The following is a 181,298-nucleotide window of genomic DNA, read 5'->3' as shown; positions in this document are numbered from 1 at the left end:
GAAGAACCGGTCGTCGAAGAGCCGAACGAGACCGAAGAACCGGTCGTCGAAGAACCGAACGAGACCGAAGAACCGGTCGTCGAAGAACCGAACGAGACTGAAGAACCGGTCGTCGAAGAACCGAACGAAACCGAAGAACCGGTCGAAGAGCAACCTGAGGCCGCTGACTCGTTCACGGTAGAGAACCTCCAGGCGCCCGACACCGCCGAAGCCGGTGAGCCGCTCACCGTCACGGCAACGGTCACGAACCCGACGGACGAGGAACGAACCGAAGCGGTCCAGTTCCGTCTGGACGGTGACCTGATCGAAGCACAGGAGACGACGCTGGCGGCCGGCGAGACCACTGACGTCGAGTTCGAGGTCGACACGAGCGACCTCGAGCCCGGGCAGTACGTCCACATGGTCCTCACCGAGTTCTCCGGCGAAGTCAGCACGATCGAGATCACCGCGGCGACGAGCGGTGACGGCGACCTCGAAAGCGACCTCGAGGAAGACATCGAGAACGACACCGCTGTCGACGGAGACACCAACGTCACCGTCAACGAGAGTGCTAACACGACGACGAGCATTACCGCCGCGAACTGAGCCGAACGACGCGACGCAGGCGGGCGGACTTTTTTCCAGCGGACGGCGGGAAAAGTGACGACGGGTCCCCGCGGAAAAGCGAGACGATCAGCTGAGCAGGCGATACAGACTGCTCGCGGCGACGATCAGGAACACGAGGACGCTCGAGAGCACCGGATCGATGCTCGAGACGAGCGGGATGCCGAGACCGGCGAACGCGATGATCGCGAGGCCGACGATACAGAAGGCCAGGTGGAGTTGCAAAACCGAGGCCTGCAGTTCGCCGTGGCCGTCGATGTACTGCAAGACGTCCTCGAAGTTCGGCCCCGGCGTGATCGTCTTCGAGTCGGAGTCGTACTCGATGACGGCGTCCTCCTGCAGCTGCGGGAGATGCGTCTGCTGGAGGGAGACGTAGACGCTCTTGTAGAGGTTGTTCGGAACGGGGGTCGTATCCGTCTCGCTGGCGGCGATCTCCGAGGCGATATCCGAGACGTCGACCTGCCCGGCCTCTTCGGCGAGCAACTGTACGATCGCTCGTCGTCTGTCGTTCCCGAGGATGTGAAAGACTTCACTTTCCTCGAGCGACTCAGTTCGGTTCGTCTGGACAGACATCGATCAGAAAGCGAACGCGTGCTCCACGAACAGTCCACCACCAGCTACCATGCACGCTTGCCTTTCGCAGACCACCGACTTTAACTTTTGCAGGCTAGGACGTCGCTGTTCGCCCTCGAGGACGCGCGGCGAGGCGGGCTAGCGAGTAAGGCGAGGGTACACCGGGACCGCGACGCCGCACTCGAGGGTCCCTGTAGTTGCCTCGTGACACGATCGCATCCTCCTCGGAGACGGTCGGTTCGCGCCACCGAGCGACCGGCGGCGGAATCGATCGGGTCCAGAGCACGGGGCGTATCGTCCAGCGATAGAACTAGGGATCTCGAGTTACGGACCATCGCGAAAAACGGTCGACCGCAGACGGAACGTCGCAGCTGGAGCCCGGCGCGTCACTCACCGGGGAGGTGGCCGCCGGACTGCATTTCGCGGTACGTCGTACAGGCCGGACACCCGTGGACGATATCGCCGTTATCGCCGAAAACGCGTGCGAACTGCTGTGTGACGTGGGTGCCGCAGTTTCGACAGCGAGCGCCTGCCGTCGACGATTCCATGGGCTTCCAGTCTTGTTGGGTGGATTTCATGGTTGGGGGGTGGTACGCGGACGAGCAGTGACGAACGGCGGCGGATCCGACCGCGAGACTATCGCACTCGTCCGAACGACATCCTACCGAGGGGGGCAGATATGAATAAAGGACGGAGACCGTTCACCTCTCGAGCGGTTCCGAGAACCGCGAAATACGCAGTTTCCGACCCCGTAGCGTGCTGTACTGCCGTCGAAGGACTGCCTGGAGAGATTTCGTCCCAGTGATTGGGACAGTGAATTCAGATGGCTTTGCCCGCATTCGGCGTTCAAAGGTCGTATTGAGCGTCTCGAGCCGGCTCGAAATACGGTATTTCGAGCGAGAAACGTCGAGTTTCGGCGCCGAATACTGATGTTTCCAACGGATAAGGTACATCGTTATAAAATACCACTATCGCTTACCGATCGTCGTGCTGGAATGTAACGGTGGTATCCGCGACCGGGACGGACCACGCCCAGTCGATCCGTATCGAGCCCTCTCCCGCGAGAGCGAACGAAGTCGATCTCCACGAACTCGGTGAATACGACGATGTCAATGCAAGCAAGCGATACACGAACGGAATCCACGCCCGACCCGTCCGCCCAGCTCGACGTTCTCGGTGACGAATGCGCACGAATGATTCTCGTCGCCACGAGCGACGGGCCGAAGACGGCAAAGGAGCTGACGAAGCGAACGGACAGTTCGTCGGCGACGGTGTATCGACGGATCAATAATCTCCTCGAGAGCGGACTCCTCTCCGAGTGCGTTCGTTTCGACGACGACGGCTCGCATACGACGGCCTACGAAGCGACGATCGAAACGCTCGAGGTAGAGATCTGTGCGGACGGGATCGACGTTTCGATGCCGTCCACCGACGGGTGAGCGCGGCCGACGCGATCGGTCTCATTGGGGGCTACCCGACCGAGCGGATCAACGGGGGGCGCCGAGAGGCAAGTGAGCGACAGATGTCGCCCGACGCGACAGGTGCGGATCGTCTCGCTGGAGAGAGAATCGCCGGAACGTGCACTTTAGTTCCGCGGATATGTCTTGAAAGGAGTTCTAACATCCCTGTATGATACGGATAACAAATATCTACTCAGGGGAATGGTCACTGTGATTGAGCAATGCACGATCTGACCGGCTTCCAGCGGGACCTCCTGTACGTGATCGCAGGCGCAGATCAGCCGTCAGGACAGACCGTCAAGGACGAAGTCGAGAAGTATTACAGCTCCGAGATCAATCACGGGCGACTGTATCCGAACCTCGATACGCTCGTCAACAAGGAACTCGTCGAGAAGGGAGAGCTCGACAGACGGACGAACTACTACGCGATCACGGAGACGGGCCAGGAGCGGATCCAGGAACGTCGCGAGTGGGAAGAACAGTACGTCGATTTCTAGCGGTAGTCCGGGAGCCGCGGTGGGAAGCCGACCGGCGTCTATCGGCGGTAGCCGGCGAAAACGTATCACGCACGAGACCGGTGTCGACGATCGATTCGACCGACGGCGCGGTAACCCGACCATAACAAAGCGATTCCCGGAAGAGAGACCGAAGCGAGAATGCTCTACGTGTCGTCTTCAGACGGATTACGCCCCCCCGATCAACTCCCGGTGGCTAACCGATGAGTCACGGAACGAGTCGCCTGACGGGGGTCGGTGTCATCCGCCAGTATCCGTTCGATCTCGCCGTCGTCTCGATCGCCGCGATACTGGCGTACGGAATCGCAACGGCCACGCCGGACGGGAACGTGGTGCGGTTGCTCGTCACCTTCCCGCTGGTGCTCTTCCTCCCAGGGTACGCGCTGGTCTCGGTTCTGTTCCCGGCGGCCGATCAGAGCGGGCGAGAGGCGACGTCGACGGCGATCGATCGACAGTCCCGCGGTATCGACGTCCTCGAGCGACTGGGGCTCGCGGTCGCGCTCTCGCTGGCGGTCGTTCCGATCGTCGGGATCGCCCTGCCGTTTACCCAGTGGGGCTTTACGACCATGTCGACGGCGGCGACGCTCTGTGTCGTCACCGTCGTGCTCGCGCAGCTCGGCGTCATCAGGCGGTTCCGAACGCCGGCATCGGAGCGGTTTACCGTCTCCCCGCTCGCGTCGCTCGCGCGACTCCGGGGAGACGAGAGCGCCGTCGCGACGGCCTCCTCGATACTGGTCGTGCTCGCGATCGGGGCGGCGGCGGGCGCGCTCCTGTTCGGTTTTCTCGTGCCGCCGTCGACCGGCGGCTACACCGAACTGGCGCTGTACAGCGATAACGGCGGCGAGGAGCTGGTCGCCGGCAACATCACCGACGAGGTCGCGCCTGGCGAATCCGTCCCGGTGACCGTCTCGATCACGAATCAGGAAGGCGAGGCGACCGACTACACGGTCGTCGTCCAGGAGCAGGTGATCGAAGACGACAGCGTCGTCGAACGGACGCGGCTCGAGGACCTCGAGACCACCCTCGACGACGGAACGACGGGGACCGGCGAACTGAGCGTCACGCCGACGGCGTCGGAGGGCGAAACCGTCCGCATTAGCGTCCTCCTATACGAGGGAGAGCCGCCGGACGAGCCGACGAACGAGAACGCCGAAGAGGACACCTACTTCTGGGTCACCGTCGAGGAGTGACGCGTCTCCGGCGCCGGAGACGCGACGATCGCGATTCGCCCGCCGGACTCGAGCGCCGACGGCGACGGCCCCGCTGTGGCGGAGCGCTCGACGACCGCTCCGCTCCTTGGCCGCACTGTATGGATCCCGTTTTGACCGGAGCGCGGCTGTTTCAGGAACGTCCGGGAAGCCGATCCGGAACATCCGGAAAACGGACGGAACCCGCCAGCCGAGGTGAGAGGCGTCGTCGATCGACGCCGCGCGCTCGGCGTCCCCAGTCGTCGTTCGTCCGGAGAGTGCTGTCGCCGTTCGGCCCGAGAGCGTTTCCGCGGGAGTCGAAGTCCACATTGAGAGTCGGCCAATTAGAAAAATGAGGTTTTTTACATCGGTAGTTGGTAATACAGGATTAGTAGTCGGTGTCGTCCGTGACGAGAGCAAACAATCTTGGTAGCGGAGTCGGTTGCGCCGATGCAAGGCCGACGGTCCCGCGGGCCGCGCGAACGGCGAACCCGAGGGCCAGCGAACGAACTAAACAGTGGAGGAGACGCGAGTCTCAGCGGGAGCAAATGACACGTAGAACCGGTCGGGCGGCGTAGGGAACGGTCGCTAGCTCGTCAAGCCGAGGGGCAACTCGAGGTCGGGTCGCCGCGAGACGTGCTGGACCACTGCGAGGGCGAGAACGAGCAGGCAAAGCGTCAGTGCGACGACCGGGGCGGCGGCCGCCGTCAGGGGACCGATCGAGAGCCACGAGAGTACGAGTCCGAGGACGCCCAACGCCGTTACCGTCACGTACGGCCGGTGCCACTCCCGTTGATCCTCGAGTCGGTGATCGAGGTAGGGGTCGAAGACGTCCTCATGGGGGAGGAGATCGATGGTGTGATCGTCGGGATCCCAGTCGACGATTCCGTGTTCTTCGAGCATCGGCAGGTGAGTCTGGTAGAGGGAGATGTACACCCGCCGACGCTGCGTGCGCGTTACCTCGTCCGGGTCGACGTCGTTTTCCCAGGCAGCGACCTGTTCGACGAGCGGAGCGAGATCGCAGGCGCCGCCCTGCCGCTTGAGATACTGGACGGTCCGTCGCCGACGAGCGTTGCTGAAGACGTCGAACAGTTCGGCCTGTGTCAGTTCGTGTTCAGACATAGGCGTCCTCGCGTTCCCAAACCGGTTTCTGAATCCGGTCTCCGGGGCTATTCGGATACCTCACGTCACCGAATGCCAGGGATTGGCACTTTACTATCACTCGGCTACCCGTACGAAAGGGATTTATACCAGTTTCCGGCCGTGACTGACGTCCAATCCGACATTTCTCGAGGAATAGCAGTTCGGATCGGCTAAATGTACTCGGAATCGCCTGTATCGCGGTAATTTCACCAGGTCGTCAGTCCTCGCGTGTATAGTTCGTGACTACGGCAGCCTCAGGGCGGGGATAACAAAGCCGTGTTACCGGCTGTATCAGCACGATTGCCCACGCGGGTATCGAGTACTCATGTATCAGCCAACACGACAGTTCCGCACTCCTGGCACGGTCTCGAGGAACAGCTCCGGAGGTGAGATGCCGTGAGCGAGTTCGTCCACGGGGAGGATTGCACGGTCGACGACGACGCGACGGTCGGATACGGCGAGTTCGACGACCCGACGCGAGTCGGTGACGGCGCGACGATCAGGGCCGGCTCGATCGTCTACGGCGACGTGACGATCGGCGACGAGTTCACGACCGGCCACGACGTCTTGGTCCGGGAAGGGACGACGATGGGCGACGACGTCCTCGTCGGCACCAAGACGGTCATCGACGGCCAGACGACGATCGGCTCCCACGTCAGCCTCCAGACGAACGTCTACATTCCGACCGAGACGACGATCGGTGATAACGTCTTCATCGGGCCGAGCGCGGCCCTGACGAACGACGAGTACCCGATCAGGACGGACAACGGCCTCGAGGGACCGACGATCGAGGACGGCGCATCGATCGGCGCGAACGCGACGCTGTTGCCCGGCGTCACCGTCGGCGAGAACGCCTTCGTCGCCGCCGGGTCGGTCGTCACCGAAGACGTCCCGCCGGACACGCTCGCTGTCGGCACGCCGGCGACGGTTCAGGCGTTGCCCGAACCGCTCGAGGGAGCAAACCAGATCGCATGACTGATCCCGATACCGACACCGACGCCGGACGCGAGCCAGGCACCGAGCCGGTAGCCGAGGCCGACGGCGGCGTCGCCGAGGCCGAGAGCGATGCGCCGGAGCCGAGCGACGAGGGCGCCGATACCAGCGACTCCGTCTCGATCGCGAACCCGACGCTCAGCGACGACGCGGTCGAGCGGGTCGAATCGGTCCTCGAGAGCGGCATGCTCGCCGACGGACCGGAAGTCAGAGCCTTCGAGGACGAGTACGCCGCCTACTGCGGCACCGATCGGGCCGTCGCGACCTCCAACGGGACGACCGCCCTGCACGCGGCCCTCGAGGCGCTGGGCCTCGAGGAGGGCGACGCGGTGCTCACGTCGCCGTTTTCCTTCGTCGCGAGCGCGAACGCGATCAGACTCGCCGGCGGTAAGCCCGTCTTCGCCGACATCGATCCGGAGACGTACACGCTCGATCCAGACGCCGTCGAGCGGGTCCTCGAGGAGCGCGACGACGTCGTCGGCCTGCTGCCGGTCCACCTCTACGGGCTCGCGGCCGACATGAAACGGCTCCGCGAGATCGCCGACGAGCGCGACCTGTTCGTCCTCGAGGACGCCTGCCAGGCCCACGGCGCGGAAATCGACCGCGAGCGCGTCGGTTCGTTCGGCGACGCGGCCTGCTTCTCGTTCTATCCGACGAAGAACATGACGACCGGCGAGGGCGGGATGATCGCGACCGATCGCGACGACCTCGCCGACCGAGCCGCGAGCTTCGTCAACCACGGCCGGGACGTCGGCGAGGGCGGCAGCTACGAGCACGTCGACCTCGGCCACAACTACCGCATGACGAGCCTCGCCGCCGCCATCGGCCGCGAGCAACTCGAGCGGTTGCCCGATTTCAACCGGGCGCGCCGGGAAAACGCCGCCTACTACGACGAGCAGTTGGCCGAGCTGCCGGTCGAGACGCCGACGGAGCCGGACGGCTACCGGCACGTCTACCACCAGTACACGATCCAGACCGACGAGCGCGACGAGCTGGCGGCGACCCTCGACGAGCGGGGCGTCGACACCGGCGTCTACTACGGGACGCCGATCCACCGCCAGCCGGCCTACGAGACGGTGAGCACGGCCGCGGCGTCGCTTCCCGAGGCCGAGCGGGCGGCCGAGACCGTGCTCTCGCTGCCGGTGCATCCGACCCTCTCGGAGCGCGATCGGCGAACCGTCGTCGAAGCAGTGACCGACCACTTCCACACCCAATGAACGAAACACCTTCACGACCGATTCGGGCCGGCGTCATCGGCGTCGGCTCCATGGGCGAGAACCACGCGCGCGTGTACAGCGAACTACAGGACGTCGAACTCGCCTGCGTGGCCGACCACGACGAGGAGGTCGCGCGGCGAGTCGCCGACGCGTACGCCACCGACGCCGTCGCGTTCGAGACCGTCCTCGAGCGCTGTGACGTCGTCACGGTCGCCGTCCCGACGCGGGCTCACTACGATGTCGTCTCGGACTGTCTGAACGCCGACGTCCACGTCCTGGTCGAAAAACCGATCGCCGAGACGACCGAACAGGGCCGCGCGCTGGCCGAACTGGCCGAGGAACGTGGTCTCGTCTTGCAGGTCGGCCACATCGAGCGGTTCAACCCGGCCGTCCAGACGGTGACGGACCTGCTCGAGGACCTCGACGTCATCAGCGTCGAGGCCGAACGACTCGGCCCGCCGCTCGATCGGACCGCGCTGGGCAACGTCGTCTTCGACCTGATGGTCCACGATCTCGACATCGTCGCCTCGCTGCTCGAGGACCGGCCGGATTCGGTGACCGCGACGGGAACCGAGAGCGGCCAGTACGCGACGGCGACGCTCGAGTTCGACGACGTCGTCGCCTCCCTGACGGCCAGTCGCGTCACGCAAAAGAAAGTCCGGACGCTGACCGTCACCGCCCGCGAGTGTCTGGTCGAGGTCGACTATCTGGAGCAGTCGGTGCTGATCCACCGCGACTCCTATCCGGAGTACCTCACCGACGACGGCAAGCGCCGGTACCGCCACGAGAGCGTCGTCGAACGGCCCCGCGTCGATAACGGCGAGCCGCTTCGGCACGAACTCGAGTCGTTCGTCGAGGCCGCCCGGAACGACTCCGAGCCGGTCGTCACCGCCGAAGACGGTATCCGGGCCCTCGAGATGGTCCAGACGATCGACTCGCTGGTTACCGAGGAGACCGAGAAACGGGAGGTGGAGGCCTGATGGTCGCCGACGAGACCGACGTCGGGCTCTACGACTCGACCGTCGACCCGGAACGCCAACGCGACCTGCTCACCGGCGGCGAAATACCGGTCGCCGTCTACGGCCTCGGGAAGATGGGGCTGCCGCTGGCGGGCGTCTACGCCGAAACGACGGGCGCCGTCACGGGCGTCGATATCGATCCCGACGTCGTCGACCGAACCAACGACGGCGAGAACCACGTCGTCGGCGAGCCCGGATTGGACGAGCTCGTCGCCGAACAGGTCGACGCCGGTCGGCTCGAGGCGACGACCGAGGGCCCCGAGGCGGCCGCGAACGCGCGGATCCACGTGATCATCGTCCCGACGCTGCTGGACGACGACGACGATCCGAACCTGGCGACCGTCGAGTCGGTCGTCGACGATATCGCTGCCGGACTAGCGCCGGGCGATCTGGTCATCGCTGAGTCGACGCTGCCGCCGACGAGCTGTCGAGACGTCATCCAGCCGCATCTGGAACAGGAGAGCGGTCTCGACGGCGACGAGTTCGGGCTAGCGTTCTGTCCGGAGCGGACGTCGAGCGGCCGCGCGCTGGAGGACATCCGCGGCGCGTATCCGAAGGTCGTCGGCGGGATCGATTCGGAGAGCACTCGGGCCGCCTCGGTCGTCTACGACGAGCTCTCGAGCAACGAGGTGCACCCGGTCTCGGACGCGACGACCGCGGAGGCCGTCAAGGTGTTCGAGGGCGTCTACCGGGACGTCAACATCGGGCTGGCCAACGAACTGGGACGGCTGGCAGACGAACTCGGCATCTCGGTCCGCGAGGCGATCGAGACGGCCAACGACCTGCCGATGTGCCAGCTCCACGATCCCGGCCCGGGCGTCGGGGGCCACTGCATCCCCTTCTACCCGCACTTCCTGCTCTCGCAGGCCGAGGAACCGATGGACCTGACGCGGACGGCCCGCCGGCTCAACGACGAGATGCCGGCAGTCACCGTCGACAGACTCGAGCGGGAACTCGAGGCGACCGGCGCCGACCTCGCCGATGCGTCCGTGGTCGTACTGGGCATCACCTACCGGCCCGGCGTCGAGGAGACGCGCGCGTCGCCGGCGATCGGCGTGATCGACGCGCTGGCCGAGGCCGGCGCGGACGTCGCCGGGGTCGATCCGCTGGTCGATCCCGCCGACTACGGCGCTCGGGCGGTCGACATCGACGACCTCGCGAACGAATCGTTCGACGCCGCGATCGTCGTGACGCCCCACGCCGAGTTCGAGGCGATTCCGTGGGCCGACCTCGAGCCGATGATCGTCGTCGACGGCCGGGACGCGGTCGACCTTTCGGGAACGCCACACCGGCGGTACACCCTCGGCGGAACGGCGGACGGACGGCCGCCGCGTGGCGACGGCGGAGCGGACGCGATCGCGGCGGCCGAACGCTCGCTGACCGCCGACGGCGGCACCGACGAACGATCGACGGAGACCGACGGCACCCTCGAGAACGCCGGGACAGACGATGTATAAGGGCAAACGAATCGGCGTCGTCGTCACGGCCTACGACGAGGAGTCGTTCGTCGGGACCGTCATCGAGACGGTTCCGGACTTCGTCGATCGGATCTACGCCATCGACGACGCCTCGCCGGACGGCAGTTGGCAGGAGATCCAGCACGTTGCCGCGCAGATCAACGAGGACGCCGAGCCCGAGCCGGCGCTCGCGCTGGCCGACGGCGGCGACTCCCGGCGGGTCGTGCCGATCCGCCACGAGGAGAACCGCGGCTACGGAGCGGCGGTCAAGACGGGATACAAACACGCCGCCAACGACGAGATGGACGTCGTTGCCGTGATGAACGGGGACGGCCAGATGGACCCCGCGATCCTCGATCGGATCATCGATCCGGTCGTCGAGGGCGAGGCCGACTACGCGAAGGGCAACCGGCTGCTCCACCCCGAGGACCGCGAGGGCATGTCGACGTTCCGGTTCTTCGGCAACGCCCTGCTCACCGGACTCTCGAAGTTCGCCTCGGGGTACTGGACCATCGGAGACCCGCAGAACGGCTACACCGCCATTTCGCGAGAGACGATCGAACGGCTCGATCTCGAGGCGATCACCGATCGGTACGGCTTCCTCAACCACCTGCTGACGCATCTCAACGTCAACGAGTGTCGCGTCGCGGACGTCTCGATGTCGGCCGTCTACGGCGAGGAAAACAGTAGCATCCGCTACGTTCCGTTCGTGCGGTTCGTCTCTTTGCTGTTGCTCCGGAGTTTCATCTGGCGGCTGAAGACCCGCTACGTGGTCGAGAAGTTCCATCCCGCCGTCGTCCTCTACGGCGCCGGCGCCACCGGACTCCTCGGCGGCAGCGCCGGACTCGGCAACTCGATCGTCCGAACCCTCCGCGGAAAGGACGGGTACACCGGTGCGATCGGCTCGTTCGTGGCCGTCCTGGTCGGCCTGATCGCACTCGGGTTCGCGATCTACCTCGACTTCGACGAAAACGAATCGCTCGAGACGACTAGATACGACTACAGCGGTGCGAGGACCGAGGTCGAGACGCCCGATCAGTCGATCGAGTAACGAACGATATCGTTGCCCTCACACGCCGGACACCTGACCGTGTCCGCCGAGACGGTCGTTCCGCAGGTGCGACACTCGTAGATGACCGTCGACGACGGCTCGCTCTCGCCACTGTGCTGTGTCGTCGCTGGTGACTCGGTGTTGGGCTCCGATCCGGTAAAGAGACCGGAGAGCAGGCGAGAGAGTGACATAGAACTCGGGTACCGGTGCTTCTTTCGATTCGGGTATAAGTGTTTCGCGATTGGTCGTCGAGTCAAACGCCGGGACCATCACCGTGAGGTAGAAATATAGATTAAAACTGAAATGAAAACCCATATTTCACCAAATCCTATCGATAGTTAGGTGAGAAAGTTTATGCTTGTATACTCGACATCATCCGGTATATGGAACGGCAGTACGCGACCCACGATGCGCAGACGGACGACGATCGATCGGTCGCCGTCGATCTCGCCGATCGAACGCCCGCGGCGGCGACGGCCGAATCGACGACCGCCACGATCGCCGCGACCACGCGGGACGCCGACTCGTCGGCGAACACGCTGACGATCATCGGGCACGGCATCCCCTCGAGTTTCGAGATTACGGTCGACGGAACGATCGAACTGGTCGACGACGAGAGCGAATCGGCGACGATCCTCTCGGGATCGACCCTCGAGGGGACGATCGAATCCGGGACGCTCCGGTTCCGGTTCACCGGCGACCTCGCGGACGTGACGCTCGTCGACCGCCGGATCACGGGCCTGTCCCCGGCCGCCGTCCCGAACGTCCACGTGGACTACGCCGCCCCCGAATCGCAGACGTAGCTCGGCGGTCTCAGCTCCCGAGCGCGACGGCGCGATGCAACAGTATCTTGTAGCCCGACTGCGTTCTTCCGGCCGACGCGACCGTATTCACGGGGAGAATCAACATGACCGATCCGCACGCAAACGACGGTGACGAGGAACCGGACGAGAACGCCCCGGACGCGAGCGACGGGGCAGAAGAAGCCGAAGCCGAAGCAGAAGGTGAAGCGGAATCGGAACCGGACGTCCCCGCCGAATGGATGGACCCCGTCGACGACGAGATCCTCGAGTTGATGCGGGAGAGCTACATTTTCGATCCCGACCACATCGAAACGGAGGACGTCTGTCGCGCGCCCCACGCCGCGTACCGCTGTCGAGAGCTCAGCAAGCGCGGCCTGCTGGTGAAACAGGCCATCGGAATGTACGACATCACGGAGTTAGGGGAGCGGTACCTCGAAGGCGAGGTCGATCCGACAGAACTCGAGCCCGAAGACGAGTGACTCGCGGCCGACGGCCGGCGCGACGGCGCGGCGACGCTCGGACGCCCTCGCAGAAGCCGGGCCTACGCCGCGTCGACGGCCTCGGGAACGTCGGCTTCGAGCATCGCGACGACGTCGTCGGCGCCGACGAACCCCTCGGCGCGACGGTCGATCTCCTCGCCGTCGGAAAACAGGATCAGCGTCGGCACCGAGCGGATCTCGAACCGCTCGACGAGTCCGATATCGTCCCCGGGGTTGACCAGCGCGACCGGGACGCCGGTCGCTCGGGCGACGTTGCCCAGAACCGGTTCCATCGCCTGACACATGGTACAGCCGCTGGTGTAGAACTCGACGAGGGCGACGTCGTGGCGCTCGAGGAAGGCGTCGAGCTCGTTGCCGGTCTCGAGGTGCGTCGGTTTGATCGGGTCGTCCATACTATCCCTATCGGCTTCGCGCTGAAATCGGTACCGTCGGCGGACGCTGGTGGGGGTCACGTGAGCCGAACCGAAACGAGTCTCCCGGAGAGCAAGCGGAGCGGTCCGCGACGGCGACCGGACTCGCCGTCGGCGGAGAGATCCCGTGCGATGAACGGACTCGCCGACGGTCTACTCGGATGAATTCGTTTGAAGCGTTACCGGGGCGCGGCCTCGAGTCGATCGCCTCGACGACCGTCGGCGGTCCTCGCAACCGCTGCGCAGCCGCCGCCAACGCGGCCGGTTTTCGAACCGGGAGACCGCACCGTTTCGGACGAAATCGTTCGTATACGAACGACGACTCGCGTGGACGATCCGAACCGTAGCCGATGGCTTTACGCGCCGCTCCCGTCGGTCCAGTCGATGACTCGGCCCGCAACTACCGACGAGAATTCGCCAGTACCCCGGAAATCGACCCTGTTTTGCTGGGAGTGCGACCACGCGAACCCGATCGACGGCGACTGGGTTCGCCGGACGCGGGACCGATACGTCGAATACGACTGCCCCGTCTGCGAGACGACGCTGACGAAGCGACCGCTCCCCGACGACGCGACGACCGATCGATCGACCGCTCGGCCGACCGCGACGTGGCAGCGAACGATTCGAACCACGATCCAGGTCTGGCGAGCGACCATCGACGTCGGACTGACCGGCGTCGCGGCCGTATCGGTTCCCGCGAGCGACCGACTGCGGCGCTGACGGCGCCGGCCGAACTCGGTCGGCTCTCGCCGCGAGTCGCGGTCGCCCCCGCTGGTCGCGTGCGGTCGCAACTAACGTCCCGATGGTGACTGATGGGCGTCCCGATCAGTGTTCGGTCTCTGCGCCGTTCGTAGCGGTCGATCAGTAACCGATACACGACTATTCAGTTTTCCCCGACGTTTTTCAGTCGTTGTTAGTTGCAGCCCCTCATACACCCTTTCCTAAACAACACATGTCCAAATTTATCCCAATATAGGAGTGTTCGCCAACAACAGTAGAGTTTTAGTGGTAGAATCCAATGGGTTACTCGAGTAGAAGATGACAAGCGGAAATCTAACGTCCGCGGAAGAGGAGGTACTGGACGAGATCGAAGAACAGGATATCGACTTCCTTCGACTGCAGTTTACCGACATTCTGGGGACGGTGAAGAACGTCTCCGTGCCGGCCCGCCAGGCCGAGAAGGCCTTCACCGAGGGCATCTACTTCGACGGCTCCTCGATCGAGGGCTTCGTCCGCATTCAGGAATCGGACATGCGTCTGGTTCCCGATCCGGACACGTTCGCCGTCCTCCCCTGGAGACAGCGCGAGGACGGGGCCTCCGCCCGGATGATCTGTGACGTCTACAACACCTCGACGGGCGAGCCCTTCGAGGGCGACCCGCGCAACGTCCTCAAAGGTGCCATCGAGCGCGCCAACGACATGGGGTACGAGGTCAACTTCGCGCCCGAGCCGGAGTTCTTCATGTTCGAGGAGGACGAGGAGGGCCGCGCGACGACCGACACCGCCGACTACGGCGGCTACTTCGACCTCGCGCCGAAAGACCTCGCGAGCGACGTCCGCCGGGACATCATCTACGGCCTCGAGGACATGGGCTTCGAGATCGAGGCCAGCCACCACGAGGTCGCTCGCGGCCAGTACGAGATCAACTTCGAGTACGACGACGCGCTCGCGACCGCGGACAACGTCGCTACCTTCCGCACCGTCGTTCGCGCCATCGCCGCTGAACACGACCTGCACGCGACGTTCATGCCCAAGCCGATCCCGAAGATCAACGGCTCGGGGATGCACACGCACATGTCGCTGATGACCGAGGACGGCGAGAACGCGTTCCACGACGAGGACGACGAGTTCAACCTCTCCGACACCGCCCACTCCTACCTCGCGGGCGTTCTCGAACACGCGCCGGCGATCACGGCGGTCGCGAACCCGACGGTCAACAGCTACAAGCGCCTCGTGCCGGGCTACGAGGCGCCGGTCTACGTCGCCTGGTCGGATCGTAACCGCTCGGCGCTGGTCCGCAAGCCGGCCGCCCGCGTCCCCGCGGCCTCGCGCATCGAGCTGCGCTCGCCGGATCCGTCCTGTAACCCGTACCTCGCCTTCGCCGTCATGATCCACGCGGGTCTCGACGGCATCGAGCAGGACCTCGAGTGTCCCGATCCGGTTCGGGAGAACATCTACGAGTTCGACGAGGAGAAACGCGAAGAGTACGGCATCGAGACGCTCCCGTCGAACCTCGGCGAAGCCGTCGGGGCCCTCGAGGAGGACGAAGTCATCTACAACGCGCTCGGCGAGCACGTCGCGCCGAAGTTCATCGAGGCCAAGAGTCAGGAGTTCGAGGAATACCTCGTCGACGTCTCCCAGTGGGAGCTCGACCGCTACCTCGAGCAGTACTGACGATATCAACAGTCGACCTCCGTTTCCGTTCCGCCTGTTCACTCGTTTTTGTAGAAATTTATCAGTCACCGGACCAACACCGCTCATCATTAGAATCAATTTTTCCAGCACCAGAGACTGCATCGCCTCAATTATCCCTGACCCACCCCAGTGTATCCAGTGTCTTTTGATGGTTTGGTCGCCGATTTGTGTCAGGAACTTTAGATTATAGAGAGACCCCACTATGTCCAGTGTCTTCTCTCCCACCCCACCATGTCCAGTGTCTTCTCTCCCACCCCACCATGTCCAGTGTCTTCTCTCCCACCCCACCATGTCCAGTGTCTTCCGAAAGACGGGTGAGCATTCGTTGGTCGTACTTAGAAAGTTGTTTTTCGTCATCTATACTGACATCCGCTTCAACACGAGCCTCAAGCAATTAGATGTAGAAATCGAAGTTTCCTACAAGACGATCTACAGCGTGTCAAGCCGCAGCGAAAGCCGCCACCGAACACAGGAAGAATGCTCAAAACCATGCTCGAACCTGCGAAGTGATTTACCAACAATCTACGCCACAAGAGCATCGAAAGAGGAATTGGAACACCCCCACCCCACCTTTCCGCTCTATAGAGCCACAAGGGACGCTTAGGAACGCACACAGAGCGATCTGGTACTTACAGCGTTGTTTGCTTCGAAGACGCTACAAGGACCGACCATTATAGAATATATTTATTGGTGTAGGTGATATATTCCGGTATTAGGAAGAGTTGTTCTTTGCAAGTCAGTGGCTGTCCCCAGCAATGGCAATAGGAGGACTTTCTGCTGATTATAGAGCGGAAAGGTGGGGTGTGTCTGGATCGTAATTAGTAGTTCATATTACTGCTATCAAGAATCTCGAGAGGTTGCTGAGTAGTCGATAGAACTGTAGACATCGGTACAGGTACCACTCCTAGACGAAGACACTGGACATAGTAGGGTGGGTGATCCGTGTTCTATAGCAGACACTGGACTCACTGGACACGATGGTATTATTTGAATAGAAGTACACTAATAATATCAATGGGAATATTCCAACCAGATACGGAGATTTTCCGCCAACGAGATGTCCTCCGTGAGGATTACCAACCCAGGGAAATCGTTGGGCGAGATGAGGAACTACAGCGGTATATTTCTGCACTCCAGCCGGTGATCAATGGCGATCAACCCGCAAACATATTTCTCTACGGAAAAGCTGGCGTTGGCAAAACGGCCTGTACTCGCTATCTGTTAGGTGAGCTCGAGTCAGATGCGGCAGAATACGATGTCGAACTTACGACTGTCCAACTGAACTGTGAGGACTTAAATACGAGCTATCAGGTTGCAATTCAATTGATAAACAAATTTCGTTCTCAAGATGAGCAGTTGAAACCAACCGGATATCCGCAATGGCAGGTCAACGAGTGGCTCTGGGACGAACTCGATGGAGTGGGTGGAACGATAATTATCGTTTTCGATGAAGTCGATCACATCGAAGACGATTCTATCCTATATCAGATCCCTCGCGCTCGAGCAAACGATAACCTTGAGGAATCGAAAGTCGGTATCATCGGTATTTCGAACGACTTCAAGTACCGAGAGGGATTGAGTTCGAAGGTTCAGTCAAGCCTCTGCGAAAAAGAACTGCAGTTTCCGGCTTACAATGCAAACGAGCTTCGTGCTATTCTTCGACAACGTGCTGAAATTGCCTTTTACGATAGTATCGTTCCACGAGAAGTGATTGCGAAGTGTGCTGCGTTTGGTGCGAAAGATGCTGGCGATGCCCGTCAGAGTCTTGATCTGCTTATGGAAGCAGGCGATATCGCCGTCCAACAAGATGCGGAGCGAGTTACCGAAGTACACGTTGACGAGGCTCGGAAAGCACTCGAACGAAGCCGGATTGTTGATGGTGTCACTGGACTCACTCAACAGGGGCATCTCGTTCTATATGCGCTTTTAATGCTTCATGAGGAGCGAAAAACTCCCATTAGAGCACGTGATATTCAAGACCGGTACGAACTCGTCTGTGATCGTGCCGCGATTGATCCGCTGGTCCCACGTCGAATGCGGGACCACCTCGGTGAACTCGCAATGTTAGGAATCGCGAGTCGAATCGAGCGAAACAAAGGCGAAGCTGGTGGTCGATATTATGAATATTCACTCGATACGAATTCCGATCTATTACTTGAAGCGCTTGAGGAGACGGTTGATATGGTAGGGGTGACGGAAGCGATCCAGAAACGCATCGATCAAACCGGATGACGCTAAGACACTGGACATGGTGGGGAGGGGGTCTCTGATACTACTACTGATAAGCCTCAAGGGAGTCTCTCAATCGAATCTCTGAGAAAATGCGATTCAGTCCTACAGGGTGAGTATCGCCACTGGTCGATACAACCAGATTCGGATCTAGTTCCCCATCGCCATCCGTCCCGCTCAGTTCGCGACCACGTACTCCTCGCCGCGCCGTTCGATCAGGTCCTCGCTCGAGAGTTCGTTCAGAAGACTTAGAATCGAGAGTTTCTTCATCGCCAGCAGGTCGCCCAGATCGTCGACCGTGGCGCCGCCCGTCGCCTCGAGACAGAGGAGGACGAGTTTCGCCTGCGCGGAGTCGAGCTCTTCGGGAATCGGTTCGATCCGGGGCTCCGGTCGCTGCTTCTGTGAACTCATTGTCACCAGTGGAGTCCCCGTTCGTGTATATAAATCCACACGTGGGTTGTGTATATATCGGATAAAGGAGTACAGTACAGGGTTCGATACACTTTCGTCGGCCAGAAAATATGGGTGGTGATAGCAACCATGATGCCTGACGACCGCGGCGCTCCCGGAGTAGCGCAGCGGCGTCCGATCGGTCGGGCGGCGGGTCAGAACCGACGGGAGTTTTACGGGCGTCGACCCACCTTCGAGACGACCCGATGACGAACGATCGCGACCGCCCGACGCCGCCGTCCGATCTCGACAGCGACGCCGGGGAGGCGCTGGCGCGACTCGAGGATCGAGACGCCGACGACCTCCGCGCTATCGCCGCCTACCTCGAAGAGCTCGCGGCGTGGACGGAATCGGCCACGGACGAGTCGGACGAACGAGCAGCGACGGGTTCGACTCCGAGCAACCCCGACGACGACCTCGAGTACCCCAAGGGCGTCCCGGACCGAGCGTCGGTTACGGTCAAGGAAATCGCCGGCACGACCTACTACTACTTCCAGTGGCGCGACGGGGACCGCATCGAGTCGAAGACGGTCCAACGAAAGAACGGCAGTTGGTGAGAGGACGATACTCCGCCCCGCGAAACGGCGTCCGGTTTCGTCGTCTGAACGTGTTCGTCGGGGAACAATTATGTGCGCCCGGAGAGAACGTCCGAATATGCTCACCGCGTTCTTCGGCTTCCTCGCACTCGTCCTCACGGTCGGCGGCGTCTTCGGCGTCGCCGAGGCGCGCTCGTACACCGACGAGCAGCGGACTCGAGCGCCGCGGCTCTGGCGAGCGTACGCCGCCAGCAGCGCGGTCTGCTGTCTCGTCGGCGTCGGAAGCGTCGCGTGGCTCGCGAGCGGCGGAACGCTCTGGCCAGTGAGCGGTTTCGCGAGCCTCGCCGCCGCGCTCCCGTGTTTCGTTCAGGCGCGGTTCCACCGGACGGCGACGATCGACCGCAGTCCGCTGGCCGGGCGACTGGCCGAGGTCGTCGCCCGAAAGCTCAATTTCCCGGAAGCCACCGGACAGGCCTGAGACGACGGTCGATCGCCGGCCCCGGCGCCGATCGCGATCGCGACCGCTCAGTTCAGGTTCCACTCCTCGTCGTCGATTCTGACTCGCGTCAGTTCGTCGCGGTCGCCCAACAGTCGGAACTCGAAACCGCCGCCGTCGCGCTCGTACTGCAGGTCGAGCGTCGTCACGTCGGCCGTGATCTCCTCCGTGTAGGACGGCTCCTCGTCCCGCGAGGCCGGCGGCTCGAGATTGTGGTCCTCGTAGGCGACTCGAGTCGACTCCTCGATCACGTCGTCGGCGCCGTAAACATCGACGTCGATCCCGTCGGTCTCGATCTCTCGTACCTCGAGCCGGTACGTTTCCATGGGCATACGTCCCGTTCGCGCGGTCCCGTGTTGGCGATTCGGCTTACATGCGCTTGCGGGTCGGTACCGACGAACGGACGCTCGAGCGGTCAAACCGCGTCGTACGGCCCGAGCCGCGTCCCGTCTACCAGATAGGCCTCGCCGTCGGCCAGTCCCGCGGGGAGAAACGGCGAGAGAAACGATTGGTTCGCCAGGTTCACCCACGTGCCGCCGACGAGGTCGTTGAACGCCGGCATGACGATGATCCGGGGGGACTGGGACGACGTCCCGTCATCCTCCTCGAGCCACGAGACACCCTCGTACTCGGGACGCTCGCGGAACGGGTCGGGATCGAGACGACCGCGGAGCCACGCCCGTTCGACGCGGCTGCCGCCGACCTCGTCCTCGAGTCGGACGCAGGGGTGTTCGTGGCCCAGACAGACGACGTCGCACTCGAGCACCTCGGGGGCAGGCCACGTGTGGCCGTGGCAGACGCCGACAGCGCCACCACCGAGCGCGACGCCGGCGCCGGGCGTGACCGTCACGGCTTCGGGATCGAACTCGAGGGCGGCGACCTCGCGTTCGCTCTCGGGGGTGAGCCAGTCTTCGATGCCGCCGTCGTGGTTGCCCTTCACCACCGTCACCGACAGCGAGGGCGGGAACGCCTCGAAGAGCACCTCGAGTTCCCCGCGTTCGGCGCCGCCCGGGTCGCCGATCGAGTGCATCAGATCGCCGAGCACGACGAGGCGGTCGGGGTCGGTGCGCTCGATCAAACCCAGCAGTCGCTCCCGTCGGTCGGGGGCGCGGCTGGGAACGTCGACGCCGCGTTCGTAGCGCAGTCCGGCCTCGTAGCCGGCGTGGTAGTCGGCGACGAGCAGGACGCGCTCGGTCCCGACGGTCGCGGTCGCGGCCGGTTCGCCGGGGACGGGCTCGACGCGGGGCGGCGCCGAACCGCGGGGCGCGTCGGACATCGGTCGTCGATCAGATCGCCTTCAGCGTCTCGTCGTCGGGCTCGTAACACTGGCCGCCCATCAGGGCGTCCTGGATCGCGTCCTCGACCTCGCCCTCGTCGGCGCCGGTCTCGTCGGCGACTCGCTCGACGAGTTCGGTCCGGTCGGCGCCGTCGCCGTCGTCTATGTCCTCCATCGTTTCGACGACGTAGTCCTCGAGGTCGACGTCCGCCGCGGGCTCCACCTCGGAGTCGTCGACTGCGTCCTCGTCGGGCTCCGTCGCGGCGGATTCGGCGGTCGCGTCGTCTTCGTCGGATTCCGCTTCCGTGTCGGCCTCGAGCCCCGACGACGGCGGCGCGCCGAGGTCGTCGGTCGACTCGGTTTCGGCTTCGTCTAACGCAGACGCGTCGAGTTCGTCGGACGCCGCGGCGTCAGCAGCCGCCTCGCTTTCGGTCTCGAACTCGTCGACGGGTTCGTCGTCGGGTTCGGGCACGTCGATGTCGGCCTCGCCGGGGTCCTCGACCTCCGCGCCGGTCGTGAACTCGGCGCCGAACTCCTCTTCGAGCTGTTCGCGCTCTTCCTCGTCCATCTCGTACATCCCGCCGTCGCCGACGTCGTCGGCGTCAACGTCAGCCTCGATGGCTTCGTCCGTCGTCTCAGATTCGTCGAGGTCCGTCTCGTCGAGTCCGGCGTCCGCGTCGGCCGGCTCGGAGTCGGTGGTGCTCGGCTCGTCAGTGGCGGCGACGTCGGCCGTCGCGTCGGCCTCGGCGTCGGTCACGCCCGTTCCGGTGGGCGTCGCCTCGGTCGTTTCGGCGGCCGGTTCGGCGCTCTCGGGGGTCGATTCCGTCGGCGGCTCCGTCTCGGTCTCTGATTCCGCCTCGACGGCGTCCGCGTCGTCGGATTCGACATCGACGTCGGTCGTCGAAGCCTCGCGGTCGGTGCTCGTCGCCGTCCCCGCGGCGGACCCGGTACCGGCCGTCGCCGCGGCCGGTTCCGGCTCGGGTTCGGACTCGGATTCGGCTTCAGCCTCGGGAGCAGCGGCCGACTCGAGACCCTCGAGATCGAGGTCGACGAGGTCGGCAAGCGCCGCGAACGAGGCGTCGGCGTCGGGACTCGAGCCGTCGGGCGCGAGCGAGAACGCCTCGACCTGATCGCGCTCGCCCGCGACGACCTCGACGGCCTCGAGGGCGCAGTCGCGCAGGGCCGCGAGGTAATCCGGCGTCGTCCCGTAGTGGTCCTGGGCGAGCGGAATTCCCGCCGACAGTCCCTTGTCGACGCCGGCCTCGAGGAGCGCGTCGGACAGCGCCTCGCCGCTGGCGTCTCGCGGTGGTTCGGAAGCCGCTTCGCGGCTTCCGTCATCACGAGACGGCTCTGCCGTCTCGAACGACTCCGCCGCTCGACTGTCCGCGGAGCGTGGCTCCGCGCTTGCCCCGCTTTCGGCGGCCGCGGCGTAGGTGCCGACGCGCTCGACGGTCTGTTCGGCCGCGCTGACGACCCAGCGATCGCGGGTATCGGCGTCGACCGTCGCGATGCTCTCCGGGCGGAGCGAGGTGTAGACCTGATCCGAGTCATCGGGCTGGAAGGTGCGGGCCTTCCCTGTCACCGCGACGAATTCGGGCGGCTCGAGTCGCTCGAGCGTCGCGAGTTCGTCGGGCTGGTACTGGCCGGCGTAGACGACGAACGCGCCGGTCGGGTCGACGACGCGGGCTCGGACCATCTCGTCGTTGACCGCGGTGATCTCGGTGAGGGTCCCGACGGCGAAGACGCGGTTGAGCCGCGCGCCGGTCGGCGAGATGACGTAGTTGGGTGCCCGCTCCTCATCGCTCTCGGCGTAGGAGAACGACGCGTCGTCGTACTCCGCGGCGAACAGTCGGTAGGCGACTTCGCGTCCCGGAATCTCCTCGTCGTCCTCGCCGTTCCCGTTCGCGCTCATGCGCTCACCTCCTCGAGGAAGGCGGCGGCACGCGCCTCAGGATCGTCGGCGCTCTCCTCGAAGCTCTCGGCGTCTACGTTCGCGCCGTACTCGTCGACCGAGAGGTGGCCGCGCACGCGGTACTCCTTCCCGACAATGTGTTCGCGGATCGTGTCGGCGACGACTTCCTGGTCCATCGCCTCGCGGGCCTGCTCGAGGGCGTCATCCAGAGTCCCGCCGTAGACGTCCTCGGTGAGTTCGTCGTCCAGGACGACGGTAACGGCGCCGGTGCCGTCGTCGAGGATCGCCTTCACCCGGAGGTCGTCGATCCCGTCGACGTCGCCGTGGGTGCGACACTGGCCCTTCTGAATGACGCGGTAACACTCGGGGCAGCGCTGGATCAGTCCGGATCCGTCGCGAACCGCGATGGCGTTGCCGACGAGTTCGACGTCGTAGATGCCGCCGGTTCGGACGGCCTCGCCGACATCCATCGTCGTCGAATTTGCCCCGACCTCGATCTCGCGGTCGAGGGCGGTGACCGTCGAGAACTCCGAGACGTTCACTTCCGGAACGCCTCGGAACTCCTGTACGTAGGCGTTCTCGATCCGGACGGCACCGCCGTCCTCGATTTCGGGGGCGGGATCCCAGTTCGTGAACGGCAGGCGGCCGCTCTCGTCGCCGAAGACGCCGCTCAGGATTTCGGTCTCGCCGTCGCGGCCGTCGATCGTCCGTCGTTCGCACTCGACGACGGCCACCTCGACGTTCACCGCGCGGTCACCGGTCTGGAGATTGGCCAACTGCGCGTCGCCGCCGATCTCGTCGGCGTAGGCCGCGGGAATGTCGAGCGAGTCGTCCTCGAAGGACAGCGAGGTGCTCTCGCCGAGATTGAGCTCGGGTTCGCCGTCCCACTCGCGGACGCCCGCGTTGCCCGCGGTGATCGTGTCGCCGGCCGAGAGCCCGAAGTCCTCCCAGGCGGTGTAGTCGATCGCGCCGGTCTCGTCGGCCAGTCGACCTTCGACGATAACGTGGTCCGAGCCCTGGTAGCGGATCGAGCGCTTGCCGGACGTCAGGACCACACCAGTCACGGTGACGTTGCCGTCCTCGGGCGTGATCTCGGCGATGTCCTTGCTCGAGGGGGCACCGCCGCCGCTCGAGCCGTCGCCGTACTTCCGTCGCAGGCTCTGTTTGGCCTCGTCGACGGGAACGCTGTACTCCACCAAGTTCTGCAGGTCGGATTTGACCTCCTCTTTGTCGACACCGAGGTCGGAGGCGAGATCCTCGGCATGATCGTCGAGTTCCATCACTTGCTTTTCGTGCGGGGGCTTCAAAAGCGTTCCCGCAACGGGGTGAAAGTGAAGGTTCGAACGGATTTTGGCAGGCGGTCGCAGTCGCTCAACCGGACCGCGAGTGCGGCCGGGTAAGCAGTGGAGGTGGGTGTGCAGTGGAGTCGATAAACTCCCGGATGGCAGTCACTCCGAAGTCGGTCCGTCCCGCAGTATTAGTCCACGTAGCCAAGCGCCGAGAGACGGTCTTCGACAGCGCTCTCGTCGGATTCGGCCGACTCGTCGGCTGTGGCAGGCTCATCGATCGTCTCCGCAGGAGCGCCGCCCGATCGTACGATCCGTTTTCGCTCCGAATAGGGCGGAACGAACCACGGGACGGTGTTCAGTTCCGGCATACGGATGTTCGTCGGGTGGAAGTAAACCGGGACCGGGAACGGCGTCGCCCACTCGCCGAGCGCGTTTCCGTGATCGGCCGTGATCACCGTCTTCCCCGGGAGATCCTCGGCGAGCGGAACGGCCTCCTCGAGCACCCGAATTAGGTTATCGCGATAGGCTTCCCAGAAGACGCCCTCTTCGATCGCGCCGTTTTGCAACTCTTCCCAGACGAATCCGGGCGCGTCGTCCATCGAGCCGTCGAGCATCATATCCCGAAGTCCGCTCGTGATTTCGCTGTCGACATCGAGTTGCGTTTCGCCGATGAACGGGACGTGAGGCTGCATGAAGTGGGCGATCAGCCGCTTGTTCGGATAGGCGTCGTGAGCGGCCCGAGCGTGTTCGGAAAGAACCTCCGGGAGGACGGTCCCGTCTTCGTCGTCCCAGTCGTCGATCCAGGCGCGGTCCGTATCGTAAAACGCGTCGTCGAGAACTCGTTTCTCGTGGGGGTTCGCGGTGACGTAGACGGTATCGTTGTAGGACCGCCCCTCGAAGTTCTCGGAGAGGAACTCCGGCGACGAACTGCCCCGGGACTGAAACCGAGAGAGTTCTCCGTCCAACGAGTGCTTGGCATAGATCTGCGTGAACAGGTCGTATCGACAGCCGTCGAGGATAATCAGGTTATCCCAGTCCGCATCCATGACGTACTCGCCGTCGTTTCCCCGGATCCGCTTCTGGATCGGACCGAGAACGGAAGACAGCAGGAGTTGACGTCGCATAAAGGGAGTGGTAAGTGTCCCCTTCGCCATAGTCAGTTTTTCCTGTAGGGCCATGAATGACTATTCATTCATAATGGCCATAATATTATCGAAAGTCATCCCCGGAAACAACAAACGCGATGGCGATTGTTACCACGATGTCCGACGTGAATCGAGGTTCGAGTTCACCGCGCCCGCGATCGGTTCGCCGCTCGTCGCGGCCAAATCGTCCGGTCGTGGCCGTCACCGGCGGCGGCGAAACACCGTCTCTTCTCGGGGATCCCCTCCGGAGAGACGGTATGCGCGTCGTCGTCAACGCCGCCGCGAGCGCGGACGGTAACCTCTCCTCACGGCGCCGCGAGCAGATCGCAATCAGCGGCGAAGCGGACTTCGAGCGCGTCGACCTCCTGCGGGCGTTCGCGGCGCTCGAGTCGGCGGACTCATCGTCATCCGGAGCCTGCTCGGTTCGAGCGACGATCCCCGTCGCCTCGAGTGATCGAGCGCCGATAGTCGAGCGGACGACGTCGGATTTCAGCGATCGTGAACGTTTTCCCCCAGCAACCGCGATGTCGAGGTACTCGTGAGCACACTCGGGGAGGTCGTGATGATCGCAGCGTTGGCCGGCGCGGCGACCGGGCTCGGCGCACTGCCGGTGTACGTGACCGAGCGGATCAGCCACCGCTTCTACGACGCCGCGCTCGGCCTCGCGGCCGGGATCATGTTCGGCGCGGCCGTCTTCGCGCTGGTCGTCCCCGGCCTCGAGTTCGGCTCGCTGTGGGAGGTCGTCGTCGGCGTTCTCCTCGGCAGCGTCTTCCTGTTGGCCGCGAACCGGCTCATCCCACACATTCACCTGCTCATCACGGGCGAGGCGGACGGGACCTATCCGCCGATCTCGGGGTCGGAGGTGGAACTCGAGGCCGCGCCGAAGTCGCCCTCCCCAGAAGGAACGTCCGACGACGGTGCGAACGACAAGGACACCGTCCCCGCGCCGGACGACGACCTCCGACAGGCGATTCTCGTCGGCAGCGCGATCACCATCCACAACGTCCCGGAGGGGCTGGCGATCGGCATCGCCTTCGCGGGCGGCCTCGAGGGCGTCGGGATCGCACTGGCGGTCGCGATCGCCGTCCAGAACGTTCCCGACGGCTTCGCGATGGCGATCCCGGCGAGTCAAACCGGTCTCTCGAAGCCGAAGACGATCCTCTACACGACGCTCTCCGGCGCGGGTCCCGAACCGATCGCGGCCGCGATCGGCTTCGCCCTCGTCGCGGTCGTCACCGGGCTCTTCCCGGTGGCGGCCGGCTTCGCCGCCGGAACGATGCTCGCGGTTATCTTCCGGGAGATGATCCCCGCGAGCCACGGCCACGGCTACGCCGACGAGGCCACGCTGACGTTCGTCATCGGCTTCGTCGTGATGGTCGTCGTCGACGTCGGACTCGCCGTCTGAACTGGCCGAAACCCGGCATCTTCCGGGAATCGTATTATGTTACTTGTCAACATACCCCAACAAGTTCATGTCTCTAGACAATCCGTGGTCACGACGGTCGGTGCTTCGACTCGGGGGAAGCACGGCCGTAGCGGCCCTTCTCGCCGGCTGTGGCGGCGGTGGTGGTCCCGGTGGAAACGGCGACGAGGAAAATCAGTCGGGTAACGGCGAAGAGGGGACGAACGAGTCGGCGGGTAGCAACGAGACGAACGAAACAGAGGGCGGTAACGAGACGAACGAATCGGAAGGCGGTAACGAGACGAACGAATCGGAAGGCGGTAACGAAACGAACGAGTCGGAAGGCGGCGGTGGCAGCGGGGTGCTGGAGCCCGGCGAGATCGGACTCGGCGGCGAGACGCAGGCCTGGCAGGGCGCCATACCCGAACAGATCGCCGGTGAGGAGAATCCGACGCTGACCCTCCAAGAGGGGGAGGCCTACGAGATCACGTGGGAGAATCTGGACGGCGCCGGCCACAACATCCAGATTCTCGACGACAACGACGAGGTCGTCGACGACTACGAGACCGAGATCATGTCGGAGGAAGGGGAGACCCAGACGCTCTCGATCGACGAGGTCACCAGCGAGATGGCCCAGTACATCTGCGAGCCCCATCAGGCGACGATGAACGGCGACATCGAAGTCCAGTAACCGGTCGACGGCGACGGTCGCGACCGACAGCGGGAATCGCGACCGATAGCATCGACGGTCGAGAGGAGCGGTTACGGCGGTCAGTTCACGGTGTTTCTTTACGGACGGCCACGGAGAAGACCCATGCACGTCGTCGTCAACGCCGCCGCGAGCGCGGACGGCAAACTCTCCTCGCGGCGCCGCGAGCAGATTGCGATCAGTGGCGAAGCGGACTTCGAGCGCGTCGATCGGCTCCGAGCCGACAGCGACGCCGTCGTCGTCGGCGTCGGCACCGTCCTCGCCGACGATCCGCACCTGACAGTGAAGGACGAATCGCTGTGCAACGAGCGCCTCGAGCGGGGCGAACCGAAACAGCCGGCCCGCGTCGTCGTCGACTCGCGGGGGCGCACCCCGACCGACGCCGCGGTGCTGGACGACGCGGCGACGACCTACGTCTGTCTCAGCGAGGCCGCCCCAGTCGATACGCGGCTGGAGCTGACCGACCGCGCGGAGCTCGTGACCGCCGGCGACGAGCGCGTCGACCTCCTGCGGGCGTTCGCGGCGCTCGAGTCGGCGGGCCTCGAGCGGATCATGGTCGAGGGCGGCGGCGAACTCATCTTCTCGCTGTTCGAGGCCGGATTGGTCGACGAGTTACGGACGTTCGTCGGCCCGACAGTCATCGGCGGCCGCGACGCCCCGACGCTGGCCGACGGCGAGGGGTTCGTCGAGGCGTTTCCGTCGCTCAGTCTCGAAGAGGTCGCACGACTCGACGACGGCGCCTTGCTGAGCTGGCGCGTCGAGGGGCGCTAGGCCGGCGGACTCGTCCGGTCGGGTCTCGCGTATTAGATGACGTTTGAGAACTGATCGAGCGATCAATTATACGGACAATTTTATTATCCGATTACGTTTTCCGGAAATATTTTCGGCGGCTACGTTGGGTACCCGGACGACGATTCGACAGATGACACGAGACACCGATCCGAACGCGACCGGACGGAGAGCAGCGCGGCGAACCGAACCTTCTCGCGTCGACCGTCGAGCGTTCCTCGGCGCGCTCGGGGCGACCGCCGGCGTCCTCGGCGGGAGCGCTATCGCGGGTGCGACGGGCGACGACCGAAGCGGGGCTGGCGTTCCGGGAGTCGACTGCGACCGGCCCCAGTTCGCGTGCGGCCGGCAGGTGACCGCGGCCGACGGGATGGTCTCGAGCGTGGATCCGATCGCCGCCGGCGTCGCCGCGAACGTCCTGCGGGAGGGCGGCAACGCCGTCGACGCCGCCGTCGCACTCCAGTACGTGCTGACCGTGACCCAGCCTCACGCATCGGGCATCGGCGGCGGCGGGTTCATGGTCGTCTACGACGCGGACGAGGCCTCCGTCGTCGACAGCCGCGAGCGGGCGCCCCGCGGCGCGACCCCGGACATGTTCCTCGACGAAAACGGCGAGCCGATCCCGTTCGACGAGCGGATCCAACTGGGGACGGCCGTGGGCGTCCCCGGCACCGTGATGGGGCTGGAGACGGCGCTGAATTTGCACGGCTCGCGGCCGCGGCAGCGACTGATCCGTCCCGCGATCGACCTCGCGCGCAACGGGTTCGCCATCGACGCGGTCTTCGCCGAACAGATCGCGGAGAACTGGGAGAAGTTTAACGACGCGGCCCGGGAGGCCTACTCCGATGCGTCCGGGAGGCCGCTCGAGGCGGGCGACACACACGTCAATCCCGATCTGGCGGATACGCTCGAGCGGATCAAGCGCGGCGGCGCCGCGGCCTTCTACGAGGGTCCCATCGCTGCTGATCTCGCCGAAACGGTACGGGGGGCCGGCGGCAGCATGACCGTCGACGACCTCGCCGCCTACGACGTCACGCTCGACGAACCGGTCCGGGCGGCGTGGCGCGACCTCGAACTCGTGGGCCAGCCGCTGCCGAGTTCGGGACCGACCACCGTCGCGTACATCCTGCGGGTCCTCGAGCAACTCGGGATTGAACAGTACGACCTCCGGTCGCCGGAGAAGTATCACCTGTTCGCCGAGGCGACGAGTCTGGCCTGGGCCGACCGGAACGAGTACATGGGCGACCCCGAGTTCGTCGACGCGCCGGTCGACGGCCTGCTCAGCGACGACTACCTCGCCGAGCGCGCCGCGCAGGTGCGCGTCGACGACACGCTCGCGGACTACGGAGCCGAGGAGTGCGTCGACCCCGGCGTACCGCCGGGCGTCGACGCCTCACGGGGAGTCGCGGCCGCCGAGGAAGGGTACGGGTCGACGACCCACTTCTCCGTCGTCGACGCGGACGGCAACACCGTCTCCTACACCTCGACCATCGAACAGCTCATGGGCTCGGGAATGATGGTTCCCGGGCGCGGCTTCATGCTCAACAACGAGTTGACGGACTTCGACGCCGAACCCGGCGGCCCGAACCAGGTCGAGCCGTGGAAGCGGCCGCTGAGCAGCATGAGCCCCATCATCGCGTTCCACGACGGCGTCCCCGCGTTCACCGTGGGCTCGCCGGGCGGCTGGACCATCATCACATCGGTCGCCCAGACGCTGCTCCACCGCTATGTCTACGGCCTCGAGCCGCTCGCAGCGCTTTCCGAACCGACCGTCTTCACCACTGACTGTCCGCCGATCATGTGGGAAGACGGGGTGCCGGCCGGCGCCCGCGAGGCGACCGAGCGGTTCGGCCAGGTCTGGGAAGACGACCCCAGCGACGACTTCGGCAACGTACAGGTCATCGAGGTCGGCGCGGACGAGCTGATCGGCGCGGCCGATCCGACGCGCGACGGACTGGCCGTCGGCCTCGACCGGGGTTGCGAGCGCAGTCACGGCGAGAACGAAACGCGCGGTCACGGGGGGTCAGCGGCGAACGGGCGCGGCCGAACTGACTGAACTACTCGAACTCCGGTTCGCGATCCTCTACGAACGCCGCCATCCCCTCGCGCTGATCCGGCGTCCCGAACAGGCTGGCGAAGGCCCGTTTCTCGTACTCGAGGCCGCTGGTCTGCGACCCTTCGTGGCGCTGATTGAGCGCCCCTTTCGCGGCGCGCATCGCGACGGCCGGCTTCGCGGCGAGCCGCGAGGCCAGTTCGTCGACGGTCTCCTCGAGGGCGTCGTCGGCCACCACTTCGCCGAAGAGCCCGGCCTCGGCGGCCGACTCGGCGTCCAGTCGCTCGCCGAGGAAGATCATGCGGCGGGCGGTCTCGTCGCCGACGAGTTCCGGCAGTCGCTGGGTCGCACCCCAGCCCGGGATGATGCCGAGGTCGATCTCCGTGTTGCCGATGACGGCCGATTCGCCGGCGACGCGGAGGTCGCAGGCGATGGCCATCTCGCAGCCGCCGCCGAACGCGTAGCCGTTGATCGCGGCGATCGTCGGCGCCGGGAACGCCGCCAGCGCGTCGGCGACGTCGTGCCCGAGGGCGCCCCACTCCTGGGCTTCGGCGGTCGAGAGATCCCGCATGTAGCCGATGTCCGCGCCGGCGATGAACGCGTCGTCGCCGGCGCCGGTCAGGACGAGCGCGCGGGCGTCGTCGTCCACGGCCTCGGTGATCGCCTCGCCCATCGCCTCGAGGGTCTCGACGTTCAGGGCGTTGAGCGCCTCAGGCCGGTCGACGGTTATCGTTGCGACGTCTCCGTCCCACTCGAGTTCGACGGTCTGCCAGGACATACGCCGGGGTTCATCGGCCCCGGTGAAATCCCTTGGCACCGCGGAAGTCTCGGTCTGCGGGCGCGAACGAAACCCGGTCCGCGAGCACGACCGAACGCGACCCTCGAGTCCGGACCCGTCACATCTTTCCTCGAGCGGACCCTACTCGAGCCCATGGAACGAGCTACGTTCGGCGGCGGCTGTTTCTGGTGTGTCGAAGCGGCGTTCAAGGAACTCGAGGGGGTCCAGTCGGTCACCTCCGGCTACGCCGGCGGCCACACCGAGGATCCAACGTATAAGGCGGTCTGTTCCGGAAAGACGGGACACGCGGAAGTGGTCCAGATCGAGTACGATCCCGACGCGATCGCCTACGCGGACCTGCTCGAGGTCCTCTTTACGATCCACGATCCGACCACGAAGGACCGCGAGGGCCCGGACGTCGGCAGCCAGTACCGATCGGCGATCTACGCTCACGACGACGACCAGCTCGAGACGGCAGAGGCGTTCGCCGAGGAACTCGAGAACGAGGGGCTCTACGACGGAATCGTCACCGAGATCGAGCCCCTGGACACGTTCTACGAGGCCGAGGAGCACCATCAGGACTACTTCGAGAAGAACCCCAACGACGCCTACTGTTCGATGCACGCGGCCCCGAAAGTCGAGAAAGTTCGGGAGAAGTTCGGCGAGAACGTCGAGGGCGAACCGACGTCGGCGTAACAGTCGCGACGCCGAACCAACGCTCGGTGCTCGAGTTGCGAAGTGACTAGACGGTCGGAAAAGACCATCTCTCCGGACAACTGCGAAGCCAATTGCTGTGTCCGCATTTCGTGTCCGTAACCTGACTCACCCCACACTCACCAGCGACTGTGTTCTCGCGGCAGGCCAACTGCGATAGAATCGCCCCGAGAGAAGCCGCCCGGAGTCCAATTTGGAAAACAACCACCGAAGATATCGAACCCCATTTATTATCACATCTAAACTATGTTTTTCTAGTATAGTACTTTTTTTATAATAATCACCTACCGTTCATTCCTTTTCTTGACACTTTACAAGATAGTTCTCTCCGAATTCATGTTCAGCACCTCGTCGGGGGAGATAGTCTCGGCTCCGATGGTCAATCTTGGATCAGACGGAAGCTGATTGGCTGGCGGCTGACTACGAGGTGCCACTACCCAAATGAGACCAACGTTCGGCTGCAAATACATCGAGAACGAGTTTCAGCGAATCTCAGGTGGGCTGTCTGACCCGCTCACGGTTCACCTGATCGGTGGCGGCGCAATGTCACTGCGTGACCTCAAAGGGGCGACGAAGGATATCGACCTCGAGGCTACTCTGGGACCGACAGTTGAGGTTGGCGGGAAAGTGGAGATCTTCGTATCCGAGTCACCGCCGAGGACCACCCGGTCGCCGCCGACCCCCCCCCCCCGAATATTATTAACATCGTCAAGTACGATAAGCCATTTTATTAATTATTGTGCCATAGATAGCAACACTTTTGTTCCCGTTCTCGTTTGCAGGAGGTATGGCAGGCACACGCCGAGAACTGTTGAAGCTGAGTGGGGGAGTGATGGTCGCCGCGGCGGTCGCCGGCTGTACCGACGGCGACGAGGAGGGGGAGGCCGACGAGGACGAACCCGAGGACGAGGGTGAGGACGACATTGACCCCTCTGAGCGGGAGCAGAAGGAAGTCGGAGGAGCCGAGCCGCGCGTAGCGGTCACCTATGACGGCGGTGTCGCCGTGCTTGACGGCGTCAGCCTGGAGGTGCTCGATAAGTTCGACGCCAAAGGGTTCGTCCGCATCAATGAGGCCGGAGATGGCCGGCACGCCTTCCTCACGGAGGGCAGCAGCTTCCGCCTCCTGGACGTCGGCACGTGGGGAGAGCCCCACGGTGACCACAACCACTACTACACCACCGACCCATACCTCTCAGATGTGACGGTTGACGGGGACACTCCGGGTCACGTGGTCTCTCATGACGGCATTGTCACCCTGTTCTTCGACGGTACGGGTGAGTACCACTCCCTGGATCTTGCCGACCTCGACGTCGAGGCTGACAGCATCGAGACCGAAAGCTTCGAAAGCGAGGGCGCCCACCATGGCGTCGCTGTGGTGCTCGAGGACGGTTCGCGATTGGAAACGCTCGAGGACCGTTCCGGCGCTCGCTTCCTGGACGCTGACGGCGAGGAAGTGGACCGCAACGAGGACTGCCCCGGCGTCCACGGCGAAGCTGCAGGGCCGGACGGCATCATTGCATTCGGCTGTGAGGACGGGGTCCTGGTTTGGGACGGCGACAGCTTCGAGAAGCACGATACCGGTGAGGAGTTCTCCCGCATCGGCAACCTCTTCTCCTCCGAGGGCTCTCCCATCTTCCTGGGCGACTACCGCACGGACGAGGAGGGCGAGGAGCCGATGACTGAGGTGGCCCTGATCAACGCTGAGACCCGCGAGATCACCACAACCGACGTGGGCTCTCCCTACAACTTCCGCAACCTCCAGCGCGGACCTGACGGGGAGGCCCTCGTGCTCACCGAGGACGGTCAGCTCCACATCATCGACCAGGAGACGGGCGAGGACCTCGAGCACATCGATGTGATTGATGAGTGGACTGAGCCCGAGGAGTGGCAGGAGCCCCGCCCGGCTATCCGCGCCAATGAGGATTTCCTTTACGTCACTGACCCGAACAGCCAGGAGATCCACCTGGTGGATCTGAACGAGGGCGATGTGATCACCACCGGCGAGTTCGACTTCGACCCCAACGAGATTGTCGTGATCGATGGGCGCCCGGTCGAGGGCGTGTCTTCGGACGACGACGAGCACGGTGACGAGGATCACGATCATGACGACGAGGACCACGATCACGAGGAAGACGACGACCACGGACACGACGACTACTGATCGATCCGCCGGCCCGTCGGATCGCGGGCTTCGTTCCCGGAGAATTTATTAATAAATTATTTCGAAATAATACCCTATCCTAACTCAGTCCTCGCAAGCACCCGTTATCGCTTAAGGATTCAGCGCAACCGGCAGTTGCAACTCCTGCCCGCGTACACGCGGAACCATGGATCGGTGGCGTCACCTCCTCTGCCAGGAACTGCACAATCTGATCCCTCCCCGGTCGGTGCGTGACCACGGTCACGCCACCGGCCTCATCGAACGTAGCCGCCACATCAACCCGACGCCACCACAGCGCGGCTGACCCGGTCTATATTCACTTGAAGGGCTCAGATTGAATACCCCTCTCGGCGTCCGTTCCAACGGATCATGTCAATCGGCAAACTCGGTCCCGAGAACGTCGTCACGACCAGCCCCGACAGCGACCTCGAGGAGGCCACGCAGACACTGGAGGACGAAAACGTCGGCGCGCTCGTCGTCACCGAGGACGACGAGCCGGTCGGGATGCTCACCGACCGCGACGCCGCGCTCGCGATCCATGATCACGACGACGTCGGCTCGCTCTCGGTCGAGGAGATCATGGCGGAGGAGCCGGCGACGATTCACGCGGACGACGATCCGCTGGCGATCTCGGAGGCGATCGCGGAGCACAACGTGCGCCGGTTCCCGATCGTCGACGACGACGGTGAACTGGCCGGGATCGCGACGCTGGACGACCTGATCGCGACGATCGGCGAGGAACTCGACAACGTCGCTGACACGATCGAAGCCCAGTCGCCCGACTACAGCCCGTAGCGACTCCCATTTTTCCGACCCGACACCGCGCGTCGCCCCGTCTGTCGTCCAAACAGTGAAAGGTACCTCCCGCTCGAGCACGTGGTCCGACTATGAACAGTCGACCGACCCATCCGGACGTCCTCGTCGTCGGGGGCGGCGCGACCGGCACGGGACTCGCCAGGGACCTCGCGCTGCGGGGCGTGGACGTGACGCTGGCCGAACGCGACGGGCTCTCGGCGGGCGCCTCCGGGCGCTCCCACGGCCTGCTGCACAGCGGCGCCCGGTACGCCGAGAGCGATCCCGAGGGCGCCCGCGAGTGTCTCGAAGAGAACCGCATCCTCCGCGATATCGGCGGCGCCGCCGTCCGCGAGACCCGCGGGCTGTTCGTCCAGTTGGCCGAGGACGACCCGGACTACTTCGAGGAGAAGCGCGCGGCCTGCGAGGACGTCGGGATTCCGACCGACGTGATCGATGGCGAAACGGCTCGAGACGCGGTTCCGGGCCTCAGCGACGAGGTCGAACGCGCGATGTGGGTTCCCGACGGGGTCGTCGTCCCGTCGCGGCTGGTCGCGGCCAACGCGGCGGCCGCTCGCGAACACGGCGCCGACATCCTACCGCACGCGCCCGTCACCGACATGACCGTCGACGACGGTCGCATCGCGTCGGTCTCGCTCGGCGACGCCGGGCGGACCCTCGAGCCGACGTACGTTGTGAACGCCACGGGCGCCCACGCCGGCCGAATCGCGGCGATGGCCGGCGTCAGCGTTCCGATGCGTCCGACGCGGGGCGTCATGGTCTCGATCGACTACGACGGCCTCGAGCCCGTCCTCAACCGCTGTCGCGATCCGGCCGACGGCGACATCGTCGTCCCCCACGACGACGAGGCCGTGCTCGGGACGACGAGCGTCCCGGTCGACGATCCGGACGACTACGAGCGGGCCGACTGGGAGGTCGAGCGAACGATCGAAGAGTGCGCGACGGTCCTCCCGGCCGTTACCGAGGCGGAACGGATCCGGACGTGGTGGGGCGTGCGGCCGCTGTACGAACCCGAGGAGGCCGCTCGAGGCGGACGCGGGATTTCGCGGGGCTTTCACCTGCTCGATCACGCCGCCGACGGGAACGAGCAGACGTCCTCATCGGCGCTGGGTTCCGACGGCGTCGAGAACTTCGCCAGCATCGTCGGCGGGAAGCTAACGACCTACCGCCGGATGGCCGAGGCGACCGCGGATCTCGTCTGCGATCGGCTGGGCGTCGACGCCGAGTCGGCCACGGCGACGACCGAACTCCCGGGCGCGTCGGAGCCGTCGACCCTCGACGAGTACGTCCGCGAGTTCGACGGACAGGGGCCGACGGACGCGGATCTCGTCGGTAACAGCCGCTAACGCAGAGACGGACACAGCGTTAACGACCACCGACCAATCCGCGCGTGACCGTCCGCAGCGACTGCGTCAGTTCCGCGGGGTGAGGAAGTCCGAGCCGGTATCGAACCCGATCCTCCCGTTTGAGCGGATCGAACACGACGGGTTCCTCGAGGTCCCAGATCCGCGCCGGCGACGCGCGGACGCCGCGGCGCTCGAGGACGGCGTTGGCCGCGCGGCGGCCGGCCTCGTTGGCCGATTCCATGGAGGCCAGATCGGCGTTCGTTCGGACGTAGTCGCCGGCCAGCGCGAGGTTCGGAACGCCGACGTCAGCGGGCGGCCGGTTCCGCAACGAGCCGACGGTGTTGATCAACAGCGGCGAGCGGTTCTCGACGCCGGCGACGGCGTCGCCGTCTTCCCCTTGCGTCTCCGGCGCACCGCCGGTCTCGACGATCGCCGGATCGAGGAACCAGTCGACGAGCATGTCGTCTCGCAGCCGTTCGTCGGCGCCGTTCAGGTGGATTTTCAGCTGTTCCCAGACCTCCGCAGCGATCTCCTCTCGGCTGCACCGTCTGGCCGGCTTCTCGTGCAGGATTCCCGGCGTCTCCCAGTCTGAGACGATCACCGAGAGGACGCCCGCGACCTCGTCGTCGCGGTCCTCGAGGTCGTAGTCCGACCCCGACCAGAACTGGCGCTGCGAGATCGACGTCAGCGCCCACGGGGCGTCGGCGTAGACCTGGTGGCCCCGCGACAGCGTGACGTCTTCGGTCAGGTAGAACTGGATCCCGTTCATCCAGGCGGTGTCGAGGCGCTCGATCCGACCGAGCGCGGGCGCGGTTCGCGTCAGTTCGGGGGTGAGCAGCCGCGGCGCGACGTCGACGGGGACGGCGAGGACGTAGTCGTCGGCCTCGATCCGCTCGGGAGACGGCCCGTCTGCGTCGCGCTCGGAGCCGACGACGGCGCCGGTGACGCGTCGACCGTCGAACTCGAGTCGCCGGATCGGCGCGTTCGGCCGGAACTCGACGCCGAGGGACTCGAGGTAGCGCACCCACGGGTCGATCCACGCCTCGCTGGTCGGCGCGTTCAACACGCGCTCGGTCGGCCGAGTCGGATCGAGTTGACCGAACAGCAGTTGGAGGTAGACGGCGCCGATCGTCCGCGCGCTCCCGACCTGCGGGCGCAACGCGACCAGCGCCTGCGTCGCGTACGCGAGTCGCTCGCGGAACTCCGGCGAGCGGTCGTCGGCGTCGATGAACTCCCACCACGAGACGTCGTCCAGTTCGTTCTCGCGGCGCTGTTCGCAGGCTGTCAGGAAGTACAGCAGTCGCTCGAGCAGAAAGCGGACGTCGGCGGCGGGCAGGTCCTCGGCGAACGCCGGGCGCAGCGCCTCGAGCCAGCCCCGCACCGTGTCGGGCGTGCGCGTCTCGGCGATCCGTCCCGGCCCCCGCTCGCTGGCGATCAGCGTCGCCTCGGTCTCGACGAGGTTGTCCGCGACCGTGCCGTCGCCGTCGGGGATGCGGGCCATCGTGTCGGTGACGTGGCGGTAGAAGGCCGGGAAGAACCGGAACCCGTGTTCGCCGTGCAGCGGCGCCGGGCCGTCGTCGATCGGCATCGATCGCGCCTTGCCGCCGAAGCGGTCGTTGGCCTCGAAGACCGTCACCTCGAGGCCCCGTCGGGCGAGTTCGTGGGCCGCGGTGAGGCCGCCGATTCCGCCGCCGAGTACGGCTACGTCGGTCATCGACGTCCACTGCGGGAGCGACCGACGTAACCGATGTCCCTAACACCGAAGGCGGCACCGATCGGCCCGCGTCGATCGTCGATCAGTCCGCACGCGAGTCGTCGTAGAACTCCGGGTGAGGGTCGAGCGCGTCCAGTTTCGGCGGTTGCGTACCGCGGACGATGAAGACGTCGTAGGACGTCTCGGCGGCGACGCGGGCCCCGACGCTGGTCAGCGGCGTCACGACGCGACCGACGTTCTCGCTGCCGAAGAAGACCGCGCTGGGGTCGTGCTCGAGCACCAGCCGTTCGATGTGCTCGGCGAGTTCGGCTTCGGGCGGGTACTCGCGGATCCGTTCGCACTCGAACGTCGCGTCGGGCGCCAGCGTCAGCACGCGGTCGCGGAGCCGGTCGACGACCGCGTCGACGTCGTAGGGCTCGCCCGCCTCGATCCAGCCCTTCTCCACCGCGTAGCGCCGGCGCTCCGAGACGAGGCTCACGGCGGCGACGTCCTCCTCGAGCGCGGTTCCGTACTCGACCGCCCGGACGAGGGCGGCCTCCGAGAGCTCCGATCCGTCGAACGGGACGACGAACGACATGCTCGTCACCTCATTACCATCTCAGTTAATGGTGAGGTTCAACCGGTCGGATCGGCAGCGGCGATCACCGGACGAACGGTCGCCGCGTGACTTGCCATGCTTCCGCGATCAACCATGATTCAGACGACCGAGCTATCAAGGTCGAGGGCCCGCTCAAACACGGCAAAAAGAGTGAAGTTGTCGTACCGGTGAACTTCTCGGCGTACGTTCCGGCAGCGGAAATCGGGTGATCTGGTCGGTGTAGCCGCCCAAGACGAGGACCGTTAGATCGTTGAGGATGCAAGATCGATCAGTGCTGTTAGGAACTCTCGAAGACAGTTCGACGGGCCGGTACGACAGCCTGTTCGCTGTCAGTCGGGCCATCGAAACGAGTCCAGTCGGGTAGCCGGCCCCACGTCATTTTTAATATAAAGACCAATTAAAATATAGATATATTAGTTAAATTTTCATACTGTTATTCGTTAGTGTATATTGTGGCAAGAAACACACGCAGTTCGGAAGAGGTGAACCGACGCAAAGTACTTGCAACACTGGGTAGCGCCACAGGGGTTTCATCTCTCAGTCTTGCAAGTAGTGGTTCTGTAGCAGCTGCTCCAGTTGAAGAGAACACATCCCCCGATATCAGTATGAAGACCGCCTATGATGCTGAGATAGATATGAGGGCGGTCAAACAGGACCAAGCTATTCAGGATCTGGAATCCTACATCCACAATGAAAGCGGGGCAGTGACTATTGAAATGCCACTGTCCTATTCAATTGAAACTGGAGATGAAGATTTAGATCCCTATGATTTAGCAATTACACCGATTGCTATAGGAACGAAAAGAGGATTATCTGAATCAGGCCTTGATGGAACCGGGACAATAATTGCAATGACCGGGACCATTGAAGGAGAGCGAAAACCGATTACTGCCGCTGGTATAATATTCAGTTCTTCCGGGTCGGAATCTAATTCCCTTACTGCAACAGCATTCGGATTTGAAAATGACGATTCGATAAACCAAGAAACAACACCAAAATATGAGCCACAACCAACAGAACTTGGAAGAAAAGAAGTCAACCAGAATGCGCTTCCGAGTATAAAAAGTCAAACTCCAAGCATAAGTAAAGCAGTATCACGAGAAAAGCTAGATGTTGATCAAGAAGTAATCAACAGCTATAGAGATTTCAACGGTAGGCGGGTTACAGTTGCAGATGCAAGTGACGGATTCTGGGACTTAGTTTGTAGCTTTTGTCCGAGTGCACTTAGCGCAATCTGTGGTGGCGCAAATCAGCTCGGATTCTGGGGTTGTCTAAGCAGATGTGTTCCACTTGCTTCGTCTTTCCCCTATCTATCAGGTGCTTGTGCTGTGTTTTGTGAGCAAGTTACAACCGTAGGCGGAGTAACGGTATGTGTATCATCTTCTGGAGTTGTCTGTGACTTAGCATTCGACTGTTAGATATATTGGCCCACTTGTTTTAGTTCTGGGCCATTTATGTTGCGTAGCAGGGGAAAATTTTATTATTGGAAGTAGCGAATATCAAGTTATGATCCATCCCTTTGAGGAAGCCTGGAAAAATAAGGTATTACAAGGGATCATCGCCCTGAGTGGGATGGTTCTATTTACAAGTAACTTTACCTATATGAATACTATTGAAATATTATCTATTGCTACGGTGCTTATCGGAGTTATCCTTATAGATTTTGTAGGATATATATCAGATATTTCTAGAGGTACTAAGAGAGTGATTTTTGGTATAACGCTTATAGCAGTAATGATGATTTTTATATTATCCAACTTAGGTCTAATAGGAGGGATATTCGGAGTTGTTGGTCTTTGGTTTCTTCTAGATGGAATTACAATTCATCAATATGGGACATCCACAGCAGTAGACTCCTATGTAGCAACAGCAGAGAGGGAAGAAGCGATGCTCCGCCTCCAATTACTGAATAGGGTATATCAGCACCTTCGGAAAAGCCCCGAACCACAGTCAATTACGACGCTTGCCTCCGAGTTGGATCTTACAGAGTCACGCGTTCAGGCTGCACTCAACTACTTAGAAAGCAAGAATCAGATAGAGAAAATCAACGATCAGTACCGAGCGATTCCCCCGAAGTGGGGGATGGTTACTCCCGTTGTTCTCTTCGGGTTGTGGATTGTCAAATCTATTATTTCCCCATTCCGTAGAATTCTTCGCAATAATTTAAATTCGTTCTAATTCCACTACGTGACAAGCATGGTTGATAAATTGAGATGGGTTAGAACTCCTCGCTCACGTTCGACCAGATCCCCAGCGACTGATCGTTCGAGCTGTCGACGTCGACGCGGAACTCGCGCTCCTCGTCGAGACTGATCCCGATCCGGTCGAAGTTCGCGACGTACCGGGACTTGTGGTGGCGACCCTGCCGCACGCCGACGGTCTCGCTGGCGAGTCCGGCATCGGTCAGCCGATCGAGTTTTCGATAGGTCGTCGAGAGGGGGAGATCGACCGCTTCGGCGATCTCGGGAACGGTCTTGGGCGCCTCGAGAATTGCGATGATCTCTCGACAGTCAGCATCGTCCAGCACGGCAACGACGCCCGCGAGATCGGCGGCGTCGTCGGACGATGAGAACTCGAGTGTCATAGACTGCGACCACGTTAGGAGCGAAGCCTAAAGACACATTTGGTCCCGAAAGTGACGGACGCGTCGGCCGCGAGTCGCGACGGGTGAGCCAACTACATGTGGGATCGGCCCGACGGACTGCGTATGAGCGACGAGACACCCGAGTCGACGGTCGAGAACACGCCGGGGCAGGGCCGGACGCCTGAACCGGAACGGATCGAACCCGCGGCGCCCGAGGAGTTCGGCCTCGTACAGGTCTGGTGGGGCGACGGCAAGGGGAAGACCACCGCGACGCTGGGGATGGGGATGCGCGCCGCGGGCCACGGCTACCGCGTGCACATGCTCCAGTTCATGAAGGGCGGCGCCTCGAGCGTCGACGCCGTCCGCGGCGAGTACAACGCCATCGCGGCGCTGCCGGGGATCAGCTACGAGAACCTCGGCCACTACGGCTGGCACGGGATGAAAGACGGCAGCGACGAGGAAGACCACGCGGCCCAGGCCCAGGCGGGCCTCGAGCGCGCTCACGAACTGCTCGAGGCGGCCGGGGAAGCCGACCTCGGCGCGCCGATCGACCTCGACGCGCCGCCGGAGGAGGGGGTGCACATGCTGATTCTGGACGAGGTGCTCTACGCCGCGGATCGCGGCCTGCTCTCGAAGGATGACGTCCATAGCCTCGTCGACGCGAAGCCCGACGATCTCGAACTGGTGCTCTCGGGGAGCCACGCGGAACCGGCGTACCTCGAGGACCGCGCCGATCTCGTCACGAACGTTCGCAAAGTGAAACATCCGATCGACGACGGCCAGCGGGCCCGGCGCGGAACCGAGTTCTGATCGACAGCGGCAATTCTGCGCGAAAGCGACGGTCGCTCGAGCGAAACCGTCGGTTCGGGGACGGTGTTACTATTCTCCTACCAACACAATTATTATCAATTCCTGTGAACGTATCGACGTTCAATGGGTGCAATTCGGGTAGACGGACTGGGCAAGTCCTACGGAGCCGTCGAGGCGGTGGCCGACATGAGCTTCACCGTCGAGCGCGGGGAGTTGTACGGGTTTCTCGGCCCCAACGGCGCGGGCAAGACGACCACGATCAGAACGCTGACGGGCCAGATTCAGCCGGACGCGGGGACGGTACGAGTTCTCGAGACCGATCCGGTGACCGAGCCGATCGAGACACGGAAGCGAGTCGGGATCCTGCCGGAGCAACAGTCGCCACCGAGCTTCCTCACGCCGCGGGAGTACCTCGAGTTCGTCGGCGACGTCCGCGAACTCGATTCCGACCGGGTCGCCGAGCGGACGGCCGACTGGGCCCAGCGCCTGGGGTTCGAGAACAAACTCGACACGCTGCACACCGACCTCTCGCGGGGTCAACAGCAGAAGGTGATGATCACGCAGGCGTTCCTCCACGAGCCCGACGTGGTCTTCATCGACGAGCCGCTGGCGAACCTCGACCCGCTGGTCCAAGAGCAGGTCAAGCGGTTCCTCGTCTCCTACGCCGCCGGCGACAACGCCGTCTTCGTCTCGACGCACAACATCGACGTCGCCGAGGAGATCTGTACGCGGGTCGGCATCGTCGCCGACGGGCGGATCGTGACCGAGCGGTCGCTCGCCGGAGACGGCGGCGGTGGGGACGGCAACGACGAATCGCTCCTCGAGGTGTTCCTCGAGCGCGTCGAGAACGAAGACGCTCGAGACCTGCCCTCGCTCGAGCGGATCGACGCATGAGCGGGGCGACGACCGACCGATCGGGACCCTCGACGCGGCGGCTGCTGGGCGTGCTCTTCCGCGAGGAGTGGCGGCTGCACACCCAGCTGTTCGGCGGCTGGCGGTTCGCGCTCTTCCCGGGGGTCATCGCCGCCCTCGCGGTGGGGGCGACGGTCGCCCTACGGGAGACGGGGACCGCGGACGGGACGATTCTGACGGGGCTTCACGTCCTCGCGCTCGGCTTCGGTCTCTACAGCGGGACCGCCGGGTTTGCGGGTTCCGACATGCTCGAGAACGTGTTCGGCGAACTCTCGCTGATCCTCTCGTCGTCGACGACGCTTCCGCTGTCCCGGCGGCGCCTGCTGGGCGTTTTCCTGTTGAAGGACGCGCTGTTCTACGCGGTCGCGTTCGTCCTGCCGATGGCGCTCTCGAACGCTGTGCTGGCCGACCGTCTCGCGGCGGTGCCGGCCGCGGTGGGAGCGCTGTGGCTCTCGCTGTCGTTGGCGTTCGCCGCCGGGATGGCCCTGACCGTCGCGCTGATCGCGGTCCGGACCCGCGGCGTGCCGACGTGGGCGATCACCGGCGCGATCGTCGTCGCCGCCGGCGCGGCGTGGCTGACGGGAACCGGCGGGGCCGTCTGGAACGCGTTCGTGCCGATCGACGGCGGACCGACCGGTTCGATCGGACTGGCGGTCGGAACCGGAGTCGTCGGCGCGGCGTCGCTCGCCCTGTACGATCCGACCTACGGCCGGCCGTCGCGGACCGCCAGCGATCGGTTCGCCCGCCTCAGCGACGCGCTTCCCGTGGAGGCGATCGGCGCCGACAGCGCGCTCGTCTCGAAAACGCTGCTCGATCTGGCCCGCTCGTCCGGCGGCGTCATGAAACCGTTCGTCTCCGCGGCCATCCTGTTGGCGCTGGTGGCCGCGCTCGTCGGTGTCGTCGACTCGATCACCGGGATCGCGCCGGCGCCGGGCGTCTTCTTCGGCGGCGTGCTGGGACTGACCGCGTTTACGACGTACAACTGGCTGACCCAGTTCGACTCGCTCGAGGCCTACCTCGCCTACCCCGTCTCGATCGACGACGTCTTCCGGGCGAAACGGGTCGCGTTCGTCCTCGTCGGCGCACCGACGGTCGCGGTGCCGTACCTCGCGGCCGTGCTCTGGTTCGAGGCGACGCTCGTCGACGCGGTCGTCGGCGCAATCTTGCTGGCGGGCTACGCGCTGTACTACTACGGGCTGACCGTCTACATCGCCGGCTTCGATCCCAACGAGTTCCTCTTCGACGCCGTGCGGTTCTCGCTGTTCACGCTCGGGGTGGGGGTCGCGCTCGTTCCAACGCTGGTGACCGGGTTCGTCGTGGTGCCGCCCACTGGGAGCGTTGCGGTGGCACTGGGGGTGGCCGGAATCGGGTTCGGTGTTGTTGGGATGGTGCTCTCGAGTCGTGCCGGACCGCGGTGGGAGCAGCGGTCTCGAAACGAATAGCGGAATTATTGGTTCGAACTCGTCGATAAGACACTCCACCGTTGCACGTGAAGACCGGCAGTTTAGACCATTAGAGCCGCCAAAATAGATGTCAAACGCGAGGTGGGAAACGTTTGAATGGGTGGTGTGTGGTGAATCCTACTCCGACTATTTCGACGGTTACACGAGCCCCTGTTCCTCCGCGGTTTCCCAGAGTGAGTCGAGGTTCAGACTACCGCTCAAATGCAAATTGTCCAGTGTCGAAAGCGCACCATCGATCGAAACATCGACCTGATATTCGTAGTATATCCCACCACTCCTGCCTTCGTTACGCTTCGTTCGATCGAGAATCCCGAGCATCGAGAGTTCGGCTAAGTGATTATGAAACGCCCTGCCGCCGAGAGGATCACGGTCGGTCGCGACCGCGAGATCGGTATACTGTTCGTAAAGTCGTTGCTTTTGAAATGGCGCTTCAGACGGTTCCGCAATCGTCGATGCGACTACAGCCAAGAGTGTGAGATGTCCGTGAGAGGTCAACTCTTTCATGCTCTCTTCGATCCGCTGCTTTTCCAGCAACTGTTTCGCCTCGCGAACGTGATCTTCTGTAACGATAGAATCGTTTCGTCGACGGGCTAGATCACCCGCCTCGAGAAGGAGGTCAAGTCCTTGACGGGCACTTCCCTTATCTTGCGCGGCAAACGCTGCACACAACGGAACAACATCTTCCTCGAGAATGCCGTCTTTGAACGCTAACGTTGCACGTCGTTCGAGAATGTTCTGGAGTTCGTTCGCGTCATATGGCGGGAAGTGTAGTTCGCGTTCACACAGCGTGTCTTCGACGCGCGGATCGAGTTTCTCTCGATATTTGAAATCGTTGCTGATCCCGATAATCCCGATTCGAGCGCGTTCTATTTTCTCGTTACTGCGAGCACGCGGAAGTTGATAGAGGATCGAATCGTCGTCGCCAATGTAATCGACTTCGTCTAAAACGATCAAAATCGTCCCACCGATTCGGTCGAGTTCCGTCCACAGCTTTTCGTAGACCGCGTTCAACGGATACCCAGTTCGACTGATTTGATCAGACGGATCCCGTAAGGTATTGACGAGTGCAACGGCCACGCGATAGCTACTAGTCAGATCCTCGCAGTTGAGATAGACAGTGGTGACTGAGAGGTCATCGTACTGTTTTGCGTCCTCCTCGAGATGGTGAAGAAGATATTTCGTCGCCGCTGTCTTGCCGACACCAGTCTTCCCGTAGAGGAAAATATTTCGAGGCTGTGAACCGTTGATGACAGGCTGTAGGTACGCGGTGTATTGCTCGATTTCGTCGTCGCGTTCCTCGAGCGATTCGGGCTGATAATCGTCGTGCAAGACGTTTTCATCCTCGAAAATAGCTTCGGACCGCTCGAAGAGCGTCATTATATGTTAGCTATTTTACTGCCCAATAAAACAATTGGTTCGAACGTTGCAAACGGTTCATTCGTTACTGTCGATTGAGGACAGAGACACACCACCCATTCAATCGTTAGAGTGCGATAGAGCAGTCCCTCAAATAATATAGCGCATAGTATAGAAAATATTTATATAGTCTGGGGGAAAATAGAATCCGTAGTGCTAGTTCTTTGAGAACGTTTGAATTGGTGGTATGTTATTCGACTAGGCTATCCATCGAGGAGAAAAGAGGGCAAAATGGCAGATAGTCACTCTGCTCTTCCGTATTACGTTTGAATTGGTGGTGGGTGGGGTTCGATGATTAGGCCGGTTTTCGAGTGATAACGAATGAATGGGTGGTGTGTCTCCGTCCCCAATCAAAACCGAGAGCTCTCGGGACATCCGAGGATATGACTTCCGCACTCCTCACTCGGCTACCGAAAGAATCTGCCTGTGGGATCGAGCGTCACGCGGTCGGTCGCGGAACCGGGATACGTCGAATCGATAGGACGATAGACCATCGAGCGTGAGTAGGGATCAACGCGAATGACCAGAACGCTGCTCGTCGCCGGGACCGCGAGCCACGTCGGCAAGTCGACGGTCGCCGCCGGACTCTGTCGACTGCTCGCCGATCGGGGCGTTTCGGTCGCCCCGTTCAAGGGACAGAACATGAGCAACAACGCTCGAGTGGTCGTTCGACCCGAAGCAGCGGCCGGCGACGACCGAAGCGACACCGACGAGAGCGACGAACCAGACGTCGACAAGTGGGGCGAGATCGGCGTCTCCCAGTTCGTCCAAGCTCGAGCTGCTCGAGTCACGCCCACGACCGACTGTAATCCCGTCCTGCTCAAACCCCGCGGCGACGGGGAGAGCCAACTGGTCCTGCAGGGACGGGCCCACGAACACGTCCCGGCCGGCCGGTACTACGAGGAGTTCTGGGACGAGGCCCGCGAGGCCGCCGAGGAGACCTACCGGCGACTCGCGGCCGACCACGACGTGATCGTCGCGGAGGGCGCCGGCAGCATCGGCGAGATCAATCTCCACGACCGGGACCTCGCGAACGTCGAGACCGCGGAGTTCGCCGACGCCGACATTCTCCTACTGGTCGACATCGAGCGCGGCGGCGCCTTCGCCAGCCTCTACGGCACCATCGAGCTCCTGCCGGACTCGCTGCGCGAGCGGGTCGTCGGCGCGGTCATCACCAAGTTCCGCGGCGACCGGTCGCTGCTCGAGCCCGGTATCGAGGAGATCGAGTCGAAGACCGGCGTGCCGGTTCTGGGCGTCCTCCCGTACGACGATCCCGGCCTGCCCGAGGAGGACAGCGTCGGTCTCCCGTCGAAGAGCGAGCGCGGCGTGCTAGGCGACGACGACGGCGTTCCCGACGAACGCCGACTCACGGTCGCCGTCCCCCGACTCCCCCGAATTTCGAACGCGACGGACCTCGAGGCGCTGGCCGCGGCGCCGGGCGTCTCGGTCGCGTTCGTGCCGGTCGACGCGGAATTGGCGACTGAAGAGCGGGCGACAGCCAGTACTGATCCCCTCGCAGCCGTCGACGCCGACGCGATCGTCCTCCCGGGAACCAAGAACACGGTCGACGACCTGCTGGCGCTCCACGAGGCCGGCTTCGCCGACGCGCTCGCGGCGTTCGACGGGCCGATCGTCGGCGTCTGCGGCGGCTACCAGCTACTCGGGGAACGGATTACGAACGCGGATCTCGAGGGGACCGGCGACGACGCCGTCGTCGAGGGACTCGGGCTGTTGCCGGTCGAGACGCGGTTCGAGGGGACCAAGCGCGTCGAGCAGACGACGGTCCCCGTCGACGGGTCGGCGTCGCCGCTGCTTTCCGGCGCCGACGGCACCGCGTCGGGCTACGAGATCCACGCCGGACGGACGCGTGTGCTCGAGGAGAAAGCCCAAGAAATCGTCCGACCGCTCGGCGACTCGAGCGCGGCCCACGGACGGGTGCTCGGGACGTACCTCCACGGCCTGTTCGACAACGAGGGAGTCCGAACGGCGTTTCTCGAGGCCGTCGCGTCGGAGGCGGGAGTGGATCGCCCGCGTCGCAACGGTGAGACGACCGGATCGACACCGTACGACCGCGCCGCGGAACTGGTCGGCGAACACGTCGATCTCGAGGCGCTCGGTCCGCCGTTCGATTCGTGAGTTCGAGTCGCGGGCGATCGAGCGAATCGCTACGGGCGACAGGACGGAGTCGGCACAACGACGGCTTCGCGTCGGGTTACGTCGGCTCCGAACGGTAGGTTCCGAGCAGTTCCTCGAGGATGATACACTCCTGATCGGTCGACTCGTAGTGGGTGTCGATGAACCGCTCGGCGGCCTCGTAGTCGCCTCGAAGCCCGTGTTTACGAACGGTGATCACGGCGTCGAGAAAGAAGGTTCCACCGTCGGCACCCAGCGCCTTCGCGTGATCCTCCTCGGAGATGTCGAGTTCGGTCTTGATCTCATCGAAGTTGAACGTCTTCACCTCGTGATCGTTGTTGAGCAGCGTGAGGACGTACTCCGCGGAGAAGCGGTAGAACTCGGATTTGCTCTCGAACATACCGTCGTCGACCAGTTCGTCGATCGTCTCGACGACCTCGTCTGGGTACCTGACGGTATCTTTGGCCATACCGTTACGGTGTTCGCTGCGGGCTAATGATTGTTTCGAAGAATTGTACGGCCCGTTACAAGAATCGGCGACGGACTCGGCGTTCGTATCGAATCTCGAAACGGAACGAACGTTAAAGGACGCGGGACGGATCCCTCCACACGAACAGCTGTGATCGACGTGTCCCTCGGGTTCCTCCTCAGTTCCCTCCCCTGGTGGTTAGCGGCGCCGTTGATCCAGATCGCGGTGCTCGTCGTCGGCATGGCGTTAGACGAGACGTACGTCAACCGGACGACGATCCTGATGGGGGCGCTGGCGACGCACATCCACATCTTCGTCGCCGGCGAAGCCGGCCTGCTGGTCTCCATCTACGCCGACGCGGGACTGGCCGTCGGCGCCTACGGGCTGTACGCCTACGTCATCGACGGCTACGTCGCCACCTGGTTTCGGCTGCTCGCCTACTACGTCTACTCGCCGCTGTCGGTCTTTCTCGTCATCCTGACCGCCGGCCCCACCCTGATCGGCGTCGAACCGCTGGTCGTCCTCGCGCTGGCCGGGGCGGGGTACGCCAACTTCCAGTTCCGCGAGTACCTCCGGCCCGATCAGCCCTTCTACTTCGGTCCGCGAACCCAGGAGGAGTTCGACGCCATCCTCGAGACCGAAATCGGTGCGGGATCGCCGGCTGACGACAACGCTCCCGGTGCTGAAACCGCTGGTGGCGGCGTCGCCGATCCCGAGGCAGCCGCCGGCGGAGCGGAAACGGGAGCGGCCGCGGAAACCGCCTCGAGTCCCGCCGGACCGAACACCGCCGGGCAGTCGGCGTCCGGACAGAACGCAACCGGGCAGCAGACGGCCGGCCAAGGGGGAACGGGCGCCAACGTGTTCGACGATTCCGAGTCCGCCGAAGACGGGGCGGAGTTCGACCACCCGGGCGCCGAACCGGCCGCCGCGTCCGACTCGAGCGAGCGCGGGATCCTGCCGAAGTTCATGCGCCGACTCTAATCGGGTCGAGGGGGTTTTTGCTGAGTCGGGAAGACAGCGGATCTACGCAGCAGACGCGTTCTAAACGTGTAGTTCCGGTTTACACCGTTTAGAATGTGTGCAATGTTTAGAATGTGTAGACGGTGTTCATGCCAGCGGTACTTCATCACGGGAGGACGGGTGAACGGTCCGAGGCGGCCCGTCGGGAGCGAACTATCGTCGAGCGACGGAGAGGAGAACAACTCCGTCTAAACACCAATCGCGGCGGCCATCGAACGCGGCGGTTGCTGTGCGGACGTCGTAACCGATCAGGATATCCAGTACCAGTACGCTTTTATTCCGCGCAAATCTTTTCCTGAAGTGACGCTTTCAGGCGGTCACGAAATCCGCGTTCCAACATCAAATGTCCCCCGAGATCCGTTCCGGTCCGATCGTACACATCTCGGCGTCTCACTCGGAGTCGCTCCAGGGACGGCTTTGCGAAGCATCTCCGGCCGGCGTTCGATCGATCACGCCAGCGGCCCTCGAGGACAATCTTGAGTCAGTCTTCGACGGGGAAAGCGAGTCCGACGCGGAGCCGTCGGTTCCCGCCGGGATCGTTCTCGAACTCGAGCGTCCCGAACGGGTGCGGACCGCCCTCAAACGGCTGTTCGAGGCGTGGCCGAACCCGCCGACGATCGTCGCCCCGCCGACCGGCGGTGAGACGCTCGCGGCGGCGGCACTTCGGGGCGGCGCCGACGAGTACGCGCCCCTCGACGGCGACGGGGACCCGGTCCAGCGGATCGTCGATGCGATCCGTACGTTCGGCAGGGCAGTCAACGCCGGCGAGACCGCCGGCGAACCGACGTCCGCCACGGCGGCGAACGGTGCAGGCCCGGCGGTCGGCGTCTCCGCAGCCCCGGTCGAGAGTCAGCCGTCGACGGAATCGACCGGCGAGTACCACCGCATCCTGGCGAACGAGTTGCCCGACGAGGCCTTCGTCATCGCCGCCGACGGCACCTACCTCGAGGCGAAGATCCGGCCCGACGCCGCCGATCTCTACACGACGACGGCCGACGAACTGCCCGGGAAGAATCTCGTGGAAGTGTTTCCCGACGACAGGGCCGCGAAGTTGCAGGCCTGTGTCGATCGAACGCTCCGGACCGGCGACGTCCAATCGATCGAGTACGAGGCGAGAACGACCGACGGCTGCCGACGGTACGAGGGGCGGGTCGTCCCGATCGACGAACCGATCGACGGCCGGAACGCCGTCGTCTGGCTCGCCAGGGACATTACCGAGCGGATGCAGCGGGAACGGGAGCTGCGATCGCGACGGGACGAACTCGAGACGCTCAACAGGATCAGCGCGGTCGTCGGGCAGGTGATCGATACGCTGGTCGAGGCACCCTCCAGGGAGGCCATCGAACGGGAGGTCTGCGACCAGCTCGTCGAGTCGGAGCTGTACTGCGGGGCCTGGATCACCGAGCGGACGGGCAGGGGGAACCTCGCCTTCCGAACCGGCGCCGGCGACGTGGACGCGTACCTCGACCGCGCGACGGAACTCGAGGAGGGCCACGCGTGTCTGGTCCAGCAGGCCGTCGAGACCGGCGAGATCCAGACGGAGACGAGCATCCCGACGAGCGATTCGATGCCCGAATCGCTCAGCAGGGCCGCCCGGACGGACGGCGTCCGGTCCGCGATCGCCGTTCCGATCAGCCACAACGACTCGGTCTACGGCGTCCTGACGGTCCTCGCGGACCGCGAAGACGCCTTCAGAGAGGGCGAGCGGGCCGGGTTCGGCCTGCTCGGCGAAACGATCGGCTTCACGATCATGGCCGTCAAGAACCGCCAGCTGCTGTTCGCCGATACGGTCGTCGAACTCGAGTTCCGGATCGACGGCGGCGACACCTTCTCGTTCGATCTCTCCGAGCGGTACGGCTGTACCGTCTCGCTCGAGTGGGCCGGAACGACGGCGGACGGCCGCACCGTCCAGTACGTCACGATCGACGGCCTCGGCGACGAGACCGTCCTCGAGGAGGCCGAGGCACATCCGTCGATCGAGAACTGTCGGCTCATTCACGACGGCGGCGAGAACTGCACGGTCGAGATTCGCCTCGCGAAGTCGGGGGTCCGGACGCTCGCGAACCACGGCGCGACGTTCCGCGAGGTCACTGTCGAAGACGGCGTCGGAACCTGTCTGATCGAGGTCTCGCAAGATGCGGACGTCCGCGAGATCGCGAAGGCGTTGACGGTGATCTACGAGAACACCGAACTCGTCGCGCGCCGCGAGATCGACCGCCCGGTTCGAACCGCCGCCCAGCGGCGGGATCACATCTTCGACCAACTGACCGATCGACAGCTGACGACGCTGCGACTCGCCTACTACAGCGGCTTCTTCGAGTGGCCCCGCGAGAGCACCGGCGAGGAGATCGCCGAGGCGATGGACGTCTCGCCGCCGACGATGCACCAGCACCTCCGGAAGGGGATGAAGGCGGTCCTCGAGGAGTTCTTCGAAGCCAGCGGCGGTCCACAGCCGCCCTGAGCGGCGGCGGTTGACCGGCGGGACCGCTTAGCAAGCACGCGACGGGGCCGATCCCGAGCGCTCAGCGGTGCCGATCGTCGGTCGATCGCCGCCGTTCGTTCACCGGAAACCCGGTGTGTCGAACCGAAAGCCGATCTCGCCATCAGAGCCCGTCGGGACGGAGCGGAGAGACGGCGTAGCGGGTCGTCACTCGACTGGGGACACTGCTCGGCCGTCGACGCGCTCGTTGCTTCCGACTCCCGCCGAACGTCGACGCGAATACGTCACGAACGCCGATACTCACGAGATGTTAAAAGAGGGCCATATGAACCCGAGCGACGATGCGAACGCGTCGATCCCCTCCGACTACGATGGGAACGACGAGTATTCCGGCGGCGAGCGGCCGCCGCTCGGGGGAGGGTGCACGGACGTGATGCCAGACGTACCGGTCGAGGGACTCTACGAGGGATCGAACGGTCGCTACTACACCCACTGGCAGCTCAGGCGGCGGCTTCGAACTAACCGCTGGACGCCATGCATGCGACAGCGCGATCCGGACCGACGGCTGGTGGAAACGAGCGGCGGCTCGTTACTGTTGCTGACGCCGACCGACGACCTTCCCGCGTGGGTCGAGCTCCGAATCGACGACCGCGGCGCTCGCGTCGTCGACACGCGGCGGCCGGTCCCGAACGGTTCGCTGCCGAAGTAGTCGACGCCGCCGATTGTGACAGCTGCGGCGGGCCGCCGATAAGCGGCGAATATGTGAANCCGCTCAGAGATGTGTATAAGAGACAGCTCGGGGCCGTCGGCTCGCTTACCTCGGTCGGAACGCTCGCGTATACGACTCGAGAGCCGGTCGAGACCCTCGATATCCGCGTCTGGCTCTCGAGCGGCGCCGCGGAGTACGACGGCGTCGCCGAGCGGCTTCGGGGGTACCTCGAGCGGATCTTCGATCTCGAGTACTGGACGCTCGAGTGCTCGATCGGCGGCACCGTCGACGTCTCGACCGAAAACGGGGCGCGCGTCACGAGCCACGGGGAGTGGCCGCTGATGCTCGCGGCGGGCGCGGTGGGAGCGCCCGCGGTCACCCCCGTCGCCGACGTCAACCTGCTCGTCACGGACGGCCAGATGCGACGGACGCCGACCGGATACGGGCTCCCGCACGTCGCGTCGGTCGGCGGCGCCCGACACCTCGCCTCGCTCGCGTCGTTCGACGACCTGCTCTCGACGCCGGCGGCGGACGCCGAGCGGGGTATCGTGCCGAACGAGCCGGCGACGCGCTCGATACAGGTGCTCGTCCACGAGATCGGCCACGCGCTCGGGCTGGATCACGAACACGGCGTCTCCTTCCGGCACGGCGGCGCGATCGTCGCGACGCCGATGGTGAGCAGTTACGCCTGGAACGGCGACGCCGACGTCGAACGCTCGGCGTGCGGGCGTCCGTATCCGGAGCCGGCGGATCGACCGCGAAAACTCAGTCTGGAATTCTCCGCGTGCGCGCGACGCGAACTCGCCGCGTACAGCGGTATCGGACTCGGATAAGCGAGGAGCACAGCGGAACGCGGGAGTCGAAGGACAGCTCCGGCCGTCCTCGAGATCGGCCCATCGGCGCTATCGGCGGCCGGCCGGCGACACAACGTCACGCTACTCGCGGCTTCGCGGCGGATCGTCCGAACGGATCGAGGCAGAAACGGATTACTCGTCGTCGTCGCTCTCGTCCTCGCCGCGGACGAAACTCGCCTGCAGGTCCCCGTTGTCGTCGACCCCGGCGGCGCTGGGCCCTTCGATGAGCGACTCGAAGTCGTCAACCTCGTCGTACTGGTCGCGATAGACGAGCGCCGCCTTGCCTGCCGACGTAATCTCGTACAGTCCGGACCGCTCGGCCGGACCGATCTTGCGAACCAGCCCGTAATCTTCGAGTACTGGCAACCGAGTATTGATGTTTTTGCGGCTCTTCCCCGTGTGTTCGGCGAGATTCGTTGCGACGTTCCGGCCTTTCTCCTCGAGCGCCTCAAGGATCAGGAAATCAGTAGGTTGACGCAGTTTCACTATCGTTCACTCTCGGTAGGAACTATATTTCCAGTGGTAACTAATACTTTCGGCTTGATCGATTGGGTTATACGTCAGGAAAGGTATTGAAAACGAGAGATAGCCTCGAATAATCGATCGGAGTCACTCAGTAGTGACAGGCTAAACGATTTTCGTATCGGCGTCGCGACCGACGGCGATCTCGAGACCGGCCGGCGGTAATCGGCCGGTGAAGCCGGAGAACGCTGGCCGGCGTCACCGTGGTAGCGAACGCGGACGGACGTGTTCTCGATATCGCTTAGGACTCGGAGTAATCATCCGTCGACCCGTCGGCCGCGATCGCGGCTCCGGCCGGGGCACTCGCTTGCGACCCGGTCCACTCGAGCGTTTCGGTCGCGATCGATTCGAGCCACTCGAGGAACCGAGCGACGGCGTCGGGCGAGTCGAGCCGATAGGAGGCGGCCGACGGCTCGTCGCCGCCGACGCGAATCCCGATCCCGTCGGATTCGACGGTCCGGAACGCCGATTCGTCGGTCACGTCGTCGCCGATATAGATCGGGACGGCTCCCGGCGGCATATCAGCCGCGATCAACGCGACCGCGTTCCCCTTCCCCCACGGGATCGACGGTCCGATCTCGAGGATGCGCTTCCCGGAGGACACCTCGAGGGCGTCGCCGCCGAACCGGTCGACGACCGCGTGCGTCCGCCGCTGGACGATCGGCCGCATCGCCGGCGGCACGGATCGGTAGTGGACCGTCCCGGTCAATCGCTTGTTTTCGATTCGGGCGTTCGGGATCGGCTCGAGCACCGACTCGAGGATTCCGCACACCTCGTCGATGCGCGCGGCGCGTTTGCGCGCGACCGGGTGGACGGCGAGCGAGTCGTTTCGCTCGAGTTCGAGCCCGTGGTTTCCGGCGTAGATCGACGGGCCGTCGATGCGGTCGCGAACGTCGGCCAGCGCGCGGCCGCTGACGATCGCCGTCGAGACCGCAGGATCGGCCGACAGCGACGCGACCGCCGCTTCGTTTTCCGCCGTCGGCGCCGCCGCGTCGGGGTCCTCGACGATCGGGGCGAGCGTGCCGTCGAAGTCCAGACAGCAACACAGCCTCGAGCCGGCGGCGAGTCGCGACCGGATCCGGTCCCGCGCCTCGTCAACCGGACGCGGAAGGGTTTCGTCCGACATCGATCACACTGTCGACGGCGGTTCGTTCGTGTCCCCGTCCGAACTCGACCGGGACTCAGATCGCGAGTCGCCGGCGCGGTCGGTGCTCCGGCCCGCGTCGGTATCCGAACCGGCGTCGGAACCGGGACCGCGATCGGGATCGGAGTCGGATCCGGAACCGCGATTCCCGCCGTCGCGTCGCTTGTCGGCGTGAACCCGGCGAATCCAGTCGAACTGGGTCTCCATCCACCACTCGAGGTCACCGTCGAAGACACGGTTTCGGAGCGTGTTCATCCGGTGTTGGCCCTCGCGGGGCGCCATCGTAACCGCCGCCTCGAGTTGCGATGCGAAGCCGTCGACGTCGGTCGGATCGATCGTCAGCGCGTGCGACCCGAGCCGATCGTGGGCTCCGGTTCCCTCGCTCAGGACGAGCACACCGTCCCCGTCGACGCTCGCGGCGACGTACTCCTGGGCGACCAGGTTCATCCCGTCGACCAGGGGGCTCACGACCATTAGGTCAGCGCGGCGGTAGAGCCCGGACAGTTCCTCGTTCGAGAGGTAGTCTTCGGTGTAGACGATCGGCTCCCAGTCGTCGGTTCCGAACCGCCGGTTGATCCGCGTCACTTCGCTCCTGACGAGGTCGCCGTGGCGCTGGTAGGCGTCGATGTCGGTCCGGGACGGCGTCGCCGTCTGGAGGAACGTAAACTCGCCGTGCCACCCCGGATTGCGCTCGAGGAGCCGTTCGATCGCGGCCAGCCGTTCGGGGATCCCCTTCGAGTAATCGAGGCGATCGACGCCGAGCCCGATGACGTTCTCGCGGGAGATGTCGTAGCGGTCGAACAGCGACGAGAGCTGGTCCGAGTCGACCGCCCGCGCGTTCTCATCGTGAGTCGGCGCGTCGACGCCCATGGGCGTCGCGACGATCCGCGTCGTCCCCCCGCCGTAGGCGACGGTTCGCTGGGTCCGATCGACGTCGGCCCCGGGTAAGTATCGCTCGACGCAGTCGAGGAACCGTTCGACGTAGCGGTCGATGTGAAAGCCGAGCAGGTCGTTGCCGAGCAGACCCTCGAGGATCGCCCGCCCGCCCGGGCAGTGCTGGAACGAGGCCGGCGTCGGCCACGGAATGTGCCAGAACTGGGCGACGGTCGTCGAACGGGGAACCGACTCCCGGATCATCCGCGGCGCGAGGCCGAAGTGATAGTCCTGCACCCAGACGACCGAGTCGGGCTCGGCGTGTTCGGCCACCGCATCGGCGAAGCGCTCGTTGACCGTCCGGTACCACTCGAAATCGTTCGATCGGTTCTCGACGAGATCGACGAAGCCGTGACAGAGCGGCCAGAGCACGCGATTGCTGAACCCGTAGTAGTAGGAGTCGACGGCCTCCTCCGAGAGATCGATCCGCTGGAGGGTGTACGACTCGTCACCCGGCGGCACCCCGATACAGCCGTCGTCGTCGGCGACGTCGAAGTCGGCCTCGCCGTCCCCCCAGGCGATCCAGGTCCCCTCGGAGGCCTGGACAACGGGATCGAGACCGGCTGTCAGGCCGCCCGTCGGCTCGTCGACCGTAATCGACGACGTATCGGTCGATCGGTCGCCGCCACCGGAGTCTTCGGCCTCCGAATCGTACTCGTGGCGGTACGGCTGGCGGTTCGAGACGACAATCAGAGAACCGGGACAGACGGACCCGTCAGATCGCGAATCCGCAGTCGAACGGCCGTATCCGTCGGCCCGTAACTGACGATTGCTCGGATGCGTCGACGGCAACCGCGCATCGGTAAATCGCATTCGCTGCTATTGACAACCTCGTCGCGGGTCGGTCCGCGGCCTGCAACCGCATGGAAGCCATATACGCGCTGCTACCTATCGGTATCCGTTGACGGGCGCTGCACGGCGGTTTCGGGCCGATCGCGGCCGGTATCGATTCGCGTCGCTCCCCCGTCTCGAGAGCGCCGGTTGGAGACCGAGGTCGCCGTTCCGACCGAACGTTCTTTCCCCGGCCGACCGAATTCTCGCGTATGCGATCCCCGTTCGAACGCCGTCTCGAGGCGTGTCAGCGCCGACTCGAGCGCACCGACGCCGCGCTGGCCGTCCTCGTTCCGGGCCCGAATCTCACCTACCTGACCGGCTTCGAGGAATCGCCGTCGGAACGCCACCTGTTGCTGTTCGTCCCGCGGGTCGGCGATCCGGTCGTCGTCGCGCCGACGATGTACGACGCCCAGCTTCGGACGCTGCCGATCGAAACGCTGGCGGTACGGCTGTGGGACGACGATGACGACCCGCTCGAGGAGATCGAAGCAGTGTTGGCGGAACTGCTGCCGGCGGGCGACGGGGATCCCGGCTCGTCGCAGGGCGACGACGCGCCGACGATCCTCGTCGACGACCGCATGTGGGCGACGTTCACGCAGGATCTGCGGGAATGTGCGCCGGCGGCGACGTTCGACCTCGCCAGTCGCGTCCTCGAGGACCTCCGGCTCCGGAAGGACGACGTCGAACTCGAGGCGCTCCGGCGGGCCGGAGAAATCGCGGACCGCGTCTCGCTCGAGATCCGCTCGCGCGGGACCGACCTGGTCGGGCGGACGGAGGCGGCGCTGGCGAGCGAGATCGAGCGGCTGCTCGCCGAGTACGGCGGCGGCGATCCGGCGTTCGAGACGATCGTCGCGTCGGGACCGAACGGCGCCCGACCCCACCACCACAGCGGCGACCGGGAGATCGAACGCGGCGATCCGATCGTGCTGGACTTCGGCGCGTTCGTCGACGCCGACCTCGAGGACGGAACCGGCCGCTACCCCGGCGACCAGACGCGTACGATCGTCGTCGGCGACGAGCCCGCGGACAAGTACGATCGGTACGAGCGGGTGCACGAAGTCGTCCGCGAGGCACAACGAGCCGCCGTCGAGGTCGTCGAGCCCGGCGCGACCGCCGGCGCGGTCGATCGAGCGGCGCGATCGGTCATCGAGGACGCGGGCTACGGCGACGAATTCGTCCACCGAACCGGTCACGGCGTCGGCCTCGAGGTCCACGAACCGCCCTACATCGTCGCGGACAACGACCGGGAACTCGAGCCCGGGATGGTCTTCTCCGTCGAACCGGGGATCTACCTCGAGGGCGAGTTCGGCGTCCGGATCGAGGACCTGGTCGTCGTCACCGAGGACGGCGCCGAGCGACTGAACGAGTCGCCGCGCGGCTGGGAGACCGGGGATAACGTTCAGTGAGCGCGGAGACACCGGGTTTCCGTTGAAAACACACCGCGTTTCCACTGAATCCGACGCGGCTCGCCATCGGAGCAGACACCGGGTTTCCACTGAAACAGCCGGGCAGCCGGTCTGACTGGCAGCGGACGTCGGGGCGTCGCGAGGAGACGATTACGCGTCGTCGGTCTCGACGAGCACCTTCCGGACGACGTCCGGATCCTCGAGCAGTTGGTGTTCGGTGTAGCTTCCCTCGGCGCTGCCGCCGCTCTGGCGAGACTGCTCGATGATGTCGAGGAACGCGTGTTCTTTCAGGAGGTCGCGGACGCGACGCAGGGAAAGGGTGTCCGACCCCTCCTGACGACAGATCTCCTCGTAGACGTCGAAGATCCTGGTCGTCCGAAAGCCGTCCTCGTCGGGCGTGTTGAGCGCGAGAACTGCAAGGGCTTGCAGGACGTACCGGGAGTGGGGCGTCGACCCCCGGATGAGTTCCCGGAACCGGTCGGTCTCGGCCCGTTCGCGGGCCTGAACGACGTACTCCTCGCGAACCGTTTCGCTGCCGTTCGATTGGGCGATCTCGCCGGCGTAGCGGAGGATGTCGATCGCCTTCCGCGCGTCGCCGTGTTCCCGGGCCGCCAGCGCCGCGGCCCGGGGGATGACCGAGGGCTCGAGGACGCCGTCCTTGAACGCGTCGCTGCGAGCCTGCATGATGTCCCGGAGCTGGTTGGCGTCGTAGGGCGGGAAGACGAACTCCCGCTCACAGAGACTGGACTTGACCCGCTCGTCCATCCGGTCCTTGTACTTGATCTTGTTGCTGATTCCGATAACGCCGATCTTGCAGTCATCGAGTTTGCCGGCCTCACCCGCGCGCGAGAGTTGCATGAGGATGCCGTCGTCGTCGAGCTTGTCGACCTCGTCCAGGATGATGAGGACGACCTCGTACTGGGAGTCCAGCACCGTCCAGAGGCGCTTGTAGTAGGTCGACGTGCTGAGCCCCTTATCGGGGATCTTGATGTCGGTCCGGTCGGAATCGTTCAGGGAGTGGGCGATCGTCTGGACCGCCTGCGTCTCCGTGCTGTCCTGGGCGCAGTCGACGTAGGCGAACTCCGCGGTGACGCCTTCCTCCGTCGCGACGCGGACCAACCGTTCGGAGATGTGTTTCGCACAGAGGGATTTGCCGGTGCCCGTCTTCCCGTAGATAAGCAGGTTGCTCGGACTCTGTCCGAAGATCGCCGGGTTGACGGCGTTGGCGAGATCGGCGATCTCGTCGTCCCGGCCGACGATCCGCCCCTCCTCCGGGAGGTGGTTGATCTCGAGTAGCTCCTTGTTCTCGAAGATAGGGTCGTCACGGGTAAACAGGTCGTCGCCGGAACTCGACATGATCGTAGACACCACGTTTCCGGTGAAACGTCTTTATTGTTTGGACTCGAGGTGGGTTCACCGCTCAGGGCGGTGAATTATGGCGGAAAGAGAGTGTTTCAAGCGATTATATAATAGTTAGGGTAGCGGAATCGGCGGGCGAAGACACACACACCACGTTTCCGGTGAACGGGGAAAATCGGGGGATGGGGTTCCAGTTGAAACGGGGGTTAGTATTCATCGGAAACCCGGTGTGGTGTCGAACGTGCGACGGAGAGGAGCGGAGTAGAGCGATCGGAATATCGGCGTATCAACGGTAGTATGTCCATTATACTGGGAGAATAGAATGTTCGTCACTCCCGCTCCCCTCGAGTACGTGTCGCTTTCCGATCGGGATGTCTGTTAGAGTCAGATCGGTGGATTGCAACACGGCTCGAGAAAAGACTGGAGAGGGACTGCACCGAGAAAGAAGCCGAAGTGAACCGTACGAAGGGCTCTATCGATGCTTCAGAGATATCTTCTGACCGAAGAGAGAGAACAATAAAAGGATTTCCGGTGAAAGAACGGTTGTCGACTAACGTCGACTCTCTTAGTCTTGTTTTGACTCAATGGACTTTTTTCTGTGCAGTGTATTATACTTGTTGATAGAGCGGAAGAGGAAGCTGTGGCAACAGGGGTTCTTGGAATGACTTCCAAATCTTGTCTGAATTCTCTTCTGAGTGAGAATCAATGTGCGAATATCCAGAGATATCACCTGAACAAACTCCATTTCCTCGTCTCTTAGACTATTCGTTCTATTCTTCCTCTCTCCGAAACATTGCGTTCTTCCCCCTTCTTCGAACCCTCTTTCACCGGAAACGTGGTGTGTGTGTCTCCACTTTCTTCCCCCCGTCCCTTCTCATCGCGTTTCACCGGAAACGTGGTGTGCGCGCGCTGGCAGTATGTTCTGCTATCACGATATATGGTTACAATACGCAAACAAATGGAATACCCGTTCTTGAACTAACCAATCGATCCGAGTTGGCTCGAGACCGTACTGCTCGAGCGGACAGCGACATCGAGATTTGCTACTCGATTGTTCACTGGACCTGCGTTCACCGGAAACGTGGTGTGTCCGTGAGGGGTGTTACGATCTTCCGTCCATCCATCTCCTCAGTACCGTCCTCGTGCCCCACCGTCCCACCTTCACCGGAAACGTGGTGTGTCACTGCGAGGCTGCCCGCAGCGCGGCACTGCCTCGAGAATCGATCGTTCAGCGGCGTGTTATTTCACCGGAAACGTGGTGTGTGGGTTCTCGAGAATATCGAGGGACGACTACCGGTGTGGGGACGCCGATCGACGTCGTCGCCGTTCAGTAGTAGTAGAGTTCGAGTTCGTGACCGCAGTTCCGACAGGCCGTCTCCCGACCTTGCAGTCGGTTCGTGGTGCGATCGTCGTGGATTCCCGGCCCAGGGGGAACGGATGCGTTGACCGTTGCCTCGCACTCGGGACAACCGATACGCATCTCTGAGCGGTTTGACTGGGACATGCATTCGAGATTGGGGAGAATTCCGCATAGTTATACCAACCGTACGTTCGCTCAGCGTCGGATTTGAATCGTTTCACTACTGTAGGATCGAGTTTACACGAACTGAACAGTTCGGAACGGGCCGCAGTCGCTTCGTCCACTGATCGCGTCAGGACACGGTATACTGCACGTCTTCGAAGTCGAAAAACGCGGTTTCGTAGCCGTCGTGGCGCGCTATCTGTGGCGGACGGTCGACGGCAACGGTGAGTTCGTCGCCGCTCTCGAGGCGCTCGAGAGCCAGTCCGTAGTGGTGGCCGAACGCTGGATCGATCGTCTCCGCGAGCGACTCGCCCTCGAGGACGGTCGTTCCGCCGCGCTCGACCGTGGCGCTCAGCGTCGCGGACGGGAGGGTCACGTCGTTGTACGGCGTTCGGGGACAGACGACGAGATAGTCGCCGTCGCCGGCCACACGATCGGCGTTCGCTCGGATCGCGGTGATCTTCGCGTCCGCGCTGCGTTCGGTCCCGAGCCGGTTGCCGGGCAGGTCCGCGACCGGCGGTCCGTCGGAGGTCGGGGCGTGTCCGGGGCCGTGCTCGTCGTGCCCGCCGTGGTCGTGTCCGCTGGGGTCCATCAGTTCGTGGGCCTCGCGGGCGCCCCGCCGCTCCTCGTCGACCATATTGAACTCGAGGTCGTGAATGTCCGAGCGCTCGAACTCGAACTCGATCTCGAGCGTGCTCGTCTCCTCGAACCGACCCTCGAACGCGCCGGTCCGCTCGGTCGTGACGGGACCGACCCGCACGCGGGCGGTGTAGGTGCCTTCCTCGGGTAGCGTGATGTTGTCGCCGTAGTGGGTCCCCATCCGTTGGGAGAGCATCGACCACGGCGTCAGCTGTTCGACGACCGAGCCGTCGTCGCGCCGGAGCTCGAGGTCGGTATTCACCGGAAGGATGGTGTCCGTCTCCTCGTCCCAGACGGTCAGCATGAGGTGCATGCTGTCGTCGGTGTCCACGTCGATCCGCTGAGTGTCGCCGGAGACGGTCCAGAACCGGTGGGGTATCGTATAGGAGAGTTCGACGGCGTACTCGTCGTCGCTCGCGCGACCGTAGTGGCCCATCTCCTCCTTGCTGGAGGGCAGGTAGACCGCGTCGGGGCGATCCTCCACGAGCGGTGGGTTGTCCCACGCCGACTCCTCTTCGAAACCCAGACGCTCGAGACAGCCGGCGAACGCGGCGGTACCGGCGACGGCCGTACCACGGAGAAAGGCCCGACGGTTCATCGTCCGCGTCTTGGAGCGGCAGCCGCAAAACCCCTGTTGGTTCACCCCTCGAATCGCGGACTCGAGATTCTTCGATAGTACTCTAAGTACTCTATTTTATACGCGCGTAACGGTCAACTCGTCACTGTCGTCCGCCGCTGTCGATCAGCCCGTCGGCGTCGGTCGAGTCGCCGCCGGCGTGCCGCGTTGATCCGTGTCGATCCGTATCGTTGCGCGCCGTATTCGGTGAGTGAACCAACGAACCTTTGATCGCGCGCTGCTACGTCCCTCGTATGGAACGGCGGACGTATCTCGGATCACTCGGAGTCGCAGGTTTCGCGGGTATCGCCGGCTGTCTCAACAGTTTGGGTCTCGGAAACAGCAACACGGCCCTCCCACCGGCCGACGATCATCCGTCCGATCCCAGCTATCCGAGCCACGGCGACGAGTTCCCGTCGTTTTCGATTCCCGACCCGATCGCCGGAACGACCGTCTCGCTCGAGGACTTCGTCGGCGAACGGCCCTTCCTGCTGACGTACTTCTACACCTCGTGTCCGGACGGCGTCTGTCCGGCGCTGTTGACGCGGCTGCAGTGGGTCCAGGAAGACGCCGCCGAGCGCGACTACGCGGACGATATCGCCCTGCTTGCGTTCACGTTCGACCCCAAAAACGACACCGCCGAGGCGTTGAAGGACCACGCCGAGGGACAGCACCTCGACTACGAGGCCGACAACTTCCACTTCCTCCGGCCCGAAACCAACGAGGAAGCAAAACAGATCATGGAAGAGAAGTTCGGCATGCCGATCACGACCGCCGACGAATCGGACGACGGCAACGAAAGCTCCGAGGACGACGGTCACGGCGGCAACGAGAGTCACGACGATGGCGGCCACAGCGGCAATGAGAGCCACAGCGGAAACGAGAGCCACAGCGGAAACGAGAGCCACGACGACGGCGCCCACGCCGGCCACACCCAAATCATCCACAGCAAACGGATCACGCTCGTCAACGAGGACGGCTACGTCGAGCGCGCCTATCCGAAAGCCGTCCAGTCAGAAATGGCCGTGACCAAGGAACAGCTCCTCGAGGACGTCGGCACAGTCGTCGGGGTGGAGTGAGGATGCGCCGGCGAGAACTCCTCGCTGGACTGGGTAGCGCGGGCGTAGTCGTCGGTGGCGGCGCCGCGGCGGTGTACGGGCTCCCGTCGGTCGATCGCCTCCTCAACCAGAACGAGGACGACTCGCGCGAACCGATCGAGATCGAGACAATCGACGCGCCCGGGAGCGACGCCGGAACGGTTTCGGTCCCCGATCTGGGTCGTGTGACGTTTGTCGATTTCTTCGGCACCTGGTGTGGGCCCTGTATCGAACAGATGCCGGCGCTCAGCGAGGCCGCCGCGCAGTTCGGCGACGAGGTCCTGTTCTGTTCGGTCACCAACGAGTCGATCTCCGAGTCGGAACTGGCCGACTGGTGGGACGAACACGGCGGGAGCTGGACGGTGGGGATCGATCCCTCGGCTGAACTCTCTTCGGAATACCCCGGCGGCGTGCCTCGGGCCGTCGCCCTCGACGACGGTGGTGTCGTTCAGTGGTCCAGTACTGGGACCAAGAGCGCCGACAAACTCGTCGACGGGATCGAACAGGCAATCGCGGAAAGCGACGTCGAATCGGCATGATCCCCGACGCGTCGCTACTCACGCCGCTCGCCTTCGCGCTGACCGCCGGGATCGCGACGTTCTTCTCGCCGTGTTCGTACCCCCTCTTACCGGGGTACGTCGGCTTTTACGTGAGTCAGACGGAGGGCGACGAGGCGTCCCTGTCCGGCGCACTCGTCCGCGGTCTCGTGGCCGGGCTCGGCGTCCTCGGGACGTTCGCCGCGCTTCTGGTCGCCGCCTACTGGATCGGCCACTCGCGGCTCTCGGGGATCGTTCTTTTCGAACCGATCGTCGGCGCGATCCTGATCGCGTTCGGGGTGTTGATCATCTTCGATCGGGCGCCCTCACTCTCGGTAGCGTTACCGAAACGCCGCTCGAGCGTGCTCGGGTTCGCGATCTTCGGTGCGGGCTACGCGCTGGCGGCGGCGGGCTGCGTGGCGCCGTTTTTTATCGGCGTCATCGCACAGGCGCTCTCGCTTCCGCCGGTCTCGGCGGCGCTGGTCGTCGGCACCTACGTCGGCAGTATCGTCGTGTTGATGGTTTCGCTGACCGTCGCGACGGGGATGGGTCTGATCGCCAGTGCTGGCCGACTGGCCGCGTATAGCAGACTGCTCGAGCGACTCGCGGGCGTCGTCATGGTCGTCGCCGGAGTCGGCCAGTTGTTCCTCGCCGTCGTCGTCCTCGACGTCATTTCGTTGCCGGCTGTGCCGTGGTAGCGGCCGACGTGGTCCCAAGCGTTCGTCTTCGCCGTCCCCATTCACACGCAAGGCTAGCCGTCGTTGCGCTCGTGGCCCTCCCTAGGAAGGATGGACTCCAAACGACCCGACGTTCGATTGGACGACTCGCCCGACGAAGAAGGAATCGTGACGAAACGGGACGACTCGTCCGCGACGTCGCAGTCCGATTCGCTGCTCGAGCGCCTGCGCAGTCTTTTGGGACGGTAGCCGCTGGATTACGGCTCCTCGAGCAATCCGAGATCGTCGGCGGCCAGATCGGCGATACGGTCGGCGATGTCGGGATCGACGGTCGCCACGTCCTCGCCGCCGTGGAGCTGCGCATTGTGTCGCTCGACCGCGTCGGCGACGTCTGCCAGCGACACGCGGGAGGTCGTCTCGCACTCGGGGCAGACGATCGGTACCTGCGGGTCGTCCGAGTCGTTCGGAGCTGTCATGTCCCCTACTCTCGAGCGCACCGTCAAAATCGCACTGGTTGGGTGTCGATCGGAACGGGCGGCGTCAGCCCGTCCGCCGGGCGGCGACGAGCGCTGCGACCGTCAGTGCGACGACGACTGCGGGGACGCCGAACCCGGGCATCTCGCTGCTCCCGTCGTCATCGTTCCCGTCGTCGCCGTTCGTCTCGTCCGCGGGCGACGTTTCGGTCTCGTTGGCGGGATCGCTGGTATTCTCGCCGTCGGTCGCATTGATGCCGTCGCTGTCGTTCGTACCGTCGTCCACGGCGGAGCCGCCGTCGGCACCCGTCACGTCGCTATCGAGCTGGAGGACGACGATGACCTGGCCGTGCGAGCCGTTGGGTTCGTAGGTCCAGCCGCCCCCGGCTTCCTCGTAGGGCTCGGCGGCTTCGAGCGGGTCGATGTCCGTCTCCCACGTGTCGTGGGCCTTCTGGATGTAGCCGACGACCTCGATCTTGTCGGCGTGCTCGCCGCTGACTCGCGCCTCGCCGTACTCGATCGTCGCGTCCTCGGGGTGGCCGTGCATCTCGATGGTGTGGGAGTCCATGTAGCCGTCGCCCTGCGGGAGGTCGTCGGTCGTGCCGAACTGGTCGGCGTCGAGCGGTCGATCGTAGTGCTCGGTCAGCGGAAGCCGGACGGTTATCGGATCGGCGTGGGAGTGCCACGACACCGTCTCGCCGGTCGGGATCGTGATGGTGGTGTTGGGAACCGTCTCGCCGACGATCGGCTCGCCCGCCTCGTTGAGCAGCGTCACGCCGATCTTTCCGGAGCCGTCGCCGAGGTACGGCGACCGGTACTCGTCCCGCGGGTTGACGTAGCTGACCCAGTCTCCGTTGCTGGCTTCGTAGTACAGTTCGCCTTCCTCGGGCGCCGGCTCGACGTACGCCTCTTCCGAGACGTTTTGCGCCGTGTCGTCTTCCTGTGCGTTCGCGCCGGCCGTCGCGTCCGCCGCGGGAGCGCCGCTCGCCGCAGCGATCATCCCGACCGCGCCGAGCGAGCCGACCAGCAGAAGTGCGACCAGCCCGGCGGCGACGGCGTTTCGCGACGGCATCATGCGTCGCCCTCCGCGCGAGTCGCGATCGCCATCGCCATCGCTGGTTTGTTAGTCGCGTCTCCGAACGCCGACGATTCGCCCGCTCGAGGCCTCGAGCGGGACCGCCGTGGTGCGTGTGAACAGGGTTGTGTCATCGACCCCGACTTCCACAGTCATCGGTTTTTATATGAATCCCGTACCTGAACGTTAGGAATGTATACGTGTCAACTACCGATCGGTAGCCGGTGGTTTACACGCCGTTGCAGCCGCCGAGACGGGCGATACGGCTACGGTGATTCCGGGTCCGCTTGCGTCCGCGGGCCGAACCGACTTCGGGATCGAGTCCGTACGCCGTCCGATGCGCTTTCGATCCGCCGCCGGCGAGACCGACCCATCGACGCGTGAATCGCCACCGGACGCGACCGACTCCTCCTCGAGTGAGTCGCCCGTCCGAACGTTCCTGTTCGTCGCCGCCGGGGCCGCCGCCGTCGCGTACGCCGTCTCCCGACTTCGCTCGTCGGGCGACGATGGGGGCGTCGACGCGTCGCTCGAGACGGTTCGCGATCGGACCGCGGCCACCGTCCCGGACGCGGTCGAGGAGCGAGTCGCTGCGGCCGTGCCCACGGAGTCACAGCCGATTCCGATCGGCGTCCGCGGGTCCGACGACGGCGAGGGTTCCGAGGGGGCCGACAGCGGCGCGGAGTTCGCCGATACCGGCGACGCCGCACCGATCGACGAGTCGGACGTCAACGCCGACCTCGCCGACGAGCCGTCGCCAACCAAGGTCTCCTCGGGAACCAGCGAAGAGATCCAGGACAAACCGGCCGAACCGGGCGAGATGGCGGTCGACGAGGACGTCGAGGAACTGGTTGACGATGTGGATGGCGAAGAAGCGGACGCTGAGGAATCGGAGACGGAGGAGTCGGGGACGGACGAGTCGGAGCTGTCAGAGACGGACGAATCGGACGCCGACGAGGAGTAGCGGTGTTCGTCGGTGTGCCGAACGCAGAGCGCGTCGTCTCCGCGATCAGATTTGTGCGAGATGCTCGAGTCCCTCGATCGGCCCTCGAAACGCCAGCCGGTCCTACCGGGAACGTGGTGCTTATCCGGGTCTCTCTCCTAGCGCGCAGTGATGAGTGAGGGCGACGTCGCGGCGTTTACGCACCTCGGATCGACCGTTCGCGGGGCGCTGTCCGAACGCGGTTTCTCGACGCCGACGGCACCGCAGCGACTGGCGATTCCGCCGCTGTCGGCCGGCCAGCACACGCTCGTGATCGCGCCGACCGGGAGCGGCAAGACCGAGACGGCGATGTTGCCCGTTTTCGACCATCTGGTTGCGGATGACGGACCGCCGGAGGGGTTCGGCGCGCTCTACATCACTCCGCTGCGGGCGCTCAACCGCGACATGCGCGAGCGCCTCGAGTGGTGGGGCGAGTACTTAGATCTCGAGGTGGACGTCCGCCACGGCGACACGACCCAGTACCAGCGGGGGAAACAGGCCGAGAACCCTCCGGACGTCCTGGTCACGACGCCGGAAACCGTCCAGGCGATGCTCACCGGCGAACGCCTTCGCGAGGCGTTGCAGGACGTTTCCCACGTCGTGATCGACGAGGTCCACGAACTCGCGGCCTCCAAGCGGGGGGCTCAGCTGGCGATCGGCCTCGAGCGGCTGCACGACCTCGCGGGCGACATGCAGCGGATCGGTCTCTCTGCGACGGTGGGCGATCCGGGGGAGGTCGGACAGTTCCTGACCGGCGGCCGTCCCTGCGAGATTCGGGAAATCGACGTCGGGAGCAACGTCGACGTCGCCGTCCGCAATCCGGAGATCACCGAGGAGGACGAGCGACTCGCGGGTGAACTGATGACCGAACCGGATACGGCCAGCCACGTCCGGCTGATCCGCGATATCGTCGCCGAGAACGAGTCGTCTTTGATATTCGTCAACACGCGTCAGACAGCGGAGGCGCTGGGCTCGCGGTTCAACGAGCTCGACCTCCCGATCGGCGTCCACCACGGCTCGCTCTCGAAGGAGGCCCGCATCGAGGTCGAGGACCGGTTCAAAGCGGGCGAGTTGGACGGGCTGCTCTGTACGTCCTCGATGGAGCTGGGGATCGACGTCGGCCGGGTCGACCACGTCGTCCAGTACAAGAGCCCGCGGCAGGTGACGCGGCTGCTCCAGCGGATCGGACGGGCGGGGCACCGACAGGACGAGGTCTCGAGCGGGACCATCGTCACGACCCGGCCGGACGACACGTTCGAGGCGCTTTCGATCGCTCGCCGCGCCCGCGACGGCGAGGTCGAACCGGCCGCGATCCACGAGGGGAGCCTGGACGTCGTGGCCAACCAGATTCCGGGGATCGTCCAGAGCCGCGGCGACACCCGCTTTCGGGAGGCCTACGAGACGATCACGCGCGCGTACCCGTTCCGCGACGTGCCCGAGGAGACGGTCCGCGAGGTCGCCTCGGAGCTCCACCGCAACCGGATCGTCTGGTTCGACGAGGGCGAGGACCGCCTCGAGACGACCGGCGGGACCTGGCAGTACGTCTACTCGAACCTCTCGATGATCCCCGACGAGGAGACCTACGAGGTCCACGACATCGCCTCGGGCCAACAGATCGGGACCTTAGACGAGCGGTTCGTCGTCAACTTCGCCCAGCCCGGCGAGGTCTTCATCCAGCGCGGCGAGATGTGGCGCATCGCCGAGATCGACGACGAGGAGGCCCGCGTCAAGGTCAGTCCGATCGAGGACCCCGCCGGCGAGGTGCCGTCGTGGATCGGCCAGGAGATCCCCGTCCCCGCCGCGGTGGCTGGCGAGGTCGGCGAGATTCGGGCCGTCGCGGAGCCGCAGTTATCGGCTGGTGCGGACGCCGCCGCGGTCGGCCGCGAGTTGTCAGGCCGGTATCCCGGCGACGAGTACACCCTGACCGAGGCCTGCGAGCAACTCGAGCGCCAGGTCGACGCCGAGTCGCCGATGCCGACGGCCGACCGGCTCGTCTTAGAGCGCCGGGGTCGGACCGTCGTCCTGAACGCCCCCTTCGGCCACACGGCCAACGAGACGCTCGGTCGCGTGCTCTCCTCGCTGCTCGGCCAGCAGGCGGGCGCTTCCGTGGGGCTGGAGACCGATCCCTACCGGATCGAACTCGAGGTGCCGAACTCGATCGCGACCAGCGACATCGTGGGCGTGCTCGAGGAGACCGATCCCGGCCACGTCGAGGCGCTCGTCGAACTCGGGCTGAAGAACTCCGACGCGCTGGCCTTCCGGTTGGCGCAGGTCTCGGCGAAGTTCGGCGCGCTCAAGCGCTGGCAGAGCAATGGCTCCGGCCGGCTCTCGAACGAGCGGCTGCTCGCGGCCCTGGAGGACACGCCGATGTACCAGGAGTCGATCCGCGAGGTGTTCCACGAGGATCTGGACGTCGAGCGGGCGAGCGCGGTCCTCGAGGGGATCCAGTCGGGCGAGATCGAACTGGTGACCCACCGCGGGCGGACGCCGGTCGGGCAGGGCGGCCGCTCCTCGGGCGGGAAGGAGCTGTTGGCACCGGAGAACGCCGATGCGAGCGTCATCAACACGGTCCGCGAGCGCCTGCAGAACGACCGGATCATCCTGCTGTGTACCCACTGCAAGGAGTGGAAGGTGAAGACGAAGGTCCGCCGCGTGGCCGACCAGCCCGAGTGCGGCGAGTGCGGTTCGACCCGGATCGCGGCACTGAACCCGTGGGCCGACGAGGTCGTCGACGCGGTCCGCGCCGCGGAGAAAGACGAGGAACAGGAGAAGATGACCGAGCGCGCCTACCGGTCGGCGAGTCTCGTCCAGAGCCACGGCAAGCAGGCCGTCGTCGCGATGGCGGCCCGCGGCGTCGGCCCGCACAACGCCGCCCAGATCATCAACAAGCTCCGGGAGGACGAGGACGAGTTCTACCGCGACATCCTCTCGAAGGAACGCGAGTACGCGCGCACCCAGTCGTTCTGGGACTGAGCCGATGCCGACCGCCGCTCGCTGGCGGCGGTGCGACCGATCCTGATCGAATCGATATCGACTCGTCGGTCGTTTCGAGCGCGAAGGGATTAGATTTCCAAGGGCTCGGCCGGCTCGCGAACCCAGCCCTTATTATCGGGACCGGCCAATGACGGGCAATGGAATCGGGCCCTCCGTCGGCGCCGTCCGCCGGAAATACGGACTCCCAGGCGTCCTCGAGCGTATTCGGTACCGGTGCCCTGCTCGATGCGGCGGACGTCGCCGCCGTTCGCGTCGGAGCGGACGGAACGATCGCCGCGGCCACCGACGCCTTCGCGTCGCTGACCGGCTTCGACCGCTCGGAACTGATCGGCACGCCGTTTTCGGAGCTCACGGCGGCCGACGATCCGACGCTCGAGTCGCTGGTCGACGACGCGGCCGACGCGGACCCGTTCTCGGAGCAGTTCTCGATTCGGACGAACGCGGAGACGACGATCGCCGTCGACGCCCACCTCGAGGTCCGCGAGACCGACGACGGACCCCAACTCGCGGGTATCGTCACCCGGCGGCCGACCGCCACGGAGTCGGTTTCCGACTCGGATCTCACCTACGGCCGGACGTTTCAGGCGCTGGCCAACGCGCTCCCCGACGGCATCATCATCCTCGATACGAACAGCGACGTCCAGTACGCCAACCCCGCCGTCGAACGGATTCTCGGCCACGACCCGGACGAACTCGTCGGCTCGAGCAAGGTCAACACCATTCCGCCGCGGCTGCGACAGGCCCACCTCGACGCTCTGCAGAACTACCTCGAGACCGGCGAGCGGAATCTGAACTGGACGTACGTCGAGTTGCCGGGCCAGCACAAGGCTGGCCACGAGGTCCCGCTGGGGGTCTCGCTCAACGACTTCACCTACGAGGGCGACCGCTACTTCGTCGGGCTCTTCCGGGACATCTCGCCGCGCAAGGAGGCCGAACGGACGCTCAAATCCAAGGTCGCCCAGCTCGAGTCGATCGCCTACCTCGGCCGCCACGCCTTAGAGGAGGGCGACGCCGACGACCTCCTCGAGAAGGCAACCGAACTGATCAGCGCGGCCCTCGAGGTCGACTGCTGCGTCGCCTTCGAGTACGACGCGGTCGGTCGCGGCGGCAGCGTGGCCGACGCCGGCGGATCCGCGCGGTCCGACGACGACGTCTTTCGGGTTCGCGAGGCCGTCGGCTGCAGCGAGGCCCTGCTCGACAGCGAGTGCGCTCGCTCGACGCTCACCGAGTCGCTGGCCGGCGCGACCCTCGAGTCGGACGATCCGATCGTCGTCGAAGACGTCGCGGCCGACGAGCGCTTCGACGCCCATCTGACCGACAACGACGTTCGGAGCGGCGTGGGCGCGACCGTCGGCTCGATCGCCGAGCCGTGGGGCGTCCTCGTCGTCTACGACGGCGAGCCCCGGGAGTTCGCCGACCACGACGTCGACTTCCTCGAGAGCGCCGCGACGATCATCGCGACCGCGCTCGAGCGCCAGCGCTACGAACGCCAGCTCGGCGAGACGGTCGACGAACTCGAGGCCTCGAACGAGCGCTTAGAGCAGTTCGCCTACGCGGCGAGCCACGACCTCCAGGAGCCCTTGCGGATGGTCTCGAGTTACCTCTCGCTCGTCGAGAACCGGTACGCCGACGACCTCGATTCGGACGGCGAGGAGTTCATCGCCTACGCCGTCGACGGCGCCGACCGCATGCGCGAGATGATCGAGGCCCTCCTCGAGTACTCCCGGATCGACACCCAGGGCGAGCCGTTCGAACCCGTCGATATGGACGCGGTCCTCGAGGACGTCCTGACGGATCTGCAGATGATGATCGAGGAGTCCGACGCCGAGATCGACGCCGACCCGCTGCCCCGCGTTCGGGGCGACGAGAGCCAACTCCGGCAGTTGCTGCAGAACCTGCTGTCGAACGCGATCGAGTACAGCGGCGACGAGCCGCCGCGGGTGGCGGTCACGGCCCGACGGTGCGGCCGGATGTGGCGGTTCTCGGTCGAAGACGAGGGGATCGGGATCGATCCCGACGACGCCGACCGGATCTTCCGCGTGTTCCAGCGCCTGCACAGCCGCGAGGAGTACGACGGAACCGGCATCGGGCTCGCGCTCTGCCGGCGCATCGTCGAGCGCCACGGCGGCGAGATCTGGGTGGAGTCGGAGCTCGGCGAGGGGGCGACGTTCTCGTTTACCCTGCCTCGAGCCGAGGCGGACGCGTAGCGGCTCGGGGACGGCGCCGGGAGCGTCTCGGGGAGAGCGTCGATACTGTTTCGGACGGTGTTCGAACTGGCGGGTCTCGGCGGTGACGCGGGCGATAGCGTCCCGGAGCGGCCGCGGGGCACCGTAACGGCCATACGAATCGATCGCGTGTATGCCCGTATGAACTTCGCTCCCGGGGCCTGGAAGTACGCGATCCCGGCCTTGCTCGCCGCGCCGTTCGCGTTGCTGTTCAGCGCGACGGTGAGTCTCATCGCCCTCGCGGTGGGGGCCGGCACCCTCGCGTTCTTCCGCGATCCGGACCGCACCCCGCCGCCGACGGGCGTCGTCTCGCCGGCCGACGGCACCGTCTCGGTGCTCCGCGAGGAAGGCGACCGCGTTCGGTTGGGCGTCTTCATGAACGTCTGGCACGTCCACGTCGTCCGCTCGCCGTTCGACGCGTCGGTGACGGACCTCGAGCACGTCTCCGGCGCGAACCGACCGGCGTTCTCGAAGGAGTCCGACCGCAACGAGCGGGTCCACGTCCGCTGTGAGACCGAGTCGTCGAATCTGCCCGACGCCGAGGAGAGGGACGACTCGAGCGACGGCGAGGATCCCCACTCGAGGCCCGACGAACCGGCCTTCGACGCCGAAGTGACGCTGATCGCTGGCGCCTTCGCCCGCCGGATCTTCCCCTACGTCGAGCCCGGGGACGAGATGGATCGCGGCGAGCGATTGGGGCACATCGCCTTCGGCAGCCGGGTGGACGTGCTCTTTCCCCCGGCGGTGGACCTCGAGGATATTTCGGTGGAAAAGGGCGACTCGATGACGGCCGGGGAGACGGTGGTGCTCGAGAGCGGCGCGCCGGCCGGCGGGAAGATCGATCTCGGGGCCGGTTCGGCCGTCGATTTCGGGGATCTCGAGGACGAGGGCGACGAGTCACCCGCCTAGTTTCGCTGCGATTTGCCGGGTGAACTGGATACAGAGTCTCAAACCCTTTTGATGCTGATGACAACGCCTAAGTTGATTATCCTATTAGGGATCTATCAGTAACGATGGGACAATTAGCGCGGAAAATAATGCGGGAGGACGAGAAGGAGAATTACGACGCGTATGTTGCTATGGGAAAAATTCAGTTGGGCGAAGAACTTTTTCGAGAATGATGGACATTCTAACACTTGATATAAGACGGGCTATTTCCACGAGGGAGCTTCGTACGGGACAGTAGAATACGTTTCACGGACCGGTCTCGGAATTCGTTTCAGAGATGAGTTCTCCGGGGGACGGTATTTCGGCCACAGATTTGTTTAGTACGTTGAGGACCTCTTCGGCTTGGAATTCTCGGTATCGCTCCTTTCCTGTCGTTTCTCGAATTATCCCGTCGCTCTCTAACCGATCGATAGCACTATTCGTAGCCGGATAGCTTCTGTCGGTTAATTCAGCGGCTCTCGAGACAGTGAAGACGGGTTCCTCGAAGATCGCATCAATGAGTTCCCTGACGGAGGGGCGCGCGTCTCGATATCGCTGTTCGTACCGATCTCGAAGATCTAAGATCAGCTTCGCTCGACTAAACGCCTCGTCGGCTTGCTCCCTCATTCCCCGCAAAAAGAACAACAACCAGTCTTCCCAGCAATTCTCTTCGCTGACCGCCAGCAGTAAGTCGGTGTACTCGTGCCTGTTTCGTCGAATGTAGGAGCTCAGGTAAAATAGCGGATGCATCAGTATGTCTGCGGCGAGTAACATCAGGACGATGAGCAACCGACCGACGCGGCCGTTCCCGTCCAAAAATGGATGTATCGTTTCGATCTGGTAATGGAGAACGCCGATATCAATTAGATCGGGATACTCTCCCTCCGACTGCATATACTCCTCAAAATTCTCCATTTTCCCGGTTGCGATCTCCGGCTTCGGCGGTACGAACCGTATCTGTCGACCGAAATCAAGATCCTCCTCGATCCAGATGTACTGGTCTCGATACTCGCCCGGGCGGGGGTCTTCGTCGTCCGTTCGTCCAGATTCCATCAACGACTCGTGCAACGACTTGAGGTCCTCGTTCGAGAGATGCTCCCGTGAGTGACCGCTTTCGCGGAGCTCGTCGGCAGCTTCCTGTAGCGCACGCACGTAATTCCGAGCTTCTCGCACGTCCTTCGAGTCCGCGTCCTTCCGCAGCATATCCGAGACGGTGACCTGTGTCCCTTCGACCTGCGACGATTGCTCCGCCTCCTTGAAGACGAACAATCCGAGCGCCGTATCAGGATCCTCGATTTCACTGAGAAACCCGTCCAGCCGTCCCAACGAATGCATCGCACGGCCGTGTGCCCGAACCACGTCTGCGGAAAGATCGAGTTCCGGAGGGAGATCGTTCGGGAGATAGAACTTCGCCGCGGGAAGCTTGGCCGCACTGTCGGCGGGCAAGTACTTCCCAGGCGCGGGCTCGTCGACGAGATATCCCTCTTTCATTAGACCACTTCAGGGCCGCTGTAGTGAAAAGAATTCCGGGATTCGTTACATTAGAACACCCGATATCTCGCTGAGTAAAGGCTCTGCTCAGTAGCTTAATCGAGAGGATGAACTCTGCGGCTACGTAAAGCAGTAGCCTGATTCGTTACTCAAGAGGGGAGAAGCTCCTTCGTCGCGGCCTTCAGATCGCGGAGCGACATCGCGCCGCCGCCGATCAGGTAGACGGTACTCGGATTGGACAATCCGTCGGCGATTCGCCGGAACTCGTCTTCGATGTATTCGCGTCCGAACGTCGGTCTCATGCGGGAAGCGTCACCTCGTAGTCCGCTGCTAGTTCTCGGAATTCGGTCCAGTCCGGGAGGCGGTCGCCCTTGGTGTCGCCCTCGGTCTCGAGATACCGACACAGGGCGTCGATTTCGTCTTCGAGTCCGTACGTCGTCGCCCGATCTCGGAGTTCGTCCGCGTCGACGTCGACGCGACTGAGCAGAAGCAGGCAGTAGGAGCGGTGGCGAGTGTCGTCGTCGATCAGGAGCGTGTGACAGCACAGGTCCGCCGGCGGGATCGATTCCAGATCGTCGGCGTAGAAGTAGTAGCGACGATCGGGCAGCAGGAACTGGAGGTCGAAGGCCGCGAATCGGGCGAGGCCGGTCTCGTGAAAGCCGTCGGCGTCGATCTCCGTCGCGGTCTGGGCGAGGAACTCGTCGTGGTCCCCCCAGAGAACCGTTCCGCTCGGCGCGACCGCCTCGAGTCGCTGTCGATGGAGATGGTGACCGAGTTCGCGGGCGAACTCGTGGAGTCGGTCGAAGTCCCCGTTGAAGCTGTAGGTTCCGTTGTCGCTGCCGACGAGCCCGCGGTCCCGGAGGCGCGCGAGCACGCGGTTGACGGTGTTGCGGTAGTTGTCGCTCCGCGCGGCGATGTCGGCGACCGTTCGCGGTCGATCCAGGTAGTAGCACACCTCGAGGGCTTTCCCGGCCAGTAGCTCGGGGAAGTCGATGTGGGAGTACTGCCGGACGAGATCCCGGTACACTGCGACCGCTTTGGTGTCGGAGGGTCTGACCCGCTTTCGGCGGCCGTCGCGATCCGCGTAGAGCAGGTTCTTCGCGGCGAGGTCCGCGACGACTCGGGAGACGTAGCTCTCGCTGTACTCGAGTCTGGCCGCGAGGTCGGCGATCGTATCGCCCCGTTCGATTGCGGCGAGGGCCTCGAGTTCGCTGCCTCGGAGCACGGTGTAACATTGTACGAAGGTAATTTATAAAATGGTTTCGTGTATTGTTACAGCCGGGGGAGGGTACGCGGCAGTGCTCGGATGGACCGAGAAAGCGAAGTCCTGTCGTCCAGTGCTAGATCACTCGACGCACGAGGGCCATGAATTCGTCAGGATCGGCCGGTTTGGTGAAAAAGTCGTTCGCGCCGAGCTCGTCCAGTTCGGGAGCGGCGTATTCCTCGGGCACGCTGGTCAAGACGGTCACTTGAAGCCGTTCCAGTTCGGGATCGCTCCGAATTTCATCGAGGATCTGCGTGCCGTCTACTTGCGGCAGGTTCAGGTCGAGCAGCACAATGTCCGGGTGCGGAACGTCGGCGAATTCGTTCCGTCGGTGCAGGAAGTCGAGCGCCTCCGTTCCGTCTCTCGTGATGTGAAGGGTACTGTCGGTCCCCTGAAGTGCTTCTTCGACCAGCCGCACGTCTCCTGGATTGTCCTCGACTAAGAGGATCTCCGCGCTCTCCGCAGCCCCTTCACCCATGTCACCGGGTTCGGGGCAGACGGCAAAAAGGGGGTATCTCGGTTCAGTTACGTTTGCGGGCTCCATCCAAATTTAGCTGAGTTTCTCGTTTTCCTGTCTCACAAGTATTCTTAGAGCTGCTGTAACGCTCGTTGTTATCGGCATCTCTGGGGGAGTAGCGGCCGGAATGGACTGCGAGAACGCTGTTTCGACGTCCCGCCCTCCGAGCGAGTCCTGCTCGTTGGACGTGGTAGTAACTCGACATTTGTAGTTGTCGGGCACTGTCTAGTTAAGCGGTTCATGTATCTACCGGCGTTTTAGCGTCTGCTTCGGCGTCGTAGTGAAAGCGGATATAGTCACGCTTTGTGAGAAGTATGCTGAAACAGCTGGATTTTCGCCGCTCATGGAACAGTGTGTCGTTGTATCAGGCTATAGATAGTGATGTCACAGCTGATGCCACAACTTCATCATCTCTCAGTCCTGCGGTTTTCCTTATCTAGACAGTGCCAGTTGTCGAATACGTCTCGAGGGGTCACTGGAGAGCCGTAGCCGGGCACGTTATGTGGTATCCACAAGACAACCTACTGATGTCTACGAACTGTCATCGCTCGTTCGGGAGCAGAAGAGAGGGAGAATGAAGGCTGGGTCTTGCAACCGAGATCACGAATACTACTGATCTGAGTACTAGATATCGTCAACTGAATAACACCGGAAAATTACGGTACTACCAAGTGGTGCTTGACAATGACACTCTTCGTTTTCCTCAGTCGCTACCGCCAAGTTGCTTTCGTGTCTGTCATGAATTCAAGTGACCATTCTGCAAAGAACTCGAGATCGTCGACTCCGATATCAGCGGGGATTTCAAATAGTACTACGTAGGTTTCCGATTCACCTGCAGAAAGTGAGATCCCAAAGGAATTGAGTTGAGACCCGTCAACGGGGTTTACTGGACCAGAGATTCCCTCGAAATAACCGGCTTCATATTCATTTGTACTATTTGAGAGAGTAACCGAACGTCGACCGAAACTATTGACTGATGAATTCGTTCTATTTTTGGCCTCAATTTGAACGATTGCGAATTGCTCGTTGGACTCTGATTCTACACGCTTCATTCCATCATACCGCTCATATTCATACCACTGCGTCAGAATTGGCTCGCTGACTGTTATATATGCGTTTTCTGGAGATGGGGTTTGGACTGTTTCACCGAATTGGTGTTGTGCACCCCCGATAGAGAAACGTAGTGCAACTTCTTCAGATTCTATCTCGAGGAGACCGTCACCGATCGCTCTCGGAGTGATAGTCGTCGTCCACATTTCCGTGTCACCAGCAGCGACTTCTTGCTCGATCTGCCCAGAATCAGACTCAATGGGAAGATCGATTTCGTAGTCTGCAGAGTATGTTCCAGCTGTTCCGCCCTCGTTGGTTATCGACACGGCGACTTCGGAGTTTTCACCAATCCGAACTGGTTCTGCAACACTTACAGAGGATACCTGAAGATCTGGGAGTTGATCCGGCTCGATTGCAGTGGTCCATCCGTATCGATCAGAGTCATCAAAGGAATCACTCCAGGCGATCGTGATTTCCGAAAGGGAACGCGGGACTTCGAAGAGGATCCACCCCTCTTCAGCGACACCTGGATGAACGTTGGTCTGGCCGTAGTATAGCTCTCCAGAAACGGGTTCGACTATCGTATCACTGCTAAACGGATCGGAAAACGCATCGAACTGGTCGGTTCCTGCAAGTAGATTGAATTCGTCCCTATCTGGGAGATTTCTCGTTCCATTTGAGATGTTTTTGGCGGTCACAGAAACAAGAACGGCAACTTTCGAACTACGGTCCAATAGCGATTCAGATTCTAGTGTGATGGAGTTGCTCAGTTCAATTTCGTCGAGACCGATTTTGACTCCATCATTAGTTACGTAATCGTCGAAAGAGCGTGTTTCATCACTATCGTCAGAGGCCGTCGAATTTTCAGATGAATCCGTATTATCTGAGGGATTTGGATCGTTCGTAGAATTTGGATCCTCTGAGGAGGTACAGCCGGCAATAGTGGCTGCTGAGATCACACTGAGATATGCACGACGTTTCATATACCTTGATTAGATAGAACTTTTATAGGAATTGTGGCATTGGGTTCGTTGCGTAGATACAAGAGCGACTCCCTGTCTCAGTTCCATCTGAAATCGTATAACGTGGCAACTGGCGATCAAGCAGGCGGGTCACTCTCGGCTTACAGTGTGTTTCTCGAGGTTTCGACGCGTTCGTCGTAGCGCTCGGTCGAATTCGTGACTGTCGGCCCAAGTGATCGCAGTCTGACTCACCTGGCGACGAGGCAGGTTGTCGGCATGACGGACTACTGATTTGGTATTGGGGTCGCCAAGGCGACAGCGCCAAAAAATTACAGCGCCCCATTTCTACCTCCGCACAGCGGATCTCCAGTTGAAGCACACGAAACGATGGTGATTTACAGTTAACGAGGGGATTTCAAAAGAGGAAGTAACAAATGATCACAGGTTTCTATACGGCACTCGCGACATCTGCTAGCGTCTTCATTGGTATCCTCACCGCGTTGCTCGCGAGTAACCTATCGAACCTCAACGTTCAACGAGAACAGATTGAGCGACGTATTGAGACAATCGATTCCCGGCTTACGAACTTAAACACTCAGTACGAGCATTTTAGAGACACACTTGAGGAGATTCGAGACCAAGAGGAAGCTAGCCAACGTCGTGAGCAAGCACAAGACGAAGTAGACGAATTTCTTGAAGATTACGTCGGTAACGAGTTTGACATCAACCCAGACGATCTTACGCCCTCCAGACTACAACGCGAATTTGTGGAATATCTCGGTGTAGATCGTCTCAATGAGGAACAACACGATGTTCTTCAGGAGCATTTTGAGGACGTTCAGACAGCATTAACGTCGTCTTCTGGATTCATGGGAAATGCACCACCTTCCGCTCCTATAGATTCAGAGATTATGGCAAGCAATCATCAGATAGAACACCAATGGCAGATTCATACTGAAGAACGGTTTAACCGGAACTATCGTCGATGGATTCAGACAATGACTGAGATTCAATCTCTCCGAGATGAGCGTCAACGGCTTGTCAGCCGTTACGAGTCCTTAGATCCCTCTCGTATCAGGGCGATTCTTCGAATCACGATAGTTACAATTATTATTTCTGTTGGTGTACCACTAGTTGCTTACTTGTTCCGAGTATCAGAAGTTACTATTGCTCAAGAACTCCCACTGTGGATTGAACCCACATCTATATTTGTGATATGGGCTTGTGGTCTCATTTTTGTATTCAAGCACCTCAGAGAGCAACTCAACGAGGGAGACGAGAACTTACCTAACGAGCCGGATATCACATTAGACGAAGATGCATCGGAGGCCAGATAATCCCATAGATCAGGGCGCCAAAGATTGCCCCTAAGGGGGCAGGGTAATTGCGCGGCGCGCAGAGCGCGCGCCGCGCTCGCGAAAAATTGAGCTGGCCGATACCGGACGTCAGAACGGACCTACCCCGCTGATAGCCACAGACGGGACCTCGATAACCCGCTTTGCCGAATCCGCTTAGGAGGGGGATCTGACGGCCAATGTAGTAAGGCTTAGAATATAGAAACTACTATTGAAGAGATATAATAGAAACCCAATTTTAATCAGTCACTCAAGAGTTGTTCGCATATGACGGATGAAGGCATTTCGGAAGAAGAAAAAGAAGACTCAAAATCTCCCGAAGACGGTTCTCCCGAGGAATCTCCCGAAGACGATTCTCCCGAGGAATCTCCCGAAGACGATTCTCCCGAGGAATCTCCCGAAGACGGTTCTCCCGAGGAATCTCCCGAAGACGGTTCTCCCGAGGAATCTCCCGAAGACGATTCTCCCGGAACTGGTTCAGAAGAGAGTAAAGACGAACTGCATCTAACTCTGTACGGCGCATTTAACCTCGGTTGGAAATTGCAGTATTTACGTCAGGCAGGATATAATAGATATCAGGTTTATTCTGGAGAAGACAACTATGTCATATCTGCATTATCAGAAGTAAGGGATATGTTAGATACAGTTGGATCATCCCCTGCAGTGAAGAGTGATATTAGATCATTTGAAAGCGAACTTGAAAGAGAATATATTGAATCTGAAGAGGATCCTTCTGAAAGTGATGACGATGAGTCTTCGGAAACTAATGATGAAAATAATACTTCTGAAGACAACGATAATAGCGACGATCTCCCTACTCTATCAATTCCCTATGGGAATAGATTAGCGAATAAGGTGGAAACTTGGCGGACTGTTCTAAGATACGAATTAGCTGAGCAGCGGAGATTCACGATTTCTGATGCTCCGATAATAGATATTGAGGAAATATTGCGATCTCCTGACCACCTATTTGAAGATAATATGTGGGAGGAACTTCCTGAACAGACAAAACAAGACTTGCACGAAGGATGTTCAGCACTTGCAGCAAACTGCCCTACAGCAAGTGTTATAATGGTCCTGAGAAGTATTGAGTATATTTTACGCGAATGGTATAAGCAAGAGTTAGATGAAGAAGCAGCTGATGATACCTGGGGAACTGTCTTAGGAAAATTACAAGGTGAATTTAACGACAGAGGAGAAGATCCAGATGTTTTATCGAATTTGGACTATTTACGTAGAAAAAGGAATGAAGTTAACCATCCAAATAGATCACCGTCTCTTCACGAAGCAGCGGTAACAGTTGCAATGGCTTCTGAGACAATAAGCTCCATGATGGAATATATTGAAATAGACGACGAATTAGAAATAGAGGATCAAGTATAGGCAGGTAGAAATTCATAAAATATACGTATATTTTTAACCTTGTCCTCTTGCTCTCTTCGATTGGATGTCGATAAACCCACTTTTCGGAATACATACACTTTCTAGAATTTCATGTGCACCTCCAGTTAAGCGACGGCCCACCCAGCGGGATGCTGTTTTCTCTACTTGGTGTTGTAGTATTCTCCGATGTTACGGACGAAAAGAATGGGTCCGTGTTCACAAACAGTTTTGAAGTGATGAGACAGAATCTCAATTATCGGTCGGCAAGTCGCTATGAAGTCTCGGTAGTTGCCTCGAGCTCACTGGCATCAAGTTCCTCGTTCAGATAGGCTTCGCCCTCGTCAGTAATACCGTAGAGGCCCCGCGAAATCCGCTTGAGAAGCCCATATTTTGCAAGAATCGGACAGCGGTTTCGAGCGTAGCCAGCTGTGGGCCCACCGAGATCTTCAATGGCTGTTGGAGTCAAATTCCCGTGTTCGCGTATCAACTCGAGGATTCTGTCGTCCGAGCGAACCATCCACTCCGCGTCTTGACGCATCTTGGTCGTAAAATCGAAAGCACTGACCATACGCATACTGGTTGTGAGCATTATGTGTCTATTAGAGTTCTACAGCATATCTTCGACACCTATGGCTGACGACTAATCAGTAAATTATATTGGAAGTCAACGAGACGTGGCTATTGACCTGGCTCTTTCGGACTAAAAGGTCCGGCGTGTCCCAGCACGCCGGGGGTCGGGTCACTCTACCCAGAGGTTTCCGACCATGCGAAACGAACGCTCGAGGGGTCAAAGAGATTACCCCACAGATGACGGCACAGCCGGCCGTTCGGACGGCCGCGACGAGACTGTTTCCTCACGCCACGCACACTCGCAGCGTATCGCGAGCGCACGCGCGGGCGGGCAAACACTAGCTCGAGTCCCGACCATCCCACGAGGTGAGCGCCGATGACCGACGGCTCGAGCCCCGAGCCCACCAACTCCAGCGACGAGTTCGAACGCCTCCGCGAGCGCCTCGAGACCCTCGAAACCGAACTCGAGCGCAAGGACGACCGCATCGAGGACCTGGAACGGGATCGCGACCGACTCGCCGACACCGTCGCCGAACTCGCGGACCAGCTCGAAGACTGCCAGGCGCGGACCGAGGCCGTCGAAACGCGAGCCGACGACCTCGCTACCGAGACCAGCGAACTCGAGGGCCTCGCCGAAGCCGCGTGCAAGAAGGCCACCGCCAACAAGGAGCGCGTGACGGAGCTCCAGTCCCGCGAACTCGAGAAGGGGGCCCACCTCCGGACCGACAACGTCGACGAGTGCGCGGTCACCGTCGCCGACGGCCGCCTCGAGCGCATCGCAAAGGACGACGGGAACGCCTACTACCGCCTCCCCGAGAGCGCCGATCCGCTCGAGCGCGGCGGCGACGTCTCGCTGGCCTTCGGCGACCTGCTCCCGATCCAGCAACTCGCCCGGATGGACGACGATCGCCGCCGCGCCGCGGCGAACTCCCTGCCCACCAGACTGGCTGCGAAGCTCTGGCAGGCCCGGACCGACCCGAGCGTCGGCGACGACCCGTGGGAACGCGGCTGCAAGGATATCGCCGAGTACGTCAAAGCCAGCGACCTCCGCCACTGGATCCGTCGCCGGGAGCCGGGCATCTCCGAGAGCTACGCGAAGAAGCTCGTCTCGCGGACGATCGACGCCGCTCTGGACCTCTCGAAGAACCGGCTCGCGGTGCGCCGGCAGACCGAACGCAAGAACGGCCTCGAGTACACCGAACGACGGCTGCTCCTCCCCGCGGACGCCTCGATCCCCGGCGCGGGACACCGCGACGAGACGGGCGAACCGGACCCACCTGATCCGGAGACAACTGGCGTCCACGGCTAGGCCTGTCCACGCAACCAGCCACTCCCGCGAGCGCGGGTACTCACGCTTTCAGCACCTCACGACGCAGCCGCTCGCGAGTGTTCGTGTCGGTTCGGTAGTCGTGGGTCCGTCACTCGAGCGGTCGTCGGCGGTCGAATTCGGGGACGCTCGAGCGAGAGTGACCGTAGACAACAGCTGTCCACAGAGCTATCCGGCTGGAGAGCCAACGTTCTGGGATGGCAGACGATAAGCGCGGTCGAGACAAGCAAGCGCACGACGCTGAAAGGCGCCAGCGAGAGCGTGAAATCGCCACGGAACTGGAGCGCGGGGACGAAATAGAGCCACCGGTGGAAGCGGAGGAACTCGCCGATTTCGAGGCGGAACTCGAAGAGCTGACGTTCCCGGCGACGGGGATCGAGGTCGCCGCGGCGATCGGCGATCGCGAGATCGAATCGGTCGAGGGGAGCTACAGTATCGAGGACCTAGTACCGGAGACGGACGAGGAGACGTTCGACTCTCCGGCTGCCGTCCGTGTGCAGGTACAGCGGCCGACAGTCGCCGCGGCCATGAAACGGGTCGTGGAAGCCAGCGGGACGCTTCGGAATACGGATTTCAGTTGGACACAGCGCAAGGCATACGAGAAGACATTCCAGGAACTCAAAGCGATCGACGCCGATGACGACGATGAAGGGATCCGAGCCATCGGCGACTGGATCGTCGAGCGACTCCGCGACGACGAAACGCTCCCGACGTCCCGGGCGGTACGCCGAGAAGCGGCGAAGTTCTGTCGAGCGAACGGATACCAGATCCGAAACGACGAGTGGCTCGGGATATAGACCGACGATCACGGGCGATCGGTGCACTGACTGCTGTCAAGCCCCAAGCGTGACCGATACACGCCCGCTATCCAGTACTGAGATATTGTCTTGCGAGAGGTGTCTCGTTTGGAACTGCTACGGGCTTTTATTGTGTTCCCAGTGAAACCACTGGTATGGCGCTCGATATCGAGGTTCCGGAACCACCAGACCTCTCGAACCGAGGAATGCCCCGCGAGTTCGAGTGGCAAGAAGAGACGCTCGGGTCGGAGGACTTCTACCGTGAGGACATCGAAGACCTGCTTCAGGAGGGTGCGTGGAAGGAGGGATTCAACGAGTGGACCGAGTACACGAATCTCGATGAAGAGCACGTTCGAATTATCAGCGACCTCGGCCTGTTCCGAGCGTTCGACTTCTACTGGGACCCGACCGAAGACCGCCTTCGCTTCGACGCCCCAACGATTTCGGACGACTGGCGGGAGCGAAACGCGACTGAGTCGCTCGATTCGAGCACGGTTTCACTGATCGACGGTGAGTTAGACGATCTCGGCCGAGCGGTACAGGAGGAACTGGAGGACTACCTCGAACGGAACGACGAAGCGTCCGACTACGGGTGGGGTGAGGAAACGTACGGTAAACGCGAGGAGTGATTCCAGTCGCTACGGCCCGTTCGATGGCGTCCGAGATACGGATTTTCTCTGTAATTCGTCTCCCGCGGATCGCGGCGGTCAATCACTCGAGCGTACGCTCGAGGAACCGCTCGATCGCGTCCGGTCCCGCCGGGGGCGTTCCGTCGATGAGCGAGGTCGCGGAGCCGCCGTCCTCGAGGTGGACGGTCTCGGTGATCGACTGTGCGGGCGTCGGAGCCGCGGTCAGCAACTCCATCGCCACCCGTTCCGACTCGATCTCCTCGACGCCGCCGGTCACCCAGACGTGGTTGCGGTCGTGCAGTTCGTACAGCGCCGCGTCGACGCCGGCCTCGTCCAGCGCGTCGAACAGGACGCGGCTGTGTTCGATCGGAACCACCGTGTCTTCGCGACCGTGCATACAGAGGACCGGTGGCGTCTCCACGGAGACGTGGGTCACCGGACTCGCCTGCGCGAACGCGGCCTCGTGCTCCGATTTCGGGCCGCCGATGAGCAGCGAGGCGGGATTGGTCGGATCGTCTGGGACCAGCGTGAGATCCGCGACGCCGTACCAGTCGACGACCGCCTGGACGGCGCCCGATTCGTCGGGAGCGACCGCCTTCTCGAGGTCCGCTTCCGAGAAGGCGTCCCCCGCGAGCGCTTCGACGTCGTCGACGACTCCCGCGAGGAGGGCCAGGTGCCCGCCGGCCGATGCGCCCCACGCCGCGACGGCCGTCGCGTCGTAACCGTACTCGTCGGCGTTCGCTCGCAGCCACCTGATCGCCGCCTTCACGTCGACGAACTGGTCGGGGAAGACGCCCCGCGGCGTGTCGTTCGCCGGGTCGATCGCGAACTCGACGCCGTCCTCGAGGGCGTCGGGAATCGCGGCCAATCGGTAGCTCACGCTGGCGATCGCACACTCCCACTCGGCCGCGTACCGCTCCGGCTCCGGAACGTTGTCGCGGGTCTCGGCGACCCAGCCGCCGCCGTGGACGTAGACGACCAGCGGCGGATCGTCGACCGCGGGTACGAACAGATCGAGCCCCAGCTCGCCGGCGTCGCGCGTCGCGTACGTGACGGCCTCGTGGACTTCGACGTCGACCTCGGTGTCCTCACTCATTCTGAATTCAGTTCGACACCGTAGTGTCATCACTGTAACGATTCCCACGGTAGCGGCTCGTTGCCGTGGCTGCGGGCGGATGCGAGAACACGCGAAATCCGCTCCCCGCGACCGAAACCACCGCCCAGCTATATTTGGGTGGACGGCGTCCTAGGGAGTATGTATCGCGCAATCCTTCCCGAAGGGCAGATCCAGTGCGAGCAGTACGAGCACACCGAGAACGGCGTGGAACTCTACGACGAGGACGACGAGTTCGTCGCGTTCGTGCCGTACGCGAACCTCCACGCGCTGGAGGACTTCCATCCCGAAGAAGAGCGCTCGATCATGTGACCGCGGCCGCGGCCGATCACGTCGTCGCCGGCTGCTGATCGATCGCCTCGAGTTGCTCGCGGTACCGGTTCCGAACCGTCACCACGGTCGTCTGAGCGGTGTCGGCGACGGCCCGCTGGGGGATCGTCTCGTCGCACAACAACCCGGCCGCGTAGATGGCGGCGGCGGCGAAGCCGGTCGGCGACTTTCCCGAGTGCAGCCCCTGCTCGGTCGTTTGGTCGATGATTTCGACGGCCTTCGTCTCGACGTCCTTGCCGACGTCGAGTTCGGAACAGAAACGGGGAACGAACTGGCGCGGATTCGTCGGCTCCAGATTGATGTCGAGTTCGTCGGCGATATACCGATACGTCCGGCCGATCTCCCGTTGGTCGACCCGGGAGACGGAGGTTACTTCCTCGAGGCTCCGCGGAATGTCTTCCTTCCGACAGGCCGTGTACAGCGCGCTGGTGGCGACGCCCTCGATCGACCGGCCGCGGATGAGGTCCTGCTCGAGCGCGCGTCGGTAAATGACGCTTGCGGTCTCTTTAACGGGCTTTGGAACGCCTAACGCGCTGACCATACGGTCGATTTCCGAGAGCGCGTACTTCAGGTTGCGTTCGCCGGCGTTTTTCGTGCGGATGCGTTCCTGCCAGACGCGGAGTCGGTGGAGCTGGCCCTGTTTGTCGGCCGACATCGAGTGACCGTTGGCGTCCTTGTTGCGCCAGTCGATGGTCGTCGTCAGCCCCCGATCGTGCATCGACTGGGTCAGCGGCGCGCCGACGCGGGAGAGCTCGTCGTGTTCCTGGGCGTTGAAGGCTCGCCATTCGGGGCCGTAATCGATCGGATCTTCGGTCAGAACGAGCCCGCACTCCTCGCAGACTCGCTCGCCGCGGTCCGGGTCGTGGACGATCGTATCGGTTTCGCAGTCCGGACATAGACCAGTTTCTGTCTCGGTTGATTCGCTCGTGGTGTGATCGATAATGGACCGCGTCATCAGTAGTGGAAGAATCGGTGCAGGCACTGTAAGGGGTTCACATGGTTTCGCGGGAAACGCAGACTTACGAGTTGGCCGTCCTCGCTCGAAAGAGAGAAGATGAGAGAAGCGACAGATCGCCGCCGACGCTGCTGTGTGGCGTTGATTGAGCTGTGCCGAGACCGTGTCCCATCGGTCGCGTTCGGGCGTAGCGCTATCGCGTAGCGCCGTCGCCCTACCGTGTCCATAGTGAACATGCTACATGAAATGTGGTCATCGTTCCCTCATGAACGGGACGTAAATCGCGTGTTCATCGCGTAAATATGGCTTTCGCCGGCGAACTGTCGTTCGCCTTTATGTCGCCGGCACCAAACGTTTCGACCCAGTGTCGTGTCCCAGTTCAGTCCCTCGACCCCGCTCACGCCCCTGCTACCGTAACGGTTGTGCGTGTACGCGCTCGGTACAGTCGAACAATCGTCCAATACTGTTCTCGCCGAGCGATTCTCGAAACCGTCCAACCCCGCTTCGATACTCTACGCCGTCGGCGACCGATCGAAGCCGTTCCATACCTGCTTTGCAGCCGGTGCGAAACGTGGCCGTCCTTAAGAGTTTCAGTATTGGTGTACAACTTGGTGTGTCAATCGTGACTGCGACTTGCCGACCGAGCAGACAGCGGCTTCCGTCGATTCGACAGTTTGGCAGCCGTTTCGTGTACGGTAACCAGTGTGAATCGAACCGGAGCGCGATCCCGGCTACAGGGGGTCGATCGTAATGTCGTCGATCGATACGTCCCTACCCGACGAGATCGCATCGGTCGCCGATTCGGACGAGGAGCAACGATTGTCGAAAGACGTCATTTTCGAGCTCCTGAAGAACCGCCGTCGGCGCGAAGTCCTCGCGTACTTACTCGAGGCCGACGATACGGTCACCCTCGGCGAACTCGCCGAACAGATCGCGGCCTGGGAGAACGATACCGAAGTCAGCGCGCTCAGCTCCGATCAACGCAAGCGCGTGTACGTCGCCCTTTACCAGACGCATCTACCGAAGATGGACGACGCCGGTATCGTCGAGTACGATCAGGATCGGGGACTGATCTCGCTGGCGGACAACGCCGACCTGCTGATGATGTATCTGGACACGGATACCCACCAACAGGATCGGTGGGATCGGTGGTACGCGGCCCTGAGCGTCGTCGGTGCGGCACTCGTCACCGGTGCATTCCTTAGCGTTCCGCCGCTGTCGGCCGTCCCGACGCTCGGGCTCGCCGGTGTCGTCGTCGTCGCCTTCTTCGCCCTCTCGGTGGCACACGCCGTGTCGAATCGACGGCGCGAACGGAACGTCGACGGCAAGCTATCGCGGATCGAGTGACTGTTCGGTCGGGAGTGGGTCGACGCCCGTGCGAGCCGTCGACGATCGCGGGTTCTCACAGGGGTTGAGAAGATTTCTTGCGATAGCAGGTAAGAAGGACTTTTATTCACGGCACTCGAACGGACGAACGGCTCCCGACGACCGTCATCCGTACCGGAGCAGTTCGCGTGCCAGCATCTGTTTCCGATTCAGGCGCGGGAGCCACCTTTACACTCATCTCGACGCCCGCTCGAGATCCGCGCGACCCGCCGTCGCCTGAGGGGACTACTCGTTACTATCGCTGTCCGTCGCACTCGACGAGCCGCGACGTCGCCGTTCAAACCGTGTTCGGGCGCGGCTGGTCGGGCCGAACCTCCTCGATCTCCTCCTCGACGTCGAGGACGTCGGAACAGAACGCCTCGAGCCGACGGGCCTGCGTCCGCCACGCAAACGCCTGCGCGTCAGTCCGGGCCTGTTCGCCGAGCCGCGCCCGCAACTCCGGCGATTCGAAGACGAGCTTCAGTTTGTCGGCCAGGTCTTGCGGGTCCCCGACGCGGGACAGGAGCCCGTTGTCGCCGTTGGCGAGGTACGTCTGGATCGCCTCGAGGTCGGTCGTCACGACCGGCAGCCCGCAGGCCATCGCCTCGACGTTGGCCATCGCGAAGCTCTCGTCGTGACTCGGCAGGCAGAACACGTCGGCGCCGGCGTGGTAGCCCGGCAGTTCGGGGTGGGGAACTTCGCCGTGGAGTTCCACCGACGCCGCGATTCCGAGGTCGCGGGCTCGCCGGCGGATCCGCTCTCGGTCGCCGCGCCCGACCACGTGAAGTTCCTGGTCGCCCTCGAGTCGGGCGACCGCCTCGAGCAGTTCGTCGATCCCCTTCGCTTCGACCAGTCGGCCGACGAAGAGGATGATCGGATCGCGACTCGAGATGACGGGATCGGCGTCGGGCCGGAACCGGTCCGTGTCGACGCCCGGATAGACGATCTCCTCGACGTCGACGTCGAACGCCGATTCCACGCGGTCCGCGGTCTCCGGCGAGTTGGCCAGAATCAGCTCCGTCGCGGAGAACGCCTGTTGCAGTTTCGCGCCGATCCCGATATCCGAGAGCCGGTGGTACGTGTAGACCGTCGGCACGTCGACCAGATTCGACAGGAGGAGATCGTCGAGATAGTGGGCGGTAAACAGCACGTCCAGGGTGTCGTCGATGTGGTCGATGACGCCGTTTCGCTCGGCCCACAGCGTCATTCGGGCTTTCGTCCAGTCCTGGGAGCCGACCGGGAGCGACTCCTCGAGCGAGGCCGGCCAGTCGCTGTCGAAGGACGGGGTCTCGACGACGGTCACGTCCGACTCGCGGACGATCGGCGCGGGCTCTCCGCGCTGCGTGTAGAGATAGACGTCGTTCGACCGACTGAGTGCGGCCGCCATCTGCTGCGTGTAGACGGCGATTCCGCCGGCGTGGCGGGTTCCGGCGGCGTCGTGATAGAAACCGATGTTCATACCGCGACGGTAGTCTATCAGATGGATTGTTATACTGCTCGTACCGAACGTACTCGACACGTACCGGTCAGTAACGCGGAATGCAACAGCGAAAATGAACTTCCATCGTCACCCGTCCGCCGTCGATGCGCTGCGAGCGGGCGACCGATCTCGCCCCGCCGCCCGCGCGATCGATCCGGAACGAAACGATCTCCGGGCGCTGTGAATTACTGCTCGCGAACGTTGTACTGCACGTCGACGGTCGCGTGACCGCGCAGGGTGAAGTCCTCGATGTCGCCGTCGAACCAGTAGGCGTCGGCCCAGTTGCCGGCGACGCCGCGGACGGTTCGGTCTTCGATCACGTCGTCCTCGTCGATCGTGGCCTCGCTGTGGGTGGACTTGACGACCGCGCCGCCGGTCTCGAAGGAGTAGGCGCTCGGTTCGTCGGCCGTCGTCCCGTCGATGACCACCGCGTGGGGGAGCAGTTCGTGGTCGCCGTAGTCGGCGGGATCGATCTCCTCGCCGTCGACGCTGACGTCGGCGTCGCCGTTGATGATCGTCACGTCGGTCACCGCGCCCGAGAACCGGAACGTCCGGGTGCCGTCGGTGACCGAACTCTGGACGGTCGACTCCGTGATCGTCGTCGCGTCGTCTTCCCCGTCGAGTTCGATCTCGCCCTCGACCGAAATCTCGAAACTCGTCGGCACGCCCCGACCCGCGACCTCGAGGACGTGCGGGAGCGCCGCGCCGTAATCGGCCGGATCGACCGCTTCGCCGTCGACCAGGACCGTTCCCGGCCCGTCGACGGTGAGCTCTTCGAGGTCGCCGTCGAACCGGAAGGCGTCCTTCCAGTCGGCGACGGCGCCGCTGACGCGCCCGTCCGTAATCTCGTCGCCGACGTCGATCGACGCGCCCTCGTAGTTCGCGGACTCGACCGCGCCGTCGACGGCGAACTCGTAGCGCGTCACGTCCGAGGCGTCGCCGTCGACGAGCACGACGTGGGAACGTTGCTCCTCGTCGGCGGCGTTTTCGGCGTTCACTTCGGTGCTCGAGGCAGCGCTCGAGTCGCCCGAAGCGGCCGCTTTGGCCGACGTGGGGACGCCGTCGGGAACGGAGAGATCGGGATCGCTCGAGACGGCGTCGGCGACGGTGACGGTCGACCCGTTCGCCCGCTGGATCGTGCCGCGGTAGCCACCGCTCTCGAAGGTGGCGCGACCGGCCGAGCCGTTGGCGCCGGCGACCATCGCGTAGGGGTAGGGACCGTCGGCGAAGTGGGAGTCGCGAATCGTGACGTCGCCGCCCGACCAGACCCAGACGGGGCGGCCGTTCGTCTCGGTGTAGCCGCCGTAGCCCTGTCCGTAGTCGGTGTTGTCGTTGTACGCGACGCAGTTCTCGATCACGTCGTCGCCGCTCGCACAGCGGAACGTCGTGACGCCGTTGTTCTTGCCGAAACAGGTGTCGAAGTGGACGCTGCTCGGTCCGGAGGCGGTGTTCGAACAGTAGAAGCCGTTGTTCGGGAATCCTTGCACGTTACACCGGCGGAACGTCAGGTTCGCCTGGCTTTGCTTGTGCATGAAGACCGCGCCGGGTCCGTGGACGAAGTCCGCGCCTTCCTTGGTCGCGCCGTCGCCCATGTAGATGTTCTCGAAGAGGACGTCGCCCCGATCGGCCCTGATCGAGATCAGGAACTGGTCGCCGCGGTAGAGCCCCTCGAATCCGATGTTTCGGATTACGGAGTTTGCTCCCTCGACGAGCAGCAGAAAGCTGTTCCCGGTCGTGAGATCGATCAGCTTGTTCTCGAACGTCTCGCCGCGGCCGATCCGGACGGTCTGTCCGTTCGCGGGGATAACCTCGTAGTCCTCAGCGGCGCTGGCGCTCGTCCCGAACGTCGCTGCCGCTGCCGTCGTTGCACCGGCGAGTTTCATGTACGAGCGCCGGTGGAGCAATCCGTCCGATCCGTCGTCGATCGTCGGCGCGTCCTCGCCGACGCACCGATCGTCGTCCGCTACCGAAGAGTCGCGTGCCATGCAATCAGGTAATCAGACACTACCACCATAAACTTTCTCTTCTATTATACTTAAAATTTACAGACGATAGTTATTTCGTGACTGTAATCAAACAAAACCATTCGAATAAATACGTGCGATATTGAATTATCGAATATTTGGTCCCGGGCGGCGGTAAGAGCGAATTACCTGCCACTGCAGCGGTTCTGAACGATCTCGATCGGTTTTCGATGACCGCTCGGAAGCGAGTAATCTCGTATTACCGACCTCGTTCGAGCGTTCGGCGAGCGGATCGTTCCCGAGACACCGGTGTGTTCGGCGACTCGAGTTCGGAAGCGGTTCGTCGAGCGTTATCGCTCATCACGAATAGGGTTCCGATCCGGATCGTCTCGACTCGAGTCGAGCGGGACGAAGTGATCGACGAACGCGGAGAACGAAACGCCGAATCAGCGAGGAAAACGGAACGGGGGTGAGCGGAGGGAACGCGTCAGCGGGGGGAGGGGGNGGTGGAGGGGGCGTCAGCGGGGGGCGGCGAACCGATCGCGGAGGCGATCGGGGAGGGAAGGGGGCCGTCGCGTCAGCGGGGCGTTAGTTGGAACCGGAGGCGGCTTCCTCGGCGCTGGTCGGGGTTCCCTTCGGCATGAACGCCTCGGGGTTGGTGCCCGAGTCGCCCTCGAGTCGGACGTTCGAGCCGGCGTGTTCGGCGATGCCGGCCTGCTCGTCGTAGTCGGTGTCCTGGAGGACGACCTCGGTGCCCTTGCCGTTGGCGCCGGCGTCGATCGCGGTGTTCTGCCCGTTCATCGAGATCTGGCAGTTCTTGACCTCGATCGGACCGGGGGCCCACGCCCAGATACCGCGGCCGGCGTAGCCCTCGTCGTCGACGAGGACGCTGGAGTTCGTCACCTTGCTTCCCGCCGTCGCGAGACGGAAGTGGGAGACGTAACAGTTCGCGGCGAAACAGCGGTCGATGTGGATCGTCCCGCCGCCGGCGTTGCCCGGCGCGGAGCCGTAGACCGCGTTGTCCGCGAAGTTCTGGATGTTGACGTTCTTCATGTCGATGTGGCCGGAGTGCTCGGGGTTGGCCCAGAAGGCCGTCTGCCCGTGACCGCTCGAGCTGGCGTTTCGCTCGTCGGAGCCGTCGCCGAGGTAGACGTTCTCGATGGTGCTCGAGCCGCCGGCGTCGGAGATGCCGAACATCGAAGAGCCGGTGCCGGAGGTGTTGCGGCCCTTGACGCCGACGTTTCGGATCGTCCAGTCGCTTCCCTCGGTGACGACGACGACGTCCTGGCCGTTCGTCAGGTCGAGGAGTTTGTTCTCCCAGGTCTCACCGTCGCCGACGGTGATCGTCTGGCCGCTGGCTTCGATGACCTCGTAGTCGCCTTGGGCGGACGCCGTGCCGGCGGCGCCGAACGACGTCACCGCGGCGGCGGCCGCGGCGACCGAGCGCACGTAGCTGCGGCGGCTTAATCCGTCGTTACGGCCTGTAGTCGGCGTGGTGTCCGTCTCGGACGTACGGGGGTTCTGCGCCATACACTTGCGTAACCTGGTCTTGCACTCATAAACTTTTCCTTGGGAATATGGATTAAATTTACAGAATATATTTCTAACTCTGACGAACAAGACAGAATATATGGCTATTCTATCAAGAAATTATGAACGAAGGGAGGGCAACAGACCGACCAGTAACCGAGTTTTAGCGCGGAAATACGGGATTACATCGCGCGTGAGGTCTTGTAGCGGCTGATTCGAGACACGAGATCTGACCGGGTACTCGCGATGGTGAAACCGAACCGCCGCGACTGTTCGCCAATTATTCGCGCATTCATGACAACCGGACGCCACCTCGTCTTACGGTAGCGACCGCGGGTCGACGCCACTCGATCGAGCGTCGGTAGCGAGGCGCTTCGGTCGGCGGTCGACACGGCGACAGTCGCGTGAGTGACTGTCCCGGCAGTGGGTGTGCGCGACGGTTTGTCGGCCACCGGCGCGACGAACCGACGAGACAGTAGCCGACCGCTGTCTCGGTGGCCGTCACTCGCGCGCGATCCGAATCCGTTCGAACTGGCGTTCTCTCGAGCCGTCGGCCCGTCGGCCGAACCCGTGCGCGTAACCGTGTGCGGACGCGGTCGAGCGAGCGATAAGCCGGAGCGGCCGGGCCGATAATTCCATCAATGCGACTAACGCGCGCGGGAGAAGTCGCGACTAGTTCAGCGGAACGGCCGTCTACCGGTGCGGTTATTCGGGATCTCCCGCGCCGTCGACGGTATACATCTGGAACTCGTCGTTCGAGATCACCTTGTTGGCGCTCGTGTCGGTCTCGAAGTCCTCGAGGGACTCGTCGCTGTAGTGGAGCTCCTGGTAGACCTCGAGTTCGCGCGTGAGGTCGTACTCGGTGACGATGAAGTTGTAGTCGATGCCGCGATACGCCTCCCCGTAGTCGCCCGCTTCGAACGTCTCCGAATCGACGGTCCCGGTCGAGGCGGAGCCGGCCGAGAGGGTGCCGTCGCCCTCGAGACCGTTGAGCCCGTGATCGTACCGGTACGGGTTGTGTCCCATCCCGACGAGGGGCGTGTCCTCGCTCGAGTGGTCCAGCGCGGAGTCGTAGCCGCTGAACGTCTCGTCGGTCACGTGCTGGCCGGGGTTGTAGATGATCGGCGAGGCGAACACCGTCATCAGCCCGAGGACGAGACAGCCGCCGAGGAGGAGCGCCGCGACGGCGCTGGCGCCCGGGCGCGTGATGACGCCCGAAAGCGCGTCGACGCCGCGGGCCAGCGCGATGCCCCCCAGCACCGTCAGCAGAACGGCGATGAAGCCGACCTGCCGGAACGCCATCGTCGGCGTCCCGACGAAGTAGACGACGAACAGCCCGGTCAGCGGGAACAGCGAGAGCGAGAGGTAGTTGATCTGGGACTTCGTCTCCGGATCGAGCGCGGTCCGCCCGAGCCAGACGAGCAACACGAAGACGCCGACGACGAGCGCGACGATCGCCAGCTCGAGGAACATCGTGACGAACAGCTCGGCGATGCTGCCGCCGATCTCCTGGAGGGAGGACTCGCGCTGTCCGACCTCGGCGCCGCCGCCGATGTCCTCCTCGAAGACGCCGATGATGAGGCCGGCGAACGCGTCGCGGAACCGCTCGTTGCTCGCGGCCCAGAGGGTGAAGATGGCGCCGAGCACGACCGTGTGGGCGTACATCGTGGGGTGATCGAGTATGGGATGATCGTCGTACCGTCGCCGGGCGAGATACTGGATGCCGGCGATCGAGCCGATCAACACGATGACGCCGATCATGTGCTGGGGGTGGACCAGCAGGAGCCCGAGCCCCGTGAGGTAGATCAGGAGGCTGAACGGCGACAGCCCCAGCGGGAGGCGCTCGATCGTCGCCCGGCGCCGGAGGTACGTGACGAACGCGAAGACGACGACCGGCACCAGGAAGAGGGCGTTCGAGTTCGTGTGCACGCCCATGTGCGTCGCGACATTGTTGATCGGTAACACCATCCACGAGACGATCGCCGCGATCCCGATCGCCAGCCCGTCGCCGTCGATCTCCCGGACGATCAGCGGGACGAAGACCAGGAAGGGGACGAACAGGATGACGACGCTAAACAGGAGTCCGCGCTCGATCGGGATGCCGCCGACGTAGTGGAAGGTCGCCGCGATCGTGTGGACGGCGGGGTAGAACAGTTCGTGGGGTGCCATCTGCCCCGTGACGATGTCCCGCGTCCAGCCGAGGTGGGAGAGTCCGTCGCCCATCCCCAGGAACCGATAGTTCCTGATCACCGGCAGGCTGACGATCGCCGTGACCGTCGTTCCGCCGAGCGCGATTCCGAGGGCCTGCTCGCGGCCGCGACAGACCAGCGCCGTGCTGACGGCGACGGCGAGGGCGATTCCGAAACCGATCCACGTGAGCGTCGGCGTTGCCGCGTATATCGACGGTTCATAGCTCGTCGCCGGGTTCGATCTCGCGACGAGGATCCCGATCGCGACCGCGAGGAATCCGCCGGCAACGAGGCCGTTGAACGTTGCCCGCTTCATGCTCGCTCGAGACGGAGACGGTCCGGTCCAATGTCGATACGCATGTGTTGACCGGAGGGTCACCGATAGCGACGTTTGTTATACGGCTCCTATCCAGCCCGGCCATTCCTCGAGAGCGTTCGTCAGCGATTAACTCACTACCGTCGCTCCGCGGCGGTCGGCAACCGGTATCCGATTCGTTCGCGGCGGGCTGTGAACTCCCCAGCGACGTTCGAGTCTGTCCCCGAACCGAGCCGCCGCCCTTGAGTGCGCGTACGCGTCGATTGCCGGCCGTCTCGGCCGGCCCGCCCCCGGCCGTCCGGCTGTAGGCAGTGCCTATCGATCGCGACCCGTCGATACGTGTTGCGTTCCCGATTTCCGAACGATCAACGGTTCTGATGGTTTTTGTACCCGTTCGTGCTCGGTCGAACCGAACGAACAGTGCGCGCAGTGGCCGCCGATCCGACTTCGATACGCTATGTCATCCATCGTCATCGATCACGTTCAAGCCGACGGTACGACCCTCGAGGCGGACGTTCGAACGTCCGGCGACCTCGAGCGGTTCTTCACCACCGAATCGTTCCGAACCGAGTACGACATCCCGATCGCGGACGTCCCGGAGGGGGTGCTCGCGATCCCCGTCCTCGCGCAGGTCTGTCCCGTGGCGTGGGCCAACGGGGCGGACGTCTACGTCGACGAGGTCGACGCCACCTTCGCCGCGGCGCTGCAGGACGTTGAGGCGTCGCTCCGCGAGATGCACGACTTCCTCGAGGGGGGGACCCTCTACGCTAAGGAGACGATCGACACCGATCCCGAGGCCGGCGGTGAGAGCGGCCTGCTCTTCACCGGCGGCGTCGACTCGACGTGTTCGTACGTCCGCCACCGCGAGGAGAAGCCGACGCTGGTCAGCATCCGCGGCTGGACGATCACGCCCGACGCCGCCGACGACGAGAAGTGGGACGCGCTCCGCGAGCGCGTCACCGGCTTCACCGACGAGCACGGCCTCGAGACGGCCTTCGTCGAGTCGAACATGCTCTCCTTCCTCGACCACCCGATGCTGTTGGCCCACTACAAGCGCTACGTCGACGGCGCCTGGTACAGCTCCGTCGGCCACGGGCTCGGCCTGCTCGGCCTCTGCGCCCCCATGGCCTACGCGCGCGGCATGGAGAACCTCTACGTCGCCGCGACCCACTGGGAGGGGATCGACCTCGAGTGGGGGTCGCGTCCCGATATCGACGACCACGTCCGGTGGGCGGGGACGAAGTGTCACCACGACGGCTACGAGCTGACCCGCCAGGAACGGGTCGACGCGATCGCCGACTACATCCGCGAGGAGGAGCCGAACCTCCAGTTGCAGACCTGCAACGATCGGATGGACGGCAACTGCGGCGAGTGCGAGAAGTGTTACCGGACGGCCGTCGGCCTGCGACTCTCGGGGCTCGAGCCGACCGACCACGGCTACCCGTTCGACGACGAGGACTACCGCGAGATCCGGACTGCCTTAGAGGAGGGGCGGTGGGTGCTCGGTCAGGACGAGAAGTACATGTGGGAAGATATCCGTGAGCGCGCGTGTGAGACGGACCCAACCTCGCCGGCCGAGGCGGCCTTCTTCGCGTGGCTCGACGAGGTCGACCTCGACGAACTCGTCTCCGAGTCCAAACCGCCGCTGTCCCATCGGCTCCTTCGCGCGGGCGCCCGAAACGCTCCGGCCAGCGTCTACAACGCCGTCTACCCCGCCTGGGCGACCGCGAAGTCCGGCCTGCGCCGCGTTCGGCACGGCCGCTAGCGGAACCTCCGTTTTTCGAGCGTGCCGTCGCTCCGAATCGCTGAGTACTAACTCGCGCCGTAGCGACCGCTGGGCGATCGTATCGACGACTGCAGAAACTGCACCCCTACCCGGGTTCGGCGAATTACCGCTGGGGAACGCCGTAATCGACGTGGACGTCCGGAACGCTCGACGATTCGGGCACCGCGTTCCCGTTCCAGTCGACGACGTGGACGTTGGTCACTTGCCCGTCGAACCGGAACCGCTGGACGCCGACGTCGATCGTTCCTTCCGCGACGCTCCCGGAGACGACCGTCGCTTCCTCGACGGGGTCGGCCGCGTCCATCTCGATCTCACCGTCGACGGTGATCTCGAAACTCGAGGGGACGCCCCGACCGACGATGGTCACGAGGTTCGGGAGTGGTTCCGCTTCTGTGCTGGCAGCTTTGTCCTGTACCGGAGTGTCACGTGCCATACTTCGATAACCCGACCTTCACGGTATAAGCTTTCTTGTCGAATGAACGGTAGCTTTTCGAGAAATACAGTCGGACGGATACCCGGTTGGGCACCGAACGACCGAGATTTCGTTCGGGATCACACGAATACGAACGGCCGGCAAACCGCGGTACGGGACGGCGTATCACGGCGCTGAATCGGGCGGTCGCGAGGCTACCGTGCGCTGCGCTCGGTAGCCTCGCTCGCGTCTGCCCGCGCCGACGGGCGACTGGTCAGGAAGTATCCAGATCGAGTCGCGAGAGCGTCCAGTCGTCCACCGCCGTCTCCTCGATCGCGCGGGCGCCGCCGAAGTCCCGAGCGAGGAGCGTCCGGGCGCTCGGTCGAATCAGCGTCGACAGCGGGAAGCGCGTGTCGGGGTAGAACCGGTACTGGATCGGCGACGGCAGCGTCTCTCCGAAGGCGGTGACGTAGTGGTTGTCAGACCGGTCCGCGAGGACCGCCGCCAGCAGGCGGTCGATCGCCGTCGCCTCGGCCTCGATCTCCCGCGGCAGGGTCTCGACGATCCGCAGGTGTTCGTCGACGTTCGAGCAGATCAGCGCAGCGACGGGCGTCTCGCCGTCCCGCACTGCGACGTACGCCGCGTAGGTGTGGGCCGGATTCGAACACCGCCACCGGTAGAACTCGGCGGTCCGGTTCGTGTGGATCCCCGGCGGGATCGACCGTCGGTAGATCGACTCGAGGACGTCCGGGGGCGGCGTCTCGAACCGGACGACGTCGAACTCGCCGTCGGCGTCGGTGACCAGTCGGTCGCCGGCCTGCTGGGAACTGGTGACCACGTCGGCGAGCGCGTCCGCGACGCTCGTCTCGGCGTCTTCGGACGGCTCGCGGTCGACGCCCGGACCGAACTCGTCGGTAACGACCCACTCCTCGCCGCGCGCGCTGCGATCGAAGCCGCCGCTCTCGTCGCGGCCGTCCTCGCCGTCGGTCAACGCCCTGACGCTCCCGATGGGGTCCTGGGGCCGGTAGTAGACCGGGACGGTCCCGATCTCCCGCCAGCCGTGTTTGAGGTTCCCCGGTTTGGAGTTCTCGTTCGGGAAGTTGAAACAACAGGCCGGCGGCCCGTCGGTTCCGGCGTACCGCTCGAGGGCGTACTCGTTCATGCGGCTGAACAGCCCCTCGTTGCGGTGGTCCGGGTGGACCATCGTATCGCAGGGCTGGAACGCGATCCGTTCGGTCCCGTCGATGCGCAGTTCCTGGGCGAAAAACGCCCGACAGCCGACGATATCGCCGTCCCGTTCGGCGACGACGATCGGCACGTGGTCGGCGTATGGGTTGTCCTCGAACTTCCAGCGAAGCCAGTCGACGCTTCGTTTCCGGCCGAACACCTGCTCGTACAGCCCCAGCAACGGCGCCCGATCGCTCGGCTCGAAGGGGCGAACCCGACACGACGACGTCGAAGGCTTCGATGTCAGATCTTTCATAGACGGAACCGACGCGCCAGTGACGGTCGCCGTCCCGACGCGCTCGATACTGCTATTTCAAGAGACGGACCAAAAGGGATTGAGCCTGAATACGCTACAGGCCGTCGGTAACGAGCGTTGACCGGTGTCAGTCACGAGACTGTGTTCGCTTACCCGACAGTGTGTCGAAGGCTCCGATCAAAACGTGGCGCATTTCATCGGTCACGATGCCGCGAGCGGGCGTCCGGTTCCGACGCCGATTCGATCGCGGCGCTGTCTCGAGTCGAGACCGCTCACTCCATATAGCCGAGCCCCTTCAGCCGGTCCTCGACGTCGTCGAAGTCGTCGTCGACGTCGCCGTCGCGATCCTCCTTCGAAACGCCGGTCCGCTCGACTTTCGTCGACGCGGGGATCGCGTCCTCGTCGAAGGCGTCGAAGAGGACGCGGCCGTCGGCGTTTTTCGGGACGGGCTCGCCGATGCCGTGGAGCAGGGTCGGCGCGATGTCGACGACGCGAGCGCCCCGCAGCTCCGCGCCGGCGTCGATCGAGGGGCCGCGACAGAGGACGATCCCTTCCTTGCGGTGACTGGCGTCGTAGGTGCCGGTGTCGCCGGTCACCGAGTCGGTGAGCGCGTTGCGCGCCTCGTAGGTGCCCTTCCCGATGACGATCAGGTCGGGCGCCTCGTCGTCGGTCGGGAACAGTTCGTCGCCGTCGAGCGCTCGCAGCATCTGCTGGCCGTCGTCGTCGGTGGCGGACTCGAGCAGGTCGGTCAGTTCGGTCTTCAGCGCGGGGATCTGGGTCGGATCGACGACGCCCTTCTCGAAGCGCTCGGTGTCGTTGACGTACAGACAGCCCGCGCCGTGGACGAACGCGACGGTCCGGTCGTAGTCGACGTCGTAGAGGGCGTGATCGCCCGGGATCTGCTCGGCGACCGTGTCGACGAGCGACCGCGGCAGCGTCGAGACGATCTTCTCCTCGGAGATCCCGACCCGGTTGAGCGCGTCGGTGATGCGGTCTCGAGAGATCCCCAGGCTCGCGAGCGCGCCGCGGGTCCCTTCGTCCTCCTGTTCGAAGAGGTAACCGTCCTGCTCCAAGATGGTGTTAACGTAGACCAGTTCCTCGATCGGCCCGAACCCGTGGTCGGAGACGACGTAGAGGTCGGCGTCGTGCTCGTCGGTGTACTCCATCACTTCGCCGAGGACCGCGTCGAGTTTCTTGTAGTGGGCCAGCAGCCGGTCCATGTCCCAGATGAGGTGCTGGAAGCGGTCGGGCGCGGTGAAGACGAAGAAGAACAGCCGCCAGTCGTCGCCGGCCTCCGCCATCTGGAGGTTCATCAGCTCGCGGCGCTTCTCGAGCATCTCGTCGACGGCCACCTCGAACTCGTCGAGCCGGTCGGCGTAGTCGGGGTAGTCGAGGCTGATGTCGTAGTCGGGGATCCGCGCCTCGATCTCGTCCTGGAGGTCGGGCGGGTGCGCGTACTGCTTCTCGGTCGAGGGCGTCATCATCCCGGTGACCATCGTGCCGTCGATCTCCTGGGCCGGATACGTCATCGGGACGTTGCCGACGTGGGCCGGCGCGACCTGCTCCCAGAGAGTCGGCTGCTCGATGTCGTGGCTGGTGTACATCTCGTGGGTGTAGTCCGACGAGAGATTCTGAAAGCCGTAGACGCCGTGTTTGTCCGGCCAGACGCCGGTCGCGATCGACGGCCACGCCAGCGGCGTCGTCGCGGGCTGGGTGCTCTCGAGGGTTCCGGCGGCGCCCTCCTCGCGCATCCGAGCGAAGTTCGGGAGCTCGCCCTCCTCGCTCCATTGGTCGATCAGTCTCCACGGTACGCCGTCGAACCCGAGCACGAATGCGCGCTCGGCTGTCGGGGAAGACCTGCTCATGATTGGATAGGTGTGACGTCGAAGACGCCTGCTGTCCTGGGAATGACGGGATCAGTGCTTTGTTATGGGGAGATTTCACCAGTATTCGGCCTGATACTCGGCTGATACGGTCGGTTCGCTGTCGAATTCCCCGCGTTGCGTTCGGCGCCAGTTTCTCATATGTTGCTTGTGTACTTGCACCATACACGCACCGTTATGTCCCCCCGTCGCCCGTACAGGTGATCCATAACAAAACGGTTCGTTCATCAGGAATCGTATATGAGACGCATCCAAGTGGCCGCTGGTGGTGGGTGCCGTGGGTAGCGTCGTCGTCTCCCTCGACGCCGAACTTGGCTGGGGCTTTCACGATCTCCCGGAGCCGCCGGCCGACCGCGTCGAGTCCGGCCGCCGCGGCTGGTCGGTGATGCTCGAGTTGCTAGACGAGTTCGACGTTCCGGCGACGTGGGCCGTCGTCGGTCACCTCATGCTCGAGTCCTGCGACGGCGTCCACGCGGACCATCCCGCGCCGCCAGGCTGGTTCGACCGCGAACGCGGCGCGTGGGCCGACCGGGAGGACCTCCGGTTCGGCCCCGACCTCGTCGAGGGCGTTCTCGAGGCCGACGCCGACCACGAACTCGCCAGTCACACCTTCTCGCACGTCCTCTTCGGGGATCCGAAGACGGACCGGGAACTCGCCGCCGCGGAGCTCGATCGAGCCACCGAAATCTCGGCCGAGTGGGGCGAGTCGATCGATTCGTTCGTCTACCCGCGCAACGACGTGGGTCACCGGGACGTGCTGGCCGAGTACGGCGTCTCGGCGTACCGCGGTCGGTCGCCGACCCGGGACGGCGTCCGCGGCGTCTTCGACTCGACGGTCCGCGATCAGTCGCTGGTGACCACCCCCCGAATCGACGAGCACGGGCTGGTCAACGTGCCGGCCTCGCTGTTCCTCTTCGGCTTCGAGGGACCGGCTCGGACCGTCGCGGAGTCGATCTGGACGGACCCCATGCTCGAACTGGCCCGCCGCGGGATCGACGAGGCGGTCCGATCGGACGGCGTCTTCCACATGTGGCTTCACCCGAACAACCTCACGAGCGAGCGGGACGACCAGCGGATGCGGTCGATCCTCTCGTACCTCGAGCGCCGCCGTTCGGAGACCAAGCTCACCGTCGAAACGATGGGCGATGTCGCACGCCGGATCCAGCGATCGCGCGAGGCCGGAATCGACGGTGCCACCGGCGGCGTCGACGGCCAGGCGACGGTGAGTTCGAACTGACCGACACCGATCGATCCGTCGCGGTACCGCCGCGAGGGCGTCGCGAGAAGGGGACTACTACCGGCTTCGGACCGTAGGTATGCCGACGATAACAAAGCCCGCTCCCGGCCCGTTTTCGGGCAGATGCCACCGACAGTTCTGCGTCGATGGACCGACTCGAGCGCGTTCGAACTCGGCGTGCTCGGCGTCGGGAACATCGGCATGGTTCACCTGAAGTCGGCGCTTTCGATGCCCGGCGTGGAGGTCGTCGCGGCGGCCGACGCGGTCCCGGAAAACCGCGACCGGGCCGATAGCGCCGGCGTAGCGCGGACGTACGACGACTACACGACGCTGCTGGAACACGAGGACCTCGACGCGGCGATCGTCGCGCTCCCGCCGTTTCTCCACGCCGACGCGGTCGAACGCGCCGCCGAGGAGGGCGTCGACGTCTTCGTCGAGAAACCGCTGGCGCGGTCGACCGAGGAGGCCGACCGGATGCTCGAGACGGCCCGGGAGGCGGGGATCGCCGTCGGCGTCGACCACACGCTGCGCTACCAGCCCGACATGGTCGGCGTGAAAGACGAGTACGACGAAGGCAGCGTCGGCCACGTGCCCTACGCCTCGATCACGCGGCTCAACGACCACCCGCTGGGGAAGCCGCCGGCCGACGAGGCGCCGCCGGAGTGGCCGATGGATCCCGACGCCGCCGGCGGCGGCTCGCTGGTCGAACTCGGCGTCCACTGTTTCGACCTCCTCGAGTGGCTGTTCGGCGACCTCGAGGTCCGAGACGCGACGATGGGTCGAACCCTCGACATTCCCGCCGAGGACGCCGCCACCGTCCTCCTCCGGGCCCCGGAGACGGAGACGACGATCACGCTCCACTGCGGTACCTACCAGTGGGAGCAACTCCCCGAGGTCAACACCCGGCTGCGCCTCGAGGGCGTGACGGGGACGGTCAGCAACCGGGACCACCTCCGGGACAACTTCTACGCGGGCGCGGCCAAGTCCGCGCTCTCGAACGTCGCGAGCCGGTTCACCGGCGACGAGCCCGACGTCTTCGGCCCCGCCTTCTACCTGCAGGCCCACTACGACGCGCTGGAAGACTTCTGCGAGGCCGTCCGTAACGACGAGCGGCCGCCGGTCGACGGCGCCGACGGCCGGCGGACGCTGGAACTCGCCGAGGCCGCCTACGAACTGGCAGCCGAGAGCGACGACTCAGATATCGAGACGCCGGAGGTGATGCCGTGAGCGTCCACGTGACCGGCGTCGACGATCCCGATCGACGCGGCGGCTGGACGCCCGATGTCGACCGCCGGCTGGGGACCCTCGAGTCGCCGGTCCGCACGGTCCTCGAGCCCTACGTCAGCTCGCTGACGGCGGGCGATCGGATCACGCTCGTTCCCGACGTCCACTACCCGTTCCACCCGTCCTCGGGGATGGTCACCGACCCCGCGGTCGTCGGCTCGATCGCCGGACGGCTCGGGACCTGGACCGACGCCGACGTTGCCATCGCGGGCGCGAGCGACGAGCGGATCGCGTTCGATCGAACCGCCGCCTACCTGGACTATCCGGCCGTCGCCGAACGGTTCGACGTCGACCTCGTCGACCTCGCGGACGGCGGCCGGCGCAACACGGTCGTCGCCGTCGGCGACGAGCAGGTGTCGGTGTCGGTCCCCGACCGGCTCGTCGAGAGCACCGTCGTCGTCGTGCCCACGCTGCGGCCGACCGAAGCCGGCCCCGTCGCCGGTGGCAGCCGCGCGCTCGGTCGGCTCGTGAGCAGCGTCGCCGACGCCGACCCCACCGCCGTCGCGGCGACGCAGGCTATCGAGCCGGCCCTCTCTGTACTGGACGCGACGACCGTCTACAGCGGCGACCCCGTCGCGGCCGACGCGCTGTTCGCGGGGCCGACGGCGCAGGTGGACGCAATCGGCTCGTCGCTGCTCGAGCGATCGATCGAGGAAGACCCCGTGCTTCGGCAGATACACGGCGACGACGAGCCGTCGATCTCCCTCGAGAGCGCCGCGGACGATCCCGACGCCGAGGTCGACCTCGCGGCGCTCAGACGCCGCTTGCCCGAGGGCGGACTGCCGCCGCGGGACGATACCCACCCCGCCGTCACGACCGCTTACCGACTGTACGCCGCAGTGGCCGGCGACGCCGTTCCGCCACAGCTCGAGCAGCGATGACGGGCGGCAAGACCGCCGCCGTCACCGGTGCGACTGGCTTTCTCGGCACCCACCTCTGCGAGCGGCTGCTCGCGGACGGCTGGGACGTCCGCGGCCTGAGCCGCCCCTCGTCGGACCGGGGCGACCTCGCAGACGCCGATATCGACTGGTACGTCGGTGACCTCTTCGACGTTCCGACGCTGCACGAACTCGTCGACGGCGTCGACGTCGTCTTCCACCTGGCCGGAATCGGGCTCTGGACCGCCGGCCCCGAGACCGTCTATCGGGTCAACGCCGACGGCACCGAGAACGTCCTCGCGGCCTGCCGGGACGCCGACTGCGGGCGACTCGTCTTCACGAGCACGTCCGGGACGCGCCGACCCGACGGCGACGCGGCGTTCGCCGACGAGAGCGACGTCACCGAACCGATCGGCGCCTACCAGGAGTCGAAGGCGGTGGCCGAGCGGCTGGTCGACGACTACGCGGCCGACGGCGGCGACGCCGTCACCGTTCACCCGACGTCGATCTTCGGCCCCGGCGACGAGGAGTTCACCGTCCAGTTGCTCTCGATGGGCCTCGAGCCGACGATGCCCGCCTACCTCCCCGGCGGCCTGAGCATCGTCGGTGTCTCGGACGTCGTCGACGGCCTGCTGCTGGCCGCCGAGCGGGGCGCCAGCGGCGACCACTACATCCTCGGGGGCGAGAATCTCACTTACCGGCAGGCGGTCTCGCGGATCGCCAACGCGGCCGACGGCTCTCCGGCCCGGATCCAGGTGCCCGCGACGGCGATCCACGCCGCCGGCCCGGTCGCCGAGGCGGCCAGCGCCGTCGCCGACGTGCGCGTGTTCCCGTTCGACCGCCAGATGGCCCGGCTGGCGACCGAGCGGCTCTTCTACACCTCGCGGAAGGCCCAGGCCGAACTGGGCTACGAGTACCGGCCGATCGAGGACCACCTGCCGGAGACCCTCGAGTGGTACCGGACGGAAGCGTAGGCGCGCCGAACGGAGAAGCCGGCAGCTATCGGCGAGTGACAGCGGCGGCGGAAGGTTTTCGTTCGCGTCTTTTGCCAGAATTTCGAGTCCGTTGTACGTCCTCGGAGCGGCGATTCACTCGAGTTCCGGCGCTTCTCGAGCGGGCCGGGTCGTCACCGGCTCGCCGGCGACCGTCTCGTAGACGTCGAGCATCCGATCGGCGGTCCGCTCGATGCTCACCTCGCGGGCGGCCTCGCGGCCGTTCGAGCGCTCCTCGCGTCCCAGGACGTCCACCAGCCCCTCGACCAGTTCGGCGTCGTCGGTCGCGACGCTGGAGGGATCGACGCCGGCCAGTCGTTCCCGGACGTCGCCGACGTCGAGGGCGACCACGGGCAGGTCGCAGGCCAGCGCCTCCTTGACCGAGTTCGGCGACCCCTCGCTGTCGGAGGTCAACAGGAGCGCGTCGGCGGCGTTCATGTAGTCGGGGACCGCGCCGTGGTCGACGCCGTAGACGGTCCGGAGTTCGACCGGTCGCTCGAGCAGGTCGTCGGCCGCCTTGACGATCCGCTTCGCCCGCGGGTAGTTCTTGACGCCGCGCTCGGGCGGGTAGGGGAACAGCACCTGATAGGCGTCGCCGACGTCGTCCCATCCGACCTTCTCGCGGGCCCGTTCTCGGGGTTCCGGCTGAAACCGGTCCAGATCGACGCCGTCGGGGATGATCCGACAGTCGCGGCCGAGTTCCTCGCGCATCTCTCTGGACATGACGACGACCTCGTCGCAAAGCGGCGCGCAGACACTGCTGACCGGTTTGACCGGGCCGTGAACGTCCGATCCCCACAGTGACAGCACCACCGGCGTCCGCAGCTGGGCGAGGGCCATCGGCGCCGTCAGCCCGTAGTGGGCGTGGATCAGGTCGTAGCCGTTGCCCGCCTCGCGGATCACGTCGGGGACGGTCCGGAGGTAGTCGACCGGACTGCGATCGACGTCGGCGGCGACCTCCCCGGCGACCGGCAGCGTCGTAAAGGAGACGCCGCGCTCCTCGAGCGCCGCCATCTGCTGGTTCATAAACGGTGCGTCGGCGTTCGCCGTGAGGGTGAGGACGTCCATTGCCGACTCTCCCCGAGTCTACCGACCGGCGGCGTTTTGTTATAGAGCGGTCAGCCCCGTCGCGGGTCCGATCAATCGCCGTCTACCTCCGGTAATCGGACTGAGAATTCCGTCCTCGACGACGAAACGATCGCTAGCGCTCGGGTTATCTTCACCTACTCTTATATATTTTCCACGGCGCTGTCGCGGCTCAGAATCGTCCGTTCACCCCGCCAGAACCCGTCCGTTGGACGGAGCCGGATCGACGCCGAATCGGTAGTCGACCGCTGATTTCGCGCGCTCGTCACACCCCTTCCCCGTATCCAACACTCCGCGAGCCGCGTTTCGCCGAGAAAAGCGCGCGCCGAGGCTCGCGACGGCGGCGATCGTCGCTCTCGCCGGCCCGATCGACGTAGCCGTCCTATTACAAAACGTCGCTCCGGGCTACGCTCTATCGATGCGGATCCTCGTCTTTGCCAATACGCCCGCACACGTTCATCTGTACCGACACGCCGTCGACCGCCTCGCGGACGCGGGACACGACGTGCTCGTGTTGACTCGGGAGTACGCCTGTACGACGGACTTACTCGAGTTCTTCGGCATGCCATATCGGGTGTACGGCGAGCACGAGACCGACGGCTACTCGACGGCCAGATTCGCCCGCGAGCTCGGCGGCCAGTTCTACACGATCGGTCGCGAGGCGCTGCGGTTCGATCCGGACGTCGTCTTCGGCCGCGGCCCCTACGCCGCGTACGCGGGAACGTTGACCCGCACGCCGGTCGTCCTCGTCCTCGACGACGAGCCGGGCGATTTCAACCACACCGTCTCCCGGCCCTTCGCCGACTGTATCCTCTCGCCCGCCGTCACGCGGCGCGATCTCGGCGACGACCACTACACCTTTCAGGGGTTCATCGAGTGTTCGTACCTCCACCCCGACGTGTTCGAGCCGGACGCGAACGTCCGCGAGTTCCTCGGCGTCGACCCGGACGAGCCGTACGTCCTCGTCCGGTTCAACGCCCTCGACGCCCTCCACGACACCGACCTCGAGGGGTTCCGCCCCGAGCAGCGCCGCGATCTGATCGAGCGCCTGAGCGAGCACGCGACCGTCTTCGTCTCCGACGAGGGTGACGAGATGGACCTCAGCGAGCTTCCCGCGCGGCCGTACGACCTCCACCCCGCCATGATCCACGACGCGATGGCCGAGGCCGATCTGCTGGTCGCGGACACGGGGACGATGGTCAACGAGGCCGCGCTCCTTGGCACGCCCGCGTTCCGCTACCGGGGCACCGACGACCACGAGTACGGCGAGTTCCAGGAACTCGAGCGCGCCGGTCTCGCCGAGCAGTTCGACGACTACGCCGCGGTTCGCGACCGCTCGCTCGAGATCCTCGCGGACGACGGCGTCGGCGAACGCTGGGAGCGCCGACGTCAGGAGTACGTCGCCGAGCTGGTGAACCTCTCCGATCTGCTCGTCGAGGTCGCCCTGTCCCGCGGCGCTATCGACCGGCTCAGTTCGCCGACCCGCGGCGCATTACAGCCCAAACGGCGCGAGCAGCCGCAGCTCTGAGACGGTCGGAACGCTCGGCCGGCAACGGCAAGTGCGATATGTAACCGCCCGTCCGTTGACTGTTCAGCCACACGATGTATCAGAACATTCTGCTCGCGACCGACGGGAGCGACGCCGCTCGTCGAGCGACCGAACACGCGATCGAACTCGCCGACCAACTCGGAGCCAAGCTCCACCTCCTCTCGGTGTCCGAAGACGGCCCCCAGGCGACGGATAAACAGGACGAGATGCGAACGGACCACCAGGCGGAGGCCAACGAGGCCGTCGAGGAGGCCGAACGGACCGCCGAGTCGCGCGGGGTCGATACGTCCACCGTCGTCCGTCACGGCGTCCCCCAGGAGGAGATCGTCGACGTCGCCGAGACGAACGCGATCGATCTGATCGTCATGGGGACCCACGGCCGCTCGGGACTCGATCACCTGGTCACCGGCAGCGTCGCCGAGGAGGTCGTCCGGAACGCGACGGTTCCGGTCGTCACCGTTCGAGAGTAGTCGTAGCGCCTCGTTCGCGAGGGCTGGGCGGCGATCCGCCGCTAATGACGGATTACACTCCGGGTACGGAATCGATAATTAACCACCGCGATCCAGAATCCCGCGCTATCGTGGCCGTACGGTTTCCGACGAGTCGCGGGCGCTCGGCGGCCGATCGACCGGACCGCCGGCCGCTCCGGGTCGGTTTTGCGCAGCCGCGTCCCCGGCGTTCGCCAGCGGAGGCGATCGGACGATGAGCGACGGGACCGCGACCGTCGCCGGCGACGTCCTCCGGGTGCTCGTCGTCGGCGACGCGCGGCGGATCGACGACGCGACGGACGCCCTCTCCTCGCAGCTCGAGTCGATCTCGATCGTCAGGGAGCGGACGCTCGCGACCGCCCTCGAGCGGCTCGCGCAACTCGAGATCCACTGCGTCGTCTGTCCGTTCGAGGCGGGGGCCGATCCGTCGCCGCTCGCGGCCGTCCGCGACCGGAACGACGAGGTGCCCGTCGTCGCCGTCGTCGACGGGACGGCCGCCGAAGCGGCCCTCGAGGCAGGCGCGACCGACGTCGTCGAAGCCGACGATCCGCCGTCGCTCGTCGCGACGCGGGTCAGGAACCTGGCCGATCGCTATCGTCTCGAGACCGCCCCGAACCGTCGCGACGGGTCGCTGCTCGATCGCTCCGACGCGCTCGTCTGGGTGGTCGATGCGGACGGCGACCTCGAGCGCGTCAGTCCGGCGGTCGAACCGCGGCTGGGGTACGCGCCGACCGAACTCGAGCGGACGCCGCTGGCGCGACTCGTCCACCCCGAGGACCGCGAGTCGGCGACCGACCTCCTCGAGACCGCGGCGGCGGCCGCGTTCGGGGCGACCGAACGCGAGACCGTCCGGCTCGGTCACGCCGACGGGACCTGGCGCGTCTACGACCTGCGCTGTACCAACCGGCTCGGCGACCGCGCCGTCGACGGGCTCGTGTGCACGCTCGAGGCCGCGCTGGCCCGCGACCCGGACGGTCCCGCTCGACGGGCGCTCGACCGGTTCGACGAGCCGGTGTTCTCCCTCGGACCGGCCTGGGAGCTCCGCTACGCCAACGCGGCCACCGATCGGCTGTTCGACGCCGACGGATCGGTCGAGCCCGGAACCGTCGTCTGGGACCTCCTCGACGACGCCGTTCGCGGCCGGTTCGCCGAACGGCTCCAGGAGGCGGCCGCGACGGAGCGGGTCGTCACCTTCGAGACCCCGTATCCGTCCCTCGAGACCCGGATGTCGGTGTCCGTCCATCCCGGCGCGGACGGTGTCACTGTGTACGCGCGCGAGGCGGACGCCGCGGCCTCTCCCGTCGATCGCGAGCGGCTCGACCTCCTCGAGTCGGTCGTCGACGCCGTCGAGGACGGACTCGTCGTGCTCGAGGGGTCGACGATCCGCTTCGCCAGCGCCGGCCTCTTCGAGTCCGCCGACGCGGAGCCGCTGGTCGGCCGGGAACTGGACGCGCTCTTCGACGACGACCTCGCCGCGGCGGTTCGCGAACGGGCGTCGGCGACGGTCGCCAGGTGGATGGAGCCGCTCTCGGGGACGCTCGCCCTCGACGGACGGGCGGTCGACGTCTTCGTGGCGCCGCTCTCGGACGACCGGGTCCTCTGTGTCGTCCGCGACAGGCGCCGTTCGGCGGCGGCCGCGCTGTCGACCGTCGGGGAGACGGTCGCGACGATCCGGGCCGCCGACTCGCCGGCCACCGTTCGGCGGGCGACCGTCGACGCGGCGCTGACCTGTGCGGGCGCCGACCTCGCCGCGTGGTACCTCCGGGAGGACGACCGTCTCAGGCCGGCGGCGGTCGAAACGGCGTCGGCCGCCGGTTCGGTCGACCTGCCGCCGATCGATCCCGACGAGACCGAGCTGCTCGAGCGCCTCGCCGAGGCCGAAGCGGAGACCGATACCGACGAGGCGGGACGAGGAACGGGAACGGCCGTCGCCTTCGATCGCTCGGAACTCGAGTCCGTGCTCGCAAGTGCCGGAATCAGAGCCGAACGGGTCGTCGCCGTCCCGGTCGGCGACCGCGGCGTGGTGCTCGCGACGAGCACCGAGCCGATGGCCTTCGGGGAGCGCGACCGATTCCCGCTCGAGATCGTCGTCGACGCGGCCGCGACGGCCCTCGAGGGCCTCGAGGGCGCGGCGTCGGCGCAGTCGTGTCGGACGAAGCTCGAGCGCCTCGAGTCCGTCGTCGACCGCTGTCGCCGGCTCCGCGAGATCGAGCGGACGCTGCTCGCCGGCGAGACGCGCCGCGAGATCGAGTCCTCGCTCTGCGAGGCGCTCGTTTCCCTCTCGTTCGAGGAGGCCCCCGGCACGATCGACTTGGCCTGGATCGGCGACGTCTCGGCCGGCTCCGACCGCATCACGCCCGATGCCTGGGCCGGGCGGAGCGGCGACGCGATCGAGTCGCTGTCGGTCCCGATGGACGGCAACGGCGGATCGACGCATCCGACCGCGAGAGCGGCGACGGCGCTCGAGCCGACCGCCGCTGCGGACGTCGACGCCGCCGACGCGACCGAGGCGTGGGACCGTCTGACCGCCGAACGCGAGTTCCGATCCGCGCTGAGCGTTCCGCTGGCGATCGACGACTTCTGTTACGGCACCCTCACCGTCTACGCTGAGCAGCCGGCGGCGTTCGACGACGCCGCGCGGGCGGTCTGTACCCACCTCGCGACGGTCACCAGCCACGCGATCGCCGCCGTCGAGCGCAAACGGGCGCTGCTCTCCGAGCGCGTCACCGAACTCGAGATCGTCCTGCAGGGGGCCGACGAGCCCCTGTCGGCCGTCGGCCACCGACTCGATCGCCGACTCGACGTCGAGGCCGTCGTTCCGCGATCGTCGTCCGGTTCGACGGTGTTCTGTACCGCGACCGACGTCACCGAGGACGCGCTCCGAGCGGCCGTCGAACCGGTGTCGGGCGTCGAATCCGGACGGATCGTCGGCGAGCGGCCGGACGCGTCGCTGCTCGAACTCGTCCTCACGACCTCGACGCTCGCGACGACCCTCGCCGAGCACGGCGGCGTGTTGCGCTCCGTCGTCCCGGTCGACGATCGCACACGACTCGTCGTCGACCTCTCGAGCACGGTCGACGTCCGGTCGTTCGTCCGCCTGATCGAGCGCCGCCAGCCGGGGGCGAACCTGGTCGCTCGCCGGGAACGCGACCGGTCGGTCCAGCCCGCCCGCGCGTTCGACGCCGAACTCCGCACGCGGCTCTCGGAGCGACAGCTCCGGACCCTCGAGACCGCCTACTACGGCGGCTTCTTCGAGTGGCCCCGCGAGAGCACCGGCGAGGAGATTGCCGATTCGCTCGGCGTCTCCCAGCCGACGTTCAGCCGCCACCTGCGGCTGGCCCAGCGGAAGGTCTTCGCGTTGCTGTTCGACGAGCGACCCGACGCCGCCGAGGAATAGTATCAAAACCCGTGTGGGTATTAGCGGCTTACTGCGGCTTAAATCGGCGAATCGGTGTGTAAGGCACTATTTCTTCCGCCGACCGACGTTCAGGAACGACGACGCGTGAATAGATATAGGGGGTCTCACCGGCACCGGTTCCGTGTATAGCGTCTACCACCATGTACTCGCGGCCGAATTCAGTAGTCGATGAGCGAGTTCGCGGTAACGAGGAATTACAGCCGGTATCCGGCAGGAGGGATCAATCTGTGAGCATCGACGTCACCGAGTACGAGGACGACCGCACGGGAATTCGGTCGCAGGCCGACGGCGGCATCGTCACCCAACTTCGCCTCGACCACTCGTCGCTGTTCCTGCGACCGACCCTCCGTCGGGCGACCGACGTCACCGTCGAGCCCGAGTACTGGACCACCGTCGGCGCGGGTCGGACGCTCGTCTTCTGTAGCGTCTCCGGCGACTCGTTCGAGGACTTCGAGTCGGCGCTCGAGCTGGATCCGACGGTCACCGATCCGGTGCTCGCGGACCGCTACCCCGACCGGCGCGTCTACCGGGTCGAACTCACCGACCGAGCGGTGACGTTCATCGCGGCGACGGCCGAAGTCGGCGGCCGACTGCTTGACCTCTCGAGTTCCCGAGACGGCTGGCGCGTCCAGCTCCAGTTCCCGAGCCGGGACGATCTCGTCTCGTTCAACGACCACTGCCGCGACCGCGATATCTCGGTTACGGTCGACCACCTGCGACTCTCCGACGACGAGGACGACTGTGTCGTCGCCCTGACGGAAAAACAGGAGGAACTGCTGGCCGTCGCCCACGAGGAGGGCTACTTCGACGTTCCCCGCGGCATCTCCCAGGACGAACTAGCCGACCGGCTCGGCGTCTCGAAGTCCGCGGTCTCCCAGCGGCTCCGACGTGCGATCGGCGAACTCTGTGCGTCGAAACTCTGCTGAGCCGTCGCTCCGTCTTGTACTGAGCCGGCAGCTACGTGTTCTATTCTTAGTGTCCTGCCGATCGGTCGCGATACGCGCGCACGAAATGAGAAAATTCGGCTTCGAATCGGGTCCGCTCGCCGACCCGGCCCCGTTCGTCGTCGCGCCCCGCCGATCCTCGAGTCTTATTCCTCGGTCTCGTCCTCGTCGTCTTTCATCGAGCCGAGCTGCGAAACGAGCTCGTCGGTCGAGGCGTCGGACTCGAACGACAGCTGTCCGTCGTGATCGTTTTCGTGGACGTTGACGGCTTCGACATCGTCCTCGTCGTCCGCCGTCTGCTGCTGTTGCTCGGATTCGTCGTAGCTACCAAAACCCATAACACGCACTTCACCAGCGACTACCAAAGGTGTGCCGATTCGATGCGTCCCCGCGGCGAATCCCCACATTTCGGGTCGCCGACGTGACGGCGCCGCCCGGGTCGCCCGACCGCGTTTCCGGACCGCCGCCGCCGCCGCGCCCGCCGGTGGTTTCGACCGGAACCCCGGTGTGTTCGCCGGTCGGTTCCGGCCTCGGGTTGCGCGCTGCGGAGTCCGCGGGATCTCGTCGCGTGATGGGTGCCGATGGGGAGAACGGACCGGCTACACCGGGAACCGGAGGTCCCGGTCGATCGATTCATTCTTGATAGTGTTTCCTTTACGACCCCCGCTATCAGTAGGGACTCGATCGCGCTCTCTCGCGAGTCTCCGCGAGCCTGAGATCCGAAGCCGCTATCGTCGGCGCGTTCCGTGCTGTTTTCGTCGGTCTCGGTCCGCCCGTTCGGTTGCGGTTCCGTACGCAGTAACTGTTTGTTGTTTGGTTGACATACTGGTTATAGAACCCGGCTTCGGACGAATTATCGCCGGTTTTTCTGCTCGAATTGCACGGATATGTTCGAAACGTGGTCGAATCGATGAGTGTCCCGAATTCGTATATCGGGGAGGGAGAGCCGAGATCGACTGTTACCCGTCAACTACCGCCTCCAGTAGTCCGTCTATAGTAATGAGTGCTGCTGGGAAGGGTTGCAATATGTCCGTGTACCGCCCGCCGTCTCGAACAGTCGCCCCGGAAGCGCACCGATCGATGGCGCTATCGCGAGCGGCCGTTCGATCTCCCGTCTCCGCAACTGCGACGTCCCGTTCGATAACTGCTGTGGCGCTCCGGGGGGGCCGCGCTCCCGGACGACCGTACGGGGGGTGACCGTCGATGTGTGGAATCATCGGCCGCGTCGGCGACGGAAACGCCTTCGAATCGCTGTTGACCGGCCTCGAGAACCTCGAGTACCGCGGCTACGATTCGGCCGGCATCGCCGTCCAGAACGGATCGGGAATCAACGTCGAAAAGCGCTCCGGCAAGGTCGACGAGCTGCGCGAGTCGATCGACGACACGCCGCTGGAGGGCTCGGTCGGGATCGGGCACACGCGCTGGAGTACCCACGGCCCGCCGACCGACGAGAACGCCCACCCGCACACCGACGAGACGAAAGACGTCGCCGTCGTCCACAACGGCATCATCGAGAACTACGCCGAGCTCAAGTCCGAACTGGCCGACTACGGCCACGAGTTCACCAGCGATACCGACACCGAGGTCATCCCCCATCTCATCCAGTTCTATCTCGACGAGGGGATGGACAACGAGGCGGCCTTCCGCCGCGCCATCGACGAACTCGAGGGAAGCTACGCCGTCACGGCGATGCTCTCCGGCGAACACGTCCTCTACGCCGCTCGACAGGGATCGCCGCTGGTCGTCGGCATGGAGGACGGCGAGTACTTCCTCGCCAGCGACGTTCCCGCTTTCCTCGAGTACACCGATAGCGTCGTCTACCTCGAGGACGGCGACGTCGTCATCGTCGACGACGACGGCGTCGAGTTCACGGACCTCGACGGAAACCCGGTCGTTCGCGAACCCGAGACGGTCGAATGGGATCCCGAGCAGGCCGGGAAGGGCGAGTACGACCACTTCATGCTGAAGGAGATCCACGAGCAGCCGACCGCCCTGAGTCAGGCCCTGGAGGGACGGATCGACACCCAGAACGGCCGGATCGCGCTCGCGGACTTCGATCCCGGAACGTTCGCGGATATCGATAGCGTCCAGTTCATCGCCTGTGGAACCTCCTACCACGCTGCGCTGTACGGCTCGCTCGCGCTGAAACAGGCCGGCGTCGAGTCGACCGCCCTGCTGGCCAACGAGTACAGCGTCTCGGCGCCGCCGGTCGACGACGACACGCTCGTAGTCGCGGTCACCCAGAGCGGCGAGACGGCGGACACGCTGAACGCCTTGCGCCGCGCCGAGGCCGAGGGGGCGATGACCGTCACGGTCACGAACGTCGTCGGCTCGACCGCCGCTCGCGAGGCCGACGAGGCGCTGTTCATCCGGGCCGGCCCCGAGATCGGCGTCGCCGCGACGAAGACGTTCTCCTCCCAGGCCGTCATGCTGACGCTGCTGGGCCAGCGCATCGCCGCCGATCGCCACGGCGACCCGCCGGCCGACCTCGATACCCTGTTGCCTGAACTGGCCGCGATGCCCGACGCGCTCGACGACCTGCTCGCGGAGACCGACGCCGAGGCGATCGCCGAGCGCTACCACAATAGCCGGTCGTACTTCTTCATCGGCCGCGGACTCGGCTTCCCGGTGGCCCTCGAGGGCGCGCTGAAGTTCAAGGAGATCACCTACGAGCACGCCGAGGGGTTCGCCTCGGGCGAGCTCAAACACGGGCCGCTGGCGCTGGTGACGCCCGATACGCCGGTCTTCGCGATCTTCACCGGTCAGGAGGACGAGAAGACGCTGAAAAACGCCGAGGAAGCGCAGACCCGCGGCGCGCCCGTGGTCGCCGTCTGCCCCGAAGACCACCGGGCCGTCGACGTCGCGGACGCCCACCTCGAGATTCCGGAGACCGACGCCGACCTCGCGGGACTGCTCGCGAACGTTCAGTTGCAACTCGTCTCCTACTACGCGGCCGACCTCCTCGACCGACCGATCGACAAGCCCCGTAACCTGGCGAAGAGCGTCACCGTCGAATAACCCGCGGTCGAGGCCGACCGCCGTTCGTTTTCTCTGTTCCCGACCGTCTCCGTCCGACCGGACTCGAACTCGAGTAGCTGACCGTCGCGTCCGAATACGCGAAAACCGAAAATCGAAAACTGACCGGGCCGCGTCGTACCCGCTGCTCGCGGATCGAACGCGTGAGTACCGAGTACGAGTCGACGAGGCCGCGGGAACCGAAACCACCCCCATAGTTCCGGCTCCGAGCGGCGTCGTCGGGCTCCAGCCCGCGACCCGCACTCGAACCGTCGGAACCGCGCTGGAGGGGACTGCCGCGATCGTATCGGGTCTGATCGACTCCCTCCACCCGATCTAGCTATTCGCCGTGGTATAAAGCCCCCACTTGCTACCGATGGTTCCGGTGCCCGTCCCGCCGTTCAGACGCCGTCGACCGGATCGATGCGATGGACCGGCGGTTCGCGTCGCGCTATCCGTCGCGTTCGACGACCTCGCCGGGCCGCGTCGTCGCTCCCGCGGCGAGTTTCAGCCCGGGAGTCAGACTCGAGTTGATACCGGTCTTGGCGCCGTCGCCGGCGACGACGCCGAACTCGCATCGCCCCGTCGGGACGCGCTCGCCCTTGACGGTGAGTTCGACGATCGCCCCGTCGTGGCGTCGGTTCGCGACCGTCGTCCCGGCGCCGAAGTTGACGTCGCGCCCGAGGACGCTGTCGCCGACGTACGAGAGGTGGCTGACCGAGGTGTCGCGTGAGAGAACGCTGTTCTCGATCTCGACGGCGTTGCCGACCTCCGCGCCCTCGCCGATCAGCGTGGCGCCCTGGACGTAGGCGTTCGGCCCGACGGTCGCACCCGAGCGGATCAGGACCGGTCCCTCGATGACGGTTCCCGGTTTCACCGTCGCCCCCTCCTCGACGACCACGTCGCCCTCGAGGTGGGCGTCGTCGCTGACCCGGCCGTCGGTCCGCCGGTCGAGATCGGCGAGCTTCCACTCGTTGGCCGCGAGGAGTTCCCAGGGGCGGCCGACGTCGAGCCACTGGTCGAGGGCGATCGGCGTCACCGCGAACCGATCGAGCACTCTCGCGAGCACGTCGGTGATCTCGTGTTCGCCGCGCTCGCTTTCGGGGACCTCGAGCCACTCGCGGGCGCGTTCGGGGAAGGCGTAGGCGCCGGCGTTGGCGAGGTTCGTCGGCGGCTCCGACGGTTTCTCGGTGATGTCGTCGACGACCCCGTCTTCGGTGCTGAGGACGCCGTAATTCCGCGGCTCGGCCACTTCGACGGCGCCGACGGCCGGACAGTTCGCGAACAGTCGGTCGATCGCCGCCGGATCGTAGAGGTTGTCGCCGTTCAGGACGGCGAATGGTCCGTCGATGTGGTCTTTAGCGGCGGCGACGGCGTGGGCCGTCCCGGCCTGTTCGGTCTGGACCGCGTACGAGACCGGGACCCCGCGGTATTCGTCACCGAAGTAGTCGCGAACGGTCTCGGCCTCGTAGCCGACGACGAGGACGATCTCGTCCGCCCCCGCGTCGATGGCCGCGTCGACGGTGTGGGCGGCCAGCGGCCGGTCGGCGACCGGCAACATCGGCTTCGGTAACGTCGCGGAGAGCGGTCTGATTCGCGTTCCCTCACCCGCCGCAAGAACAACGGCTTGCATTGACGGTCCCTTCCCGGATTCGCCGGATAATTATACAGCTACTACTGCCGTCGGGCGTTTTCCGGTCGTTTCCGTCGTATTCCGGCCCGTCGAGGCCCGCTGTCGCCCGATTGCAGTCGATGAATTCGTCCTCGGCCGACTTCCGCTCGGGGACGACTGCGATCGTTCGCGCAACGCGTCTCCGGGATCGGTCGCCGAACCGACGCTCACGCCGGGTAAAACAGTCCGTTAATCCAAAGAAATATTGAATTTCTACCGTGAGAGAGGGTAACACTGCTGTTTGTCGAACAGTCTCGCGAGACTGATTTTCTCGACTGATATCCGTGCGATCGGCCGAGCGGCGGGATTATGCAGTCTATAGTAAATACCGTTCTGTCGCTACGAGTTGTTGATGTCGACGGAACCAACCGACGCGAAGTGGACGCCGATGACGTCCGGCCAGGAAACGACCGCCCCTCGCTGTGTCAACTGTGGGAACCAGGTGACGCGTCAGTTCGCCCGCGTCTTCGGGGATAACCGCGACGTCGTTCACGCCTGTCCCGACTGTGCGACGTACCGCGAAATGAAAACGTCGGATTTCATCCCGAAGGAAGCCCGCTGATTTCGTTCGTCGTTCGTCAGGTACCGCGTCCGTTCTCGAGCGATCGACCGTCTCCGCGAGCAGTCGGATCGCCGGCTGTCGGTCCCGACGTCGCCGCCGGTTCCCGCTCTCACCGGGCCGCGACGAGGCCGCGAGCGTCGACCGGGCGGTCGTCCCGGCCGGCGACCGTCCGCCGTCCACGGTCCGCGTCGAAGTCGACAGCCACCGCTCCTCGCCGTTCCGCTCCGACGGCCGCCGAGTCGAGCCGGCGCGTCGTCGATCGTTCGCTCCACATTATCCGTTCGATATCCGGGTTAGCCGCTCCCTAGATTTCTGAACTGTCGATATCGTATATACGAACCGCCCGTTTTGATCCGGGTACGAATGGAGACAGTTCGTCCGCTTTCCGGCCGCCGGTCCGACCGGACCGCCGCAGTCGCGGACCGACCGTCGGCCGATCCGCCGTTCGGTCCGGGTATCGCCCGCACAACGCGACGCGAGTCGACCGCTCGGGGCCAGCGATGAGCGCGACCGAACCCGACTCCGAGGTCGACACCGACGACCCGGATCCGACCGAGTCGCTGACCGAACTGCCGCCCAGTTCGAAACTCGTCTACAAGGTCCTCGAGTACGAGGGGTCGATGACTCAGGAAGAGATCGCCGCCGAGTCCCGGCTCTGCGCTCGAACCGTCCGGTACGCGCTCGGCAAACTCGAGGACGCGGGCCTGGTCACCAGCCGCGTCCACCTCGAGGACGCCCGGCAGTCGAAGTATCAGCTCGCCGATTGACCGTCCGAGCGCCGCCGGTTTCCACCCGCGGGCTCAGCTGTGTTTTTGGTAGCGGTCGACCACCAGATCGATCCCGAACGAACCCGACGTGATCTCGTAGTGCGTCTCGAGACGGGGGTTGAACTTCGCCTTGTATCGGTTGATGCTCGGGACGCCGGCGCCGACGAGGTCGTACCGCTCGAGCCCGTCGCGAAGGCCGTCGCGCATGACGTGCCAGTCGAGCAGGTCGTTGATCGGGACGTCGACGTCGGTATCGGGTTTGACCCCGCCCTGCCACCGGTAGCGGGTCCGCTCGGATTCGACCACGAGGATTCCGCCGACGAACGTCCCGTCGACCCGACAGACGTACGGCCGGATCGCGCCGTCGGGCAGTTGCTCGTGCATCGAACGGGCGAATTCCGTGCTCAGCTGGAACGGCTTGCCCTGGCTCTCGTAGCGGGCCGCGACCTGCTCGACGATGCGCTCGACATCGTCCCCGTCGCCCTCTTCGACGACGTAGGCGTCCGGGTCGGCGTTGCGGACGTTGCTCCGCGCGTCGCTGCTGAACCGCTTCAACAGGTCGTCCTCGCTCCCCTCGAGGTCGACGACGTAGGTGTAGCCCGGTTCGACGGTGTACTCGTTCCAGGTGAACGTCCGCACGTCGTCGAACTCGGCGGTGACGAACTTGGCGTACAGCGGCGAGAGCTCCTGATCGATGTAGGCGAGACAGCCCTCGAGGAACCGCCGCGTTCGGCGGTCGGCCTTGCGCTGTTTGAGTTTGTCGACGTTCAGCAGCGCCGGCCCGAGGTAACAGGACCACGAGAACGGCGCCGGCGAGAACGCGCCGGTGACCGGTCCCTTCCCGTACTCGAAGACGGGGAAGAGCCCGATCGGCTCCTGGCCCTTGAACCCGGCGAGCAGGTGCGGCGTCGTCCCGGTGTCCGTCGCCTGCAGGCGGAGCGCTTCGGCTCGGTAGAACGGGTTCGTCCCGTCCGAGCGCTCGACGTATCGATTCCACCCGTCGGCGTCGGTCTGCGGATCGAGCGTGGTGACTTCGATACTCATCGTCAGAGATACCCCAGGTCCGAGAGATGGTCTTCGACGGCCCCATCGTCGGTCGCGCGGATCGGATCTGGTTCGTACTCCGGGTACGTCGTCTCCTCTCCGGCGTCGACGACCGGCAGCGCCGCGCCGTCCATCTCGGCGTCGATCGGGACGTCGAACAGCGCACAGATCGTCGGCGCGACGTCGAAGATCGTCGCTCCCCCGAGCGAGACCGACTCGTCGACGTCGCTCCCCGCGGCGGCGACAATGCCGGTTCGCTTGTGGTTCCACGGCTCCATCGGCTCGCCGAACTGCTCGGTGCCGACGTCGGCGACGATCGCGTTGTCGAAGTCGGCGGGGACCGTCAGAATGTCCGGCGCCTCGTCCACGTACGGCCCCTCGAAGTACGTCTCCCGCGGCTCGACGGCCTCGAACATCGGCTCGCCGTCGGGCGTTCGAACGGCCGAGAGCCGGTCGATCAGCTCGGATCTGACCGCTTCGTAGTCGGATTCGGGTACCTTCCCGTTCGGTTCGCGGCCCTCGAGGTTGATCCGCACGCCGAGTTCGCTCTTCGAGCGGACGTACGCCGTCGATTCGGGGAAGTCGACCCGCTCGCTCGCCGCCTGAATCATGCCGTTTGGAACTCGCTTGCCGATCGGCTCCTTGAGTCCGACCGTATCGAGCGCCGCGGCGACTCGCTGGGTCGTAATCCCGACCTTCGCGGCGGCGTTCATCGCGCGCTCGAGCGCGCTCGTCTCTCCGTCGCCGGCCGTCTCGCCCTCGAGCAACTCGTTCTCCCACGTCGTCGACCAGTTCGGCATGCCGCCGCCGCTCTCGACCGCGACGTACCCCTGCTCGCGCAGGAACTCGTTGACGCGGAACTCGTGGCCGGTCACTTTGCCGATCCCGTGATCGCTGACGAGCAAGACGTTTTCCGGGTCGGTTTCCGCGAGCGTCTCTCGAAGCTGCCGATCGACCGCACGGTAGACGGCCTCGATGGCCGCCTTGTCGCCCGGCCGCTCGTGGAAGACGGTGTCGGTCGCCTGGAACTGGAGGAACCCGAACTCGGGCTCGATCCGTCGAGCGAGGTAGCGAAACGCAGAGCCGCGATCCTCGATCGTCCGCTCGTAGCTCTCGATCGACTGGTCCGGCGCGTCGGTCCCCTGCGGATAGACGTGGTAGCCGTCGCTGGCCAGCTTCACGTCCTCGAGGATCCCTTCCGGATGGCAGGGGGGATTCTCCGGCGCGGTCAGGCCCGGAATCAGCGCGCCGTCGAATTCCCGCGGCGGATGCGTGACGGGGACGTTGACGACGACGCTCGAGAGGCCGTACTCGTCGAGTAACTCCCAGACCGGCCGCTCCCGGACGTGGGTCGCGTTCACCACGTCCCAGTCGTAGCCGTCGAACGAGAGGAAGTCGTAGACGCCGTGTTTCCCCGGATTCTTTCCCGTGTAGACCGACGGCCAGGCGCTCGCCGTCCACGGCGGGATCTGTGACTCCAATGGGCCGCTCGTCCCGGTCTCGATCAGCCGCTCGATCGTCGGAATCTCGTCCGCCTCGAACAGCGGTTCGAGCACCGATCGACAGCAGCCGTCGAGCCCGACCACGAGCAGCTCGAGTTCAGTTTCGGTTGCCGAAGCTCCCATAGACACGGGAGGGACTCTCCCCTGTTTTGTTATCCGATTGTTTTGTTCCCGTATGTTTAGACTGCTCACGGCAACGACGGGTATTTCCGATGGTGTCCTCGAGTAATTATCTATTGCCCAGACTTTGTGATATGGTTTCGATACCCACGATCTCGTCAATCCCAGCATTTCGGTCGAGAGGGTCACCGCGATATATACCGTCCTTCGATGGGATACCACCATGATCAGTGAGCAGCCGTCGCTGCTCGCCCGAACGCCGGCCGGCCGGCGGGCGACGGGAATCGGACCGGTCATCGAGCGTTACACTACTGATTTCGCGTTCTACGGCTCCGGAAAGGCAGCGCTCTACGATGGGCTCGCCGGACTCGTCTCTCCCGGCGAGAACGTCCTCGTTCCCGCGTACCTGCCGGACGCGGTCGTCGAACCGTTTCGCGATCTCGCGCTCGAGCCCCGGTACTACCGCGTTCGGGAGACGCTCGCCCCGAACCGCGCCGACCTCGTCGAGCGACTCGACGACGAGACGGCCGCGGTCGTGACGGTCGACTACTTCGGGTTTCCCCAGTCCGGGCTCGAAGCGGTCGCGTCGCTGCTCGACGACCGCGACTGCTACCACGTCGACGACAACGCGCACGCACCGATCAGCGTCGATAACGGCACGTTACTCGGCACCCGAGGCCACCTCGGTATCACGAGCCTCCGAAAGCTGTTGCCGATTCCGGACGGCGCCGTCCTCTACTGTAACGACGAGTCCGTCGCCGCTCGACTCGAGCCGTCGTCGTTCGCCGGCGTCCGCGACGAGCTCGGGGTCGACGACTGCCGGCACGTCCTCGAGTCGGTCGCCGGCGACCTCCTCGAAGCGAACGCGACGGTCCGCCGGACGGTCGAGCGGCTGATCGCCGAGCGATCGGCGTCGGTCCCGGATCCGAAGGCGCGGTACGAGGCCGGCAAGACGCCGATGTCGAGGGTCTCGGCGGCCGTCGTCGACGCCGCCGATCCGACGGCAATCCGGCGCGCCCGCCGGACCAACTACCTCGCGTGGCGACGCTGCTTCGATTCCCGGTCCGGCGTCGAAATCTACCACGAAACCCTTCCAGAGGGGATCTGTCCGCAGGTCTTCCCTCTCCGGACGGACTCGCCGCAGCGACTCGTCGCGGCGCTCGAGCGGTGCGGGGTCGCCGCGCATACGTGGCCGCGACTCGCCGCGACCGTCCGCGACGATCCGGCCTACGCGGTCGCGCGGCGACTGGCTCGAGAGACCGTCGCCCTGCCGGTCCATCAGGGAGTCGACCCGGCTGCGATCGAGGCCGTCGCCGACCGGCTTCGATGGTGAGTCGCGAACGTTAGTCGACCCGCGCCGCGGCGGTCAGCTCCCCGCGGACGTCGTCACTGAGCGTGTAGGTCCGTTCGGTGGGCCGATCGAGGACGCCCTCGGTCCGCAGTTCCGAGAGGAGACTCTGAACGGCGACCGTCGATCGATCGACCCGTTCGGCGAGGACCGCCGTCTCGAGCGGTCCGTCTCGGGCCAGGACGGCCAGCGCGCGTCGTCCGGTCGCCGCCGTACACTGGGACTGCCCGGCCGCCGTCTCGAGTCGCTCGTCGATCCAATCGCCCTCGAACAGGGCTTCGAACGACGGGCCTTCGCTCGCAGTTGTCGCCCGTTCGTCTCGCTCGGCCTCGTTTGGTTCGGCCGCGTTCGGTTCGGTCTTGTTCCGTTCGGCCGCATTCGATTCGGCCTTGTTCCGTTCGACCGCGTTCCGTTCGAACCCCGTCCGCTCGGTGTCGTCTCGCGTGGTCCTGTCGCGGTCGCCGTCGCTCGTCGCCTCGTCCCGCTTCTCGAGTTCTTCGCGGATCGACGTGAACCCGAACTCGATGGCGTCGCCGCCGGCGTGGACGATCTCGTCGTCCGACTCCGTCGTGGTCGTCTCGGGCTCGGACTCGGTCTCCTCGAGTTCGCGAACGCGATCCAGAAGCCGCTCGTTTTCCTCGCGGAGTCGCTCGACGGTCTCCGTTCGCGACTCGAGGGTCGTCTCCAGCGTCTCGATGCGCTCGTCTCGCTCCTCGAGTTCCGCTCGAAGCTCGTCGCGCTCGTCCTCGAGGTCGACGATCTCGTCGTGGAGGCGACGCAGTTCCTCGTCGCTGCCGCCGCCGAGTTGGGCCTGGACCGTCTCCTTCCCGGTCAGCGCGTCGGCCATCTGCTTGGCCGCCGACGAGACGTCCCGCGCCGACTCGAGTTCGTCCTCCAGGGTCTCGATCCGCTTTTCCTTCTTCTCGAGTTCGTTCTCGAGTTCGTTGATCCGGTCCTGCTCGCGCTCCTTGCGCTCGGAGATGTTCTCGAGGTCACCGACCAGCGCGTCGGAGACCGACTTCAGTTCGGGTCGCTCGAAGTCGTCGAGTCCGGGGGTCGCGCCCGCGTCGAAGGTCCGCTTGCGGCGGAACTGGACCTTCCGGACGTCGACCTCGGTCCAGTCGGTCTGGACGAACGCCTGCCCGTCGTTCAGTTCGGAGACGAGTTCCGAGTACTCGGTGTCGATGATCCGCCCGACGACCTTGGTGTCGTTGTCCCAGGTCAGCCGGTGCCAGACGAGCCAGTTGGCCTGCGTGATGAAGTCCTTCTTGACGTCGGCGGGCCGCTGGCTGATCCCCAGAATGCCCAGCCCGTGTTTGCGGCCGCGCTTGCTGATCTTGATCAGCAGGTTCCCCGTCTCGCCGACGCCGCCACCCTCCGGGATGTACTCGTGGACCTCCTCGACCACGAGGAGGAAGGGCTTCTTCATCTTCTTCTCCTTGACGAACAGTTGGCGAGCGATCTTGCGCAGCAGTTCGTCGGCCACGTCCTCGTCGAGGTACCCCGAGACGTCGAGAATGATCGGGACGTTCTCCTCGAGTGCGAGGCTCGCCATCTGTTCGGCGTGCTCCGGGCCGATCTGGATGTCGCACTCCTCGTCGGCGCCGGCGTGGAGCATCTCGTACTCCTCTTTGAGCCCGTAGTACTCGCCGTCGGTGTCGACGATCAGGAGGGGGAAGCCGGCCTCGAGTAACTCCTCGGCGATGACCGACGCGGTGTTCGACTTCCCGGATCCCGACTTGCCGGTGACGAACCCGCGACCGGTCAGCAGTTCGACGACCGGGAGCCGCAGCTCCGACCCGTCGTCGGTTTCGCCGACCAGAATCTGGCGCTGGTCGCTCACCGACCACTCACCTCGAGCGCGCGCGACGTAGTCATATATGGGTACACTCCCAATACGGCACCTTGAATATTGGCCTCGTCCGGTGATTCCACCGGTCCTCCGGACCGGTCGCTGTTTCCTCTCACAGTCGAGGCGGTGTACAATGTGTGAACTGTCTACACTGTGTCGAGTATCTTCCGTACGAATGAATCGATTTTCATACTACCAACCTGACGTCCTGTACAACTGTATCTGCTCGAGCTGTCGGTTTCGTATACCGCCTGGAATATTAGACAGTTCAAACTGTGTGAACATTCTAAACAGTGGAGTGTCGCCCTCGAGTTCGACTGACAGGAGTCGGTCGCCTCGGCGTTTCAGTTCGGTTCCTCGCCGTACGAGTACCGTGTACAATTCGTAGGCTGTGTGCACCGCTTGAGATTTGCACACGCTCTACACTTTCTACAATGTCTAAACTGTGTAAACCTCTTAAAATACCAATAACCGATTGTAAATCTGGTATCCTGATTGAAGACCGGCTGAGAACTACACCGTCTACACTGTGTCGAGTCATATGGGACGGCACACCGTTCACACAGTATAGAATGTGTAGACTGTTTCCACTACTGTTAAGTTATCTTACCCGAATGATAGGCGTGTTACTCGTCGCGTCCGATCGCGTCGATCACGACCGTGACTGATCCAATGTCTCCACTGTGTAGACGGTTTCCACCTCGAGCGACGTTCGCGCGGACGGCTACCGACCAGATCCCGCTCGACCGACACAGTCTAAACTGTGGACACCGTTTGAACCGTGCTCGAGGCCCGAACCGTTTAGACTGCTTCCGACGTTCGGACCGTGGACGACCGTGTCCGCAGCGACCGCGGAACGCCGTCCGCGGAATCCCGCTTCGAACCGATCGGGGCCGACCGCCCGCGGATTCAAGACGGTTTGCACATTCTACACAGTGTACACGGTGGAAGCGGTTTCCAACGTTCGAACCGTTCGCACCGCTCCCGCTCGAGATCGGCCGCGGCGACGGACCTTCCCACGCATGACGACTGAAACCCCACGCGCCGTCAGCGTCGCCCTGCAGAAGGGCGGCGTCGGCAAGACGACCCTCGCGATCAACCTCGCCGAACGACTCGCCAACCGCGACAACGACGTCCTGCTCGTGGACTTAGACCAGCAGGGCAACGCCACCGAAGGCGTCGGCCTGAGCGACGCCTACACGAGCGACGTTCACATCGGGGACGTCTTAGAGGACAGTACCGAGACGACGCTCGGCGACGTGATCCGCTCGGCTGGCGCGTTCGACGTCCTACCGGCCCACGAGGATCTAGACAGCGTCGAGAACAGCATCCGCAGCGCGACCTTCGGCGAACTCTGGATCCGAAACGAGATCGTCGATCCGGTGCTCGGCGAGACCTACGACTACGTCGTCGTCGACTCGCCGCCGAACCTCGGGCCGCTGGCCGACGCCTCGCTCATCTCCACCCAGAACGTCATCGTCCCGCTGCGGATGAGCGAGCCCAGCGTCAGCGGCTTCGAGCGGATGTACACCCAGCAGATCGGGCCGATCCGCAAGGAGATCGATCTCGACATCATGGCGATCGTCCCCAACTCGCTGGCCGGCGACAACGAGGAAAAGCGCATCATCACCGACTTAGAGGAGTCCCAGTTCGGCGAGTTCCTCCCCCAGTTCGCCCGCTCGGAGCACTTCGACGATCCGGACTCGCCCGGCCCCGGCCTGCGCGAGCGGATCGCCTTCCGCCGGGCCTGGCGCGAGGGCGTCCCGCTCGCCGAGTACGACCCCGACAACGACATGCTCGACCGGTTGGACGAACTCGCCGCCATCGTCGAGCGCGGAGGTGTCGACGATGCCCGATGACAACCGCTTCGCCGGACTGAGCGATGCCGTCGAGGACGACCCCGGCGAGGGGTCGGACGCCGAATCGGCGGCCGACGAGTCCTCGAGCAAGAAGACCGATTCGCCGACGGTCGAAGACGATCCGTCCGTATCCGACTCCGAGACCGGCGGCGACTCGAGCGGGTCCGAGTCGGACTCGAGCGCCGAGACGGCGGAATCCGATGCCGATGGTGAGGACGATACCGGCGATAACGATCCGACGGCGTTCCCGTTCGACGCGACCGAGAAGAAGACGGTGTACGTCCGTCCGGAGACGCTCGCCGATCTGGACGACGCGCGCGCGTTAGTAGATGCACAGCTGCGGACGGACCACGACGTTCGCGATCTGACCGGTCGCGAGTTCTACGACGCCGTCTTTCGGCTCGCGGCCGGGGACACCGAGGGCGTGATCGACGAGGTCCTCGAGGCTCGAGAGGAGTAGCTACTCGTCGGCGACGCTCCCGTCGACCCCGTCAGCCTCGTCGTTCGTGCCGGTGTCATCGGTTTCGTCGACATCGTCGGCTTCGGAGCCCTCGCCGCGTTCGACGTTCTGCTCGCGGATCGTCATCCCCTTGCGACCGAGGTGCTGGAGCTGTTTGCGGGCGAAGTCCTCCTCGCGGGTCCCTCGCGTCGCGAGCACGTAGACGAGCGCGCCGCCGGCGGGGCGCATCGTCCGCCCGGCCCGCTGGGTTCCCTGCCGCCTCGAGCCGCCGAGCCCCGAGGCGACGATCGCCAGGTCGGCCGTCGGGAGGTCGATCCCCTCGTCGCCGACCCGCGAAACGATGAGGAGGTCCCGCTCGTTCCGGCGGAACTCGTCGAGCAACCGCCGGCGCTCGTGGTGGGGCGTCTCGCCGCTGAGGAAGGGGACGTCCAGCGCGCTCGAGAGCTCTTTCCCCTGTTCTAGGTAGTCGACGAACACCAGCGCCTTCGAGTCGGGGTGGGCCGACAGCAGGTATCGCACTTCGTCGACCTTCCCGCGGTTCTTCGCGGCGATCCGGTACTTCTCCTGGCCGTCCGCGGAGGCGTAGGCGTTCCCCTGCTCGTCGTCGCCCCACGGAACGTAGCGGATCTCGAGTTCCGGTTCGGCGACGAAGCCGGCCTCGAACAGCGCCTCCCAGTCGGTGCCGATCGGCGGGCCCACGAGGGTGAAGATCTCCTGCTGACGGTCGTCCTCCCGGATCGGGCTCGCAGAGAGGCCGAGCCGGTGTTTGGACTGCAGATGGGTACTCCGGCGGTAGACGTCCGACGGGACGTGCTGGCACTCGTCGAAGATCACCAGCCCCCACTCGCGGTCGTCGAACAGCGAGCGGTGCCGATCCATCCCCGCGATCTGGTAGGTCGCGATCGTCACCGGGCGGACCTCCTTGCGCCCCCCGTGGTACTGGCCGATCTGCTCCGGTTCGAGCGACGTGTACTCGAGGATCGTGTCGGCCCACTGTCGGGCCAGATCGCGACTCGGTACCAGAATCAGGGTTTCGCCCTCGACGTGGGCCATCGCCCCCATCGCGGCGACCGTTTTCCCGCTGCCCGGCGGGCCGACGAAGACGCCCTCGCCGGCCTCCGCGAACCGATCGACCCAGGTCCGCTGGTAGTCCCGCAGTCGAACCCCGAGATCGATGGGAAGTTCCTCGCCGGACTCGAGTTCGCGGTGATCCTGTACCGGGTAGCCCGCCTCGTAGAGGATCCGCTTGATCGCGGCTTCCGAGCCCTCCCGGACCCAGTCCTCGGTATCCGAAATCGGCGCGTGGACGTGTTCCTCGTCGAGCTTCTGGCGGGCGACGTTCCCCATCACTTCGGGGCTCTTCGCTTCGAGAACGGTGTAGCCGTCCTCGTGGGTCGCCAGCCGGAACTGGTGGGCCCGATCCCACTGGCTGCGGACCCACTCCTCGAGTCCCTCCGAGCGCTGTCCGAGGGCCTGGCGCATCGTCCGGGCCAGGTTCTCCCAGGAGTCGTGGGGCGCCTGCCAGATGTCCTCGGGCCTGACGACGTAGCGATACCCCTGGTCGCCGTTCCCGTCCGCGAGGTGGGCGAACTGGGCGAGCTGTGCGCGAGTGAACTGGTCCGGCCGGTCGACGATGATCTCGCGGCGCTTCGGAAAGACGACGACGCGCTCCCGGTCGGTCAGATCCTCGAGTTCGCTGGGATACCAGACGACGGGATCCGTCTCGACGGAGAGTCGTTCGACCTCGTTCCGGTCCGCGAGGGTCTCGAGCGCGTTGCGGGCCCGTTCCTGGGGAAGTTCGAGCGCGCGGGAGAGTGCCGCGGCGGTGAGCACGGGTCGACCAGCCTCCTGCGATGCGTCGTGGAAGTCCGCGAGCGTGAACTGCTCGTCTCCGGTGGGATCGTTGTCCCCGTCGGCCGCTGGATCCTCGGGTCGCTGGCTCTCGCCACCAGTCGCTTCCGAAGCACGTTCGTCGGTCACTGACGGTCGTAACGGCGGTGCGGGTAAACCGATTTCGTTCGACGTGATTGGATGGACGGTAAGTGATCTATGCTAAAGAACAGATGAAGCGGTGGTGTGTCCGCTTGTGAGAACACATGAAACAGTGGTGTGTCTGCCGTTCCTCTCGAGTCTGACGAAGCATGTGCTGTGTTATCGTAGCAGAGCAGATGAAGCGGGGGTGTCTCACTCTCGAGAACAGTCGAATACGGGGGGACTGGTCTCGAGTACCTATCTTTCCAATTGCGATTCCGCACCTGATCGCTCGATACCACCAGTTCCGTTGCTTCCGCTGTCGCGTATTTCGGGGGTGCTCCCACCCCACCAGTTCCGCTGTTAGCGCACGGACGGGTGTCTATCTACTACTGCAATTGTCGAATAGCGAGGTCGGGGCTGTACATTCTTCAGACCACTGGGGACCGTGTCCGAGACACCCAGGCACCGAGCGAATTTGCGGTCACCCACACCCCTCGTACCGAGTGAAGATTGATTACGGGAACTCTGTTGAGTTATGACTAGACATCTATACAACGATGATCTACTGATGCTATCTATTCAAATATCGCTGAGGTATCTGTTCTAGGCATCAAGGAATGAGTGAGATGTAACTAATATATCGGGTAGAGAATTCCTCGTAATGAGCCAAAATGGAACCTGGCAGAGTTCAGAAGTTGTACTACGATATGCATTCCATTTGGTCGAAACCTCTTACCCACCAGTTCCGCTGTTTCCAATGAAAGTGTCTTCTGTGGACCCACCCACCCCACTGGTTCCGCTGTTAGCGAATGAACGACTACACTACCCTCCCTATGGGGAGGGTATTTTTGTTCTGTGATGAACGTACTATGGATTAATTTTCTCCTATATTACTTATTAGTACTGATTTTAATAGCCGTTATGAGAGCTAGGCCGTGAGTGAGTTCACCTGTTCGAGTCTAACAGCGGAACCGATGGGGTGGGTGCGTTAGCCTAACAGCGGAACCAGTGGGGTGGGTGTGTCAGGGCGTCGACTCGAGAGACTCTTCTAATCCACTTTTCACACTCGAAACCGACTGAGCTAGTTTGTGCTCTTTGAATTTTCCGCCACTTATTCCGCGATTGATCTGCGTCGATGAGATAAGTCCGAGCGTTTCTAATTCTGCTAGATATTCGCGGACTGCCCTATTAGAAATAGGATCGCTTCCATCACGACTGCAGAGTTTTTCGTATGATTCCCGGATATCCCGCGTTCGTGCTGGTGTTTCCCCCTCTTCTTCCAGAATTGTAAGTGCCCAGAGGACCAGTTGACCGTGTCTCGAGTAGTTACTGATTCCCTCGATCACTTGATCGGTCTGGAGGCGTTTCCTCGCATTGCGGACGTGGGCCTCCGTAACAAACTCATCGTTGCTTTCGCGAGCGATGTCTCCGCTTTCGAGCAGTAGATCCAATGCTTTCCGAGCGTCTCCGGAGTCTTTCGCACCATAGGCAGCACACATTTCGATGACCCCTTCCTCAAGTACACCATCTTTGAAGGCGACTTCTTTGCGTTGACGAAGTACTTCTTGGAGTTCGTTCGCATCGTATGCGCTAAACGAGACCTCTTTTTCACAGAGACTGGAGCGGACCTTCGAACTCAGTCGGTTGCGAAAATTCAAATCGTTCGAAATGCCAATGACACCGATCCGTGAGTTCGTAACGTCGCCGTTCGAGCGGGCACGTGGGAGTTTGTACAGTAGACTATCATCTTGAATATGGTCCACTTCGTCGAGGACGATGAGAACAGTGCCACCGAGTTTCTCGAGTTCGTCGAATAGAAATTGGTAGACCGACGCTTGCGGATAGCCAGTATTGGAGATTTGATTCGCTGGAGCACGGAGTTCGTTTACGAGCGCAACACCAGTTTGGTAACTAGAGTTGAGGCCGTCACAGTTGACTTCAACGGTGTGTAAATCGAGGCCGTCAACATCTTCTGCGTCCCGTTCGAGAAGTCGGAGAAGGAACCGAGTCGCTGCAGTTTTGCCGACGCCACTTTTTCCGTAGAGGAAAATGTTAGAGGGTGTTTCACCTTCGATTACTGGCTGGAGTGCAGCGTGGTATTGTGAGAGTTCTTCATCCCGACCGACGAGGTTCTTCGGCGTCCACTCCTCGAGTAACGCTTCTCGCTCATCAAAGATGCGTCCGGTCGGTTTAAATCCAAAGTCAGTCATTGGCAACTAAATTTCAGCCATCCCACTTAACCTTTGGTTCCGCTGCTTCCGCTGTTTACTATCTTTTATAAACCCCTAACCCCACCACTTCCGCTGATAGCTACTTTGCCTACCATTCGTGACGCCGCTGTATTGCGGCACGCTAAATCAGAGGAAGAAATCGATACACCCGACGGTCACCGCGTACAGCACCATCGACGTCGTCAGCGCGCGGCCGACGTGGTAGCCGATCAGCGCCCGATCGACGCCGTGTCGCAGGGCGATCGAGAGCGGCAGCAGGATGAAACACAGCATGATCAGGTAGATCCCGATCACGATCGCGAGGGGTTCGGCGGGGAACGCGGCCGCGTCGACCTCGCTCGAGGTGAACACGTTCTGGCTCGCCATCATCGCGGCCATCCCGACGGTGACGCCGGCGACCATCGGCGCGAAGTACGCGGCCGTGGCGTCGAGCGTCCCCGTCACCTCCGCGAGGTCCCGTTTCGTCTCGGCTTCGACCTCCGAGAGGTCCTCTAAGTGATCGGCCATCGAGACGATCGCGCGCCCGGCGGGCTTGCCCTCCTTCGACGCGATCGCCAACAGCGCGGCCGTGCCTCGAGCGCGGGGACTGGGAACGTCCTCGAGCGCGCCGTGGGGGCCAAGAAACGCAGATTCGACGCCGATCCGGAGGCGTCGCTGCAGTCCGGCGGCGCGTTCGAAGACGGAGCCGGTTTCCCCCGGGACGCGGGTTGCCGCGAGTTCGACGGCCGACTCGACGGACTCGCCGTCGGAGACCTGCCGGCCGACGATGTAGAGGGCGTCGGTGAGGTGATCCTCGACGTCGCGAACGTAGTGACGGACCGCGAGGATCGGACCGTAGACGGCCAGCAGCGCGACGCCGACCGCGAAGCCGCCGGCGACGATCGACGCGAGGTGCGCGGGGCCGACCGCGTCCACGATCGCGTAGACGCCGATCCCGGCGAGGACGCCCCACAGCGCCCGGAGCCACAGCCGATCGGGAACGTCGGGATGGTCGCGCCCGATCGTCGGCGGCGGAAACGCGACCGGCCGGCGGACGAGCAGGTACAGCCCCGCGACGACCAGACAGGCCGGCAACGCGACGTTGTAGAGAAGGATTAGGACCCAGATGTTGATCGAGACACCGACCATCGGGACGGTCGGGACGAGCGCGATCAGCGCGAGCGGGAGCATGATCCCGAACGCGAACAGCCCGGTCGTCAGCGTCCGGATCGAGGCCGTAAATTCCGCCATCTGGCTGCGTGTTCCGTCGAGGACCGCCGCGAGCGAGCGATCGAGCGTCCGCTCGCGTTCGCCCGCCGGCGCGTCCTGGGCCGCCGCGAGCAGGTGCGCCGAGCGCCGAAGCGCCGGGAACCGGTCGGCCCACGCCTCGGTAAACGAGAGCAGCCCCGTCTCCGGCGTCCCGATCGAGCGGTCGATGTGCGCCGCGAGGTCGTCGGCGAGCGGACCGGTTCCGGTGTCGGCTGCGAACCGGACGGCGCTCTCGAGCGACGGCTGGATCTGCATGCGGAGGACGGCGCGGCCGATGAGATTCGGCGTCTCGCCGAGCGCTTCCGTCCGCCGGAACGCGGCCTGCAGTCGCGGGAACGAACGTACGGCGGAGGTCGTCGCGACTGGCGTCACGAGAACGAAAAACAGCACGAACGAGAGCGGTGCACCGAGTGCCACTAGGAGAAGCGGCGGCATCGCCGCGAGCAGTCCGGCCCCGTATCCCGCCCGAACGACCGTCTCGGCGTCGTGGGGCGAGTCAACGAACGAGAGCGCTTCCTCGAGGTCGTTGGACGGCTCGACGGCGGCGGGATAGAGCGCGGCGAGCGAGCGAACGAGCGCCACGCGCCAGTCGGCGGACGCGGTATCGGAGCGTTCGTCCGTACCCTCGGTGCCGCCACCGATTTCGGTTGCGGCGGTGCCGGACACGGTAGCGGAGTCGGATGAGCGGGCCATCGATCGATCACCGCTCGTACTGCCGCTCGGCGCAGGCCGTGGCGACTTCTTGCGGGCTCGTCCGCCCGTCCGCCGCGAGCGCCGCCAGTTGGTTCGTCCGCGTCTCGAGCGAACGGCGAACGTCGGCGTAGGTTTCGTCCGGCCCGGCGAGCCGATCGACGAGTCGGCTCTCGCCGCGATCGATCCGGCCAGTTGGTGCGGTGGCTCCGTCCTCGAGTTCGTACAGCGGTTCGAACCAGTGATCGTCGCCGTCGCTGATGACCTCTTCGATGCGGGCGAGCCGCCGTCGTCGGCCCTCGGACGTGTGCCGGGACTGAACGGTGACGATCAGATCCGTCGCACCGAACGAGGAGGGCGCGACGCCGAGGTCGGAGACGACGCGTTCGTAGACCTCACCGGCGCCGTCGCCGTGGATCGTTCCGAGGACCGCGTTGGCGTTGGCGCCGACCCGCATCGCCTCGTAGAGCACGCGGGCCTCCTCGCCTCTGATCTCGCCGACCACGAGCGCGCCGTCGCCGAGGCGAAGCGCGGTTCTCAGCGCCTCCGTGGGGGTGATCTCCGGTCCGTCCTCGCTGCCAGTGCGCAGCGCCTGCACGTTTCGACCGACCGACTGGAGCGCAGCGACCGGGAGCTCGGGCGTGTCCTCGAGCAGGACCGTTCGCGTCTCGGGGTGCAGTTCGTACAACAGCGTCCCGAGCAGCGTCGTCTTTCCCGCGCCGCGGGTGCCGGCGATCAAGCCGGCGGCGTTTCGTTCGACGGCGACCGAGAGGAACGCCGCCGCTTCCGCCGGCACCGTTCCGTTCGCGACGAGTTCGGGGAGCGTGAACCGATCGTCCGTCCGCTCTCGAAACGCGAAGGCGACGCCGTCGGCGACCGGATCGGTGACGCCGGCGACGCGGACGCCGGTGCCGTTCTCGAGGACCGCCGTCGCGTCGACCGTCGGATTCGCCCGCGAGAACGCGCGACCGCTCGTCCGCCGCACCCGGGACGCGAGCGCGCGTGCGCCCTCGGACGTCAGATAGACGTTCGTCGCCATCGACTCGCCGTCGACGATGACGCGGAGCGGGTTTCGGTCCACAGGCGACGTCACGTAGACGTCCGAGAGCCGGGGATCGGCGAACAGGTCCTCGAGAATTCCGTATCCGCTCGTATGCTTCGTGAGAATGTCCATCTCCAGCGAATCGGCCGGTCCGTCGGTGACGTGTTCGATCGCCCGCGGGGCCGCGCGTTCGCCGCTGACCGCCCCCTCAGCGACGGCCTCGTAGCCCTCGAGGAGACGCGACCGTTCGGTCGCCGAAAGGATCAGATCGACGACGTCGAGCGCGTACGCCGTGACGCCGCCGGGTCGGTCGTAGATCCGCACGTCGCTGCCCGTCTCGAGCGACCGACCGTCCCGCAACCGCGTGTCGTCCGGGATCGTCGGATCGATCCGGTAGTGGCCGATCGTGAGTCCGACCGTCGGGGACAGCACTGCATCGTAGTTCTCGATCCCTCGTGCGACGTCGACGAGCGCCGATTCGCGAACGATGTCGGTATCGACGCCGGTTCGCGGTCCGAATTCGTCGGCGATCGCGAGCGGATCCCGCCGTGCGGTCGCAAGCAATGCTTCGTCTCGATCCCCCAGTCGGTCGACGAACCGCCCCGCCGCGGCGAGCAGGTCGACGCCGCGGCCGCGGTACTGGTACTCGAGGCCGTTCGTCCGAACGACGATCCGGCGGGCGTCGCGGTCGGTCAGCGCGTCGACGACCGTTCGGCGACACGCGGGCGCGGTCGCGAGGTCACCGTCGCAGTCGCCGGCGTCGAGGACGAGGGTCTCGTCCGCCATGGCGACGCGACACGAACACGCGTCCGGCGGCTCCGAGTCGCCGAATCGATCGAGGCCATCGAACACGCGGTCGACGCCGAATCCGCCGAGAACCGATCGAAGGCCGCCTGTGGTTCCGTTTCCCGTCATGGGGGCCACTGGCCGCGCGTTCCGGTATAAACTCACGCCCGCCGCGCGACGACGACTGGCTCGTCGTTCGCGTCCGTTTCCAGCGTCAACACGAGCTCTCGCTCCCCTGCGCCACCGAGTTCGATCGGTTTGTTCTCCGTCGGCTCGAGCCAGACGATCGGCTCGTCGATGGTCGCCGTCCGGGTCGTGCCGTCTTCGAGGACGTACCGCGCGGCGCTGAAGTTGCCGTCCTCGCGGGGAACGACCTCGAAGTGGTCGACGCCCGCCGTCGTCAGCGAGCCTTCGGGGAGCGAGACGGTGACGACCCNTGTGCCGTCTTCGAGGACGTACCGCGCGGCGCTGAAGTTGCCGTCCTCGCGGGGAACGACCTCGAAGTGGTCGACGCCCGCCGTCGTCAGCGAGCCTTCGGGGAGCGAGACGGTGACGACCCGCTGCGGATCCGGGTGCGTGTCGGGCGTGGGGTCGTCGTTCGCGGCGAGCGACGTCGCCGCTCGGTCGAGGTTCTCGACGCCCGTATCGAGCGTTCGCTCGGTGTTCATCGCGGCGCCGTACTCGAGTGCGGGGACGGCGGCCGCAAGCAGCGCGAGCGAGAGGACCGCTGCGAGAACGTAGCGGATCACGCATCTGCTGGCCGTCTCTTCGTACGTAAACCGTCGGTCTGTAGTTTAAGTGCGAAGCCGGGGCCAGGGGGGCGTATGGTTTCGGATCAATCGGCGGCGGACGTCGCCGACAGGACGCACCGCTCGCGGCGTTCGTTCGGCGGGGACGACCGCGCGATCGAAGGGTTACCGATTCGGCTGGTCATCGCCCTGGTCGTCGGCGTCGCCGCGCTGGCGCTCATGCTCAACATGCTCGGCGGCATCGGCGACGTCGGCGATACGGAAGTCTCCGTCGAGATCGAGGACGAACTCGTCGAGGCGGACGCGACCGGGGCGGACGGCGAGGTCAAAGTCTCGGTCATCGACGAGAACGGCAACAACGTCGAAAACGCGAGGGTGATCGCGACGGCCGGTTCGGCACAACTCGACGGCGTCGTCGAAGCCGAGACGGGAAACAGGACGGGTCTCGAGGACCACGAGGCGCTCCTTGAGTTCGACGGGGACCAGAGCCTCCGGGCCGACCAGGACATCGGCACGATCGAACTCGAGGTGATCCCGCCGTCGGACAGCAACTACATCGACGAACAGCCCAACCCCGAAATCCGAGTCGCGTCGGACTTCTAAGACACGAGAACAGCGGACGCGGTGGTGTGGCGATCCCGCTACCGCGTCGGCGCGCTGCTCTCCCGCGCCGCCTCGAGATGCCGGCGCTCGATGACGACCTCGTCGGCGCGTTCGTTGGCGTCCTCGGGGTCGTACGCCTCGGCGACCTCCCGGATCGCCTGCATCGAGGCTGTCCGGACGAGCGCCTCGAGGTCCGCGCCGGTGTAGCCCTCGAGTTCGTCGGCCAGGTCCGCGACGTCGACGTCGTCGGCCAGCGGCTTGCCGCGGGTGTGGACCGCGAGGATCTTCTCGCGGGCCTCGCGGTCGGGTTCGCCGACGAAGACGTGGGTGTCGAGTCGCCCGGGGCGGAGCAAGGCGGGATCGATCTGGTCCTTGCGATTCGTCGCGGCCAGCACGACGAGGTTGGGGTTCTCCCGCATTCCGTCGAGTTCCGTCAGCAGTTGGGAGACGACTCGCTCGGTGACTTCGTTGCCCTCGCCGCGGGCGCTCGTGATCGCGTCGATCTCGTCGAAGAAGACGATCGATGGCGCGGACTGGCGGGCGCGCTCGAACACCTCGCGGATCGCTTTCTCTGATTCCCCGACGTAGCGGTCGACGATCTCGGGGCCGTCGACGCGGACGAAGTTGACGTCGGTCTCGCCCGCGAGCGCGCGTGCGAGTAACGTCTTTCCAGTCCCCGGCGGTCCGTGGAGGAGCACGCCCGACGGCGGCTGGGTGTTGGTCTCCTCGAACAGCCGGTCGTAGGTCAGCGGCCACTCGACGGACTCCCGGAGCAGCTGTTTGGCCTCCTCGAGGCCGCCGACATCCGCGAAGTCGGTGTTGGGCGATTCGGCGACGTACTCGCGCATCGCGGAGGGTTCGATCGAGGCCAACGCTTCGTCGAAGTGGCGCTTGTGGACCGTCGGTTCCCGATTCCACGCCGCTCGCTCGTCGCTCTCGGTCGGCCGCCCGCGGATCGCCGCCATCGCGGCCTCGCTGACGACCGAATCGAGGTCCGCGCCGACGAACCCGTGCGTTCGGCGGGCGAGCGCGTCGACGCTGACGTCGTCGGCCAGGGGCATCCCGCGGGTGTGGACCTCGAGTATCTCTCTGCGGCCGTCCGCATCGGGGACGCCGATCTGAATCTCGCGGTCGAAGCGGCCGCCCCGACGGAGCGCGGGATCGATCGTGTCGACGCGGTTCGTGGCGCCGATGACGATGACTTCGCCCCGGGCGTCGAGGCCGTCCATCAGGGTCAGTAGCTGGCCGACGATCCGGTTCTCGGCGTCGCCGTCGTCGTCGCGCTGGCCGGCGATGGAGTCGATCTCGTCGAAGAAGATGATCGTCGGCGCGTTCTCCTCGGCGCGCTCGAACACCTCGCGGAGCCGTTCTTCGCTCTCGCCCTTATACTTCGACATGATCTCCGGCCCGGAGACCGTCTCGAAGTTGGCGTCGACCTCGTTGGCGACCGCGCGGGCGATCAGCGTCTTCCCGGTGCCCGGCGGGCCGTACAGCAGGACGCCGGAGGGCGGATCGACGCCGAGCCGGCGGAACAGCTCGGGCTCGGAGAGCGGGAGTTCGATCATCTCTCGGACGAGCTCGAGTTCCTCGTCCAACCCGCCGATGTCCTCGTAGGTGACGCCGGAGGTGGGTTCCGTCGGCGCGGTCGCGGCCGTACCGTCCGTCGCCGACCCGCTCGTCCCCTCATCGCGATTTCGCCCGTCGCTCCGGCCGGTCCTCGAGGCCCCGCTACTCGCTCCCGCGTCGCCGCCGACGATCCGGACCGTCGTCGTGCTCGTGATGCGGACGTCGCCGTCGGGATCGGTGTCGGTGACGCGGAACGGCTCCTGATCAACGCCCTCGATTCGGATCTGTTCGCCGGCTCGCACGGGTCGGTTGCGGAGGATCTTGGTCGCCTCGCGTTCGGCGGCCGCTACCTGGTCGTCCGTCAGCGTCGGCGGCGGCGTCAGCGTCACGCGCTCGGCCTCGGCGATCGTCGACGTATCCTTCGTCCGAACGGTGACCGTATCCCCGACGTGCGCGCCGGCGTTCGCGCGCGTGTCCCCGTCGATCTGGATGACGTTTTCCGGGACCGACGGATCGGCCGGCCACATCTTCGCGACGGTCGCCGTCTCGCCGTCGATGACGACGGTGTCGCCGCTCAACACGCCGAGCTGGCGCCGCGCTAATTCCGGGATCCGTGCGACGCCGCGCCCGGCGTCTCGCTTTTCAGCGGCTCGAACCGTCAGCGAAACGCCGTCCGAATCCGACTCGCTCATGGAGGGTGCTTTCGCCCGCGTCGCCTTGAGAATTGTCCTGTCAATCGACGTTGACGTCGAATCGATGCGCTGTCCTGCTACAGCGCGTTCTCGAGCAACCGATCGATCCCCCGACGAATGCGCTCGGAGGCAGACGGTCCCGAAATCCCCAGTCGCTCGCCGATTTCCTCGGTCGACGCCTCCCGCGGTACCGCGAAGTAGCCCGCGTCCTGGGCCGCGACGAGCGCGTCGTATTGTTCCCGCGTGAGGCCGAACGGTGGATCGTCCGCCGTCGATTCCCGTGTGAGTCGCTCGAGTTGGAAGGACGCGCCCCGATCGACGCAGAACGCGCGGTACTCGGCCAGCGCCTCGCGGCCGGGGAATCGGGCGCGTCCCCACCAGCCGTCGACGGTCACGATTCCGTCGAGCGGCGTGGTGCCGAGTTCGACGTACTTTCGGTAGATCGGGACCGGCGGATTGCGAAGTTTGATCCGGTAGAACGTGCTGCCGCTCGATTCGTCCAGCGGGATGTGCTCTGCGACCGTGGGATCGTCGGCCAACGCGGCGCCGAATTCGTCGTCGGAGTCGTCGACGACCCGACAGAGGACGACGGGTCGATCGGGATCGACGACGAGGATTCGTTCGATGTAGACCGTCACCTCGGGGACGGCCGCGACCGCGTCCGTCAGTGGGAGATCGAGCGACGTCAATCTGAACTCCGCGATGAGCCCCATGCGATCACGTGCGTCTGATATTACTTAAACACCCTACTGTATTAGATACAAGTTCATCGGGATCTCGAGCGTATACTCACATGAACATGACGCGCGATGCACGACCCGAGATGCGACTGGATTCGTCGACGCGTTCCCATCGATACTACCGGAACGCCGTCGAGAAGCATTGGGACCCCCACGAGATCGATCTCGAGGCGGACCGTGAGGGCGCCGCCGAACTCCCGGACCCGGCGTTCGAGGGGCTGAAACGGTCGCTGGCGCTGTTCGGCGCCGGCGAAGAGTCGGTGACCGAGGACCTCGCGCCGCTGGCGGTCGTCCTCGAGGATATCGAGGACCAGCTGTTCATCACGACCCAACTCTACGAGGAGTCGAAACACACCGACTTCTTCGACCGCTACTGGCGGGAGGTGATCCACGCGGAGGAGGACCGCCGCGGGCAGGAACGGTCGTCGCCGACCGACGAGCGGTGGTTCAACGACCCCTACGACGAACTCTTCGAGCGCAACGAACGGGCGATGGCGCGCTTGCTCGAGGACGACACGCCGGAGAACCGCGCGAAGGCCCACTGTCACTACCATCTGACGATCGAGGGCATCCTCGCGCAGACGGGTTACTACGGGCTGACCCTCGCGTACGGGGAGCAGGAATCCGACCTCCCCGATCTGCCGGGGCTGGTCGAGGGGCTCAAACTGGTCCGCAGCGACGAGGGTCGCCACGTCGGCTTCGGGATGACCCAGCTCAAGTCGTTCGTGGTGGACGGCGAGGTCGATCCCGACGTGCTCCGTGACACGGTCGACGAACTGGTGCCGCTCGTCCAGGACAGTCTCGCCGGCGAGGGTGGGGCCAGCACCGAGGCGGGCCCCGGTCCGAGCCCGTCTGACCTCGCCGAGTACGCGTATAACAAACACGAACAGCGCATGCAACAGATCACGACCGCGAGCGAGAAGATTCCGGACGTCGAAGAACTGACCGAACTCGACGCGTAGACCCGTTGGCAGCGGTACCCGGGCAGGGATCTGTTTCGACGGACCGACCCCGTACACTTACTTTGTCTCGTGGCTGACTATCGCATATGGCATCGCGTCACTGGCTGTACTTCGGCGGCTTCGTCGTCACCGGAATTCTACTGGTCGGCGTCGGACTACTGGGTCTCTTCGACGCGCTCTCCGTGCTCTCGGGAGGCGAGACCTACAGCGAGGAGGTCCTCGTGCTGGCGATGCTCGGGGCGGCCGCCGAGTGGGTCGTCGCCGCGATCGTTCTGGGACTGATCGCGGTCACGTTTCTGGTCGCGACGGTCGTCTCCGTCCTCCGGACCAAATCGATTCCCCGGAGCGACCGGCTGGCGTCGATCGTCGAGCGCCTCGAGCGCGAGTATCCCGTCCTGCGGCAGTTCGACGCCTCGGAGCGAGTCGAGCCGACGACTGAGGATCGCAGACAGCAACTCAAAGAGCAGTACGTCGACGGCGAGATCACCGAGGCTGAGTTCGAACGCGAGATGCAGCGACTGCTGGACGACGACGCCGCGGACGCGAAGTCGCGGTCGAATACGCACACGAACGTCGAGATCGATAAGTAACGAATAGCGGCTCCAGATTCGGAGAAACGCATTTTGCCGTTCGCGGTGACTGCTTCCCCATGGTACTCCAGACGGAGCGCGACGACGCGACCTGGTGGGAGTGCGAGACCTGCGGGCTGCTGTTCGACGAGAAGTCAGACGCGACCGAACACGAGAACCACTGCGACGACTCCGACCCGTCGTACATCCAGTAAGCGACCGGCGTCGACGCCGCGGCGCCGGTCATCCGGCTCGAGCGTGTGTTCGAACTCGAGAGTCCGGAACAGGTCGTAGGCGGCACACGTGTGATTGTAGCGCGGACTGATAGCTCGAACACGGTGGCGACGGACGGAGAGTGGTGACGAACGAAGAGCGAGACCGGCCGGACGCGCGGAACTGGAACCTACTGCCTGCTACATGCGCGGCGTAGAGACGTGCTTTCACTGATCCGGGTCCCGTTCGGCCTCGGATATCGATTCCTCGGTCTCGGCGACGAGCGCCCGTCGGGCGGCGTCGATGTGGTTCAGCGCGGTCTCGAGCCGAACGTCCTCGGTTGTGGACTGGCCCCCGCCATGATCGTCGTCTTCGTCGCCGTCGATCGACCGATTTCGGGTGTCCTGTGTTCTAGCCTCGTACCGCCGACTGCGAACGCGGTTGACGTTCTCGAGGGCGTCGATCATGTGCTCGATGGCCTCGTCTAACGGATCGTCGTCTTCCGTTGGTTCACAGACGACGTCTCGTAGTTCCTCGAGCAGACGCGGATTGTGCTCCTGGAGCAGTTCGACGTCTTCGTCGATGTTCTCGCGGATCCGCCGGCGAACCCTCGAGACGGCCTGATAGTGGTCGTTATCGTCCGCGTCACCGGCGCGGGCGAGGTGCCGTCTGTCGCGGTCCGTCGTCAGCGCACGCCCGTTGGTTACGGACGGGATGTCCTCGGGCTCGGGTACCATCACGCCTACGATAGCGCTGGAACGTGTTGAGAGTACTCTTCCCCTATGGGGTAATGTCACCAGGGATGGAACTATATCGATCTGATGAAATACCGTCATCGGAAAGGAGAATGTATCGCTATGAGGTAACCCGCGATTGGTTGCGGATAGTAGCGGTTGACACGGTAAACGATTATTCCGGGCCCCGGTTCTCGGGAGCAGTCGCTCGGCGGTAGGATCCGGTAACAATCACCAGATGGTACACGTAGTACCGCTGACTCGAAAACCGGAATCGCGGCGTTCCAGCACGGGCCCAGTGAACGCACTTTTACGCGCGTCTACCCCGGACTACTGCTTCTCTTGAAATACGTTTTTCTCCACGGTCACGTCGCAGAATTATCAGCGAACCGCTATCTGTCATTACGGCCGGAGCCAGTACGCGGAACCGACCGCTGAAACAGTGCTACCGATCGTTTACCTCGTTTCGACGCCCGCTGAACGTGGACTCTCGTCCGAAAGCAGTTTGCCCGCCTCAGTCGCTCTCGAGCGCTATACCGAGACGTTCCGTCGATAGCTAACTGTAATCGAGCCGATACAGACGTTCGATAAGTCAGCCCACCTCTCACGCGAAATCATTGACCCAGTTACGACGAGGTTTGTCTCCTTCAACGAACAGTCGTGTCTGGGCCTGTGTCTGATCAACGAAATCGAACTATCCTCAATGAAATAAATAATATAGTTAAATTACACCGTATCTTGACGTATTTACACTCTCGACCGGGAATAGTCAGTATGTATGATTGACACTACGAAACGGTCGCATCAGTTGTAGCCAACGGCTGTAACGATTGGGGCGGTTAATACGGGCACTCGAAGTGCCCTCTAACGGGCGGAACCCCGCCCGAGAACGAAAATGACGGAAGATAAGACAACCAGCGATCGCCGGAGTGTTCTCCGGGCCGCGGGGACGGTGAGCCTCGCCGCGATCGGATTCACCGGCGCCGCTTCGGCAAGTGGGTACGACGAGCACGATGGGAAGAAAAAACCGTCGAAACATCACGAGAAGAACAGTTGGAAGCACGGCAAGGACAAGGGTCACGGGAAAGACAAGGGCAAAAAGCGGAGACACAAGCCGAAGAAAAAACGCCGCAAGGGCAAGCACCACGAGAGAGGCAAGGGCAAAAAGAAGGGCCACAAACCGAAGAAAAAGCACTGGAAGGACAACGATCACAAGAGAGACAAGGGCAAAAAGAAGGGCCACAAACCGAAGAAAAAGCACTGGAAGGACAACGATCACGAAAAGCGCAAAGCCAAAAAGTGGGGTCACAAGCTGAAGAACAAAATCCTCAAGGATTTCGAACACTACTAAACGAAAACGAGGGGGATGCGATTAGAATTGAATTCTGACGCTCTCTAACGGGGCTTCCCGCTATTGATACGATCTTATTTCTCTTTTACTGATACTGACGATCCGTGGACATTGTGGTAGACGGAGACGGTGATCGGTTTGATAGTTACCGATCAGGCGGTGAGTCGTTCAGACCCCGGAAAGTTTCGCCAATGTGGATCGGCCCCGGAGAAAGTCATCACCGAACGAGAACGAGAAGCGTCTCACAGCGCGCTCGATCCCGAACGCACCGTCACTCGAGTCGCTCGCGATGCTCGTCTGCGAGTTCGCGAGCCTGCTCGAGCGTGTGGGTTTCCGTCCACCGTACGCGGTCGGCGTCGCCGTAGGCCAACGCGGTTTTGAGTTCGTCGCGAAGGACGCCGTGGTCGACCGCCTGGACCGTCCCCGAACTGTCGCCGAACTCGTAGACGCCGGGCCGATCGGGCGCGCTCGAGACCGCGTCCCGGTCGAGGTCTCGCCAGGGTTTCTGTAGCGGCATCGCTTAGCCCCAGTTCGTGCCGGAGCCGTCATCATCGGCCTCGGCGTCGGTAGTATCCGTACCGTCGTTTCCGTCCACGTCTCCGTCGCTCGAGTCGACGCGCTCGACGAGTTCGTAGGCGTGTTCGCTCATCTCGTCCTCGGCGAAGACGAACACGCGGCCGTCGACCGCCGAGAGGTCGGCCTCGACGCGGATCGAGTAGCCCTCCGTGGCGACGGTGACGGCGGGGAACAGCTCCTCCTCGTCGTCGCGGTCGAGCATCACGCGCCCGACGCCGGTCGACTCGAGGATGTCGTCGTGGGTGTTGCGGTCGTTGACGTAGGTCATGACGCCCTCGACGCCGTCGGGGTCGGTGACGAGGACGTGCACTTCCTTGCCCGGCGGCGTCGTGATCGCTCCCTCGACGGGTTTCGGCGGGCCGTGATAGAAGACGTCCCGGCCGTCGAGATATTCGACGACGACGCCGCCCTCGACGAAGTCGACGGCAATCGTGCTGGGTGCGACGTTGTTGCGCGCGCTCATTGGTCGCTCGTTCGAGCGGATCCCGGAAAAACGATCGGTTCCGTCGTCGGTCCGCCGCCACGAGACGCAGCCGGCGGCTGCCGATCGGAACGATCGCGTCCGTACCGCGGGGCGGCGGAAGACCGCGAATCCGACGAACCGTCAGCCGTAAGTACGCGGTCTGAGAGTGTGTGACTATGGACGGCCGCGCCGTCGCCCCAGCAGCCGGAACGGTTCTCAACGCGCTCGCGACCGGGACCGGCTCGGCGTTTGCGATCGACCTCGAGACGACAGCTACCGTCGAACTCACCGACGACGGCGAGATCGACGCCGAAATCGCCGGGCAGCCCGACGCCGACACGACGCTCATCGAGCGCTGCGTCGCGATGACCCTCGCTGAGCACGCCGACGCGGCGGGCCTCGACGCGTCGACCGTCGGCGCTCGAGTCCGAACGGACAGCGAGGTGCCGATGGCCGCGGGGCTGAAGAGCTCCAGCGCCGCGGCGAACGCGACCGTGCTCGCGACGCTCGACGCCCTCGAGATCGCCGACACGGTCGACCGGATCGAGGCCTGTCGCCTGGGCGTTCGCGCAGCCCGCGACGCCGGCGTCACCGCGACAGGCGCTTTCGACGACGCCAGCGCGAGCATGCTCGGTGGCGTCACCGTCACCGACAACGCGACCGACGAACTGCTCGCTCGAGAGACGGTCGACTGGGACGCGCTCGTCTACACGCCGCCAGAACAGTCCTTCAGCGCCGACGCCGATATCTCGGCTTGCGAGCGCGTCGCGCCGATGGCCGAACTCGTCGCGGAGCTCGCTCTCGACGGTCGCTACGGCGAGGCGATGACCGTCAACGGCTTCGCCTTCTCGGCTGCCCTCGAGTTCCCGACGGGACCGATGATCGACGTCATGCCCGAGGTCGCGGGCGTCTCCCTGTCGGGAACGGGCCCGAGCTACGTCGCCGTCGGCGATCGATCGACGCTCGAGGCGGTCCGAGATCGGTGGGACGACCGAAACGGAACGACACGATTACTGACGACGCGAACGGACGGAACACAAACGACATGACTCGCAACTCCGAGACAGCCGCGGACGGCGGGACCGAGAACCGACTGCCTGACGAGATGAGCCTCGACGAACTGCGCGAGGAGATCCAGACGATCGACCGCGAGATCGTCGAACTGATCGCCCAGCGCACCTACGTCGCCGACACCATCGCCCAGGTCAAAGACGAACGGGGGCTGCCGACGACCGACAAGAAACAGGAACAGCAGGTGATGGAGCGGGCCGGAGAGAACGCCGAGCAGTTCGACGTCGATGCCAACCTCGTGAAAGCGATCTTCCGACTGCTGATCGAACTGAACAAAGTTGAGCAGCGTGAGAATAGGTAACAATATACATAGGTGAGGGAGTAGGACAGACCGATATTTGTATTTCGATATATAGTTAGCGAACATCGATGACCCAGCGGGAAGAGTTCAAGTTCTCCTCCGTCCAATTGGTCTCCGAATTCTCCTCGTACTGTACGGAAGAAAAAATCGTATGGGTTCCCGATGCGATTACTCGCAAACTGCGTCAGCAATCCGATTTGGGAGACGTTACGGAAGTGACCCATTCACACACCTCTCTCGAACACATCTTTCTATTATTAAACCAACTTGAAGAAGGAGAGCCGGGTCTGTTCTTTGGGGGAGTAGTAGCATCGGAGTTACATTCACTAAAGACAGGGTAGCTCTATCTCACAAGGATATCAAGTTAGTTGGCTCACCCATCTCGGCCCGACAAGCCGTGGAAAATCTCGTGAGGGAGACATTCGAGGAACTTCACCGCCAAGGAGTCGATACCCGTCACGTCGCTCGGCAACTCCAAGAAGGACGCTTTGCCCCTTGGACAGCCGACCCGTTAGAGATTCACGACCAGATGGAAGACTGAAAGCGGAAAAGTGTACGCAATCGTATAACGTGAGTTATCGAACTGAACAAAGTGGAGCGGCGGGAGAAGCGATAGCGCATATACACCCGGACACGAATAGCTCAACGCGCCCGTTGCTGACCTCCGAGCGACAGGATTTCTCTCAACCAGTTGGCTAGCGAAACTGTTGTCTGACTCGTGTCTAGTGTACGAGAGCGATGAGTCGCTCACTCTCGTTTTTGGTTAAGTAGCGGAGAACGGACTCGTAGTCCCCACTATTCAAACTCGACGATGAGGCTGGTAGTGCTGAGAGCGCGATGGGGGCAGACGTCAGAATCCTCCGCCAGTGATGAGTTTAGCGAAGTCCTGGATTGACAGGATCGCTAGGCTAACTGCGAGTAGTACAAGCAGTGCATTGACGCCGTTTAACGCTCTAGAATTGACGTACTCGCCCATCGTCTTGCGGTCGTTAACCGCCCAGAACAACAGGATCGCTGCGACCGGCAGCGCGAAGATTCCGTTGTACATCGGAAACAGGATGACCATGTCGACGACCGACAGATCCAACCACCAACTTACCAGCGGCGAGAACACGCCGATTCCGGTCAGTCCTGCGAACAGGACGTTGAACAACCGATCTCCCTTTTGAACCGAGCAGCCCGCAGCTTGCGGAATGATGTAGGCTGGCGTCCACATGATCGGGATAATACTGTTGAACGCCGCGGCGATCACGCCGCCGACGAACAACACCATCGCCCATGTTCCAAGTACTTCAACCAGCGCTTCGCCCGGTGTGATGAACGACTCGAGTTCAGTGTAACCCATCGGGCGCAGTAATGCTGCTGCGGCGATCAGGATTGCGACCGTCGTGATCCCGCCGACGGTATAGCCGATCGCCAAGTCCGTCCGAACTTCCGGGAGGTCGCTCTCGTCAGTCCAACCCTTGGTATGGACGAGAATCGATTCCAGGAAGAAGTTCGGCCACAGTGCGGTCGTACCGAGCAGCCCCGCTGCCATCGCCAGCGCACCCAACGTGTCGGTTCCCGGAACGAATCCGGTCGTAACACTGCTTGGATCGGCTCCGCTCGGCAGGGCAACGATCACGAAAATGACCATCAGCGAGAGCATCATCGCGATCATCATGTTCTCGACGGTGTCGTAGCGCAATAGTCCGACACCGATCGCAGCGAACGTCGTGAGTACGGCAATTGGCTGCCAGGCGACGGCCCCCCCGAGCAGGAAGGAGAGACCAGCGCCGACCGCGGCGACCAATCCGAGCGTCCAGGCGATACAGCCAATCGACAGGAAGAGGGCAATCGTTGTTGCCAGCGGCCTGCCCAGTTTCTCGCGGGTGAACACCATCAGCGATGTTCCGTGGATGCCCAGCCGAGCGCTCATGTCCTGGGCAATAAATCCGAGTACCGCCGCTCCCGCGGCGGCCCAGAGCAGCGTGTATCCGTGCATGACGCCGGCTTGGCTGGCAATGAACACCGATCCAGAACCGAAGTAACTGGCGACCATTACGAACGCCAGCCCGTACTTCTGCGTGAATTCGGTCACGTCCTGGAACGGAGTGAAGTTCTTCGTGCTCATACGCTGTTACCGGTTTTCCGACGGCCGATACGCAACAACGAGTGGAATCCGATACAAACCCACATTCTTTCCCGAAAATGCACGTCCTGTGATATATTTGCATTTATCATAGCCATGCTATTTAGTCAAATATCTCGCTTATTTAGGTAGCTACAATAGACGTTTTTGGCGCTACTTAGCGCATCTGCTGACGGGACAGTAGCAGTTATCCTTACCGTACACTGTTCTATCACTAGACTATCCGAATACCGACTAAAACGGGATTGGAATATATCACTACTAGTTATAGGAGAGGGATAAGCCTTGATAAGTAGTGATGAGTTTTTCATATTGAGACAGTGTCCCAAACAACAGCCGGCGCCATCGACATCCTCGAAACCGGTTCAGATCCGTTCGTTGCAGTCATTGACGCGGGACTCGAGTTAGCGCTGCACTCTTCCGTCGATCTCGTCACGGGAGAACTATTCAGACTAACGATATATCTATTGTACGCGCTTGAAAATCGAAAATGAGGGGTCCACCAGGCTCGTGTTACGTGAGGCATTGAACTGAACAAAGTGGAACAACGGAGCAATTGGTAGTCGTATTCTGAGTTTTCAAGCCTTCGTCTCCGGTTGATCGGTTAATTACTCTTCCGAGACCTGCACCTTCCTTCGTCGGTGGATAACCGAGAACGGAGCGTGAGGCGATCTACTTCACGTCGGTCGCCGTCACTGTGTCAGTTGTTACTCTGATAACTTACCCGACAAACATCGATACGATCTCGATAATCATCTCGCCGGAAAGCCTTGGAACTCCGAACGCCGTCGAATCGCCAGCGTGGACACTGAACATCGTCACATATCCGACGAATCCTCCGGAAGTGAACGACAGGATCGGAACAAACGCGTGAAGGCTGGCTAGGAACATGAACACGCGGTACACTACCGGATCGTGAATTGGTACTCGAGAGATTGTTTTCAGATACCGTCTCGGATACAGCGACGGTTCCGATCGCGAGGAGCGGTCGGACCCGTCAGTCGTCGCTCAGACTCGTCGCCGTCGTCCCGCTCCACGAGCCGCTCGAGAAGTAGACCTCGCCGTTCAGGTGACTCACGATCATCGCGACGGTCGGATCGCCGGCGACGGTAGTCATCGTTCGTAGCCGATCGAGCAGCGGATCGATGCCCGCGGTGAAGCCGACGCCTTCGACGGGAGCCCAACCTGGGTCGGGACGACCACCTCGATCGGACTACACTTCGCCGGAGGGAAGCTTTTCGTGTGGGCGCTCGGTTGTCAGCTCGTCGTCGGACTCGAGAACGGCGGTCGTGTTTTCGAAGCTCGAGGCCCGATCGAGCGTTTCGTAGTTGTTGTACCTGGTGGCCGTGTACTCGTCGTACAGCCCGGCTTCGAACGCCTCTCGCAACTCGAGGCAGTGATCGCGGATCGTGTGTTCGGGCTCGAAGCCCAGTACCGATCGAATCCTGTCAAACTCGACGCGGTAGCTCCGCTCGTCGGTCAGTTCGTCGCGGTATTCGATCGACGCGTCGGGGAAACAGTCCTCGACGATGGTCGCGAGTTCGTCGATCCGATAGTTCTGCTCGTTCGAGCCGACGTTGAAGACGGCGTCGCCGACGTCCTCGATCGGCGCCGTGAGACACTCCACGTACGCGCGGGCGGCGTCGGCGACGTGGACGTTCGGACGGTACTGGTCGCCGCCGAAGACGGGGACGATGTCCTCCGAGTGGGCTTTCGCGGGGAGGATGTTCCCGACGAGATCGAATCGCATTCGCGGCGATCGGCCGTAGACCGTCGCCATCCGGAGGATCGTCGGGGCGAAGTGCTCGTCGGCGAGCTCGCGGAGCACGCGTTCGGACTGGATCTTCAGCCGAGCGTACAACGAGACGGGGTTGCGCGCGTCGTCCTCAGCGAGCCGTTCAGTGTCGCCGTCGGACCGACCGTAGACGCTACACGTCGAAGCGAAGAGGAACCGCGTGATGCCGTGGTACTTGCACAGCGACGCCAGGAGCTGCGTCGAGTGGAGGTTGTACTCGAGGGTCTTCTCGGGATCGAGTTCGGAGGCCGGATCGCCGACGATCCCACCGAGGTGAACGACCGCGTCGACGCCGTCGATCGCCTCGAGGACCGCGTCGACCGATCGCGCATCGTCCCGGTGCAGGGTGAACCGATCGTCGTCGGTCAGCGCGGCGATCCCGGCGTCGCCGTACAGCAGCGGATCGAGGACGCGGACATCGAACCCCTCGTCGAGGAGTTGGCGACAGAGGACGGAGCCGAGGTATCCCGCGCCGCCGACGACGAGTACTCGGTCGACGCCGGCGGCTGTCGGTTCGGCGTCGGCCGCGGGTCGGTCGAGGCGCTCGGCGATCGTGACGTCGATAACGGTCCCCTCCTCGTCGACGACGGGAGTGACGACCGTCTCGTCGGCCGCGTTTTCGCGGGCCTCGGAATCGGTGTCGACCGTTCGCCGCCAGCCGCTCGCGTCGACGACGGGCGGCTCCNNCGCGCCATCAGAGATGTGTATAAGAGACAGAACGATACCTCTGTAATCGGAGCGATCGATCCGCGCAATCGCCATCCGGATCGACGTCCCTGCATCGGCTGTAACTGGCCATCTCATAGGTGACTTTGACCCCAACTGCCGCAGCATCCGCGGTCTCGCACCGACGTCAGTGCGGCCTACTCATCCAAATCGGATTGTTCCCCTTTGTTATGGATCGGTTTTCTAGACAGGTAGTCGGTTCTCGAGCGAGTGCGACACCCGATCGGTGAACCCGCCTTACGACGGTCGTCGCCTCAAAATAGCGACCGAAGCGGTCAGTTTGCCGGGCTTGGTCGATCCGCCGTCTCGAATTCCCGGCCGCGTTCGACGCCGGCTTCGACGGCCGACGTGATACGGTCGATCTGATCCGCGGAGAGTTCCGGGTGCATCGGTAACGAGAGAACGCGTCCCGCGACTTCCTCCGTGACGGGGAGCGAACCCGGTTGGTAGCCGTACTCATCGCGGTAGCTCCGCGTCAGATGAACGGCCGGCTCCCAGTAGATTTTCGACGAGATACCCCGGGAAGATAACGTGTCGATAACGACGGCTCGATCGACGCTTTCGTCGAAGGAAACGGTATAGAGCTGGTAGACGTGCCGGCCACGACCGCCCGCCGTGTGGGGTTCGACGCCGTCGACGTCCGCGAGTCCCTCGGCGAGGCGCGTCGCGACGCGCCGTCGGTTCGCGATGTGGTCTTCGACCCTCTCGAGTTGGGAACAGCCGATGCTCGCGACGAGATCCGACATTCGAACGTTCGTTCCTAAGCTGACGTACTCGCCGCTGTCGCTCGAGTCGAAGTAGTCCTCCGAGGCCCGACCGTGCGATCGAAACCGGTCGAGTCGGCGGGCGACGTCGTCGTCGTCGGTGACGACGGCTCCGCCCTCGCCGGTCGGCAGGATCTTGTTCTGACAGAAACTCAGCGCGGCGGAGTCGCCGATCGTCCCCAGCGTGCGGCCGCGGTAATCGGATCCGAACGCCTCGGCGGCGTCCTCGATCAGCGCCACGTCTGCGTCGGCGGCGATATCCTCGAGCAGGCCGATCTCGCAGGGGGCGCCGTACGGATGAACGGGGACGATCGCGGCCGTATCGTCGGTTATCAGCGTCGCGGCGTGCTCCGGATCGATCCCGTACGTCTCCCGCTCGATGTCGGCGAACACCGGTCGCGCGCCGACGAGTCGGACGGCGTTCGCCGTCGCGATGAACGTAAAGGAGGGGACGATCACCTCGTCGCCCTCGCCGATCCCGTGTGCCGTCAGCGCGGCGACCAGCGCCGTCGTCCCGGAGTTGACCGTTATCGCGTGCTCGATGCCGAGGTACTCCTCGAGTCCGCGCTCGAATTCCTCGATGTACGGCCCGTTCGCCCAGTAGGAGCCCCGAGTGAGCGAATCGACGGCGTTGGTCACGTCGGTTTCGTCCCACGGAATTTCGAATAACGGAATCTCGTCGCTCATTACTAATCGGTTCGCGGAAGAGCCGATTAAGTAGCCGTCCGCTACCGCGGCGAAGGGACTCGTTTCGAGAGTAGTGAGAGTCAACGGAAGTGATCGACTGCGGACATCGCCTCGCGTTGTCGGTGACGACCGTCGATCGCGTCCGGCTCTGTGCCTTACAGTTCGGAAACCGGAACGACGACGACGGGCGACGACGCCTCCTCGAGGAGGGCGCGAGCAGTCGTTCCAACGCCCGAGGAGGCGTCGGCGGTCACCTCGCGCGGCGTGATCAGGAGTTCGTCGGCTTCGGCGGTCGCCGCCTCCTCGAGCAGGACCGCAGCCGGATCGTCATCGTCCTCGCGAAGCTCCGTCCGGACCTCACCGACGGTCGCCAGTCTGACGGGGGCAACGTTCAGCGCCTCCTGTGCGTCCCGACGGGCCGTCGCGTCGTCGGTCGGTGCGACGGCGACGACCGTGACGGTGTCGTCGGCCGTCGCCCGCTCGTCGAGGTAGTCACAGATCGCTGCCGTCGTGTGGACGGACGTCGTTCCGACGAGATAGTGCATATCGGATANTGGTGCGACGGCGACGACCGTGACGGTGTCGTCGGCCGTCGCCCGCTCGTCGAGGTAGTCACAGATCGCTGCCGTCGTGTGGACGGACGTCGTTCCGACGAGATAGTGCATATCGGATCTCTCGAGCGGCGGTCCAAAGAATCTGTGGAACCGCCGTCCGAGCCGTCAGCGACCGCGTTGCCAGCGGTCTCCGTCGACGAGTCGCCGACTAGCGAGGATTTTCCGACCCAGAAAACACGCTCGTATCACTATTAGGGGACAGCCGAAAGGAGTGACCGGGGCGGAGAACCCGATCCCGGCGACACTCCCATCGTCGAATCCGATCATCCCATCCCCATCGTCTAGCTCCACCCTGAACGTCAGGCCGGCCTTCCCCATCCGGGCTGGCCTGGCTCATCCGTCCCCTCTCCCCGCATTTCGCTTCGGCCCACAGAAGATCGCGTTCCGAACGATTTTGGTCGCTTCGAACCCTCAATGCTGCCCGTACAGCGAGTACATGATCGCGACCAGTCCGACGAGTCTGCTGACGTTTTCGAGAAAGACCGTGACGACCTGATCCGCCTGTAACGCGGTCGTCACCGTCACGTTGATCAGAAACGGACAGAGGGTGAGAAAGAGCAGGCCGACGGCGAGATAGAACATCGACGACGCGTCGTTGCGACGGTAGCCGCGGTAGGCCTGGTACGCGATGAGCGTCCCGATCAACGCGACGAGGAAGAGACTCGCGACGGTCAACAGTTCGAACAGGGGTGCTTGATCGATTCGAACGACGTCCTGGCTCATCGCATCCCCTCCCACATGCGGGTGAACTTGTCGGCGACGTCATCTTCGTCTTGGTAAGTGACCTCGAGTTCGAACTCGCCGTCGCCGAGGGAGAGTTCCAGCGACTCGAGGTTCGCGCTGTAGACGCTGTAGTGATTGCCGTCGGGGGCGAGCTCGGTCTCTTCGGAGACGAGTTGACACTCTTCGAGACGATCGAGCCGTCGGTAGATCGTGGGCAGGGACGCATCACACCGTTCGCTCAGGGTACTAGCAGACATGGGTTCGACACTCGTATGGGTGAGGATGTCACGTGCGTACTCGTCGTCGAGCACGGCGAGCACCGTCGATAAATCGGTATCCTCACTCACTGCTACCTGTTCGTTTCCCTATTAGTATCAAAAGCGGTCCGATTTTTCTGACCGAGAAAATGCGCTTTCGAATTCATCATCGGAACGGGGATATCGACGCTGCCTCGAGCGTCGTGGTTGCAAGAACAATTCATATATCGAAATATGGTTTATCACATCGGACGAAACGGTTGACGACAGTTCACCTTACTGCGTTTCGAGCCAGTGGAACAGTCGCTCGAGCAGCCGAGCCTCCGCGTCGGCCGAGAACCGATGGCCCTCCGTCGCGAACGCCTCGAGGAGGACGTCCGTCTCCAAGGCGGCCGCGGCGTCAACGCTGTCGCCGACGGCGACGGAGTCGTCGTCGCGCCCGTGGAAGATCGCAACCGGGACCGATAGCGACGCCGCGACGTCGTCGAACTCGTAGGCCTCGAAGTCGTCGAAGAACCGCTCGTCGATTCGGTCGCCGGTTTCGAACTCGCAGGCGCCCTCGCGGCTCGCGTGTCGCTTCGCTCTCGCGGTTCCATCGCTCGCGTTTCCGGGATCCTCGCGTTGCTCGGATCCCGCCGCTCCCGCTCACCTGTTCGAGGACTCACTCCGTTCGTCCTCGCCCTCGACGATCGCCCGATACTCGTCGAACGCGCGGTTGTACGTCACGGGCGCTCTCGTCGCGACGGCCGCGACCCGCTCGTCGTCGACGGCCGCGTGGAACGCGACCTTGCCGCCGAAACTCGAGCCGAAGAGGACGACCGACGGCGGCGCGACGTACTCGAGGACGGCGCGCAGATCCGCGAGTTTGTCGCTCAGCGTCTGTTCGACGAACCGTCCGTCGGAGTCCCCGCAGCCGCGGAAGTCGAATCGGACGGCATCGTACCCGTGCTCGACCGCCCGTCGACACCGACGTTCGTAGCACCCGCTCTTGTCACTCAGAAAGCCGTGACAGAAGACGATCCAGTCGTCGCCGGAGGCCTCGTGGTGGACGGCGGCGATCGTTTCCCCGTCGGCGACGGCGATCCGATGTTCCGTTTCGGTCATGGATCGATTACAGACGGTCGCGACCGTATGCGTTGCCGTTCCGCGGCGACCGTGGTTCTCGGACGGGAGCGTCGTCGGCCCATCATTTACTTCCGATCGGCGCAATCTATCGACTATGACCCGCACGACCTACCGCTGTACCTGCGGCGCCCTCCTCGAGTTCAAGCAGGACCTCGAAAAGGAGCCGGGGATCGCGACGCCCAGCTGGAAGTGTACGGACTGCGGGACGCCTGTGCCGGGACAGATCGCCGAGAAGGTTAGACACCAGCATCCGTCCTGACCCGGACGGTCGAACCGGTCGCGTCGACGGGTTCGAGACGACGACGGGTACGGTATCGCAAGCACCGCCGATATACTGCCGTCCCGAATATCACTCGAAGACGACGATGGATTGTTCCCGCAGACGGACGCTCGAACTGGGTCTCGGCGCGGTCGGATCGATAGCGCTACTGGCCGGCTGTAGCGACAACGGGCCGGGCGACGAGAACGAGACCGAGAGCAACGAGAGCGACGGCGACGGTAACGGTAACGGTAACGCGAGCGACGACGAACAGGCCGAACACCCCAACGAGGTCGGCGACGACATGGAGGAGGAAGGTGATCCGACAGGCTACGCTCCGGACGCCAACGAGAGCGAGGAGAACGACAGCGGCGACGAAAACGCGACCGCGGGCCCGGAGCAGGATGACTGAGACGTCTCGGCGGTCGCGTTACGCCCGTTCGACACCGAGGTCGGAGTCGGACGCCGATTCGGACTCGAGCCGACGCCGACGCCGCTGGGCGTGTCGCCACTGCGCGTAGCTGTAGTACAGCAGCGAGACCACCGCGAGCGCACCGAGCGCGACCGTCGACCCCAGCAGGACGACCAGCGGTTCGACGCCCGACTCGAGGGCGCTCCGGGCGAGTCGGTCGGGGACCTGTCGCTGAACGCTCGAGGGGCCGAGAACAATTACGTAGCAGAGCAGCAAGACGGTGCTAACAGCCCAGAGCGCGAGCGACGCGGCGGAGACGAGCCAACTGCGTCTGATTTCGGCGGCGGTCATCGGTCCCTCCCGACCGTCGAATCGGCGACCTCGCCGGACGGACACGGGTTCGTCCGGGACTCGAACGACTCGGGAGCGACCGCGGATACAGCAGTCCTCACAGTGGTGCTACTCGAGGGATACGAGTCGACTCGCTTAGGTCCGGGCCTGAATCTGATCGCCAATTATCCCACGGGGTTCGTACTACCCGGTCAGAGAACGCAATCCGGAGACGGTCAAATCGCCCACTCGTCGTCGAACACCGCCGTATTGTCTTCGGCTTGCTCGCTCGCTTCGATGTGCGAGTACATCTCCGAGGTCGTTTTCGGGTCGGCGTGGCGAAGCGTCCGCTGGGCTTCGACGGCCCCGCGCTCCCGATAGAGCGTTTCGCCGACGCCGCGGCGAGCGCCGTGTAGCGTGAGATATTCGTCCGCGTCGAGTTCCGGCACGTCGGCTTCGTCCGACAACCGCTTCAGTAGCGTCCGCGCGCCGGAGGTACTCATCGACGGCGGTTCGATCCCGTTCTCGAGGACGTATTCCCACGGGTCACCGTCCGGAGACTCGCGTCCTGCGCCTTCGATACGATCGTACAGCGATGGCGGATGCCGCGAGGGAAATACGGGCCATTCGCCGGACGGCGGGTCGAGGAGCCGCTCGAGTCGTCGGAGCGGTGCTACCGCCTGCTCGGGGAGCGGGGTCGGCTCACGTTTCTGGTTCTTTCCGAGCACCGTGATGACGCCGTTCTCGAGATCGACGCTGTGCCACCGCAAGCCGTTACGTCGGTTATCGCGGGAGTCGGCCAGCACCTCGGCCCCGCGGACGCCCGAGTAGGCGAGCACGGCGATCAGCGCCCGATCGCGGACTTCCTCGAACGCGTCGGTCGCGTCCTCGTCGATCGCGTCGCGGGCGCGTTCGTCGACGTAGTTCATGATCGCCCGACGCTGCTCGGGCGACCAGAACTGCTGTTCGGCGCTGTTGGTCGTCCCCGACGGAAGCGGCTTCTTCGCCTCTCGTTTCTCCGCGGGGTTCTCCGCGAGATCCCCGACTTCGACGGAGCGGGTCAGCAGCGCCGAGACGTAGTTGTAGTACGTCCGCGCCGACGTATCGCTGATCCCGTCGTCGGCGTGTGCCCGCTGCTTGAGGTGCGACGCGTAGTTCCGCATCGTGAGCGCGGACACGTCCTCGAGGGTCCGAACGCGCTCGGGCGTCCAGTCGATCCAGTTCTCGAGGACGTACTCGAGGTTCGATGCGTAGTTGCCCTCGCGTTCGGCGACGAACTCGTTTTTAGCCTTCTCGAGGGGCTTTCCTTCGGAGGAAGGCTCGGAATCGCTGGTTCTCATCTGCTCGGCTTCACCGAGGGCGTCGACCCTCGTAAATCCACAGTACATTATTGGTCTAATGTACTGTGTATTCGTAGAGTGAGTGATTTCAGGGATATAGGCTTTGAAAGCCCGGAAATAGGGGTAATAGGATAGTTGGATATGTTCTTAAACAACATTTCGCTATACCAAATTTAGTCCTTGGTGATTTGCTCGGCCCTCATCGTGACTCTCTGTGAGCAGGTCAGCGAGTTTCGTGAGCACAAACCGCTACGACCTACTTACTTCTCAAAGCACCCTAACTAGACAGTGCCCGTTACACTCTACTCTACCAAACGTGATAGTAACGGATCCGTCAACGACGCCGTTTGCCAACGAAACCGGCTGAAAACAGATACCTCTTACAAAAACAAATGGGGAAACTATACGACAACTTTTAATGCTGTTGTGGTTGGAAATTGACCATCGACTGCAAAGATGACAGCAAACGCCTCACTGATCAAAGCAGGTACCCCTATTTGCTTTGACGCGAGTAACGAAAAGGCCGTCATCGTAGTGGATGAATCCTGCATCTTCGAGTCGGTTAATTGCCTGTCGGACCGTTTGTAGAGTATATAGAGGTTTGCGTGACTCGTCGAACCAAGTCGTCACTCACGATAACGAGAATGACTTGGCCGGCCGCTTCATCGATATTTGCTTACATCTAATAGAATAGAAATCCTAAAAAATACCGTGGTTACGGTATGGGAGTTATTCTATCATATCCTAATTATTAAAATACATGTGTACGATCCTAATATGATTGAAACTACAATAGTTGCCAGTCCAAACCAGGAAGGTATCTGGGAGCTAAAGTACATTATAACACCACCGGCAACACCAAAAATGAAAAGAGGTAAATTAACCTTTAAAGTGTGGATATTTCTACGGTAGGCAATAACGTATAGAATATTTATAAAGAACACGGACACGGGAGGTAAAATAGAACTAGAAAGATCGCGTGTTATAATATATAGAAATATACCCGTCATGAGAAGATAGAATGATCTTCTTATGATTTGATCTTGTACTTGTTTCCCAGCCTGATCCATATGAATAAATAATCGCAACGAAAGTTAAGTTTTATCATATTTTTATATGTAAACTCATACTAATTCTATTCACTATCTGGCATTTAGGGCACAGCGTCACCGTCTAGTTTAGCACTTCCGCTGGCGTCTGTCCGTTGAGTGACTGGTGCGGTCGCTGTGTGTTATAGTAGTGTACGAACTGTTCAAGCCATTCTCTGACGCTCGCCCGACTGCCGACCCACGAGTTGTGGAAGCGGTCAACCCGCATTTTGAGGGTGTGAAACCACTTTTCGATGTGGTTTCGATCGACATAGTCGAGGTGACCGCTCAACCCTAATCGAGGGAGGCCAGTCAGATAGCCAGCACCATCAACGAGAAACTCAGCGTCGGAGAGATCGTGTTTCTCGGTAAGTCCATGCAGAAACGCAGCAGCTGGATCAGTGCCTCGTCGTCCAAAGAGTGCTACATCGAGGATGAGTTTCGTGTCAAGGTCTATTGCAGTGTACATCCAAGATCGGTCTTCGTTAATCCTGACAGCGGTTTCATCAACCGCGACCCGCGACGGCTTCGCCGTCGGTGGGTCTGAGACGCTGTCAGACAGCCAATATACTCAGTGCCAGATTGCTTGATGAGAACGTTCAACGGCGAGTGAGCGAAGAATTGCTTGTGTCTCTCGAAGCAAACAACCAGTCGCATGGAGCCGGACGGCGAACGCCCTGACGGGCGTCGCCGTCCGCTCCCGTTCCCAAGTTTCATCAAATTCCGCCGCGTAACACTCGCTGAGCAGGTCTGCGAGCATAGTTCCAACCAAACTCTACGACCTGCTCACTTCTCAAACTGCGCTAACTAGACGGTGCCCGGTGCCGACTTCTATCAAATACCAGTAGGAATTTGAGAATCATGCTGAATACACAGCGCGAATGTGGCACGAACCGAGAAAGTGCGTCTGAATCTAGGCGATCGGAGTCGGCATCTTATTTTAGAGCTTTAATCGGCGTTAAGCGGTTCAAACACGTACATATCATTCATGTTGATATCGTAGAAAACCGTTCCCTGTGGCATCCGATAGAACCGCCAGAGCGCGTAGAGATCACCTACTGATCCAGCGGTATTCAACACGAGGGCGAACAACGCCGACGTGGCGACCAATGGACAGGGAACCGCGAGTAACGGCAGACAGAGGGCAGTGAAAATCACCAACGGTGCGATTCCGACCCGAAGGTTATGCTCGCGGGAGTGAAACTGGTGGAACACCGCTGCGTATACCGCCCCAAACCGCCACCAGACGCCGTAGTTCACGTCGTAGCCGTATCGCTGAAAAACCACGCCGTGGAGCAGTTCGTGGACCACGGCGACGGTCAGAAACGCGACCACCAAGGGGACCGCCATTCGGATGAGATCGAAACCCATGCTGATTCCCTCCTCGTCCTCGACTTCAAAGACGAAAAACAGAGCCTCTGGGCCTTGCAACTGAATCAAAAGCCACCCGTAGACGACAGTGAAGACGATCGTCAGTACAATCCCAGTCAGAGTAAGGGGCAGTTTGGAATACTCAAACTGATATGGGTCGTTGTACCCCTCCGGCGTCGGTGGCGGGGAGGCCCCCTCGGCTTCGGTTTCAGAGGCTTCAATCGAGTCTTTGTCCGTCATCTACGACACTCGTCAACTGATTAAAAAACTCTCAGCGTATATGCAATTATTGCTTCCAGAATCGACGAAACCCTTCCCGCGCTGTATACACCTCTGTATGTAGCAGGTCGTTTCTGGTATTTAGCTAAGGTGAAGGTGGCCGCTCCAGTAACACCTTCACCTGTACTGATCGGGTGAGATCGTGACTAGGGATGTGTTCTACTACGATCAGACTAAGACAAATATTCTCAAAATGTTCCGTCGAGTCTATGTTGAGTCTCGAGGAATCGGACTGCATGCTCGACAACATCACTGTATTCCGTAACGAGATCTGTTTCCGATAAGTCTGTAAACCTTGCACCCTGGTCGAGATCTTACTGAGTTTCCATACGACGGCGGAGTGCTGCGGTACTAAACAGAACGAGACTTACACCGATGAACACGAGTGGAATTCCGATTTCGATACTCTCGGTTGTTGAACCGACAAAGTCAAGCGGTACGGCACTATTGAGTGGCCCAACATACCAAATCATCAGGTAAACAATTTCGAACAACCAGGAAGAGCGGCTCCAGATCCCCGTTGCAATTGCCAGTGATGGCGCAAACAAAACCCCGCCTGCATACCCGAGGAAAAGTTCCGGCTGACCAGCGCTGACAAACAAAACGAGTATTCCACTACCAATACCCATCGCTATGACGACACCCGCGAGCCATTCCGCAATGAGTTGTTTGTTCGCATATTTTGAGGAGAGTACTAAACTCGTCATCCGGTGTTTGACTGTGCGTACACCCATTCCAGACCAAATAAATATTGGCCAGATGAACGCGAGCGGAAGTGCAATTTGACGGATGGGCATAACTGCAGCGTCTGGTGAACTTTCATTCGCAAGTATAAGAAGTGGACTACCGATAAGGGCAACTGCACCAATATACCACCACCATGGTTGTCCTCGAAGTGCAAGACGAATCTCTGCAGCGAGGAGGCGACCAAAACCACCGGAATCACGATCGTTCACGGGTGTGAGAGAAATCGAATCAATCGACTGTGGATTAGTATCGTCTTCGTCAACGTTGTTTCCGCGGGTAACAGTAGACAGTACCGCAGCGACCCAGGATAGCCGCTTCGAACTGTTGGACAATTCATACGACGGCGTTCGATCGAACAGTACCGTTGCAGCGAGAACGACAAATGTGGCAAAGACCATTATTCCGATACGCTGAAAATATATCCACAGCGGCCAACTGCCACCATCGTAACGAAACGTCTGATCACCATCGAGTGTTCCAATAGATGGGACACCGCCGCTGTAGTTTGGAACCTCGACAAGCAACGAGTCTACGGTTAAGTTATATATCGATATATGTCCCAGTATGTCACCGGCTTTCACCCAAGGCGGAATCGATCCAGGAAGCGAGTTCTGTGTTGCTGCCAATGCAGCTAGCGAGAAAGTCGCAAGAATGATGTATGAGATATTTCCAAGAGTGCCGTTCAGTCGGTCAACTGTTTCGAAGAGCAGAGAGACAGCGCCGACGAGGACACAGACCGGAAATGCAAATACGAATAGTGGCGCTAACAACGAAACTGGATTCGTCGGTCCAATACCGTGAATCGCATGGTTAGCGATTGTCGCAAACCCAAGTGTAAGAAGGATAACTGCACCAAGAGCGATATTGCTGAGCCATTTTCCAGCGAGATATGTCTTATCAGAAATAGGTGTACTCACAACCAACTGGTCAACGTCGTAGAGGCGGTCGCGTTCGAGAGTATTCTTCATCAAATAGAACCCGCCAAAGAGAATAACTGCCGATCCAGTTAAACCGGCTTTCAAGCCGATGAATGCGGCTGTGTTCTCCCCGTGGAAATTCGTTTCTACGCTCCTATCCGTAACTTGGTAGGCGAGTTCGATCTGTCCTACATTGACAAGGAATCCGAGGTAGGCAACGACAGCAAGGACGACGAGTAGCCGACGCGATCGGACTCGCTGCAAGAAATCCGCTCGTGCAATGTGGTAGAGTCGACGCATATCAAATACCGTCCTGTTGGTCGATCGCTTCAAGGTATGCGTCTTCAAGCGTCGGAGAAACTTTCGTTGCGTCGTCTGTCGGTGGTGTCGGAGCGATCAATCGAACCTTGACGCCGTCGGAACGCTGTACGGTGCTACACACTTGATATTGTTCTTGAAGTGTCGATAATTTCTCTCGTGGGACGAGACATTCGAAGACCTGATCATCAACACGGTTGATGAGTTCCCCGACAGTCGTGTGGGTGAGCAATTGGCCATTGTCAAGAATGGCAATTTTGTTCGCAGTTGCTTCTACATCCGGAACAATGTGTGTTGAGAGGATGATAACCCGGCCGTCAGCAGTATTGGACAAGGCACTTCGCAACCGGACGCGTTCTTCGGGATCTAACCCAACTGTTGGTTCGTCGGCGATGAGAAGATCAGGGTCATTGAGTAACGCCTGTGCGATACCAACACGTTGACGCATCCCTCCAGAGAACGTCTTGAGCTTTCGGTTTCGAACATCCGCCAGGTTCGTCAGCGTAATCATTTCGTCGATTCGTGCATTCGCGGTTTCGCTATTGAGACCGCGGAGTGCAGCCATATATTCGAGAAACTCTTCCAGTGTCAAATCAGGGTAGACTCCAAAATCCTGCGGCAAGTAGCCGAGAATCGATCGGATAGCACCGGGCGACTCAATAATATCCTTGTTTTCCCAGTAAGCAGTGCCAGTTGTTGGTTTCATTACCGTCGTTAGAATATTCATGAGGGTCGATTTTCCGGCCCCGTTTGGTCCTAACAACCCGTGAATCCCCTCAGTAAACTCGAGAGATATATCACGGATTCCCCATGTGTCCTCTGAATACTGTTTCCCAAGCCCTTCAGTGCGTAGCTTCATGAAGAGATATATTAGAATTCTATAAATATATCTTTGGACTAAAAGGAACATCGTGTTCAGATAAGCTGGTTCCATGCGAAGACGAACGACTTGAGCCACTGATCAGCAGTTTCTGCATACGCGTTGTAAAGCAGTTTGAGAACGATGAGGATTAGCGTTTTATCTCACGAAAGACACGTTCGACACTGTTCCGATTTCCATGTCGTTCATCTCTGAAATCGAGCAACGGCGACTGATCGTGGATGTCCGCCGCAAATTGTGCACATATCTTCTACGATTGAAGGACAACTTCCCTCATGGAGTTACTGGTCGTCTCTCGGACAGGAATATAGGCGCTCTGACGACCGTCTGTCTATGTCTCAACTTCAACGGCCCTTCGCAAGCAATACGTACCACAATATATTGATATATCGAATCACTCCCTCCCGGTCACCGTCACGTCACCCGTCTCCGTCCGCACCTCGAGTCGGTGCGTTCCCTGCCCGACGACGGCCTCGATCAGCGAATCGCCGGCCATCTCGGGCAGCGCCGCCACGTCGGAGACGGTGATCTCGCCCGAGTCGGTCGTGATGTCGAGCGTCAGATCGAGTTCGTCGGGGAGACGCAGTTCGACGTCTCCGGACGACGTCTCGATCGTCGCGTCCCGCTCGATATCCGGCAGCGTCGCCGTGACGTCGCCGGCGTCGGTCTCGAGGCGCTCGATCGACGCCGGATCGACGAGATCGATCGCTCCGGCCTCGGTCGTCGCCGAGACGGTTCCGTCGACGGCTTCGGCGCGGACGGCTCCGGTTTCCGTGACCGCGGTGAGATCGCCGCGGACGTCGCTGACGTCGATTTCGCCCGTCCTCGTATCGACGCTCTGCACCGCGAGGCGCTCGGGGACGGCGACGGAGAGGTCGAAAACCGGAACGGGTCGGAGGCCGAAGAGCGTCCGCGACTCGTCCCGCTCGACTGTCAACTCGAGGCAGTCGCCGTCGGCGGATATCTCGAGCTCGATCGTCTCGAGGTCGTCCGGGCTGACGGCGGCCTTCCGGCCGTCGACGACGACTTCGTCTCGGGGCGTCGGGCGAACGGTAACGTCGCCGATCGCCGTCGAGACGGCCATCGCGGAGAGGTCGGCCGCGGAACGCCGTTCGGTGACCGATTCCTCGACCTCGCGGCCGTCTGCGAGACAACCGGCCACCCCTGCGACGGTCCCGACAGCGATCCCGGCCAGGATCGACCGTCGCGACGCCGTGGGAGTCATAGTTCGACGTATGTCATCGCCCGATATAATGCCGATAGTCACCCGCGAAGAGCGTTCCGCCGGACCGACAGTCAGCCGCACCGATCAGTCGTCGAATCCGGTCGATCCGCAGTTCGCCCCGTAGCTGAATATAGTCCTTCCAGACTGCCCAGTGTGCGACGTTGACACGAATACCGTCACGGTTTCGTATAAATCAGAAATATAAGATCTATTATTCGTATTTCGGGTCCGACATCGTACGGATGTCCGATACCAACGGCGACGAGAGACGAACCGGTCACCCAGACACCTCGGGTTCCGCGCTCCGACGACGATCGTTCATGGCCGCCGCGGGGGCGACGGCGACCGGCATGGTCGGCGCCGCGAGTGCCGACCGCGATCGATCCGCCGGCGCCGACGATCGAGGGCGCAACCGAGCGAGCGAACGCGGGTTCGTCGATCGAACCGACGAGCCGGAGCTGATCGCCCACCGCGGGTTCGCCGGCCTCTACCCCGAGAACACCGTCGGCGCCGTCGAGGCGTCGGCCCGCGGCATCCAGTCGCCGTACGCGCCGTCCCGCGGCGCGGACATGATCGAAATCGACGTCGTGCCGACCGCCGACGACGACGTCGTCGTCTTCCACGACGACCGGCTCGCCGAGCGCGACGACGGCGAGCGCGGACTGACCGACACCGAGGGCGTCGTCTGGGAGACTGATACCGAGACCGTCACGAGCGCCGAAGTCCTCGAGAGCGGTGAGACCGTCCCCCGACTGCGCGAGACCCTCGCGGCGATTCCGTCCCACGTCGGCGTCAACGTCGAACTGAAGAACCCGGGCTCGTTCGACGTTCGATTCGCCGAGTCGCTCTCGAGCGAGGAGCTCGCGCCCCAGAAAGAGCTCTGGCAGCCGTTCGTCGCCGACGTGCTCGCGGTCGTCGACGACTTCGACCACGAGTACCTCTTCTCGTCGTTCTACGAGGCCGCGCTGGCGACGACCTGCGAGGCGTCGGAGTACCCGGTCGCGCCGCTTCTCTGGGACTCCGTCGAAGCCGGCGTCGAAGTCGCCCGCCGGTACGAGGCCGAGGCGGTCCATCCGCCGTACGACATGATCCGCGGGACGCCGTTCTACGCCGACCAGCACTACGCAGCGGACGCCGGCTGGGACGAGATCGACCTCCTCGCGGTCGCCCACGAGGAGGGGCGGGACGTGAACGTCTTCACTCTCGAGACCTGGTACCAGGCCGGTCAGTTGGCGGCGGCCGGCGTCGACGGACTGATCAGCGACTACGCCGACGTGCGTCGCTTCGGCGCGACCAACTGACGGCGACGGACATCGGTCGACTCCGTGCGACCGAAACACAGATTTAGGACGCTGGCGCAGTATCGTACGAGTAGATGATCAGCGGCGGCGATCTCACGAGGCGGGTGCTGCGGGTGATCGAGTCGTGACCGACTCCGATTCCGACGCCGACGTCACCGTCGTCGACGCGGTAGACGCCTACCTCCAGCGGAAGGCAGTCGGAGACCCGGACGGCCCGGGCGCCGGCACCTACGCCTCGAACGCCGAATCGATCCTGCGCCGCTGGGCCGACTGGCTCGATGGCGAACACGGCGTTCGCTCGCTGTTCGCCCTCGAGATCGAGCACATGCGAGCCTACGCCGACGAGTTGCGGGCCCGCGCCGACCACGGCGAGTACGCCGCCTCCACTGCCGGCACCTACTACGCGGTCGTTCGGGCCTTTCTGTCGTGGTGTGTCCGCGGCGGGATCTTGGAGACGAACCCGGCCGCGACCGACGCGGCCGAATCCGCCCTGCCGACCGCCGAGGAGCGACCCGACAGCGAGTTCTGGACGGCCGACCAGCGCCGGCGCCTCGAGACCCACGTCCGCGAGCGGGCCCTCGAGGCCGCGGCGGACGGGGTCGACCGCGACGAGCGCCGGAATCGACTCCGGGAGTACGCGATGGTCGCCGTGCTCGCCCACTCGGGCGTCCGGGGCTCCGAGCTGTTTCGGGTCCCCGACGACGAGCGTCGGACGGGGGCGACGTGGGACGACGTCGACTTCTACACCGGGACGATCCGCGTGCTAGGTAAATCTCAGCGCTTAGAGGACGTGCCGCTGCCGGCGCCGGCCCGGACGCCGCTGCGCCGGTACCGGGTCGTCCTCGATCCGCCCTCGAACGACTGGCCGCTGTTCCCGACCCGTCACGCGCCCTCGATCGCTCGGCGGGTCAGGGAGGTGCTGGCCGAGCGCGGCCGCGACGAGGACCGCATCGAGTCGCTACTCGACGAGCGAACGGCGACGCAACTCGCCCGCGAGCGGGCGATCGCCCCGCCGGCGATCACGACCGAGGGCGCCCGGTCGGTGCTCAAACGCCTCTGCGAGGCGGCCGACGTCGACGTCGACGGCGACTACCTGACCCCGCGGGGCGTCCGCGGCACTGGCACCGGCGACGGCGAGGACGCCGGCTACCGGCGCGAGGCGACCGACGCGAAACCGGCGCTTCGCGCGTCGGTGCTCGAGCAGGCGATCGCCGTTCCGGAAGAACAGCCGGCCGTGATCGACGTCGATCCGATCGACTCGAGCGAAGGAGACGAACGGTCGGAAAACGACTGACTCGACCGTATTGACGTTTCTCTCGAGAACGGAGCGGATAGCTGTGCTCCTCAGCCGAGGAGCACCAGGAGGATCACTGTCAGCACGACCGTCAGCAGGAGGACGGTGGTCCCGATGCTCGCCCGGAGGTGGATCGTCGACGGTCGACCGCCGTCGGTCGGCTGGCGGTCCTCGACGTCGACCCCGGGAACGCGGCGGGCAGCCGCGTCGACGGCCAGCACGGGGTTGGTACCGATCCAGTAGCAGCGCTTGACGAGGCCGACGGCCGCGGCGTCGACGATCCGGTAGAGTTCGGTCGTCGCGAGCATCGACCACCGGCCGACGTAGTAGCCCGCGGGGAAGACGACCCGGGCCGGATCGCCCAGATCGAGCTTCGAGAGGGGCTTGCGGACGACGGCGAAGGTGACGAGCGCGACCGCCGTCAGGATCCCCGCCGTCTCGAGGTGGCTCGAGCTGTAGGGGTGGAGGTGACCCTCGCCGCCGTCCGGGTAGACGAACGAGAACTCGCCGCCGTGGGCGTGGATCGTCGGCGCGAGGTCGGCCAGCCCCTGCCACCAGACGCCGAAGAGCAGGCAGGCGCCGCCCATCCCGAGCATGGCGATCGTCTGGCCGGGCTTGGCGTCGGGCACCGAAATGTCGCTCTCCCCGTGGAGGAAGACGTAGTAGCCGAGTTTGATGAACGATAAGAGCGTCCCGATCGCGCCGAGCCAGAGCAGCCAGTACAGGGCCTCGAACTCGTGGACCCCGTAGTAGTGGGGATCGGCCGCGTCGAAGAGCATCCCCTTGCTGATGTAGCCGTTGAAGCCGGGGATCGCGGTGATCGAGAGCGCGCCGAGCGCGAATCCGATCGCCGTCAGGGGCATCTCGCGCCAGAGTCCGCCCAGCTTATAGAGGTCCTCCTCGCCGGTGCGGAAGATGACGACGCCGACGGCCATGAACAGCAGGCTCTTGAACAGGATGTTGTTGAACAGGTGGCTCATCGCCCCGGCGGTGGCGATCTCGCTCTCCACCATCCAGGCGCCCATCCCGATCCCGGCGACGATGTAGCCCAGTTGGGCCTGGATGTGGTAGGACAGCAGCGCCCGCATGTCGTGTTGCAACAGGGCGAACGTCGCCCCGTAGACGGACATCAGTCCGCCCATGTACGCGATGTAGATCCCGAGGTCGCTCTCGGCGCCGATGGGGAACGCCCGATAGAGGACGAAGGCGCTCGTCTTCGTGGTGTAGACCGAGAGGAACACCGACGCCGCGAAGTGGGGTCGGGGGTAGGTGTCGGGCAGCCACGTGTGGAGCCCGATGAAGCCGACGTTGACGCCCATTCCGAGCACCGCGAGCATCGCCGGCAGCCCGGACGCGATTCCGGTGCCGTCGTAGACGAACGTCCCGGCCTCGACGTAGTGGGCGGCGACGGCCAGCAGCACGATCACGCCGCCGGTGCCGTGAAATAGCGCGTAGCGGAAGCCGGCCCGGACGGCGTCGCCGCCGTAGTGCCAGACGACCAGCGTGCTCGTGACGGCCATCAGCTCCCACATGAACACGAGCACAAGCCAGTCGCCGGCGAACGCCGCCCCGAGCGAGGAGGCGACGTACGTCAGTGCGATCGCGACGAGCTCGCGGCTGGCGCCGCTCGAGTAGGCGTAGATGACCGAACAGATCCCGAGGAAGCCCAGCCCGATGCCGATCATCTGGGAGAAGCCGTCGACGTGGAAGGCGACGACGTCGAACCCGAGGAAGGTACCGGTGAGGTAGCTTCCCTCGGGCGCGTACACCGAGATCGCCAACACGCCCGCGAGGCTCAACGCGCCGGCAGCGAAGCCGGCGATCCGGGGCAGTACGAGCACGAGCAGCGCCGCCGCGAACACCAGCAGCGGCGGGTAGGCCATCGTCAGGAGATCGCTTTCGATCATTCGGACATCACCTCCAGGGCCTCCTCGAGGGACAGGCCCTGCAGTTGGTCGAAGGAGTCGACGCCGAAGACGCCCTCCACGATGTGCGTGATCAGATCGAGGAAGACGGCGTGGTCGGGGACGACGCCGAGGACGACCGCGCCGGTCGCGATGATCGCGATCGGCGCCAGCATGAGCCACGTGCTCTCGCCGATCGGCGAGTGACGCGGCCAGCCGCCCGCTGGCGGCCCGCCGGTGAGGTGGTCGTCGTGGTCGCCGTGGTGGTCGACGGCGCTGACGTGGTCTCCCGCCGGAACGTCGGCGTCGCTCGGGTACCTGTCGACGGCGTAGTCGTAATCGTCGTCTTCGACGTCGGCGTCCGTGGCGCCCGAGTCGTCCGTCTCCGCCGGGGCCGGATTCGATTTCGCGGCGTCCGATTCGGACTCGGATTCCGATCCGGAGCGATCGGCCGACGAGGGGCCGCCGTCCGCGGCGACGTGTTCCTTCTGTCCCTCGGCGCCGGCGCCGTAGGACTCGAAGATCCCGCCGCGCGGGAACTCGAGGACCGGTTTCGCGTCGTGGCGGTCCTCGCTCTCGAAGAAGGCCGTGTAGACGACCGGCCAGAAGTAGGCGATGTTGAGCACGCCAGAGAGCAGCAGCGTGCCGGCGAAGATCCAGTACTCGCCGCCCATGTAGCCGGAGCCGATCAGCATGTAGAACTTACTGACGAAGCCGGCGATCGGCGGCAGCCCGGCCATGCCGAGCGCGCCGATCGTGAACGCCGACAGCGTCAGCGGCATCCGCTTGCCGATGCCGGCCATGTCGCTGATGTAGTCGGTGTGCGTCTCGACGTGGATCGCCCCCGCACAGAAGAACAGCGTGAGCTTCGCGAACGCGTGGGCGGGGATGTGGAACAGGGCGCCGACCATCGCGTAGGGGTGTAACATCGAGAGCCCGAGCACGATGTAGGACAGCTGTGCGGTCGTCGAGTAGGCCAGCCGGCGCTTGAGGTGATCCTTGCGCATCGCGATGATAGAGGCCGCGGTCAGCGTGAACGCGGCGACGATCGCGACGGGGATGTTGAGCCCAACCTCGCCGATGCCGGGAACGTCGAGGGGCAGGTCGTGGATCAGTCCCGGCCCGTAGACGTCGAGGATGACCCGCGCGACGCCGAAGGCGCCGGACTTGACGACCGCGACCGCGTGGAGCAGCCCGGAGACCGGCGTCGGCGCGACCATCGCGTCCGCGAGCCACGAATGGAGGGGCATCAGCGCCGCCTTGACGCCGAAGCCGGCGATCAGCAGGAAGAACGCGGCCTGCGCGAAGCCGGGTTCGGCCTGCGCGGCCGTCGCGAGCGCCTCCATCCCGCCGGACTCGAAGGCCAGCGTCGGATCGCCGTTGACCGACGCGGTCAGCCAGTAGACCATCACGGTCCCGGCCAGCAGGAAGACCCCGCCGCCGAAGAACGTGTAGGTGAGGTACTTCCGACCGGCGATCCGGGCCTCGTCGTCCTCGTTGTGTGCGACCAGCGGGTAGGTTACGAGCGATAGCAGCTCGTAGAAGACGAAGATCGTCACCAGGTTCGCCGCGAAGGCGATCCCGACCGCGGCCGAGAGACTGGCCGCGAACGAGGCGAAAAAGCGGGTCTGGGCGTGCTCGTCGAGCCCGCGCATGTAGCCCGCCGCGTAGAAGGACGTGAAGATCCAGAGGAAACTCGCCAGCAAGGCGAAGAGGATCCCCAGCGGATCCGCCCGCAGCGCGAAGTCGACGCCCGGAAGGAACCGGATCCCCGTGCTCTCGTAGAGGCTCCACCGGTAGACGGTGCCGGACATGACCGCGGGGAGCATGCTGGCGACGATTCCGAACTTGCCGACGGCGGCCAGTACGGACCAGCCCTCGCGGAGATTCGGACGGCGATGCGACGCGACAATCAGGACGATCGCGACCGCCGACACCAACACGGCGGCGAGCGGTCGTAGGTCTGCAACCATTAGTTGAACACCTCCGTGAGGAACGGCTCGAGGAAGTCGGCGAACGTGCCGCCCGCGAAGCCGAGCGCGACCGCGACGATCGCCGCGACGACGACCACTGCGACCATCCCGCTCGAGACCGGATCCGGCGATCGGCCGGAGCCGTCACGGCCGGGTCCGCCGGTGGGGTCGTACGAGACGCCCGCCGCGAGCGGGGTCTCGACAGCGCCGTCGTCGGACGCGAGGCCCTCGCGGCCCTCGTCACCGTTCTCGTCGCCGCCGTCAGAGCGCGGCTCCGACGAGGATCGCGATCCGTCAGATTGCTCACCGCCGTCGGTCGCGACCGTACCCGGACCGTGGCCGCGGGCGGACGCGGCCCCGGCGGCCGGCGTGAAGTACATTTTCTCGAGCAGGCGAGCGGCGTAGGCTAAGGTGAGCATGGTGCTGAGGAAGATGACGGCCGCGACGGGCCACAGCTCGGCCTCGACGGCGCCGAGCGCGATGTACCACTTGCCGACGAAGCCGACGGCCGGCGGGACGCCGACCAGCGCGAACAGGAGGACGGCCATGGCGCCGGCGACGACCGGCCGTCGCTTGGCGAGGCCGGCGTACTCGTCGACGGTGCGGGCGCCGTAGCTCGTCGCGACGATCGCCGCCGACAGGAAGAGGCCGGCCTTGAGGATCCCGTGGCCGACCAGGTGGATCGCGGCGCCGGTAAACGCCGTCTCCGAACCACCGGCGATGACGACGCCGTAGGCGGTGATGACCAGACCGAACTGCGAGACCGACGAGTAGGCGAGCATCCGCTTGACCTCGCGCTGGATCACGGCCAGGACGGTCCCGGCGAGGACGCTCACGCAGCCGACGGTGAGGACGATCGAGGCCGCCCGCGGCATCGAGGCGAGGTAGTCGACCTCGAAGACGGTGACGATCAACCGCCCGAACGCGTACGCGGAGGCCGTCGAGACCAGCGCCGCGATCAGCGGCGTCGCGCCGTCGGGAGCCTGCTCGTAGGCGCTCGGCTGCCACGTGTGCAGCGGCCACTGGGCGACCTTGGTCGCGAAGCCGACCACGATGAACGCGAACCCGGCCTGAATCAGAGTCTGGCGTTCCGCGTTCGGGATCGCCTCGGCCAACTCGACCATGTTGAGCGTCCCCGTTGCCATGAAGACGAAGGCGACGCCGATCAGGTACATCGACGCGGCGACGGTACCCAGGACGAGGTACTTCAGGGCGGCGACCGCCGATTCCGGGCCGTCGCCGCTGGAGACGAGCGCGTAGGTCGCGAGGCTCGAGATCTCGAGGAAGACGAACAGGTTGAAGACGTCGCCGGTCAGCGAGATGCCGAGCAGCCCGCCGACCAACAGCAGGTAGGCGGTGTAGAACGTGTTCCCGCGCGGGCCCCCGCGTCGCGTGTACGCGAGGACGCCGGTGGCGACCCCCGTCACGAGCAGGACGACCAGTATCGAGAACTGGTCGGCGACGAGTTGGATCCCGTAGGTACGGGGATAGCCGCCGAGGGTGTGGGTCACTCGGCCGCCGGCGTGGACGACGCTCGCGAGATAGCCGGCGGCGGCGAACAGCCCGGTCGTTGTGATCGCGGCGACCGACCACCCGGTGCGGTCGAACCGCAGGCCGAGCGCGATCGGGAGCGTCGCCGCGAGGATCGGGGCGACGATCAGCAGCGGCGGGAGCAGGTCGACGAGACTGCTATTCATCGGCACGCACCTCCCGCAGGGTATCCTCGCGGAGCGTTCCGTACTCCGAGTAGATGCGGATGATCAGTGCCAGCCCGACCGCCGTCAGCGCGATGCCGACGACGATGGCGGTCAGGACGATGACCTGGGGCAGCGGGCTCGCGACCATGACCTCCCCGGGCTCGCCGTGGTGGGGAACGATCGGCGCCGACGCGCCGTCGGCGTCGATGTAGGCCATCGAGACGAAAAACAGGAAGATCGCCGTCTGGAAGAGGTTCACCCCGATCAGCTTCTTCACGAGGTTCTCGCTGGCGATCACCATGTAGATCCCGATGCCCAGCAGGACGAACATCAACACGTACGTGTAGCGGCTCGCGAGGAGTTCAATCATCGTCGCTCACCTCGCCGTCGGACGGTTCGTGGCGGTCCTCGAGTCCGCCGGTCCCGCTTGGACGTTCGGGCGTGAACCCGGCCGCCATCGCGAAGAAGAGGGTAATGATGGTCCCCGAAACGATCAGCGAGATGCCGGCGATCTCGACGGCTTCGAGCCCCCACTTGGGCTTGATGTGGAAGACCTCTTTGAGCATGGTGAACTCGAGGAAGTCCCCGCCGAGGGCGACCATCCCGAGGCCGATCGCACCGAAGATGACGACGCCGCCGGTGACGAGGCCGACCAGCAGGGAGTTTCGCAGCCACTGGCGCGTGGGTTCGATCCCGAAGGCGAACGCGAGCATGAGGATCGTGACGCCGACGATGGTTCCGCCCTGGAAGCCGCCACCGGGGGCGTCGCCCCCGTGGAAGGTCATGAACAGCCCGTAGGTGAGCGTGAACGGTGCGATGATCTTGACGGCGGTCATGATCACCTGACTCTCGGTGTAGGTATCGTCGAAGGATTCGGGCATTTAGGCGAACACCTCGCGTTTCAGAACCACCAGCGTCGAGACGCCGGCGGCGAAGACGACGACCGCCTCGCCGAAGGTGTCGAACCCACGGTAGGCGGCGAGGACGGACGTGACCGCGTTCTCGACGCCGGTCTGTTTGTAGGTCTCCGTGATGTAGTGTTGGGTCACCTCGGGGTTCGACCAGACCGGCGTTTCCAGGCTCCCGACGGTGTACATCTCGGGGAGCACGACGGTACAGAGCACGAGCACGAACGCGCCGACGGCGACGACCCCCGGCACGTGGATCCGCTCTCTGAGCCGGTCGGTCGTGGGCCGAGTCGTGCGCGCGATCGTCAGCAACAGCAGGAGCGTCGTCACGCCGGCGCCGATCGCCGCCTCGGTCATGGCGACGTCGGGAGCCAGCAGGAACGTATAGAGGATGGCCATCCCGAGGCTGTAGGCGCCGAAGACGATGATCACCGACAGCACGTCACGAAACAGCGCCGTCGCGACGGCCGTCGCGAGGATGAAGACCGCGAGGGAGTAGGCGAACAGGCTCATCGCGTCTCACCCTCCGTTTCGGCGGCGACCTCGGCGTCGTCCGCTTCCCCCTCCTCAGCGAGGACGGGTTCGACGTCCGACTCCGCCGCGGAGCGGGCGATGGCGTGGGCCGCCGTCGGGTTCGTGATGAACACGAAAAACAGCAGCAGGACGGTGTAAACCGCCGCGTGCTGCCAGCCGAACGCGAGCGCGACGCCGGCCAGCGCGAAGCCGGCGCCGAGCGTGTCCGTCTGGGAGGCGGTGTGGGCCCGGGCGTAGATGTCCGGGAGCCGGAGGACGCCGACCGTCGAGACGAGCGTGAAGAACACGCCCAGTCCGAGACAGAGGACGATCGCCCAGAACCGGACGGTCTCGAGGGTCGACTGGAGCGCGATCGGCTCGATCACAGCACACCACCCCGATCGACGGTGAACTTCGAGATGGCGATCGACATCAGGAAGTTCAACAGCGCGTAGATCAGCGCCACGTCGAGGAACCACGACTGGTCGAGCCCCGCCGCAAGCAGGGCGAGGATGACGACCGTATTCGTCCCGAGAACGTTGACCGCCAGCAGCCGATCCTGCGTGGTCGGGCCGACGACCGCGCGGTAGAACAGCACGATCGCGAGGACGACGAACAGCGCCGCCGCCGCGAGGAAGACGTCCTCGAGCGGAACGGGCGTCACAGTTCGTCACCTCCGACGATCTCGGCGTCGTCGCGTTCGTTCGGCGACGGGATCGCCGCCGACTCGCGGCCGTAGAAGACGAAGCGGATCGCCTTCTCGAGGCCGCCGTCGAAGAGGTCCTCGCGAGCCGACGGGATCAGCGTGTGGACCAGCAGCTGCTGGTCGTTGGCCCGGACCGTCAGGGTCCCCGGGGTCAACGTGATGCTGTTGGCCAGCGCGAGCAGCGGGAGGCCGCTGCGGACCCGCGCGTTGACTCGAGTCAGCGTCGGCTCGATCGGCATCGACGGCCGGAGGATCACGGCCGAGACGGCGATGTTCGCCTTGACGATCTCCCAGAGCAGATACGGGATATAGAAGACGAACCGGACGGCCCGCAGCGGCGACTGGACCCTGTCCAAGGGCATCGAAAAGGTGACGTGGGCCAGCGAGACCGAGACGATGCCGGCGACCGCCGCGCCGGTGAGGAGATCGAACCAGTAGAACGGATCTCCGAGGACGAGATAGAAGCCGAAGGAGATCCAGAACGTCGCGAACAGGCGATCGAACCCCGTGTGGGAAAGGACGAGACGACCGTGACGGGCCGCCCGCTCGACTGGCGCCTCGTCGTAGGACATCCCGACGCGGTCGAGTTCCCGCTCTAAGGGCTGGAGCATCGACGCGGTGACGCCCGGACTGTACTCCGGATCGAGCACGAGCCGATCGATCCCGTGGTCGTCGGCGTAGGCCCGGAAGATCTCGGCGTAATCCCGGGGACCGAAGAGGTACTCGTCGGTCCCGAGGACGGCCGTTTCGATCGTCACGTCGGCCCCGTCGGCGTCCTCCTCGACCCAGTTTTCCGCCCGCTCGAGCAGCTCCTCTGCCCCGTCGCTCATCCGCTTCCCTTCGGGCAGATCGACATCGTAGGGGAGTGCGATGACCAGGTGACACTCGAGGGAGTCGGCCGTCTCGAGGCCCGACTGGACCGCGTAGGCGACCGTCTGCCGGACGGTCACCGTGTCCGACAGCGGTACGAGTACGCGTTCAGCCGCCACGGCACATCACTCCCGGTGACCGTCGATGGATATTCATGAGACTCGTCGTTAGTCGAGTCAAGCGTCACCTGTAGGAAAACGATTTCGTTATCTGCCAGACTGCCAGACGATTTGCTCGATTTTCACGGGGAGTTCACGACGAACGGCCGCGTTTTCGCTCGTGGCGATAACGCCGGTCAAACGGCGGAGAACCGTCCGACCGATACTTTTACAACCACACTTGTTCTATTGCAAATCGAATTTCATGACGGCAACGAACGAGACCGTTCACGGTCGGATCGAGACCGCACGCACCGAACTGACGCCGATGCAGGTCGCGACGGGGCTGCTGTTCGCGGCGGCGATCGCGTTCGCGTTGCTCTTCCTCCAGGAGCCCCTCGCCCATGACGCGATGCACAACTTCCGTCACGGGGCCGGCATCGTCTGTCACTGAGCGATGCTCGTCGACTACCTGCAACGCGGCGTCCTCGCGGGGGTCGTCGCGGGCCTCGCCTACGGGCTGTACGTCGCGTTCGTCGCGAACCCCCTCACCGAGTACGTCCACGACGCCGGACACAGCCACGGTCACGGCGCCGGCGATCACAGCCACGCACAGGAGGGCACCGAACACGTCGTCTCCGAGACGACGACGGCCCTCGTCAGCGTTGGCAGCGGCGTCCTCTGGGCGATCCTACTCGGCGGACTCTTCGCCGTCGCGCTGTACCTCTTCGAACCGGCGCTTCCCGGCCGCGACGGACTCGAGTCGTACGTCCTCGCGGGCGCCGGGTTCCTGACCGTCTCGGCGACGCCGTGGCTGGTCGTTCCGCCCGCGGCGCCGGGCGCCGACCACCTCTACGGCATCGACGCGAGAATTGGCATCTACGTCGGTCTCGTCGGTCTCGGTGCGGCGGTCTCGGCGGCAGCGATCCTCGCGTACGGGCGAGCGGCGCCGCGGCATCCGGCGCTCGGCGCGCTCGCCGCCGCGGTACCGATCGTCGCGACGGTGGTCGTTCTCCCCGCGGTCACGCCGACGGTCGTCACCCAGCCCGACGTCGCCAGCGAACTCGTCACGGCGTACCAGGCGCTGGCCGCGCTGAGTCAGGCCGCGATCTGGGTGCTGATCGCGGGCGCGTTCAACCGACTCCGGCGACGGGCCGACCCCGCCGTCAACGCCGTGGACACAGACGCGGACTCACACGACCAGTTGACGGCGAGCCCCTGAGTACGAATGCAACGCCAAACTGACCGACAGCGCGACCGGCTCGCCGCGCAGGTGTTCGTCTGTACGAACGACCGCGACGCCGACTACGCCTGCTGTGCAGACGCCGGCGGCGAGGAGACGCTCGAGGCGGTCAAATCGTGGCTGCGCGATCGAAACGCGTTCTGGAACCCGGTCTCGGTGATCGAGACCGGCTGTCTGGGACTGTGCAGCGAGAACGGGACCGCCATCGCGATCCAACCGCGCGACGAGTGGTACTCGGAGGTCCGGCCGGCGGAGGTGCCCGACCTGCTCGAGAGCGAGTTCGGTCCCGACGCCGAACGGGTCGGGGCGGCGTATCGCCAGCGAGCGAACGAGAGCCGCTCCGGCGACAACTGAGCCCGGTCGGCGGACGGTCCGAACCTACTCCCACCGGTTTTGTCGACCGATCACGATTGCGTCAGTACGGCCGACGCTCGCAGTCGGTACGAGCGGGGTGAGTGCGTATTCGGCGCCCGAATAAACCATTTTTCCGAACTTTCGAAGATAATATTATGTAGCGCCGCCAACTCATAGGTATGAATTGGGGCGGACAGTTGATCATCGGTGAAGATCATTGGATCACGCTCGTCGTCGGCATCAGCTTAATCGCACTGCTGGGGCTAGCCACATCCCTCCAGTGGTACTACATACTGACTCTGGGAGCGGTAGCGTCCGGGATCAGCGAACTACTGCTACGGAGTCTTCCGAGCAGATAGAGCCGTATCCTCTCCGATACTCGATACCGTCCCGAGAATAGCTATTCAGCTCTATTAGTGCGATACCGTCCGGAAAAGATTCGATCTCGACCGGTCAGCAGAAGTCGATCGTGTGACAGACTGCCGTGGACAGGCCTCCGGAACCGCACGCGATCCGACCCAGCTGCGACGCGAGGGCGTAACAGAGCGCGGCGCATCCACCGCCGAGGGCGGGGTTGCTCACGACGATCGGTACACAGCGAGAAATACAGCTAACCGTCCGAACGTCCTGTTGACACCGACGCGAATAGCGACGATAACCTTACATCCGTCGCAACCGGAGTCAGCGATACGAACCCCGTCCGTACCTGGTGCGGTAGCTGTCAGATGGGGTTTTCATCGCCTTCACCCGCATCAGGCCCCGGTTTCGCGGAACGGCAGCGCGACGAGGAGAACGGCAACGCCCGAGGTCAGACGGGGTGTCGGTCGATCCACAGGCGGTGATCGAATCACTGTGGGTGACCGACGCCGCTGTCTCTGTCCGACTCTCGAGCGAAGTCCGCTGCTCGTGGAAATCAGACACGAAGTGGCGCCGCATAGTCGCTTTCGTTCGTAACCGAGGACGAGGGGCTCTCAGAGCCGTACGGCTCACCGTCACTGCCAACTTTCTTCCGAACTCGAGTGGTCACCCACGACCATGGCTCGGACCGATCGCGACATCGTCCTCGTCGACGGCGCGCGAACGCCCCACGGAACGCTGCTCGGATCGCTCGCGGATGTCGAGGCGGTCGAACTCGGTCGGACGGCCATCGACGGCCTCCTCGAACGCGTCGATGTCGACGGCGCCGCTGTCGACTGGGTCGGACTCGGCAACGCCATCCAGGCCGGCATCGGACAGGTGCCGGGACGGCAGGTCGTCGTCAAGTCGGAACTTCCCAACGAGACGCGGGCGACGACGATCAACGAAGCTTCGGGCTCCGGGATGAGCGCGATCGGACTCGCGGCCGATCGGATCGCGGCCGGCCGCGCCGATCTGGCGATCGCGGGCGGGTTCGAGTCGATGACGAACGCGCCGTGGATCCTCCCCGACTACCGGAAAGGGCGCCGCCACGGCGACGTCGAGATCAAGGACTCGATGCTCCTCGACTCGCTCTGGGACGTCAACCTGGACGTCCACATGGGCGAGATCACGGAGGGGCTGGTCGACCGCGAGGGGATCTCGAGAGAGACCCAAGACGAGTACGCCCTCGAGAGCCACCAGTGGGCCGCCGCCGCAATCGATTCGGGCGCGTTCGACGACGAGATCGTGCCCGTCGAAACCGGCGGCGGCACGGTCGACACCGACGAGGGACCGCGACCCGACTCTACGCTCGAGGACCTGGCCCGGCTACCGACGTCGTTTCGCGAGGACGGCACTATCACGCCGGGCAACGCATCCAAACTCAGCGACGGCGCGGGCACGGTGCTGCTGGCCGACGAGGAGACCGCCGACCAGCGGGGCCTCGAGCCGATGGCCCGACTCGTCGACTACGCCACCGCCTACCGCGGTCCCGACCGATTCAACGAGGCCGTCGGCGACGTCGTCGAGCGGCTCCTCGAGCGCAACGAACTCGCGGTCGACGACGTCGACGCCTACTGGATCAACGAGGCCTTCGCCGCGCAGGCGGCGTACGTCATGGACCGCGTCGGAATTCCGCGCGAGCGGATGAATCCTCAGGGGGGCGCGGTCGCGTTCGGCCACCCGATCGGCGCCTCCGGCGGGATGCTCGCGACCAGCCTCGCCTACCAGCTCCGCGACGATCCCGATGTCGAACGCGGCTTCGTCGGGATGAGCATCGGTGGCGGCGGCGCGATCATGGGGTTGCTGGAGGCGTACTGACCGAATCGCTCGCCCCGGGAGCGGGATCGAGATTCCGGCTCTCGTCTTCGAGACGTTTACCTACCGGCCGGCCCGACTGTCGGCAAATGACGCTGTACTCGCGGGTTCGCCCCCTCGCGTTCAAACTGCCGGCCGAGACCGCCCACGATCTCGGCAAGCGAACGCTCCGGGCGGCCCAGTCCACGTGGCCGACGCGGCAGGCCCTCGCCGCGGCCTACCAGTACGATCATCCCGCGCTCGAGGTCGACCTGTTCGACTCGACGTTTCCGAACCCGGTGGGGATCGCAGCCGGCTTCGACAAGAACGCCGAAGTGACCCACGCCCTCGAGGCGCTCGGCTTCGGGTTCGTCGAAATCGGCACCGTCACGCCCTACCCGCAGGACGGCAACGACCGACCCCGGCTGTTCCGCCTGCGGGAGGACGAGGGGATGATCAACCGGATGGGCTTCAACGGGCAGGGAATGGAGGCCGTCACGGAGCGACTCGAGGGAGACGGCACGCCCGATTTCCCACTGGGAGTCAACATCGGGAAGATGAACTCCTCGACCGAACGAGAGGCGATCGAGGACTACCGACGCGTCTTCGATCGGCTCTCGCCGTTCGCCGACTACGTCGTCGTCAACGTCTCCTGTCCGAACACGCCCGACGAGTTCGACGAGGCCTCGCCCGAGCACCTGCGGGCGATCTTCGAAACCCTCGAGACCGAAAACGACGAGAACGTACCGATGCTGGTAAAGATCGGTCCCGACGAGCCCGAGGACGCGATTCTGGACCTCGTCGACATCGTTCGGGAGTTCGGTCTCGATGGGATCGTCGCGACCAACACCTCGACATCCCGCGAAGGACTCGAGTCGCCCGCCCGCGAGGAGTGGGGCGGCCTCAGCGGCGCCCCCATCGAAGACAGATCCACCGACGTGATCCGAACGATCGCCAAGCACACGGACGGCGAACTGCCGATCGTCGGCGTCGGCGGCGTCGATTCGGCCGCGAGCGCCTACGAGAAGATTCGCGCGGGCGCGTCGCTCGTGCAACTCTATACGGGGTTCGTCTACCAGGGGCCGTCGACGGCCGAGCGGATCAACCGGGGACTGGTCGACCTGCTCGAGCGCGACGGCTTCTCGTCGGTCGAAGCGGCGGTCGGCGCCAATCTCGAGTAGCGTCGCGGCGCGGACCGATGGCTATGGTCCTCGAGTCGCGAGGGCGGCCCTCGCGGAGCGGGCGTAGCGGGGAGCAGCCGCGCGGCGGACAGCGTGGATCCGCCGTAGCGGCGGGCGGCTCTCACCGAACGGGGACGGCGCCGACCGTTAGTCGGCGGGTTCGGCGTCGTCGATCGCGTCGTCGAGTCCGTGCAGTTCCGCCGGGCCGACGGCTTCGCCGGCGCGTTCCTCGCGGATCTCGCGGGAGGTCGAGTCCTCCTGTTGGGACTCGACGACGGGATCGGTATCACCGTCGGTCACGGAGAGGTACACCGACCGAAGCTCCGCCGTCTTGTCTGCTTCGTCCGTCTCTCGGTCCTCGTCTGCCTCGGGTTCGGATTCGGTCATGGGTGGTGACCCTCATCGAATCCGATGGGTCGGGCAGTGAATATAAACCCCCCGCTACTTTCACGAAATGAGAATCGTCGGTACCAACGACATCCGTTCCCGTCTGGACGAACGGAATAATCGGAAGCGACCGGTACCGACACTGTCCGACGTTGTCGGGGCCGTCGTCGCTACACGCCGTCGATATCGTTCGTCTCGTCGACCGCGACGCGAGTCCCGTAGCCGGAGTCGCCGACGACTTCGCCGTCCTCGTAGACGACCTCGCCGCGGACGACGGTCGTCACCGCCTTGCCGGTAAAGGACTCGCCGATGAAGGGCGTCACGCAGTTCTTGGAGTGGAGTTCATCGGCGTCCTCGAGGGTCCACTCACGTTCGGGATCGACGATCGTGAAGTCGGCGTCGGTGCCGACCTGCAGCGATCCCTTCTGGGGGTACATCCCCCAGACCTGTGCCGGACGGGCCGAGTGCCGTCGCACCCACTCCTCGAGGGAGAGCCGGCCCTGATCGACGAAGGTGAGCATGACCGGAACTTCGGTCTCGAGGCCGACGAAGCCCGAGATGGCGTCCCAAGTGTTGCCGAACGGGTCGTCGACTTTTTTCTCCTCGGGGGTGTGAGGGGCGTGATCGGTCGTGACGGTGTCGATCGCGCCCTCGTCGATGCCGACTTCCCAGAGCTTCTCGCGCTCGTCGGCGTCCCGAATGGGGGGCTGAATGCGGGCCGGATTCCCCTTCTCGCGCATGACCTCCTCGGTGAACCAGAGGTAGTGGGGCGTCGTCTCGGCGGTGACGTCGACGCCGCGTTCCTTGCCGCGGGCGACGGCCTCGGCCGCGGAACCTGAGGAGACGTGGAACATGTGGACCTTCGCGCCGGTCTCCTCGGCGAAGGTGATCATCCGCTCGACGGCCTCCTGTTCGGCGATCACGGGCCGAGAGTGGGAGTGGTCGATGGGGTCGTTTCGCCCCTCGGCCTTGAACCGCTCCGTGTAGTGGTCGATGATCTCTCCGTTCTCCTCGTGGAAGCCCAGCCGTTTACCGGTCTCGCGGATCGTTTCCATCGCCTCGAGGATTTCGCCGTCGTTCGGCGGCGGGACGTCGCCCACCGTCGATCCGAGGAAGATCTTGAACCCGAGCGGGCCGACCGCATCGATGTCGGGGATGAGATCGAGGTTCTCGCTCGTGACGACCGCGTAGCTCTGGAAGTCGACGTGAGCCGAGGCCTCGCCGCGCTCGAACTTCAACTCGAGGTTCTCGGGTCGGTCGATGACCGGGTCCGTATTGGGCATCCCGACGACGGTCGTCACGCCGCCGGCGGCCGCGGCCCGCGTGGCCGACTCCCAGTCTTCCTTGTACCTGTCTCTTATACACATCTCTGATGGC

Annotated in this window: 160 protein-coding genes and 5 pseudogenes; 82 read left to right on the top strand and 83 right to left on the bottom strand. The window is 63.8% G+C overall.

The annotated features are described in order from the left end of the window. On the top strand, window positions 1–585 hold a 585-nt coding region (locus tag C477_RS16440), incomplete at its 5' end, for a CARDB domain-containing protein (protein ID WP_008895655.1). Window positions 586–672: 87 nt separating this feature from the next. On the opposite strand, the gene C477_RS16435 is transcribed toward C477_RS16440, so the two are convergent. Next, window positions 673–1,176, bottom strand: a complete 504-nt coding sequence (locus C477_RS16435; RefSeq protein WP_008895654.1) for a DUF7344 domain-containing protein — start codon at window positions 1,174–1,176, stop codon at window positions 673–675. Window positions 1,177–1,562: 386 nt separating this feature from the next. Continuing rightward, entirely contained in the window at window positions 1,563–1,724 is a 162-nt protein-coding gene (locus C477_RS23070; RefSeq protein WP_008895653.1) for a DUF7563 family protein, read from the bottom strand. A gap of 558 nt (window positions 1,725–2,282) precedes the next feature. Here C477_RS23070 and C477_RS16430 point away from each other — a divergent pair. The 3 genes from C477_RS16430 (at window position 2,283) to C477_RS16420 (ending at window position 4,341) form a co-directional block, all read left to right on the top strand. Then, window positions 2,283–2,615 carry a winged helix-turn-helix domain-containing protein gene (locus C477_RS16430; RefSeq protein ID WP_049914599.1) on the top strand — a complete coding sequence of 111 codons (333 nt, stop codon included), beginning with the start codon at window positions 2,283–2,285 and terminating at the stop codon, window positions 2,613–2,615. A 242-nt stretch (window positions 2,616–2,857) separates the two neighbouring features. Continuing rightward, entirely contained in the window at window positions 2,858–3,133 is a 276-nt protein-coding gene (locus tag C477_RS16425; protein ID WP_008895651.1) for a PadR family transcriptional regulator, read from the top strand. Window positions 3,134–3,354: 221 nt separating this feature from the next. After that, window positions 3,355–4,341, top strand: a complete 987-nt coding sequence (locus tag C477_RS16420) for a DUF1616 domain-containing protein (RefSeq protein ID WP_008895650.1) — start codon at window positions 3,355–3,357, stop codon at window positions 4,339–4,341. A gap of 585 nt (window positions 4,342–4,926) precedes the next feature. Here C477_RS16420 and C477_RS16415 read toward each other — a convergent pair. After that, a complete protein-coding gene (locus C477_RS16415; RefSeq protein WP_008895649.1) occupies window positions 4,927–5,460 on the bottom strand; it encodes a DUF7344 domain-containing protein in 534 nt (177 codons plus the stop codon). Between the two features lie 417 nt (window positions 5,461–5,877). Between C477_RS16415 and C477_RS16410 the strand changes: the two genes are divergently transcribed. From C477_RS16410 to C477_RS16390, 5 genes are read left to right on the top strand one after another with little or no spacing between them, the layout of a single operon-like run. Continuing rightward, window positions 5,878–6,456: an acyltransferase gene (locus C477_RS16410; RefSeq protein WP_008895648.1), complete on the top strand. Its 579-nt coding sequence runs from the start codon at window positions 5,878–5,880 to the stop codon at window positions 6,454–6,456. After that, window positions 6,453–7,691, top strand: a complete 1,239-nt coding sequence (locus tag C477_RS16405) for a DegT/DnrJ/EryC1/StrS family aminotransferase (protein WP_008895647.1) — start codon at window positions 6,453–6,455, stop codon at window positions 7,689–7,691. Before C477_RS16410 ends, C477_RS16405 begins: the two co-directional genes overlap by 4 nt. Continuing rightward, a complete protein-coding gene (locus C477_RS16400; RefSeq protein WP_049914598.1) occupies window positions 7,688–8,671 on the top strand; it encodes a Gfo/Idh/MocA family protein in 984 nt (327 codons plus the stop codon). The genes C477_RS16405 and C477_RS16400 overlap by 4 nt, the downstream gene beginning before the upstream one ends. Then, on the top strand, window positions 8,671–10,167 hold the full coding sequence (locus tag C477_RS16395) for a nucleotide sugar dehydrogenase (protein ID WP_008895645.1): 1,497 nt from the start codon (window positions 8,671–8,673) through the stop codon (window positions 10,165–10,167). The genes C477_RS16400 and C477_RS16395 overlap by 1 nt, the downstream gene beginning before the upstream one ends. Continuing rightward, window positions 10,160–11,218, top strand: a complete 1,059-nt coding sequence (locus C477_RS16390; RefSeq protein WP_008895644.1) for a glycosyltransferase family 2 protein — start codon at window positions 10,160–10,162, stop codon at window positions 11,216–11,218. Before C477_RS16395 ends, C477_RS16390 begins: the two co-directional genes overlap by 8 nt. Here the strand turns inward: C477_RS16390 and C477_RS16385 are convergent. Next, the gene (locus C477_RS16385; protein ID WP_008895643.1) at window positions 11,203–11,409 is read right to left on the bottom strand and encodes a hypothetical protein; all 207 of its coding nucleotides are present in this window, start codon (window positions 11,407–11,409) and stop codon (window positions 11,203–11,205) included. The genes C477_RS16390 and C477_RS16385 overlap by 16 nt on opposite strands. A gap of 192 nt (window positions 11,410–11,601) precedes the next feature. Here C477_RS16385 and C477_RS16380 point away from each other — a divergent pair, with 192 nt between their 5' ends. Together C477_RS16380 and C477_RS24580 are read left to right on the top strand one after the other, a co-directional pair. Next, the gene (locus C477_RS16380) at window positions 11,602–12,021 is read left to right on the top strand and encodes a hypothetical protein (protein ID WP_008895642.1); all 420 of its coding nucleotides are present in this window, start codon (window positions 11,602–11,604) and stop codon (window positions 12,019–12,021) included. 104 nt (window positions 12,022–12,125) lie between these two features. Continuing rightward, window positions 12,126–12,500 (top strand): hypothetical protein, encoded by a 375-nt coding sequence (locus C477_RS24580; RefSeq protein WP_008895641.1) that lies wholly within the window; start codon window positions 12,126–12,128, stop codon window positions 12,498–12,500. A 62-nt stretch (window positions 12,501–12,562) separates the two neighbouring features. Here the strand turns inward: C477_RS24580 and C477_RS16370 are convergent, their stop codons facing one another. After that, entirely contained in the window at window positions 12,563–12,913 is a 351-nt protein-coding gene (locus tag C477_RS16370; RefSeq protein WP_008895640.1) for a thioredoxin family protein, read from the bottom strand. Window positions 12,914–13,315: 402 nt separating this feature from the next. Between C477_RS16370 and C477_RS16365 the strand changes: the two genes are divergently transcribed. From C477_RS16365 to C477_RS23060, 4 genes and pseudogenes are all read left to right on the top strand, one after another. Further along, a complete protein-coding gene (locus tag C477_RS16365) occupies window positions 13,316–13,651 on the top strand; it encodes a hypothetical protein (RefSeq protein WP_049914610.1) in 336 nt (111 codons plus the stop codon). 318 nt (window positions 13,652–13,969) lie between these two features. Continuing rightward, window positions 13,970–15,325 (top strand): type I glutamate--ammonia ligase, encoded by a 1,356-nt coding sequence (gene glnA / locus C477_RS16360; RefSeq protein ID WP_008895638.1) that lies wholly within the window; start codon window positions 13,970–13,972, stop codon window positions 15,323–15,325. Window positions 15,326–15,662: 337 nt separating this feature from the next. Then, a pseudogene (locus C477_RS23630) lies at window positions 15,663–15,779 on the top strand (IS1595 family transposase); the annotation flags it as partial. A 581-nt stretch (window positions 15,780–16,360) separates the two neighbouring features. After that, on the top strand, window positions 16,361–17,578 hold the full coding sequence (locus tag C477_RS23060) for an orc1/cdc6 family replication initiation protein (RefSeq protein ID WP_008895637.1): 1,218 nt from the start codon (window positions 16,361–16,363) through the stop codon (window positions 17,576–17,578). A 174-nt stretch (window positions 17,579–17,752) separates the two neighbouring features. On the opposite strand, the gene C477_RS16350 is transcribed toward C477_RS23060, so the two are convergent. Further along, the gene (locus C477_RS16350) at window positions 17,753–17,986 is read right to left on the bottom strand and encodes a hypothetical protein (protein WP_008895636.1); all 234 of its coding nucleotides are present in this window, start codon (window positions 17,984–17,986) and stop codon (window positions 17,753–17,755) included. A 245-nt stretch (window positions 17,987–18,231) separates the two neighbouring features. Between C477_RS16350 and C477_RS16345 the strand changes: the two genes are divergently transcribed. Both C477_RS16345 and C477_RS16340 read left to right on the top strand, forming a co-directional pair. Next, window positions 18,232–18,582 (top strand): hypothetical protein, encoded by a 351-nt coding sequence (locus C477_RS16345; protein WP_008895635.1) that lies wholly within the window; start codon window positions 18,232–18,234, stop codon window positions 18,580–18,582. 97 nt (window positions 18,583–18,679) lie between these two features. Next, window positions 18,680–19,039, top strand: a complete 360-nt coding sequence (locus C477_RS16340) for a hypothetical protein (protein WP_008895634.1) — start codon at window positions 18,680–18,682, stop codon at window positions 19,037–19,039. A 47-nt stretch (window positions 19,040–19,086) separates the two neighbouring features. Here the strand turns inward: C477_RS16340 and C477_RS16335 are convergent, their stop codons facing one another. The 5 genes from C477_RS16335 to C477_RS16315 form a co-directional block, all read right to left on the bottom strand. After that, complete coding sequence (locus C477_RS16335; RefSeq protein ID WP_049914596.1) at window positions 19,087–19,389, bottom strand: hypothetical protein; 303 nt, start codon at window positions 19,387–19,389, stop codon at window positions 19,087–19,089. A gap of 83 nt (window positions 19,390–19,472) precedes the next feature. After that, window positions 19,473–20,333: a metallophosphoesterase gene (locus C477_RS16330; protein WP_008895632.1), complete on the bottom strand. Its 861-nt coding sequence runs from the start codon at window positions 20,331–20,333 to the stop codon at window positions 19,473–19,475. Window positions 20,334–20,343: 10 nt separating this feature from the next. Beyond that, complete coding sequence (locus C477_RS16325) at window positions 20,344–22,245, bottom strand: hypothetical protein (RefSeq protein ID WP_008895631.1); 1,902 nt, start codon at window positions 22,243–22,245, stop codon at window positions 20,344–20,346. Beyond that, window positions 22,242–23,525, bottom strand: a complete 1,284-nt coding sequence (locus C477_RS16320; protein WP_008895630.1) for a Single-stranded DNA binding protein — start codon at window positions 23,523–23,525, stop codon at window positions 22,242–22,244. The genes C477_RS16325 and C477_RS16320 overlap by 4 nt, the downstream gene beginning before the upstream one ends. A gap of 197 nt (window positions 23,526–23,722) precedes the next feature. After that, on the bottom strand, window positions 23,723–24,658 hold the full coding sequence (locus C477_RS16315) for a hypothetical protein (RefSeq protein ID WP_008895629.1): 936 nt from the start codon (window positions 24,656–24,658) through the stop codon (window positions 23,723–23,725). 278 nt (window positions 24,659–24,936) lie between these two features. On the opposite strand from C477_RS16315, the pseudogene C477_RS23055 reads away from it, so the two are divergent. The 5 genes and pseudogenes from C477_RS23055 to ggt all read left to right on the top strand — a co-directional run. Further along, window positions 24,937–25,053: pseudogene (locus C477_RS23055) on the top strand (2,5-diamino-6-(ribosylamino)-4(3H)-pyrimidinone 5'-phosphate reductase); the annotation flags it as partial. Between the two features lie 164 nt (window positions 25,054–25,217). After that, a complete protein-coding gene (locus tag C477_RS16305) occupies window positions 25,218–26,084 on the top strand; it encodes a ZIP family metal transporter (protein ID WP_008895627.1) in 867 nt (288 codons plus the stop codon). Window positions 26,085–26,184: 100 nt separating this feature from the next. Further along, complete coding sequence (locus C477_RS16300) at window positions 26,185–26,772, top strand: cupredoxin domain-containing protein (protein WP_008895626.1); 588 nt, start codon at window positions 26,185–26,187, stop codon at window positions 26,770–26,772. A 123-nt stretch (window positions 26,773–26,895) separates the two neighbouring features. Beyond that, entirely contained in the window at window positions 26,896–27,561 is a 666-nt protein-coding gene (locus C477_RS16295; RefSeq protein ID WP_008895625.1) for a 2,5-diamino-6-(ribosylamino)-4(3H)-pyrimidinone 5'-phosphate reductase, read from the top strand. A gap of 151 nt (window positions 27,562–27,712) precedes the next feature. Beyond that, window positions 27,713–29,632, top strand: coding sequence for a gamma-glutamyltransferase (gene ggt / locus C477_RS16290; RefSeq protein WP_008895624.1), 1,920 nt, complete (start codon window positions 27,713–27,715; stop codon window positions 29,630–29,632). Between the two features lies 1 nt (window position 29,633). On the opposite strand, the gene C477_RS16285 is transcribed toward ggt, so the two are convergent. Further along, window positions 29,634–30,407 (bottom strand): enoyl-CoA hydratase/isomerase family protein, encoded by a 774-nt coding sequence (locus C477_RS16285; protein WP_008895623.1) that lies wholly within the window; start codon window positions 30,405–30,407, stop codon window positions 29,634–29,636. A 153-nt stretch (window positions 30,408–30,560) separates the two neighbouring features. On the opposite strand from C477_RS16285, the gene msrA reads away from it, so the two are divergent. The 4 genes from msrA to C477_RS16265 all read left to right on the top strand — a co-directional run bounded on the left by msrA (window position 30,561) and on the right by C477_RS16265 (window position 35,441). Next, window positions 30,561–31,103 (top strand): peptide-methionine (S)-S-oxide reductase MsrA, encoded by a 543-nt coding sequence (gene msrA / locus C477_RS16280; protein ID WP_008895622.1) that lies wholly within the window; start codon window positions 30,561–30,563, stop codon window positions 31,101–31,103. An 805-nt stretch (window positions 31,104–31,908) separates the two neighbouring features. Continuing rightward, window positions 31,909–33,282, top strand: coding sequence for a hypothetical protein (locus tag C477_RS24185; RefSeq protein ID WP_008895621.1), 1,374 nt, complete (start codon window positions 31,909–31,911; stop codon window positions 33,280–33,282). Between the two features lie 369 nt (window positions 33,283–33,651). Beyond that, on the top strand, window positions 33,652–34,077 hold the full coding sequence (locus C477_RS16270) for a CBS domain-containing protein (RefSeq protein WP_008895620.1): 426 nt from the start codon (window positions 33,652–33,654) through the stop codon (window positions 34,075–34,077). A 92-nt stretch (window positions 34,078–34,169) separates the two neighbouring features. Next, window positions 34,170–35,441 carry an FAD-dependent oxidoreductase gene (locus tag C477_RS16265; protein ID WP_008895619.1) on the top strand — a complete coding sequence of 424 codons (1,272 nt, stop codon included), beginning with the start codon at window positions 34,170–34,172 and terminating at the stop codon, window positions 35,439–35,441. Window positions 35,442–35,460: 19 nt separating this feature from the next. Here the strand turns inward: C477_RS16265 and C477_RS16260 are convergent, their stop codons facing one another. After that, window positions 35,461–37,155 carry a hydroxysqualene dehydroxylase gene (locus C477_RS16260; protein ID WP_008895618.1) on the bottom strand — a complete coding sequence of 565 codons (1,695 nt, stop codon included), beginning with the start codon at window positions 37,153–37,155 and terminating at the stop codon, window positions 35,461–35,463. 82 nt (window positions 37,156–37,237) lie between these two features. Further along, window positions 37,238–37,732 (bottom strand): universal stress protein, encoded by a 495-nt coding sequence (locus C477_RS16255; RefSeq protein WP_008895617.1) that lies wholly within the window; start codon window positions 37,730–37,732, stop codon window positions 37,238–37,240. 473 nt (window positions 37,733–38,205) lie between these two features. Here C477_RS16255 and C477_RS23625 point away from each other — a divergent pair, with 473 nt between their 5' ends. After that, window positions 38,206–39,171, top strand: a complete 966-nt coding sequence (locus tag C477_RS23625; RefSeq protein ID WP_152423341.1) for a hypothetical protein — start codon at window positions 38,206–38,208, stop codon at window positions 39,169–39,171. A gap of 88 nt (window positions 39,172–39,259) precedes the next feature. Continuing rightward, a complete protein-coding gene (locus C477_RS23620) occupies window positions 39,260–39,931 on the top strand; it encodes a hypothetical protein (protein WP_152423340.1) in 672 nt (223 codons plus the stop codon). Between the two features lie 40 nt (window positions 39,932–39,971). Here the strand turns inward: C477_RS23620 and C477_RS16250 are convergent, their stop codons facing one another. After that, window positions 39,972–40,337 (bottom strand): winged helix-turn-helix domain-containing protein, encoded by a 366-nt coding sequence (locus C477_RS16250; RefSeq protein ID WP_008895616.1) that lies wholly within the window; start codon window positions 40,335–40,337, stop codon window positions 39,972–39,974. Window positions 40,338–40,460: 123 nt separating this feature from the next. On the opposite strand from C477_RS16250, the gene C477_RS16245 reads away from it, so the two are divergent. From C477_RS16245 to C477_RS16235, 3 genes are all read left to right on the top strand, one after another. Beyond that, window positions 40,461–41,147 (top strand): cob(I)yrinic acid a,c-diamide adenosyltransferase, encoded by a 687-nt coding sequence (locus C477_RS16245; RefSeq protein WP_049914594.1) that lies wholly within the window; start codon window positions 40,461–40,463, stop codon window positions 41,145–41,147. A gap of 123 nt (window positions 41,148–41,270) precedes the next feature. After that, entirely contained in the window at window positions 41,271–42,041 is a 771-nt protein-coding gene (locus tag C477_RS16240; RefSeq protein ID WP_008895614.1) for an ABC transporter ATP-binding protein, read from the top strand. Next, on the top strand, window positions 42,038–43,501 hold the full coding sequence (locus C477_RS16235) for a hypothetical protein (protein ID WP_008895613.1): 1,464 nt from the start codon (window positions 42,038–42,040) through the stop codon (window positions 43,499–43,501). The genes C477_RS16240 and C477_RS16235 overlap by 4 nt, the downstream gene beginning before the upstream one ends. A 159-nt stretch (window positions 43,502–43,660) precedes the next feature. On the opposite strand, the gene C477_RS16230 is transcribed toward C477_RS16235, so the two are convergent. Then, window positions 43,661–44,899: an orc1/cdc6 family replication initiation protein gene (locus C477_RS16230; protein ID WP_008895612.1), complete on the bottom strand. Its 1,239-nt coding sequence runs from the start codon at window positions 44,897–44,899 to the stop codon at window positions 43,661–43,663. 558 nt (window positions 44,900–45,457) lie between these two features. Between C477_RS16230 and C477_RS16225 the strand changes: the two genes are divergently transcribed. Beyond that, on the top strand, window positions 45,458–47,074 hold the full coding sequence (locus C477_RS16225) for a cobyric acid synthase (RefSeq protein ID WP_008895611.1): 1,617 nt from the start codon (window positions 45,458–45,460) through the stop codon (window positions 47,072–47,074). Between the two features lie 76 nt (window positions 47,075–47,150). On the opposite strand, the gene C477_RS16220 is transcribed toward C477_RS16225, so the two are convergent. Continuing rightward, window positions 47,151–47,540 carry a CopG family transcriptional regulator gene (locus tag C477_RS16220; RefSeq protein ID WP_008895610.1) on the bottom strand — a complete coding sequence of 130 codons (390 nt, stop codon included), beginning with the start codon at window positions 47,538–47,540 and terminating at the stop codon, window positions 47,151–47,153. 150 nt (window positions 47,541–47,690) lie between these two features. Here C477_RS16220 and C477_RS16215 point away from each other — a divergent pair, with 150 nt between their 5' ends. From C477_RS16215 to C477_RS16200, 4 genes are all read left to right on the top strand, one after another. Next, window positions 47,691–48,521, top strand: a complete 831-nt coding sequence (locus C477_RS16215; protein ID WP_008895609.1) for a hypothetical protein — start codon at window positions 47,691–47,693, stop codon at window positions 48,519–48,521. A gap of 382 nt (window positions 48,522–48,903) precedes the next feature. Continuing rightward, a complete protein-coding gene (locus tag C477_RS16210) occupies window positions 48,904–51,021 on the top strand; it encodes a bacterio-opsin activator domain-containing protein (RefSeq protein WP_008895608.1) in 2,118 nt (705 codons plus the stop codon). 304 nt (window positions 51,022–51,325) lie between these two features. Beyond that, entirely contained in the window at window positions 51,326–51,709 is a 384-nt protein-coding gene (locus C477_RS16205) for a hypothetical protein (protein WP_049914593.1), read from the top strand. Window positions 51,710–51,780: 71 nt separating this feature from the next. Further along, entirely contained in the window at window positions 51,781–52,542 is a 762-nt protein-coding gene (locus C477_RS16200) for a peptidase M10A and M12B matrixin and adamalysin (protein ID WP_049914609.1), read from the top strand. A 153-nt stretch (window positions 52,543–52,695) separates the two neighbouring features. Here the strand turns inward: C477_RS16200 and C477_RS16195 are convergent, their stop codons facing one another. The 3 genes from C477_RS16195 to C477_RS16185 all read right to left on the bottom strand — a co-directional run bounded on the left by C477_RS16195 (window position 52,696) and on the right by C477_RS16185 (window position 55,975). Beyond that, on the bottom strand, window positions 52,696–53,049 hold the full coding sequence (locus C477_RS16195) for a winged helix-turn-helix domain-containing protein (protein ID WP_008895605.1): 354 nt from the start codon (window positions 53,047–53,049) through the stop codon (window positions 52,696–52,698). Between the two features lie 277 nt (window positions 53,050–53,326). After that, window positions 53,327–54,211 carry a trehalose-phosphatase gene (gene otsB / locus C477_RS16190; protein WP_008895604.1) on the bottom strand — a complete coding sequence of 295 codons (885 nt, stop codon included), beginning with the start codon at window positions 54,209–54,211 and terminating at the stop codon, window positions 53,327–53,329. Window positions 54,212–54,214: 3 nt separating this feature from the next. Then, window positions 54,215–55,975 (bottom strand): alpha,alpha-trehalose-phosphate synthase (UDP-forming), encoded by a 1,761-nt coding sequence (locus C477_RS16185; protein ID WP_008895603.1) that lies wholly within the window; start codon window positions 55,973–55,975, stop codon window positions 54,215–54,217. Between the two features lie 230 nt (window positions 55,976–56,205). Here C477_RS16185 and C477_RS16180 point away from each other — a divergent pair, with 230 nt between their 5' ends. Beyond that, window positions 56,206–57,402 carry an aminopeptidase P family protein gene (locus tag C477_RS16180; protein WP_008895602.1) on the top strand — a complete coding sequence of 399 codons (1,197 nt, stop codon included), beginning with the start codon at window positions 56,206–56,208 and terminating at the stop codon, window positions 57,400–57,402. A gap of 150 nt (window positions 57,403–57,552) precedes the next feature. Here the strand turns inward: C477_RS16180 and C477_RS16175 are convergent, their stop codons facing one another. From C477_RS16175 to C477_RS16170, 3 genes are all read right to left on the bottom strand, one after another. Next, window positions 57,553–58,758: a Cdc6/Cdc18 family protein gene (locus C477_RS16175; protein ID WP_008895601.1), complete on the bottom strand. Its 1,206-nt coding sequence runs from the start codon at window positions 58,756–58,758 to the stop codon at window positions 57,553–57,555. Between the two features lie 1,330 nt (window positions 58,759–60,088). Beyond that, the gene (locus tag C477_RS23850) at window positions 60,089–60,265 is read right to left on the bottom strand and encodes a hypothetical protein (protein ID WP_160168022.1); all 177 of its coding nucleotides are present in this window, start codon (window positions 60,263–60,265) and stop codon (window positions 60,089–60,091) included. A gap of 148 nt (window positions 60,266–60,413) precedes the next feature. Beyond that, on the bottom strand, window positions 60,414–61,520 hold the full coding sequence (locus C477_RS16170) for a DUF7350 domain-containing protein (RefSeq protein WP_008895599.1): 1,107 nt from the start codon (window positions 61,518–61,520) through the stop codon (window positions 60,414–60,416). Window positions 61,521–61,792: 272 nt separating this feature from the next. Here C477_RS16170 and C477_RS16165 point away from each other — a divergent pair, with 272 nt between their 5' ends. From C477_RS16165 to C477_RS16155, 3 genes are read left to right on the top strand one after another with little or no spacing between them, the layout of a single operon-like run. Next, entirely contained in the window at window positions 61,793–62,617 is an 825-nt protein-coding gene (locus C477_RS16165; protein ID WP_008895598.1) for an SCO family protein, read from the top strand. A gap of 2 nt (window positions 62,618–62,619) precedes the next feature. Then, entirely contained in the window at window positions 62,620–63,174 is a 555-nt protein-coding gene (locus C477_RS16160) for a TlpA family protein disulfide reductase (RefSeq protein ID WP_008895597.1), read from the top strand. Beyond that, the gene (locus C477_RS16155; protein WP_008895596.1) at window positions 63,171–63,869 is read left to right on the top strand and encodes a cytochrome c biogenesis CcdA family protein; all 699 of its coding nucleotides are present in this window, start codon (window positions 63,171–63,173) and stop codon (window positions 63,867–63,869) included. The genes C477_RS16160 and C477_RS16155 overlap by 4 nt, the downstream gene beginning before the upstream one ends. A 236-nt stretch (window positions 63,870–64,105) precedes the next feature. On the opposite strand, the gene C477_RS16150 is transcribed toward C477_RS16155, so the two are convergent. Continuing rightward, window positions 64,106–64,324 carry a hypothetical protein gene (locus C477_RS16150; protein ID WP_008895595.1) on the bottom strand — a complete coding sequence of 73 codons (219 nt, stop codon included), beginning with the start codon at window positions 64,322–64,324 and terminating at the stop codon, window positions 64,106–64,108. Between the two features lie 64 nt (window positions 64,325–64,388). Then, window positions 64,389–65,396, bottom strand: a complete 1,008-nt coding sequence (locus C477_RS16145) for a PGF-CTERM sorting domain-containing protein (protein ID WP_008895594.1) — start codon at window positions 65,394–65,396, stop codon at window positions 64,389–64,391. A 337-nt stretch (window positions 65,397–65,733) separates the two neighbouring features. On the opposite strand from C477_RS16145, the gene C477_RS16140 reads away from it, so the two are divergent. The 4 genes from C477_RS16140 to C477_RS16125 all read left to right on the top strand — a co-directional run bounded on the left by C477_RS16140 (window position 65,734) and on the right by C477_RS16125 (window position 72,503). After that, a complete protein-coding gene (locus C477_RS16140) occupies window positions 65,734–66,357 on the top strand; it encodes a hypothetical protein (protein ID WP_008895593.1) in 624 nt (207 codons plus the stop codon). 150 nt (window positions 66,358–66,507) lie between these two features. Further along, entirely contained in the window at window positions 66,508–69,348 is a 2,841-nt protein-coding gene (locus tag C477_RS16135) for a DEAD/DEAH box helicase (RefSeq protein WP_008895592.1), read from the top strand. Window positions 69,349–69,506: 158 nt separating this feature from the next. Next, on the top strand, window positions 69,507–71,576 hold the full coding sequence (locus C477_RS16130; RefSeq protein WP_008895591.1) for a PAS domain-containing sensor histidine kinase: 2,070 nt from the start codon (window positions 69,507–69,509) through the stop codon (window positions 71,574–71,576). A gap of 159 nt (window positions 71,577–71,735) precedes the next feature. Then, entirely contained in the window at window positions 71,736–72,503 is a 768-nt protein-coding gene (locus tag C477_RS16125; protein ID WP_049914592.1) for a protein sorting system archaetidylserine decarboxylase, read from the top strand. A 285-nt stretch (window positions 72,504–72,788) separates the two neighbouring features. On the opposite strand, the gene C477_RS16120 is transcribed toward C477_RS16125, so the two are convergent. The 5 genes from C477_RS16120 to C477_RS23615 all read right to left on the bottom strand — a co-directional run bounded on the left by C477_RS16120 (window position 72,789) and on the right by C477_RS23615 (window position 77,802). After that, window positions 72,789–74,012: a Fic family protein gene (locus tag C477_RS16120; RefSeq protein WP_008895589.1), complete on the bottom strand. Its 1,224-nt coding sequence runs from the start codon at window positions 74,010–74,012 to the stop codon at window positions 72,789–72,791. 149 nt (window positions 74,013–74,161) lie between these two features. Further along, window positions 74,162–74,314, bottom strand: a complete 153-nt coding sequence (locus C477_RS23845) for a hypothetical protein (protein WP_008895588.1) — start codon at window positions 74,312–74,314, stop codon at window positions 74,162–74,164. Then, window positions 74,311–75,237 carry a MarR family transcriptional regulator gene (locus C477_RS16115; RefSeq protein ID WP_008895587.1) on the bottom strand — a complete coding sequence of 309 codons (927 nt, stop codon included), beginning with the start codon at window positions 75,235–75,237 and terminating at the stop codon, window positions 74,311–74,313. The genes C477_RS23845 and C477_RS16115 overlap by 4 nt, the downstream gene beginning before the upstream one ends. A gap of 115 nt (window positions 75,238–75,352) precedes the next feature. Then, window positions 75,353–75,754 (bottom strand): response regulator, encoded by a 402-nt coding sequence (locus C477_RS16110; protein WP_008895586.1) that lies wholly within the window; start codon window positions 75,752–75,754, stop codon window positions 75,353–75,355. Window positions 75,755–76,503: 749 nt separating this feature from the next. Continuing rightward, the gene (locus tag C477_RS23615) at window positions 76,504–77,802 is read right to left on the bottom strand and encodes a hypothetical protein (RefSeq protein ID WP_160168021.1); all 1,299 of its coding nucleotides are present in this window, start codon (window positions 77,800–77,802) and stop codon (window positions 76,504–76,506) included. A 437-nt stretch (window positions 77,803–78,239) separates the two neighbouring features. Between C477_RS23615 and C477_RS23610 the strand changes: the two genes are divergently transcribed. Together C477_RS23610 and C477_RS24325 are read left to right on the top strand one after the other, a co-directional pair. Next, window positions 78,240–79,142: a hypothetical protein gene (locus C477_RS23610; protein ID WP_152423338.1), complete on the top strand. Its 903-nt coding sequence runs from the start codon at window positions 78,240–78,242 to the stop codon at window positions 79,140–79,142. A 285-nt stretch (window positions 79,143–79,427) separates the two neighbouring features. Next, window positions 79,428–80,543 carry a hypothetical protein gene (locus C477_RS24325; protein ID WP_083870305.1) on the top strand — a complete coding sequence of 372 codons (1,116 nt, stop codon included), beginning with the start codon at window positions 79,428–79,430 and terminating at the stop codon, window positions 80,541–80,543. Between the two features lie 271 nt (window positions 80,544–80,814). Here C477_RS24325 and C477_RS16100 read toward each other — a convergent pair whose 3' ends face one another. After that, window positions 80,815–81,132: a PhiH1 repressor-like protein gene (locus tag C477_RS16100; RefSeq protein ID WP_008895584.1), complete on the bottom strand. Its 318-nt coding sequence runs from the start codon at window positions 81,130–81,132 to the stop codon at window positions 80,815–80,817. A 357-nt stretch (window positions 81,133–81,489) separates the two neighbouring features. Here C477_RS16100 and C477_RS16095 point away from each other — a divergent pair, with 357 nt between their 5' ends. The 3 genes from C477_RS16095 (at window position 81,490) to C477_RS16085 (ending at window position 83,866) form a co-directional block, all read left to right on the top strand. Next, a complete protein-coding gene (locus C477_RS16095) occupies window positions 81,490–82,422 on the top strand; it encodes a hypothetical protein (protein ID WP_008895583.1) in 933 nt (310 codons plus the stop codon). Between the two features lie 215 nt (window positions 82,423–82,637). Then, on the top strand, window positions 82,638–83,237 hold the full coding sequence (locus tag C477_RS16090) for a DUF5789 family protein (RefSeq protein WP_008895582.1): 600 nt from the start codon (window positions 82,638–82,640) through the stop codon (window positions 83,235–83,237). Between the two features lie 206 nt (window positions 83,238–83,443). After that, on the top strand, window positions 83,444–83,866 hold the full coding sequence (locus C477_RS16085) for a hypothetical protein (RefSeq protein ID WP_049914606.1): 423 nt from the start codon (window positions 83,444–83,446) through the stop codon (window positions 83,864–83,866). A gap of 82 nt (window positions 83,867–83,948) precedes the next feature. On the opposite strand, the gene C477_RS16080 is transcribed toward C477_RS16085, so the two are convergent. Next, entirely contained in the window at window positions 83,949–84,962 is a 1,014-nt protein-coding gene (locus C477_RS16080; protein WP_008895580.1) for an alpha/beta hydrolase, read from the bottom strand. Window positions 84,963–85,121: 159 nt separating this feature from the next. On the opposite strand from C477_RS16080, the gene C477_RS24180 reads away from it, so the two are divergent. Continuing rightward, entirely contained in the window at window positions 85,122–85,292 is a 171-nt protein-coding gene (locus C477_RS24180) for a hypothetical protein (RefSeq protein ID WP_008895579.1), read from the top strand. A 16-nt stretch (window positions 85,293–85,308) separates the two neighbouring features. Here C477_RS24180 and C477_RS16075 read toward each other — a convergent pair whose 3' ends face one another. Further along, on the bottom strand, window positions 85,309–86,265 hold the full coding sequence (locus C477_RS16075) for a transcription initiation factor IIB (RefSeq protein ID WP_008895578.1): 957 nt from the start codon (window positions 86,263–86,265) through the stop codon (window positions 85,309–85,311). A 750-nt stretch (window positions 86,266–87,015) separates the two neighbouring features. Between C477_RS16075 and C477_RS16070 the strand changes: the two genes are divergently transcribed. Beyond that, window positions 87,016–87,612, top strand: coding sequence for a DUF7344 domain-containing protein (locus C477_RS16070; RefSeq protein ID WP_008895577.1), 597 nt, complete (start codon window positions 87,016–87,018; stop codon window positions 87,610–87,612). A gap of 316 nt (window positions 87,613–87,928) precedes the next feature. Here C477_RS16070 and C477_RS16065 read toward each other — a convergent pair whose 3' ends face one another. The 4 genes from C477_RS16065 to C477_RS16050 form a co-directional block, all read right to left on the bottom strand. Continuing rightward, a complete protein-coding gene (locus tag C477_RS16065) occupies window positions 87,929–89,089 on the bottom strand; it encodes a glycosyltransferase family 4 protein (protein ID WP_008895576.1) in 1,161 nt (386 codons plus the stop codon). A gap of 206 nt (window positions 89,090–89,295) precedes the next feature. Further along, the gene (locus C477_RS16060; RefSeq protein ID WP_008895575.1) at window positions 89,296–91,095 is read right to left on the bottom strand and encodes a hypothetical protein; all 1,800 of its coding nucleotides are present in this window, start codon (window positions 91,093–91,095) and stop codon (window positions 89,296–89,298) included. Window positions 91,096–91,662: 567 nt separating this feature from the next. Next, window positions 91,663–92,604 (bottom strand): hypothetical protein, encoded by a 942-nt coding sequence (locus C477_RS16055; protein ID WP_049914591.1) that lies wholly within the window; start codon window positions 92,602–92,604, stop codon window positions 91,663–91,665. Between the two features lie 705 nt (window positions 92,605–93,309). Beyond that, entirely contained in the window at window positions 93,310–95,109 is a 1,800-nt protein-coding gene (locus tag C477_RS16050; protein ID WP_008895573.1) for a hypothetical protein, read from the bottom strand. Between the two features lie 457 nt (window positions 95,110–95,566). Here C477_RS16050 and C477_RS16045 point away from each other — a divergent pair, with 457 nt between their 5' ends. Continuing rightward, complete coding sequence (locus tag C477_RS16045) at window positions 95,567–96,874, top strand: hypothetical protein (protein ID WP_008895572.1); 1,308 nt, start codon at window positions 95,567–95,569, stop codon at window positions 96,872–96,874. A gap of 124 nt (window positions 96,875–96,998) precedes the next feature. Here C477_RS16045 and C477_RS16040 read toward each other — a convergent pair whose 3' ends face one another. From C477_RS16040 to C477_RS16030, 3 genes are all read right to left on the bottom strand, one after another. Then, entirely contained in the window at window positions 96,999–97,328 is a 330-nt protein-coding gene (locus tag C477_RS16040) for a hypothetical protein (protein ID WP_049914590.1), read from the bottom strand. A 253-nt stretch (window positions 97,329–97,581) separates the two neighbouring features. Further along, the gene (locus C477_RS16035) at window positions 97,582–98,790 is read right to left on the bottom strand and encodes a GNAT family N-acetyltransferase (RefSeq protein WP_008895570.1); all 1,209 of its coding nucleotides are present in this window, start codon (window positions 98,788–98,790) and stop codon (window positions 97,582–97,584) included. Between the two features lie 272 nt (window positions 98,791–99,062). After that, the gene (locus tag C477_RS16030) at window positions 99,063–100,655 is read right to left on the bottom strand and encodes an alkaline phosphatase family protein (RefSeq protein ID WP_049914589.1); all 1,593 of its coding nucleotides are present in this window, start codon (window positions 100,653–100,655) and stop codon (window positions 99,063–99,065) included. Window positions 100,656–100,950: 295 nt separating this feature from the next. On the opposite strand from C477_RS16030, the gene C477_RS16025 reads away from it, so the two are divergent. The 4 genes from C477_RS16025 (at window position 100,951) to C477_RS16010 (ending at window position 105,046) form a co-directional block, all read left to right on the top strand. Further along, entirely contained in the window at window positions 100,951–101,910 is a 960-nt protein-coding gene (locus C477_RS16025) for a polysaccharide deacetylase family protein (protein WP_008895568.1), read from the top strand. Between the two features lie 123 nt (window positions 101,911–102,033). After that, window positions 102,034–103,137 (top strand): Gfo/Idh/MocA family protein, encoded by a 1,104-nt coding sequence (locus C477_RS16020; protein ID WP_008895567.1) that lies wholly within the window; start codon window positions 102,034–102,036, stop codon window positions 103,135–103,137. Beyond that, window positions 103,134–104,075, top strand: coding sequence for a hypothetical protein (locus tag C477_RS16015; RefSeq protein ID WP_008895566.1), 942 nt, complete (start codon window positions 103,134–103,136; stop codon window positions 104,073–104,075). Before C477_RS16020 ends, C477_RS16015 begins: the two co-directional genes overlap by 4 nt. Next, window positions 104,072–105,046 (top strand): NAD-dependent epimerase/dehydratase family protein, encoded by a 975-nt coding sequence (locus C477_RS16010; protein WP_008895565.1) that lies wholly within the window; start codon window positions 104,072–104,074, stop codon window positions 105,044–105,046. The genes C477_RS16015 and C477_RS16010 overlap by 4 nt, the downstream gene beginning before the upstream one ends. Before the next feature lie 114 nt (window positions 105,047–105,160). Here C477_RS16010 and C477_RS16005 read toward each other — a convergent pair whose 3' ends face one another. Further along, window positions 105,161–106,132, bottom strand: coding sequence for a glycosyltransferase (locus C477_RS16005; protein WP_008895564.1), 972 nt, complete (start codon window positions 106,130–106,132; stop codon window positions 105,161–105,163). Between the two features lie 436 nt (window positions 106,133–106,568). Here C477_RS16005 and C477_RS16000 point away from each other — a divergent pair, with 436 nt between their 5' ends. The 4 genes from C477_RS16000 (at window position 106,569) to C477_RS15985 (ending at window position 112,531) form a co-directional block, all read left to right on the top strand. Further along, window positions 106,569–107,678: a DUF354 domain-containing protein gene (locus C477_RS16000; RefSeq protein WP_008895563.1), complete on the top strand. Its 1,110-nt coding sequence runs from the start codon at window positions 106,569–106,571 to the stop codon at window positions 107,676–107,678. 74 nt (window positions 107,679–107,752) lie between these two features. After that, window positions 107,753–108,169 (top strand): universal stress protein, encoded by a 417-nt coding sequence (locus C477_RS15995; RefSeq protein WP_008895562.1) that lies wholly within the window; start codon window positions 107,753–107,755, stop codon window positions 108,167–108,169. Between the two features lie 232 nt (window positions 108,170–108,401). Beyond that, window positions 108,402–111,584, top strand: coding sequence for a bacterio-opsin activator domain-containing protein (locus C477_RS15990; protein ID WP_008895561.1), 3,183 nt, complete (start codon window positions 108,402–108,404; stop codon window positions 111,582–111,584). Window positions 111,585–111,832: 248 nt separating this feature from the next. Then, window positions 111,833–112,531, top strand: coding sequence for a helix-turn-helix domain-containing protein (locus tag C477_RS15985; RefSeq protein WP_008895560.1), 699 nt, complete (start codon window positions 111,833–111,835; stop codon window positions 112,529–112,531). A gap of 164 nt (window positions 112,532–112,695) precedes the next feature. Here C477_RS15985 and C477_RS15980 read toward each other — a convergent pair whose 3' ends face one another. Further along, window positions 112,696–112,887: a DUF5786 family protein gene (locus C477_RS15980; RefSeq protein WP_008895559.1), complete on the bottom strand. Its 192-nt coding sequence runs from the start codon at window positions 112,885–112,887 to the stop codon at window positions 112,696–112,698. Between the two features lie 865 nt (window positions 112,888–113,752). Here C477_RS15980 and glmS point away from each other — a divergent pair. Next, window positions 113,753–115,567: a glutamine--fructose-6-phosphate transaminase (isomerizing) gene (gene glmS / locus C477_RS15975; protein WP_008895558.1), complete on the top strand. Its 1,815-nt coding sequence runs from the start codon at window positions 113,753–113,755 to the stop codon at window positions 115,565–115,567. Between the two features lie 448 nt (window positions 115,568–116,015). Here glmS and glmU read toward each other — a convergent pair whose 3' ends face one another. After that, a complete protein-coding gene (glmU, locus tag C477_RS15970; protein ID WP_008895557.1) occupies window positions 116,016–117,197 on the bottom strand; it encodes a bifunctional sugar-1-phosphate nucleotidylyltransferase/acetyltransferase in 1,182 nt (393 codons plus the stop codon). Window positions 117,198–117,588: 391 nt separating this feature from the next. On the opposite strand from glmU, the gene C477_RS15965 reads away from it, so the two are divergent. Continuing rightward, entirely contained in the window at window positions 117,589–117,798 is a 210-nt protein-coding gene (locus C477_RS15965; protein WP_008895556.1) for a DUF7563 family protein, read from the top strand. 500 nt (window positions 117,799–118,298) lie between these two features. Beyond that, complete coding sequence (locus C477_RS15960) at window positions 118,299–118,565, top strand: winged helix-turn-helix domain-containing protein (protein ID WP_008895555.1); 267 nt, start codon at window positions 118,299–118,301, stop codon at window positions 118,563–118,565. Window positions 118,566–118,598: 33 nt separating this feature from the next. Here C477_RS15960 and C477_RS15955 read toward each other — a convergent pair whose 3' ends face one another. After that, on the bottom strand, window positions 118,599–119,609 hold the full coding sequence (locus C477_RS15955; RefSeq protein WP_008895554.1) for a lipid II:glycine glycyltransferase FemX: 1,011 nt from the start codon (window positions 119,607–119,609) through the stop codon (window positions 118,599–118,601). 2 nt (window positions 119,610–119,611) lie between these two features. Beyond that, window positions 119,612–121,234, bottom strand: coding sequence for an alkaline phosphatase family protein (locus C477_RS15950; RefSeq protein ID WP_008895553.1), 1,623 nt, complete (start codon window positions 121,232–121,234; stop codon window positions 119,612–119,614). A 220-nt stretch (window positions 121,235–121,454) separates the two neighbouring features. Here C477_RS15950 and C477_RS15945 point away from each other — a divergent pair, with 220 nt between their 5' ends. After that, window positions 121,455–122,564, top strand: a complete 1,110-nt coding sequence (locus tag C477_RS15945; RefSeq protein WP_008895552.1) for a DegT/DnrJ/EryC1/StrS family aminotransferase — start codon at window positions 121,455–121,457, stop codon at window positions 122,562–122,564. 10 nt (window positions 122,565–122,574) lie between these two features. Here the strand turns inward: C477_RS15945 and C477_RS15940 are convergent, their stop codons facing one another. Next, on the bottom strand, window positions 122,575–124,422 hold the full coding sequence (locus tag C477_RS15940; RefSeq protein ID WP_008895551.1) for a helicase HerA domain-containing protein: 1,848 nt from the start codon (window positions 124,420–124,422) through the stop codon (window positions 122,575–122,577). A 1,031-nt stretch (window positions 124,423–125,453) separates the two neighbouring features. On the opposite strand from C477_RS15940, the gene C477_RS15935 reads away from it, so the two are divergent. Together C477_RS15935 and C477_RS15930 are read left to right on the top strand one after the other, a co-directional pair. Continuing rightward, a complete protein-coding gene (locus C477_RS15935; protein ID WP_008895550.1) occupies window positions 125,454–126,290 on the top strand; it encodes a ParA family protein in 837 nt (278 codons plus the stop codon). Beyond that, window positions 126,280–126,750 (top strand): hypothetical protein, encoded by a 471-nt coding sequence (locus C477_RS15930; protein WP_008895549.1) that lies wholly within the window; start codon window positions 126,280–126,282, stop codon window positions 126,748–126,750. Before C477_RS15935 ends, C477_RS15930 begins: the two co-directional genes overlap by 11 nt. Here C477_RS15930 and C477_RS15925 read toward each other — a convergent pair whose 3' ends face one another. The 5 genes from C477_RS15925 to C477_RS15910 all read right to left on the bottom strand — a co-directional run bounded on the left by C477_RS15925 (window position 126,751) and on the right by C477_RS15910 (window position 135,470). After that, window positions 126,751–128,730: a DEAD/DEAH box helicase gene (locus tag C477_RS15925; RefSeq protein ID WP_008895548.1), complete on the bottom strand. Its 1,980-nt coding sequence runs from the start codon at window positions 128,728–128,730 to the stop codon at window positions 126,751–126,753. 1,016 nt (window positions 128,731–129,746) lie between these two features. After that, entirely contained in the window at window positions 129,747–130,934 is a 1,188-nt protein-coding gene (locus tag C477_RS23035; RefSeq protein ID WP_008895547.1) for an orc1/cdc6 family replication initiation protein, read from the bottom strand. Window positions 130,935–131,081: 147 nt separating this feature from the next. Further along, entirely contained in the window at window positions 131,082–132,896 is a 1,815-nt protein-coding gene (locus C477_RS15920) for a type II secretion system F family protein (RefSeq protein ID WP_008895546.1), read from the bottom strand. A 7-nt stretch (window positions 132,897–132,903) separates the two neighbouring features. Beyond that, complete coding sequence (locus C477_RS15915; protein WP_008895545.1) at window positions 132,904–134,850, bottom strand: type II/IV secretion system ATPase subunit; 1,947 nt, start codon at window positions 134,848–134,850, stop codon at window positions 132,904–132,906. A gap of 32 nt (window positions 134,851–134,882) precedes the next feature. Continuing rightward, complete coding sequence (locus C477_RS15910) at window positions 134,883–135,470, bottom strand: DUF7311 family protein (RefSeq protein ID WP_008895544.1); 588 nt, start codon at window positions 135,468–135,470, stop codon at window positions 134,883–134,885. A gap of 75 nt (window positions 135,471–135,545) precedes the next feature. Between C477_RS15910 and C477_RS15905 the strand changes: the two genes are divergently transcribed. Continuing rightward, window positions 135,546–136,073: a DUF7382 domain-containing protein gene (locus C477_RS15905; protein ID WP_008895543.1), complete on the top strand. Its 528-nt coding sequence runs from the start codon at window positions 135,546–135,548 to the stop codon at window positions 136,071–136,073. A 38-nt stretch (window positions 136,074–136,111) separates the two neighbouring features. Here the strand turns inward: C477_RS15905 and C477_RS15900 are convergent, their stop codons facing one another. Next, window positions 136,112–138,331 (bottom strand): AAA family ATPase, encoded by a 2,220-nt coding sequence (locus tag C477_RS15900; protein WP_008895542.1) that lies wholly within the window; start codon window positions 138,329–138,331, stop codon window positions 136,112–136,114. Window positions 138,332–138,408: 77 nt separating this feature from the next. Further along, window positions 138,409–139,044 carry a helix-turn-helix domain-containing protein gene (locus C477_RS15895; protein ID WP_008895541.1) on the bottom strand — a complete coding sequence of 212 codons (636 nt, stop codon included), beginning with the start codon at window positions 139,042–139,044 and terminating at the stop codon, window positions 138,409–138,411. A gap of 80 nt (window positions 139,045–139,124) precedes the next feature. Here C477_RS15895 and C477_RS15890 point away from each other — a divergent pair, with 80 nt between their 5' ends. From C477_RS15890 to C477_RS24750, 3 genes are all read left to right on the top strand, one after another. Next, window positions 139,125–140,033 carry a ribonucleotide-diphosphate reductase subunit beta gene (locus C477_RS15890; RefSeq protein ID WP_008895540.1) on the top strand — a complete coding sequence of 303 codons (909 nt, stop codon included), beginning with the start codon at window positions 139,125–139,127 and terminating at the stop codon, window positions 140,031–140,033. 86 nt (window positions 140,034–140,119) lie between these two features. Then, window positions 140,120–140,623, top strand: coding sequence for an SHOCT domain-containing protein (locus C477_RS15885; protein ID WP_008895539.1), 504 nt, complete (start codon window positions 140,120–140,122; stop codon window positions 140,621–140,623). A gap of 59 nt (window positions 140,624–140,682) precedes the next feature. Beyond that, entirely contained in the window at window positions 140,683–140,817 is a 135-nt protein-coding gene (locus C477_RS24750) for a DUF7128 family protein (protein WP_008895538.1), read from the top strand. A 225-nt stretch (window positions 140,818–141,042) separates the two neighbouring features. On the opposite strand, the gene C477_RS15875 is transcribed toward C477_RS24750, so the two are convergent. Further along, window positions 141,043–141,552 (bottom strand): hypothetical protein, encoded by a 510-nt coding sequence (locus C477_RS15875; protein ID WP_008895537.1) that lies wholly within the window; start codon window positions 141,550–141,552, stop codon window positions 141,043–141,045. A gap of 892 nt (window positions 141,553–142,444) precedes the next feature. On the opposite strand from C477_RS15875, the gene C477_RS15870 reads away from it, so the two are divergent. Then, window positions 142,445–142,900 (top strand): hypothetical protein, encoded by a 456-nt coding sequence (locus tag C477_RS15870; protein ID WP_008895536.1) that lies wholly within the window; start codon window positions 142,445–142,447, stop codon window positions 142,898–142,900. Window positions 142,901–143,171: 271 nt separating this feature from the next. Here the strand turns inward: C477_RS15870 and C477_RS15865 are convergent, their stop codons facing one another. Together C477_RS15865 and C477_RS15860 are read right to left on the bottom strand one after the other, a co-directional pair. Then, window positions 143,172–143,417: a DUF7508 domain-containing protein gene (locus C477_RS15865; RefSeq protein WP_008895535.1), complete on the bottom strand. Its 246-nt coding sequence runs from the start codon at window positions 143,415–143,417 to the stop codon at window positions 143,172–143,174. A 3-nt stretch (window positions 143,418–143,420) separates the two neighbouring features. Continuing rightward, the gene (locus C477_RS15860; protein WP_008895534.1) at window positions 143,421–143,939 is read right to left on the bottom strand and encodes a DUF5796 family protein; all 519 of its coding nucleotides are present in this window, start codon (window positions 143,937–143,939) and stop codon (window positions 143,421–143,423) included. Between the two features lie 176 nt (window positions 143,940–144,115). On the opposite strand from C477_RS15860, the gene C477_RS15855 reads away from it, so the two are divergent. Further along, complete coding sequence (locus C477_RS15855; RefSeq protein WP_008895533.1) at window positions 144,116–144,988, top strand: shikimate kinase; 873 nt, start codon at window positions 144,116–144,118, stop codon at window positions 144,986–144,988. After that, window positions 144,985–145,311 carry a chorismate mutase gene (locus C477_RS15850; protein ID WP_008895532.1) on the top strand — a complete coding sequence of 109 codons (327 nt, stop codon included), beginning with the start codon at window positions 144,985–144,987 and terminating at the stop codon, window positions 145,309–145,311. Before C477_RS15855 ends, C477_RS15850 begins: the two co-directional genes overlap by 4 nt. A gap of 850 nt (window positions 145,312–146,161) precedes the next feature. Here C477_RS15850 and C477_RS15845 read toward each other — a convergent pair. From C477_RS15845 to C477_RS15805, 8 genes and pseudogenes are all read right to left on the bottom strand, one after another. Then, window positions 146,162–147,424, bottom strand: a complete 1,263-nt coding sequence (locus C477_RS15845; protein ID WP_008895531.1) for an Nramp family divalent metal transporter — start codon at window positions 147,422–147,424, stop codon at window positions 146,162–146,164. Window positions 147,425–148,162: 738 nt separating this feature from the next. Beyond that, window positions 148,163–148,348 (bottom strand): DUF1097 family protein, encoded by a 186-nt coding sequence (locus tag C477_RS15840; RefSeq protein ID WP_008895530.1) that lies wholly within the window; start codon window positions 148,346–148,348, stop codon window positions 148,163–148,165. Window positions 148,349–148,655: 307 nt separating this feature from the next. Continuing rightward, entirely contained in the window at window positions 148,656–150,041 is a 1,386-nt protein-coding gene (locus tag C477_RS15835) for an NAD-dependent epimerase/dehydratase family protein (protein ID WP_049914587.1), read from the bottom strand. Window positions 150,042–150,238: 197 nt separating this feature from the next. Continuing rightward, window positions 150,239–151,414, bottom strand: a complete 1,176-nt coding sequence (locus C477_RS15830) for a DegT/DnrJ/EryC1/StrS family aminotransferase (protein ID WP_008895528.1) — start codon at window positions 151,412–151,414, stop codon at window positions 150,239–150,241. A 155-nt stretch (window positions 151,415–151,569) separates the two neighbouring features. Beyond that, window positions 151,570–151,959, bottom strand: a complete 390-nt coding sequence (locus C477_RS15825) for a universal stress protein UspA (RefSeq protein WP_049914602.1) — start codon at window positions 151,957–151,959, stop codon at window positions 151,570–151,572. A 480-nt stretch (window positions 151,960–152,439) separates the two neighbouring features. Then, a complete protein-coding gene (locus tag C477_RS15815) occupies window positions 152,440–152,751 on the bottom strand; it encodes a DUF7521 family protein (RefSeq protein ID WP_008895525.1) in 312 nt (103 codons plus the stop codon). Then, window positions 152,748–153,098 (bottom strand): ArsR/SmtB family transcription factor, encoded by a 351-nt coding sequence (locus tag C477_RS15810; protein ID WP_008895524.1) that lies wholly within the window; start codon window positions 153,096–153,098, stop codon window positions 152,748–152,750. Before C477_RS15810 ends, C477_RS15815 begins: the two co-directional genes overlap by 4 nt. Before the next feature lie 186 nt (window positions 153,099–153,284). Continuing rightward, a pseudogene (locus C477_RS15805) lies at window positions 153,285–154,112 on the bottom strand (alpha/beta hydrolase family protein). A gap of 115 nt (window positions 154,113–154,227) precedes the next feature. On the opposite strand from C477_RS15805, the gene C477_RS24175 reads away from it, so the two are divergent. Beyond that, window positions 154,228–154,392 (top strand): hypothetical protein, encoded by a 165-nt coding sequence (locus tag C477_RS24175; RefSeq protein ID WP_008895522.1) that lies wholly within the window; start codon window positions 154,228–154,230, stop codon window positions 154,390–154,392. A gap of 106 nt (window positions 154,393–154,498) precedes the next feature. After that, the gene (locus C477_RS15800) at window positions 154,499–154,804 is read left to right on the top strand and encodes a hypothetical protein (protein ID WP_008895521.1); all 306 of its coding nucleotides are present in this window, start codon (window positions 154,499–154,501) and stop codon (window positions 154,802–154,804) included. Window positions 154,805–154,822: 18 nt separating this feature from the next. Here the strand turns inward: C477_RS15800 and C477_RS15795 are convergent, their stop codons facing one another. The 8 genes and pseudogenes from C477_RS15795 to C477_RS15770 all read right to left on the bottom strand — a co-directional run bounded on the left by C477_RS15795 (window position 154,823) and on the right by C477_RS15770 (window position 163,299). Then, window positions 154,823–155,155, bottom strand: a complete 333-nt coding sequence (locus C477_RS15795; RefSeq protein WP_049914586.1) for a hypothetical protein — start codon at window positions 155,153–155,155, stop codon at window positions 154,823–154,825. 215 nt (window positions 155,156–155,370) lie between these two features. After that, on the bottom strand, window positions 155,371–156,474 hold the full coding sequence (locus C477_RS15790; RefSeq protein ID WP_008895519.1) for a tyrosine-type recombinase/integrase: 1,104 nt from the start codon (window positions 156,472–156,474) through the stop codon (window positions 155,371–155,373). Window positions 156,475–157,647: 1,173 nt separating this feature from the next. Further along, a pseudogene (locus tag C477_RS23025) lies at window positions 157,648–158,322 on the bottom strand (IS6 family transposase). Window positions 158,323–158,510: 188 nt separating this feature from the next. After that, window positions 158,511–159,173: a DUF3267 domain-containing protein gene (locus C477_RS15780; protein ID WP_008895517.1), complete on the bottom strand. Its 663-nt coding sequence runs from the start codon at window positions 159,171–159,173 to the stop codon at window positions 158,511–158,513. Window positions 159,174–159,526: 353 nt separating this feature from the next. Further along, complete coding sequence (locus C477_RS23020; RefSeq protein WP_083870302.1) at window positions 159,527–161,176, bottom strand: ABC-2 transporter permease; 1,650 nt, start codon at window positions 161,174–161,176, stop codon at window positions 159,527–159,529. Window position 161,177: 1 nt separating this feature from the next. Further along, complete coding sequence (locus tag C477_RS15775) at window positions 161,178–162,053, bottom strand: ABC transporter ATP-binding protein (protein WP_049914601.1); 876 nt, start codon at window positions 162,051–162,053, stop codon at window positions 161,178–161,180. Between the two features lie 56 nt (window positions 162,054–162,109). Beyond that, window positions 162,110–162,276: pseudogene (locus C477_RS23015) on the bottom strand (IS6 family transposase); the annotation flags it as partial. A gap of 192 nt (window positions 162,277–162,468) precedes the next feature. Continuing rightward, window positions 162,469–163,299 carry a DUF4097 family beta strand repeat-containing protein gene (locus C477_RS15770; RefSeq protein WP_008895515.1) on the bottom strand — a complete coding sequence of 277 codons (831 nt, stop codon included), beginning with the start codon at window positions 163,297–163,299 and terminating at the stop codon, window positions 162,469–162,471. A 242-nt stretch (window positions 163,300–163,541) separates the two neighbouring features. Between C477_RS15770 and C477_RS15765 the strand changes: the two genes are divergently transcribed. Together C477_RS15765 and C477_RS15760 are read left to right on the top strand one after the other, a co-directional pair. Next, the gene (locus C477_RS15765) at window positions 163,542–164,600 is read left to right on the top strand and encodes a glycerophosphodiester phosphodiesterase (RefSeq protein WP_008895514.1); all 1,059 of its coding nucleotides are present in this window, start codon (window positions 163,542–163,544) and stop codon (window positions 164,598–164,600) included. A gap of 124 nt (window positions 164,601–164,724) precedes the next feature. Then, entirely contained in the window at window positions 164,725–165,894 is a 1,170-nt protein-coding gene (locus C477_RS15760; protein WP_008895513.1) for a tyrosine-type recombinase/integrase, read from the top strand. Between the two features lie 50 nt (window positions 165,895–165,944). Here C477_RS15760 and C477_RS15755 read toward each other — a convergent pair whose 3' ends face one another. Genes C477_RS15755 through C477_RS15715 form a run of 9 tightly spaced genes read right to left on the bottom strand, consistent with a single transcriptional unit; the run spans window position 165,945 to window position 174,584 of the window. After that, entirely contained in the window at window positions 165,945–167,801 is a 1,857-nt protein-coding gene (locus tag C477_RS15755; protein ID WP_008895512.1) for a Na(+)/H(+) antiporter subunit D, read from the bottom strand. Continuing rightward, a complete protein-coding gene (locus C477_RS15750; RefSeq protein WP_049914585.1) occupies window positions 167,798–169,771 on the bottom strand; it encodes a proton-conducting transporter transmembrane domain-containing protein in 1,974 nt (657 codons plus the stop codon). Before C477_RS15750 ends, C477_RS15755 begins: the two co-directional genes overlap by 4 nt. Then, window positions 169,771–171,468, bottom strand: a complete 1,698-nt coding sequence (locus C477_RS15745; RefSeq protein ID WP_008895510.1) for a monovalent cation/H+ antiporter subunit D family protein — start codon at window positions 171,466–171,468, stop codon at window positions 169,771–169,773. The genes C477_RS15750 and C477_RS15745 overlap by 1 nt, the downstream gene beginning before the upstream one ends. Next, entirely contained in the window at window positions 171,461–171,838 is a 378-nt protein-coding gene (locus C477_RS15740; RefSeq protein WP_008895509.1) for a cation:proton antiporter subunit C, read from the bottom strand. Before C477_RS15740 ends, C477_RS15745 begins: the two co-directional genes overlap by 8 nt. Next, window positions 171,831–172,349 carry an MnhB domain-containing protein gene (locus tag C477_RS15735; protein WP_008895508.1) on the bottom strand — a complete coding sequence of 173 codons (519 nt, stop codon included), beginning with the start codon at window positions 172,347–172,349 and terminating at the stop codon, window positions 171,831–171,833. Before C477_RS15735 ends, C477_RS15740 begins: the two co-directional genes overlap by 8 nt. Next, entirely contained in the window at window positions 172,350–172,889 is a 540-nt protein-coding gene (locus C477_RS15730) for a DUF4040 domain-containing protein (RefSeq protein WP_008895507.1), read from the bottom strand. After that, window positions 172,886–173,275, bottom strand: a complete 390-nt coding sequence (mnhG, locus tag C477_RS15725) for a monovalent cation/H(+) antiporter subunit G (protein ID WP_008895506.1) — start codon at window positions 173,273–173,275, stop codon at window positions 172,886–172,888. Before mnhG ends, C477_RS15730 begins: the two co-directional genes overlap by 4 nt. Beyond that, a complete protein-coding gene (locus tag C477_RS15720; RefSeq protein WP_008895505.1) occupies window positions 173,272–173,553 on the bottom strand; it encodes a cation:proton antiporter in 282 nt (93 codons plus the stop codon). The genes mnhG and C477_RS15720 overlap by 4 nt, the downstream gene beginning before the upstream one ends. Beyond that, window positions 173,550–174,584 (bottom strand): monovalent cation/H+ antiporter subunit E, encoded by a 1,035-nt coding sequence (locus tag C477_RS15715; protein WP_008895504.1) that lies wholly within the window; start codon window positions 174,582–174,584, stop codon window positions 173,550–173,552. Before C477_RS15715 ends, C477_RS15720 begins: the two co-directional genes overlap by 4 nt. 244 nt (window positions 174,585–174,828) lie before the next feature. Here C477_RS15715 and C477_RS15710 point away from each other — a divergent pair, with 244 nt between their 5' ends. The 5 genes from C477_RS15710 (at window position 174,829) to C477_RS15685 (ending at window position 179,534) form a co-directional block, all read left to right on the top strand. Continuing rightward, complete coding sequence (locus tag C477_RS15710; protein WP_008895503.1) at window positions 174,829–175,017, top strand: CbtB domain-containing protein; 189 nt, start codon at window positions 174,829–174,831, stop codon at window positions 175,015–175,017. Window positions 175,018–175,020: 3 nt separating this feature from the next. Then, window positions 175,021–175,785: a CbtA family protein gene (locus C477_RS15705; protein ID WP_008895502.1), complete on the top strand. Its 765-nt coding sequence runs from the start codon at window positions 175,021–175,023 to the stop codon at window positions 175,783–175,785. Window positions 175,786–175,791: 6 nt separating this feature from the next. Further along, window positions 175,792–176,160 carry a (2Fe-2S) ferredoxin domain-containing protein gene (locus tag C477_RS15700; RefSeq protein WP_008895501.1) on the top strand — a complete coding sequence of 123 codons (369 nt, stop codon included), beginning with the start codon at window positions 175,792–175,794 and terminating at the stop codon, window positions 176,158–176,160. Between the two features lie 1,035 nt (window positions 176,161–177,195). After that, window positions 177,196–178,377 carry a thiolase family protein gene (locus C477_RS15690; RefSeq protein ID WP_008895500.1) on the top strand — a complete coding sequence of 394 codons (1,182 nt, stop codon included), beginning with the start codon at window positions 177,196–177,198 and terminating at the stop codon, window positions 178,375–178,377. A gap of 86 nt (window positions 178,378–178,463) precedes the next feature. Continuing rightward, window positions 178,464–179,534 carry a quinone-dependent dihydroorotate dehydrogenase gene (locus tag C477_RS15685; protein ID WP_008895499.1) on the top strand — a complete coding sequence of 357 codons (1,071 nt, stop codon included), beginning with the start codon at window positions 178,464–178,466 and terminating at the stop codon, window positions 179,532–179,534. A 147-nt stretch (window positions 179,535–179,681) separates the two neighbouring features. On the opposite strand, the gene C477_RS15680 is transcribed toward C477_RS15685, so the two are convergent. Continuing rightward, window positions 179,682–179,921 carry a hypothetical protein gene (locus tag C477_RS15680; RefSeq protein WP_008895498.1) on the bottom strand — a complete coding sequence of 80 codons (240 nt, stop codon included), beginning with the start codon at window positions 179,919–179,921 and terminating at the stop codon, window positions 179,682–179,684. A 170-nt stretch (window positions 179,922–180,091) separates the two neighbouring features. Beyond that, window positions 180,092–181,298, bottom strand: a 1,207-nt coding sequence (locus tag C477_RS15675) for a dihydroorotase (protein WP_049914600.1), incomplete at its 5' end; no start/stop codon positions are given.

It is taken from the genome of Haloterrigena salina JCM 13891 (assembly GCF_000337495.1).
GTDB classification, from domain to species: Archaea; Halobacteriota; Halobacteria; order Halobacteriales; family Natrialbaceae; genus Haloterrigena; species Haloterrigena salina.
Note: the sequence above shows the minus strand (reverse complement) of the source record. Positions and strands in the feature narration are given on the sequence as shown.

Excerpts from the sequence above, each read along its gene's own strand:
- C477_RS16425 (WP_008895651.1), top strand. The coding sequence starts at position 2,858 with ATGCACGATCTGACCGGCTTCCAGCGGGACCTCCTGTACGTGATCGCA.
- C477_RS16180 (WP_008895602.1), top strand. The coding sequence starts at position 56,206 with ATGCGATCCCCGTTCGAACGCCGTCTCGAGGCGTGTCAGCGCCGACTC.
- C477_RS16055 (WP_049914591.1), bottom strand. The coding sequence starts at position 92,604 with ATGGCGCAGAACCCCCGTACGTCCGAGACGGACACCACGCCGACTACA.
- C477_RS15920 (WP_008895546.1), bottom strand. The coding sequence starts at position 132,896 with ATGGCCCGCTCATCCGACTCCGCTACCGTGTCCGGCACCGCCGCAACC.
- C477_RS15730 (WP_008895507.1), bottom strand. The coding sequence starts at position 172,889 with ATGAGCCTGTTCGCCTACTCCCTCGCGGTCTTCATCCTCGCGACGGCC.
- C477_RS16255 (WP_008895617.1), bottom strand. The coding sequence starts at position 37,732 with ATGTCGTTCGTCGTCCCGTTCGACGGATCGGAGCTCTCGGAGGCCGCC.
- C477_RS16265 (WP_008895619.1), top strand. The coding sequence starts at position 34,170 with ATGAACAGTCGACCGACCCATCCGGACGTCCTCGTCGTCGGGGGCGGC.
- C477_RS15795 (WP_049914586.1), bottom strand. The coding sequence starts at position 155,155 with ATGACCGCCGCCGAAATCAGACGCAGTTGGCTCGTCTCCGCCGCGTCG.
- C477_RS15800 (WP_008895521.1), top strand. The coding sequence starts at position 154,499 with ATGGATTGTTCCCGCAGACGGACGCTCGAACTGGGTCTCGGCGCGGTC.
- C477_RS16370 (WP_008895640.1), bottom strand. The coding sequence starts at position 12,913 with ATGGACGACCCGATCAAACCGACGCACCTCGAGACCGGCAACGAGCTC.
- C477_RS16175 (WP_008895601.1), bottom strand. The coding sequence starts at position 58,758 with ATGTCGAGTTCCGGCGACGACCTGTTTACCCGTGACGACCCTATCTTC.
- C477_RS15755 (WP_008895512.1), bottom strand. The coding sequence starts at position 167,801 with ATGATCGAAAGCGATCTCCTGACGATGGCCTACCCGCCGCTGCTGGTG.
- C477_RS23850 (WP_160168022.1), bottom strand. The coding sequence starts at position 60,265 with ATGTCCCAGTCAAACCGCTCAGAGATGCGTATCGGTTGTCCCGAGTGC.
- C477_RS23035 (WP_008895547.1), bottom strand. The coding sequence starts at position 130,934 with ATGACTGACTTTGGATTTAAACCGACCGGACGCATCTTTGATGAGCGA.
- C477_RS16385 (WP_008895643.1), bottom strand. The coding sequence starts at position 11,409 with ATGTCACTCTCTCGCCTGCTCTCCGGTCTCTTTACCGGATCGGAGCCC.
- C477_RS23620 (WP_152423340.1), top strand. The coding sequence starts at position 39,260 with ATGATCCATCCCTTTGAGGAAGCCTGGAAAAATAAGGTATTACAAGGG.
- C477_RS16250 (WP_008895616.1), bottom strand. The coding sequence starts at position 40,337 with ATGACACTCGAGTTCTCATCGTCCGACGACGCCGCCGATCTCGCGGGC.
- C477_RS16160 (WP_008895597.1), top strand. The coding sequence starts at position 62,620 with ATGCGCCGGCGAGAACTCCTCGCTGGACTGGGTAGCGCGGGCGTAGTC.
- C477_RS16095 (WP_008895583.1), top strand. The coding sequence starts at position 81,490 with ATGACCGACGGCTCGAGCCCCGAGCCCACCAACTCCAGCGACGAGTTC.
- C477_RS16335 (WP_049914596.1), bottom strand. The coding sequence starts at position 19,389 with ATGCCCATGGAAACGTACCGGCTCGAGGTACGAGAGATCGAGACCGAC.
- C477_RS15935 (WP_008895550.1), top strand. The coding sequence starts at position 125,454 with ATGACGACTGAAACCCCACGCGCCGTCAGCGTCGCCCTGCAGAAGGGC.
- C477_RS15915 (WP_008895545.1), bottom strand. The coding sequence starts at position 134,850 with ATGACGGGAAACGGAACCACAGGCGGCCTTCGATCGGTTCTCGGCGGA.
- C477_RS16155 (WP_008895596.1), top strand. The coding sequence starts at position 63,171 with ATGATCCCCGACGCGTCGCTACTCACGCCGCTCGCCTTCGCGCTGACC.
- C477_RS15685 (WP_008895499.1), top strand. The coding sequence starts at position 178,464 with ATGACGCTGTACTCGCGGGTTCGCCCCCTCGCGTTCAAACTGCCGGCC.
- C477_RS15710 (WP_008895503.1), top strand. The coding sequence starts at position 174,829 with ATGACGGCAACGAACGAGACCGTTCACGGTCGGATCGAGACCGCACGC.
- C477_RS15780 (WP_008895517.1), bottom strand. The coding sequence starts at position 159,173 with ATGACGGACAAAGACTCGATTGAAGCCTCTGAAACCGAAGCCGAGGGG.
- C477_RS16245 (WP_049914594.1), top strand. The coding sequence starts at position 40,461 with ATGAGCGACGAGACACCCGAGTCGACGGTCGAGAACACGCCGGGGCAG.
- C477_RS16395 (WP_008895645.1), top strand. The coding sequence starts at position 8,671 with ATGGTCGCCGACGAGACCGACGTCGGGCTCTACGACTCGACCGTCGAC.
- C477_RS24325 (WP_083870305.1), top strand. The coding sequence starts at position 79,428 with ATGACGGATGAAGGCATTTCGGAAGAAGAAAAAGAAGACTCAAAATCT.
- C477_RS24180 (WP_008895579.1), top strand. The coding sequence starts at position 85,122 with ATGTATCGCGCAATCCTTCCCGAAGGGCAGATCCAGTGCGAGCAGTAC.
- C477_RS16345 (WP_008895635.1), top strand. The coding sequence starts at position 18,232 with ATGACGAACGATCGCGACCGCCCGACGCCGCCGTCCGATCTCGACAGC.
- C477_RS15860 (WP_008895534.1), bottom strand. The coding sequence starts at position 143,939 with ATGAGCGCGCGCAACAACGTCGCACCCAGCACGATTGCCGTCGACTTC.
- C477_RS16420 (WP_008895650.1), top strand. The coding sequence starts at position 3,355 with ATGAGTCACGGAACGAGTCGCCTGACGGGGGTCGGTGTCATCCGCCAG.
- C477_RS16435 (WP_008895654.1), bottom strand. The coding sequence starts at position 1,176 with ATGTCTGTCCAGACGAACCGAACTGAGTCGCTCGAGGAAAGTGAAGTC.
- C477_RS16295 (WP_008895625.1), top strand. The coding sequence starts at position 26,896 with ATGCACGTCGTCGTCAACGCCGCCGCGAGCGCGGACGGCAAACTCTCC.
- C477_RS15705 (WP_008895502.1), top strand. The coding sequence starts at position 175,021 with ATGCTCGTCGACTACCTGCAACGCGGCGTCCTCGCGGGGGTCGTCGCG.
- C477_RS16330 (WP_008895632.1), bottom strand. The coding sequence starts at position 20,333 with ATGTCCGACGCGCCCCGCGGTTCGGCGCCGCCCCGCGTCGAGCCCGTC.
- C477_RS15680 (WP_008895498.1), bottom strand. The coding sequence starts at position 179,921 with ATGACCGAATCCGAACCCGAGGCAGACGAGGACCGAGAGACGGACGAA.
- C477_RS16380 (WP_008895642.1), top strand. The coding sequence starts at position 11,602 with ATGGAACGGCAGTACGCGACCCACGATGCGCAGACGGACGACGATCGA.
- C477_RS15990 (WP_008895561.1), top strand. The coding sequence starts at position 108,402 with ATGAGCGACGGGACCGCGACCGTCGCCGGCGACGTCCTCCGGGTGCTC.
- C477_RS16230 (WP_008895612.1), bottom strand. The coding sequence starts at position 44,899 with ATGACGCTCTTCGAGCGGTCCGAAGCTATTTTCGAGGATGAAAACGTC.
- C477_RS16135 (WP_008895592.1), top strand. The coding sequence starts at position 66,508 with ATGAGTGAGGGCGACGTCGCGGCGTTTACGCACCTCGGATCGACCGTT.
- C477_RS16125 (WP_049914592.1), top strand. The coding sequence starts at position 71,736 with ATGAACTTCGCTCCCGGGGCCTGGAAGTACGCGATCCCGGCCTTGCTC.
- C477_RS16075 (WP_008895578.1), bottom strand. The coding sequence starts at position 86,265 with ATGACGCGGTCCATTATCGATCACACCACGAGCGAATCAACCGAGACA.
- C477_RS23610 (WP_152423338.1), top strand. The coding sequence starts at position 78,240 with ATGATCACAGGTTTCTATACGGCACTCGCGACATCTGCTAGCGTCTTC.
- C477_RS16145 (WP_008895594.1), bottom strand. The coding sequence starts at position 65,396 with ATGATGCCGTCGCGAAACGCCGTCGCCGCCGGGCTGGTCGCACTTCTG.
- C477_RS15700 (WP_008895501.1), top strand. The coding sequence starts at position 175,792 with ATGCAACGCCAAACTGACCGACAGCGCGACCGGCTCGCCGCGCAGGTG.
- C477_RS15815 (WP_008895525.1), bottom strand. The coding sequence starts at position 152,751 with ATGAGCCAGGACGTCGTTCGAATCGATCAAGCACCCCTGTTCGAACTG.
- C477_RS16100 (WP_008895584.1), bottom strand. The coding sequence starts at position 81,132 with ATGCTCACAACCAGTATGCGTATGGTCAGTGCTTTCGATTTTACGACC.
- C477_RS16340 (WP_008895634.1), top strand. The coding sequence starts at position 18,680 with ATGCTCACCGCGTTCTTCGGCTTCCTCGCACTCGTCCTCACGGTCGGC.
- C477_RS16130 (WP_008895591.1), top strand. The coding sequence starts at position 69,507 with ATGGAATCGGGCCCTCCGTCGGCGCCGTCCGCCGGAAATACGGACTCC.
- C477_RS15850 (WP_008895532.1), top strand. The coding sequence starts at position 144,985 with ATGACTCGCAACTCCGAGACAGCCGCGGACGGCGGGACCGAGAACCGA.
- C477_RS24175 (WP_008895522.1), top strand. The coding sequence starts at position 154,228 with ATGACCCGCACGACCTACCGCTGTACCTGCGGCGCCCTCCTCGAGTTC.
- C477_RS16090 (WP_008895582.1), top strand. The coding sequence starts at position 82,638 with ATGGCAGACGATAAGCGCGGTCGAGACAAGCAAGCGCACGACGCTGAA.
- C477_RS15945 (WP_008895552.1), top strand. The coding sequence starts at position 121,455 with ATGATCAGTGAGCAGCCGTCGCTGCTCGCCCGAACGCCGGCCGGCCGG.
- C477_RS15955 (WP_008895554.1), bottom strand. The coding sequence starts at position 119,609 with ATGAGTATCGAAGTCACCACGCTCGATCCGCAGACCGACGCCGACGGG.
- C477_RS16085 (WP_049914606.1), top strand. The coding sequence starts at position 83,444 with ATGCCCCGCGAGTTCGAGTGGCAAGAAGAGACGCTCGGGTCGGAGGAC.
- C477_RS15995 (WP_008895562.1), top strand. The coding sequence starts at position 107,753 with ATGTATCAGAACATTCTGCTCGCGACCGACGGGAGCGACGCCGCTCGT.
- msrA (WP_008895622.1), top strand. The coding sequence starts at position 30,561 with ATGGAACGAGCTACGTTCGGCGGCGGCTGTTTCTGGTGTGTCGAAGCG.
- C477_RS15740 (WP_008895509.1), bottom strand. The coding sequence starts at position 171,838 with ATGATTGAACTCCTCGCGAGCCGCTACACGTACGTGTTGATGTTCGTC.
- otsB (WP_008895604.1), bottom strand. The coding sequence starts at position 54,211 with ATGTCGGACGAAACCCTTCCGCGTCCGGTTGACGAGGCGCGGGACCGG.
- C477_RS15870 (WP_008895536.1), top strand. The coding sequence starts at position 142,445 with ATGACGGAAGATAAGACAACCAGCGATCGCCGGAGTGTTCTCCGGGCC.
- C477_RS16415 (WP_008895649.1), bottom strand. The coding sequence starts at position 5,460 with ATGTCTGAACACGAACTGACACAGGCCGAACTGTTCGACGTCTTCAGC.
- C477_RS23060 (WP_008895637.1), top strand. The coding sequence starts at position 16,361 with ATGGGAATATTCCAACCAGATACGGAGATTTTCCGCCAACGAGATGTC.
- C477_RS16150 (WP_008895595.1), bottom strand. The coding sequence starts at position 64,324 with ATGACAGCTCCGAACGACTCGGACGACCCGCAGGTACCGATCGTCTGC.
- C477_RS16260 (WP_008895618.1), bottom strand. The coding sequence starts at position 37,155 with ATGACCGACGTAGCCGTACTCGGCGGCGGAATCGGCGGCCTCACCGCG.
- C477_RS16070 (WP_008895577.1), top strand. The coding sequence starts at position 87,016 with ATGTCGTCGATCGATACGTCCCTACCCGACGAGATCGCATCGGTCGCC.
- C477_RS16225 (WP_008895611.1), top strand. The coding sequence starts at position 45,458 with ATGACCAGAACGCTGCTCGTCGCCGGGACCGCGAGCCACGTCGGCAAG.
- C477_RS16065 (WP_008895576.1), bottom strand. The coding sequence starts at position 89,089 with ATGAACATCGGTTTCTATCACGACGCCGCCGGAACCCGCCACGCCGGC.
- C477_RS24185 (WP_008895621.1), top strand. The coding sequence starts at position 31,909 with ATGGCAGGCACACGCCGAGAACTGTTGAAGCTGAGTGGGGGAGTGATG.
- C477_RS24750 (WP_008895538.1), top strand. The coding sequence starts at position 140,683 with ATGGTACTCCAGACGGAGCGCGACGACGCGACCTGGTGGGAGTGCGAG.
- C477_RS16325 (WP_008895631.1), bottom strand. The coding sequence starts at position 22,245 with ATGAGCGCGAACGGGAACGGCGAGGACGACGAGGAGATTCCGGGACGC.
- C477_RS15930 (WP_008895549.1), top strand. The coding sequence starts at position 126,280 with ATGCCCGATGACAACCGCTTCGCCGGACTGAGCGATGCCGTCGAGGAC.
- C477_RS16400 (WP_049914598.1), top strand. The coding sequence starts at position 7,688 with ATGAACGAAACACCTTCACGACCGATTCGGGCCGGCGTCATCGGCGTC.
- C477_RS15980 (WP_008895559.1), bottom strand. The coding sequence starts at position 112,887 with ATGGGTTTTGGTAGCTACGACGAATCCGAGCAACAGCAGCAGACGGCG.
- C477_RS15765 (WP_008895514.1), top strand. The coding sequence starts at position 163,542 with ATGTCCGATACCAACGGCGACGAGAGACGAACCGGTCACCCAGACACC.
- C477_RS15965 (WP_008895556.1), top strand. The coding sequence starts at position 117,589 with ATGTCGACGGAACCAACCGACGCGAAGTGGACGCCGATGACGTCCGGC.
- C477_RS23845 (WP_008895588.1), bottom strand. The coding sequence starts at position 74,314 with ATGAGACCGACGTTCGGACGCGAATACATCGAAGACGAGTTCCGGCGA.
- C477_RS15745 (WP_008895510.1), bottom strand. The coding sequence starts at position 171,468 with ATGAATAGCAGTCTCGTCGACCTGCTCCCGCCGCTGCTGATCGTCGCC.
- C477_RS15885 (WP_008895539.1), top strand. The coding sequence starts at position 140,120 with ATGGCATCGCGTCACTGGCTGTACTTCGGCGGCTTCGTCGTCACCGGA.
- C477_RS15770 (WP_008895515.1), bottom strand. The coding sequence starts at position 163,299 with ATGACTCCCACGGCGTCGCGACGGTCGATCCTGGCCGGGATCGCTGTC.
- C477_RS15775 (WP_049914601.1), bottom strand. The coding sequence starts at position 162,053 with ATGAAGCTACGCACTGAAGGGCTTGGGAAACAGTATTCAGAGGACACA.
- C477_RS16205 (WP_049914593.1), top strand. The coding sequence starts at position 51,326 with ATGAACCCGAGCGACGATGCGAACGCGTCGATCCCCTCCGACTACGAT.
- C477_RS16315 (WP_008895629.1), bottom strand. The coding sequence starts at position 24,658 with ATGCGACGTCAACTCCTGCTGTCTTCCGTTCTCGGTCCGATCCAGAAG.
- C477_RS15735 (WP_008895508.1), bottom strand. The coding sequence starts at position 172,349 with ATGCCCGAATCCTTCGACGATACCTACACCGAGAGTCAGGTGATCATG.
- C477_RS16050 (WP_008895573.1), bottom strand. The coding sequence starts at position 95,109 with ATGAAGCGGGCAACGTTCAACGGCCTCGTTGCCGGCGGATTCCTCGCG.
- C477_RS16170 (WP_008895599.1), bottom strand. The coding sequence starts at position 61,520 with ATGAACCGTCGGGCCTTTCTCCGTGGTACGGCCGTCGCCGGTACCGCC.
- glmS (WP_008895558.1), top strand. The coding sequence starts at position 113,753 with ATGTGTGGAATCATCGGCCGCGTCGGCGACGGAAACGCCTTCGAATCG.
- C477_RS16010 (WP_008895565.1), top strand. The coding sequence starts at position 104,072 with ATGACGGGCGGCAAGACCGCCGCCGTCACCGGTGCGACTGGCTTTCTC.
- C477_RS23020 (WP_083870302.1), bottom strand. The coding sequence starts at position 161,176 with ATGCGTCGACTCTACCACATTGCACGAGCGGATTTCTTGCAGCGAGTC.
- ggt (WP_008895624.1), top strand. The coding sequence starts at position 27,713 with ATGACACGAGACACCGATCCGAACGCGACCGGACGGAGAGCAGCGCGG.
- C477_RS16430 (WP_049914599.1), top strand. The coding sequence starts at position 2,283 with ATGTCAATGCAAGCAAGCGATACACGAACGGAATCCACGCCCGACCCG.
- C477_RS23070 (WP_008895653.1), bottom strand. The coding sequence starts at position 1,724 with ATGGAATCGTCGACGGCAGGCGCTCGCTGTCGAAACTGCGGCACCCAC.
- C477_RS16045 (WP_008895572.1), top strand. The coding sequence starts at position 95,567 with ATGTCATCCATCGTCATCGATCACGTTCAAGCCGACGGTACGACCCTC.
- C477_RS15875 (WP_008895537.1), bottom strand. The coding sequence starts at position 141,552 with ATGGTACCCGAGCCCGAGGACATCCCGTCCGTAACCAACGGGCGTGCG.
- C477_RS16270 (WP_008895620.1), top strand. The coding sequence starts at position 33,652 with ATGTCAATCGGCAAACTCGGTCCCGAGAACGTCGTCACGACCAGCCCC.
- C477_RS16320 (WP_008895630.1), bottom strand. The coding sequence starts at position 23,525 with ATGGAACTCGACGATCATGCCGAGGATCTCGCCTCCGACCTCGGTGTC.
- C477_RS16390 (WP_008895644.1), top strand. The coding sequence starts at position 10,160 with ATGTATAAGGGCAAACGAATCGGCGTCGTCGTCACGGCCTACGACGAG.
- C477_RS15865 (WP_008895535.1), bottom strand. The coding sequence starts at position 143,417 with ATGCCGCTACAGAAACCCTGGCGAGACCTCGACCGGGACGCGGTCTCG.
- C477_RS16240 (WP_008895614.1), top strand. The coding sequence starts at position 41,271 with ATGGGTGCAATTCGGGTAGACGGACTGGGCAAGTCCTACGGAGCCGTC.
- C477_RS15900 (WP_008895542.1), bottom strand. The coding sequence starts at position 138,331 with ATGAGCGAGTCGGATTCGGACGGCGTTTCGCTGACGGTTCGAGCCGCT.
- C477_RS15855 (WP_008895533.1), top strand. The coding sequence starts at position 144,116 with ATGGACGGCCGCGCCGTCGCCCCAGCAGCCGGAACGGTTCTCAACGCG.
- C477_RS16080 (WP_008895580.1), bottom strand. The coding sequence starts at position 84,962 with ATGAGTGAGGACACCGAGGTCGACGTCGAAGTCCACGAGGCCGTCACG.
- C477_RS16060 (WP_008895575.1), bottom strand. The coding sequence starts at position 91,095 with ATGGCACGCGACTCTTCGGTAGCGGACGACGATCGGTGCGTCGGCGAG.
- C477_RS16020 (WP_008895567.1), top strand. The coding sequence starts at position 102,034 with ATGCCACCGACAGTTCTGCGTCGATGGACCGACTCGAGCGCGTTCGAA.
- C477_RS16350 (WP_008895636.1), bottom strand. The coding sequence starts at position 17,986 with ATGAGTTCACAGAAGCAGCGACCGGAGCCCCGGATCGAACCGATTCCC.
- glnA (WP_008895638.1), top strand. The coding sequence starts at position 13,970 with ATGACAAGCGGAAATCTAACGTCCGCGGAAGAGGAGGTACTGGACGAG.
- C477_RS16285 (WP_008895623.1), bottom strand. The coding sequence starts at position 30,407 with ATGTCCTGGCAGACCGTCGAACTCGAGTGGGACGGAGACGTCGCAACG.
- C477_RS16000 (WP_008895563.1), top strand. The coding sequence starts at position 106,569 with ATGCGGATCCTCGTCTTTGCCAATACGCCCGCACACGTTCATCTGTAC.
- C477_RS15960 (WP_008895555.1), top strand. The coding sequence starts at position 118,299 with ATGAGCGCGACCGAACCCGACTCCGAGGTCGACACCGACGACCCGGAT.
- C477_RS15890 (WP_008895540.1), top strand. The coding sequence starts at position 139,125 with ATGAACATGACGCGCGATGCACGACCCGAGATGCGACTGGATTCGTCG.
- C477_RS15950 (WP_008895553.1), bottom strand. The coding sequence starts at position 121,234 with ATGGGAGCTTCGGCAACCGAAACTGAACTCGAGCTGCTCGTGGTCGGG.
- C477_RS15895 (WP_008895541.1), bottom strand. The coding sequence starts at position 139,044 with ATGGGGCTCATCGCGGAGTTCAGATTGACGTCGCTCGATCTCCCACTG.
- C477_RS15750 (WP_049914585.1), bottom strand. The coding sequence starts at position 169,771 with ATGGTTGCAGACCTACGACCGCTCGCCGCCGTGTTGGTGTCGGCGGTC.
- C477_RS15845 (WP_008895531.1), bottom strand. The coding sequence starts at position 147,424 with ATGAGCACGAAGAACTTCACTCCGTTCCAGGACGTGACCGAATTCACG.
- C477_RS16235 (WP_008895613.1), top strand. The coding sequence starts at position 42,038 with ATGAGCGGGGCGACGACCGACCGATCGGGACCCTCGACGCGGCGGCTG.
- C477_RS15830 (WP_008895528.1), bottom strand. The coding sequence starts at position 151,414 with ATGAGCGACGAGATTCCGTTATTCGAAATTCCGTGGGACGAAACCGAC.
- C477_RS16165 (WP_008895598.1), top strand. The coding sequence starts at position 61,793 with ATGGAACGGCGGACGTATCTCGGATCACTCGGAGTCGCAGGTTTCGCG.
- C477_RS15905 (WP_008895543.1), top strand. The coding sequence starts at position 135,546 with ATGGTTTCGGATCAATCGGCGGCGGACGTCGCCGACAGGACGCACCGC.
- C477_RS16210 (WP_008895608.1), top strand. The coding sequence starts at position 48,904 with ATGTCCCCCGAGATCCGTTCCGGTCCGATCGTACACATCTCGGCGTCT.
- C477_RS15825 (WP_049914602.1), bottom strand. The coding sequence starts at position 151,959 with ATGCACTATCTCGTCGGAACGACGTCCGTCCACACGACGGCAGCGATC.
- C477_RS16365 (WP_049914610.1), top strand. The coding sequence starts at position 13,316 with ATGACTCGGCCCGCAACTACCGACGAGAATTCGCCAGTACCCCGGAAA.
- glmU (WP_008895557.1), bottom strand. The coding sequence starts at position 117,197 with ATGCAAGCCGTTGTTCTTGCGGCGGGTGAGGGAACGCGAATCAGACCG.
- C477_RS16185 (WP_008895603.1), bottom strand. The coding sequence starts at position 55,975 with ATGCGATTTACCGATGCGCGGTTGCCGTCGACGCATCCGAGCAATCGT.
- C477_RS16040 (WP_049914590.1), bottom strand. The coding sequence starts at position 97,328 with ATGGCACGTGACACTCCGGTACAGGACAAAGCTGCCAGCACAGAAGCG.
- C477_RS16005 (WP_008895564.1), bottom strand. The coding sequence starts at position 106,132 with ATGGACGTCCTCACCCTCACGGCGAACGCCGACGCACCGTTTATGAAC.
- C477_RS16220 (WP_008895610.1), bottom strand. The coding sequence starts at position 47,540 with ATGGCCAAAGATACCGTCAGGTACCCAGACGAGGTCGTCGAGACGATC.
- C477_RS16110 (WP_008895586.1), bottom strand. The coding sequence starts at position 75,754 with ATGGGTGAAGGGGCTGCGGAGAGCGCGGAGATCCTCTTAGTCGAGGAC.
- C477_RS16035 (WP_008895570.1), bottom strand. The coding sequence starts at position 98,790 with ATGAAAGATCTGACATCGAAGCCTTCGACGTCGTCGTGTCGGGTTCGC.
- C477_RS15790 (WP_008895519.1), bottom strand. The coding sequence starts at position 156,474 with ATGAGAACCAGCGATTCCGAGCCTTCCTCCGAAGGAAAGCCCCTCGAG.
- C477_RS24580 (WP_008895641.1), top strand. The coding sequence starts at position 12,126 with ATGACCGATCCGCACGCAAACGACGGTGACGAGGAACCGGACGAGAAC.
- C477_RS16405 (WP_008895647.1), top strand. The coding sequence starts at position 6,453 with ATGACTGATCCCGATACCGACACCGACGCCGGACGCGAGCCAGGCACC.
- C477_RS16140 (WP_008895593.1), top strand. The coding sequence starts at position 65,734 with ATGCGCTTTCGATCCGCCGCCGGCGAGACCGACCCATCGACGCGTGAA.
- C477_RS15690 (WP_008895500.1), top strand. The coding sequence starts at position 177,196 with ATGGCTCGGACCGATCGCGACATCGTCCTCGTCGACGGCGCGCGAACG.
- C477_RS16120 (WP_008895589.1), bottom strand. The coding sequence starts at position 74,012 with ATGAAAGAGGGATATCTCGTCGACGAGCCCGCGCCTGGGAAGTACTTG.
- C477_RS16030 (WP_049914589.1), bottom strand. The coding sequence starts at position 100,655 with ATGAGCAGGTCTTCCCCGACAGCCGAGCGCGCATTCGTGCTCGGGTTC.